This window comes from Microcoleus sp. FACHB-SPT15 (genome assembly GCF_014849525.1).
Classification (GTDB): domain Bacteria; phylum Cyanobacteriota; class Cyanobacteriia; order Cyanobacteriales; family Coleofasciculaceae; genus Symplocastrum; species Symplocastrum torsivum.
Map to the genome: position 1 here is coordinate 1 of NZ_JACJNU010000051.1, position 208,123 is coordinate 208,123.

Annotated in this window: 186 protein-coding genes, 2 tRNA genes, 4 pseudogenes and 1 riboswitch; of the genes and pseudogenes, 97 read left to right on the top strand and 95 right to left on the bottom strand. The window is 45.9% G+C overall.

Translation table 11 applies throughout. The features are described from left to right. Window positions 1-157: 157 nt before the first annotated feature. Together H6F98_RS17930 and H6F98_RS17935 are read left to right on the top strand one after the other, a co-directional pair. Window positions 158-364 carry a hypothetical protein gene (locus H6F98_RS17930; protein ID WP_192220066.1) on the top strand — a complete coding sequence of 69 codons (207 nt, stop codon included), beginning with the start codon at window positions 158-160 and terminating at the stop codon, window positions 362-364. Between the two features lie 17 nt (window positions 365-381). Further along, window positions 382-1,119, top strand: coding sequence for a Uma2 family endonuclease (locus tag H6F98_RS17935; RefSeq protein WP_192220067.1), 738 nt, complete (start codon window positions 382-384; stop codon window positions 1,117-1,119). A 110-nt stretch (window positions 1,120-1,229) separates the two neighbouring features. On the opposite strand, the gene H6F98_RS17940 is transcribed toward H6F98_RS17935, so the two are convergent. After that, window positions 1,230-2,345, bottom strand: a complete 1,116-nt coding sequence (locus H6F98_RS17940; RefSeq protein WP_206759659.1) for a hypothetical protein — start codon at window positions 2,343-2,345, stop codon at window positions 1,230-1,232. Between the two features lie 314 nt (window positions 2,346-2,659). On the opposite strand from H6F98_RS17940, the gene ribD reads away from it, so the two are divergent. Next, entirely contained in the window at window positions 2,660-3,835 is a 1,176-nt protein-coding gene (gene ribD, locus H6F98_RS17945; protein ID WP_192220069.1) for a bifunctional diaminohydroxyphosphoribosylaminopyrimidine deaminase/5-amino-6-(5-phosphoribosylamino)uracil reductase RibD, read from the top strand. 39 nt (window positions 3,836-3,874) lie between these two features. Next, window positions 3,875-4,498: a hypothetical protein gene (locus H6F98_RS17950; protein ID WP_192220070.1), complete on the top strand. Its 624-nt coding sequence runs from the start codon at window positions 3,875-3,877 to the stop codon at window positions 4,496-4,498. Window positions 4,499-5,612: 1,114 nt separating this feature from the next. On the opposite strand, the gene H6F98_RS17955 is transcribed toward H6F98_RS17950, so the two are convergent. The 8 genes from H6F98_RS17955 to H6F98_RS17990 all read right to left on the bottom strand — a co-directional run bounded on the left by H6F98_RS17955 (window position 5,613) and on the right by H6F98_RS17990 (window position 12,587). After that, on the bottom strand, window positions 5,613-6,395 hold the full coding sequence (locus tag H6F98_RS17955) for an amino acid ABC transporter ATP-binding protein (RefSeq protein ID WP_192220071.1): 783 nt from the start codon (window positions 6,393-6,395) through the stop codon (window positions 5,613-5,615). 89 nt (window positions 6,396-6,484) lie between these two features. Beyond that, window positions 6,485-7,678 (bottom strand): amino acid ABC transporter permease, encoded by a 1,194-nt coding sequence (locus tag H6F98_RS17960; RefSeq protein WP_192220072.1) that lies wholly within the window; start codon window positions 7,676-7,678, stop codon window positions 6,485-6,487. Window positions 7,679-7,740: 62 nt separating this feature from the next. After that, window positions 7,741-8,952, bottom strand: coding sequence for an amino acid ABC transporter permease (locus H6F98_RS17965; protein ID WP_192220073.1), 1,212 nt, complete (start codon window positions 8,950-8,952; stop codon window positions 7,741-7,743). 10 nt (window positions 8,953-8,962) lie between these two features. After that, entirely contained in the window at window positions 8,963-10,057 is a 1,095-nt protein-coding gene (locus H6F98_RS17970) for an amino acid ABC transporter substrate-binding protein (RefSeq protein WP_192220074.1), read from the bottom strand. Between the two features lie 212 nt (window positions 10,058-10,269). Beyond that, window positions 10,270-10,479 carry a hypothetical protein gene (locus H6F98_RS17975; RefSeq protein ID WP_192220075.1) on the bottom strand — a complete coding sequence of 70 codons (210 nt, stop codon included), beginning with the start codon at window positions 10,477-10,479 and terminating at the stop codon, window positions 10,270-10,272. Between the two features lie 235 nt (window positions 10,480-10,714). Next, a tRNA-Ala gene (locus H6F98_RS17980) sits at window positions 10,715-10,787 on the bottom strand. 180 nt (window positions 10,788-10,967) lie between these two features. After that, entirely contained in the window at window positions 10,968-11,690 is a 723-nt protein-coding gene (locus H6F98_RS17985) for an HAD family phosphatase (RefSeq protein ID WP_192220076.1), read from the bottom strand. 9 nt (window positions 11,691-11,699) lie between these two features. Next, window positions 11,700-12,587: a class I SAM-dependent methyltransferase gene (locus H6F98_RS17990; protein WP_192220077.1), complete on the bottom strand. Its 888-nt coding sequence runs from the start codon at window positions 12,585-12,587 to the stop codon at window positions 11,700-11,702. A gap of 272 nt (window positions 12,588-12,859) precedes the next feature. Between H6F98_RS17990 and H6F98_RS17995 the strand changes: the two genes are divergently transcribed. Next, entirely contained in the window at window positions 12,860-14,041 is a 1,182-nt protein-coding gene (locus tag H6F98_RS17995) for an RtcB family protein (RefSeq protein WP_192220078.1), read from the top strand. A gap of 116 nt (window positions 14,042-14,157) precedes the next feature. Here the strand turns inward: H6F98_RS17995 and H6F98_RS18000 are convergent, their stop codons facing one another. Continuing rightward, window positions 14,158-14,469 carry an RNA-binding protein gene (locus H6F98_RS18000; protein WP_192220079.1) on the bottom strand — a complete coding sequence of 104 codons (312 nt, stop codon included), beginning with the start codon at window positions 14,467-14,469 and terminating at the stop codon, window positions 14,158-14,160. Window positions 14,470-14,853: 384 nt separating this feature from the next. Here H6F98_RS18000 and H6F98_RS18005 point away from each other — a divergent pair, with 384 nt between their 5' ends. From H6F98_RS18005 to H6F98_RS18015, 3 genes are all read left to right on the top strand, one after another. Beyond that, the gene (locus H6F98_RS18005; RefSeq protein WP_192220080.1) at window positions 14,854-15,000 is read left to right on the top strand and encodes a hypothetical protein; all 147 of its coding nucleotides are present in this window, start codon (window positions 14,854-14,856) and stop codon (window positions 14,998-15,000) included. A gap of 109 nt (window positions 15,001-15,109) precedes the next feature. Continuing rightward, window positions 15,110-16,156, top strand: a complete 1,047-nt coding sequence (locus tag H6F98_RS18010) for a DUF362 domain-containing protein (RefSeq protein WP_242058594.1) — start codon at window positions 15,110-15,112, stop codon at window positions 16,154-16,156. 16 nt (window positions 16,157-16,172) lie between these two features. After that, on the top strand, window positions 16,173-17,120 hold the full coding sequence (locus H6F98_RS18015; protein ID WP_192220082.1) for an NAD(P)-dependent alcohol dehydrogenase: 948 nt from the start codon (window positions 16,173-16,175) through the stop codon (window positions 17,118-17,120). A gap of 145 nt (window positions 17,121-17,265) precedes the next feature. Here the strand turns inward: H6F98_RS18015 and H6F98_RS18020 are convergent, their stop codons facing one another. Next, window positions 17,266-17,703, bottom strand: a complete 438-nt coding sequence (locus H6F98_RS18020; protein WP_192220083.1) for a secondary thiamine-phosphate synthase enzyme YjbQ — start codon at window positions 17,701-17,703, stop codon at window positions 17,266-17,268. Between the two features lie 368 nt (window positions 17,704-18,071). On the opposite strand from H6F98_RS18020, the gene H6F98_RS18025 reads away from it, so the two are divergent. Beyond that, complete coding sequence (locus H6F98_RS18025; protein ID WP_192220084.1) at window positions 18,072-18,389, top strand: hypothetical protein; 318 nt, start codon at window positions 18,072-18,074, stop codon at window positions 18,387-18,389. A 26-nt stretch (window positions 18,390-18,415) separates the two neighbouring features. Here H6F98_RS18025 and H6F98_RS18030 read toward each other — a convergent pair whose 3' ends face one another. Beyond that, on the bottom strand, window positions 18,416-19,360 hold the full coding sequence (locus H6F98_RS18030) for a YihY/virulence factor BrkB family protein (RefSeq protein ID WP_192220085.1): 945 nt from the start codon (window positions 19,358-19,360) through the stop codon (window positions 18,416-18,418). Between the two features lie 280 nt (window positions 19,361-19,640). Here H6F98_RS18030 and H6F98_RS18035 point away from each other — a divergent pair, with 280 nt between their 5' ends. Beyond that, window positions 19,641-20,123, top strand: coding sequence for a hypothetical protein (locus H6F98_RS18035; RefSeq protein WP_192220086.1), 483 nt, complete (start codon window positions 19,641-19,643; stop codon window positions 20,121-20,123). Window positions 20,124-20,166: 43 nt separating this feature from the next. Further along, window positions 20,167-20,865 carry a Uma2 family endonuclease gene (locus H6F98_RS18040; protein ID WP_192220087.1) on the top strand — a complete coding sequence of 233 codons (699 nt, stop codon included), beginning with the start codon at window positions 20,167-20,169 and terminating at the stop codon, window positions 20,863-20,865. A gap of 38 nt (window positions 20,866-20,903) precedes the next feature. Here the strand turns inward: H6F98_RS18040 and H6F98_RS18045 are convergent, their stop codons facing one another. From H6F98_RS18045 to H6F98_RS18065, 5 genes are all read right to left on the bottom strand, one after another. Then, window positions 20,904-21,656, bottom strand: coding sequence for a hypothetical protein (locus H6F98_RS18045; protein WP_192220088.1), 753 nt, complete (start codon window positions 21,654-21,656; stop codon window positions 20,904-20,906). 181 nt (window positions 21,657-21,837) lie between these two features. Next, a complete protein-coding gene (locus H6F98_RS18050; RefSeq protein ID WP_192220089.1) occupies window positions 21,838-22,389 on the bottom strand; it encodes a Uma2 family endonuclease in 552 nt (183 codons plus the stop codon). Window positions 22,390-22,510: 121 nt separating this feature from the next. Then, window positions 22,511-24,061, bottom strand: coding sequence for an NAD(P)/FAD-dependent oxidoreductase (locus H6F98_RS18055; RefSeq protein ID WP_192220090.1), 1,551 nt, complete (start codon window positions 24,059-24,061; stop codon window positions 22,511-22,513). A 69-nt stretch (window positions 24,062-24,130) separates the two neighbouring features. Then, window positions 24,131-24,907 (bottom strand): twin-arginine translocase subunit TatC, encoded by a 777-nt coding sequence (gene tatC, locus H6F98_RS18060; protein WP_192220091.1) that lies wholly within the window; start codon window positions 24,905-24,907, stop codon window positions 24,131-24,133. 246 nt (window positions 24,908-25,153) lie between these two features. Then, window positions 25,154-27,352, bottom strand: coding sequence for a transglycosylase SLT domain-containing protein (locus H6F98_RS18065; protein WP_192220230.1), 2,199 nt, complete (start codon window positions 27,350-27,352; stop codon window positions 25,154-25,156). Window positions 27,353-27,645: 293 nt separating this feature from the next. On the opposite strand from H6F98_RS18065, the gene H6F98_RS18070 reads away from it, so the two are divergent. Beyond that, window positions 27,646-29,124, top strand: coding sequence for a leucyl aminopeptidase (locus tag H6F98_RS18070; RefSeq protein WP_192220092.1), 1,479 nt, complete (start codon window positions 27,646-27,648; stop codon window positions 29,122-29,124). 293 nt (window positions 29,125-29,417) lie between these two features. On the opposite strand, the gene H6F98_RS18075 is transcribed toward H6F98_RS18070, so the two are convergent. Together H6F98_RS18075 and rimM are read right to left on the bottom strand one after the other, a co-directional pair. Then, window positions 29,418-29,573 carry a PCP reductase family protein gene (locus H6F98_RS18075; RefSeq protein WP_192220093.1) on the bottom strand — a complete coding sequence of 52 codons (156 nt, stop codon included), beginning with the start codon at window positions 29,571-29,573 and terminating at the stop codon, window positions 29,418-29,420. A 24-nt stretch (window positions 29,574-29,597) separates the two neighbouring features. After that, a complete protein-coding gene (gene rimM, locus H6F98_RS18080; RefSeq protein WP_192220094.1) occupies window positions 29,598-30,227 on the bottom strand; it encodes a ribosome maturation factor RimM in 630 nt (209 codons plus the stop codon). Window positions 30,228-30,577: 350 nt separating this feature from the next. Between rimM and H6F98_RS18085 the strand changes: the two genes are divergently transcribed. Both H6F98_RS18085 and H6F98_RS18090 read left to right on the top strand, forming a co-directional pair. Continuing rightward, a complete protein-coding gene (locus tag H6F98_RS18085; RefSeq protein WP_192220095.1) occupies window positions 30,578-31,216 on the top strand; it encodes a hypothetical protein in 639 nt (212 codons plus the stop codon). Between the two features lie 480 nt (window positions 31,217-31,696). Beyond that, window positions 31,697-31,846, top strand: coding sequence for a hypothetical protein (locus tag H6F98_RS18090; RefSeq protein ID WP_192220096.1), 150 nt, complete (start codon window positions 31,697-31,699; stop codon window positions 31,844-31,846). 64 nt (window positions 31,847-31,910) lie between these two features. On the opposite strand, the gene H6F98_RS18095 is transcribed toward H6F98_RS18090, so the two are convergent. The 3 genes from H6F98_RS18095 to H6F98_RS18105 all read right to left on the bottom strand — a co-directional run bounded on the left by H6F98_RS18095 (window position 31,911) and on the right by H6F98_RS18105 (window position 35,213). Beyond that, on the bottom strand, window positions 31,911-32,531 hold the full coding sequence (locus H6F98_RS18095) for a Uma2 family endonuclease (protein ID WP_192220097.1): 621 nt from the start codon (window positions 32,529-32,531) through the stop codon (window positions 31,911-31,913). 80 nt (window positions 32,532-32,611) lie between these two features. Beyond that, entirely contained in the window at window positions 32,612-33,757 is a 1,146-nt protein-coding gene (locus H6F98_RS18100; RefSeq protein ID WP_192220098.1) for an RNA-guided endonuclease TnpB family protein, read from the bottom strand. Window positions 33,758-33,929: 172 nt separating this feature from the next. Beyond that, a complete protein-coding gene (locus H6F98_RS18105; protein WP_192220099.1) occupies window positions 33,930-35,213 on the bottom strand; it encodes a valine--pyruvate transaminase in 1,284 nt (427 codons plus the stop codon). A 227-nt stretch (window positions 35,214-35,440) separates the two neighbouring features. Between H6F98_RS18105 and H6F98_RS18110 the strand changes: the two genes are divergently transcribed. Beyond that, the gene (locus H6F98_RS18110) at window positions 35,441-36,277 is read left to right on the top strand and encodes a Tab2/Atab2 family RNA-binding protein (RefSeq protein WP_192220100.1); all 837 of its coding nucleotides are present in this window, start codon (window positions 35,441-35,443) and stop codon (window positions 36,275-36,277) included. A 117-nt stretch (window positions 36,278-36,394) separates the two neighbouring features. Here the strand turns inward: H6F98_RS18110 and H6F98_RS18115 are convergent, their stop codons facing one another. Beyond that, complete coding sequence (locus H6F98_RS18115) at window positions 36,395-36,631, bottom strand: CopG family ribbon-helix-helix protein (protein ID WP_192220101.1); 237 nt, start codon at window positions 36,629-36,631, stop codon at window positions 36,395-36,397. 100 nt (window positions 36,632-36,731) lie between these two features. Here H6F98_RS18115 and H6F98_RS18120 point away from each other — a divergent pair, with 100 nt between their 5' ends. From H6F98_RS18120 to H6F98_RS18130, 3 genes are all read left to right on the top strand, one after another. Further along, window positions 36,732-40,004, top strand: a complete 3,273-nt coding sequence (locus tag H6F98_RS18120) for a DNA polymerase I (protein WP_192220102.1) — start codon at window positions 36,732-36,734, stop codon at window positions 40,002-40,004. 65 nt (window positions 40,005-40,069) lie between these two features. Continuing rightward, complete coding sequence (locus H6F98_RS18125; RefSeq protein WP_192220103.1) at window positions 40,070-40,693, top strand: Uma2 family endonuclease; 624 nt, start codon at window positions 40,070-40,072, stop codon at window positions 40,691-40,693. Between the two features lie 24 nt (window positions 40,694-40,717). Continuing rightward, window positions 40,718-41,407, top strand: a complete 690-nt coding sequence (locus H6F98_RS18130; protein ID WP_242058595.1) for a GDSL-type esterase/lipase family protein — start codon at window positions 40,718-40,720, stop codon at window positions 41,405-41,407. Window positions 41,408-41,460: 53 nt separating this feature from the next. Here the strand turns inward: H6F98_RS18130 and H6F98_RS18135 are convergent, their stop codons facing one another. Continuing rightward, window positions 41,461-43,647, bottom strand: coding sequence for a tetratricopeptide repeat protein (locus H6F98_RS18135; RefSeq protein WP_313929893.1), 2,187 nt, complete (start codon window positions 43,645-43,647; stop codon window positions 41,461-41,463). A gap of 158 nt (window positions 43,648-43,805) precedes the next feature. On the opposite strand from H6F98_RS18135, the gene H6F98_RS18140 reads away from it, so the two are divergent. After that, window positions 43,806-44,828: a hypothetical protein gene (locus H6F98_RS18140; protein WP_192220104.1), complete on the top strand. Its 1,023-nt coding sequence runs from the start codon at window positions 43,806-43,808 to the stop codon at window positions 44,826-44,828. Here H6F98_RS18140 and H6F98_RS18145 read toward each other — a convergent pair. From H6F98_RS18145 to H6F98_RS18170, 6 genes are all read right to left on the bottom strand, one after another. Further along, window positions 44,825-45,121 (bottom strand): HNH endonuclease, encoded by a 297-nt coding sequence (locus tag H6F98_RS18145; protein WP_192220105.1) that lies wholly within the window; start codon window positions 45,119-45,121, stop codon window positions 44,825-44,827. The genes H6F98_RS18140 and H6F98_RS18145 overlap by 4 nt on opposite strands. Continuing rightward, on the bottom strand, window positions 45,115-45,342 hold the full coding sequence (locus H6F98_RS18150; protein ID WP_192220106.1) for a hypothetical protein: 228 nt from the start codon (window positions 45,340-45,342) through the stop codon (window positions 45,115-45,117). Before H6F98_RS18150 ends, H6F98_RS18145 begins: the two co-directional genes overlap by 7 nt. A 39-nt stretch (window positions 45,343-45,381) precedes the next feature. Then, window positions 45,382-45,717, bottom strand: a complete 336-nt coding sequence (locus tag H6F98_RS18155) for a XisI protein (RefSeq protein ID WP_192220107.1) — start codon at window positions 45,715-45,717, stop codon at window positions 45,382-45,384. Continuing rightward, window positions 45,705-46,118, bottom strand: a complete 414-nt coding sequence (locus H6F98_RS18160) for a XisH family protein (RefSeq protein ID WP_192220108.1) — start codon at window positions 46,116-46,118, stop codon at window positions 45,705-45,707. The genes H6F98_RS18155 and H6F98_RS18160 overlap by 13 nt, the downstream gene beginning before the upstream one ends. Before the next feature lie 88 nt (window positions 46,119-46,206). Beyond that, the gene (locus H6F98_RS18165; protein ID WP_192220109.1) at window positions 46,207-46,344 is read right to left on the bottom strand and encodes a hypothetical protein; all 138 of its coding nucleotides are present in this window, start codon (window positions 46,342-46,344) and stop codon (window positions 46,207-46,209) included. Between the two features lie 201 nt (window positions 46,345-46,545). Further along, window positions 46,546-46,893 (bottom strand): DUF4278 domain-containing protein, encoded by a 348-nt coding sequence (locus H6F98_RS18170; protein ID WP_192220110.1) that lies wholly within the window; start codon window positions 46,891-46,893, stop codon window positions 46,546-46,548. A 34-nt stretch (window positions 46,894-46,927) separates the two neighbouring features. After that, a riboswitch (Glutamine riboswitch) is annotated at window positions 46,928-47,016 on the bottom strand. 288 nt (window positions 47,017-47,304) lie between these two features. Here H6F98_RS18170 and smpB point away from each other — a divergent pair. After that, window positions 47,305-47,772 carry an SsrA-binding protein SmpB gene (gene smpB, locus H6F98_RS18175; protein ID WP_192220111.1) on the top strand — a complete coding sequence of 156 codons (468 nt, stop codon included), beginning with the start codon at window positions 47,305-47,307 and terminating at the stop codon, window positions 47,770-47,772. Between the two features lie 132 nt (window positions 47,773-47,904). Here the strand turns inward: smpB and H6F98_RS18180 are convergent, their stop codons facing one another. Further along, window positions 47,905-49,350, bottom strand: a complete 1,446-nt coding sequence (locus H6F98_RS18180; protein ID WP_192220112.1) for an IctB family putative bicarbonate transporter — start codon at window positions 49,348-49,350, stop codon at window positions 47,905-47,907. A 106-nt stretch (window positions 49,351-49,456) separates the two neighbouring features. Here H6F98_RS18180 and H6F98_RS18185 point away from each other — a divergent pair, with 106 nt between their 5' ends. After that, the gene (locus H6F98_RS18185; protein WP_192220113.1) at window positions 49,457-49,726 is read left to right on the top strand and encodes a hypothetical protein; all 270 of its coding nucleotides are present in this window, start codon (window positions 49,457-49,459) and stop codon (window positions 49,724-49,726) included. 6 nt (window positions 49,727-49,732) lie between these two features. Here H6F98_RS18185 and H6F98_RS18190 read toward each other — a convergent pair whose 3' ends face one another. From H6F98_RS18190 to btpA, 3 genes are all read right to left on the bottom strand, one after another. Further along, complete coding sequence (locus H6F98_RS18190; RefSeq protein WP_192220114.1) at window positions 49,733-51,901, bottom strand: CHASE2 domain-containing protein; 2,169 nt, start codon at window positions 51,899-51,901, stop codon at window positions 49,733-49,735. A gap of 559 nt (window positions 51,902-52,460) precedes the next feature. Beyond that, on the bottom strand, window positions 52,461-53,456 hold the full coding sequence (locus H6F98_RS18195; protein WP_192220115.1) for a vitamin K epoxide reductase family protein: 996 nt from the start codon (window positions 53,454-53,456) through the stop codon (window positions 52,461-52,463). A gap of 61 nt (window positions 53,457-53,517) precedes the next feature. Continuing rightward, window positions 53,518-54,366 carry a photosystem I biogenesis protein BtpA gene (btpA, locus tag H6F98_RS18200; protein WP_192220116.1) on the bottom strand — a complete coding sequence of 283 codons (849 nt, stop codon included), beginning with the start codon at window positions 54,364-54,366 and terminating at the stop codon, window positions 53,518-53,520. 261 nt (window positions 54,367-54,627) lie between these two features. Between btpA and rimO the strand changes: the two genes are divergently transcribed. The 4 genes from rimO (at window position 54,628) to H6F98_RS18220 (ending at window position 60,121) form a co-directional block, all read left to right on the top strand. Continuing rightward, entirely contained in the window at window positions 54,628-55,968 is a 1,341-nt protein-coding gene (gene rimO / locus H6F98_RS18205) for a 30S ribosomal protein S12 methylthiotransferase RimO (protein ID WP_192220117.1), read from the top strand. Between the two features lie 116 nt (window positions 55,969-56,084). Next, window positions 56,085-57,482: a DEAD/DEAH box helicase gene (locus tag H6F98_RS18210; RefSeq protein WP_192220118.1), complete on the top strand. Its 1,398-nt coding sequence runs from the start codon at window positions 56,085-56,087 to the stop codon at window positions 57,480-57,482. Between the two features lie 132 nt (window positions 57,483-57,614). Further along, complete coding sequence (gene thrC / locus H6F98_RS18215) at window positions 57,615-58,700, top strand: threonine synthase (protein ID WP_396812505.1); 1,086 nt, start codon at window positions 57,615-57,617, stop codon at window positions 58,698-58,700. 206 nt (window positions 58,701-58,906) lie between these two features. Further along, complete coding sequence (locus H6F98_RS18220) at window positions 58,907-60,121, top strand: SpoIID/LytB domain-containing protein (protein WP_192220120.1); 1,215 nt, start codon at window positions 58,907-58,909, stop codon at window positions 60,119-60,121. Between the two features lie 353 nt (window positions 60,122-60,474). Here H6F98_RS18220 and H6F98_RS18225 read toward each other — a convergent pair. After that, window positions 60,475-61,495, bottom strand: a pseudogene (locus tag H6F98_RS18225) (IS4 family transposase). Window positions 61,496-61,948: 453 nt separating this feature from the next. Between H6F98_RS18225 and H6F98_RS18230 the strand changes: the two are divergent. Together H6F98_RS18230 and H6F98_RS18235 are read left to right on the top strand one after the other, a co-directional pair. Next, window positions 61,949-62,755 carry a pentapeptide repeat-containing protein gene (locus H6F98_RS18230; RefSeq protein ID WP_192220121.1) on the top strand — a complete coding sequence of 269 codons (807 nt, stop codon included), beginning with the start codon at window positions 61,949-61,951 and terminating at the stop codon, window positions 62,753-62,755. Window positions 62,756-62,895: 140 nt separating this feature from the next. Next, window positions 62,896-62,966, top strand: a tRNA-Cys gene (locus tag H6F98_RS18235). Window positions 62,967-63,296: 330 nt separating this feature from the next. Here the strand turns inward: H6F98_RS18235 and H6F98_RS32825 are convergent. Next, a complete protein-coding gene (locus tag H6F98_RS32825; protein ID WP_242058596.1) occupies window positions 63,297-63,869 on the bottom strand; it encodes a CHAT domain-containing protein in 573 nt (190 codons plus the stop codon). Then, complete coding sequence (locus tag H6F98_RS32830; RefSeq protein WP_199348624.1) at window positions 63,866-64,093, bottom strand: hypothetical protein; 228 nt, start codon at window positions 64,091-64,093, stop codon at window positions 63,866-63,868. Before H6F98_RS32830 ends, H6F98_RS32825 begins: the two co-directional genes overlap by 4 nt. 115 nt (window positions 64,094-64,208) lie before the next feature. Between H6F98_RS32830 and H6F98_RS18245 the strand changes: the two genes are divergently transcribed. From H6F98_RS18245 to H6F98_RS34140, 5 genes are all read left to right on the top strand, one after another. Further along, complete coding sequence (locus H6F98_RS18245; protein WP_192220122.1) at window positions 64,209-65,501, top strand: pitrilysin family protein; 1,293 nt, start codon at window positions 64,209-64,211, stop codon at window positions 65,499-65,501. 9 nt (window positions 65,502-65,510) lie between these two features. After that, window positions 65,511-66,380, top strand: coding sequence for a fructosamine kinase family protein (locus H6F98_RS18250; RefSeq protein ID WP_192220123.1), 870 nt, complete (start codon window positions 65,511-65,513; stop codon window positions 66,378-66,380). Window positions 66,381-66,684: 304 nt separating this feature from the next. Next, complete coding sequence (gatB, locus tag H6F98_RS18255) at window positions 66,685-68,169, top strand: Asp-tRNA(Asn)/Glu-tRNA(Gln) amidotransferase subunit GatB (RefSeq protein ID WP_192220124.1); 1,485 nt, start codon at window positions 66,685-66,687, stop codon at window positions 68,167-68,169. A 716-nt stretch (window positions 68,170-68,885) separates the two neighbouring features. Next, entirely contained in the window at window positions 68,886-70,127 is a 1,242-nt protein-coding gene (argJ, locus tag H6F98_RS18260; RefSeq protein ID WP_192220125.1) for a bifunctional ornithine acetyltransferase/N-acetylglutamate synthase, read from the top strand. Next, a complete protein-coding gene (locus tag H6F98_RS34140; RefSeq protein WP_277927594.1) occupies window positions 70,108-70,239 on the top strand; it encodes a hypothetical protein in 132 nt (43 codons plus the stop codon). The genes argJ and H6F98_RS34140 overlap by 20 nt, the downstream gene beginning before the upstream one ends. A 61-nt stretch (window positions 70,240-70,300) precedes the next feature. Here the strand turns inward: H6F98_RS34140 and H6F98_RS33585 are convergent, their stop codons facing one another. The 6 genes from H6F98_RS33585 to H6F98_RS18285 all read right to left on the bottom strand — a co-directional run bounded on the left by H6F98_RS33585 (window position 70,301) and on the right by H6F98_RS18285 (window position 75,504). Beyond that, on the bottom strand, window positions 70,301-71,809 hold the full coding sequence (locus H6F98_RS33585) for a DNA methyltransferase (protein ID WP_242058597.1): 1,509 nt from the start codon (window positions 71,807-71,809) through the stop codon (window positions 70,301-70,303). After that, window positions 71,794-72,711: a type IIL restriction-modification enzyme MmeI gene (locus H6F98_RS33590; protein ID WP_242058598.1), complete on the bottom strand. Its 918-nt coding sequence runs from the start codon at window positions 72,709-72,711 to the stop codon at window positions 71,794-71,796. Before H6F98_RS33590 ends, H6F98_RS33585 begins: the two co-directional genes overlap by 16 nt. Window positions 72,712-72,838: 127 nt before the next feature. After that, window positions 72,839-73,174, bottom strand: coding sequence for a DUF5615 family PIN-like protein (locus H6F98_RS18270; protein ID WP_192220126.1), 336 nt, complete (start codon window positions 73,172-73,174; stop codon window positions 72,839-72,841). Beyond that, window positions 73,167-73,478: a DUF433 domain-containing protein gene (locus H6F98_RS18275; RefSeq protein WP_192220127.1), complete on the bottom strand. Its 312-nt coding sequence runs from the start codon at window positions 73,476-73,478 to the stop codon at window positions 73,167-73,169. Before H6F98_RS18275 ends, H6F98_RS18270 begins: the two co-directional genes overlap by 8 nt. Window positions 73,479-73,490: 12 nt before the next feature. Further along, the gene (locus H6F98_RS18280; RefSeq protein ID WP_192220128.1) at window positions 73,491-73,643 is read right to left on the bottom strand and encodes a hypothetical protein; all 153 of its coding nucleotides are present in this window, start codon (window positions 73,641-73,643) and stop codon (window positions 73,491-73,493) included. A gap of 19 nt (window positions 73,644-73,662) precedes the next feature. Further along, entirely contained in the window at window positions 73,663-75,504 is a 1,842-nt protein-coding gene (locus H6F98_RS18285; RefSeq protein WP_192220129.1) for a hypothetical protein, read from the bottom strand. A 308-nt stretch (window positions 75,505-75,812) separates the two neighbouring features. On the opposite strand from H6F98_RS18285, the gene H6F98_RS18290 reads away from it, so the two are divergent. From H6F98_RS18290 to H6F98_RS18300, 3 genes are all read left to right on the top strand, one after another. Continuing rightward, window positions 75,813-76,724 carry an SDR family oxidoreductase gene (locus H6F98_RS18290; protein WP_192220130.1) on the top strand — a complete coding sequence of 304 codons (912 nt, stop codon included), beginning with the start codon at window positions 75,813-75,815 and terminating at the stop codon, window positions 76,722-76,724. 75 nt (window positions 76,725-76,799) lie between these two features. Beyond that, complete coding sequence (locus H6F98_RS18295; RefSeq protein WP_192220131.1) at window positions 76,800-78,080, top strand: ATP-grasp domain-containing protein; 1,281 nt, start codon at window positions 76,800-76,802, stop codon at window positions 78,078-78,080. Between the two features lie 88 nt (window positions 78,081-78,168). Then, window positions 78,169-79,059, top strand: a complete 891-nt coding sequence (locus H6F98_RS18300; RefSeq protein ID WP_192220233.1) for a CoA-binding protein — start codon at window positions 78,169-78,171, stop codon at window positions 79,057-79,059. A 95-nt stretch (window positions 79,060-79,154) separates the two neighbouring features. Here H6F98_RS18300 and H6F98_RS18305 read toward each other — a convergent pair whose 3' ends face one another. Further along, a complete protein-coding gene (locus H6F98_RS18305) occupies window positions 79,155-79,568 on the bottom strand; it encodes a thiol-disulfide oxidoreductase DCC family protein (protein ID WP_192220132.1) in 414 nt (137 codons plus the stop codon). Between the two features lie 683 nt (window positions 79,569-80,251). On the opposite strand from H6F98_RS18305, the gene H6F98_RS18310 reads away from it, so the two are divergent. Together H6F98_RS18310 and H6F98_RS18315 are read left to right on the top strand one after the other, a co-directional pair. Continuing rightward, the gene (locus H6F98_RS18310; protein ID WP_192220133.1) at window positions 80,252-80,425 is read left to right on the top strand and encodes a hypothetical protein; all 174 of its coding nucleotides are present in this window, start codon (window positions 80,252-80,254) and stop codon (window positions 80,423-80,425) included. A gap of 131 nt (window positions 80,426-80,556) precedes the next feature. Then, window positions 80,557-82,245 carry a TrkA family potassium uptake protein gene (locus H6F98_RS18315; protein ID WP_192220134.1) on the top strand — a complete coding sequence of 563 codons (1,689 nt, stop codon included), beginning with the start codon at window positions 80,557-80,559 and terminating at the stop codon, window positions 82,243-82,245. Window positions 82,246-82,382: 137 nt separating this feature from the next. Here H6F98_RS18315 and H6F98_RS18320 read toward each other — a convergent pair whose 3' ends face one another. Then, a complete protein-coding gene (locus H6F98_RS18320) occupies window positions 82,383-83,117 on the bottom strand; it encodes a glutathione peroxidase (RefSeq protein ID WP_192220135.1) in 735 nt (244 codons plus the stop codon). Window positions 83,118-83,538: 421 nt separating this feature from the next. Here H6F98_RS18320 and H6F98_RS18325 point away from each other — a divergent pair, with 421 nt between their 5' ends. After that, window positions 83,539-84,858, top strand: coding sequence for an ATP-binding cassette domain-containing protein (locus H6F98_RS18325; protein ID WP_192220136.1), 1,320 nt, complete (start codon window positions 83,539-83,541; stop codon window positions 84,856-84,858). Between the two features lie 111 nt (window positions 84,859-84,969). Here the strand turns inward: H6F98_RS18325 and H6F98_RS18330 are convergent, their stop codons facing one another. Together H6F98_RS18330 and menH are read right to left on the bottom strand one after the other, a co-directional pair. Beyond that, the gene (locus H6F98_RS18330; RefSeq protein WP_192220137.1) at window positions 84,970-85,347 is read right to left on the bottom strand and encodes a hypothetical protein; all 378 of its coding nucleotides are present in this window, start codon (window positions 85,345-85,347) and stop codon (window positions 84,970-84,972) included. Between the two features lie 322 nt (window positions 85,348-85,669). Then, window positions 85,670-86,467 (bottom strand): 2-succinyl-6-hydroxy-2,4-cyclohexadiene-1-carboxylate synthase, encoded by a 798-nt coding sequence (gene menH / locus H6F98_RS18335; protein WP_192220138.1) that lies wholly within the window; start codon window positions 86,465-86,467, stop codon window positions 85,670-85,672. Window positions 86,468-86,604: 137 nt separating this feature from the next. Between menH and H6F98_RS18340 the strand changes: the two genes are divergently transcribed. Beyond that, window positions 86,605-86,850, top strand: coding sequence for a hypothetical protein (locus H6F98_RS18340; protein WP_192220139.1), 246 nt, complete (start codon window positions 86,605-86,607; stop codon window positions 86,848-86,850). Window positions 86,851-86,917: 67 nt separating this feature from the next. Here H6F98_RS18340 and H6F98_RS18345 read toward each other — a convergent pair whose 3' ends face one another. After that, complete coding sequence (locus H6F98_RS18345) at window positions 86,918-87,484, bottom strand: Uma2 family endonuclease (RefSeq protein WP_192220140.1); 567 nt, start codon at window positions 87,482-87,484, stop codon at window positions 86,918-86,920. A gap of 327 nt (window positions 87,485-87,811) precedes the next feature. On the opposite strand from H6F98_RS18345, the gene H6F98_RS34145 reads away from it, so the two are divergent. Next, a complete protein-coding gene (locus tag H6F98_RS34145; RefSeq protein ID WP_396812507.1) occupies window positions 87,812-88,180 on the top strand; it encodes a GNAT family N-acetyltransferase in 369 nt (122 codons plus the stop codon). A 517-nt stretch (window positions 88,181-88,697) separates the two neighbouring features. Here H6F98_RS34145 and H6F98_RS18355 read toward each other — a convergent pair. The 5 genes from H6F98_RS18355 to H6F98_RS18375 form a co-directional block, all read right to left on the bottom strand. Then, entirely contained in the window at window positions 88,698-89,603 is a 906-nt protein-coding gene (locus H6F98_RS18355; RefSeq protein WP_192220141.1) for a DMT family transporter, read from the bottom strand. Between the two features lie 31 nt (window positions 89,604-89,634). Continuing rightward, complete coding sequence (locus H6F98_RS18360; protein ID WP_192220142.1) at window positions 89,635-92,724, bottom strand: plasmid replication protein, CyRepA1 family; 3,090 nt, start codon at window positions 92,722-92,724, stop codon at window positions 89,635-89,637. A gap of 347 nt (window positions 92,725-93,071) precedes the next feature. Next, window positions 93,072-94,055, bottom strand: a complete 984-nt coding sequence (locus tag H6F98_RS18365) for a GNAT family N-acetyltransferase (RefSeq protein WP_192220143.1) — start codon at window positions 94,053-94,055, stop codon at window positions 93,072-93,074. Between the two features lie 66 nt (window positions 94,056-94,121). Beyond that, window positions 94,122-94,280, bottom strand: coding sequence for a hypothetical protein (locus tag H6F98_RS18370; protein ID WP_192220144.1), 159 nt, complete (start codon window positions 94,278-94,280; stop codon window positions 94,122-94,124). Window positions 94,281-94,323: 43 nt separating this feature from the next. Further along, window positions 94,324-96,183 carry an alpha/beta hydrolase gene (locus H6F98_RS18375; RefSeq protein WP_192220145.1) on the bottom strand — a complete coding sequence of 620 codons (1,860 nt, stop codon included), beginning with the start codon at window positions 96,181-96,183 and terminating at the stop codon, window positions 94,324-94,326. Window positions 96,184-96,397: 214 nt separating this feature from the next. Here H6F98_RS18375 and H6F98_RS18380 point away from each other — a divergent pair, with 214 nt between their 5' ends. The 3 genes from H6F98_RS18380 (at window position 96,398) to H6F98_RS33595 (ending at window position 97,278) form a co-directional block, all read left to right on the top strand. After that, complete coding sequence (locus tag H6F98_RS18380; RefSeq protein ID WP_192220146.1) at window positions 96,398-96,568, top strand: ribbon-helix-helix domain-containing protein; 171 nt, start codon at window positions 96,398-96,400, stop codon at window positions 96,566-96,568. 71 nt (window positions 96,569-96,639) lie between these two features. Further along, a complete protein-coding gene (locus H6F98_RS18385; RefSeq protein ID WP_192220147.1) occupies window positions 96,640-96,870 on the top strand; it encodes a hypothetical protein in 231 nt (76 codons plus the stop codon). Window positions 96,871-96,939: 69 nt separating this feature from the next. Next, on the top strand, window positions 96,940-97,278 hold the full coding sequence (locus H6F98_RS33595; protein WP_242058599.1) for a hypothetical protein: 339 nt from the start codon (window positions 96,940-96,942) through the stop codon (window positions 97,276-97,278). 112 nt (window positions 97,279-97,390) lie between these two features. Here H6F98_RS33595 and H6F98_RS18395 read toward each other — a convergent pair whose 3' ends face one another. The 10 genes and pseudogenes from H6F98_RS18395 to cysC all read right to left on the bottom strand — a co-directional run. Next, window positions 97,391-98,059, bottom strand: coding sequence for an SH3 domain-containing protein (locus H6F98_RS18395; protein ID WP_192220148.1), 669 nt, complete (start codon window positions 98,057-98,059; stop codon window positions 97,391-97,393). 192 nt (window positions 98,060-98,251) lie between these two features. After that, window positions 98,252-98,821, bottom strand: coding sequence for a GNAT family N-acetyltransferase (locus H6F98_RS18400; RefSeq protein WP_242058600.1), 570 nt, complete (start codon window positions 98,819-98,821; stop codon window positions 98,252-98,254). A 139-nt stretch (window positions 98,822-98,960) separates the two neighbouring features. Beyond that, the gene (locus tag H6F98_RS18405; RefSeq protein ID WP_199348626.1) at window positions 98,961-99,488 is read right to left on the bottom strand and encodes a cold shock domain-containing protein; all 528 of its coding nucleotides are present in this window, start codon (window positions 99,486-99,488) and stop codon (window positions 98,961-98,963) included. A 132-nt stretch (window positions 99,489-99,620) separates the two neighbouring features. Then, complete coding sequence (locus H6F98_RS18410) at window positions 99,621-100,151, bottom strand: Uma2 family endonuclease (RefSeq protein ID WP_192220149.1); 531 nt, start codon at window positions 100,149-100,151, stop codon at window positions 99,621-99,623. 107 nt (window positions 100,152-100,258) lie between these two features. Next, the gene (locus H6F98_RS18415) at window positions 100,259-100,672 is read right to left on the bottom strand and encodes a hypothetical protein (protein WP_206759660.1); all 414 of its coding nucleotides are present in this window, start codon (window positions 100,670-100,672) and stop codon (window positions 100,259-100,261) included. Next, window positions 100,669-101,199, bottom strand: coding sequence for a chromate transporter (locus H6F98_RS18420; RefSeq protein ID WP_192220151.1), 531 nt, complete (start codon window positions 101,197-101,199; stop codon window positions 100,669-100,671). The genes H6F98_RS18415 and H6F98_RS18420 overlap by 4 nt, the downstream gene beginning before the upstream one ends. Then, a complete protein-coding gene (locus H6F98_RS18425; protein WP_192220152.1) occupies window positions 101,183-101,749 on the bottom strand; it encodes a chromate transporter in 567 nt (188 codons plus the stop codon). Before H6F98_RS18425 ends, H6F98_RS18420 begins: the two co-directional genes overlap by 17 nt. 23 nt (window positions 101,750-101,772) lie before the next feature. Further along, window positions 101,773-102,585: a hypothetical protein gene (locus H6F98_RS18430; RefSeq protein ID WP_192220153.1), complete on the bottom strand. Its 813-nt coding sequence runs from the start codon at window positions 102,583-102,585 to the stop codon at window positions 101,773-101,775. A gap of 53 nt (window positions 102,586-102,638) precedes the next feature. Beyond that, window positions 102,639-103,100: a VOC family protein gene (locus H6F98_RS34625; protein ID WP_396812510.1), complete on the bottom strand. Its 462-nt coding sequence runs from the start codon at window positions 103,098-103,100 to the stop codon at window positions 102,639-102,641. Then, window positions 103,077-103,667 (bottom strand): annotated as a pseudogene (gene cysC, locus H6F98_RS33600) (adenylyl-sulfate kinase); the annotation flags it as partial. The gene H6F98_RS34625 and the pseudogene cysC, both read right to left, overlap by 24 nt. 1,725 nt (window positions 103,668-105,392) lie before the next feature. On the opposite strand from cysC, the gene H6F98_RS18440 reads away from it, so the two are divergent. From H6F98_RS18440 to H6F98_RS18490, 11 genes are all read left to right on the top strand, one after another. Further along, window positions 105,393-106,559 carry a response regulator gene (locus H6F98_RS18440; RefSeq protein WP_242058601.1) on the top strand — a complete coding sequence of 389 codons (1,167 nt, stop codon included), beginning with the start codon at window positions 105,393-105,395 and terminating at the stop codon, window positions 106,557-106,559. A gap of 127 nt (window positions 106,560-106,686) precedes the next feature. Next, a complete protein-coding gene (locus H6F98_RS18445; protein WP_192220156.1) occupies window positions 106,687-107,052 on the top strand; it encodes a response regulator transcription factor in 366 nt (121 codons plus the stop codon). Between the two features lie 196 nt (window positions 107,053-107,248). Beyond that, window positions 107,249-107,818, top strand: a complete 570-nt coding sequence (locus tag H6F98_RS18450; RefSeq protein ID WP_192220157.1) for a chemotaxis protein CheW — start codon at window positions 107,249-107,251, stop codon at window positions 107,816-107,818. A 320-nt stretch (window positions 107,819-108,138) separates the two neighbouring features. After that, window positions 108,139-110,991, top strand: a complete 2,853-nt coding sequence (locus H6F98_RS18455) for a methyl-accepting chemotaxis protein (RefSeq protein WP_192220158.1) — start codon at window positions 108,139-108,141, stop codon at window positions 110,989-110,991. A 114-nt stretch (window positions 110,992-111,105) separates the two neighbouring features. Next, window positions 111,106-115,065, top strand: a complete 3,960-nt coding sequence (locus H6F98_RS18460) for a response regulator (protein ID WP_192220159.1) — start codon at window positions 111,106-111,108, stop codon at window positions 115,063-115,065. Window positions 115,066-115,213: 148 nt separating this feature from the next. Continuing rightward, entirely contained in the window at window positions 115,214-115,744 is a 531-nt protein-coding gene (locus H6F98_RS18465; RefSeq protein WP_192220160.1) for a chemotaxis protein CheW, read from the top strand. 205 nt (window positions 115,745-115,949) lie between these two features. After that, the gene (locus tag H6F98_RS18470; protein ID WP_192220161.1) at window positions 115,950-117,290 is read left to right on the top strand and encodes an ABC transporter substrate-binding protein; all 1,341 of its coding nucleotides are present in this window, start codon (window positions 115,950-115,952) and stop codon (window positions 117,288-117,290) included. A gap of 612 nt (window positions 117,291-117,902) precedes the next feature. Further along, window positions 117,903-119,282, top strand: a complete 1,380-nt coding sequence (locus H6F98_RS18475; RefSeq protein WP_192220162.1) for an ABC transporter substrate-binding protein — start codon at window positions 117,903-117,905, stop codon at window positions 119,280-119,282. Between the two features lie 206 nt (window positions 119,283-119,488). Beyond that, window positions 119,489-120,397, top strand: a complete 909-nt coding sequence (locus H6F98_RS18480; protein WP_192220163.1) for a carbohydrate ABC transporter permease — start codon at window positions 119,489-119,491, stop codon at window positions 120,395-120,397. Window positions 120,398-120,483: 86 nt separating this feature from the next. Next, window positions 120,484-121,353, top strand: a complete 870-nt coding sequence (locus tag H6F98_RS18485) for a carbohydrate ABC transporter permease (protein ID WP_192220164.1) — start codon at window positions 120,484-120,486, stop codon at window positions 121,351-121,353. Window positions 121,354-121,420: 67 nt separating this feature from the next. Next, window positions 121,421-122,578 (top strand): ABC transporter ATP-binding protein, encoded by a 1,158-nt coding sequence (locus H6F98_RS18490; protein ID WP_192220165.1) that lies wholly within the window; start codon window positions 121,421-121,423, stop codon window positions 122,576-122,578. A gap of 126 nt (window positions 122,579-122,704) precedes the next feature. Here H6F98_RS18490 and H6F98_RS18495 read toward each other — a convergent pair whose 3' ends face one another. The 3 genes from H6F98_RS18495 to mnmH all read right to left on the bottom strand — a co-directional run bounded on the left by H6F98_RS18495 (window position 122,705) and on the right by mnmH (window position 126,540). Continuing rightward, window positions 122,705-123,067 (bottom strand): hypothetical protein, encoded by a 363-nt coding sequence (locus tag H6F98_RS18495; RefSeq protein WP_192220166.1) that lies wholly within the window; start codon window positions 123,065-123,067, stop codon window positions 122,705-122,707. 205 nt (window positions 123,068-123,272) lie between these two features. Next, window positions 123,273-125,252 carry an iron uptake porin gene (locus tag H6F98_RS18500; RefSeq protein ID WP_192220167.1) on the bottom strand — a complete coding sequence of 660 codons (1,980 nt, stop codon included), beginning with the start codon at window positions 125,250-125,252 and terminating at the stop codon, window positions 123,273-123,275. 232 nt (window positions 125,253-125,484) lie between these two features. Then, complete coding sequence (gene mnmH, locus H6F98_RS18505) at window positions 125,485-126,540, bottom strand: tRNA 2-selenouridine(34) synthase MnmH (RefSeq protein WP_192220168.1); 1,056 nt, start codon at window positions 126,538-126,540, stop codon at window positions 125,485-125,487. 212 nt (window positions 126,541-126,752) lie between these two features. Here mnmH and H6F98_RS18510 point away from each other — a divergent pair, with 212 nt between their 5' ends. Next, entirely contained in the window at window positions 126,753-127,172 is a 420-nt protein-coding gene (locus tag H6F98_RS18510; protein WP_192220169.1) for a peptidylprolyl isomerase, read from the top strand. A gap of 108 nt (window positions 127,173-127,280) precedes the next feature. Here the strand turns inward: H6F98_RS18510 and H6F98_RS18515 are convergent, their stop codons facing one another. Continuing rightward, window positions 127,281-129,197, bottom strand: a complete 1,917-nt coding sequence (locus tag H6F98_RS18515) for a transglycosylase domain-containing protein (RefSeq protein WP_192220170.1) — start codon at window positions 129,195-129,197, stop codon at window positions 127,281-127,283. 213 nt (window positions 129,198-129,410) lie between these two features. On the opposite strand from H6F98_RS18515, the gene H6F98_RS34150 reads away from it, so the two are divergent. The 6 genes from H6F98_RS34150 to H6F98_RS33605 all read left to right on the top strand — a co-directional run bounded on the left by H6F98_RS34150 (window position 129,411) and on the right by H6F98_RS33605 (window position 137,222). Beyond that, complete coding sequence (locus H6F98_RS34150) at window positions 129,411-129,539, top strand: hypothetical protein (protein ID WP_277927595.1); 129 nt, start codon at window positions 129,411-129,413, stop codon at window positions 129,537-129,539. A 193-nt stretch (window positions 129,540-129,732) separates the two neighbouring features. Further along, on the top strand, window positions 129,733-130,965 hold the full coding sequence (gene tyrS, locus H6F98_RS18520) for a tyrosine--tRNA ligase (RefSeq protein ID WP_192220171.1): 1,233 nt from the start codon (window positions 129,733-129,735) through the stop codon (window positions 130,963-130,965). Between the two features lie 35 nt (window positions 130,966-131,000). Beyond that, window positions 131,001-131,723 (top strand): orotidine-5'-phosphate decarboxylase, encoded by a 723-nt coding sequence (gene pyrF / locus H6F98_RS18525; protein ID WP_192220172.1) that lies wholly within the window; start codon window positions 131,001-131,003, stop codon window positions 131,721-131,723. Then, entirely contained in the window at window positions 131,716-132,318 is a 603-nt protein-coding gene (locus H6F98_RS18530; protein WP_199348628.1) for a hypothetical protein, read from the top strand. The genes pyrF and H6F98_RS18530 overlap by 8 nt, the downstream gene beginning before the upstream one ends. Window positions 132,319-132,730: 412 nt before the next feature. Next, window positions 132,731-135,934 carry a patatin-like protein gene (locus H6F98_RS18535; protein WP_192220173.1) on the top strand — a complete coding sequence of 1,068 codons (3,204 nt, stop codon included), beginning with the start codon at window positions 132,731-132,733 and terminating at the stop codon, window positions 135,932-135,934. Window positions 135,935-136,052: 118 nt separating this feature from the next. Then, on the top strand, window positions 136,053-137,222 hold the full coding sequence (locus tag H6F98_RS33605) for a hypothetical protein (protein ID WP_242058602.1): 1,170 nt from the start codon (window positions 136,053-136,055) through the stop codon (window positions 137,220-137,222). A gap of 85 nt (window positions 137,223-137,307) precedes the next feature. Here the strand turns inward: H6F98_RS33605 and H6F98_RS18545 are convergent, their stop codons facing one another. After that, window positions 137,308-139,623 (bottom strand): lipopolysaccharide assembly protein LapB, encoded by a 2,316-nt coding sequence (locus tag H6F98_RS18545; protein WP_192220174.1) that lies wholly within the window; start codon window positions 139,621-139,623, stop codon window positions 137,308-137,310. 151 nt (window positions 139,624-139,774) lie between these two features. Here H6F98_RS18545 and H6F98_RS18550 point away from each other — a divergent pair, with 151 nt between their 5' ends. The 7 genes from H6F98_RS18550 to H6F98_RS18580 all read left to right on the top strand — a co-directional run bounded on the left by H6F98_RS18550 (window position 139,775) and on the right by H6F98_RS18580 (window position 145,673). Continuing rightward, the gene (locus tag H6F98_RS18550; RefSeq protein WP_192220175.1) at window positions 139,775-141,220 is read left to right on the top strand and encodes an anthranilate synthase component I; all 1,446 of its coding nucleotides are present in this window, start codon (window positions 139,775-139,777) and stop codon (window positions 141,218-141,220) included. A gap of 198 nt (window positions 141,221-141,418) precedes the next feature. Next, window positions 141,419-141,688, top strand: coding sequence for a transcriptional coactivator PipX (gene pipX / locus H6F98_RS18555; protein ID WP_192220176.1), 270 nt, complete (start codon window positions 141,419-141,421; stop codon window positions 141,686-141,688). 55 nt (window positions 141,689-141,743) lie between these two features. Further along, the gene (locus tag H6F98_RS18560; RefSeq protein WP_192220177.1) at window positions 141,744-142,415 is read left to right on the top strand and encodes a YggS family pyridoxal phosphate-dependent enzyme; all 672 of its coding nucleotides are present in this window, start codon (window positions 141,744-141,746) and stop codon (window positions 142,413-142,415) included. Between the two features lie 513 nt (window positions 142,416-142,928). Further along, window positions 142,929-143,525, top strand: coding sequence for a cell division protein SepF (locus H6F98_RS18565; protein ID WP_192220178.1), 597 nt, complete (start codon window positions 142,929-142,931; stop codon window positions 143,523-143,525). 107 nt (window positions 143,526-143,632) lie between these two features. After that, window positions 143,633-144,421 carry a pyrroline-5-carboxylate reductase gene (gene proC / locus H6F98_RS18570; RefSeq protein WP_199348658.1) on the top strand — a complete coding sequence of 263 codons (789 nt, stop codon included), beginning with the start codon at window positions 143,633-143,635 and terminating at the stop codon, window positions 144,419-144,421. Window positions 144,422-144,522: 101 nt separating this feature from the next. Continuing rightward, the gene (locus H6F98_RS18575; RefSeq protein WP_242058603.1) at window positions 144,523-145,323 is read left to right on the top strand and encodes a cyclopropane-fatty-acyl-phospholipid synthase family protein; all 801 of its coding nucleotides are present in this window, start codon (window positions 144,523-144,525) and stop codon (window positions 145,321-145,323) included. Window positions 145,324-145,337: 14 nt separating this feature from the next. Next, the gene (locus H6F98_RS18580) at window positions 145,338-145,673 is read left to right on the top strand and encodes a cupin domain-containing protein (RefSeq protein WP_192220180.1); all 336 of its coding nucleotides are present in this window, start codon (window positions 145,338-145,340) and stop codon (window positions 145,671-145,673) included. A 4-nt stretch (window positions 145,674-145,677) separates the two neighbouring features. Here H6F98_RS18580 and H6F98_RS18585 read toward each other — a convergent pair whose 3' ends face one another. Further along, window positions 145,678-146,439: a Crp/Fnr family transcriptional regulator gene (locus tag H6F98_RS18585; protein WP_192220181.1), complete on the bottom strand. Its 762-nt coding sequence runs from the start codon at window positions 146,437-146,439 to the stop codon at window positions 145,678-145,680. Between the two features lie 143 nt (window positions 146,440-146,582). Here H6F98_RS18585 and H6F98_RS18590 point away from each other — a divergent pair, with 143 nt between their 5' ends. Beyond that, window positions 146,583-147,182, top strand: coding sequence for an HPP family protein (locus H6F98_RS18590; protein WP_192220182.1), 600 nt, complete (start codon window positions 146,583-146,585; stop codon window positions 147,180-147,182). On the opposite strand, the gene plsY is transcribed toward H6F98_RS18590, so the two are convergent. The 8 genes from plsY to H6F98_RS18630 form a co-directional block, all read right to left on the bottom strand. After that, window positions 147,179-147,838 carry a glycerol-3-phosphate 1-O-acyltransferase PlsY gene (gene plsY / locus H6F98_RS18595; protein WP_192220183.1) on the bottom strand — a complete coding sequence of 220 codons (660 nt, stop codon included), beginning with the start codon at window positions 147,836-147,838 and terminating at the stop codon, window positions 147,179-147,181. The genes H6F98_RS18590 and plsY overlap by 4 nt on opposite strands. A gap of 133 nt (window positions 147,839-147,971) precedes the next feature. Beyond that, window positions 147,972-149,282, bottom strand: coding sequence for a DUF3086 domain-containing protein (locus H6F98_RS18600; protein WP_192220184.1), 1,311 nt, complete (start codon window positions 149,280-149,282; stop codon window positions 147,972-147,974). Between the two features lie 59 nt (window positions 149,283-149,341). After that, on the bottom strand, window positions 149,342-149,752 hold the full coding sequence (locus H6F98_RS18605) for a DUF3119 family protein (RefSeq protein ID WP_192220185.1): 411 nt from the start codon (window positions 149,750-149,752) through the stop codon (window positions 149,342-149,344). Between the two features lie 199 nt (window positions 149,753-149,951). Continuing rightward, window positions 149,952-150,749 carry an MlaE family lipid ABC transporter permease subunit gene (locus H6F98_RS18610; RefSeq protein ID WP_192220186.1) on the bottom strand — a complete coding sequence of 266 codons (798 nt, stop codon included), beginning with the start codon at window positions 150,747-150,749 and terminating at the stop codon, window positions 149,952-149,954. A gap of 59 nt (window positions 150,750-150,808) precedes the next feature. Further along, window positions 150,809-153,814 carry a HAMP domain-containing methyl-accepting chemotaxis protein gene (locus H6F98_RS18615; RefSeq protein WP_192220187.1) on the bottom strand — a complete coding sequence of 1,002 codons (3,006 nt, stop codon included), beginning with the start codon at window positions 153,812-153,814 and terminating at the stop codon, window positions 150,809-150,811. Between the two features lie 96 nt (window positions 153,815-153,910). Further along, on the bottom strand, window positions 153,911-154,441 hold the full coding sequence (locus H6F98_RS18620; protein ID WP_192220188.1) for a chemotaxis protein CheW: 531 nt from the start codon (window positions 154,439-154,441) through the stop codon (window positions 153,911-153,913). 30 nt (window positions 154,442-154,471) lie between these two features. Beyond that, window positions 154,472-154,837 carry a response regulator transcription factor gene (locus H6F98_RS18625; RefSeq protein ID WP_192220189.1) on the bottom strand — a complete coding sequence of 122 codons (366 nt, stop codon included), beginning with the start codon at window positions 154,835-154,837 and terminating at the stop codon, window positions 154,472-154,474. 194 nt (window positions 154,838-155,031) lie between these two features. Next, entirely contained in the window at window positions 155,032-156,336 is a 1,305-nt protein-coding gene (locus tag H6F98_RS18630) for a response regulator (protein WP_192220190.1), read from the bottom strand. A 975-nt stretch (window positions 156,337-157,311) separates the two neighbouring features. Here H6F98_RS18630 and hmpF point away from each other — a divergent pair. Then, on the top strand, window positions 157,312-159,075 hold the full coding sequence (gene hmpF, locus H6F98_RS18635; protein WP_192220191.1) for a pilus motility taxis protein HmpF: 1,764 nt from the start codon (window positions 157,312-157,314) through the stop codon (window positions 159,073-159,075). Window positions 159,076-159,138: 63 nt separating this feature from the next. Here the strand turns inward: hmpF and tilS are convergent, their stop codons facing one another. The 4 genes from tilS to H6F98_RS18655 form a co-directional block, all read right to left on the bottom strand. Continuing rightward, entirely contained in the window at window positions 159,139-160,176 is a 1,038-nt protein-coding gene (gene tilS, locus H6F98_RS18640; RefSeq protein ID WP_192220192.1) for a tRNA lysidine(34) synthetase TilS, read from the bottom strand. Window positions 160,177-160,347: 171 nt separating this feature from the next. After that, window positions 160,348-161,487: a KGK domain-containing protein gene (locus H6F98_RS18645; protein ID WP_192220193.1), complete on the bottom strand. Its 1,140-nt coding sequence runs from the start codon at window positions 161,485-161,487 to the stop codon at window positions 160,348-160,350. A 119-nt stretch (window positions 161,488-161,606) separates the two neighbouring features. Further along, complete coding sequence (gene ccsB, locus H6F98_RS18650) at window positions 161,607-162,683, bottom strand: c-type cytochrome biogenesis protein CcsB (RefSeq protein ID WP_192220194.1); 1,077 nt, start codon at window positions 162,681-162,683, stop codon at window positions 161,607-161,609. A 57-nt stretch (window positions 162,684-162,740) separates the two neighbouring features. Continuing rightward, window positions 162,741-164,612 carry a DUF3352 domain-containing protein gene (locus H6F98_RS18655; RefSeq protein WP_192220195.1) on the bottom strand — a complete coding sequence of 624 codons (1,872 nt, stop codon included), beginning with the start codon at window positions 164,610-164,612 and terminating at the stop codon, window positions 162,741-162,743. A gap of 352 nt (window positions 164,613-164,964) precedes the next feature. Here H6F98_RS18655 and H6F98_RS18660 point away from each other — a divergent pair, with 352 nt between their 5' ends. After that, window positions 164,965-166,692 carry a diflavin flavoprotein gene (locus H6F98_RS18660; RefSeq protein WP_192220196.1) on the top strand — a complete coding sequence of 576 codons (1,728 nt, stop codon included), beginning with the start codon at window positions 164,965-164,967 and terminating at the stop codon, window positions 166,690-166,692. Between the two features lie 150 nt (window positions 166,693-166,842). Here the strand turns inward: H6F98_RS18660 and H6F98_RS18665 are convergent, their stop codons facing one another. Beyond that, on the bottom strand, window positions 166,843-167,079 hold the full coding sequence (locus H6F98_RS18665) for a hypothetical protein (protein WP_192220197.1): 237 nt from the start codon (window positions 167,077-167,079) through the stop codon (window positions 166,843-166,845). A 213-nt stretch (window positions 167,080-167,292) separates the two neighbouring features. Here H6F98_RS18665 and H6F98_RS18670 point away from each other — a divergent pair, with 213 nt between their 5' ends. From H6F98_RS18670 to H6F98_RS18695, 6 genes are all read left to right on the top strand, one after another. After that, window positions 167,293-168,528, top strand: a complete 1,236-nt coding sequence (locus H6F98_RS18670) for an NACHT domain-containing NTPase (RefSeq protein WP_192220198.1) — start codon at window positions 167,293-167,295, stop codon at window positions 168,526-168,528. Window positions 168,529-168,597: 69 nt separating this feature from the next. Further along, entirely contained in the window at window positions 168,598-169,617 is a 1,020-nt protein-coding gene (locus H6F98_RS18675) for an NACHT domain-containing NTPase (protein ID WP_192220199.1), read from the top strand. A gap of 97 nt (window positions 169,618-169,714) precedes the next feature. After that, on the top strand, window positions 169,715-170,041 hold the full coding sequence (locus tag H6F98_RS18680; protein WP_192220200.1) for a DUF433 domain-containing protein: 327 nt from the start codon (window positions 169,715-169,717) through the stop codon (window positions 170,039-170,041). A 3-nt stretch (window positions 170,042-170,044) separates the two neighbouring features. After that, window positions 170,045-170,386: a DUF5615 family PIN-like protein gene (locus H6F98_RS18685; RefSeq protein ID WP_192220201.1), complete on the top strand. Its 342-nt coding sequence runs from the start codon at window positions 170,045-170,047 to the stop codon at window positions 170,384-170,386. Between the two features lie 135 nt (window positions 170,387-170,521). Continuing rightward, window positions 170,522-171,109, top strand: coding sequence for a phosphate-starvation-inducible PsiE family protein (locus tag H6F98_RS18690; RefSeq protein ID WP_192220202.1), 588 nt, complete (start codon window positions 170,522-170,524; stop codon window positions 171,107-171,109). Between the two features lie 82 nt (window positions 171,110-171,191). Beyond that, entirely contained in the window at window positions 171,192-172,922 is a 1,731-nt protein-coding gene (locus H6F98_RS18695; protein WP_192220203.1) for a diflavin flavoprotein, read from the top strand. 22 nt (window positions 172,923-172,944) lie between these two features. On the opposite strand, the gene cofH is transcribed toward H6F98_RS18695, so the two are convergent. Beyond that, window positions 172,945-174,105, bottom strand: coding sequence for a 7,8-didemethyl-8-hydroxy-5-deazariboflavin synthase subunit CofH (gene cofH, locus H6F98_RS18700; RefSeq protein ID WP_192220204.1), 1,161 nt, complete (start codon window positions 174,103-174,105; stop codon window positions 172,945-172,947). A gap of 241 nt (window positions 174,106-174,346) precedes the next feature. After that, on the bottom strand, window positions 174,347-175,042 hold the full coding sequence (locus H6F98_RS18705) for a TVP38/TMEM64 family protein (protein WP_192220205.1): 696 nt from the start codon (window positions 175,040-175,042) through the stop codon (window positions 174,347-174,349). A gap of 319 nt (window positions 175,043-175,361) precedes the next feature. Here H6F98_RS18705 and H6F98_RS18710 point away from each other — a divergent pair, with 319 nt between their 5' ends. Both H6F98_RS18710 and H6F98_RS18715 read left to right on the top strand, forming a co-directional pair. Continuing rightward, window positions 175,362-176,612 (top strand): glycosyltransferase, encoded by a 1,251-nt coding sequence (locus H6F98_RS18710; protein ID WP_192220206.1) that lies wholly within the window; start codon window positions 175,362-175,364, stop codon window positions 176,610-176,612. A gap of 12 nt (window positions 176,613-176,624) precedes the next feature. After that, window positions 176,625-178,526 carry a glycosyltransferase family 39 protein gene (locus H6F98_RS18715; RefSeq protein WP_313929897.1) on the top strand — a complete coding sequence of 634 codons (1,902 nt, stop codon included), beginning with the start codon at window positions 176,625-176,627 and terminating at the stop codon, window positions 178,524-178,526. Window positions 178,527-178,543: 17 nt separating this feature from the next. Here the strand turns inward: H6F98_RS18715 and H6F98_RS18720 are convergent, their stop codons facing one another. From H6F98_RS18720 to H6F98_RS18735, 4 genes are all read right to left on the bottom strand, one after another. Then, on the bottom strand, window positions 178,544-178,804 hold the full coding sequence (locus tag H6F98_RS18720) for a MoaD/ThiS family protein (protein ID WP_192220207.1): 261 nt from the start codon (window positions 178,802-178,804) through the stop codon (window positions 178,544-178,546). Window positions 178,805-178,900: 96 nt separating this feature from the next. Next, window positions 178,901-179,533 carry a J domain-containing protein gene (locus H6F98_RS18725; protein WP_192220208.1) on the bottom strand — a complete coding sequence of 211 codons (633 nt, stop codon included), beginning with the start codon at window positions 179,531-179,533 and terminating at the stop codon, window positions 178,901-178,903. Window positions 179,534-179,630: 97 nt separating this feature from the next. Continuing rightward, the gene (locus H6F98_RS18730; protein ID WP_277927596.1) at window positions 179,631-180,227 is read right to left on the bottom strand and encodes an ATP-dependent Clp protease proteolytic subunit; all 597 of its coding nucleotides are present in this window, start codon (window positions 180,225-180,227) and stop codon (window positions 179,631-179,633) included. 202 nt (window positions 180,228-180,429) lie between these two features. Next, window positions 180,430-181,086, bottom strand: coding sequence for an ATP-dependent Clp protease proteolytic subunit (locus tag H6F98_RS18735; protein ID WP_192220209.1), 657 nt, complete (start codon window positions 181,084-181,086; stop codon window positions 180,430-180,432). Between the two features lie 216 nt (window positions 181,087-181,302). Here H6F98_RS18735 and H6F98_RS18740 point away from each other — a divergent pair, with 216 nt between their 5' ends. Further along, the gene (locus tag H6F98_RS18740) at window positions 181,303-182,544 is read left to right on the top strand and encodes a VWA domain-containing protein (protein ID WP_192220210.1); all 1,242 of its coding nucleotides are present in this window, start codon (window positions 181,303-181,305) and stop codon (window positions 182,542-182,544) included. A gap of 79 nt (window positions 182,545-182,623) precedes the next feature. Here the strand turns inward: H6F98_RS18740 and H6F98_RS18745 are convergent, their stop codons facing one another. Further along, window positions 182,624-182,809: a hypothetical protein gene (locus H6F98_RS18745; RefSeq protein ID WP_192220211.1), complete on the bottom strand. Its 186-nt coding sequence runs from the start codon at window positions 182,807-182,809 to the stop codon at window positions 182,624-182,626. Window positions 182,810-182,814: 5 nt separating this feature from the next. Beyond that, window positions 182,815-183,894: a PIN/TRAM domain-containing protein gene (locus H6F98_RS18750; RefSeq protein WP_192220212.1), complete on the bottom strand. Its 1,080-nt coding sequence runs from the start codon at window positions 183,892-183,894 to the stop codon at window positions 182,815-182,817. A 376-nt stretch (window positions 183,895-184,270) separates the two neighbouring features. Between H6F98_RS18750 and hemW the strand changes: the two genes are divergently transcribed. The 5 genes from hemW (at window position 184,271) to H6F98_RS18775 (ending at window position 189,155) form a co-directional block, all read left to right on the top strand. Continuing rightward, entirely contained in the window at window positions 184,271-185,527 is a 1,257-nt protein-coding gene (gene hemW, locus H6F98_RS18755) for a radical SAM family heme chaperone HemW (RefSeq protein WP_192220213.1), read from the top strand. Between the two features lie 196 nt (window positions 185,528-185,723). Further along, window positions 185,724-186,161: a hypothetical protein gene (locus H6F98_RS18760; RefSeq protein ID WP_242058604.1), complete on the top strand. Its 438-nt coding sequence runs from the start codon at window positions 185,724-185,726 to the stop codon at window positions 186,159-186,161. A 109-nt stretch (window positions 186,162-186,270) separates the two neighbouring features. Further along, window positions 186,271-187,215, top strand: a complete 945-nt coding sequence (locus H6F98_RS18765; protein ID WP_192220214.1) for a fused MFS/spermidine synthase — start codon at window positions 186,271-186,273, stop codon at window positions 187,213-187,215. A 509-nt stretch (window positions 187,216-187,724) separates the two neighbouring features. After that, entirely contained in the window at window positions 187,725-188,141 is a 417-nt protein-coding gene (locus H6F98_RS18770; RefSeq protein WP_192220215.1) for a DUF6335 family protein, read from the top strand. A gap of 345 nt (window positions 188,142-188,486) precedes the next feature. Then, window positions 188,487-189,155: an HAD family hydrolase gene (locus H6F98_RS18775; RefSeq protein WP_192220216.1), complete on the top strand. Its 669-nt coding sequence runs from the start codon at window positions 188,487-188,489 to the stop codon at window positions 189,153-189,155. Between the two features lie 391 nt (window positions 189,156-189,546). Here the strand turns inward: H6F98_RS18775 and H6F98_RS18780 are convergent, their stop codons facing one another. Then, on the bottom strand, window positions 189,547-189,969 hold the full coding sequence (locus tag H6F98_RS18780; RefSeq protein WP_192220217.1) for a PleD family two-component system response regulator: 423 nt from the start codon (window positions 189,967-189,969) through the stop codon (window positions 189,547-189,549). 610 nt (window positions 189,970-190,579) lie between these two features. Continuing rightward, window positions 190,580-190,795 (bottom strand): hypothetical protein, encoded by a 216-nt coding sequence (locus tag H6F98_RS18785; protein WP_192220218.1) that lies wholly within the window; start codon window positions 190,793-190,795, stop codon window positions 190,580-190,582. A 480-nt stretch (window positions 190,796-191,275) separates the two neighbouring features. Between H6F98_RS18785 and H6F98_RS18790 the strand changes: the two genes are divergently transcribed. From H6F98_RS18790 to H6F98_RS18815, 6 genes are all read left to right on the top strand, one after another. Beyond that, window positions 191,276-192,079 carry a phytanoyl-CoA dioxygenase family protein gene (locus H6F98_RS18790; protein WP_192220219.1) on the top strand — a complete coding sequence of 268 codons (804 nt, stop codon included), beginning with the start codon at window positions 191,276-191,278 and terminating at the stop codon, window positions 192,077-192,079. 512 nt (window positions 192,080-192,591) lie between these two features. Then, window positions 192,592-195,198: a UDP-galactopyranose mutase gene (gene glf / locus H6F98_RS18795; RefSeq protein ID WP_192220220.1), complete on the top strand. Its 2,607-nt coding sequence runs from the start codon at window positions 192,592-192,594 to the stop codon at window positions 195,196-195,198. A gap of 465 nt (window positions 195,199-195,663) precedes the next feature. Next, a complete protein-coding gene (locus tag H6F98_RS18800; protein ID WP_192220221.1) occupies window positions 195,664-197,883 on the top strand; it encodes a family 1 glycosylhydrolase in 2,220 nt (739 codons plus the stop codon). 91 nt (window positions 197,884-197,974) lie between these two features. Beyond that, window positions 197,975-198,973 carry a UDP-glucose 4-epimerase GalE gene (galE, locus tag H6F98_RS18805; RefSeq protein WP_192220222.1) on the top strand — a complete coding sequence of 333 codons (999 nt, stop codon included), beginning with the start codon at window positions 197,975-197,977 and terminating at the stop codon, window positions 198,971-198,973. Between the two features lie 70 nt (window positions 198,974-199,043). Beyond that, window positions 199,044-199,418 carry a signal peptidase I gene (locus H6F98_RS18810; protein WP_192220223.1) on the top strand — a complete coding sequence of 125 codons (375 nt, stop codon included), beginning with the start codon at window positions 199,044-199,046 and terminating at the stop codon, window positions 199,416-199,418. Window positions 199,419-199,601: 183 nt separating this feature from the next. Next, window positions 199,602-201,137 carry an MFS transporter gene (locus H6F98_RS18815; RefSeq protein ID WP_192220224.1) on the top strand — a complete coding sequence of 512 codons (1,536 nt, stop codon included), beginning with the start codon at window positions 199,602-199,604 and terminating at the stop codon, window positions 201,135-201,137. Between the two features lie 27 nt (window positions 201,138-201,164). Here the strand turns inward: H6F98_RS18815 and H6F98_RS34630 are convergent. Both H6F98_RS34630 and H6F98_RS18825 read right to left on the bottom strand, forming a co-directional pair. Beyond that, window positions 201,165-201,233: pseudogene (locus tag H6F98_RS34630) on the bottom strand (element excision factor XisI family protein); the annotation flags it as partial. 255 nt (window positions 201,234-201,488) lie between these two features. After that, on the bottom strand, window positions 201,489-202,451 hold the full coding sequence (locus H6F98_RS18825) for an orange carotenoid protein N-terminal domain-containing protein (RefSeq protein ID WP_192220225.1): 963 nt from the start codon (window positions 202,449-202,451) through the stop codon (window positions 201,489-201,491). 530 nt (window positions 202,452-202,981) lie between these two features. Between H6F98_RS18825 and H6F98_RS33610 the strand changes: the two are divergent. The 4 genes and pseudogenes from H6F98_RS33610 to H6F98_RS18845 all read left to right on the top strand — a co-directional run. Then, a pseudogene (locus H6F98_RS33610) lies at window positions 202,982-203,170 on the top strand (BrnT family toxin); the annotation flags it as partial. Continuing rightward, a complete protein-coding gene (locus H6F98_RS18835; RefSeq protein WP_192220226.1) occupies window positions 203,160-203,447 on the top strand; it encodes a hypothetical protein in 288 nt (95 codons plus the stop codon). The pseudogene H6F98_RS33610 and the gene H6F98_RS18835, both read left to right, overlap by 11 nt. Before the next feature lie 383 nt (window positions 203,448-203,830). Further along, window positions 203,831-204,961: a lipase family protein gene (locus H6F98_RS18840; protein WP_192220227.1), complete on the top strand. Its 1,131-nt coding sequence runs from the start codon at window positions 203,831-203,833 to the stop codon at window positions 204,959-204,961. A 51-nt stretch (window positions 204,962-205,012) separates the two neighbouring features. Further along, window positions 205,013-205,459, top strand: a complete 447-nt coding sequence (locus H6F98_RS18845) for a hypothetical protein (protein WP_192220228.1) — start codon at window positions 205,013-205,015, stop codon at window positions 205,457-205,459. A 74-nt stretch (window positions 205,460-205,533) separates the two neighbouring features. Here the strand turns inward: H6F98_RS18845 and galK are convergent, their stop codons facing one another. Further along, window positions 205,534-206,607 (bottom strand): galactokinase, encoded by a 1,074-nt coding sequence (galK, locus tag H6F98_RS18850; protein ID WP_396812500.1) that lies wholly within the window; start codon window positions 206,605-206,607, stop codon window positions 205,534-205,536. A gap of 509 nt (window positions 206,608-207,116) precedes the next feature. On the opposite strand from galK, the gene H6F98_RS18855 reads away from it, so the two are divergent. Together H6F98_RS18855 and H6F98_RS18860 are read left to right on the top strand one after the other, a co-directional pair. After that, the gene (locus H6F98_RS18855) at window positions 207,117-207,836 is read left to right on the top strand and encodes a DUF2993 domain-containing protein (RefSeq protein WP_192220229.1); all 720 of its coding nucleotides are present in this window, start codon (window positions 207,117-207,119) and stop codon (window positions 207,834-207,836) included. Window positions 207,837-207,870: 34 nt separating this feature from the next. After that, complete coding sequence (locus H6F98_RS18860; protein ID WP_199348668.1) at window positions 207,871-208,050, top strand: hypothetical protein; 180 nt, start codon at window positions 207,871-207,873, stop codon at window positions 208,048-208,050. Window positions 208,051-208,123 lie beyond the last annotated feature (73 nt).

Here is a 208,123-nt window from a genome sequence, read left to right on the forward strand (position 1 = left end):
AATGCGCCTCATCTGTCAATGTCAGTCAGGGTTTGCTCACTCTTAGATACACTAAATTTATCTCTTCTTTTCTTGTTTCGCTATATATTTAGCATACTAAGTACTGAAGAACCAAAATGATAATATTAAATCTGGCTTAGGACAGTGTGTTGCCGAAATGATTGCTGCACAATTGTTTAATGAACGGGAAGGAAACGATATCCAACCAATTTATGGGGTGGTGACAACGGGAGAACTTTGGAAGTTCTTGAAGTTAGAAGGTAAACTTGTATCTATTGATTTAAGCAATTATCCTGTCGGTAATGCTAATAAGATTTTAGGGATTTTATTGAGTACTATTCAGGATACTAAAATAGATGAGTAGCTCTCTCCTCTCCAACCATGACAGCCACAGTCCCTGTCGTCGAAACAGAACCCTTCTACCCCAGTGCCGATGGTGAACCTGTGGCGGAAACCTACGACCACCTCTATGCCTTACTGACTACTTTAGAAGTCCTGAAACAATATCTAGCAGGTTGTCAGGCAACAGTTTTGGGCAATCAATTTCTTTACTATGCTCAAGGCTTTCCTAAGTTACGGGTTGCCCCAGATGTAATGGTAATCTTTGACGTGGCACCAGGTGGTCGAGACAACTACAAAACCTGGCAAGAGGGGCAAGTACCCAGTGTGATTTTTGAGATGACATCGGGTGGGACAAAAGAGCAAGATCAGGTGTTCAAGAAGACGCTGTATGAGCAGTTAGGGGTAAAAGAATATTGGCTATTTGACCCTAAGGGCGAGTGGGTAAAAGAACAGTTGCGTGGCTATCGACTAAGAGGAGACGCTTACGAACCAATTCAGGATAATCGCAGTGAGCCTCTACAGCTACGGTTACAGGTTGAGGGAAGGTTGATCAGTTTTACCCGTGAGGATACGGGGGAAAAACTGCTCATTCCTGATGAACTGGCACAGACGCTACGGCAAGAAGTTTTAGCTCGTCAGCAGGCAGAGAAACAAGCACAACAGGAACGCCAGCGTGCTGAACAGGAACGCCAACGTGCTGAACAAGCAGAATCGCAGGTAGAACAGTTGAAAGCAAAGTTGCGATCGCTCGGCGTTGACCCTGATGCTATTGAATAAGTAGGTAGGCAAAAATAAACGAAGGTATGTCAACAAAGGTTAACAGGCTAAAATCCTTCTGCTTTCTGTCTTGCCTCAACGACAAATATTAATGCCGACCTACTTACAATTTACATCAAGGCATCTGCTTGTTCCTGCGTTGTAATCACGGCTCCCTCTGGTACTTGCACACCGTCACGCAGTGTCACATCAACGACTAGCGCCCTAGTGCCGATAGTTACGTTGTTGCCTACCTTGGAGCGGAATAATACGGCATCATCATCAATCGTTAGGTTGTCACCAACTTCGAGGGGTCCGTGAAACACGATGTTATCGTCGGTGTTTAGGTTCTTACCGATGCGGATGCTCGTACCTTTGAGAGCATGGAAGGTTACTCGATCCTCAATCTCTGCATTTTCACCAATAATAATCGGTGAGCCTTCATCAGCACGAATCGCTGTGCGCTCTCCTACAACACTATTACTACCCAACCGCACATCTCCAACGAGCCGCACAAATTCATCAAGCCGCACGTTCTCACCAAGGGTAGGACTAATAGGATTAGGATTCCAGGAAGTCTTTGGCGCACGGCTTGCCCCAGTCACCAACTCAAACCCCTCTTCCTCATAGAGTTCGCCATAGTGTTCGGCAAACTCCTCATTCACCTCCAGGACTTCATTTTGGAATTTGGAGTTGGCTTCTATTTTTAGGGGTAAGGTATCCGCTTGGGCTTGATTTGTGATGACTGCCCCAATTGGCACTAAGCGATCTTTGCCAATTCTCACATTCGAGAGAGTTGCCCCGTGCAGCACAAAGGCACCGTCTTCTAGCACTACATTGTTAAGACGGGAACGGAAACCCACGAAGGTAAAGTTACCAATGCTTGAGTTCTTGATGTTGGCTTGGTGGGCGATACTCACTCGCTCCCCAGTACTACTTGATCGTGCCCCGCATGGTGTTACTGGGGCTGGGGTATTAGCTACTGCTAAAAAAAGGATATTGTCTTGGAGGTTGGTTTCATTGCCAATACAAACACGGGTTTCCGGGTCTGCACGTAGGATAGTATTGCTTGCAACGAAGACGTTTTTCCCTATAGAGACATTGCCAAACAGTTCCACTAGCGGGCTGATGTAGCTGGAATTCACCACAACCTCAGGTGGGCTAAATAAACTTACTAAGTCACTTTCTTGAGCAGCTATCGCGGCTGTTCCCGACAGCAACGCGCTCAAGAAAATACCAGCTATCAATATGAATTTAAGCTTATTGTTGAATTTTTTGTACATCAGAAAGCTTCTATAGGTTGTGACAAAAAGTTTGCATCAACAATAGTATGTGAACAAGAGCGATCGCGCTTCTTACTAGTTGAAGGCAGCATCTGGAGAACCTGATAGGTTCGCTATACCCCTCAAAACTAAAATCTAGGCTCACTGAACGTGCGTGATAATAAGGAACGCCTCTAAAGTTTTCCAGGGTCACACCAATCTGAGAAGTAGGCAACTAATATAGGCTTGCAATGTCCTGATTTATTAAACTCAGGGGTAACCAGCACAGTAGAAGATTAATGGAAAACTCTTCCCTAGACGCCCAACCTAATTCTCCCCAAGCGTCACCACCGTCCGATCCTTCAACTGCATTTGATCGCACCATGATGCAACGGTGCATCGAACTTGCCCACCGCGCCCTCGGACGAACAAGTCCTAATCCCCTCGTCGGTTCTGTGATTGTCCAGAATGGTGAGATTGTGGGAGAAGGGTTTCATCCGGGTGCGGGTCAACCCCATGCGGAAGTCTTTGCGCTGCGGGAAGCAGGTGAAAAGGCGAAAGGAGCGACGATTTATGTCAATCTGGAACCTTGCAATCACTACGGACGAACGCCTCCTTGTTCAGAAGGATTAGTGGCGGCAGGTGTAGGTAAGGTCGTAGTCGGGATGGTTGACCCTGATCCACGGGTATCCGGGGGAGGAATTGAGCGATTACGTGCCGCAGGGATTGAGGTTGTGGTAGGAGTCGAAGAAGCGGCTTGCCGTCAGCTTAATGAAGCCTTTATTCATCGCATTCTCTACAAGCGTCCTTTGGGAATTTTGAAGTATGCGATGACCTTAGACGGCAAAATTGCTACGATCAGCGGTCATAGCACTTGGGTTACGGGTAAAGAGGCGCGATCGCATGTGCATCAACTCCGGGCAGCTTGTGATGCGGTAATTGTTGGTGGTAATACGGTGCGTCAAGATAATCCTTACCTAACCAGCCATCATCCCGATGCTCACAACCCACTGCGAATCGTCATGAGTCGCACGTTTGACCTACCAGCAGATGCTCATCTCTGGCACACCGTTGATGCCCCTACCTTAATCTTGACTGAGCCAAGAGCTAATCCGGATTTGCAGCAACAGTTAGTGAAAAAGGGTGTGGAGGTAGTGGAACTGACGCCCCTAACTCCTCGACAGGTAATGACTTATTTGTATGAGCGGCAACTTTCGAGTGTGTTATGGGAATGTGGCGGAACTTTAGCAGCAAGTGCGATCGCGGATGGCGCTGTGCAAAAAGTTCTTGCTTTCATTGCTCCGAAAATCGTCGGCGGCAAGGTAGCTCCCTCGCCAGTCGGGGATTTAGGATTTGCAACGATGACAGAAGCTCTGACGTTAGAAAGTGTCACTTGGCGACAACTGGGGTCAGATTATGTCATTGAAGGCTATTTGCCTTGGCAAAATAACACGGATGAGGCAGGAGAGAGATAAGGCGGCGTTATGAATTTGAGACAAAAAGCAGCATAAATAATGCTCGAAATAACGATTTGGAGCTTGTTGGTCGGCAATGTTGGTTGGCAGGCGGTAGTGGTGAGTGGATTGCTGCGCTGGCGGCAAGTTGTTAACAGTCAGCAACAGCAGGAGGAGGAAGAAATTTTGACGTGTTTTGAATCAAAAGAAGACTTTCCAGGGGCAAAGACGGCACAACACAATGGCAAGGTTGATTACTCTAACCGCCCGCATGAAGCTTCTACAGACCCACAGCTTGTTGGCTGGGAATTCAAGATTGTGCGAGCCAGCCGTGACTTATTTCGTAACCCAGCCGTTCTTCAAAAGCTATGTGAAGAAGAGGCAATGTCTGGCTGGATTTTGCTAGAAAAACTGGATGACCGACGAGTACGCTTTAAGCGACTAATTGCTTTACGTAATGTCTTAGATGTCAAACAGCTTTCTTATGACCCGTATCGCAGTCATTACGGCTCTTCGTTGACACCCCTAACTTGGGTAGGTGCGATCGCTGCTGTCCTGATGGTTGTTGTCCCCTCCTATTTTGCTTATAACTTAGTATCAGGAATGCTCTCTCATGCCCAGGAGAATCCACCCGCATCTCCTTATGAGGAGATACCACCACAAGATTTTCCTCCAGCCCAGTGAGAGTTTCATTGCTTGGCTAATATGCATTTATAGCGGTTAGCAGTCAGCTATCAGCTATCAGTTTTTTTGTTTTCTTTGCTCTGTTCCTGTTGGTTAAACGCAAAGGCAAAGGAAATTTCTTTTAGCGTTTACCTTCCCCTATTCTTAAACTCACCTCAGCTTACTATTTATTAAAACTTTGACTCGATCCATAATAGGAACAGTTAATCAGTGCAGGCACTTCATTAGCAGACTGCTGTTGGCTATAAAGGAAAACCTCATCAACCCTAAACCAATAAGAACCTAAGCCAATACAATCTCCAACCCTAGGAATAATCGGGTAAGTTGCGAACCAATCCATGTTTTCATCGGGCTTTCCTACAGCATCAGAGCCTCGAATTGAATGATAAACAAAATGAATTTTGTACACTAGCTAATACTTCTGTGAAATCTAGACAAAACTGACACCTTAAAGAAGAAACTCCCTCTTTAGAATAAGCACATTATTGAACACAATATAGATTATCTGCTCTCGCATTTAACTTACTTGCTTTAAGTAATCCCTATGCGTTGACTCTTAACTGTTGAGTGACAACGGGCAACAGTTAGTAGTGAACAAAAACTAACTAAATTCAATGTGTAGTTTAAATGCACATTAGCTTAGCAGACAATCTCCATCTCTAAGCTAACCATAGCTAAGAGAAGCACTGTTGCCAAGGGTCGGGACTTTCTCCAATGATTAAGCATCTCTGTTTTGGCTGCCTAATTTCGGAGCAATATAGCAAAGGGCAGAGGGCAGAAGGCAGAAGGGAAAAGATTGACTGGCAAAGGTTTCAGTATTTAGCGCAAGTCCTAATCACCTTGGCGACTGCTATAAATACCTATTACGAGTTGTATCCTAGATTCTGAGGATGTAGTTTGGTTTGAAATAATTGTTGAAATTCAGTGTAAGTAACGCTTACAGGGGCTTGTGCTTCTTCATTCGTACTCAAACACCCCATAATCTAGGTACAAATTACGCTTTTAAAAAGAAAATTGCTGTCAGGCTTAAGCTAACTGCGTAATGTATGGAAAATTTACACAGTGACAAGGACTGAAAAGATTAAGGTGTCTTTATCTCTCAAACCTTAGATAGCTAGAGAATTTGAGATAGGAACTTACGAGTCCGTTCTTCTCTGGGATTCTGGAAGAATTCTGTTGGTTTTGCTTCTTCCACCAACACACCACCGTCCATGAGGACAATTCGATCAGCTACTTCACGGGCAAAACCAACTTCATGAGTAACAACAACCATTGTCATCCCGCTCTGAGCAAGCGATCGCATTGTATCAAGCACTTCCCTTACCATCTCTGGATCAAGGGCAGAAGTCGGCTCATCAAATAGCATAATCTTGGGTTGCATCGCTAAGGCGCGTGCGATCGCAACCCGTTGCTGTTGCCCTCCCGATAGCTGACCGGGGAACTTCTTCGCCTGTGCCAAAATTCCCACTTTCTCCAGCAGCTTCATTGCGTTTTCTTCCGCTTGTGCCTTTTTCTGTCGCCGTACCCAGATCGGCGCTAAGGTGACATTTTCTAGCACAGTCAGGTGTGGAAATAAGTTGAATTGCTGAAACACCATCCCCACTTCCCGTCGAATTGCATCAATGTTACGCAAATCATGGGAAAGTTCGATCCCATCAATGACGATTTTTCCTTGTTGGAATTCCTCTAAAGCATTAAATGTGCGGATAAACGTAGATTTTCCAGAACCAGAGGGACCCATTACAACGACAACTTCCCCACGATGCACTGTCATGCTCACACCCTTGAGGACGTGAAACTGACCGTACCACTTGTGGACATCTGTCGCGATGATTACTTGCTCTTGAGCGGTTAACTGGGAATCATCTAAAACTAGATTGGCTTGCTGCTCTTCCATAATTTTTTACCTAATTAGTGATGTAGTGACTGGTGAATAGGAATAGGTTATTGAGAGTCCTTCCCAATCACCAGTCCCTAAAATAAACTCTAACGCTGACCGACATTCAAACTGGCTTCGAGGCGCCGACTAGCAGTTGACATTGCATAACAGAAAATCCAGTAAATTAAGCCAATGAAAAAATAAACTGGAGCGTAACGCCCAATGTATTCTGGGTTGGCAAGGATGGTACGGGAAACTCCAAACAACTCTAAAAATCCAAAAATAGCAAGTAGGGACGTGTCTTTAAACAATCCCAAAAACGTTCCTACAAGTGCTGGAATCACGGCTCGGATCGCTTGAGGTAGCACAATCAGGAGAACAACCAAGGGCGCACTTAAACCCAGTGACCGTGCAGCTTCTCCCTGTCCACGGGGTACGGATTGTAGACCCCCTCTTACATCTTCTGCTATGTAAGCAGCACTAAATAAAGTCAGCGCCGTTATCGCTCTTAACACTCGATCCACCTGGCTGAGTTCGGGTGGCAGGAAAAACGGCAGCATCACCATACCGAGAAAGAGAATGCCGATTAATGGTACTCCCCGAACGATTTCAATATAGAGAGTTGAAAGCAAACGGACTACCGGGAGCGCACTTTGGCGTCCAAGAGCGAGTAAAACTCCTAGGGGAAACGATAGGGTAATACTAAGAACGGCTGTCAATAAGGTCAGTACTAAGCCAGTCCAATCACCCGTTGAAATACTTTTCAAACCCAAGCCGCCTTTGAGCAACCAGAAGACAACTGGAATAGAGAGAACCCACAGCAGGGGTAACCAACGGCTAAATTTGATATCAAGCTGTCGTCCCAGCCAATAGCCAACTGCCACAAGCGCAATCTGTCCGCAGAGGATGAGGCGAGCATTCAATCCGATCGGTGAGATCAAAACTAAGGCAACAGCGATCGCAAACCCAATCAAGATAGGACGACTCCAAGGGCGAGATTGCCTTTGGAGATTCCCCCACGTTAGACCACCCAGGAAGGTGATGATTGCCAAGATGACCCACAGGCGCCAAATTGAATCTACAGGAAAGCGACCCGCAAAATATAGCCTCAAGTTATTGCTGACCACAGCCCATTTTGCCTGTGTCAGTGACCACACAAGCAAGCTACGGATTGCCTGAAATACTACTAACAGGAAGACAACGCTCAGGATAACGTTGTACCAAGTACTAAATAAATTTTTCCGCGCCCAGTTCCAGGGTGTTGGTCTTACGCTGGCTGGGGGAGCCATTTCAAGGGTCATTGTTAGTTGTTGGTTATTAGTTGTTAGTTGTTAAATAGCTGCTTATGACCAACCACTGAGATTTACCGTTCTTTAATTTGTACGGTGCGGTTATACAGGTTCATGAGTAGGGAAATTGTCAGACTGATTGTGAGGTAAGTCCCGGCGATGATCAGAAAAACTTCTACCGCACGACCTGTCTGATTAACTGTTGTGTATGAGACGGCATAGAGATCAGGGAAGCCAATGGCGATCGCTAAACTTGAATTCTTTGCTAAGTTCAGGTACTGGCTCGTCAAAGGTGGCACAATCACTCGTAAGGCTTGGGGTAAAATTACCCGTCGCGTGATGATTCCAGATTTCAGCCCCAAAGCGCGTGCAGCTTCCCCTTGCCCTTTTGGTACTGCTTGAATTCCGGCACGGACAATTTCAGCGATAAAACTGGCAGTAAAGAATGTCAATCCTGCCAGTAAGGCCGCAATCTCTGGAGAGAGTTGTAATCCACCCTGAATCTGTGTGCCTTGAATTACAGGAATACTCGCATTGAATGGTGCCCTCCTGGTAATAATCAAAGCAAGGAGGGACGTGAGCGCGATCGCTCCTCCAGACCAAAGCCATGATTGGCTAGGGATGCCTTGTTCTACCCTAAGGCGGGTACGCCAGCGCGTGAGCCATGCAGCAGCAAGAATCCCTATTGCCAGCAAGACAATCCAAATTCCCGTCCCCGATGTTGGATAAAGCCAAGGGACAGCCATGCCACGCTTTGTAAAGTAAAAGGGAACCGATGATGGCGTTGTTTGAGCATCAAGCGAGGGCAATTGAAAGAAAACAGCAAAATACCAGAAGAATAGTTGCAACAGTAATGGAGTGTTCCGGATTACCTCGACATAAACTAGCGCCAACTTGCGAATTAACCAGTTATCAGATAAACGCGCAACACCAACAACTAATCCCACAAGTGTCGCGAGGATTATGCCAATTACCGACACCCGTAACGTATTAACCAACCCCACCAACATCGCTTTACCAAAGCTATCAGAAGGGCTAAAGGAAATAAGACTTTCACCAATATCAAAAGAGGCTTGGCTTTCTAAAAAACCATAGCCAAACTGGATACCCAACCGCTGCAAATTAAAGTTGAGATTGTGCCAGAGAAGGGCAAAAAACAATCCAACGGCAACGATGGCAATAACCTGTCCAGCTAACTTCCAGAAGCGGCTATCCCGTACTAGGGTTGAAAAGTTCTTAAAATCAGACAACCCTAGTGAATTTCCACGAGACGATTGTGTAGTCATCGTGCTTACCTTAGCGGAACGGTGGGGAATACATCAAGCCACCCTTACTCCAGAGGTCGTTTTGTCCACGCTCTAGCTTGAAAGGTGTACTCTCACCAAGGTTGCGTTCATAAATCTCGCCGTAGTTACCTGCTGCTTTAATCGCCTGAACAGCAAAGTTATTTTCAAGTCCCAACCCTTTACCCAAATCTCCTTCTGTACCCAAGAGACGCTTCACTTCAGGGTCGGTTGTACTTGAGGCAATTTGATCAACATTTTTCGAGTCAACCCCTGACTCTTCAGCTTGAATCAAGCTGTAGACGACCCACCTGACTACATCCGTCCATTGGGAGTCACCCTGTTTGACGGCAGGAGCCAGCGGTTCTTTTGACATCACTACATCAAGAACCAGATTTTCATCAGGATTCGGTAATGTTGAGCGTTTCGATACTAATCCAGAACGGTCTGTGGTGACACCTTCACAGCGTCCTTCTTGGTAAGCGGCGAAGGTAGCGTTGTCATCTTCAAAGACAATCGGCGTGTACTTAACTCCAGCTTTCCGCATTTGGTCAGCTAGGTTTTGCTCGGTTGTTGTCCCTGTTTGAACGCAGACCGATTTACCTTCTAAGCCTTTTAAGTCTTTGATCCCACTAGACTGTTTTACCATCATGCCCTGTCCGTCATAAAAGACAACGGGGGCAAAGTCTAATCCGGTTGAAGTCTCCCGGCTAATTGTTAAAGTTGTGTTGCGGCTCAGGAGGTCTACTTCACCAGATTGTAATGCTGTAAATCGTTGAGCTGCACTGAGGTTACGGTACTCAACTTTTTCTGGATCGTTAAAGATAGCCGCCGCGATCGCACGGCACACATCCACATCCAGTCCAGAGTATTTCCCTTGTGAATCTACAAAACTAAATCCAGGCAACTGACCGCTAACACCACAAATCAGATTGCCGCGACTTTTTATCTTCGCTAATGTACCTGAAGCTCCGGCTTGAGCTTGAGAACTACCTTGGGTTGTCGCTGCTTGTTTTGGATCTCCCGTAGCACAGGCTCCCAACGAGACAACAAATACTGTGGCAGCTAGCAAAGAACCAGCTTTACGCCAATAACTCCATCTACCCATGAACCCCTTGCCCTTATTTCGATTCCTTCATCGTTACTTGATATTATTTGTCTATCAGACTCCCTAGAAGGTATAAACCTATACAGTTCTTCATAGACCCTTTGAGGGACGGCTCTTGATAGAACAAAGGACAAGCTTAAAGGTCTCGCGCTTTTCCGATTGCTGAAGCGAGGAGTTAGCTGGGCTGAGGTATCGATGGCTTGACTGAACTACTAACGTTGCGCTGCCAAATCGCGGATGAGAGATATCCGGGAGTAGATGTAATCGCTTATAATATCAGCTTCCTGGGTATCAAGCGATCGCTTTTGCTTGAATTGCTTTAGTATCCACTGCACCAAACTTGCATCATCCTGTTTCAGCAGTAGATTGGTCTGAGTTGTTTCAATTAAAGACCATAACTGTCGCAGCATTGTGGGAGTCATAGAATCTCCTTTTTAGGTAAAAACCCTGGCGCTTGCTGGGGTTTGGGGGAAACTGGTCTTTGAAGACCGTGTAAGTGATCCGTTCAGAACACGGCATTACTTAAGAATTCCTTAAGAATTCTTTTGTCTTCTCTACAATAGCTGATCTGGAGATACCACGGGCAAGATCACACAAGTTGATACAAGAGTTACAAATCTCTTAACAAAGCGTACATTATCTTGATAAACGTAAAAGTGGAGAATAGGAGAGTCGAACTCCTGACCTCGGCGGTGCGATCGCCGCGCTCTACCAACTGAGCTAATTCCCCTAGTTACCTCAGATTCTAGATTAAATCCTAAAACCTTAAATGACCGTTTCTCATTTTAACACTTTCTGTACGCTCTATCTGTCCGGAGGAATAGAATTGAACTCCAGCTTAGGAACATGACTAGTGAAGAAGACAAAAAAAATCTCCCTTGTCCTGCTTGTCCCCATTAGTCTTTACTCCCTACATACGGCTAGGCTGATGTGTAGTGCCAGAATAGACTTGCTGTACTCGGTCGAGTTCGAGTTCATTAAGATAATCTACAGTCCAGCTAGCCTGACGCTGAAGCATATGAAAAGGATAGGTATTTGCTACTCCAACCACCTGCATTCCAGCCCGTTTCGCCGCTTCAATTCCAGCGAACGTGTCTTCAATTGCTAGACATTCTGAGGCATCAGCTTTCAACTCAGGATACTGCTGATTTAACTGCTCAACGGCAAGAAGATAGCCATCCGGTTCAGGCTTACTCACCTTAATGTCGTCACCCGCTACGATTACTGTAAAGTATTGCGCCAACTGAGCGCGACTCAGTACCAATTCCACCTCGCAACGGAGTGCGCCGCTGACAACACCCATCGGCAACTGCGCGACACGAATTTGGAAAATCAAGTCTTCCACACCTGGATAGATAGGCAACTTCTCCAGTGTTTCTAGCTGACGCTGGTAAGCTTCGGCTTTACGGGCAATAATCTGGTTGAGGTAGCTGTCTGTAACGACTCTACCTCGGCGTTTGAGGATATCAGCAAGACAAACGCGATCGCTTCTCCCCAGACAAATTTCCCGGTACTCCTGAGGAGAGGGGCGCAGATTTTCCTCAATCAGAATCGCTTCAATTAGCTGCTGGTGAATTGCTTCATCTTTAATAATGACGCCATTAAAATCAAACAGAACTGCCTTTAAAGTCATGCCGTTGTGCTAGAAAGCAGGGGCAGGAAAGCCCTCAGAACCAAAATCATCGAGTGTCTTACTGGTAGATACCTGCTGTGCTGCTGAATAACCCTCAACTGGGATAGGTTTCATTGCTTGCGTTACCTGCTGCACCCAAAATACGTCCTTTGTTTGTACCGCTTCAAAACCTGCTGCCCCCATCCAAGCATCTAAATTACCAGCCGCATAAGCTTTGATGTACGGTTCCTCAAAAACTTCAGTTAACCAATCGACTTGGCGTATCGTTTTCTGATTGCCGTCCAAAATTAAAACTTCCCCTCCCGTCGTCAGTAGCCGGAAGCATTCTCGTAAAATTGCCTTAGTTACGCTTGGGGGTGTCTCGTGAAACAACAAGGATGCTGTAACTAAGTCGAATGAGGCATCCGGGAAACCTGTCTCTTCTGCCTTGCCATGACGCCATTGAACATCTAACCTTGCGGCTTTCGCTTTGTGGTCAGCCATCACCAGCATATAGGGTGACAAATCTAGCCCGATTACCTCGGCTTGAGGAAACGCTTGCTTCAACATCAGTGTAGTAGAACCCGTGCCACAGCCCAAGTCCAAAATTCTTCGTGGCTTTCCCTGAATGCTATCAATCAAGCCTTGACGTACCCATTTTTCGCTAGGGGGTAGCACGTATTGGGTAATCGGGTCATAGGAGGTTGCTGCACCACCATTAAGGTAGCCTCCCTCAATGCCGTGGAAGTTCTGACTACTGTAGTACTGAGGATATGTTACATCAGGGCGACGGAAGCGATCGCTCTCGGCTTGCCAGTCCTTACTTTCATAGAACTGCCGCAACTTTTCTTCATCAATAAAGCTTCGGATGATTGGAGATAAGAAACGATCCCAAAGTGTATCCTTGCGAACTGCCATAGCCGTAGACCTAGATTTGCGTGGATTGCTCTTGACTCACCAGGGCAGCCAGAGAAAGCCTTGCCCTCTTTACAAATTTTAATGTAGTTTCTCTTTCTTAAATCAGCTTTACTACTGTTTTCAATTCGTTACAAATCTGCTGCTATTTGTAGTATGAATGTAGTATAAAAGAAGTAATTCCAGAATTAGCTGAGCGATTGCCCTTAGCGCTGCCCAAAAGGCGATCGCAAACCGATTCGGTGTGTTACAGATGTTGTTAGAGGCAAACGTTTATGCCATACGAAAAGCTGGAAATTTCAACACCAAAACCAGTTCTCTCTTGGGCGAATCATTCCCTTGGCTCAGATGAAACCAAAATGGCAAAGAACGTTGCTTCACTGCCATTTGTGTTTAAGCATGTGGCGCTAATGCCAGATGTTCACCTGGGTAAGGGCGCCTTGGTGGGTTCTGTTGTTGCAACCAAAGATGCTGTTATCCCAGCCGCTGTCGGGGTGGATGTTGGTTGTGGGATGAGTGCAATCAAAACTCCATTTGTTGCTGAACAATTGGAGGGGAAACTCAAGCAGATTCGTCTAGATATTGAAGCAGCAATCCCGGTTGGCTTTAACCAAAACAAAGATGTTGAGAAGGCTGTAGCTAACTGGCAAGGTTGGCGTGATTTCAAAGAACTTCATTCTGGAGTACAGTCCCTAGAGGGAAAAGCCATGAAACAGATGGGTTCCCTCGGTGGCGGCAACCACTTTATTGAGGTTTGCCTCGATACCGAAAATGCTGTCTGGTTGATGTTGCATTCTGGTTCACGTCATATCGGCAACATGCTAGCGCAGAACCATATCAGCACCGCCAAGCAATTGGCGAAACTGGCGGACACTACTTTGCCCGATCCAGATTTAGCTTACTTTGTTGCAGGGACTCCCGAATTTACTGCCTACTGGCGAGATTTGCAGTGGGCGCAGAACTATGCCCGTTTCAATCGCGATGTGATGATGGGACGCTTCCAACGAATTGTGGAGAAGCATCTTGCTGGGGGTAAGCCAACTAAGCCTCTGCTTTCGGTAAACTGCCATCACAACTACGCCGAGAAGGAAGTCCATTTTGGTGAAGACGTGTATGTTACGCGCAAGGGTGCAGTTCGGGCGCGAGAGGAAGATTACGGTATTATCCCTGGTTCGATGGGGACAAAGTCATTCATCGTCAAGGGTAAGGGTAATCATGACAGCTACTGTAGCTGTTCGCATGGTGCCGGACGTTTGATGTCTCGTAACAAAGCGAAGAAGCACTTTTCACTGGATGATTTGGTTGAGCAAACTCAAGGTATTGAGTGCCGTAAGGATGAGGGTGTTTTGGATGAAATTCCGGGTGCTTATAAGCCAATTGACGAGGTGATGGCTAATCAGTCTGACCTTGTGGAGGTTGTAGCAACACTGAAGCAGGTTGTCTGCGTGAAAGGTTAGATTGCCTGTTGGTGGTTAAAGGACGACAAAACTAAAGAAGGCAATAAAGTGTCAGCCGATTCTGACTACTTTATTGCCTTCAGTTATACAAAGCTAGAGAAGTTTAGCTTTAGGGTTTAGTAGCGGCGAGAGAAGTTTCCGCCACGACCACCACCACCGCCGCCACCACCGCCAGGACCTCTGTTTTCACGAGGCTTGGCTTTGTTAACTTTGAGATCACGACCCATCCATTCAGCACCGTCAAGGGCATCAATGGCGGCTGCTTCTTCGGCTTCTGTCGCCATTTCCACGAAACCAAAACCGCGTAAGCGACCTGTTTCGCGGTCAGTGGGTAACTGAACCCGCTTTACAGAACCGTATTCTGCAAAAACAGCACTGAGGTCTTCTTGAGTAACCTCGTAGGATAAGTTGCCTACATAAATTGACATGGATCTTCTCCAAAATCAGAAGGGTGTAGAGATGTAGATTTCGGAGAGAAGCCTGTCAAGACTAAAAGCAATAAGCCTGTCAATGAAAACAAAACCTGCAACCGAATTAACTCTCTTCCCGAAGGTAGCACAGTAGCTAAGCCCTTAGGTAGAGAGTAAAAAAATATTTTACAAAAAGTAAGGTTTTGGAGACTGAACCCTTCATCTTCTCCAACTTAACAGAGCCAATAGACAAGGGCATCAGATTGTAAGTAGGCAACTGCGATCGCTTGTGAGTAAAGGCTGTCAGCCTTCAGCACTCAGCTCCTAGGAACTTGTGCAATAGAGGCGAGACGACAACCAATAGGAAGTAAGTGTTAAATAGTAGCATAGATTACAAAAGATGTGAGGCGGACTGTAACCCCTGACCATCTGCCTTACCAGATGGCAGAAGGCAGAAAGGAAAAGATTGTGGGTCAAGGTTTTAGTATTTGGCGAAAGTCAAGAGTCGCCTTGGTGACTGCTATGGCTTACTTGAATCAAATCGCTTGATATTTGAACCTTGAACTTGGTCATGCCTGTCTTAACAGTCGTTAGCTAGCATAAACCTATGAGATCTTCTGATTCATTCTCCAACTATAAAAGGCGCCAAATACTGCGAATGGCTGGACTGGCAGCAGGCGCTTCTATCCTGCCTACAGCTTGCCGTGCTGTGCAATCACCGTCAGAAACGGCAGATGCGACAGTTCCTCAACTTGCCACACCAACTCCTGCGGCTGCGCCTAACACTAAATCAGCGGCTCAAAACGTCAGTCGGGTTGTCCTTGTGCGTAGTGAAGACCGAGTTTCCGGCACTCGTAAAGCCTTGGATTTACTCCAGCCTCAAGGAATTTCCGGTCAGACGGTGTTCCTCAAGCCTAACTACAATACGGCTGACCCCGCCCCGGCAGCAACGGATACGAAACTGCTAGAAGCTTTAGTACAGGAATTACAGAACGCGGGTGCTAGACAAATTACGATAGGCGATCGCTCCGGTATGGCGGATACTCGTCAAGCGATGCAGACAAAAGGCGTATTTCAGCTAGCTGAGCGTTATGGGTTGAATGCGATTGTGTTTGATGAAATGAGTGCCGACGATTGGCAATCTTTTCCGGCTGAGGGTACCCACTGGCAAAAAGGATTTGCGATCGCACGTCCGGTTCTTGATGCGGGTGCTGTCGTCAACACCTGTTGTTTAAAAACACATCGCTTTGGGGGACATTTCACCCTGTCCCTGAAAAACACAGTCGGGATGGTTGCGAAATATGTTCCTGGCAACTCCTATAACTACATGCAAGAATTACACTCTTCACCGCATCAACGCTTGATGATTGCTGAAATCAATAAAGCTTATCAACCCACACTGGTATTAGTCGATGGCGTGGAAGCACTGGTGAATGGGGGGCCGGAAGCAGGCAAGAAGGTCAAATCTGGTGTAATTTTGGCAGGAACTGACCGTGTAGCTGTCGATGTCGTGGCGATTGGGATTTTGCGATCGCTTGGTACGACAGACGCTGTCTCTCGCGGTTCTGTCTGGGATTTAGAACAAATTCAAAGAGCCGTACAGTTAGGGTTGGGCAGTAGTAGTGATGAACAAATTGAAATCGTCACAGCAGACACAGCTAGCCAAACTATGGCAGACTCAATCCGCAAGTTGATTATTGCCTAAAGGAGTAGATCTGTTAATGAAAGCTGTCACGATTAATCAATATGGTTCGGCTTCTGTCTTGAACTACACAGACATTGAACAGCCTCGAATCAAACCTGAGCAGATACTAGTAAAAGTTCAGGCAAGCAGTGTTAATCCTGTGGATTGGAAAATCCGCTCTGGACAGCTTCAACTTCTTACAGGCTACAATTTCCCCCTAGTATTAGGCTTTGATGTTGCGGGAACTGTCGTAGAGGTGGGTGCTGGGGTGACACGCTTCAAAGCGGGTGACGAAATCTACGCCTACCTCGATTCCATCCCAGGAGGCGCTTACGCTGAATATGCGGCTGTGTCAGAAAGGGCAGCTTGTCTATTGCCCAATAACATGACTTATGAACAAGCAGCGGCAGTTCCTCTTGCTGCAACGACTGCCTTGCAATCATTGCGAGACTTAGGTTTGATTCAGTCGGGACACCAGGTATTAATTAATGGCAGTTCAGGCGGCGTAGGGACTTTTGCTGTGCAAATTGCTAAGGCGCTTGGTGCTGAGGTGACAGCAGTTTGCAGCACCAAGAATCTGGAGTTGATGACATCCTTAGGTGCTGATCATGTTATTGATTACACCAATACAGACATTACTCAAGATACAAGGCAGTACGACATTATTTTGGATGCGGTTGGCAAGCAATCCTTTTCTAGCTGCCAAGCGATTTTGAAGCCGAATGGGATTTACGTTGATACCTTGCCCATGCCTGACACTTTAGTGCAGGGTTGCCTCACATTCTTCTTACCCGGTAAGAAAGCGAAACTGGTCATCGCTCAGTCGAATAGCAAGGATTTAGGCTTTCTCAAGGAACTGATTGAAACGGGGAAAATGCGATCGCTTATTCAGCAAACTTATCCTTTATCTGAAGTCGCTGCTGCTCATACGACTAGTGAACAAGAACGGGTAGTTGGCAAGCTGGTAATTACTGTGTCTCACTAGCGACGACAAGCCACGTCATTATTTGCCCTTCAGTTCACCGTAACCATAGCTTCTCCCCTAAAACCTACCACCTACGCGCCTTAACCTTGACTGGGTTAGGTCTCTTATTTCACTCAAACCAGAAGTGCTATCAATGCACATCAGCTTACTCACCCGTAATCTGTATAAACACAGTCCGTTTTCTGGGACCATCCAGCTCAAAAAACAAGACGGATTGCCAAGTCCCTAAAGCCAATTGACCATCCACCACAGGAATCACTTCACTTGTACTCAGCGTCATTGCCATGAGGTGAGAATGAGCATTCATCGGCTCATCCGGTGGAACATCTCTTAAGTGCAGGTCGTTGTGTAAATACGTTTCTGCCTCAGGCGCTAACTTTCCCAAATGCCGCTTGATATCTTCTAGTAATCTTTCTTCGTTTTCATTAATTGCTAGTGCTGTTGTTGTGTGCCGGGAAAATACTAAAACTTGACCTGTTTTGAAGGCGGTTGCTTCAAGAATTTTTACAATTTGAGGCGTAATATTACGAATACAAATTCCTTGCTCCGTTTGTATTTCAAGTATTTCATTCTTGATTTGCATATCTTTACTTAATTAAATCAGCAGCTTGTGTTTATAGCGGTTTCCTGGAGAGATGAGGGACAACTCAGGTGAATGAAACCTAGTCAGAGCAAGGAAAACAAAAAGTTGGTCGCTGATAGCTGACGGCTTTCTGCTATAGACATTGAGCAGCGAAGAACACTCGTTTGGTTGTCAATCCCTCTAAAGCTTGAGTGAACGATATTATCATCGGTAGAGTTTGAAACAGTGAAAGTTCCTTAGCGTAAAATTTAGTATCTTTTTGAGTGAAGCAAGGCTCACTTCTGTTAGTCTTCTCAAAAAGCGCAAGCCTAAGTCAGGTAAGCAAAAAAACTACTAACTATAAATTAATAAAAATTTAACAAATGACGATGAAACACTACTGCGAAGAATGGGTTAAAGACTGGTGTTTTGAGAATGGTTGGACAGATTTATATGTAGAGCGTTGTCACTATTGGGCATTTCCGCCAGGAGCGGTCATGCCTGAGCCAATTCCACCTAAGGTTCTTAGATTGATTAAAGCGGAAAAAGGCTTGAGTAAGGATGAAAGATTTTTGTCCATTTCCGCCGTGGTTGTGACTGTTGTTGCTGCGATTTTGAGTTATTGGCTAAAGTCGCCAATGCCAATAGTTTTGGCGTTTGCGTTTGGTGCAGTCACGGTGGCGCTTTTGGAGGTTGAGGATAACTAAGTTGTCAGTTGACGCTACATCAGTAGTCAAGACTGGCTATCCTCGACTGTCTTGGGTTTGGCGATCGCAGATTCTTCTGTCTTAGCTGCTTCTATCGAGGCAGCTTTAGCTCGTCGTATTGCGTCTCCCACTGTAACATTGAGTTGGTCGCCCAATAAAAGTACCAAAGAAGTCATATAAAGCCAGAGCAGTAAGATAATCACAGCCCCCACAGCACCGTAAACTTTGTTGTAATTGCCGAAATTTGCGACGTAGAGCCGAAACAGCGCCGACAAAATCGCCCAGGAAATCGCTGCCAAAACAGCTCCTGGCATCATTGGTGTTCCCTGAGTCCAACGACTTGGCCCAAAGCGGTAGATAAAGGCAAAGGCAGTGGCAACGATACCCAAAGCCAACGGCCAGCTCAAAAGTCGCCAGAGTGTAAGTAAAATCCCAACTCCACTCTGTTCGGCTACCATTCCCACAAGCCAACCACTGATGAATACCAGGAAAGAGGCAGTAACCAGAAGTACGATGCTGCCAAGTGTTAGGCCCAGAGAAATCAACTTGGCTTTCCAAAAGGGTCGTGTTTGTTGTGAAGGAATTTCATGGATTTGATCGAGCGCATTCATCGCTGCACTAAGCGCTCCAGAAGATGTCCAAATCGCCAAGACGAAGCTAAGAGAAAATAAACCGCTACTTTTTGTCCGGATAATCTCATTCTTAAAGGCACGAATGAGTTCCACTGCCTGGTCAGGTGCGACTTGGCTAAGTTGATTTGCCAAGTCGCGGAAGGTCTCTTGTAAAGAGTCTTCAAACAATCCAATCGCTGTGAGAACTGCCAAAATCGCTGGAAATAGAGCCAACATAGCGTTGTATGCCATCTCAGCAGACAAACCCATCAACCGACGTTTCATCGCACGGGCGAACGTCTTCCTCAAAGTTCCCAAATTTAGGTAACGAAAGAAACGGAAAAAACGGGAAGATAACATAAGCTCTGATTTTGGCAGCAAGGTATCTTATATCAAGTACGCTTGAATTCTTCGTATATTAGTTGTCACTCTCTGTCCGTTATCGGTTGTACAGATGCAACTAATTACGCCACCACTAGCAAAGCACCCCAATCTACCCAATGAAGTAACTAATCGAACTTGATATTGATCTTACGAATTACTGTGCCAAATCTACGGACAATTGACCTATGCAAGTGGTCAGTCATGCGATCTACACAAGGCAGTATTTGACAGCAATTACAGAGAGGAACACGGGTTGATGAGCAACGATGTCACGCAGTGGTTAGCGCAAATTAAAGCACTGAAGCAGCAACTAGCTGAGACGATTAGCGATCGCGATACAGCTTACGAAAGTGCAGATAACTGGCGTCAACTATACAATACTGAAGCACAGCAGCGCCGTACTGAAGCGCGGCTTGCCCAACAACAGGTCGAAACCCTCAAAGCCGAACTACGGCAACTACAAGGGGAGAGTTCGCGCCTGAAAGCCGATGACCCAGAAGCGGCATCAGCCATTGAGCAGGAACTAGCGAAGATGGAAAGTGTTGAGGAATTGCGGACAAAGCTCAAAGACATCATGGGGGAACGCGATCGCCTTCTCGATGCCTTGAAAACCGAGCAAACCAACCACGCCCAAACCCGCAAAAGTTTAACCACGGTTATTGGAGATACCATCGACCAACTCTCCAAGGAACGTGGGAATCACTCCGCTACTCAAGCATCCCAAGCCCTGAAAAACTAACTGTTTCTGCTTGAAACTTCATTCCATATCTACAACACAAGCAATGGTCGAGACACCTCCTCAACAGAAACATCAGCCAATTCCACCACTGGAAAGTGGCGATCGCCTAAATCGCTATCAATTTGAGCGACGCTACAATGCTATGCCTCATCTTAGGAAAGCTGAACTGATTGAAGGAGTTGTCTACGTGCCTGCTGCATTGCGTTTTAGAAGTCATGGTCAACCTCACGGAGATTTGACTGGTTGGTTGTGGACTTACAAAGTTGCAACACCTGGTATTCAGTTGGGAATTGAACCCACCGTTCGTTTAGATTTGGACAATGAACCCCAACCCGATGCGGTGCTGTTGATCGAGGAACAGGCTGGAGGTCAGGCACGGCTGAGTGAGGATGATTATATAGAGGGGGCACCGGAACTTGTGGCAGAGATTGCGGCGAGTAGTGCTGCGATTGATTTGGGTGATAAAAAACGAGCTTATCGTCGCAATGGGATTAGAGAGTATATCGTTTGGCAAGTGTTTGAGCAGAGATTGGACTGGTTTTATTTGCAGGAGGGGGAGTATGTTCCACTGCCAGTGGATGAGGATGGGGTGATTCGGAGCCAAGTGTTTTCAGGCTTGTGGTTGGCAGTGGATGACTTATTGAGTGGGAATATGGGGCGAGTGCTAGCCGTGTTGCAGGAGGGGTTGGCTGCACCAGAACATACCGCATTTGTGCAGCAGGTATCAAAATATATAGTCTAGGCTATCAAAAGAAACAGATGTTGAAAAAAAATAATAATTTACTTTTTCCATCCTGTATCTTTGAACTGTTTTTTTCTCAAATGAACAGGAATTTCTCGATCAACGAATTGCCAATCAATTCCGAGCAAAGGATTCACAGTGTTTCCTATTCTATTGTATTTTTTTAAAGTAAATTCTACTCTCACAAATGTTCTTGTTGTGAAATTAATTGCTGGAACTGCTTCATGAATCTGATATGCAGTCATCAGAAAAATATCGAATGGATTTGGACAAAAAACTATTTCTTTTTTTGCCTGTTGTTCTAGTTCAAAAAACCAATTATTTCTAGCTTCACTTAGATGTATTGCCATAAATTTATGTGTGTAGAACCTGGTAGGCAAAGTATCAAAAACGATATATGAATGGCAAACAGGCATTTTTTTGCGGTATGCAACTCCCTGCATTCCATCAAAATGAATGCCCTCTCTTCTATGAGTAAAACCTGGTTTTACAAGACGTTGATCTATTGTTAAATAAGTATAATAGTGATTCCAATTTGGATTAATATTTTTTTCGTATTCCAGACATATATCAACTATTTCAATAATACTTCTGTCAGAATAGGGTAACCTAATATTACTAAATGGTTTTTTAATCAACATATCAAGGCAAGAAACCTTTTTTGATAAGAAAGCAGACTTATTGATAAGTGTTCCAACGTATTGAGGATATCTAGCAATGGAAAAACGCTCAGGATTCCAGCAACTCGAAATATCTTCTAAAAGATTGAGAATGATATTGCTACTATCCATATCAGACACCATATTTTTGAGCTTTGACTTTCAAAACAGCCTTCCATACGCTGCGTACACAACAAAGGAATGAAAATTAATCTCTCCTGACTCCTGCCTTCTGACTCCTATTTTCTAGATAGCTCTGAGATTATTCAAAATTTAGAGGAATTGTTGGGATCATTCGCCCCTCTCCTTTTACCTAATCAAACTCTGGTGCCCAAACCTCCGCCACTGCCATCTCCCATCCCGGTAGCAGTTCCGGCACCGTCAGCACATCCCCATCCCGCAAAACCTCTTTCTCCACACCTGAACGATAAACCTCCATCGTCCGACTTCGCGGGTCAACTAAAACCCCAACCTGTGTTCCTAAAGCTAAAAACTCCTGAATCTTCTGACGCAACTTAGATAAGGAGTCAGTTTTAGACTTGACCTCAAACATCAAATCAGGGACTAACTGAGCATAGTCTCCTGTGGTTCGCCGCAATCGCTCTGCTCGTACAAACGACGCATCAGGCGCACGCACGTCCTTATCGGCATTGGGTAGAATAAATCCAGCATTGGATGCAGTCACTCGTCCCAACCGACGAGGTCTGACCCAATTGCCCAAGAGTCGGATAATCTCAGCAGCGACTTCATCGGATTCATACCCTGATGGACTCATGACAACAATCTCCCCACTCACCAACTCCATCCGATAGTCCGGATGCTGCACTTGTAATTTTTCCAGGTCTTTAACCGTCAATCCCGGCATCGGACTCCTCCAGTATAGGGAAACGCCTCCAGTAACAAGGTGGACATTGCCCACCTCGATTTCTACGCACCTCTAGAGTAGCCCTAAATCAGGCAGATAGGGCGGTCTGACAATTCAACTGCTATGCTAGGCACCCAATATCTTTAAACATTTCGAGATGCTTTTGCACGGGTGCAAGCGTATTCGCGGCAATCATCCCACTGGCAGCAACGGCAGGTAGACCAATCCCAGGAAAGGTTGAATCTCCGCAGCATAGCAGTCCTGGTAAAGGTGTACCTGAACCTGGAAAAAATCCCTCTCCAGCTCGAATTGCTGGCCCATATGACCCTCGGTAGCGTCGGAGATACCGCTCGTGTGTCAGTGGTGTACCAATTAGGGTTACATCACAACGCGATCGCACATCCGGAATGATTCTCTCCAAAGCTTGCCACATCACTTCTGCACGCGCTTGCTTTTGTCGCGCATACTCTTCACTCCGACGATCCATTCCCTGCCACAGCTCATATGGCTCATTTCCCGGTGTGTAGACATGGATGACATGCTTTCCAGGTGGGGCGAGAGATGGGTCGAGAAGTGACGGAATCGACACCAGCACAACATTCTGCGGAGCTGTCACGCCCTTTTGCCAATCGTTAACCACAATATAATGACAAGCAAGGTTTGGGGGTAGTTCTTGGGCATCAATACCGAGGTGAAGATGCATGAAGCTGTCACATTTAGGTGTCGCCTGTCGCTTTGCTCGAAATCGTTTGGGGACTGCTCCTTCTGGCAGTAGCTTGAGCGTATCCCAAACCGAGGCATTCGACACAACAGCTCGACGCGATCGCATTTCTTTGCCACCTCGCAGACGCACACCAACTGCGCGATTCCCTTCTACCAACACTTCCTCGACATGAGTGCCAAGCAGAAGTTCACCACCATGTCGCTTGAGTCCCTGCACCAGTGCATCAACAAGAGCGCCACCACCACCCACTGGATAATCCAGTACAACACCAGGTCGATACCAGTCTGCAAACATAAACGCCATCTCCGCCGCACTCGTACCATCGGCTGGCAGTCCAGAGAGGAGGAAAGACAACAAGTTGAGCCAGTTGCGCGTAAATGGGTCAAGGATAACGCCGTCCATAATCCGGCTGAACGAACCCGTTAGCTTAGAAATATTAGGGGTATGCCGTACTAAAGACGGGGCAAATCGACCCACCGTAAGCGCCGCACCCAGATCCAAGCGCATTGCAGCAGGCGGAATTGCAACAGCAGCACTCGCTAAGGGTTCCATCACGCGCTGAAGCTTGAGCCATTCAGCAACAGCCTCATTGCCACCGAACTTTGATAGAACTTCACAAAATTGCTCGGCACCAACCGATGTATCAAAATCCCCTTCCGGCAGACAGCAACCCCATGTATCGTAGTTCACACACGGCAGTTTCTCGCCAATAGCGTCCAACACTTGTCGGAGGGGGTTGGCAGAGGGGCTATACGATAAACCTGAGTAGAGCGATGGGCCTGAATCAAACTTAAATCCGTTGCGTTCAAAAGCGTGTGCCGCACCGCCAGGGATGGAATGGCTCTCGCAAACAGTTACCTCAAAGCCGTATCGTGCTAGAAGTGCTGCACAGCTTAAACCCCCAATCCCACTACCAATTACGATGACATCTGTTTGGCGATCGCTCAAGCCTGTAACGTCCTTCTCTATAGTGATGAGCTTCTAGCCAGTCTCAAAAAGAGAGCAGATTGACTTATATTATTTCCCTAAGACTTTAACCATACCAATACCACCAAAATAAAGCGCAAGTACAGCACCAGCTAGTAAACTTTGGGTCAAGGGGTCAGTTGAGGGCGTTAATACGGCTCCTAAAACAGTTGCGCCAATAATTACGAAACGCCAACCTGATAACATTTGTTGGGAAGAAACAATTCCTAAAAAGCCTAGAAGAAGCTGAATAATTGGAATTTGGAATGCCAAGCCAGTACTAAACATTAATAGCAAGACAAACTCAAAATACTTATCAATTGACCACAACTGCTCAACAACATCTGCTCCATAACTAATAAAGAAGTTCAATGCCGCAGGAACTAAAGCAATATAGGCAAATGCCAAGCCAATGAAAAATAGGGTGCTCGAACCCAAAACTACAGGGGCAACTAAACGTCGTTCGCGGCGAGTCAGTCCTGGTAAAACAAACTGAATAATTTGGTAAAGAATAAAAGGACTAGCAACCAGTAAGCCACTATAGCCAGCTACTTTTATGGAGACAAAAAAGTATTCTCCTGGAGCTAGTTGCAGAAACTTGACTCCCTGCGCGGGAACTTCCAGCAACCGGACAATTGGCTTAACCCCTAAAAAGCAGCCAGCAACGCACACAACCACGGCAATCAGCGCATAGAAAATCCGCTGTCGCAACTCCTCTAGGTGGTCGAATAGCGACATCTCAACATCATCAGGCAATTCGTTGATGTCTTCGGTGTCCAGGGTATCTGAATTTAGCTGGGATGCAGTCTCTACTTCAGAAGGCGTCATCAGTTTGGTTAGGTTCGGGACTCGCTAACTATTGTACCTATCGCGTGATGGGGACACTAGCAAGTGGGACTTGACTAGAGCCTTGTTTTAGCAATGATTGAATCCTGAGTCAACTTAAGTGGACTTAATCTGTTAGCCAGGGACTTGAATCCCTGGCGGATAATCGGACAGACGCAAGATGTTGAGGGAACAAACTCTCCTCCCTTAACCAACAGGGTTCAGAAAAATCTCACGATTGAGCAGTCTTCATTTGCCTGGGACAACTGGCTCAGTAGTGGCATACTTGGCTAACATCTGGGAAATTTCTGGATTATAGAGCCGCAGATAATTCCAATAATTACCAAATACTGACTCAACATAGCCTTTGGTTTCGGGGAAGGGAATCAGTTCAATAAAGGCATCTGGGTCAGTGAAACCGTATTTTGTAACCCACTTAGACACATTACCGGGACCAGCATTGTAACTCGCAACTGCCAATAGCGAGTTGTTCTTGTACTCCCCGTGGGTGTAGTCCAGAAACCAAGTACCAAGCTTGATGTTATCGTCGGGATTTTCTAGGTTGTATTGCTCTAGATCAATTTTCTTGGCAATCCAACTGCCAGTTCCTGGCATCACCTGCATCAAACCTGTAGCACCCGCAACAGAACGGATTTTGGGTTCAAACCGAGACTCTTGGCGAATGAGAGCAGTTACGAGTAAGGGGTTGAGCTGGCGTTGTTGTGACCAAGTGGTAATGGGTTCCAGGAAGGGGAAGGGGAAAAGAGCGTGCCAGTATTCTGGTGCTCGACGCAGTGTTTGCCATTGCGATCGCTCTTGGGGGGTGTCTCGTAAGCTCAGGTACCAGACTTTATTAATGCCTACTAGATTGTCACTTACCCCCAACCGCATTAAACCATCAGTAAACTGCTCCGCAACTGTTGGCTCTTGCCGATTCTCTAGTTCCGTCTGCCAAAGTGCCCAAGCATCATTGTTTTGACCTAACTGGTAAAGTTCTTTTAACGTTGCTGAACCTGCAGGTGGTACGGCTCGTACTTGCGGTGTGGCAAAGTTTGGCATCATATCCCGCACGGTATCAAAGTCTCCCACATCCCACCCCAAAAATCGGGCAGAGCGCCATGCATAGAAAGACTCTGGATACCGAGCTAACACATGCTCAAATGCAGCTTTGGCTTCTTGCTGGCGTCCGAGTTGCGCTGCCCATCTCCCCACCCAAAAAGCGGCTTCAGGTGCCAAATCACTATCAGGACTTTGGGTAGTAATCGGTTGTGCCCATTGCCATGCTTCTTGTAACTTTCCTTCTGCTGCTTTTTTCTCAGCTACCTTCCAGCGATAATTAGCTGCTGCATTGGAACTGGGATATTGCGACATTACCGACTGTCGGGCTTGAGCGGCAGAAGTATCGCTTCCCAATGCATCCAGAATGTCAGCTTTGGCAAACAACGCTTCAGCCGCTTCATCAGGAAACTTGCTGATGACCAAATCAAGGTATTTGAGTGCATCTTCTGAGGGTGAGAGGCTAGCTAGACGCCTTAAACCCAGCCCTGTTTCTTTTGCATCCGGAAATTGGCTAATTAGCTTTTGGTAACCAATTCTGGCTTCTGCTCGTTTTCCCGTGAGTTGATACCCTCGACCAACTCGATAAGCATTGCGAGGAGTGAGGGGAGAAAGGGCGTAAGCTTTGGCTGCTTTGCCATATTCCTGAGTTTCCCAGTAGCCAAAGGCGATCGCTTGCCAGTCTTCTGGTTTGAGTTGGGAGGCAAATTGGTCAACTAAGCGATCGCGCACAGCCCCCATGCCTTTTGCTTCTGGATTATGCTTCGCTAAGAGCAACAATAGAGCTGGCTGTTTGGGATTCTTGCTGAGGCGTTGACGAATAATTTCTTGGGTGCGGGGGTGCGCTGGAAATTTTGCGATCGCTTGATTCCAATATTCAGGATTCGCTTTCCCCAAAGCATACAGCGCTTCAGCCGCTACTGGCTGATCGGGATGATTTTTCAATATGTCATTCCAGGCTGCCTGGGCTTTTGCTGTATCCCCTGCTACTTCATAAGCTTGGGCGCGTTTTACGCCGATTTGGGATGCCAAAGCAGGATACTCCGAATCTAATCCTTCTAGCCAAGTAAGTGCCTTTTCTCCTTGACGAAGTTGAATCAAGTCAGACGCCAGAAGATAACGGGCGCGATGCTGCTCGAGTGATTTGGAGCCAGAGGCGATCGCTTCTAGCTGAGATCCCCTAGCTTGAGGTGGCAGAGATACCAGTGGTAACACTGCTGATTTTGCCTCTTCCTTACTCAGGCTTAATGGATTGGCAGTTTGTTCATTATCAATCCATCGGTCTAGTAAACCAGTCAGTCTCAGTGCTATCAGCGATGAGCTAAGTAGCCCGCACAGCAGTAGTCCTACTCCTACCGCCACAGGAATTTTAATTGTCCGTCCCTTTAGCATTAATCCTCGTTTACCCAACACTGGCACAACCTTTCTTTATCTTGCTTTTTTGAAATGAAGCGTTAACTGAGTAATCTTCTGCTTGAACTAAAGCAATGGAAGCAAAACTTGCAATATAGTAACGTCCTTTGCCCGATTCAGGGTAGGGCAGTACAACCTTACCAAAGACATTAATTATCTACAAAAGTTGCCTCGCTCAAGAGTTCTTTGCGCTTTGACGTCAGTAACTATGAGTCTTTTTTGTTTTTCCGAGCAATACTGATGATCAGGTACTCATATAAATGAAGATAGGGATGGAAATTCGAGCAACGGATACACCACGGTTAGACTGGACTGGCGATGCCCTAGCGGTGGGATTATTTGAAGATGCTGTTGATCTAAGTGGTGATTTAGCCCAGTTGGATGAGAAGCTGGCTGGTACGCTCAAAGAACTGATTGAAGAAACAGAGTTTAAGGGCGGTGCTGGTAGTAGTGCTGTAACGCGCGTGGGTTCCGGCAGCTCAATCCGTAAAATTATACTGGTTGGATTGGGTAAACCCGATGCCCTAAGTTTAGACAGCTTGCGTCGTGCGGCAGCGGCGATCGCTCGGAGTGCAAAACAGCAAAAGAGCAAAACGCTAGGCATTAGCTTACCAGTAGCGAACGATAATCCAAGCGACACAGCTCAGGCAATTACTGAAGGTATCATTCTAGCGCTGCACCAGGATAATCGCTTCAAGTCTGAACCGGAAGATAAAGGCGCAAAATTAGAACAGGTTGATTTGCTGGGACTGGGTGGTCAGGAAGCGGCGATAACTAAAGCGCAAGCGATTTCTACAGGTGTAATTCTGGCACGGGAATTGGTCGCTGCCCCAGCCAATGCAGTAACACCCATTAGCATGGCCCAGACGGCTGAAGCGATCGCGTCTGAACATGGTCTTGCTCTGGAAATCTTAGAACGGGAAGACTGTGAAAAGCTAGGGATGGGTGCTTTCTTAGGTGTTGCCCAAGCGTCAGACTTGCCTCCAAAGTTTATTCATCTAACCTACAAACCCGATGGCACACCGAAGCGTAAAATAGCGATTGTTGGTAAAGGTTTAACCTTCGACTCTGGCGGCTTGAATATCAAAGGCGCTGGTAGTGGTATCGAGACGATGAAGATGGATATGGGGGGTGCAGCAGCAACCTTAGGTGCAGCAAAAGCAATTGGGCAAATCAAGCCGGATGTTGAGGTTCACTTCGTCAGCGCGGTGACGGAGAACATGATTAGCGGTAATGCGATGCATCCAGGTGATGTTCTTACTGCCTCCAATGGTAAGACAATTGAAGTTAACAACACGGATGCTGAAGGACGGTTAACCCTGGCAGATGCGCTAGTGTTTACTGAGAAGTTGGGAGTAGATGCGATCGTTGATTTAGCAACGTTAACAGGTGCTTGTATTATTGCTTTGGGTAATGATATCGGCGGACTGTGGACAGCCGATGAGACTCTAGCCTCTCAACTCAAAACTGCTTCAGAAGCGGCGGGCGAAAAGTTCTGGCAAATGCCGATGGAGGAGAAATACTTCGAGGGATTGAAATCGTCAATTGCCGACATGAAAAATACGGGTCCTCGTCCTGGAGGTTCAATTACAGCCGCCCTCTTCTTGAAGCAGTTTGTCAAAGAGACACCTTGGGCGCACTTAGATATCGCGGGTCCCGTTTGGGCAGATAAAGATGAGGGCTGCAATCCTGCTGGTGCTACTGGCTACCCAGTTCGTACTCTGGTTAATTGGGTAATGAGTGATGCCTAAACTGCCTGCCAAGTCTTGAGTGCCAGCTTGAAAATAGGAGATTTCCAGTAATTTCCTTTGATAGTGTATTTATTTTTGGGTAGGGGCGCACAGTTGCGCCCTTTCCTTTAATGCTTCCTACGTATAACTCTTAAATTCACCTTTTTCTGAAAATTAACGGGTTACAGTCTCTGATATAGCAGTTGCCAAGGAGATTAGGACTTGCGCTAAATACTGAAACCAAGACCAGTCAATATGCATCCCTTCTGCCTTCTGCCTTTTGCTATATGTAGCAAACATTAGGAGAATTGATATTATCCAAACTTAGCTTTGGCTTGTTCGTAAACTTCTAAAGTAATGGTAGTTTGTCCAGCTTCTTGGGCAAATTGTTCAATTTTACGACGGGCAGCAGAACGCACAAAGAAGGGAATTTCTTTTAATTTGGCTTCGGCTTCAGGAGTCCATTCCACAGTTTTTATTCTCCAAAATGTGACTTAATTGTCATTAATTCCCAGCAAACCTTCTGGTGGTGTAACCTCAATCCGACGATTTTGAAGGTCTACAACGGGTGCGATCGCTTTTACAAAAGGAATCAATACTGTTGCTGGCTTTGCCGGAACTTTACGCTTGGGTTTGCGTATCTTACTGGTTCGGGTAGGGATTGGGGCTTCTGGCTTTTCGGCTTTGGGTTCCGGTTGCTGGTGGAGTTTTACTTCTAGAAGGTCGTTACCTGCTCGAATTACATCTACCACGATACCGATGGCTTCACCTGTTAACTGATTGAAGACTTCTAGATTCAGCAAGTCCATCACATGATATTCATCGTCTCCCAGTTCTGGGCGATCGCTTTCGGGTACCAGGAGGCGAGAATCCCGCAGTGCTTCTGCCTGTTCGCGGGTTTCAACTCCGGCTAACTGCACAACGTATATCCCTTTTCCAGGAACAAAACGCCCATGTAGCAATTCTATGGGTTGAGGTTCCGTCTCACCCGGTCGTTGTAGCCAGCGCTGTCCAGGTTCTTCAAACCGTTCAGGAAAATCAGAATTTGGATAGACGCGCAACTCTCCTTTTAAACCTTGAGGAGCAACAATAGTACCAATTTCCAACCAGTCGTCGTTTGCCATTCGCTCTCAAGCTTGTAGCTGTTAGCTTTCTAATTTTAGCGATACAGCTTCTTTAGGGATAGCGAGTTGGGATTGTCGTGGCTGATTAAATGCGATCGCTCCTCACATTCATCTAATAGGCGATCGCTTCAGGGAATCAAGAGTAACTGTGCCTTCTCCCTACGCAACCAAACTCACCCGATTGGGTGAAGCAATCGGGTGAAGCCTATTGACTTTCTCCAAGCCTACTATAGGTACAGTATCACAAGGCTAATTTGTCTATTGTCCCTAATGCTCTTGTATCAGGTGCGATGGACATCACTCCTCGAACTTTTACTACTTAAGTTTTCAACACTAATCTGGTCAATTCCATGAAACACGTTTTCCCCATTGGATTGATAGCTTTGCTAGCAATCGGTTGCACTTCTATCAATCCTGCTATATCTACTCAGAAGGTGAACTTATCTGAGACTGCTACACCAACATCAATCGCTCAAAGCACGTCCTCGCCTAATCCCGCCGCTAGAAGACAAACCCCCCAGGCACGAAATGTCTATCGCAGTGCTAGATTTAGCTTAGGGTTTAGATATCCCAACGGTTACGTTGTCGATAGCAGCCAGGAAAATTCGCAACCTAAACCAGGTGAATCCTTGCAAGGAACGATAAACATTTGGAAGCAAGCAGATTATCAAGCAATCAAATCACAGAGCTTTGAAGGTGGTGAATACCCTCCCAATATCAGTATTTCTGTTCATAGTAATGCTGAGCGACTTTCGCTTTCACAGTGGAGAGACCGCCTCAGCATAGGTATTAACAATAGTCGTACTGCTACTGTTGCTGGACAAGAAGCACTCGCTTATAAGTCGGATGGGCTATACGGATTTGACAATATTGTGCTACCAACTCCAGATGGTCGTAGCGTTATTCACTTGAGTAGAGGCTACATTAATCCATCTGACCCATCAATACAAGCCTTTGAGCAGATTGTATCGAGCTTTAGGGTGCGATAACTAAGCAGATACCAATTAACTTGGGGCAAGGCAACTTTCAAAGGAATAGCACTGACTTAAGCCCTGAACTTAAGTTTGGGCTAAAAGCTAAAACCCGCTAAAATGGGTTGAAGGGCTTATCCAGAAAGCTTTAGCTTACTTAAGCTTTGAGCCTGAAATTTATTTCAAGCCTCTTAAGTCGAATGTCACTGACTTAAGCGAAAAATAGTCGTTTGTAGAAAAACCCAGCTTGGGGGGCTTCCCCCCAAACCCCCCACTGGGGGACGGAGTGCCTCCCCCAGACCCCCTGCACAAAGAGTGGTCGGTGTGATGAATTTTCTTAAGTCAGTGCCATTCCTCTTAAGTCAGCGACATTCACTTTAAAATTCTTGCCCTTACGGAATTGATGAGGCTGAAAATGTACTATGCCATGCCGAGAAACCTGGCTTAAGCTATCCGAGGCTGTTTTCTTCTCTCAAAAAATAGACGGATGGCTATAGAGTGATTCTGTTTAATGGCGCACAACGGCAGAAAAAAGCGATCGCAGAAAATCTAGAGCGTTTAGAGTGGTTCGGGATTCTGATCAGCCGCGTGGAAGGAGGTGTGACGCGCTGGCAGTTTGCTCAGACACAGACACAGCAAGCCGCGTGATTGAGAAACGCCCTCAGAATAGAATTCTGGGGCTATACAACCTAAGTCCGAAAGCGATCGCACCCTATTGTCCTTCAGCTAACTGTTCATTATTTGGCAGAAATTCCACATCTTCATAAAGCAGGGAGATGGGACAGTGAAAGTCAACGCTGGTGAATTCGACTTCTAGTTCTGCTTCTTGTGTGGTAGCTTCCTCAATTGAGTAGGCAGTGAGTTCCCATTTGCCTCGCTCGTTGAGTCGGTAGCACTCGACACTCATCGTTTCGGCATCAATGAGGACGTATTCTTTCAGAGTCTTGATGCGACGGTAGTGCTTGAATTTATCGCCCCGGTCATATCCTTCGGTACCAGGGGAGAGAACTTCGGCAATTAGACAAGGGTAGTAAACGATTTGACGGGCAGTTTGGTCACGGAGATCGCAAGTTACCATCACATCAGGATAGTGATAAGACCCTTTCTCTGATACGCCGACTTTTGCATCTGCCATGAAAACTTTACAGCCTTTGCCTCTTAGATGAGTTTTGAGAGCGGAGGCTAAATTAAGAGCAATCGAATTGTGGGGGAGTGTTCCCCCAGTCATGGCGAAGACTTCGCCATTAATGTATTCATATTTAATCGGTTGTTGTTCTTCCCATTCCAGGTATTCCTGGGGAGCCATGGGTTGGGATTTTGGGGAGGCAATCATGTCATATCAAGTTCTTTTACGAATACTTAATACTTATGTAAGCTTACCCCGCACTCTTCGTGACGGGGCTTTAGCCCGGATCAAGCGAATCTAAATAGGGGCAATTGCCCTTCTAATCGACACGCTATCCCTGGACTTTCGGGAAGGCTTACAGACTTCCCAAAATCAGCAATATTACAGGCTGCGTTAATATCTGCATCATGCTCCCATCCACAATGCCCACACTTAAATCGCTTGCCGTTCCGGTACGACTTCCCCTTTTCAGGATGGATATGTCGGCAGCGGGAACAAGTCTGACTTGTGTAAGCAGGTGGCACGAACACGACCAGAACGCCAGCAATCACGGCTTTGTAGGTAACAAAAAACCGGAGTTGATAGAACGCCCAGTTGTTAGTCCTACGACGCTCAGTCTTGCTACGTGGCTTTTGGTTAAGGCTTTCCCGAATATTGGTCAAATCCTCAAAAGCCAGTGCAGAACCAGACTCATTAGCCTCCGTTACCAATTGCTTGCTGATATTGTGGTTCAACCACTCTTGAAAGCGACGTTCTCTGCCAGAAAGCCTTCTCAGCAACCGTCTAGAGTTGCGAGTGCGTTTGCGTTGAACGTTCGCTCTTGTTCGACTAAATCTGTCTCTAACAGATTGGATTTGCTCACCACTCCAAGATTTACCCGTGGATGTAGTGGCGATATCCCGTCTACCCAAATCCACGCCAATCACCTTGGGAGTCTTACCCGTTGGTGGAGTATCTATCTCAACAACAAAGTTGATGTAGTAGTCACCCTTCTTAGACTTATTGAGCGTGGCACTAGTGAGGCTTTGACCTCTAAGCAGTGCAATCTGATATCCACCAATGGACAGACTGAAGTTAACCCGTCCACACTTGAGCGTCACCCCGACAGTTTGATCAGACTCAATATACTTGAACGTCCGAATATCCAGACTGATAGAAGTTGCTCTGAATTTGTGGATTTGCTTAACTGCTTTGGCGTTGCCAATCACCCGCCGAATCGCTTGGCAGACGTGATTGGCTTTAAGTCCTGTCGCTTCTCGAACTTGCTTATAAACCTTGTGGTGAAGCTTGGTTGTGTTCCAGCAGTTGTCACGTTTGGCTACTGCAAGTATCTGGTTGCAAGCATCAGCAAATCCCCGCAGAGTTTCATCGATCTTTGGTCGATACTCTACAGGGACTATAAGCTTGCACTTTACAGACAGGCATTGAGTCATAAGTCAATTATGACTCATCCAGACTGTAGGTGGTTAAAACCGCTACCCTGTGTTCCTCTCCGGTCTAAAGACACGGAGTTTCCCACATCGGAGGTTTTCTGATGATTTGATGAGGTGGTTCAAGGTTCATAGCTATCAACCATGAACCTTAAACAATCAACCTCGCCACCGACTAAACAACCACAGCAGAACGCTGATAAACCTGCTGTGCCACTTTAGCCAACCGCTTCATGCCAATTTCAATCTCTTCATCACTCGCGGTGAGGCTGATGCGGAGGCACTCCTGCTTGTGAGTCCACTCTTCTCGTAAACCGGGGAAGAATGAGCTACCCGGTACAACAATTACACCTACCTGCTTCAACTCCTGGTAAAACTCCCAGTCAGTAATCGGCAAATCCCGTAACCACAACCAAGCAAAGATTGCCCCTTCCCCACGATGCAAGAACCAAGGCATATCCTTGGGCATGGCTTGGTCGAGGGTATTCTCTACAACATCAAACTTTTTATGATAGTGGGGGCGAATGACGTTGGTCGCGAGGTTGGCGAGTGCGCCGGAGTTGATTGCCCGTGCTGCGAGCGCTTGTCCATATCGGGGAGAATGAATACACATATTGGTTTGGAATGACTCCAAAACGCCAATTAGTTCTGGTTCCCCAATCGCTATACCAATCCGTTCCCCTGGTAAGCCTGCTTTGGAAAGGCTCATGCAGTGGAGGGTATTTTCCTCAAATACTGGCATCATTTCCGTAAAGTTCAACGCCGGGAAAGGTGGTGCATAGGCAGAGTCGATTAATACTGGCACATTTAGGGGTGCTGCTAAGGCGGCAATTTTCTTCACCTCTTCATCGGTGAGGACGTTACCCGTAGGATTACAAGGACGGGAGAAGATGACGCATCCTGTATCTTCTGTAATCGTTAGCTGGCTAAAGTCAGGACGATACTTAAAGCGATGTGCCTTCTCGTCAATTTCTAGCGTAGGTTTATAGGCAAATACTGCCTCAGGCGTTAAGCTTACTCCACCGTACCCCGTGTATTCTGGGCTTAGAGGCAGGACGACTTGTTTTAACTCGCCGTTGGTTGTATAACCCCCAAAGGCATTAGCAGCGTAGAAGTAGATTGATTGACTACCAGGCGTAATCAGGATGTTGCGATCGCTTAAGTTTAGTCCATAGCGTTGGTTAAAGTCATTTGCGATCGCCTCCACCAATGGTTGATATCCTTGACTCGACCCATAACGGCAAACGACCTCACCATACTCTGGACTAGCCAACAAATCTGCGGTGCAATCCCGCCAGAGTTGTTCCACTTCTGGCAAAATTACTGGATTGCCAGCACTCAAATTTATAAATTCCTGCCCTTGTCCGGCGCGTAGCGTTTCGATAATATCTTTCATAATTGCCCGGACACCAGTGAGGTTGGACATCTGGGTGCCGAATTGAGTCAGAGCAGGCTCCATAGGCTTTAGTTGCAATACTGATATGTGAGGGTTTACTTGCCTTGCAGCGAACTGGGTTGAAATTATACCCTGTTGTTCGACTGTACTTTATTAATTTAAGCGCAAATCTTCGAGTTCCTTGGGTTGGTTGTTAGTTTTTGGTTGTTGGTTGTTAGTTGAACTCTGCTGCAAGTGAATGCCCTGCGTCGATGCTTTCTACAATGAATATCAGGTGAACCTAGAGAACTATGCGTGTTTGGCAAGCTGATTTGTATCGGCGTCCGCTGCGGGATGCAACCGGGCAAGTGCTGTGGGAGTTGTTGATTTGTGACACCACACGCGGCTTGACTTATGAAGCCTTTTGCCCTCAGTCATCGGTTAATAGCGACTGGCTAGTTTCTCAGTTACAAAAAGCAGCGAGTACGACTCAACTGCCAGATGTTATTCAAGTATTTCGACCTCAATCTCTGAGTTTACTTACCTCAGCAGGGCAACAAATGGGTGTAGCAGTGGAAGCGACACGGCGTACTCCTGCATTAAAGCAATGGTTGCAGGAACGAGCCTCGCAGTACCCCAAACACGATAATTACACAGGCGAAGCATATAATCCCATTACCCTAGACAAGCCGCCACCCGTACCTCTACCCGAAAATCTTTGGGGAGAACAATGGCGATTTGCCACACTCCCTGCTGGCAACATTGAGGAAGCCTTTGCCGAACGTCCGATTCCGATTTTGCAGATGCCAGAGTTTCTCTTACCGATTAATCTTGGCTTGGCATCAACAGCACCAGTGCCAGGTGTGGTGATTGATGGTGGACGGCAGTCGATGCGGCTTGCTCGTTGGCTTCAGGAGGCAAAACCCGTTGCCCTAAATTATATGGCTGGTGCGCCAGATGGATTGATATTAGAAGCGGGACTGGTTGAGCGATGGGTAGTTGCTACGTTTGAGGATACAGAAGTTATTGCCGCCGCCCAACGCTATCAACAGCGGAAAGAGGAAAGTAAAGGCTTACACTTTTTGTTAGTGCAGCCTGATGATTCAGGGATGACTTACAGCGGCTTTTGGCTATTGCAGGCAGATTGAGATGTGACGAAAATTTCTCGGTAAGACGCTTCATCAATTTGATTGTTGCTGGAACAGGAAAAAAGAAGACTAAAGTATCTAGGCTGAGATGCAGTGGTCCCAAAGCGATCGCATTCATCACCAAGTTTCCTTGGATAACGTATAGCTTTGTAGCTGTACAAAGAACGGGTCAAGACGGCTGTCTTCGTCAGCATATACAGCATCTAACTGCTTGGTGAGTTGGTCTTGTTTATGGGCTTGCAAATATTCTCGGAGTGCTACAGCATAAAGCTCACTACGAGATAATCCCATACGTTTTGCAAATTGCTCAGCCGCCTCAAAGAGAGGGTCGGGGATTGAAATCGCTGTTTTCATAACGCTGGTATAACTCTAGTTAACCTTTATACTATTGGCTGGTGAGTTTTGTGAGAAAGCGATCGCTCTCTACCCAAACGAACCTGGCTAAAATGAGGCTATGTCTCAATCCACTCCTGCCTCCAACCCCCCTGTTTCCGCCGCCTCCTCATCGGAACAACCTCTATTTATCCTGGTTGACGGTCATTCGTTAGCCTTTCGCTCTTACTTTGCCTTCGCTAAAGGGCGAGATGGCGGACTGCGAACGACAACGGGAATTCCAACCAGTGTTTGTTTTGGCTTTATCAAGTCCCTCGTCGAGGTAATGGGTTCAGAGCAACCCCAAGCGATGGCAGTTGCCTTTGATCTGGGTTTGCCGACATTTCGCCATGAAGCGGATGATACCTACAAAGCCGACCGACCGGGGACACCGGAAGATTTTGTTCCAGATTTGAAAAACCTCCAGAAGTTGCTGGAAGCGTTTAATCTGCCAGTGGTAACGTCTCCTGGATATGAGGCGGATGATGTTTTGGCAACGTTGGCGCGTCAAGCGAGTGAGACAGGATATCGAGTCAAGATATTAACAGGCGATCGCGATTTATTTCAGCTCGTTGACCCCAAGAAGGGAATCAGCGTCCTCTATCTAAGCACTGACTTTTTGAAGCAGCGTGGTCGTTCCACTGGACCCGCAGAATTTGGTCCAGAACAGGTTGAAGAGAAACTTGGCATCTTACCCGAACAGGTTGTCGATTACAAAGCCCTGTGCGGCGACAAATCTGACAACATTCCTGGTGTCAGGGGAATTGGGGAAAAAACCGCCGTTACCTTACTCAAAGAGTACGGCACCCTGGAAGCAATTTATGCTTCTCTAGACAAGATTAAAGGCGCTGTTAAAACAAGGCTAGAAACTGGGAAACAAGAAGCAGAGCATTCCAAATACCTTGCTCAACTAGCATTTGATGCCCCTGTAGACATGAAGCTAGAAGACGGCAATCTAGAGGGATTTGATACTGAGGTTTTGAAACCGCTTTTAGAAGAGTTGGAGTTGAAGTCGTTTCTGGGCAGAATTGACCAACTTCAGCAGACGTTTGGCGGTAGAGCGTCTAGAGATAGCCAAACTCCTGAAAAAGCACAAGATGTTGCTCCCTCACAAGCCGAATCTGTAGAAGAGGAATTGACATTCCCATCGCCGGATTCAAACGATCCCGCTCTTTGGTTCTTTAGTGCAGCAGATACCGAAGCCGCTCAACAGCAAGCCTCTCATCAGGCAGCGCTTCAACCTAGTACCATCGATACACTCGAAAAACTGACTGAGTTGGTTGCTCAGCTACAACAATGTACTGACCCCGCAACACCTGTGGCTTGGGACACGGAAACCAGTGATTTGGAACCACGAGACGCGGAGTTAGTAGGTATTGGTTGCTGTTTTGCAACTCTGAAGAACCCTCCCCAGCCCCCTCTTGCTAAGGGGGGGAGCAATAGCGAACTTCAGCGTTCTGACGTAGAGGTTGCTTATATCCCTGTTGGTCATAAGGATGGCAATAACTTAGATAAAAACACTGTTCTAGAAGCATTGCGTCCAATTCTAGAGAGTGCAGACTATCCCAAAGCTCTGCAAAATGCCAAATTTGACCGCTTGGTGCTGCGCTGTCAGGGTATCAAGCTGGCGGGAGTCGTTTTTGACACGATGCTGGCGAGTTATGTAATTAATCCAGCAAATAGCCCAGCAAACAGCAACAACCTCAGTGCATTGGCTATGAAGTACTTGGGAATAATGGCTAAAAGTTACACAGATTTAGTTCCCAAAGGAAAAACAATTGCTGACCTCGATATCCAAAGTGTTGCCGATTATTGCGGGATGGATGTCTACACAACCTTTGGATTGGTTTCCAAGCTACGTGAGGAACTGGAAAAAGCCCCAGCTTTGCACAAGCTATTACTAGAGGTTGAACAGCCTCTAGAACCTGTTTTAGCTCAGATGGAATACACGGGTATCCGGGTTAATGTTGCCTATTTGGGAGAACTAGAGCAACAGCTAGGAAAGGATTTACAGGCAATTGAGCAAAATGCCTACGATGCAGTACCCAACTCTATTTTTAGAGACTATCTCCAGAAAATTTGGCAACAAAAAGAACCGGATTTAGCGGCGATTCTAAAGCAGAAAGATTATAAAAACGTACCCAGTTCTATTTTAAAAGGCTATCTCCAGAAACTCTCGCAACAAAAAGAACTAGATTTAGCAGCAATTAAGCATAAAGTTTACGACGCTGTACCCAGTGAAATTTTAAATTTCAACTCACCGGAGCAGGTGAGTGAACTACTGTTTGACATACTCAAGCTAGATCGAAAAAAATCCCGCAAAACTCCAAGTAAGGGCTATTACTCCACTGCTGTCGATGTCCTGGAAAAACTGCAAGGAGATCACCCAATTATCGACTATCTATTGGAGTACCGCACCTTGCACAAGCTTAACTCTACATATGTAGAAGCTATACCGAAGCTGGTGCGTTCTGATACTCAGCGAGTGCATACAGATTTCAATCAAACAATTACAGATACTGGACGTTTATCTTCTTCTAATCCAAACTTACAGAATATTCCAATCGGTACAGCTTTTAGTCGCCAAATTCGTAAGGCATTTATCCCAGAATCAGGTTGGGTATTGGTAGGGGCTGATTATTCTCAAATTGAGTTGCGAATCCTAGCACATCTTACTCAAGAGCCGATACTAGTTGAAACGTATCAGAAAAATGAAGATATTCATGCAGTAACGGCACGGTTGTTGTTTGAAAAAGAAATAGTAACGCCAGATGAGCGACGTTTGGGTAAAACGATTAATTTTGGTGTGATTTATGGAATGGGGGCGCAGCGATTTGCCAGAGAAACTGGGATATCAGCGGCACTAGGTAAGACATTTATTGAACGGTTTAACCAACGTTATCCAAAAGTTTTTGCGTATTTGCAACAACTACAACGAGAAGCGATCGCACAAGGCTACGTTGAAACCATTCTAGGGCGTCGTCGCTACTTCAACTTCACATCTCACGACCTTCTCAGGTACCGAGGTAACAATCCAACGGATATTAACCTCGACCAATTCAAGGGACTAGGACCAAATGATGCTGGTTTGCTACGTGCCGCCGCTAACGCTCCAATTCAAGGTTCAAGTGCTGACATCATCAAAATTACAATGGTGAAAATGCACGAACTTTTGCAGAATTATCAGGCACGGCTACTATTACAAGTTCACGACGAACTAATCTTTGAAGTTCCCCCGGATGAGTGGGAAGAATTGCAGCCAAAAATCAAGTCCACAATGGAATCAGCCGTCAAGCTAAGTGTTCCTTTAGTTGCAGATGTCCATGCAGGGCAAAATTGGATGGAGACGAAGTAAACTTCCATTTTTGCGATTGATGCGTCAACACATCATCAAAGCGTTTACATAATCTATCACGCGCCATGTACGCAACAGTTACAAAGCCATTAACCTTTGAAGAGTTTCTAGTCTGGGATGACGGTTCAGGCAGAGACTTTGAGTTACTTGATGGGGTTCCCGTGCCCTTATCCGAACCAAATGCAAATCACGAGGATTTGATAGAGCGACTTTGTACTTGTCTAGAAGCTCACTGTATAGAGGCAGATTTACCATTAGTTTGCAGACAGTCAAAACAGGTTCGACTCAAGACAGAACCAGACGAAAAGGAAAAAAGCCGTAAAGCCGACATTGTGATTTTTGCAAAACTTGAATGGCAACGGATGAAAGGTAATTCTAGCTCTGCTGCGGCTTATGTTCCACCGCCAGGAGTCATTGAAGTAGTCAGCACAAATTGGAAAGATGACTATCTTACTAAACTCGCTGAATACGAAGACTTGGGAGTTTCAGAATACATAATCGTGGACTATGCTGCCTACGGGGGAATTCGTTTTATCGGCTCACCGAAGCAGCCAACGATTACAATTTATCAATTGGAGAACGGTGAATATCTACCCGGTAAAATTTTTAGAGGGCAAGATCGAATTGAGTCTTGGTTGTTTACCAACTTAACCCTCACAGCCGAACAGATCTTTGCCATGAGCAGATAAGTCAATGCTACTGAACTATGAAACATGAACGAAATCCAGACATCGTACTCTATAAGTAGTGAAAGTCGCTATATTATGCGTATGTGCTTTGTTGGTGACTCTTTTGTGAATGGAACTTGTGACCCTGAGTATCTTGGTTGGACAGGGAGAATTTGCCGAGAAGCACACAAGCAAGGGCATGATATTACTTACTATAACCTTGGTATACGACGAAATACTAGTGCAGACATCGCAGCACGTTGGTTTGAGGAAGTATCTCGCCGTTTGCCTGAAGAATGCGAGGGTAGAATTGTCTTCTCTTTTGGTGTAAATGATACGACTCTTGAAAAAGGTAAAACTCGTATTGAATTACATCATTCCATAGAAAACTGCCGCAAAATTTTAACGACGGCTAAACAAATTTATCCGGTATTAATGATTAGTCCTTTACCGATTGCAGATGTTGAGCAAAACCGCAGAAGTGCTAACTTATCGGAACAGTTTGCCTTGGTTTGCAATCAGGTTAATGTACCTTATTTGAATGTTTTCAATCTTCTAAAATCATCAACTACTTGGATGAGTGAGGTAGCAGAAAATGATGGTGCTCATCCAGGAGCAGCAGGGTATTCAGAATTAGCAAAATATATCGAGAGTTGGTCTTCCTGGTTGTCTTGGTTTAACTATAGCGGTTCTCATATTCCGGCTCTGGAAAGTGATTTGCCTGAAACTACCTAGTCTCATGAACCTTAGCAAAAGCATTGTTGAATCATATTAAATAATCAAATGTTTTAATTTTGAGGCGGTTCGGGTTCTTTTTCTTCTTCTGGCTTTTCCTGCGTAGATGCTAATCGACTTTGTGCTTGGTTTCGGGAATCGATCGCTTCTCTATAGTCTTGTCGGTATTGAATGGCTTTGTTGTAGGATTCAATTGCTTCTGGATATCGCTGCAAGTTCACTAGTGCATTGCCGCGACTGTACCAAGCTTCGTAGTGATCGGGTTTAATTTCAACGGCTCTATTGTAAGACGCGATCGCATCTGGATAGCGTTTCAAGTTATAAAAAGCATTGCCCAGATTATACCAAGTTTGTTGAGAATTCCGCCGTAATTTAAGCGCCTTATTGTACGAAGTAACCGCTTCCTCGTAGCGATTCAGTTGATGTAATGACCAACCGCGATTGTACCAAGCTTCGGCATCATTAGGATTGAACTTAACAGCTTGGTCAAACGACGCGATCGCTTTTTCATACTGTCCGACGTTAACTAGCGCACTACCCCGACTGAACCAAGCCTGGTAGAAATTGGGCTGAAATTGAACGGCTTTATCATAGGACTCTACCGCTTCTGGATAACGTTCTAAGACAATCAAAGCATTGCCTCGGCTGTACCAAGATTGAGGAGAATCAGGCTTAAATTCAACGGCTTTGTTGTAGGAGTCCACAGCTTCTTGATACCGTCGTAAACTATGTAGTGCTAAGCCACGTCTGTACCAAGCCAGAGAGTAGTCAGGTTGGAGTTTAACGGCTTTATCAAATGATGCGATCGCTTCTGAATATTGCTTTAACTTTATCTGAGCATTACCTCGCCCATCCCAAGCTTCCAGATATTTTGGCTGGATTTTGAGGGCAGCGTCAAATGATGCGATCGCTTCTTCGTATCGCTGCAAGGAATCAAGTGCTTTGCCTCGACTCGCCCAAGCTTCTAAATAATTTGGCTGGATTTGAATCGCTTTATCGTAGGAATCAAGGGCATCTTTATACCGCTTCAATGCTAAAAGTGTATCCCCTTGACCATTCCAAGCTTCTGCGTATTCGGGTCGAATTTCAACAGCTCGATTGTATGCCTTAAGCGCCTCATCGTAGCGCTTTAACTCCAAAAGAGTTTCCCCTCGGTTAGTTAAATCGGTGGCATTGGTAGAGTTTATTACGTTAACCGCCAACACCGTTGCGATCGCCCCCAAACCAATAACACTGATTGAGATTAAAACCTTACGCAGTAGAGGAATTGAGAGTTTTCGTTTTCCAGCAAGCGCTGAAGTAGGTGGTAAAGCAACAGTCTTGTTAGGGGTGGTGTTCAAATCTTTGAGGGCGTCTAAAGCAGATGTTGCCGACTGATAACGCTGCCGAAAGTCATAGCACACCATCTTGTCTAACACTTGAGTAAACTCAGGACTGACGGAGGCTAAGTCATGCCAACTGATTTCACTTGTGTCAGGGTTAGTCGGTAGTTGGTCAGGTATTACACCAGTCAGCGCTTGAATTCCAACCATTCCCACCGCATAGATATCACTGCTTAATCTAGGAGAAGCATTAGCTTGTTCGCTAGGGCAATAGCCAGGAGTACCAATTGCGATCGCAAAGCTTGTCTTTCCCCCTTTGATAACCTGGGTCGTTACTTGTTTAACGGCACCAAAATCGATCAAAACCAACTTGCCATCTTGCTTACGCCTGATCAAGTTTCGGGGATTGATATCACGGTGAATAACATTCTGCTGATGCACAAACTCTAGGATTTCCAGGATTTCCTGTAACAGCGAAATCACCTGCTTCTCACTCCATCCACTCCCTTTAGTTCCGCCAGAGGAAGGTGAACCTCCCTTTGCCATCCCTTGGTATGAAGGAGTAAGTTCTTGACTGAGGTCATGCCCTTCAATCAGTTCCTGTACCAGATAGAACTCTTGATTGTCTTCAAAGTAGGCAAAGAGTCGGGGGATTTGGTCGTGGATTCCCAACTGATACAAGACTTTTGCTTCTGTATCAAACAGACGCCTTGCCGTTTGCAACGTTAATGGGTCAGTTGCTTGAGGCTTCAGTTGCTTAACGACACACTGATGGTTGTCGGGAAGGTGTTGGTCTTGGGCAACAAAAGTCTTACCAAACCCACCTTGTCCCAGTTGGCTAATGATTTTGTAGCGTCCACCAAGTGTTTGTCCAATTCCCAAGTTCATACGGTTTTCCCAAAGGGATGCTGTCTTCACCGTGACGATATACTCGATTTTTGCACACAAATTTGGCAACACCCGGACGCTAATAGTGTAGCCACCAATAATCGTCTCAAGGTCGTAAACTCAGTGATAACCGCCAAACTGTCCTTGGATTTGCTTCATTTAGGCTGGCTATACGATCGCAGACAGGTATGAATGTTAAGCAAAAAGCAGATGTTGGGTTTCCTTCATCAACCCAACTTAGAAGATTTGCGATAATGCGAGAAAAAACTTTTTCACAGATGAACATGAGTTTGCCTTCGGAAGTTGTTTTGAGCTTGGCTATAACAGGTTTAATCGGTCTCTGGCTTATTTGGCAGAGCGTGATGATCAGTTATCAAGTTGATATATTAGACACACTGAGCAATTGGTTTAATAAGAGATTCATTATTTTGCCTTCAATTCTCTTTATAATAACTCCGTTTCTGGTTCCGTATCTGATTAAGCAAATATCAGAATCTCGTAACGGATTAATCATTGCTCCGCTCGATAGAGCATTGACAATTTTAGCAACTGCTTCAAGTATATTTATTGGAAATAGATACTTGGAAAGCTTTAGAAAAAGACAAGAACAGAAAAAAATAGCTAAACTGCTTATTTCAAGTATTCAAGGACATCTAGAACAATTGCAGGTGATTCTCACCTACCTTAGCGGAACTTTGTCTGAATCAGATGCACAGTTAATTGGCGTAGAAGCCAATCAAATTCAAAATGATTATATTTATGAATCAGCTCTAAAGCAAATTGGAGTATTTGACCTTAAAGATGTAAATCTCATTTCTAAGTACTCTAGAACCTTAAGTTCTATTTTGAGAGACATACTAACAAGCTATGACAAGGAAAAAAAGTTTACGAATGTAACATTTCAAGCGTACTCGAAAAGAAAAACTGAGGCGCTTATGATAGACGCTAAACTCTGCATTATGGCTTTAAGCAAAAGAATACTCCAAGATGATGACCAGTTCAACGAGTACAAGAAATTAGTTAAAAATGATTACAGCTCGACAAGGGTTCGTGGTGAAAAATATGAGTTTAATTCAGAAATGTATGACTCGTTAACGAGAAATGATCCCTTAAAAAGAACTGAATTGATGTTTGAGGAATTTGGTCTAATTGCTGAACTTGAAAACACCTATAAACTGAAGAAAATAGAATTGGAGAAATTGAAACTCTAAAACGAAATATTCGGTTTATCATTTACCCATTCACATTGCTTGTAATGCCACGCCAGTGATTCCTCATAAGGCCACAAACTTCTGTCTTGGGGAAGGTTCAGTCTCTTACCATTAAGTTCGCCATATTCCGTACTTCTTAATTCAGGTGCAAGGTATACTCGTTTTGTTTTTGGGTGAATCGTCAGTAAATAAAGGTCAAAAAGCGTATGAAGGTCACTACGAAGAAGTAAGCCATTGCCCACCTTATGCGTATCATTCCCTCTGTAAGGATAAATGTGAGCAGCTTCTAACATAACTTCTCAGTACTCGCACTAGCACTAGCCTTTCGTTTGCTCTCACCATCATCCACAAAGCAAATCGAGCAGGATTCAAATGATGCCACTTGGGAAGAGATGAAGGCGATCGCTCGCAACCAGACCAACATGAATGCGAACGTGTTGCTTCTGATGGCTATTGCGGGTGCGATCGCAGCAATTGCATTACCACAAATGCACTTCCGGAACGCGAGGAGCATAATAAGAAATTGAATATTTTGCTCCTAGACGAACTCAACTTACGCAATCGCATAACCTGTATATTGACGAACTTCAGGAGGATGAAACGCGAGAACAATTTTATCCTTTGGAACCCCTGCGGTAACTAACTCCTCTGTAATCCCGCCCTCAACACCATCCCGTTGAATCCAAATTTTGCCGTCAATAATCTGGATATGCACCACACAACCATGAATGCGCTGCACATCATCCCATCCAGTATTCATCAGAAGAAAATGATTCCGATCGGCATCAATAATGATTTGCTGCTCAATTTGCCCATACTTGTAGGGAATTGAGGCGTGTTCCCTCAAAATCCTTTCAATTGCGTCTCGGTAATAGTTCAGGGTATCCATTGCACAAGTTCCTCCGTTTTTTGATTGAAGACAATCAACTGTAAATCAGTCCGCCTGAGCAAAAGTTGACCGATTTCCTCTGAGAAGATATCGCGAAAAACAGTAAGGTTAATGGCAAGATAAAGCTTGCGTTCAGGCTCTTGCTCTTCTAGGATTTTGGAATATAAAACATATTGTCCTAGCGCATCTTCTAAGTCACTAACGGGTGAGGGACGTAAGAAACTTTTTACCTCTACTGCTATTTTGCGACCTTCCTTTTCAGCACCAAAGAGCTTTTCTGCACCCAGATCGATGTAAACGGAACGGCTACCAATTGCAAACCTTAACGGATCGTCAGTAATCGTCCATCCGTCTTTTTCCAAAGCAGCTCTCACCGTGTAATGATAAATATCCTTTGCCATTGCTGTGTATAGAGCATGAATAATAAGCACTCTACCGCCTCTAAGAAAACGGCAACCTCAGGGCTTACTCCCTTTCTATCCTTCTCAGTTAAGCACAATCAAGCTGAATAGATAGCGATCGCATCGTTCCCATCAGTGCGTCACAAGAGATGGTCGAGGCACTGAAAGCTTGCGGCGGCAATGTGAAGTTCACGGTACCCAGAAGCCGACCACGACTCGTGGACACAGACCTACAATAATCCAGCACTATTCGACTGGTTTATGCAGCATCAACGGGATAGGGTTGCACGTTCAAGCTAAGAGGAGAAAAACGTTCATTAATATGCAACAGCATAAAAAAACACCCTAGCAAGGGCGTTTTCATCAATTAAACTATGTCGTTACTGCTGGGATTAGATAGACTTTTACCCCAGCTTCGATTTCAGTACTAGCCGTGGTAAGTTGCCAACCCAATTGCTTCGGCAGAACGATGTAACATCGCTTGCTGACGATTTTGGTGCGTCCGTTGATGATTCAGCATCAGTGAACGAGCTTTATCCTGAGTAGACAATACAGGAGTCTTGGTTGGCTCAACAGTATTTGTCGTTGTATTGCCGCCAGTTTGATAAGAAACGCCACGGTACTTCAGGTTAACTGTGGGTTGCAGCATAGGTGGCTTTTTCAAATTGCGGAATCTCCAGTCCAAACCCCGATATTTACCGCCAATTTGACCTTCAGTGGTTTCTACTTTGGGGGGATTGTAGTCGTAGCTAACACCGCGATAAGAGAGTTTCATAGTATTCGCCTCGTTATGTAACGTGAGTTGGTGAGGCGCGTTCCTTCAGGATCTCTCCTTACTTCCGTCCCGCTGTCATTCCTGGTGACTTGCTTAACTACCGAATGCAGTGAGATGAACGTTTAGTTTCTGTATCTATTGTTACTGTTTTTAGACTAAACGTCAAGTTTGTTACAAAAATTTACAATGTATCGACGAATTCAGTAAACTGCCCTCTCAAGTACCAAAGAATTGTGACTGTCTTTTTCCCGTCGCCTGCTCATGGGGAACAAGAGGGGAGGGTACAGCAGATAAACTGATGAGTAGTGCCTCAAAAAGGTAAGGGTGTGACAGGTTGTAACACCCCAAGTGTCGCCCTGTGAAATGCTTCTATAATCACTAGTCCCTGAACCAGACGTAAAGATTGTTGATATGAGTGATAAAGATGATAGTTACAAAATTGTTAGTGATAATCGGCAAGCCCGTTTCCGATATGAAATTTTAGAGACTTATGAGGCGGGAATTGAGCTAAAGGGCACAGAGGTTAAGTCAATTCGGGAAGGCAGGGTAAACCTGCGAGATGGGTTTGCCTTGATTCGTGATGGTGAAGCATGGCTGCTGAATGTACATATCTCTCCGTATCAAAGCAGCAGCACTTATTTTAATCATGACCCCCTTCGCAACCGCCGACTACTGCTCCACCGAAAGGAAATCCGCAAGCTCATTGGTAAGGTGGAACAAGAGGGTTTAACGCTTGTGCCATTGAAGATGTACCTAAAACGAGGCTTCGTGAAAATTAGCCTAGGTTTGGGTAAAGGTAAGAAGCTTCATGACAAGCGCGAAACCCTCAAGGCGCGTCAGGATAAGCGAGACATGGCGCGAGCAATGAAGCGTGAGTAGCTGTTAGCTATAGCAAAAGGCAGAGGGCTTTTATGCAGAAGGGATGCCTATTGACTGGTCAGCGTTTCAGTATTTAGCGCAAGTCCTAATTTCCTTGGCGACTGCTATACCAGATTAGGAACTTACTTACAGTCAATTCAACTCATTATCCGCCTGCGTTGCAGGAACATAAGAGTCAAAAACCTGACCGTTGTTCGCTGAAGGTTGAACGCTGTAATAACTAGCAATAATTGCGACCATTAACCACCAGAGAGTATTTATTTCGGGTCGGTACCAGACAGTATCCACAAAACCGTGGGATAGTATCCCAGTCATGGCAGCGATCGCACCAATCAGCCAAAACCCATCTGGATTAGCCAGTACCCGCATACGACGCAATTGCTGGACTCCCTGATTGAATGTCACAACAAGCAGCCACAGGAAACAAGCACAGCCAATAAAACCCGTTTCTACAGCCACCTCTAGAATGATGGAATAGGCACTCAAGGCACTAAAGCGGGGACGCATGTACTGGGGATAGACTTTGTTAAACGCATCGTTACCAGGCCCAATACCGAGAACAGGGCGATCGCGAATCATCTCCACCACCGATGCCCAAACATTCATCCGGAAGTTATTACTACTATCTCCTCGACCAACAAATAGCCGCAAGACGCGAAGGCGTATCGACTCATCTAGCTGGATGGCTACGAGTAATAACCCAACCATACTCCCGAACACAATTGGCAATAACCAAGTGCGCCAGAAGGGAGGTAAATAATTTATCCACCAGTACCAGAGCAATATTATCAAGGTGACAAAAAGAACCCCAAAGCCGATCCAGCCGCCCAAGCTACCTGTGCGAAACAAGCAGTAGGAATTGACCACGACCATTATCAGTGCCAATGCCTTGGGAACCCAACCTCGCCAAGCAAAAACAGCAACTATTGATAACGCGATCGCAGGCAACAAATAGGAGGCAAGTAAGTTGGGGTTTCCCAAATAGCTATAAACTCGTGTCGATTTAGATAAGGGAGACTCTGGATCAACCCAGGTTGCCAGTGCCTTTGCCCCAAAAATCGACTGCCGTACCCCGTAAACACTAACAATAAGTGATACATGGAGGAATAGGGTAATAATCCCGGAACGGATGCGGGGCGATCTCAACACCCGTGCCATCAGGGCAAATAGCAGTAGATAAAGCGTTAACTTCACCAAGCCCGTAGCCGCTGCCATCTTCACCGGAGAAAGGGCAGTTGCCACTACCGCAATACTCCAGTACAGCAACACCACTAGATGAATTGGCGTTACCTTCAATGGCAGCCCTCTGTGGTAGACTGTCTCATCCGATAAAGTCAGTAACACCCAAAACGCTCCTCCTGCGACCAATAGAACGCCGATTAAAGCATTGGGGACAAACGGAGCCAAAGCCAACACCAATGCGACCAACAGCGCCCCTATTGGCTCAGACCACTGCATCAGCAAACTGTCCCGACGCCACGATTGCAGCAGTCCCACCAGCCGATACAAATAGCTAGCGCCTCGCCACTGATACAGATGTAAATTCGACAGAGTAAACTGTTGCCAAACTGAATTCATAAATTAAGAGTTGAGGTTAGGAATTAGCTTATTTCAAGTTGCGGTCAAACGTAGTAGACTGGCAAGAATGCAAGATTCTTGAGAAAAGCAGTAAGGACAAGCGCTCATGGCGAGTGTGATAGCGAAGCGAGAAGATCGTTCGCCCTACAGCCCTTCGGGCATCCTTCGGCAGGCGTTGCCGTTAGCGATAGCGGGCGCAGCGTCAGCGAGCAAGGGGGCGAAGCCCAGGATAGCGCAGATCGCAAAAAGAACACCTGATCTTACTACTCCTACTGAGCAAGACAACAATAAATTACTAACCATCTTTGTTTCTCCCCATCAGGACTTACGTCACAAATTTCCTCGTAGGGTGTGTTGTCTCAAAGCTGAACGCTAGCTTCATCTAAAGCGAATTAGAGAATTGATGTTGATTCCGACCTAGTTGCTTCGCACGATACATTGCCATATCGGCGTTCTTAATCAAGAGTTCTTCTCCCTGACCATCATGGGGAAAGATACTAATCCCAATACTGACAGTCACAAAAACATTGTGCCCTTCCAGTACAAAAACTTGAGATAAACTTTCTAAAATCTTTTCTGCAACAGTAGCAGCATAGTCTGCTTGAGGAATTCCCGGCACAATTACCGTAAACTCATCACCACCCAATCGTGAAACCACATCACTACTGCGTAAGCTACCAATAAGGCGTTGAGCAACAACTTTTAGCAACTGGTCACCAGTATCATGCCCTAGGGTATCATTAACCTGCTTAAAGCCATCTAAATCAAGGAACATCAGCGCTACTAGCTGGTTATTATTACTACGCGCCCAATCCAATGTTTGGCTCAAGCATTCGTAGAATCGTTTACGATTTCCAAGCCCTGTGAGAGGGTCATGATACGCTAGATAACGCAATCTATCTTCTGAAAGTTTGAGTTCAACATTAGAGCGAGTTAGTTCTGCGGCAGCTTGTCTCAACTCTTGTTCTGCTCGCTTACTCTTTGTAATATCTCGGATTACACCCACTAAAAACAGATTACCAGCCGCATCTTTATGGAGAGATTTTTTGGTAGAAATTAAATGAGTGGTGCCAAAAGCATCTGTAAATTCTGCTTCATTTTCTTGGGGTTCGCCTGTTTGGAAGACTAGTTCATCTTGATTCCAAAATATCTCTGCTTCGTGTTTAGGAAGAATGTCATAGTCTAACTTTTCCATTAATGTCTCAAGTGGATAGCCGATAAATTTACAGTAGGCTTGGTTCAAAATAATCCAGCGATGGTCTTTGTCTTTAACAAAAACAGGGTCAGGGATGTTGTTGATGACTGTTTGCAAAAATTCTTTAGAGCGTTTTAATTCTTCCTTGAGGTGGGCAAGATGAGTAGTAATGACAACTGCAGACCCCACTAAACCCAAGAGTGGAGGAATAAGCGGCACCCACCAACCCGCTAAAAACGCTAGATAACAGCCGCCCGACAGACTCGCACCTGCAAGGAGAAGACCAAGAGAGGCACGTCGAGGCGATCGCAATTTCCAGATCAGACTAGTACCCAAACTCGTCCACGCAAAAATCCACAACCATTCGACGGGAGTTCCCAAAACTCTGATCAAGGGACGTCCATCCAGTGTGGCACTCAAGATTTGACTGACGAAACTAGCGTGAACTTCAACCCCAGAAATCGGCTGAACTTCCTTAATCAGACTGCTGCTATAAGGCGTGTAGAAAAAATCTTGGAGACTTGGTGCTGTTGAACCAATCAGGATAATACGCGATCGCATTAAACTAGGCGGCACTCGACCTCTCAAGACATCAACCATTGACACCGTGCGGAAACTACCAGGACGACGGAAATTAGCTAAAACTTGATAGCCTTGAGCATTTGCCCGCACATAACCACCGTCATTGGACGTAAATGGGCGAAACACACTCTGACCCAATTGCAAATAGTTAGGATTAATCTCTGCCGGTTGCGGAGTAATTCCTTGCGCCTTCAGATAAATTGAAGCCAACTGAAGGGCAAAACTTTTACGATCTTCGCCCTTTATATGCCAATAGAGCAAACTGCGACGCACCTTACCATCAGGGTCAACTACAACATTATTGAAACCAACCTGCTTACGTTGATTTAACACTGGTGGAGGTGGAACGCCGGGACTCATGCTGTCTTGGAACTTCTCAATCCCGATTAAATTGGGGATTGTTTTAAACGCTTTGATAAATTCCGATCGACCCGGTTCAACTGGTAAATCACGATAGATATCCAGACCAATAGCGCGTGGCTGATAGCTATTTAATTTTTGCAGCAACTGAGCCATGACCTGATCAGGAATCGGCCATTGTCCTACCTGTTGTAGATCTGCCTCGTTAATCTCAACAATGACAATGCGATCGTCAATCCGTTCTGGAGGACGCAGGCGAAAGAGTTGGTCTAAGGCGGCAAACTCCGAGGCTTGTAGGATACCAATCAAGCGGAGGACAATGACAGCGCCTGTGACCCCAGCAGAGGTTATCAATAACCTGTGATCTTTCTGTGACCACTGTTTTAAGCGGCTCCATACACTTGCTTTTAACATCTGCCTGATTACAGGACTATCCCAAGATTGCAGTTCAACAAATCTTCCTAATCAAGTTGATTTGATATTCTTATATTTTCTCTTCAAGAACCTGATCATGTCAGCAGATAGCACAACTGGTCTTGATCACTCTGTTTAAAGTTGAAGATTGCTCTTTCGGTCTTAGCACGGTTTTTGCCAATGTCTCTGAAATAAAAGATCTCACTGAGGCGAGACAACGAATATAAGTTATGTTTCGTTGCCCTAGTAATTATCCAGGTAGAGAAATTCTCAAAAATTAGCTGAATAGTCAAATAGGGGCAAATCAAATAATTGTTCACCCCTATACTTTTTCAATCAATTGGTAACTCTTCTAATGACCCATGCTCGGATCACAACATCAACATATCTTTCCTAGGCACCTCCTTGGTTTCCTCGCCTAGAAGATGGGCGTCGAGTATAGCTTTTTACGGTATGGCAGTAGCCACAAATGTTGGGTCATTAACGGGAGAAGAGCGTTCCCCAGCTAGAGCTGATTTGACCCAAAGCTGACTGCTGATTGCTATACTTTGGGCTAAGGTTAACGGGTTGGCAGCGTGTACTTGAAGTTGCGTATTCCTTGATAACCCGTCAAATCAGCAAGTTCTTCCAGAGTTTTGGTCCCAGAAGTCAATTCACCATTAATTTGCCAACTTGGAAAGCCTTTCACTCCAGCCTCTGCACAAACTTGTGGTTGCCCGTTTTTGCCATCAGCCGCGCATTCAATGGCATTAAGCTCACTGAGTGCCTCTTTTCCAAATAGCTGCTTCTGCTCATAGCAGTGCGGACACCAGTAGGCAAAAAATGCCTTAGCACCAACTTGTTTCAGATGACGCGCCAGAGCAATTTCAGCTTCACCAGAGGTCGTTGTAATTTCCCATCCGCCAATTTCGGCTCGGGGTGCTTCATTCAAAGCGGTAATCGGGATTGGAGTAGCCCCCCCCGCTGCCGTTGCTATCGGTTTACCAACGTTAGCGTAGACACCTAAGGCGCTAATCAACGTCACCATCCCAACAATAATACCGACGAAGAACAATTGACCAGCATCCTCCCAACTCCGACCAATAAAAGTCAGCACTAACATGCTGAGGGAGAATAAAGCCGAACCGATGCAGTACAGACATACAGTTTTGATCTCAAAGGCAAGCAGATACATTAGGTAGCCACTGAAAATAGTCATTGCTGTGGCACCAGCAAAAAGCAGCAGCCAAGTCCAATCCTCTAATTTTGAGCGGAGTTCTTTCTGTTGCTGTACGTTCACTGCCAGTGGAGCTAGGGCAAATGTTGCCATACTGGCGTATGCCAGGAAGCCAAACAATGCTAGAGGCAAACCGAAAACCGTGGCATAGGGACTAGAAAGAACATCATTGCAGCCGGAAGCACCCGATGCCGCCGCACTAGCGGTACAAGCGGCTGTGCCACCTGTGAGTTTAACGATTGTTAGATAAGCCGTTAATAGGGCACCTACGGCAGCGATCGCACCGATTAGCTGACGAGACCAGCGATGAATCCAGGGAGCAGAACGTCGGCGACTCATAATCAGTTGTTAGTGGTTAGTTGTTGGTGGTTAGTTGTTCGTAGCTCATCGCTTAATTTACTTAAGAATGTAGCTTGAGTGAAGAAATGGGTTTCGGTTCGGCTTGATCAGAAACACTCCGTCGCACCGCTTCTACAAATTGACTGACGCGAATTGGGTCGATGGGTTGCTCGATTTTTCCACGTCGCTTTAGGGAACTCGATACAATTACCCCGTCTGCTGCCTGCATCAGGGTGGGAATGTTCTCCCAGCTTGCCCCACTACCAATGAATACTGGTGTTCCGTTAGCAGCGGCAGAGGCTAGCTCTAAGTCTTCTAAGCTAGGAGGGCTACCTGTCGCCCAGCCAGAGAGAATAACGCCATCGGCTAAGCCGCGTTCAATGGTTTCTTGCACCGCCGTAGTGAGATTAGGGGAGCCTAGGGGTCGTGCGTGCTTCACGAGAACATCGGCGAAAATTTTGACATCACTGCCGAGTTCCCGCCGATAGCGAAGTAACTGATGTGCCTGTCCCTCAATTAGCCCTTGGTCAGTTGCCATGATCCCCGTGAGGACATTGACACGAATAAACTGGGCGTGGACGCAGGTTGCGATCGCTAAAGCACTTTGGGCATCATTGCGTAAAACATTGATCCCCACTGGCAGCGTTACTAAATTCATCAGTCGCTGGACAATCAACGTCATCGCACTGACAACCGCTGGATCGACCTGATTCTTCGTAAACGGTGCGTCAAAAAAATTCTCAACGATTACGCCATCGACTCCTCCAGAAGCCAATGCCGTTACTTCTTGCTCTGCCCGGTTGATCACTGCCTTCAGGCTCCCTCCCCAACGGGGAGATGTGGGGAGCGGCAGCAGATGAACCACGCCAATAATCGGATTCGGTGTCTTGAAAATTTGATGTAAGTTCACTTATCTACCTGAAAACACCGGCTACTTTGTGCCTACCTATAATGTTCTCCCCTAAGGGGTCAGGTTGGTCATGGCATAAATAGTCTAAGTCTGTTGGATCTCTCAATAAAATTTTATCTACAATAAAGGCAGGGGTTTGTGAAAGGATAAGGAACATCCGGACTGGTGGAGTGTGGGTGAACCCAAAAGCTTAATAATATAAAATGCTTACTCTAGTTCTTAGAGCGCTCCCCACTCAATGAGTCGTCAACGAATAACCGCATGGGCAACAAGCCAACCATTGCCATCTCTCACTTGGGCTGCGAAAAAAATCGCATTGATACTGAACATATGTTGGGTCTGCTGGTACAGGCAGGCTATAATGTAGATACGAATGAAGAACTAGCTGACTACGTTATTGTAAACACTTGTAGTTTCATTGAAGCAGCTCGTACAGAATCTGTCCGTACACTAGTAGAACTAGCAGAAGCTGATAAAAAAATTGTCATCACTGGCTGCATGGCACAACACTTCCAGGAACAACTCTTGGATGAGTTGCCAGAAGCAGTTGCCGTGGTGGGAACCGGCGACTACAACAAAATCGTTGATGTACTTCAACGGGTAGAAACGGGTAAGCGTGTTAAGCAGATTTCGGCTAACCCAACTTACATAGCAGATGAGACAATGCCGCGCTACCGAACCACCTCGGAGGGCGTAGCTTATTTACGAGTAGCAGAAGGGTGTGATTATCGCTGTGCGTTCTGCATTATTCCCCATCTCCGGGGAAATCAGCGATCGCGGACAATTGAATCCATCGTCGCGGAAGCCGAACAATTGGCATCCCAAGGCGTTCAGGAATTAATCTTAATTTCCCAAATTACTACTAACTACGGTTTAGACCTCTATGGCAAACCTAAGTTAGCAGAACTCTTACGAGCTTTAGGTAAAGTAGACATCCCCTGGATTCGGATGCACTACGCCTATCCGACTGGCTTAACCCCAGATGTTATTCAAGCGATTCAGGAAACACCCAATGTTCTTCCTTACCTGGATTTGCCCCTACAGCACTCCCATCCGGAAATCCTCCGCGCCATGAACCGCCCCTGGCAGGGGCACGTTAATGACGCAGTGATAGAGCGCATTAAAATAGCGCTCCCCGATGCGGTGCTACGCACGACCTTCATCGTTGGCTTTCCTGGCGAGACAGATCAGCATTTTGAACACCTGCTGCAATTTGTCCAGCGCCATGAATTTGATCATGCTGGTGTTTTTACCTTTTCTCCAGAAGAAGGAACACCGGCTTACAGCTTGCCAAACCAACTGCCGCAAGACGTAATGGATGCTCGTCGAGATGCCCTCATGGCAGCTCAACAGCCCATTTCACTGAAAAAAAATCAAGGTGACCTAGGCAAGGTTGTGGATGTCCTGATTGAGCAAGAAAATCCCTCATCAGGCGAATTGATTGGTCGATCTGCTCGGTTTGCCCCTGAAGTAGATGGATTGGTCTATGTACAAGGCGACGCTCCCTTAGGGACAATTGTGGGAGTGGAAATTACTGATGCCGACATCTATGACCTGTATGGTTCTGTAGTCCCTAACCCAAAATTGTCAGTTGTCCGTTAAGCCTAGTTCCTTGTTTGTTGTCCGTAGTCTGTTGAATGTTCTCAACTGACAACTGACAGCTGAAAACAGATAACTGACATCCTTAAAACTGAAAACTAACAACGAACAACTAAACTATGACCCTTTCCTTTCAAAGCCTGGGCCTGTCCGAAGCTGCCATCAATCAACTGGAAACACTAGGCTTCACGACACCCACAACGATTCAAATCCAAGCGATTCCCCAACTACTTGCTGGACGTGATGTCGTTGGACAATCTCAAACTGGTACCGGGAAAACAGCCGCGTTTTCACTGCCGATGCTAGAGCGAATCGACACTGAAAATCGAGCAGTACAAGCTTTAATACTGACACCGACACGAGAATTGGCATCTCAAGTCGCTGAGGCAATTCGCACTTTCAGCAGTAATCGCCGTCTATCAATCGTCACCGTCTGCGGTGGTCAATCAATGGAGCGCCAAGTCCGCAGCCTACAACGCGGCGCACAAATTGTTGTCGGTACACCTGGACGAGTGATTGATTTGCTTGATCGGCGTGATCTCAAGCTCGATAACGTTAGCTGGGTCGTACTTGATGAAGCAGATGAAATGCTGAGCATGGGCTTCATTGATGATGTCAAAAAAATCCTCAAGCAAGCACCTGTTGAGCGTCAGACCGCTTGTTTCTCGGCAACCATGCCACGTCCAATCCGAGAGTTGGTCAACAAGTTCCTGAAATCACCAGCGACAGTGACCGTTGAGCAACCCAAAGCAACCCCATCACGGATTGAGCAGCGAGTTTACATCGTTCCCCGTGGCTGGACGAAGGCAAAAGCCCTCCAGCCGATTCTAGAACTGGAAGACCCGGAAGCCGCCTTGATTTTTGTGCGGACACGACGGGCAGCCGCTGAACTGACCAGTCAATTACAAGCCGCTGGTCACAGTGTAGATGAGTACCACGGCGATTTGAGCCAATCTCAGCGAGAGCGCTTGTTGTCCCGCTTCCGGGCAGGTCAAGTCCGTTGGGTTGTGGCAACTGATATTGCGGCACGAGGCTTAGATGTTGATCATCTTACCCATGTGATTAATTACGACCTCCCCGATCAGGTGGAAAGCTACATTCACCGCATTGGTCGGACGGGACGTGCTGGAAAGACAGGAATCGCAATTTCTCTGATTAGTTCGTTTGAGCGGCGTAAGCTGAACTTGATTGAGCGAAAAGTGCGGCAAACGCTGAACGTGTCACCAATCCCAACGCGATCGCAAATTGAGTCCCGGCGCTTGGAGAAACTGCAAGAACAGTTGCGTGAGGCACTATCCGGTGAACGCATGGCATCCTTCCTACCCGTAGTGCGGGATATGAGTGAGGAATACGATCCACATGCGATCGCAGCAGCCGCCCTGCAAATGGTCTACGACCAAACTCAGCCCGCTTGGATGGCTCCCGATTTCGAGCCACCCGTGGAACGCCCCAAAATCATCAAGCGGCGGATCGACAAGCCCCAAACCTCTTCAGCGACACCGAACCACTCACGGTAAACTAAGAGTTGATTGTTATTAGTTGTTAGTTGTTAGTTATAAAAACTACTTCTAACAACTAACAACTAACGACCAATAACCAACAACTAACCAATTGTGGCTTCAAGCTTGTCTACTGCCCACCTATCGGCTATCGGAAATACTGCCTCAGGACATCTCAACTGGCCAGGTTTAATTGAGGCATACCGCTCGTATTTACCAGTAAGTGACTCAACTCCAGTCGTGACGCTCCAAGAGGGCAATACTCCCTTAATTCCTGCCCCAGCGATCGCAAAAAGGATTGGTAGGGGTGTAAGAGTACTGGTGAAATACGACGGTCTCAATCCTACGGGTAGCTTTAAAGACCGGGGGATGACGATGGCAATTTCCAAAGCCAAGGAAGCAGGAGCAAAAGCGGTGATCTGTGCTAGCACGGGTAACACCTCTGCCTCTGCTGCTGCCTATGCCCGTCGGGGTGGAATGCGAGCCTTTGTGCTAATTCCTGATGGTTATGTGGCGCTGGGTAAGTTGGCGCAAGCCTTACTATATGGGGCAGAAGTCTTAGCAATTCAGGGCAACTTTGACCAAGCCTTAGGAATTGTTCGGGAGATGGCATCAAACTATCCCGTTACCCTAGTTAACTCGGTTAATCCCTATCGGCTAGAAGGTCAGAAGACAGCAGCGTTTGAATTGGTGGATAGCTTAGGTGATGCCCCCGATTGGCTATGTATCCCGGTAGGGAATGCTGGGAATATTACAGCCTACTGGATGGGATTTTGCCAGTACCATCAGGATAGGAAATGCGATCGCTTACCTGTGATGATGGGATTTCAAGCAGCCGGGGCATCTCCCCTGGTTACTGGCGAAGTTGTGACTCATCCCGAAACGATAGCAACAGCAATTCGGATTGGGAACCCCGCGAGTTGGGAAAAAGCGATCGCTGTTCAACAGGCGAGTCAAGGTAAATTTAACAGCGTCACCGATGCTGAGATTCTTGAAGCCTATCGATTGCTAGCATCTGAAGAAGGAATTTTTTGTGAACCCGCTAGTGCTGCCTCAGTTGCTGGCTTGTTGAAAGTCAAAGACCAAGTACCCACAGGCGCTACAGTAGTGTGTGTATTAACTGGTAATGGTTTAAAAGACCCAGATACAGCAATTCAACACAGTAATAACCAATTCAAGCAAGGAATTGAGCCGACAATCTCAGCCGTTGCAACAGCAATGGGGCTAAATGAATAGGCTCACATTAGATGTCCTGCTCCAAGTTAGGGTAAAGGTTAAAGGTGAAGGGTGAAAGGTTAAAGAGAAAAACCTTTTCCCCTTTCCCTTTAACCTTTTTCCGTGAGTATATCTTGCTTACTTAAATGCGTAAAAGCTTACTTGGTTTTTGGCAATTAGACTTGCTTGTTGTAGGCTATGAGAGATAAAAGTAGGAGTGAGGATGCATGTTTCGTTCGCCTGACAAGCACCCAGTTTTTAACCGCTCAGTGTTGTGGACATTTTTTTTGTTTTCAGCCGCCTTGGTTGTGCCTATTGTGTTAGCAAAATCCTTGGCACAACGACCTCAGCCGTCGCTAGCATCGCCGCAGCAACCTTCCCCTAACTTAGCGTCTTCCCCTGGGCCAGCCCAAGCTGATGTCTTAGCCGAACGGGATTGGCATCAACGTCTAGTTAGCCAAAGTCTCTCTTTTTCGCCAAAAAGTAATACTACTACAACAAATACAACCGCCTCTAAATCGACGGTTGCCAAAACTGATAAAGCTCCATCCAAATCTTCTCCTACAAAAACCTCTACATCACAGCCACAAAAATCCAAAGCCAAATCCCAAGATTCAAAGCCTTCCCAAACAAGTAATAAGCAAAAACCTAAATCTCAAGGTTCTACCACAGCGGAAGCTCAAGCTGCCCAGGCAGCTAAAAATGCCCCATTGCTAGAGCTACGAGTTGCTGTTGCGAATGGAGATAGCGCCCTAGTCGTTGGCACCTCAACACCTGGCGAGGTGATTGATGCTCGTGGTAAAGTTCTGGGCAAGCTAGCCGCCAACGATGGGACAAATGTCAGCCCAGAGGGAGCAAATATCCGTGTTGGTCAGTGGCAAACTCCAGCAGGTGTTTGGCTTAAGCCCACGAAAGGAGGGTATGTATTTGTAGGCGATCGCTGGTATCGAGGTGATTTACTTCTGGTTTCTAAAGGTAATACCCTACTAGCTGTGAACTATGTTGACCTTGAGAATTATCTTGTTAGTGTAGTAGGCGCTGAAGTCTCTCCAAGTTGGCCGATGGCAGCTCTAAAAGCTCAAGCCATTGCCGCTCGCTCCTATGCCTTAGTTCATTACTTGCGACCTGCTAACGCTCTGTACGATCTAGGAAACACTCAGCGCTGGCAAGTTTACAAAGGCATCAGTGCAGAATGGAACACCACACAGCAAGCTGTTCAAGAAACAGCTGGAGTTTTCCTGAGTCACAAAGGCGGAGTAGTGGAATCAATGTATGCTGCCTCTGATGACATTGTGACTAATGTTTTTGGTGGTAGGGGGATGAGTCAAACGGGTGCCCTAAAATTGGCTCAGCAGGGTTATGACTACCAACAAATCCTCGGCACCTATTATCCAGGTGTAGGTTTATCGTGGATGGACACGAGAGAAGCGGACGTAGATTAGATATAGAGGTAGCCAACTGCTGATGAGTCATCCATAACTTGGTATTAGTCCATCCAATTCTTGGATTCATAGCAAAAAGCAGAAGGCAGAAGGTAGAGGGCAGAAGCTTCTCCTTTAGGAGCTGGTATTTGAATGTATTAAAACACAAGCGAAAGCTAGGGTAAATTATTTGTAAGGCTTGGTGTATTACTGGCTTCAAAGTAGCTACAAAAACTTTCGTGAAGGATTAGTTCAGCAAAAGAGCGATCGCAGCATATATACACAGATTGAGTATGCATCTTGAACAGAAATGTTGAATCTAGATACAAAACTTTACATAATGAGGTAGACTCTTCCTATCTGAGAGCTTTTGGTTAACATTTAGTTAACTTAGTCATCCCGTGGACATAGCTGATTTCTTGACACATACATGCCTGAAGATAGCGAAGTTTATCAAGTAGCTTTCGTCCCCATTGTTGAGGAATTTCTATAACTTGTAGTATTAAATAAGCCATTAATGTTGCATAAATCTGTATAGCAATTCCATTGACATTTTTGGTAATTAGTTTGTCCAGTTTCAAATGCATCTTCAAAAACTTCCATAATAGCTCGATTCCCCAACGGCAGCGGTAAATTTCCATGACCTCTTCCTCCGTCACAGCCATTTCTCCTTCTGGCGGCAAATTCGTAACTAGGCGATACTCGGTTTTTGTTTCTAGGTCACAGAAATTTATCACTCTATAAACTCCAGCTTTTTCGCCTGTTCCGACTCTTATTAATCCTGTATCATTGTCAAATGCCAACTTCCAGCTATTACTAATTCTCAGAACAAAATACTTTTGCCCCTCGGATACTTGCTTAATGTATTCTAAACCCGCAAATCCTCTATCCATTACCCCTACACCATTTTTCGGTAATGAATCTATCATCTCTTTTCCGTAATTATAGTCATGATCGTATCCAAAATTTATCAGGCTTTCTTCCGGCAGTCCCTGCGAGAGATTTAAAGAACTAAATAGCTTAACTTGATGATATCCTTGCGCCCAAAGTAACTTACTTGTTAATGTTATAGTTGTTGAGTCAATTGGACAAATTGAATAGTTATCTCGTTGTTTGCTCAACCCCTTTCTATTGACCAATTCATAGAGTTTTTGATAAATCTCTATAAATGGCTTTTGGCTTCTGTGAATATTAGATGAGAGAAAAAATTGAGATATCTACGGAAAATCCGGTGTTATTTAATCGTTTAAATAAGTCCCTCATACTTGTTAAGCTTTTGTCCATAGCATAGCTCAGCCAACACTTGACAAACAAACGGGTATTCAGGACAGGATAATCATTTTCAGATAGGGGAGCCAGCAGCTCTTTGACAAGACGAGGAAATGAAAATATCATAGAAGCTAATAAGATTAATTGATGTTTAGTCCAAAACTTATCATAATTTTGGACTAATTTTTATGAGGTTTTCTTAATATTCAACATTTCTGCATCTTGAATAGTATCAATCTCTTGATTCTGGCTGGTTCAAGAATCGGTTAAAATAATAATTTCGCTAGACATTTTTGTAGCCAGATTATCTTGTAAACACAGATAATGCTGTCCTTAGCACAAGAGCCTCTGCTAATAGCTAAATCTGCAAAAGCTTGAGCAAGTCTTCAAATACAAAAACTATTTTTGAAAAAATGATGAAGTCTGAGTAATTAACGTTTTTCCCAGACTAACACTCTCGATTATTAGATACCCTTGAGTTAAATCTTTAGCTGCTTGCTGCTGACGCTAGCTGAATAGAGGAATAAGATCGCAAATATAGTCTTTGAATTGTCCTTTGTCTTCACCCCCGAATGCACTATGAACCGCCCAGAATATCGTATTCCTGAAGACAAAACTCAGGAGGTTTTTACCCTTGCTGCTCAGCTATATGCTCAGCACAACCAGAGCTATTCCGTAAAAGAGCTAATGGATGCTGGATCAGAGGCAAAAATTCCGCCAGAGTTTATTCAACAAGCGATTGATCAAATGCAGTTACAGCAGGTGCCAGCTCAGCAACCTGTACCAACACGTCCCACAAAGCGAACTAAAATCTTAGTAGCTGGTCTTGCAACAGCCTTAGTTGCCTTTGGAGGCATGTTTTTCCTTGTCAAAAATGCACTGACAAATGCCGGAGAAAAAGTCCAATTACAAACGATAGAGCCGATTCCCAATGAAACCCAGGTGAGTGATACCAAATTGCAGGGACTTACCGTCAAGTGCGAAGGACTAAAACTTGAGGGAGAAAACTTGCGTGGTATGGATTTCAGGAATGCAGATTGTACGGGTGCAAATTTGGCTGGTGCAGATTTGAGCGGAGTCAATCTAGAAAGTGCCAACTTCAGCCGTGCTGATTTAAAGAACGCCAAGCTAAGCGGTGCGGAACTGAAAAATGCAAACTTAACTGAGGCAGATTTGACGGGTGCCGATTTGACGGGTGCGGAGTTGGAAACTGCAAACCTGAGCAAGACAAATTTGAAAGATGCTAATTTGAGCAATGCGAAGCTCAATCAGACGAACTTGGCTGAGGCTGAGTTAGAGGGTGCGAAGATAGACATCATGCGTGCCAAGCAAGAAGGTGTCAATTTCAACAATGCAATTATGCCTGATGGCAGCACTCATCCTTAGTAGAACTTACGCAGTTTCTTGATGAAAGGCTGATTCTGTCGTAGGGGCGCACCTTAGAGCGCCCCTACCGTGTGTGGCAGTGCGTAATTCCTGCTTAGTTGTTTGTCGCCTTTTTTGGTATAGTAGTAAACTGAACTTACGGCGGCATAGCCAAGTGGTAAGGCAGAGGTCTGCAAAATCTCCACCCCCGGTTCAAATCCGGGTGCCGCCTTTTCTTGTTGTACACCATTAAATAATTAATGGTCAGTTTTAAAGAATTAGTGTCCCAAATTGTGATTTGGGACACTTTTTTGCTTTAGTCATAGTTTAGATGTAGCTAAACCAGTTTTAAAGAATTAATGTCCAATTCATAAGTATGCCGATAAGTCAATAAGAATTGACAACACTAGAAGCCTGCTCTACAGCATAAATCTTGACAAACAGTAAATAGTTTGCGGACCTCTACCTCGTTGTTGTTGATACGGCGATCGCGGATTAAGGATTGACTGGGTAAAGGGGGAATTTCTCAAGTCCCCTTTTTATCAGGTGGCGATCGCCTAATTCAGTTCCATCCCTGTGACTTTAGCATTGCTGTAGTATCGCCTTGACAAACCCAGGCTCCCCAGAAATGGGGATGCTCAAGGGGTCTATTGTCTTGACAAAATTGATAATCTTGTGGTGAATATCTTTGTAATTCTTCCAGCACGGCAAGACCAAGTGAAGATTGCTGCAATTCTTTGACGGTGATGGTGCGGATGTAATTTTGGGCGTCTTGTAAGGCATCGGCACGACCTAGACCTTGGTGCAGGTTGGTGAAAAAACGCTCCATTAGTAGGGCAGTTGCGCGATCGGGGACTGACCACAAGCTCATCACCAGGGTTTTTGCTCCGGCGACGGCAAAGGCGCGACGCAATCCAAAGATGCCCTCGCCTATTTTGATGTCGCCCATTGCGGTGTTGCAGGCAGAGAGGACAGCGAGTTCAGTTGCCCAGAGGTCGAGTACTGCACGCGGGGTTTGAACTTGAGAATGCAGAATATCTCGCCCGACACTGAGGTAACTGATGCGGTACTCGTCCATCAGCAGTTGTTCGCCCGTCTCATCAGTGGGGAGAATCTGAAAAGGTAGCAGGTTCAAATCCCATCAGGAGCAATAAATAGGTGCTGGTGGTTTTGTAGGTAAGGGCAAAGCGGCTCAAATATCGCTTCACGCAGTTGGATAACCTCTGCGGGAAGCTGTCTCAAGTCTTCCGGTTCATCATCATCTCCTCCTATATCCAGCAAATGCACTGCCCGATAACCGTCAGAGGCATAGTGGCGAAAGTCCTGAATTAGTTGGTCGATGGGTTCTGCCTCTCCCAAGCACTATCGCTGCTAGCGTACACACATACTGTTCTATTTCCAGCGATAGTAACCCAACAGGGTAAAGACCTACCTCATTAAGATAGAAAGGGAATAGCAAAAAAGTGTGTAACAAATGACTTCAACTCTGCTCAAAACTCCCCCACTCAACGCCCCGACGCTCAAGAAGCTGCCTAATGGTCTAACAATTGTGGCAGAGCAGATGCCTGTTGAAGCCGTCAATTTAAATGTTTGGATTAACGTTGGTTCCGCTGCGGAGTCAGACGACATCAACGGCATGGCTCACTTTCTAGAGCATATGGTCTTTAAGGGAACACCACGACTGCAAAGTGGCGAATTTGAGCGGTTAATAGAAGAGCGGGGTGCGGTGACGAATGCTGCGACAAGTCAGGATTACACCCACTACTACATCACAACTGCACCCAAAGATTTTGCTGAACTTGCCCCTCTGCAACTTGATGTAGTGTTGAATCCCAGCATTCCTGATTATGCCTTTGAGCGGGAGCGAATGGTCGTTTTGGAAGAAATTCGCCGTTCAGAAGACAACCCTCAACGCCGCACATTTCGACGCGCAATTGAGACAACGTTTGAACAGTTACCTTACCGACGACAGGTATTAGGCCCAGCATCAGTGATTGAACAGCTAAAAGCTCAGCAAATGCGGGACTTTCACGGCACTTGGTATCAACCCCGCTCAATGACTGCTGTTGCTGTGGGTAACTTACCCGTTGATGAGTTGATTGAGATTGTCGCTGATGGGTTTACGCAAACATCAGTTAGCACTCAGGAAGTAGACAAAAACTTATTACCACAAACCTTTACACCCGAACCCGCTTTTACAGAAGTTGTTCGTCGGGAGTATGTTGACGAAACCTTACAGCAAGCGCGGCTGGTGATGGTTTGGCGCGTTCCAGGAATGAATGAGTTAGAGCAGGTTTATGCGCTTGATGTCCTATCAGTGATTTTAGGGCAGGGTAGGGTGTCACGGCTCGTTCGGGATTTGCGAGAAGAACGGCAACTGGTTATTCACATCGGCGTGAGTAATATGACACAACGGCATCAGGGAGTCTTTTATATTTCCGCCCAGTTACCAGAAGAGAATTTAGCTGTGGTGGAAGATGCGATCGCACAACACATCCGCAAGTTTCAGACAGAATTAGTGGCAGAATCAGAACTTGCCCGTATCCGCACACAAGTCGCAAATCGCTTTATCTTTGGAAATGAAAAACCAAGCGATCGCACAACATTGTATGGTTACTACCAGTCGCAGTTAGGAGACTTAGCACCAGCATTAAACTACCCTAGCAAAATCCAATCATTAAATGCTGTTGACCTTCAAGTAGCTGCACAGCAGTACCTTTCTCCTAAGGCTTATGGTGTTGTTACCATCAAGCCAGCTAAAATCTAAAATTCCAAGATGTGGACACAAATTGCTAGCCATATCAGCGAAACCACAGGTGAGGCGTTTGAAATCAATAACCGCCGATCTGTTGGTGGAGGCTGTATCAATCAGGGTTATTGCGTTAGCGGCAACACTCGCACCTACTTCGTAAAGCTCAACCAAGCCTCTCAGGTGCAGATGTTTGAGGCAGAAGCGTTGGGTTTAAAGCAGATGCGGGAAACTCAAGCCATTCGGGTGCCCAAACCCATTTGCTGGGGAACAGCGGCTGATTCTTCCTACATCGTATTGGAGTGGTTGGAACTAGGTGACAGTAACAACTCCCAGACGTGGGAAGAAATGGGGCATCAGTTAGCCGCCATGCATCGCTGGAACCCTCCCACCGCTAAAGGGTTCGGCTGGGAGCAAAACAATACGATTGGTTCAACCCCACAACTGAATAACTGGACATCGGATTGGGCAGAATTCTTTGCTGAGTACCGAATTGGCTATCAATTTCAACTGGCACGGCGGCGTGGTGGTCATTTTCCTCAGCAAGAGCAATTAATAGCAGCAATTCCCAAACTGCTGAATCATCAGCCTCAGCCTTCCTTGGTGCATGGTGATTTGTGGGGAGGAAATGCAGCCGTTACTACGTCGGGAGAACCTGTAATTTTAGATCCAGCAACTTATATAGGCGATCGCGAAGTTGATCTTGCAATGACAGAACTCTTCGGCGGCTTCCCTGCTGCCTTCTATCGCGGTTATAACGAAGCTTGGCTTTTGGATGATGGTTATAAACAGCGAAAAACTCTCTATAACCTCTACCACATCCTCAATCACTTCAATCTCTTTGGCGGTAGCTATGCATCACAAGCTAACCGGATGATCGAACAAATTCTCAGCTAGATGGGATGAGGAAGTTCAAATAATAAACCCAGACCATTTTGGTCTGGGTTTTAGTTAAGTTATAAGCTAGTCAACAGTTTCGAGATTACTGGCTAGCGGTTTACAGATAAGGCTTTAACTTGACGCTACCGGCTCAGGCTTAATCCTGCTTACTTACTAAGTTAACCAGGAGTTGTGAATAATTTGTGAATGACAACTATTTAAACTAGTGTCTGTACTTTAGACTAAAGCGCTCTACTCAGCGGCTTGCACTAATAAAATAGAATAGAGATCTGTTGCAATAAGACAAGCATCCAAAACGCTTATGACCTCTGCTGTACGGGTTAAAACGCAGTACGAAGCAATCATTGGTTTAGAAACCCATTGTCAGCTGAGTACACAAACCAAGATTTTTTCTCATTCCTCCACAGAATTTGGTGCTACCCCGAATACAAACATTGATCCAATTTGTTTGGGAATGCCGGGAGTATTACCTGTACTCAATCAAAAGGTACTAGAGTACGCCGTCAAAGCAGGTTTGGCGCTGAACTGTCAGATTGCACCCTACAGCAAGTTTGATCGCAAGCAGTATTTTTATCCTGACCTTCCTAAAAACTACCAAATTTCTCAATTTGACCTGCCAATTGCTGAGCATGGTTGGCTAGAGATTGAACTCCCTGACGAGGCGGGTAACCTAATTCGGAAAAAGATTGGTATCACTCGTTTACATATGGAGGAAGATGCTGGCAAGTTGGTTCACGCAGGCAGTGACAGGCTTTCCGGTTCGACTTACTCTTTGGTCGATTACAACCGTGCGGGTGTGCCACTGATTGAAATTGTCTCGGAACCCGATATGCGTTCTGGTCAAGAAGCGGCAGAGTATGCCCAAGAGTTACGCCGGATTATGCGTTACATCGGTGTCAGTGATGGCAATATGCAGGAAGGCTCTCTACGCTGCGATGTCAATATTTCCGTGCGTCCTGTCGGACAAGAGGAGTTTGGCACGAAGGTTGAAATCAAAAATATGAACTCCTTCAACGCCATCCAAAAAGCGATCGAATACGAGATTGAGCGGCAAATCGCTGCTGTCGAAGCTGGAGAGCGGATTATTCAAGAAACTCGGCTTTGGGAAGAAGGGAGCCAACGCACAATTAGTATGCGAGTTAAGGAAGGCTCTAGTGATTATCGCTATTTCCCGGAACCTGACCTTCCTCCAATTGAGGTTTCAAAACAACAGTTAGAGCAGTGGCGTAGTGAACTCCCTGAACTACCTGCCGAAAAACGGCACCGTTATGAAAGCGAGTTGGGGCTTTCTGCTTATGATGCCCGTGTGCTAACGGATGATCGACTAGTCGCTGAGTATTTTGAAGCGGCTGTCACGGCTAAGGCGAATCCCAAACAAACCGCTAACTGGGTTATGGGAGACATCGCGGCTTATCTTAATACAGGGAAGCACACAATCACAGAGATTGCTCTCACACCGCTCATCCTGGCAGAACTGATCACCCTGATTGAAGACGGCACGATTAGCGGCAAAATTGCCAAAGAACTGCTACCTGAACTGTTGTCTCAGGGTGGTTCCGTTAAAGAACTCGTTGAACGCAAGGGTCTAGTTCAAATCTCTGACACAGGTGAACTTGAAGCAATCATTGATGAAATCATTGCTGCCAATCCCAAGGAATTAGAGCAGTATCGCAACGGCAAAACCAAGCTCCAAGGCTTCTTTGTTGGGCAAGTGATGAAGAAAACCAGTGGGCGGGCTGACCCTAAACTGACTAACCAAATCCTAAGTAAGAAGCTGAACGGCTAGAACACCAGTACAGCAATCTTTGAAGAATCCCTCCCTAAAGCCGCGAGGGAGGCTGATTCTTGCTACTTTGGTCGCTTCGCCCTTCCTTGATAAACTCAATCTCAAACTTCACACAAAAAATAAATCAGGGGGTGTCCCCCCTCATTCTGTTAGCTATATACTGTGATAAGTAGATGCACCCTGATGATCGGGAGAGTCGCTTAGGTGGCTCTCCTTTTTTTTGTGTCAAATTGGTTGGTCAAAAGATTTCTCTAAATAGGGGGTGACACCCCCCACCCCCAAGCCTTATACTTATGAGAAGTAGATGCACCCTGATGACTAGGAGAGTTACGCAAGTGGCTCTCTTTTTTTTTGTGCCAAATTGGTTGGTCAAAATATTTCCTAAATAGGGGGTGACACCCCCCACGCCTAAGCTTTATACTTATGAGAAGTAGATGCACCCTGATGACCGGGAGAGTTACGCAAGTGGCTCTCTTTTTTTTTGTGCCAAATTGGTTGGTCAAAATATTTCCTAAATAGGGGGTGACACCCCCCATCCCTAAGCTTTATACTTATGAGAAGTAGATGCACCCTGATGACTAGGAGAGTTGCGTAAGTGGCTCTCTTTTTTTTTGCACATATTTTGCACAGAAAAAGTCAATAAGCTACTTATCTGATGCCTAAGACTTGATATAATCGCCTCTCGTGCAGGAGTCAAGGTTTTCAGGAGGGAGTCTATGTCAGACTGGCAGGAAATTACTGGTGGTGTCACAGCTCCTAGGGGATATCGAGCCGCAGGAATTACGGCGGGTCTGAAACCTTCGGGGCTTCCGGATTTAGCGTTGATTTTGTCAGATGTAGATGCGATCGCAGCGGGTGTCTTTACAACGAGTCACGTTCGTGCCGCTCCTGTAGACTATTGCCGTCAGCGTTTGCAAGCTAGAGGCAGCGCTCGTGCAATTCTTTGCAATGCTGGTCAAGCGAATGCCGCCACGGGTGAGCAAGGCTGGAAAGATGCCTTAGCCAGTGCTGAAGCTCTTAGTCAAGTGCTGAAAATTCCTGCTGATGCGATATTGCTGGCTTCTACAGGTGTTATTGGTCAACGAATCCGGATGGATGCCTTGGTGTCAGCCATGCCTCAACTCGTCGCGGCTGCCTCTGAAACAGGTTCAGATGCAGCGGCGCAAGCGATTATCACTACAGATTTAGTGACTAAATCGATCGCTTTGGAGACAACAATTGATGACCGTCCCGTGCGGGTGGGTGGTATTTGCAAAGGCTCTGGGATGATTCATCCCAATATGGCAACTCTCCTCGCCTTTGTTACCTGTGATGCTGTTGTCTCGACCCCACTATGGCAACAAATGTTGAGTCGGGCAGCAGATAAGAGTTTTAACCAAATTACTGTTGATGGAGATACCAGTACTAATGACACCTTGATTGCCTTGGCGAATGGTCAGTCCCGGACAGCCGCTATTACAGAAATGGGACCAGAAGCCGAAAAGCTAGAGGCGATGCTTACAGCAGTTTGTCAGTATATGGCAAAGTCTATCGCTCGTGATGGTGAAGGGGCAACCTGTCTAATTGAAGTGCAAGTCACAGGTGCGCCGGATGATAAAGCGGCGCGTCAAATTGCTAAAACTATTGTAGGCTCATCATTGGTCAAGTCAGCCGTTTTTGGTCGTGACCCGAACTGGGGCAGAATTGCCGCTGCGGCTGGACGTGCAGGCGTTCTATTTGAGCAAGACAATCTCAAAATCCAGCTAGGAGATATCCAGCTTATGGAGGCTGGGCAACCTCTAGATTTTGACCGTGCAGCGGCTAGTGCTTATCTTAAGCAAGCGGCAGCGGGAGCATATTTAAAGGAAGATACTGTTTTAATCTCGGTTAGTGTTGGCAGTGGTTCTGGTACGGGCAAGGCGTGGGGCTGTGACCTGAGTTATGACTATGTGAAGATTAATGCAGAGTACACAACTTGAGGATGCGATCGCTTGTTGTCATTGCTCTGAATTAAGTTCACATCACTTTATTAGAAGTAAAAAATGCGATCGCACCTCAGGATGCTGTGCGATCGCATTTTATTCAGGTTGAAGAACTATTAATCTTTGTAAGGTGCCCAAGATCCAACGATAGGTTCACCCCGCTTTTCCTTCTAGGCTAGTTCCAAATTTAACGCCAGCAACCTCCCCAGAATGTCATCATCAGGACTAAATTCATAGGCTTGCATCACCAGTTGGTTGAGCTTTGCGTGAAGCTTATAGAGTTGGCTTGATGGCTCATCAAAGAACTTGTTGTAAAGCTGAGTGATGCCCCATTGTTTCTTCTCCATTTGCTCGGTACGATAGTTGTGCAAATCATGAGCCGTTGCCCGGATTTGTTCAACGAGTTTTGCTAGTGGATTTTGCGGAAAGGGAAAGGTTTCAAAACAAGTGTTGTGGGTGTAAGCAATATCTGCTTTGAGTGTGGATTTCTGAGCATTCATCCAGGTGCGATGAACTTTCGACAAGAGAAGACCAAGTACATAGAAGTCATCAGAGGCAACAACAACTGACTTATCACCAGGTAACCAGTTGAGAGGAGCAGGAATAAAAATCGCCCATTTTGAAACTCTGGGTACGGTGAAGTAGCAGGATAGAGGAGCGATCGCTTTTCTCATTGCCTCATTAGTGCGCTTAAACCGCCACCACTTTTCGCGCATTACAGGTTCACGGTTTGTCTCCCGTTCTGACTTGACGTGGACTCTAACATGATCGAAGGGGAGTTTGTAATCACTAACCTCCTCGATTGGCATATCACTGAAATCAATAATCCAACGCTCTGGTCTGCCATGAGGATTTTTCGCCAGGTTTGCGCCCATTGAAAACAGTTTAAGTACTTCCTGATTAAGTGGCTCAGCCTTTATCCAAGCTTTTACCTGCGCCTCGGTCACAAGAAAGCCTTTTCCAACGGGAATAACTCCCTGAAAGCATTGATTTCGGTTAGCGGATAGGCGAACAGCGGAGGAAACATCCGTTGTTGATGTCAGTGAGGAATTAATCTGAGAAACCTTTCGGTTATCCAGATGATAAGTACTAGGTTCTTTTTTGCACCAATTGACGAGACTCACATGAACGGCTGCTTCACCTGACCAAGGTTGAGTTGAAATGGCTTCATGGATGTAGCCGCCGTTCTGGGTAATGTAGTCTAGGGTTGCAGTTCGGCTCTTTCCTTGACTGATAGAATTAGTGCCGACAAGTCCAGCTCTGCCGTTTTCTCCTAGATGCTCGTGAGCGAGACGGAACCAATAAGAGCAAAAGTCTACAGAGTCTTTTACATTTGGAAAACGCTGAAACACATGGTCTATATAGTCATCCCCAAGAACTATCCTCATGTGCTTACCTCCCAGAAAAGGCGGGTTGCCTATGACAGCATCAGCTTTAGCCCATTTTGTGAATAGGGCATCCTCGCAAACAATATTCTGATCCAACGTATCCAACGGTAGAGCAGGCTCAGTTAGACCTTGTTTATCAATGGCGATTTTACGCGCAATCATCATTGTTGCTCGTGCCAGTTGAACGGCAAACGGGTTAGTGTCTATGCCATAGAATTGGAGCGGCGTAACAAAACCCATTTCTATCTGTTTGGCTGGAGTTTTGCGGCGTTCAGCTATTTTATTGAGCAATAGTTTCTCAAGACGTTAATAGAGGGTCGTATATTAGTCCATTTTTCCCTGGCACAGGCATCTAAAAAATTTAGTTCTTCTGGTGTCAGTTCAATTGGGTGAACTAGGGAGAACAGACCCCCATTGAAATAGTCCACACCCTTGTAACGTCCGGCTAGCGTAATTCCCGGATTATTCATTTCTCGGAACAACCCACCCAGGACATCATAGGTACTAGCTCCACTCAGGCAGTCCTGTATACAAGCGGTAAACAAGTCACGGGGTAGGAGTTCACGATCCTCGGCAAACATTGCCAGCACACACTGGAGCAAAAACCGCTGAATCTTCAGTTCATCGAAGTTCCTAGAATTGGTTCGTTTTTCCCGCTCAACGATAAGCTGATAAAGCTCCCCTAATTTCCGGGCTGTCCGGTCTGTTACCTCCACCTGATTGTTGCGAAAAACTGGAGTCTGATTCTCAAACTCCATAAACGTGAAGGCTCCACTTCGCTCTGGTAAATGCTCTAGCGAAATGGTATCTACCGGGGTATCAACCTGGTTAGCGAAATCATAAATCCAGAACTCATCAAAATTGCAGAGCATTGCATATCGAGGTCGATCAGGCGCAAGCCGCATCCAGTATTTCTCAACCTGGGTGTAATGCTTGTTAAGGTCTTCCCCCCGCTTTTTCATTTCGATTAAGACACGAGGCTTCCACACCAGGTCAGCAAAACCTGTCTTGTCCTTTTTACTGCCCTTAGCGACCCGTTTTTCAAAGGTTGCGCCTGCTTGTAATGCTCCTTCGTATCCGAAGGCTCGGAAAAACTGATTTAGGAAGGTTTGAGACTCTCCCTTTTCATCACCTCTGATGTGTTGCTTGCAGAAATAGACGAAATTTTGGAGGTTTGCAGAGGTTACTGGCACATCTTACTTTTGTAAAGATATACCTTTTTAACGACCTATGCCGTACTACTCCGGAGTTTAAATTACCCTATTCTGTTGCTATATATAATTGTTGGATTATTTGTAGAAGTAAAAAATGCGATGTCTCTCACAAAAACTCGACACGCCCCACCATTTCTTCCGGCGTATACACTTCATAAATTAGAAGCAGACTTTCAATGATTTTGCCAATCGAACGAGTTCCCTGCTTGCAGTATGTAATACCTGGATGATTGCTGGTGCGGCTAGCAATGCTCAGGAAGTCCTTGTCATGAGTCACAATTACACGCTGTTCTTGACGGATAAATGCTAACTGTGCCTCATCTAGGCTAGTACGCAATCCCACTTCAACCGTCGTTGTTACATCAATGCCGTAACGACGCAAGGCACGTGCAACCTCAGTGTCAATATGCTCGTCTAGGTGAAAGCGAACCCGTTCATTCACTTCTCAGTGTCCTGAGCTTTTCTTGCAATTGGGAAGGATTGTTACGCCTAAACGCTTCGACAAATGCATCGTCTTCCTCAATGCGTCGGTCAATTTCTTCCTGATGATCGAAATAATATGCCATCGCGGCATAAACTGATGCTAGAGATAAATCGTACTTACTAGCAACTTCTATCAGAGAGTGCCCCATTTTTAGATGCATTACAGCGATGTCTTCCACTGCGATTCTCGTACCAATGATGCGCGGTTTGCCACCCCGTATGTTGGGATTGATTTCAATATGTTCTACACTTATCTGTTCCATAAACTTCTTCACTTATCGTTCAATTACAGACATTAATCCTAACGCTCTTGATGAAGAAACTGATCGCTTTTTAATCTGGGTGAAGTGCGATCGCTTTTCTGCCTTCTCTAAAGTATTCAGAGTTTCACTTATCCGGAGAGGAAAATCTTGATATTCGGTTTTCAAAGGTACGTTTAGGTGCCGATTACATCCCTGGCATATGTGTCTCAATCAAGCTACCGTCAGGATTGTAGACATCTACGCGAATTCGGGCATTATCACTAATCGCTTCAAGCGCTTCTCCCAATGTCAAAATGTGATTGACAACACCCGCTTGAACATTAGAGTCACCTCTCGCTTTCGCGATGGTTGCAGTTTGTCTCACCTTTTCCATATAGCTAGGCGATAACCGAACCTGGATGGCGTTGCTGGTGAGGGTGTAACTACAAACCTGCTGGGTTTTGCCAAAGCAAGTTTGATGCAAATCACTTCGGGCTTGTTGTAGCTTCAAAACTGCCTGTAATTGCCCTTGTGCTTGCTTGAGAGCTTGTGTGTAGGGACTAATAAGAGATTGTGCCTTGGCGTGGTAAAAGGTGCCATTGGGAACCTGGTTTAAATAATTCAAAGCATTGCGCCAGTGAATCAATGCCATTGACCATTGACTATCAGATTGGGAATTTTTGGCAAGTTGAGCAATCCGGAGTCCTTGAGTGTAGGCATTAGTAGCAAATTGCTCTTGAGCTTTGCGATCGCGTGCTACAGCCATCTTTGGCAGATACAATGCTGACAACTGCTGTGCCTCTTCGTATGCCGTTGTGCCTTGAGGAATCTGCTTGAGACGGTTCATTGCAACCTGCCAGGTGGAATAGACGAGTTGCCAATGAGGTAAGGTTTGAGCGACACCTTGACGTGCCTCAGCAATTAACGCTGCTTCTTTTGCTGAGTTAATATAGCCTTGAGCCTGTCGCTCCTTGACCAATCGTTGATTGGTTTGGGCTAAATTCGCCTTGTATTCCTTAATTTTTTGTTGAGCCAAAGGTTGGAGATTGCTCTTTGTGGGAAGTTGTTCTAACTGTGCGATCGCTTCTCGCCATAGACTCTGCACTTCGATCCACCTTGAAGCTGGATGAGGCGGATTTTGACTTTTATAAGAAGCCCTCGCCGCCGTTTTCAATCCTGTCACCATCTCATCAACCCGTTCTGCTTGCGCTTCGTAGGCTTTCAGCAGTTCTTGAGCTTGCCGATGATGGCTCGACCAAGAAGGAATCGACTCCAGAATCTCAATTGCATCCAGCAACTGCTGTTGCGCCTCCAGAACATCCTTCCCTGAACCAGGGTTTTGCAGCGTTGCTGTAGATTGTTCACTCAAGCCTTGAGCCTCAGGAATTGCTCTACACACGCCAATGACACAAGGACGGGTGAGAACATAAAGGCTAGTGGAGAAAACAGCCAAACTCAAACCCACACCAGCAACAATTAATGGCAGCAAAGAGGACTTTGACTTGGGTTTGCTGGCTTCTGTCTCAGGTGATTCAGGCGACCAAACATCTGGTTGAGGCTCGTCTTCTGAAATCGGCTCATCCCAAGGGTGAGGCAACTCTGAATCGGTTGTCGGTGCCTCCAGGCTTTGAGTAAACTCACTTTCAGTCCAATCACTCTCTGTTTCCTCAACGGCGGGGTTAAGGAATTTCGGGAAATTCTCTACCGTTTCAACAGGACTCTCAGCAGTTACTATTGGCTCGGAGAGGGACTCTGTTAAGAACGAGTGAGAGGCATAAGATTGCTTTTGCCCTGCTACCCGCAAATAAATTTTTACCGGATTGCCAACTGACGAATGATGCTCAAGAATTACTTGCTCCAAAAAATCAAAGATTTCTTGTTGCTCTAGCATCACATCTAGCCGATGCTGAACCAAAATCACCAGCGCCCCTTCCTTAAGCAGACACCGCACCTGAATGGGGACAAGTGTCGAGAGTCTTTTCTGCAAGTCTGCCTGTAAAAGATGCCCTAAGATTTCTAAATCGTCGGGGCGCGTCGCTGTTTTCATCTGACCACACCGTTCTTCTAAATATAAGCTGTCGCTTTTTGTCCGTTGTATGTTGCAACCGACTACTGACTACTAACTACTGACCAATCACCCAGAGCTATAAACGAAGTCATTAGCCGACCTTGATGTAAAAGCCTGATTTTACCAGTTTCTCCTTGCGGGTAGATGCACAATACCAGTTTTCGTTGGAATTATAAACGAATACCTTGAGTGTTGTTTCAACCAACCTCTAATCTCTCCTGATCTTTTTAAGATGCAAATAGATACTAAACAGCACTTAACAAGCGACTAAAAGCAAAAAACTTATTATGACTCAGGCTTCCCCTTTAGCTGAACAAGTGATCTTGATTACTGGCGCTTCCGCAGGAATTGGCGCTGCCCTTGCCCGACAATTAGCTGTCAAAGCCTTGGGCATTCGCTTGGTACTGGCTGCCCGTAATCAGCAAAAGCTTGAGGCTGTAGCGACTGAGTGCCTTAAAGCAGGTGCAGATGTTTTGGTTGTGCCGACTGACATGGCTCAAGTTGAACAGGTAAAAGCCTTGGCACACTCAGCGATTGAACGTTTTGGACGAGTGGATGCCCTTGTCAATAACGCAGGTTATGGGCAGATGGGACCCATTGAATTAATCTTACCGGAAGACGCTCAACGACAGTTTGCTGTAAATTTCCACGGTCCATTAGTCTTAACCCAAACGTTAATCCCGGTCATGCGCGACCAAGGATGCGGACGAATTATCAATGTGTCATCCCTAGGAGGGCGCCTGCCGTTTCCGGCTGGCGGTATGTATAGTGCCTCTAAGTTTGCCTTGGAAGCACTTAGTGATGTGCTGCGAATGGAGTTAGAGGCATTTAATATCAAAGTCAGCGTAATCGAGCCTGGACCCGTAACAACGGAGTTTTTCAGTGTTGCTGGCGATAGAGTTGATCTGAATGTTCCGGAAGCTGGGAGAACACTCTATCGACCCGCTATACAGGCAATCAAGGAAATAGAACAGCAAACCGCGCCTCTAGCCTGGAGTTCAGAACGAGTAGCCCATGTGATTATCCGGGCGATTACTGACCGACATCCCCGTCCCCGCTACTTAGCAGCAACGGGTGGGAGGATGATGCTGTTCTTGATGACGAAACTGATGCCCACAAAGCTTTTGGATATGTTCTGGAAGCGTTTCTATAGAATTGACCAGGTTGAAAAAGACTGGAAAAGGCGCTCTAGTGTGTAAGCTAACGAACTCGTTAGAACCTCAGAGTTTGGTAACTTTGATCAGAACCACTGACTGTTAAACTACACTCCATTCATGGACTTATTAGAGTACCAGGCGAAAGCATTATTTCGTGAGATCGGCATTCCTGTTTTGCCGTCCCAACGTATTGACCATCCTAGAGACCTCAAGCGTTTAGAGATTCCTTATCCAGTGGTTCTGAAGTCTCAGGTGCCTACAGGGGGAAGAGGGAGAGCGGGTGGTATCCGTTTTGTGGAAAATACCATTGATGCGATCGCAGCCGCTAGGGCAATTTTCAACCTGTCGATTCTCGGCCAGTATCCTCAAGTGTTGCTAGCCGAGTCCCGCTATAACGCGGAACAGGAGTTTTTTCTGGCAGTCATCCTTGACTACACACTGGGGCGTCCGGTTCTCTTGGGTTCTTCCAGAGGCGGTGTCAATGTGCAGGCAGTGATCGAACACCTGCAAAGGGTTGTCGTGGATCAAGAATTTTCTCCCTTTTATGCGCGGCGTCTAGTTCTCAAAATGGGACTGCAAGGTAATCTCATTGAGTCTGTGAGCGGGATTGTGCAGAAGATGTACCAGCTTTTTGTCGAAAAGGATTTGGACTTAGTAGAAATCAATCCCCTCGGTATCAGTTCCACAGGTGAGATGATGGCTCTAGACGGCAAAATTATCGCCAATGACAATGCTCTTGGTCGTCATTCTGAGTTGGCAACTTTAGTTTCAACCAGTAGTGATAGTGAAGACCAACAACTGCCGACCAAGTCCTTGACTGAACTCAACTGGACAGAGGGCGATGGCAATATTGGCATCCTTTGTAATGGCACTTGTCTTGCTGCCGCAACTTTAGATTTGATTTACCGGGCAAAGGGAAAGCCAGCTACTTGTCTGATTGTGAATGGATATGCTAGTTGGGATTTACAGTCTACGTCTTCTCCAGTGCAACAACTGCAAGGCGCACTACAGCAGCTTACGAGCAATGACGGCATCAAGGTTGTTTTGGTCAACATTTTAAGTAGCCCTGCTGCCAGTGAAGAAGTAGCGGAGGTCATTGCTAACTATCTCCTTTCTCACCTTGGGGAAACATCCGTGTTGAATGAGGCAGACCGAACGGAAAAAGCGATCGCAATGACCTCACGTTTCCGCCAAGAACGAAGTGATGGTAGTCGTCTTAGCCTCCAACGAACAGCCTCTCGACCCCAACTGCCTCAATTTGTTATTCGTGTTGTTGGGGGGAATTTTGATACGGTCAAAGAGGATTTGGTAAACATGCCTGTACACTGGATTGATAATCTGGATGAGGCAGTTGCAAAAGCAATATCCCTCGCAACAGCAGCGATCAAGAAAGCCTAAGGTTAATCTCCTCTAGCAAGAGCTGGCTGTTCTTGTTATGCTCAAACATCTTCATCTTGCATCTACAGCACACGCACATCCAGCAATTATGAACTTGACACCAGACAGCAAAGTCCTGGTACAGGGCATTACACAACCACTTGGCTCCTACCACGCTGCACGAATGAAAGCCTATGGCACGAATGTGGTGGCAGGGGTTAGCGCAGGTCAGGGAGGGCAAGAATTACATGATCTTCCCGTGTTTGACCTAGTTGAGGAGGCGTGTAACTATGCTGGGTCTGTGGATGCAACGGTTATTTTTGTAGAACCCTACAATGCCCTTGATGCAGCCTTAGAAGCCATAGACGCTGGAATTGGGCAAATTGTTCTTGTCACGAGTGGCATTCCGCCTCTAGATATAGTTCGTCTGTTGCAGAAAGCACAATTTACTGACACTCTGGTCATTGGTCCTAGCAGTTCTGGGATTATTGTGCCAGGAAAACTTTTGTTGGGTACTCAAGAGAGTGAATTTTACACACCTGGCTCAGTAGGGGTGATCACTCGTGCGGCTACCCTTAGTTATGAAATTGCGCTGACACTGACTCAGGCAGGACTAGGACAGTCAATAGCAGTGAATTTAGGTAGTGATGTCATTGTTGGTTCTTCTTTTCTCCAGTGGCTTCAGGTTTTGGCAACAGATGAAAATACAGAAGCGATTGTTTTAGTGGATCAGACAGGGGGCGGGAGTGAAGAAGCAACCGCTCAATATATTGCCGAAGCCGTTGATAAACCCGTAGTTGCCTACGTTGCTGGACGATATACACCTGTAGATAAACAAGTCGGTAATGCCAGTGCTATCCTTGCCGCTCAGCTATCAGGGCCAGTGACTAATGCCAGTACCGCTCAACACAAAGTTGCTGCGTTCAAGAAAGCGAAAGTACCAGTGGCAGAACGTCCGTCTCAGATTCCTGAGTTGGTAAGAAAGGCGCTCAAAAAGTGAGATTTTGGGGAAATGCGATCGCCTTTTGAGCCTGATGTCAAGTTGTATTCAAACTAACTTTCTCTCCCCCTGCTTCCCCAACACTCAACATTCAACTAATGGGAACTGGATGTAGTAGCACAACCTACCGGATAAGCTGATTTATAAGTACTAGACCGCTTACCAAACCAACTGTAGCGATTATCGCGCATTTGCTCATAAGCGTGATCGCCAACCCATTTCACTCCAGGCATAGCTCGGTAAGCTGAGATAAACATATTCCCAACTGGCAACAACTGCCCAATCTCCTCTGCCGCATCACTGCCTTGCCACCGACGCTCTGGGAATTTTGCATCAATTAAAATCATCCCCATCTCGCAGTCTTGGGATGTTACACAAAAAGTCTTCAATGTTTCTTCATCCTGCATTGGGATGTAATCAAAGATTCGTCCCTGATCCAGGTTTTCGAGTAGCTGTACTAGAGTGACACAAAGATTGCAATTGCCGTCGTAAATAACGTGGTAGTTCATATCAAAAGAAGTATCTTTTACAGAAAATGGCGATATAGCAGAAAGCTATCAGCTATCAGCCATCAGCTTTTTTGTTTGGCTAACTAGTAGCCTTTAACTGCACCTCATTTAACTGAGAACTGCTATATATCCTTATTCTTAACCCAGATTGAAAACAAGATACCTAAAAACGCAATATCCCTCTTCTGTCACTCTCCGGTTTTTCCTATTATTAATATTTTCTACAAAGGAGGTATATTAGGGAATACAGCGTTTGCCCATCTAATTTTGGCAATTTCCCTACTCTGATCAATTTCTATGAAGGAAAAAGTCTGCGATCGCCTACCATAGGTTAGTTCTAGACTTCAGCAATGGCAAAAGTTTTCGGAGAGTGACAGAAGAGGGATATAGCGGTGCTCATGTGGATGAGGTACAGCAAGGTGTGTGAAACACGAGAGCGTGCAAGGAAAACAAAAAGCTGATAGCTGACGGCTTTCTGCTATAAGACAGGACTTACGCACTTCAACACGCGGTACGGACGCACGCAATGCGCCTTTCCCCAATACAAAATTAGGTTTTCACCGATATTCCTGATATCCGTTCTAAGGCTGCGTAAAAGGCAGCATCTGTCCTGAACAGTTAAGTAAGAGAGGTTTGACCGAAGACACAGAAGCCTCCACCACTCATCCAGGAGGTAGGACAAAATGAAATTATATTGGAAGAAAGTACTTGTAAAAACAACAATTTGGTTAGCGGCTGAAATCATGCTGAACCTACTTGGACTCGACAATATTGCTGACTACAGTGAGTTTATCTATGGGCAAGAGGTTGCGCTGTTGAACTCACATCAACCAGCAATCGTTGTGCCTGCTACTTAGAAACAAAATGTGAATTGAGCTTTTTCCTATAGCAGTGGTGTCTTCAGCTACAGTCCTTGTATGTACTCTAGATAACAATAGGGAGTTGGATACTTGCGTAGCAGTCATCTGCTTTGACACAAAGCTAATTCATGAAACCCCGTATCATTGTCTGTGGATTGGGACGCACTGGATATAAAATTTTCAGCTTACTGAAGCAACAGGGAGCGGCTGTTGTTGGCATCAGTGATAGACTTCTATCGAATGAAGGGGATAGTGTCGTAATTGGAGATTTGCGCGTAGCCTCTACTCTACGGCGAGCAGGGATTGAGGAGGCTCAAATCCTGATTCTCTCTAACGATGATGATGGACTAAATCTGGCAATTCTGACTCAGGCGCGAGTAATTAATCCTCGGATTCGTATTGTTAACCGATTGTTTAATAGTAGTTTAGGCGATCGCCTTGATCAGACGCTTCCTGATCATGTCAGCCTGAGTGTTGCTGCTCTGGCAGCACCTGTGTTTGTTTTTGCGGCACTGGGAAATCAAGCTATTGGACAACTGCGGCTATTTAATCAAACATGGCCAATTTATGAAGAATACATTCATGACAATCATCCCTGGATTGGACGCCCGTTAAGTAACCTCTGGGATGATCGATCGCGAATGTTAATTTACTACCTCCCGGTAAAGGGTCAGGTCGATTTAGTATCTGCTGTTGCTGAAGGGCAACGGTTACAACGAGGCGATCGCCTAATTATTGGCACCCAGCCCAAAGTCCATAGCCGTCGTCAATCCTGGCTGCGTAAATTTTTCAAAGTTCTTACCAACCTGCGAGAGTTTCACAAGCACGCTCAACCCGTACTAGTGGTGAGTTTTGCTCTGTTGCTAATGATTTTTTTGGCCACAGCTATCTACATTTGTGTTGACGAAAACATTACAGTTGTCGATGCTCTCTACTTTTCCGTTGGGATGATTACGGGTGCAGGTGGTCAAGAACAAGTGGCAGAAAAAGCCCCCGACGGCATCAAGATTTTTACAGCGGTAATGATGTTGGTGGGTGCTGGGGTGATTGGAATTTGCTACGCCCTACTCAATGATTTTGTTTTAGGAACCCGCTTTAATCAGTTTTGGGATGCTGCGCGTGTTCCCAGCCGCCATCACTACATCGTCTGTGGCTTAGGTGGCATTGGTGTTCAGATTGTCAATCAACTCCATAATCATGGTCATGAAGTGGTCGTGATTGAGCGCGATGCCAACAACCGCTTTCTCCGCACGGTTCGTTCTTGGGGCGTACCCGTGATTCTTGGTGATGCCAGTTTATCTACAACCCTAAAAGCCGCTAACATTCATGCCTGTGAAGCCCTGTTAACGGTAACAAGTGACGACATGTCGAATGTCGAAATTGCTCTAAGTGCAAAAGCCCTAGTTCCAAAATTGCCCGTAGTGGTGCGTAACCAAGACCCACAGCTTGCTTGTACTGTGCAACAGGTTTTTAACTTTGAGGTAGTGCTGAGTCCAATAGAACTAGCAACGCCGTCCTTTGCGGCAGCGGCATTAGGTGGACGCATTTTGGGAAATGGGATGACTGGCGATACGCTTTGGGTGGCATTGGCTACGCTGATTACACCGGGACATCCCTTCTGCGGACGCTTGGTTAAAGAGGCGGCAATGGATGCTGACTTTGTACCACTTTACATAGAAACTAACAGCCAGACGCTCCACGGATGGGATGTTCTGGAAACTTGTCTACATGTTGGCGATGTTTTGTATCTAACGATGCCAGCCTCTGGACTAGAGTTGTTGTGGCGTGTGACTCCTTCTCATCTGATGGTCAGCTAATCATCCGGTTACAGTTGCAGAATGAGTTATTAAGAGGTACTGAGGCATCACTCAAGTAAGGCGAGAAGTCACTGAGGGATTAGTTTAGGTTTTTTCCCTAACACCTAACCCCTCTACCTCTTTTGTACGAACTGGTACTAGCTAGCACCAAGATAAGCGGCGAGTGCTTCGGAATCGCCAATTAATTTACCATCAACAAAGACTTGGGGAACTGTTGTTCCACCTGAGACTGCCCGCAATGAGCGAGTAGTCACCTCTTTACCTAGGACAATTTCTTCATAATCTATACCATTCTCCTTTAGCATCGTCTTGGCACGAGCGCAGAATGGACAACCTACTTTTGTAAACAGGGAAACTAATTTGGGTTTTGTTGCCTCAGGGTTGATATAGTTGAGCATTGTCTGGGCGTCAGACACCTCAAACGGGTCACCTGGCTTTTCTGGTTCAATGAACATCTTGTCAATTACGCCATCCTTGACCAGCATGGAGTAGCGCCATGACCGTTTACCAAACCCTAGTTCAGCTTTATCCACCAACATTCCCATGCCATCAGTGAATTCGCCATTGCCATCGGGAATCAAAGTAACATGTTCTGACTCTTGGTCTTTTGCCCATTCGTTCATCACAAAGGCATCATTGACGGAAATACAAACTATCTCATCAACGCCGTTTTCTTTAAAGACCTTAGCTAACTCGTTGTAACCCGGTAAGTGGGTTGATGAACAGGTTGGAGTAAACGCACCTGGTAAGGAGAAGACAATCACTGTCTTCCCATTAAATAGTTCATCTGTAGTGAGATTCACCCACTCGTTGTTCTGGCGAGTACGAAAGGTAACATTGGGAACTTTTTGTCCTTCGCGATTGGGCAACATGAATATGGCTCCTTGATTAATCAACTTTAAACGTATTCGTTATGACTATGACTTGTCAAGAGGGTGAACAAGATTGCCAAATCTTAAAGGTCGAATTACCGAAAATTAGTGGGTCTAAAACCCCATCTTTCTAGGACGGCTTTTTATAGGCTTCAATCTTGTAGAACTCCTAAGGAGGAAATACAAGAGTTTGGATAGAGTTTAGCCAAGGCAAGACTCCTAACACCACTTGTTTCAGCCCAGGATTGAGTGGCAGGGAAATAAATATTTATCTTCCCAAGGTATGATTTCGATCAAAATCAACTTTATTGTCAAAGTACGATAGAGTTAGGCGCTTGTTGCTACTCACTTTGCTGCGTGAGCGTACTTCAGCAAACTAAATCACCGAAATAGGTGGATTATCCCATCCGTTACAAACACCGTGGCTCAGGTTATTCTCGAAAACGTTTATAAAAGCTTTCCTGGTCGCAAGGGAGAGCGAACTATCGCACCAGTAACAGCAGAACCGTTATTGACACCAAGCGATGAGGGACTCGTTGCAGTGAGAGAGACACCTTCGCCCACAGGCAGTGTCAGTGTCCTGCGGCGCATTAACCTGTCAGTGCAAGATGGGGAGTTTATGGTGCTGGTTGGGCCTTCTGGCTGTGGGAAAAGTACCTTACTACGCTTAATTGCAGGGCTAGAAGAAGCAACTGGCGGCAACATTTGGGTGGGCGATCGCTTAGTAAATGACTTAGCACCCAAAGAACGAGACATTGCTATGGTGTTTCAGAACTACGCCCTCTACCCTCACTTGAGTGTGTATGACAACATCGCATTTGGACTGCGACGTACAAAATTAGGGAATGGGGAGTTGGGAGTCGGGAGTGGGGAAGAACAGACACCAAAGCAGGTTCCTGGTTGGACGGAGGATGCATTGGTCGCCTTGACGCGATCGCTTCCTAAGGGACTACGCTATCTCTCTGATAAAGAAAAAGCAGTTGATGAACAAGTTCGCACTGTTGCTCAGTTACTGCAAATCGAGCCACTGCTGAACCGACTACCGAAACAACTGTCGGGAGGACAAAAGCAACGGGTTGCTTTAGGACGGGCGATTTCCCGGAATCCCCAAGTCTTTTTGATGGATGAACCACTCTCCAACCTAGATGCCAAACTTCGAGCAGAAACTCGTACCCAAATTGTCAAACTTCAACGGCAACTCGGTACAACAACAATCTACGTCACCCATGACCAAACCGAGGCGATGACAATGGGCGATCGCATTGCTGTCATGAACCAAGGTCAAATCCAACAACTTGCTCCCCCACTCGAACTGTATAACCAACCCGCCAACAAGTTCGTTGCCGAGTTCATTGGTTCACCACCGATGAACTTTCTCACCGTGCAGGTTAAAGCACCCCTTTTAATTCAGCACTCCCAATTCCGCCTTACGCTCCCAGAAGTCTGGAGTTCAGTATTACAAAAATATGATGGACTCTCTCTAACTCTCGGCATTCGTCCAGAACATCTAAGTGTTGGCGTTCCTGCGCCCAAAAATATACCAGTGCAAGTTGACCTTGTCGAAGCACTGGGCAACGATACTTATCTATCCGTTACTTTGGCTGAATCGTCTACTCTACAAGTCCGAATTCCACCTGATCAAGTTGTCAAAATCGGTGATGCACTTTGGCTATCAATAGCCGTAGACAAAATTCATCTATTTGACCCCCAATCTGGTCTAGCAATGCGGTCTGATTATTGAATGCTACAGGAACTTCTACTGATCTCTAAAATCTGTTGATAGCTTTGCGTCCCTTGGCAAACCTCTCGCGATCCATCACAACCCCATCACCCAGATCGGCTAATGCCATAGTTAGAGTCGAGACTCCAGTGGCTCACAAAAATTGTCTACGCCTTGCCTCATGACATACATCAGCACTGGTGTAGCGAGGATTCCAGGAAGTAGAGGTGTTGCACCTAAATAGGCAACAACAGGTGCAAATGACCCATTAAGCAAGTCTTCCCGAAATTCTTTTTGACAAATCACCGCACGGCATTTCCGAGCTAAGGCATCTAACCACTCAGCATTGTCTCGCTGTGGTTGCTGTCCAGCCCGGATTGCTAATGCGATCGCTGCATCTTCCAAATTCCCCTCACAATCCTCAATCGTGTCGAGAGCTTTCATGGCATCAGGGTTGTTTGCTAATTCAGAGCGAAACTGAGCAATTTCTTGAGAAGTAATAATGGTCATGGAGTATGTCTGGCAATTAACCCAGTATCGAACATAAATAAGCCTCTACACTATTCTGCCAAAGGTCGTAACCCGTGTCTTGCCCAAAGAGCGTGTAGAGAAGGAGAAATAGAAAGATAAGCTGCTATACGCCTAATTTTCCTGATCTGGACGAGTTGTTGGTCGATGCCATGAGAAATTGGTAATTATGGCTACTGATACACGAACTTGCGGAAGGCGATCGCATCAATGTGGTGGGGTGCGATCGCTTTTGGTGTTCAAGTTTGGATATACCTATACATCGCTTTAGTTGGCTAGATTAAAAATGTTAACTTTTGTTAAATTAACTTAAAAAACTTTGGAGATTTAGAGCAAATTCTTTTGGATTTTCAAAGTGAATATTATGACCGCAGTTACTAATTATTTTCAGTTGGGCTGATTCACATAATCTTACCATTTCGGAATTTATGGCTCTAAATTTTTCATCATACTCTCCAACTAACAGCAGTAAGTGATTTTGGTTATTTTTTAGTTTATCCCATAAAGAAGGTTGCTGTCCTGTACTTAAGCCGCGAAGTGATTTGGCTAATTCCAAAGGATTATTTTGTAAGCGTTTTTCCAACATAACATTAAAATTTGAGTGTTTATTCAAAGACGCAAAAAGTGGTTGACTATACCACTTCAATAAAAATACGGGAAAATCAATTATCTCTAATTGATGCGCTAGTTCTAAATCTCGCTGAATTCGTTCAGCTTGATCCCGTTTAGTTTTTAAACCAGGAGAGGCAGATTCAAGCACAACCCTAGAGAAGCGTTGTGGGAAATGAAGATTCAAGTAGAGAGCCAGTCGTCCCCCCATCGAATAACCAATCAAAGAGCAAATTTCAATGTTTAAATTGTCAAGTAAGTTAATTAAGCCATGAGCAGTATTTTGCATCGAGTAGTACCCATTGTCACCTATAACCTTAGTTCTTCCATGACCAGGTAGGTCAACGGCAAGGCAACAAAATTTTTCAGACAACAACGATATGACTTCATTAAATTCATTGCTGTCACCCATAAAGCCATGCAAAAAAAGAATCAGTGGCTTATCTCTATGACCACTGAACGAATAGTGAAATTTGAATTTGTCACACAGCATCGTCTACAACCACTTTGAAAGTTATATGAGAAATATCTTGCTCCGCTATAGCTGAGCGAAACTACAATACATCACCTTGCGCTTGTGTTACTGTAAATCGGTCTTATGACATTTAATAAACTGCCGAGGTGATAGTCATGCCGATGTTGAAATTAACAGTTGGGCAGGTAATTGAGTTGGTCAAGCAATTGCCACAAGAGGATAAGTACGCCGTATTGCACGCCATTAACCCGGACATAGATGCGCGGATGGAAGATAAGTTAGAACGGGAAAAAGAACAGCAGTTGCGTGCCGTGAGTGCTAAGCGAGGACTAGATTGGGATAAATTGAGTGAAGACGATCAAGAGGTAATTGCCAAGAATTTATTGCAAAAGAGCATGTAAATTTTGAGTCGTAATTCAGTAGGGTGGGATTTGCCCGCCCTGCCCCATAAAAGCGATCGCTTGCCTTCTAAGCAAACAGTCGCGCCACAGTGCAAACAAAACCAGGTAGCAGAGGACAAGTCAGCTCATCATTACTAAACAGCGTTGCAATCAGCCTTAAACTCGCTTGTTCCCGTCGATAAACCTCAATTTGTTGCGTTTGCCAATCAATAATCCAGTACTCCTGTACTCCCCGTGCTGAGTAAAGTTTGAGCTTCGCCACTCGATCTCGCCGTTCATTCTCACCGCCAGGAGATAGCACCTCAACAATTAACTCTGGCGCGGCGGTTAGATGCCCTGCATCATCTAACAGGACAGCGAGGCGTTCATTACTAGCCCAAACCACATCAGGGATAACATTATCAGCATCTGAAAAAATAATCCCTGGATTAATTGCGGTTCGTCCTAAACCAGTAGACTGTGACCATCCATCAAGGGCAGCAAAGAGCCTGCCACAAGCTTCTTGATGTTTCCAATGTGGTGATCTGGTCACTAATAACTCTCCATCAATAATCTCATAACGGTTCCCGTTATCTGGCAAGAGTTCCAAGTCGGCTGTAGTCCAGCGTAGTCGTTCATCTGTAGTCTGGCTCATACAAGCTACTCATAGCAGGGGATTGCTCATATTTTAGGATATGCAACAAAAAGGGCGATCGCACAAAGACTACGACAATCTTTAGAAGAACAAGCAAGATACCCAAACCTACCCCGAAGCTATACAAGATTGGAATGTAGTTAGAAACTCTATCAAAACTATTTTTCCTAAAATAGGAGTTTTGCTTTGAACCTTTTGGAAACCAAACGAATGTTTATTCGGCAATTAACTAGAGATGATGTAGATAACTTGCTTGGAATCTTCTCAGATTTTATAGCAATGCAATATTATCCCAATACCAAGAGTCGGGAAGAGACAGAGGAGTGAATTCGTAGGAATTTAGAAAGTTATCAAAAATATGGTATTGGGTTATGGGCAGCGATTCTTAAAGATTTAAATGGGTTTGCTGGACAATGTGGCTTAGTTGTTCAGCACGTTGATGGCAAAACGGAGATTGAGATTGGCTACTTATTTTTGAGGAAATATTGGGGGCAAGGCTTGGCAACGGAGGCAGCATTAGCTTGCCGTAATTATGGATTTACGAGCCTTAACTTTACTCGGCTTATATCCTTGATTAACCCAAACAATATGCCATCCCGAAGAGTTGCGGAAAAAATTGGTATGACATTGGAGAAGGAAGTAAAGTGGGAGAAAACGGGCAATATTATCTGTGTATATGCGATCGCACGGATGTGACGGAAGGCTGAGACTATGAAAGGAACATTGCCATAGTTCGGAAGACTTGCACCCTCCACTTCAGACCTTCATCGCCTTGTAGTTTAAATGTAGTATAACCATAACTATAGCCAACCTCCTTGATCAGATTTCATGAATCTAATCGCTTTTCTCCTTCGTTCGTCCTGGACTACAGTAGCGATCGCTGCCGTTACAGGTTCCCTAAGTGGAGCTTGTAGCACGTTCCTAATTGCCTTAAGAACTAGGGACAAACCGTATTTAGCAACCTTAACAAGGGCTGTATTCTCTCTGCTAGCCTCATAACAGCAAAAAAAGCTAAGCTATACTGCGGTATAGATCGAATTGATAAGGTCACAATTAATGAACAGTTCTGAAGGCACTTTGTTTTTAATTACTGCCGTTATCCTTCTCGTTTTTGTAGGCTGTGGCGTGTCGAGATTTGATGAGTGCAAGAGGGCAGGACAAAAAGATATTTCTTGTGTTTTTCAGTTTTGGTAAATTAAATAATAAATTGGCACTATTCCTGGGGAAAGGCTTGGAGTAAGACGACAGAACTCACGACTAATAAACCACCCAGGATTTGTCTAGCTACAAGTTCCTCTCCCAAAAAAAGGATTCCGAGCAACACAGTTACGACAGGTTCAATCGTCGATAAAATTGCAGTTTGAGCTGTTCCTAATCGGCGGATACCTGCAAATAAAGTCACAATTGGTAGCACCGTGGCGATGAGTATCAATCCGCCTACCGTTCCCACTGCAACCGGAGTCTTAGGAAAAATTAGTCCATCTCCTGAGAATGCAGTTGCAAGAAAAGAAAAGGCAGCGCCCAAGGAAAGATAGGCACTGGTTGTTACTGGGGAAACCGATCGCACTAGACGTGCCCCAAAAGTAAGATAGAGTGCATACCATCCCCCAGAGGCAACCCCTAACAGTAGACCAATTGGCTTTACTGTTGCTCCACTCAAATCAGCAGTAAGCAGACAGCCAACAAGAGCAAGACTAAGGGCAATCTGGCGATTCCGTCCTGGACGCTCTCCTTCTGTTATCCAAGCAAGAAGAGTGACAAAGGCGGGATACGTGTAGAGTAACAAGGCAGTAACACCAGCACCAGCATAAGTGAGGGCGGCAAAGAAAAGGCTGGCTTGGATGGCGTAGCCTATGGCACCCAGTAGTGTTGCCAAGATAGCTAAGCGCTTCTCTAAACGCCAGTTACCCCGCCAAACTAGCCAAGCCCAAAATACGACTGCTGCACCGAGAAAGCGCCAAGCAAGAGTACTGGGTAGATCTAATCCTTCTGCATAGGCAAGCTTTGCCAGAATTCCGAGTGTGCCGAATCCTGTGGCAGAGATGACGACTAAAGCAACTCCAACACTATCAGGTTGCGACGCGATCGCTTCTTCAGTTACTGGTTTGTTACGTGGCATGAATTCCTTGAAACCACGCTTATATTAAGCATTAAAGGAGACAAAGTTGGACATATTCAACTTCCTCTGATTCCACGGCTAGGTTTGTGTTGTCAATCAGACTAGAGCTAGAATCTTGCCAATTAGTCTCCATCCCAGAGAGCTTTCCATCCATTGCTAACCAATACTTGAAGACCTCAAAACGACCATCATCAGGGTTAATGACCTGATAAACCCTCACTCGACTTTGAGAAATTCCTTTTGTGGGAGCAGCTTTTTTGCAAGATGCTTGACGAGTACGACCAACACATCGAAGTCCGTAGCCAACTTTCTCCAATAAACGTCTGACAATCGTGATGGGTGCCGCATTCTTAGCAAGTCCAATACCCAAGGTCGTCTTGAGTGCAGCACGGTTAGAAAGTGCCAACGCTGCCATTGCCCTCAAGTCTTCATCAGTACTTCTCAACTCTCGTCCCGATTGCAGCAATACCGGGACACCTAAAAGTTCCATCGTACCAACAGATGATCCAAGTTGAGAACGGTTGAAGTCAGGAAGAAAGATGCTGCCATCCCCAAGCTCAATCAGCATTTGGGCACAGGCGGCATCCCGTTGAGCAAGATATTCCCGTCCTACGGTCAGAAAGTAGTGAAGTTGTAGCTTTAGATACCAGCCTGCGTCATCCTGAGCAACCAGTTGAGCTGTAACTGGAATACCATAGCGTCGCTTTAAATCGTGCTTCCGCTTTGCTCGTCGTTGTGCTGTTGTTTTCACCAAGCGTCTTTGCAAAGTTTGATATTCATTTTCGCTGAGGTCTTCGCTTTGTGCGATCGCATCACACTCGGCTTGATAATTTTGGTCTCTCACAGCAGCAATAATTGCTGTTAACGAATTCGTTTCGGCTTGAGCATCCTGTGCTGGGGATTGGGAACTAGGAGCTGACGAATCATCAACAGTATTCTCAATAGTAAAATCAACGGGGGGGGGTTTGATGACTTGATGACCTTCAGCTTTCAGTGCTGCCAGTACCGACTCTCGATACTGAGTCATTGAGGCATTATGCCGGACAGCCATCTTCGCCCAGCAAAGTAGCGATTCCGCCTGAAAGCTTGTTTCAATATCGTCGAGTGCATCAAAATCGGATTGCTGGAGCAACCGGACATTCAACTGTGTCAGACTCTGACCGGATGTGAGTAACGATGGAATTGAGGTGGAGCCATTGCCAACTTGATTAAAGCCATAGGGTGCCACCCAAATGAACCGGGGCAAATTTTCGCGGATGCGTCCTAAGGCTTGACGCACTGAATTCTCACTTTGAACCCCTTGGGCAATTCCCCAGACGGAGGTAAAGTGTCCTCGGATATCAATGCTTACTCCTGTTTCAATTGCAGGACTGGCTAGCACAACATCATAGTTAGCCAAAACCTCATCGAGGGAAGTCATGCAGCCGTAAGCAGGATGAGTCGGTTCCGATAAGGATTCTGAATCAATTCGCAGTATCCTTAATTTTGGGAATTTCTGTTTGAGGTAAGCCTCCAAGGTACAGGTTCCCCACTGGCTCTTAAGCTTCTGGGCACAAAGGCAAACAAACGGTTTCCCTCCAAGGGCAATATGCTTTTCCAGGTCTTGAACGAGTCTTTGAGGTGTGCTTTCTGGATAGCTGTGTACTCGCCAGGATTCATGCGCGTCGGGTTTCCAGTCGTTGTTAATGATAAATAGTTCAGGCTGGACTCCTGAGAGAGAAACCAAGTAATCAATTGAGACATCACTCAAGTCAGCATCTGCAACGAAGACTTGACCCTCACCCCCCAAAACATTCTGCATCAGGGTCTTCAACGACTTGAGGATAGGCACCCGATTGCTACTACAGGTACTAGAGTCCAACCCATGCCAGAGAACTTGTTCAACTTCATCAATAATTACAACTCCATCCGACCAGTTGATAGCATCGAAACGAGCTTGAGAGGTGGGATGAAGCGAGTCAAGACAAAGACCATAGCCAAGTAAAGCACCACTAGGGTCGTCTTTGACTTCGGTAATGTAGTTCAACCCAAAGCGTTGGCAGAGTGCCTCCACTAGTCGTATCCGATGACCAATCACTAAAATCCATTGCTTTCGCGCTAAGGCTTCTTTGACAACACCTTCTAATAACTGAGTCTTGCCTGTGCCTTTGGGGGATTTAATCGCAATCAGTTTGGCTGTATCTGGAATCGGAAGTTCGCCAAGATAGCGGCGCTTCACCCGCAAATCGGCAGGATAGGTCAGCCTTGTTAAGGATTGGGCTTTCCAAGTATCGAGAGTGGGTGCTGAGGTATAGGCTTCTTCAAATACGGTTTTACCATGAGTGGCAATCAGGTCATCTACCCCTTTCCCTAAGTCGGGGTTCCAGGTGATGATTTTGACAGGACTTCCCTGCTGAGTGAACAAGTATCCCAGTTGTCGGATAGCGGTGTTCACAGCTTTGATCGTTGTGGGTTTTGAGTCTTGATCGAAGGTGAGGTAAATGGCTCTACCTTGGGTTGCTAGTTTCTCTAACGGAGGGATAAGGCGAGACTTACCGATGCGTTTTCCTTGTTCGTCTCGTGGCACTCGATATCCGCTACATACACCAGGTAATGCGATCGCAGCATAACCTGCAGTCAGTAAAGCTCCAGCTTTTTTCGCTCCCTCAGTGATACACAAGGGAATTTCTGGGTGATCGACAAGCCACTGCCAGAAACCTTGGTCAGGTTGCTCAGAAGCGATCGCGTCTGGTGGCACTGTGAGAGAATAGCGAGCTGCGATCTGTTGCCAGAGATGCAGGGGAACCCGCAGAGCAAAGAGTCCTGTTGGCGCTAGGGGAGGATGTTCATACTTAATCAGCTTTCTGGAGTCAGCACTGTGACGCGGCTGACTCGGCTTGAAACAGCCCCACAAGTCATCAGTTCCAGTAAGTATGTCAATTCCCGAACACCACCAGCCTCCCTGTTCAATGTGTTGATAGCGTTCAAGGATGTGACCCTTAACTCGACCATCATTGCGTCTAGGGAGGGTATCGGCATACAGCAGATACTCGTAGGTATTTTGACCTTCTAAAGGGGTAACGTTGAGGTGGGTTAGCTGGTCATCGACACAGCTATTGCCCCACTCCTGAAGATGATTCACGGGCTTTTGGTGACGTTGGTTCTAGAGACTCATCCAAAATACACTACATCTAGTAGGTTATGTAAAAAACTTTGGAGAAAACCACTATTTGTAGAAAGGTACCCAAATTTCCTAAGGAATAGTCCTCTTGCATAAATCCTGCAATGCCTCCTAAATCCACGCCAGTTGCTCTACTTGGGGAGACCCCAAGACCGCACTGGCTCCCCAATTTTGGGGGACTTTGATTCAGGTTGCTTCCAGAATGGGGGGGGCTAGGGGGGCGAAAATCAACTTTTGCAAGAAGTCTAATCTTCTTTCCTTTACCCCTTCCCCCTTCACCTTTCCCCTAACTTAGAGCAAGCAGTTTACTACATATCCTTGACATACATAATCTGCGTGTACACCTTGCGGAAGCCAACCGACTCATAAAGCTGTCCTGCACCTGATGGATTCTCACTATCCACACCAAGCCTTGCTGTATCCACACCAGCTACTTTCAACCGTTGCATTCCGGCAAGTAACATAGCTCGTGCTAATCCTTTGCGGCGAAAGCCTCGTCGCGTACCTAAAGTACTAATCCAGCCTTCATTGCGTCCACTACGCTTGTTGTCTTCTGGGCTAATGTCGCAGTGACAGAAAGCGGCAAATGTCCCATCTGCTGCAACAGCAGCCAAATCCAATTCAGGCTTGTAGTCCGGGTCAGTCAGCCAGTGTTTGTAACTCTCAACAGTTAAATCGTGATGATTCCAGTGGTCAATAAACGACTGGTTGAATAGCTCAATCCAAGCTTCGGCATCCTCATTGCTTCTGATTTGACGGATTGTGAAACCATCTGGCAACTGGAATTCTGGGATAGGGAGAGAAAGCGATTGCTCCATCGTGAAGAAGTAGCGGTCAGCTATGAAACCGCAGCTTTCTAGCAGCGCAATGCGATCGCCTAGCGCTTTTGAAGGAGAATCGGATTGGTTAGCGCGAGAGCCAGAGCGCAGCTTTACCTGCACGCCACGCTCTTGACTGACCTCGCGCATCCGTCCTTCTGCCCACGCAACGATCTGCCTTTCGAGATCGCCGCCCCGTGCCGTGGGGAGGACGCGAAACCATAGAAAACCATCAATTACTTCACCTGTCGGGGGAATCCACAACCTACCCATACCCACTAGCTGACTGTCTGCATCTTTCCAGAGGCGGATATCACGCGACTTATCCAGTGATGGCTCATCAAATTGTTGCTGGAGTTCGGAGACTGAGGTGCCTTCATCAAGTTGATCGACTGCCTCACAGGTATTTATGAGGTTGGCGATCGCTTCTAAATCCGCGTCACCTGCATACGGGCGCATGGTTAGAGTAAGCATAAAATTAGCCTAGAGAGGCGTAAGCTGCAGCAATTAGTAATTGAAGTCTTATTTACTACAATTATACTACAAACGATTTCGTTCGCCTAGACTTCTAGTAATTTTTTTATACCTTGACACGAGTAGCGATCGCATACTTGGATGACTAATGCTTCGGTTGAGTGCGATCGCCTCTTCTTTTCTTGGGTGGAAGGGTTTGGAAATAGATGTTGGGTTTCCTTGCATCAAGCTAATTTATGGTGATGGGCGATCATACTAACAGTTTGAGTTACAGACGTGTGAGAACACGCCAGAGTAACCACAGGTAAAGCATGAAGGCAAGTGTTTTCTGCCACTCAGCGATGTTCAGGGAAAGAACAACCCAGCCTAACCAAATGATAATGATTAGAATGAGTCCCACAACTAGATATGGTACTTTGCTCAGTACGCTAATCAAAGGGACTTGCTTTTTGCTTAAGAGCGGTTTCAACCTAGACAAATGCGAATCTTCCACAGTTCCTGAAACGATGAAGTCGGCAATAGTTTCCCAGTTATCTTCCACGAGTGCTGCTCCATGATTCCCCTCAATGTACTCGACCTGGAAGATGATATCTCTATCTCCATCTTTCACTGAGCCTCCTCGGAGGTGCGGATGAAGCCAAGGTAAATCTTTGAAGACTTTGAACCCATCATGACCTGCACTTCCCAAAGCCTGCCATCGCATGAACGGGAAAACCTGGAAAAATTTTGGAAAGAAAGCGACAACCCAATCCCCAGTGGCAACAAAGTTAAGTACCTTCGCTACCTGACCCCGTTTTATAATGGGCAACCAATCATAGTCAACACGGACGACGCTGCCTGCAAACACAATATGTTTGAATCGGCAGCAAGGGTACTCTCGTAGTGCTTGAGCAATTAGATAGGTGCCGTTACTATGACCAACATAGTGAAACTCAGCATCGGGATAGAGGGCTAAGTTCTCAGAGTACTGATCCATCAACCACTCTACCTTGTCCCGGCGACGGAAAGGAAGGAGAAAAGACAGCATGGGGAAGTAGCCGTATGTAGAAGTTTCCGTCGCATAAATTTCATTGCCCCCTAACGCCCGAATCTTACGAGCGATCTTTTTCGTCCAGTAACCGCGATCGCGGATGCCGTGAATGACGAAGACGACGTGCTTTACATCTGAGTTGGATGTCGGTAATTGCTGCTCGTCGGGGAAAATCTTATGTTTTTTCAAATCTTCAAGGCTTCCTTTGAGGGCAAGCCTGAATATATCCGCTCTCCTTTTTCCCTCTGGCGTGTCATCCATTACGACAATATTGAAGTGCCCCGTCTTGGGAACATCGAGGTAGATAAATTGGCTCCCTGTGACTAGATCGATGTTGTCCTCCGGGGAGACAACGTCATCAACGGAACCAAGAAGCTGCACAGTTAGAGCATCACCTACACCTCTTGCTGGGGCTTTCTGAAGCATGGTGAGCCACTGGACGCGAAGCTGAGTGATAAAGGGTGCACCACGGCGAATGTTGAAGATCAGTGGCTTTTTGCCGACAAGGGTCATGAGGTTGCCTAAGACAACCCCAAAACTGTAAGTGAACGCAGTGAGTGGTGACAGATGGTGGGAGATCTGCCAGCCTCGGTTCATACCTGCAAGAAGGACAATCCGCTCCACTTTTCGTGCCCATGCTTTGCCTTGATTGAATTCCGCTAACGTCCTTTCAAAGGGAGCTTTCTTTGTCTCGCCACAAGCACAGACGTAGACTTTCCGGGCAAGGAGTGATCCCATACTGAAACCGACCAGGACAATTTGGTCGTATTCCTTCTTCCCTTCAAACCAGTCAATCAGCCTCACCACATCCCGGACGACGATGAGGCAGTCAGCAGTTGAGAAGATCCCAGCAGGAAACTCAGGAATGAGGAGGTCAGCATCCGACAGTTCCTGATGTACGATCTGGGAGACGTAACAAAGGCTTTGTGTGCCAGTAGTGTAGCCTTGCAGGAGGACAATAAGTTTTCTCCCCTCTCCCTTTTTCCAGTAGAGGTGCTTAACCTGGTCAACCTCAATCCCAAAATCTTTCGGCGTTTCTACTAGGAATTTGATACCACCAATATCAACGTTGTTGTTTTTCTCAGGAGAAGTATTCACTCTTATACCTCGTTAATACTCTACCTGGCATAACACTGATACTCCTTCATCATCACTCGTTTGTAACACACAGCAATCTAGTTATCTAACGTTGCCGTGGGGCTTTTACCCAGCTTCGACTAGTGAAATGGTACTACCAGGGGCTATAGCTACCCTTTATCAACACTTACAAAGGGGATAAGCTGATGGCATCTAAAGAAGATGACTGCTGGAAATGGCTGAGAAAGAAGAGACGGCTGTGATTAAAGTCACGGTTCCTAAGCGCTTGCATGAAAAACTGAAAAAAATCTCCCAACAGACTGGAGTCCCTATGTCCACGCTGCTAGTTATGGCGGCTGTGAAGGAATACAACCTCGTAGATGAACAAGAAAGAAGTAGCTCTTAGTATACTCCGAGTACCCTTCAAGGGTACTTTATGGTATTGTTCAGAGAATAGTCAACTCTGGAGATCTACTGATGAATCAAGACGAACTAGAAGCCCTAGTCGATGAACTGGGCTTAGTTTCGGTTGTCAGCCTATTGGCGACTATCTGCCATGACAAAGCGCAACAGACTTTGAGGCTGAAGGGAAAGGACGCTACCCTTTACACCGCTTGGAACAAAAATGCTTTCCTGCTCAGACAGTTAATGACCAGGCTACGACCTACAGCCAACTATGACCCGGAGCTAGACCTCACAGGCGACTGACTACCAGACAACCAACAATTCTCTTGCATCGCCCATCGGCTGTGTCTTCGGTTTACACTGGCTCTACAAATGGTTGTAATTTCACGCGATCGCTATATGCCTGAAATAGTTGAGATACCTATTGAGCTGACTCGCTTTCAACTTCCTGAAGCTGTCCAGAAGCGTCTTCAACTATTGCTTGATCGCCAAGACGCAGGTGAAGAGTTGACTCAAGCAGAGCGACAGGAAGCAGAAGGACTTGTCGAGTTGGTCGAGTTTTTATCTTTGCTCCGCTTGCGATCTAAGCCATGTCCTGCGATCGCGAAGCGCTGCTGCGTTTGCGAAGCATTAGCGAGACTTCGAGCGTCAGCGCAGATCGCAAACTGTTCAAAATTTGCGGAACTACAGCAGATCGCACAATTAGCATAAATACTGAGTAAAAGCAGAGGTTGGGCAACAAGCATCAACCCAACCTACAGCGATAGGGAATCTTACTCCCCTACAGGCGAGAGAACTGATAGAAAACTTCTACCGTCTTGCACTAAGGACAAGAAAATTCTGAACCCAGATTTGTGTTAGGGAAGCCACTCGAAATCCAGCCAGTCGAAGGGGCTGTAATCCTAACCCAGGTTCGTCCTTGACTATCTTGTTGAGTTTCTTGCGGACTTGCTAGCCTGACTGTATTTCCCACATATACCCCAGAAATCCTTGGAGCAGAACTAAGCGGAGTGTTACGGACAGCTAATCCCTCTGGCGGAGCAATCACCTTGCGGCACATATTTGCTCCCGTTTGTGAGCCTCCTGAAGAGGGGGGTTGAGTGTCTGGAGGGCGAGTACCGCCTGGGCAAGGTTTGAGATCGCCTGCTCGAACATAGCCAGCGATCGGGAAACTGATGGCAACCCAACCACCAGCACCACTGTCGGCAAGAGTCACTTGTTCGTCCGGAGCAAGAGTTCTGATCGATTGACTGGAGGTTGAACGCTCTGGATAGATAAAAATCCTTTGATTGGCAGCACGGCATTGCCCAACTACCGATTGCGCGAGTTGAATGTTGCCCTGATGCCCAGATGAGTTCAATTCTGGTTTTTGTGCAACATTGCCTGTCGTGGTATCGGTAACAGCAGTCGAGGGAGCGTTCAGATACCCTACAATACTCAGCCCTAAAGCCAAGATAGTAAAAGGCTTGCCCCAAGAGTTTATTGTTTTCATTTATACAACCCCTCATTACACCAAGATACTGGAGCGATCGACTCCTAGAGTCAAAAATGCCAAGAGGTAGAATTGGCTTCAAAAGAACTAATCCGTTGGCAAACGGTGTTTACTAACCTGCCTCCAGAGTTGAATAGCTCTTGAATGTCTGACCTCTTGAAAGCCTGGGAATCATTCAGCCCATAAAGAAGATTAGTGCAAATCGTCATTTAGGCAAAGAGCGAGTTCGATGTCAAGCGATCGCACATTTATGTCCTCTGTTCGCAATTTTTCAAAATAAAGCAGCGGATGTCCATTGACGACTTCTCGCCCCGTTCGCCTCAAACCTAGCTTCTCAAGCACCCGTACAGAAGCAGTATTCGGCTCGTCCACATCTGCTCTCACATTGGGAACGGAAAGAGTCTCCAAGGCATAACTCAACACAGTACTGGCTGCTTCCGTTGCGTAACCATATCCCCAACGATCGGGATGAATTCCATAGATTAAACTGGGAGTCCCTTCCTCCGAATGCAAGAAGCCAGCAAAGCCTACAAGATGGTCAATGGTACGCTCAAAGACGAGCCAGAGTCCATACCCATACTGTTCAAAATTCGCGAGACTGTCTTCAATGTGCGATCGCGCCTCATCAGACGAGATTACGCGGTTGTCGAATAGGAAATACCGGATATGATCATTTGTCCAGAGCGTGTGGACGAGTTGAACATCCTCTATCTGGCAAGGTCGAAGCTCTAATCTGGTTGTTTCAAGTACACAAGTCATCATCAGATTTTAGGTTGCGATTGATTGCTGCTATATCTCACATCGGTTTACGCGCAATGAATGCCGCATGAGCTTTGGGTAGAGTGTACTGACCATAATTACGCATGATTTCAACTTGAAAACCTACTTGATGAAGTTACAGCTACCTCGGTGCTTTACGCCAACCATTTGCGATCGCTTCTGACTCAGTACAAAACCATTTCTCCCCCTTTTCTATATCGATAAGTGTTGATTCATAATCTTCCATACCCGGAAGATGGTAAACCTTGTTTCCTGTATCAATTGAGATGTTGCCTTTGATAGTGCAGTTTGGTTTTGTGATGAATGTAATTGGAGAGGGAGAACGACTAGGGCTAAACTCCATTGTAAAAAGTGCGATCGCAGCTATAACACCAATACCGATAACTGTCTCGAGTAACCCGTGTTTCTTCACTTTCTGCTTTGTTGGCAAAGGTCGAGGTTCAACCCCATGAATTGAAGCTTTAGAGGCACGCACCTTTCCATCTGCCTCAGTTACTAAGTCGTAGAAAATTGTATCTCCGACTTTTGGACGGCGACCTGCTCCCTTTAAGGCACTAATATGTAGGAAAACTTCTTTCCTACCATCATCTGGTTTAATAAAGCCGAAACCCCTGTCATCTTTCCATGTCACCAATTGACCTTTATGCATAACAGGTTTTATGAAACAGCCTCATTGTCTGTAGGCGTTTTGTAGTGTTCTCATGCACAGATGAAGTGATCAGACCAAACTTATGCCGCGTATTTCGTAATTATACAAAGTGCGATTTAAAGGTCTGTTCAACTATCTCAGCAACCGTTGCACATCAATTTGAATTTGTCCGAGCTGAAGAACGCCTGTGGAGACAGTCTGCTGTGTAGTGTACTGCCCGTTGGCTGGGTTGGAGTAGTGAATCACTTTAGCGTCTTTGAGATCCACCACGAGGTAATCAGCAATTCCTGCTTCTGCATAGATTTCTCGCTTGATGCCCGTATCTTTTTTCTGAGTGGTTCTAGCATACTCCACAATTAATCGCACCTCTTCAGGGGTAGGATGCCTGGTGCTATAGTCTAGCTCGCGCACAATTGCAATATCCGGTTGAGGCTCAGAATCTGTCAGAGTAATGGGTTTTCCCTGACGTGACCACCATCCCTCCCCAAACGATCGCTCTAAATAACGGGCAGCGGTTTCGCAACGATGGGCATGTTCAGGGCCTTCAGGAGGCATGTCAATAATACTTCCTCGCAACAATTCACAATTAGACTCAGACAGTACACCTGTCTCGACAATGCGGTGATAGTCTTCTAGCGTCCAATGATGCAGGAGCGTCGTCATCTGTCTGCCCTAGTTGCTAGGTTTAATTTTACCTCAACCTACTAGCACGTCTAGCTTAAAATGCTGGCTTAAATATGGCTGAAATGCCTGAAAATCGTTAACTTATCTCAACTGGCGGCGATTGCAACTAGGTAGATTGATAATCCTAGGATGATAGACAGATTCTGCCATGCCCAGATAGAGGAACCACATGCTATTGCTATGGCAACCCAATCTTCCAAAACTAGGAGGCTGCCTTGCCAGTTGTTAACTTTAAAGCAACTGCGAAGTTTACGAAAGATTGCTGAGCTGAAGCGATACCTTTTATATAGACGCTCACCTTTGGAAGGCTCACTTTGGGCTTGGGTGCCACTTCCATTATTCTCGGCACTAGCTTGAACTTCTGCGAGTTGATCTTGGAGTTGCTTACTCTTTGCAAGTCCAACAAGCGTTGGAGTTAAGAGTGAGTTTTGCATAATATCGCGATAAATTTTGAGTGGCTTTCCTAAGTCCAGTTCGGGATTTTGTCGAAGTGCAATCAAGTTGAAAAGAATGCTTGTATGGCACCTAACGTAGCTGCCAGCAGCACTACCAAAGCTGGGTTAAGTAAGCGTCGAGCTGTCAATAGCGCAGCTAAAACGCAGACACCGAGACTAAAAATATCCCCTGTCATGTTCTGCCCAAGGTTCCAAGCAGCAGCCGCCATTAAACCTAGAGTTATTGGACCACAAGCCGCATGAAAGCGCTCAATCCAGGCCGGAGGACGTGGTCCTCCGGCAAGCCACGCTACAGTAGCTAGCACGAAGGAGGTAGGGCCAAACATGCCGAGTCCGGCAGCTAATGCTCCTGGCAAACCAGCTACCTGATTGCCAATGTGAAAGACATGGAGCATATTGGGACCTGGTACAAATAGACCTAGTGCAATAGCGTGAACGAAAGCTTGATGACTCATCCACCCGTGAACAATGACGACTTGGCGTTCCATCTCTGGAATCATTGCCATTGCGCCACCAATGCTGATTAGATCTAGGTAAGCAAACGTGAAGAATAGATCAAACAGGATGTTCATCGTTTCCCCTTTTGCTTTTGTCCAAGTACCAAACGATAGGTGCAATGAACACGATCGCTAAAGGTACGGGTATCCTGATAATTCCTACGAGTACAAACGTGATTGCTGCGACTAGCAACCGTATACGCTCACCTAAACGACAGGTTAGATTCCATACCATTCCTAAAATTAGCCCGACGGCTGCCGCTGCTACCGCAGAAAGTATCCCTTGGAACACATGCTGTTGAGGTGCGGAAGACAGGAACTGAGATGCCAAGAGGATTGCCAAAGTCCCTGGTAACAACAAGGCGATGGTGGCAAGGAAGGCACCCCAAGCTCCTTTAAAGTGCCACCCCAGATAGGCTGAAATGTTCGTACCATTTGGACCTGGCAAGGACTGAGACCAATTTAGAGCTTCTAGATACTCCTTTTCAGTCAACATGCCTTTCTGTAAGAAGTCATGCAAAAGGTAGGCAGGCACTGCCCCGCCAAAAGACTTAGCTCCAACCTTTGCAAACAGGAGGATAAGAACCCTCAGTGGGGGAGAATTTATTTTGTGCTGTAGATGCATTTATTTGGTTTATTGTTTTGCTTTTAAGCGCTCTTAAGATTTTCTCCTAGTGGATAATACACATTAGACAAGGCGGCAAACTTTTCATGCAGTGGCTTTAAAGTCATTTCAATTTCTTCTCGCTCCTCACTTGTTACCAAGGATCTTTGCCATCTGTCTTTGTTATTTTCGACGGCATAAAAGGACGTAGATTCTCTCATGTCCTTATGTTGTAGTCTTGTGAATGTTTCTTGATGACCTTCGCCACAACTGATATCGTTAACATCAAAGGGCTTGGTCCAATGAATCATATTATCTGTAAAAGGAATGTCCCAACGGCTACAGATCAATTGAAAAACCTTGTGGGGATTTTCTAGCAAATGCTCTCTTGTCAAGCAAGTAATTTGGTCTGAAATGTCTTGATTCCTCATGAATGTATCATGAGTATGTTTATAGGCAGTTTTGAACAAATTAAAGTCACAAACTCCTTCCCAACCTTTCTTCCCAGCCGCTTTTAATTTTTTCCACGAACTCCAAGTTTCTACTGGATCTCGTAACAGAAAGATAGACCTGGAACGTACAACAGATTCTTGATCTGGAAATGCTTCAAAAGAGCATTCTTCCTGAAAGGCATGACCAAAGGTTTCCTTGATGAAAAAGATTTTTCCAGGGTTTTGTGCAAAAGTCTTGTGAGTACCATCAAAAATACTGTAACTAGGACTTTTACCTTCCCGAACACCTTCTTTTATAGGTTGAAAGAAGCAATGTACATCAGGATTTTGAGCCATAGACCGCATAAAAGCTGTACTGCCACTTCTGCATGGAGAAATAAGAACTCTGATCGTTGGTAGCGCCATTTTTTAACCCTCTCAAGTTATTGAATACGAAGCCTAAACACCTACTTTCCTCGTTAAGCCCAAGTTCCTACGGGAACCCTAGTAAAAGATTTGATTTCGATCCCATGACCAGATGGATCTTCCAAAAACATTACATGTTGTTCGTGTCCCTTACCAATGAAGCGTATGTGTGGCTTCTTAATGAACTTAATACCATAGTCAATTAGTCGCTCTTTCAGGCTTAAAAATTCTTGAAAAGTTAGAGCGGCTCCAAAGTGTGGAACTGGTACATCCTCTGCATCTACTTCTCTCTGAATATTTTTCGCACTGTACCCTGGTACATGGTGACAGGTAAGTTGACAACCATAAAAGTCAAAGTGAATTGATGACCGACCAGTTCGACGTTCTGAAACACCAATAATGTCTTTGTAAAAGTTCCGGGTTAACTCAAGTGAGTCAACGCTAATTGAGAGATGGAAGGGAATATTGCTGGACGTTTTTTGATTCTGAAAATAGCCTAACTCTGTTAGCTTCACTAAAATTTTAGTTGCGCTTTCATCAACGGATTCTTTGTCAGTTCTGCATTCGACATCAGGGGAGAGTGGTGATTCATAGGGATCATCAATACCAGTAAAGTGCTTTATCTCCCCAGCTCGTACCCTCTTATATAACCCCTTGACATCTCGCTGTTCGCAAACTTCCAATGGCGCATTAACGTACACTTCAATGAAATCCCCAATGCGTTGCCGCACCTCTTGCCGAACGCTACGATAGGGTGAGATGGCTGAGACTATTACAAATACACCATTTTGTGTGAGGAGATCAGCCATAAAGCCAATGCGACGAACATTTTCGTCCCGGTCTTCTCGGCTAAACCCTAAGCCCTGAGCTAGGTTTTGCCGTACCACATCACCGTCAAGCACTGCAACTCTGTACCCCTGCGTCCGTAGTTCTTTCTCCAAAAACCGACTGATGGTGGTCTTGCCCCCACCACTCAAGCCAGTCAACCATATTGTCACACCACACTTTTGCTCCTCATGCCTAATCACACCTAAGCTAGGGGTCAAACTAATTTCCTGTAAGACTTGAGTATCTATAGACATGTCAATGCACTCCTCTAGGTATTTACGAAAAGGACATGGTACTTGCAAATAGCACGAGCAGAATGTTTGTATCCTAGAAAATCAGGACAATGCAACCTCAACTGAGTTAAGGATCGTGATCGTCTATAAGAAGTCTGGAAGTAAGCTTGCTGATGAGCTTTTGAGCTACTAAATTAAGACAAGACACTGCCGATGAGGAACATATAGCTGCAATTGATTGCCTTACCAAGGCAGGTTTCCTACCTATACAATTGAGTCAGCTTCTGAATTGTGGACAAGGTACAACTGGTTTAAATAGTTGAATGCCTCATGAGTGGCTACTTTCCTACCAGGGCGTTGTCCAAATCATCACTATTGCGTGTCCCTTCATCTTTTAAAGGGTAGAAATTTGATATGAGGGCTAGATAGAGCTAAAACTATTGCGTATGGCTCCGCGTAAGGGTCGAGTGTAAACAAGTTGAATTGTGAGCCAATCGTTCTGCATTAGTCCGAACTCCAGTAGATTCATGCTTTATTCGCTTCTTTCAGAGGATAACTCATGAAAGCTTTACCTGTAAAGTCTTTTTTTTAAAACTATCTCTAGACAGAGAATATGACTTTGATAAAACGTTTGTAAGATTTAATACAGTATTTAGTTAACTTTATTTTTAATGTAATTAACAGCTACAGTTCTGCTGAGTTGTACCTTGTAGAGATAGTATGATGTCATTGAGCTGTTTTAATTGGAAGACTAACTGCCTTCACATTATCTTTATAAAGTGGGTAGTATTATAAATTTATTAAAAATTTAATTAAGTCCTCATTAAGGATAAGGAAAGCTCCAATATTACATTGATAGCTTTGCGACGAATCAATTTAAAACTGTATTTATATTTCAAGCTTTCACTCAAAATAAAGATCTATAAAGATTAAAAGTGAGATCTTCAGTTTTTTCCTGCAACCGTATTATGTGTAATACACATAAGGATATTATTCGTGGTAGCAAGTATTAGCAACAAATTCAAGTAACTTTACCGAATCTTCATTCAGAATTGCCTAACATACAAGGGTTCTGTCTCTGCTTTTATTTAAGCTGATTCGTTGCAGTAATTTATGAAACATTATTCTCGGCTCACTGATTAAATCCTATAAGCATTGAGAAGCAGAGCTTATGTCATAAGACTACTATTTCACCCAGTTAATATTGATATGGAATAATTCAGAAAAGACTGGAAGCAACTAAACATAAATTCACAAATTATTCACTTATAAATACTAGATTGTTATAGAACTAAATTCTCCGAAAGATACATGATTAAAATACAGCAACAAAATAAAGCAGCCATAAATTCATTAATTCTAAAAATTACAGCCAGAAAATAAAAAGGAGATAAATTTAACCAATTGAAGATGACATCAACACATAAGAGTGCTAAAAATGATAGGGGTGACTATGTAATACACGTAATAAGCGCTGTATTCTGCTAAAGTTCTAAATCAATCCATATACATAGGCTTTTTCAGCTTCTAGCATTTAACGCTAGAGGGAAAGTGTCATGCTAGTTAATGTCAGTCAACTAGATGCTGTAAGTCTTAAATAGTCAGGGTTTTCATCTGTAGATTAGGTGCGTCTTAGCTTATTTCAAACGCTAAAAAATTACGTTTAGGCGTATTATTGGTCACTTAATCACGGAGATAGAAAGAGTGATGTCGGTTCAGGAAACTCCTCCTTTTGCCTCATTTAACATGTTTACTGCTTCAAAGCAAATTCAGTTTCTCGCAACTTTGAAACAGATTCGGTTTAGCGGTCAATTGGTATTAACTGAGTCAAAAGGACAACAATGGAGCTTTTATTTCTACCTTGGTAGCATCATCTATGCCACTGGAGGAATTCATCCAGTAAGACGGTGGCGAAGAAATTTAGTAGCCTGTTGTCCTCAGATGCCGAATCAGCGAACAGCGTGGCAACAGGATTTAGCGGCACTTGAGGCTACCCCATCCATCAACTGTTGGGAATATCAACTGTTGTGCTTATGGGTGGAACGGCAAAATATCACTCGTGAACAAGCCACTCAAATGATTCGAGCTGTGATTGCAGAAGTGTTATTTGATATCGGGCTAGCCATTCAGGTGACTTCTCAAATCAAACAAGATACATTGACATTATCTACACCTCTTGGCTTATTTGATGTGCAGCAAGCCCTTACAGAAGCTCATCAGCTTTGGCAAGTTTGGCGGGATGCTAAGGTAGCTATTTGTTCTCCTAACAGCGCTCCTGTCATCAAAAAACCTAGAGAACTTCGAGAACGCATAGCTGCACAGGTTTACCAGAACCTAAGTAAAGTTCTTAATGGGCAAAACACATTGCGTGATCTCGCCTTACTTATGAGGCGAGATATTGTGCAGGTAACCCGCTCACTCCTGTTTTACATTCAAATGGGGCTGGTGGAACTTGTTAATATTCCTGATTTACCTGCTCCCATTGGTACACCTGTTCCTAGGACACCTGTTGCGATCGCAAATCCAACTGGACCTTTGGTAGCCTGTGTAGACGATAGTCCTCAGGTTTGCCAAACTATGGAAGCACTGCTTACAGCATCAGGCTATCAGTTTGTCGGTGTGGAGGATGGTCTACGAGCGTTCTCAATCCTGATAGCCCGTAGACCAGAGGTGATCTTTTTAGATCTAGTGATGCCAAATACCAACGGGTATGAAATTTGCGCGAAGTTACGCAAGCTTGCGTTTTTCCGTAATACACCAATCGTGATCTTGACTGGAAATGACGGCATCGTTGATCGAGTGCGAGCCAAGCTTGTTGGTGCCTCAGATTTCTTGAGCAAACCAGTCGAGTCCGAAACCGTCCTAAGCGTTGTCCATAAACACTTAGAGCAGGGTGCTCAACAGTTGAATTAAGGATTTCAGGGTTGGTTGAAACAACCTCTCTTAATCCTGTGACTTCTCCGGTGTACTAGGAGATAAGCCTACTAAGCTGCAATCCTTCATTAACTACGTCCTGTTGTTTATTAAATCAGTGAATGCCATGAGTACTGTCCTCGTTGTTGAAGATTCCCTAACCGAGATGCAAGTTTTAACTCGCTGTTTGCAGCAAGGAGGACTTGATGTCTTGACTGCCATTAGTGGTGAAGAAGCCTTGACCAAACTCAATAGCCAGAAACCTGACATCATTATTCTTGATGTCGTCCTCCCTGGCTGTAGTGGATTTGAAGTCTGTCGTGAACTAAAAGCAGCGGCGGAAACCAGCAGTATCCCAATCGTGATTTGCTCAACCAAAGGAGGCGAGATGGACAAATTTTGGGGCATGAAACAGGGAGCAGATGCTTATCTAGCTAAGCCAATCGACCAAGAAGAATTTATCCGCACGGTTAAACAGCTAATCAAACGATAAACCGGAAAGAAAATTGCTAGCCAACTTTTCTTTACCCATAGCTTGTAAGGGTGGGCATTGCCCACTCTAGGCAAAAAAAGGATATGTGACAAGCTTTCTATTCTGACCTTGAGAATAGCTAGCTTCCCTATAGTGGAGTGTAGTTCGGTGTTCGCCTAATTGTTTTTGGAGACTTGCTAAGCCTGAGAGGAAATCAATGTCCGACTCTTTATCAATCCGAAATTCCCTATTACCGTCAACTATAGATGAGATTAATCGAGTCTCTCCCTCCGACAAAGCAAGCGAACAGTTTTTGCGATTTCATCTTTTTCCCAATACAACCGCATTACTACCGATTCAACAGCTAACTGAGGTGCTAACGATTTCCAGAGATCAGATTGTACCAATTTTTCAGATGCCCCCGTGGGTAATGGGTGTTTACAACTGGCGGGGTGAAATTCTCTGGATGGTCGATTTAGGTCACTTAGTTGGTTTGACTCCTTGGCACCAACAGCCGATGAGTGCTTCAGAGTACCCAGCGATTGTGTTGCAAACTCGTGCCAACTCAACAACACCGACTAATACTAATAGCCAAATGCTAGGTATTGTTGTCAACCAAGTCGAAGATATTGAGTGGTGTAATACAGACTGGATTCAATCGCCACCGTCATCTACGGTAACCCCTGAACTGACACCATTTCTGCGGGGATATTGGTTGAAACCCAACGGTGACATGCTGGTAGTCATCGATGGCAAAGCAATTATTGCTGCGATGCCCAAGCTGTAACAGAATTCGTTATCAAGTCTAGGAACTTACTTTTATACAAGTTACTGCTATTGGTTAGTGGTCAAGCGGCGCTCAATTCATTGCGCCTGTACAGCAATGACCAATGGACTTTAAGCCCAAGTCTCTCAACAAGACAATTTGTTAAAGAGTACCAGACTTGATAGAACGCGATCGCATTCCCATCTCTATTGCAGGCAATTTCATCAATAGCAGCGACAAAAAATTACCCACTGCTCTCAGCTAACAGATTTGAACTTGGTATTACCTCAGGAGCATCTGCCGTCTCAACGCGGAATTTATTAATTAATGAGGTTTCTTCCATGACTCAGCTTTCTCCTAAGCCCAGCTCCTCCAACGATTCCAATGGCAACGGTTCATACGCCCAGAATCTTCAACTCGACGGTCGAACACCTGCAACCAATTCCTCTTCTTTTCGACAGGTGGAATATTCCCAAGATCAAAAAGCCTTCAAACAACCCCAGTCAGTGGATCTGGTGCTTCCAGATAATGGAACTCGTCACCCACGACACAAAAAAGGATTGGGCTGGCTCTCCACGAGTTTGCGAGTCAAAGCAATGCTCGTTGCCCTTGCCATTGGTACGCTTCCAGTATTGGGTATCGGAACCTTTGCCTATATCTCTACCAGCCAATCGCTTGAGAAGGACACTTTTGCGGACCTACAAATCAACACCCAAGACCTGTCAGACAAGTTGACAGCCTTCATAGGAGAACGCTATAAAGACATCCAGGTTTATGCTAATCTCGCCATCTTTACTGATGCCAATGTAGCGAAATCACTCACTCTCGAGCAAAAAAACGAACTCCTTCAGGAGTACGCCCAGAGTTCCGGACTCTACACCAGTATTGCTGTGACTGACCTTAAGGGCGACTTCCTATACAAATCGGATGGGGAGACTCTAGATAATGCATCTCAGAATGACTGGTTTCAGGCAGTACTGAAAACAGATCGCCCATTCATCAGTGAGCCGCGAGCATCCAGAGCCACTGGAGTTTTTAGTATATTTTTCGCTGCTCCAGTCAAGGATAGTGCTACTGGCAAAACAATCGGCATCATCCGTGCCCGCCTCCCTGTGTCAACTCTTCAAGAGGTATTTGGAATCACAGCCGACCGATCGCAAGACTTCTTTACGTTCGATTCCAAGAACGGAATTTTCGCATCTAGCGCAGAAAAATCTGTCGGTCAAACGCTCGATAAAGTATTTCCTCTAATGACTGCCCAGATCAAGAAAGTAGGTCGTAAAGACACCTATATTTTCGGGCAGAACGAGGTGACCCGTATCAAATCACTGGAAGTTTTCAGTCCTGCTGAACGACTCAAAGAGCAATATGGACTCAACTGGAGTGTAATTATCGCAACTAACAGAAATGTTGCGTTGGCTGCCCAGTCTCAGTTGCTCCTGACGGTGTTGTTGGGTACAGGCATTACCCTCTTGGGAGTAGGTGCGATCGCCGCATTCATCGCGAACCGAGCCACACGCCCACTTCTGGATGCGGCTAAGGCGGTGGACAAAATTGGTCAGGGCGAACTGGATACTCGTCTAACCGTTCAAGGAGAAGACGAACTCGCTGTCTTGGGAAGTAACATCAACCAGATGGCATCTCAGTTGGGGACATTCGTGCAAGAACAAGCACTCCTAGGCAAAGTTACAGGTACTCGTACCTTTAACTTGCAAGACCTTAACGAACTCTTCAGTAAGGTAGTCGAAGATGCCCGCTACATTGTCAACGCGGATCGAGTCTTGATTTACCGCTTCAATCCTGATGGTGGCGGTGATGTTTCAGCCGAATCTGTAGGAAGAGGTTGGCCTCATGCTCTTAACGACAAAATTGAAGAATCTTACAGTCCAGAACAACTGCGAGATCTTTATGCCGATGGCCGTGTCTTTCCCGTTAAGAATGTTCTGGAAGCCGATTTGTACCCAGCACAACGGCGGTTCCTGGAACGCTTACAAGTCATGGCAAGTTTAGAGGTGCCAATTCTCCAGGAAGGTAAACCCTATGGTTTATTAATGGTTCATCACTGCGGGATTCCTCACGATTGGCAAGCGTCGGAAATTAACTTCCTCAAGCAGTTAGCCGCTCAGTTGGGTCTGTCTTTAGACCGGGTTGTTCTCTTAGAAGAAACTGAACAACTTGCTGAAGAACAGCGCCAGCTCAAAGAAGGGCTACAAAAGCGTGCGTTGGAACTGCTCATGGAAGTAGACCCAATCAGTAAAGGAGACCTGACAATTCGGGCAAGGGTAACTGCTGATGAAATTGGGACGATTGCAGACTCGTACAACTCCACAGTCGCTAACTTGCGTAAAATCGTACTTCAGGTGCAAGAAGCGGCGACCCAGGTAGCCCAAACAACCAGCACCAACGAAGCCTCTGTACAAGCGCTATCGGTAGAAGCCTTGCATCAAGCTGAGGAAATTGCCGAAGCACTTAACAAGGCTCAGGAAATGGCCCACTCAGTGCGCGTGATTGCTGCTAACGCCGAGCAAGCGGAAGCTGCTGTAAAAGAATCCGCTCAAACGGTGCGAGAAGGGGACATTGCGATGAACCGTACCGTAGATGGAATTCTCTCCATCCGAGAAACAGTTGCAGAAACAGCCAAAAAAGTCAAACACCTTGGGGAATCGTCACAAAAGATTTCGACAGTTGTGAACCTGATTAGTACCTTTGCCGCACAGACGAACTTGCTAGCGCTAAACGCTTCAATTGAAGCGGCACGCGCTGGGGAAGAAGGTCGAGGCTTTGCGGTGGTTGCGGATGAAGTACGAGCGCTAGCGCGACAATCAGCGGAAGCAACAAGCGAAATTGAACAGCTAGTCGCAGGAATTCAGGCAGAAACCAACGAGGTGGTAGCCGCGATGGAAGCAGGTACGGAGCAGGTAGTAACGGGAACGAAACTAGTAGATGAAACTCGTCAAAGCCTGAACAAAATTACAGCCGCATCAAGCAAGATTAATCAATTAGTTGAAGCAATTACCCAAGCAACTGTTGTTCAATCTCAAGCCTCAGAAGCTGTGACTCAAACGATGACGAATGTGGCAAAAAGTGCTAACAATACATCTAAAGAAGCTGGTATTGTGTCGTCTTCCTTTGAGGAACTACTAACGGTAGCTCATGCGCTACAAGAGGATGTCCGTCGATTCAAAGTCAGTTAGTTATTGGTTGTTAGTTCTTAGTTGTTGGTTGTTAGTTCTTAGTAGCTAATAACCAATAACTACTAACCAATAACAAATAATTAATAACCAATAACTATTAACTAATAACCAATCATGGCAATTAATTCTGATATCCGCGACCAAGCCTATCAGTTTTTCATAGAAGAGGCTCCTGATCTATTGCAGGTGATCGAAGCGGGTTTACTGACACTGAGGCAAGAACACAGCACTGCCAATGTTCACAATTTAATGCGAGCGGCACACTCGATCAAAGGAGGCTCTGCCAGTGTTGAGCTAGATGCGATCGCAACTTTAGCTCACCGTCTAGAAACGCTCTTCAAGGTGTTCTATGACGAAACAATAGAGATTGATACTGACTTAGAGAGCCAACTTCTGCAAGCCTACGACTGTCTGCGTTTACCTTTGATGGAGCAGATTCGGCTAGGTTACTTTGATGCTGAGAATGCTTTAGCCCTAGCTGATCCAATCTTCACCCAGCTTGAAGAACAATTTGGAGAGGCTTTGGCTCAGGTAGACAATTATATGCCGAGTTCGGCTGACTTAGGGATCGATATGACGACATCGATCTTTGATATTGATGTGCGAGAAGGACTAGAACACCTCTCGACTGTCGTCGCTCAGCCTCAAAACTATGAAGTTGCAGGAGAACTTCGGGCGCAAGCCGAGGTATTTGCAGGCTTTGCCGAGTTACTGAATCAGCCAGAATTTGGAGCGATCGCAAAAACAACTCTCGCCGCGTTGGATGCTCACCCTGAGAAGGCTTTTGTGATTGCTCAACTTGCTCTGTCAGATTTTCAGCTCAGCAGACAAGCGGTGCTGGGAATGATTATCCCCGGTGCTAGTGCCTACGAATCACTACAAAACAGCAAGGAAATTACTCCCTCGCCAGCTTTAATGGCACTGGCTAATCCAACTGCTACCGAATTCCCAGACAATACCCAGGCTGAAGTAGAGTCGATTGAGGAAAGTGTCGAAGCTACCGTACCTTCCCTGGATGAACTCTTCAGCAGCGCTATTGCGATACCTGAGAACAGTGTAGAGAATACACCTATCGAGGTCGATGAAAACTGGACAGTAGATGAAACCTTCGCGGCTTCTGCGGAATGGATGGCAGACAGTTTTGCGCTCTGTGATCCTGAGACGGAAGGCTCAGACGTACCCGAATCCACAGAGGTTGAATGGATTACTCAAGCCACATCATTTGAGGTTGAAGCCACAGAAACTCCCACAAATCCTTTATTAGAGGAAGTTTTTGGCGGCGTTTTTGCAACATCTGAGACTCAAACAGAAGCGGAACAAGTAACAGAGGATAGTCCTACTGAAATAGAAGAACTGCAAGTCACCGCGTTTCTGTCTCTAGAAGAAACCCCCGTACTAGACGAGGTTTTTGGCGGTGTTTTTGCGACATCTGAGACTGAAACAGAACTAGTAATAGAGGACAGTGCCACTGAAATCGAAGAACGGCTACCCACCACGTCTCTGTCTCCAGAAGAAACCCCCATACTAGAGGAGGTTTTTGGTGGCGTTTTTGCGACATCCGAGACTCAAACAGCAGCGGAACAAGTAACAGAGGATAGTCCTACTGAAATAGAAGAACTGCAACTCACCACGTCTCTGTCTCCAGAAGAAACCCCCATACTAGAGGAGGTTTTTGGTGGCGTTTTTGCGACATCCGAGACTCAAACAGCAGCGGAACAAGTAACAGAGGATAGTCTCACTGAAATAGAAGAACGGCTACCCACCGCATCCTTATCTCCCACCGATATACCCCAAACATTAGAAGGTGCGGTTCAATCGATTGAGGAAATCTTTGAGAGTCTGCCATCTATTCAAGACATCCTCACCCCCACCGCTGCTGGAAATCTTGTCCCTGTCACAAAGCCAGACAATTTAACTCAGATTAATCAACTCACTGAGGCAACGCCGTCCAATAAACAAGAAGACATTGCCACTCCTCAACTGTCGGTGCGGGTTGACTCCAACCGATTAGGACGGATGAATAACTTGGTGGGTGAGCTTGCGATTAATCGTAATGGGCTTTCCCTGCAAAATGATCAATTACAAGGCTCAGTACGAGAATTGCTCAATCGATTCACCCGTGTTCAGAGTACGGTGAGTCAGTTGCAAGCTTTATCCGATCAGATGCTGGTTAGTACATCAAGTGCTGGCTCAATTGCCTCACATCCTGGGGTTATCTCACTGGGTAGAAACGTCAGAACACAAGGGATAAATTCTTTAGGTGAGCCAACTGCAAACTCACCCTGGATAAATGAGGCAACCAAATTTGGTGAGCAAGACACAACGGACAACTCCAATTTTGACTCTCTGGAATTGGACAGCTACGGGTTTTTGCACTTGCAGTTGCAAGGACTTCTCGATGATATGGTGCAGCTTGAAGAAGCCGTTGATGATATTGTTCTGTTTGCGAAAGCCACTGATCAATCACTAGAACAGCAGCGACAAATGCTGACTCAGTTACGAGATGAACTGATGTGGGCGCGGATGTTGCCGTTGGGGGAAGTTCTCAATCGCTATCCTCGGATGTTGCGCGATCTCTCGACAACCTATCGCAAACCTGTGTTGCTCAAACTGAGTGGGACGAGTGTGTTGGTGGACAAGGCTGTTTTGGAAAAACTTTACGACCCCTTACTACACTTGCTCCGAAATGCGTTCGATCATGGTATAGAAGCTCCAGAAATCCGGACTCAACAGGGTAAGTCAGCAGAAGGGCTGATTGAAGTTCGAGCTTACCACCAAGGTAGTCAAACCATTATCGAAGTGAGGGATGATGGTCAGGGCTTAAATCTGGAACGGATTCGTGATCAAGCGCAAGAAATGGGATTGTTGTCGGCTGAACAAGCCGCAGCGATTCCTAATAATCAGTTATTTGAATTGATTTTTGAGCCAGGATTTTCGACAGCAAGCCAGGTGAGTGAGTTGTCGGGACGAGGTGTGGGATTGGATGTAGTGAGAGCACAAATGCGATCGCTCAAAGGTACGATTACTGTCTCTTCTTCGCCGGGAGTTGGTACTACCTTTACGTTACGTCTTCCTTTAACACTGACGATCGCAAAATTACTCGTCTGTTTTATCGGCTCGACTGCTTTGGCAATGCCATCCGATAGCATTGAAGAAATTATCGTTCCGAAAGCTGAGCAAATCAAAGAAACAGGCACACAACGGTTCTTGCACTGGCGAGGACAAATCCTGCCAACGTATCGACTTGCTGATCTATTAGAGTATGCTTGCCCGTTGCCAGATACGTCTCCTAGTAAGGCGTTAATTTCTGTTGCCTCTCCCGCGAGTTGGGCGTTACCCCTGCTAATTCTTCGCCAAGGGCAACAAGTGATTGCAATGGAGATTGATCGTCTTGTGACTGAGCAAGAACTCGTGATCAAACCATTTGGCTCAGTCATTGCCCCACCTACTTTTACTTACGGCTGTACGATTTTAGGAGATGGCAGTTTGATTCCGGTTATTGATACGGCTGCCCTACTCAACCAAATTTTGGGACAAAATCTAACTGCAACGGCAACTACAATTGATCCGAATTCGCAACACATCAACGGCTTGACAAACAAGGGTTCATCGAGTAACAAGAGTATCATTAAAACCACGAAAGCACCGACTGTTTTGGTTGTTGATGATGCCGCAGCTTTGCGACGAACTCTTGCTCTTACTTTAGAACGCGCAGGTTATCGAGTCTTGCAAGCGCGAGATGGACGAGAAGCGATCGAGCAATTGCAGCAAACTCCCACTGTGAATCTGGTTGTGTGTGATATTGAAATGCCTAACATGAACGGTTTTGAGTTTCTTAGCTGTCGTCGCCAAGACCTCAAAATCTCCAAGATTCCTGTCGTCATGCTCACCTCTCGCAGTAATGATAAGCATCGTTGGCTAGCGATGCAATTGGGTGCTACTGCCTACTTCACCAAGCCTTATCTTGAACAAGATTTTGTAACAGCAATCAAACAAATCATCAGTCAAAATACTCCTGAATCTGATAGGTTGCTACTCTCTAGCCACTCTTCTCAGGAGGTTGTCACACGCTAGATTCTGCACTCTAGGAGATTATTATCTGTTAGGCTTTAGTTGTTATACAGAGCGTTTAAGGGCTTTTGCAAACTCAGTCTAAGCTGGCTAACTATTTTCTGTGTAACAACTAATCTCTAACAATAAACTACTAACTTTATTTTGTGACATGAGTAATACTATCATCAACAACCCACCTGCCAACTCAGCGATTTCTAAGGCTCGACAGATTGCCCCCTCTCTCAAGCTTATCATTTTTAGCATGGGAGCTTTAAACTTAGCTTTACGGATTGAGTCGATTTATAAAGTGGTTAATCACACCGCTATTTATAGTAGTGGATTGAATTATATAGGAGTTACTCATCTTGAAAATAGTGAAGTAACGGTTGTTGATTTGCATCGACGATTTTTTCAATCTAGCCAATTCAAAAACACGGAGCAAGAAGGATATCTCATAGTTGTAAAAAGTACAACAGGTGAGTTTTATGGTATTCCAGTTGTTGAGGCTCCAGTGTTAACTGAAGTGCCATTATCAATGATTCGTGTTCTTCCAGAGTCTTATCGGCGTTCAGATACACTAGAAGTCGCAAGTCATGTTGCAGTTATTCCTCAAGAAGGGTCAGCACCTCTAACAGTCTTTTTCTTAGATGTCGATCTCCTTCTGCCAATGTTTCAAGAGCTGAAATCGGCTAAATCTTAACTTTTTAAGATTATTGAACAAAATGTTGAGATTCTTAGCTTAAGAATTCCAGCGATTCAATGGACTGCGGCAAAAATGTGGCTATGCTATGACTGAGCTTAGATGTTTATGCTTGCGACCACATTTTGGGGATTGTTCTTCACAATAATGCGATCGCAACAGATTGCTTTAGACATTTGCTCTGCCATTAATTGTCCTATCGAAAATGAGCAAGCTGCAAAAATTAGGCGTACAGCTAGTAAGCTGGATACGTTACCTTGGACTCCCTCTTTTCTTGGGAATCCTGATTGGCTGTGTCTTGGTGTATCAATTCTGGGTGCAACCAGCGCTAACTCAACAACCCGTTACGCTAACCTTGATGATGATTGCTCCGGAAGTTCCACCGTGGAGTGATATTCTCATCAAGAACTTTGAGAAAGAAAATCCAGACATTCGTATCCAGATTATTGAGGGACCTAACGCCTCAGACTTATACGAAAATCTCTACACTGCCTCTTTTATCCTTGGTGACTCGCCCTACGATTTAGTGAATATGGATGTCGTCTGGGCAGGCAAATTTGCGGCGGCTGGCTGGCTTATGGATTTGTCTAGTCGCATCACTGATGAAGAGTTAAAAGCCTTTCTGGATAAGGATGTAGAGGCGGGACGCTACGAAGGCAAACTCTACCGCATTCCCCTTCGTTCCGATGCGGGAATGCTTTACTACCGCAAAGACTTGCTAGAACAAGCAGGATACGAACCGCCAGAAACGTTTGAGGAGTTAATCAACATTTCTCAAGACTTACAGGAGAAAAAAGCGGTGCGTTGGGGCTATGTCTGGCAAGGACGTCAATATGAAGGCTTGTCAGCCATGTTTGTTGAAATCCTAGAAGGTTTCGGAGGCTTCTGGGTTAATCCCGAAACACTGGAAGTAGGGCTTGATAAACCTGAGGCAATTCAAGCCGTTGAGTTTCTTAAAAGCACCATCGACAAAGGCATTTCTCCACCTGGAGTGCCCACTTATCAGGAAGAGGAAACCCGACGATTGTTTGAGAGTGGGGATGTCGTCTTCTTACGCAATTGGCCTTATGTTTGGCCTTTAGCTAATGAGGAATCTTCAAAAATTAAGGGTAAGTTTGGGATTAAACCGATGGTTCATGCTCTAGGTAAAACAAGCGGTGCTTGTCTAGGAGGTTGGGGGCTAGGAATTTCCAAAACATCCAAACATCCAGAGGAAGCTTGGAGAGCGATTCAATACCTTACCAGTGCCGAAGCACAGCGCCCGTATATTATAGAGACAGGTTACCTGCCTAGTCGAAAAGAGTTATTTACAGACCCAGAGATTGTTAGTAAATACTCTCATTACCCGCAGCTACTAGAAGTCGCAGAGAATACCGTTCTCCGTCCTCCAATTGCTCAATATGCCCAAGTCTCTGATATTTTGCAGCGTTACCTGAGTGCAGCACTAACCAATTCTCGGTTTACTCCTGCAAAAGCTATGAAATCAGCCGCTGATGAAACACGCGCAGTATTGGAAGCAGGTAATAAGTTAGAGACTAAAGCTTAGTAATAGGAAGAAAACTATAGCAATCCTATTTGATTTACGAACACCCGATCCTCACAGGAAGGCGATTACGACAGGTTGTCGTTGATGTTTGTAATTAATGCCTCTTCTCCTTAGCCGAGTTGCCCAGTACAACTACACTTGAGGCTAATTATTTGGCTACTGGGTCATCCAAATGAACGAACGATGAGTCGCAAACATTCTTGAAATTGGTATAAGGTTGCTTATGCCTTACTAGCCGCCTGAATTTTGTTAAAAATCGCTCCATCGGTAAAGAAGTGAATCAGCCGATATAGTGACTAGAAAAATATGTAAAGCAAAATTGAGTACAATAATTACTAATTGAGTTGTTTGTGTATGTACCGCTAGGTTGAGAGGTAGGTATTTACCACTTCACTCATTAGATAGATGCTTAATTGTATTTTTTATCTTCTGTTGAATAAAATGTTAAGCAACCTGAATTTAAGTTGCATTTATTTACATTAAAGAATTTTGGCGATCGCGACTTCATAAATCAAGATATGACTAAATAAGAAATGGTTTGTGTGCAAGTACACAAAATCCAAGGCATTCGCTATGCCTAAGGGAATAGCCTATTAATTTCCGTATCTAAAAATGAGCAATATTCAACAATTAGGCGGTCGTTACAGAAGCCTAAGAAAACTGGTGAGAAGACTAGGAGTCCCTCGCCTCTTGGGAATCCTTGTTGCCTTTATTCTCGTGTTTAACTTCTGGATACTACCAGCCCTGACCCAGCAACCTGTTGTCATCACAATGCTGATGCAAGGTCAAGACCGGGCGAATTGGGCACCCTTCTTCCAAGAATTCAACGAGAAAAACCCAGATATTCGGCTCAATGTTGTTGAAGGGCCCTTCGATAGCAACCTGGTCGAGAACCTCTACACCTCCGCCTTCCTACTGGGTGACTCACCCTATGATGTTCTCAATATGGACATTGTCTGGGTGCCTAAGTTTGCGGCTGCTGGCTGGCTTATGGATCTCACAGGTCGGCTTCCCCAGGAACAACTCTCAAAGTTTGTCAAGGGTAACATTGAGGGGAGCATGTACCAGGACAGACTGTATCGTATCCCAACAACATCCGATGCTGGGGTGCTTTACTATCGCACCGACCTCTTGAAGCAAGCTGGAGTTGAACCCCCCGAAACCTTCGAGCAGATGGTACAAATTGGGACTAACTTGCAAAAGCAGGACGCAGTTGACTGGGGTTACCTCTGGCAGGGCAAACAGTACGAGGGTGTCTCTGCGATGTTTGTTGAGGTACTCGAAGGCTTCGGTGGCTTCTGGGCTAACCCTGAGACGTTGGAAGTCGGACTTGACCGACCAGAGGCAATACAAGCTGTTGAGTTTCTCCGCAATACCATAACCAATGGTCTTTCGCCGCGTGGTGTTGTGACCTATGGGGAAGAAGAAACCCGTCTGTTGTTTCAAAATGGCGGGGCAGCCTTCTTACGCAACTGGCCTTATGTTCTGAAACTAGCCAATGACCCAGCCTCAGATGTTAGGGGCAAAGTTGGGATCAAACCGATGATTCACGGTCAAGGGCATCCGGGTGGTTCTGCTTTGGGTGGCTGGGGTTTAGGCATATCTAAAACCACTAGACATCCAGAGGAAGCATGGCGAGTCATTCAGTTCATGACCAGTGAGGAGACGATGAAGAAGTTTGTTTTGTCAACTGGCTTGATTCCCAGTCTGCAGACACTCTTTAAAGACCCAGAAATTCTTGCCCAATTCCCCTACTTCACGCAACTGTTTGAGGCAGTTCAAAACCCCGCTTTACGTCCTCCCATTGCACAATACGCTCAAGCGTCAGACGTTTTGCAGCGTTACCTCAGCGCGGCTTTCACTGGACGTATGAATTCAGAACAAGCGATGAAAGCTGCGGCTCAAGAAACCCGCAATATCCTAGGTGGCTTTGGACGCGCCCCAGTTTCACAAAAGTCAACGCCTGATCAAACAGTAGCCGTTAGTTCTTAACGTTTTGTTCTTTGTTGGCTGCACGACTCCTAAACAAGCCATGAAAGCTGCCCAAGAGTAAAACTCGAAATATCCTGAACTAATTTAAACCTGCTGTGTCTTTTTTGAGTTTTTTAAAATAAGGCGCGGCTGAAATGGAGAATTGTTCAAAAGTGACTAGTCTGTTGATAATCAACTCCTAACAATCAACTCATAACCATCGACCAATGACACAAGACGCAATTCGGGCACGAGAACAGAGGACAGGCTGGATGCTACTTCTTCCAGCTTTAATCATGCTGTTGCTAGTATTTGCCTACCCAATCTTGAGAGCTTTTTGGTTAAGCTTATTCACCCAAAACCTTGGTACGCAACTGAAACTCGTTTTCTCCGGCTTTGATAATTACGGACGGATGATTGGCGATGGGCGCTTCTGGCAGAGTATGTGGAACACCAGCGTCTTTACTTTTGGTTCCGTTTTGTTGGAATTGCTCTTAGGGATGGGTGTCGCCCTAGTACTGAACCAAGCCTTTAGAGGGCGTGGCATCGTGCGAACCATTTCCCTCCTACCTTGGGCATTGCCAACAGCTTTAATGGGACTGGCTTGGGCATGGATTTTCAATGACCAGTATGGTGTCGTCAACGACATTTTGCGGCGAGTAGGTGTGATCGATACTGGCATCAGTTGGCTTGGCGACCCAACCTTGGCAATGATTGCTGTGATTTTAGCTGATGTTTGGAAAACAACACCGTTTATTGCCCTGCTTCTGCTTGCTGGGTTGCAATCGATTTCGGGAGACCTCTATGAAGCTCATTCGATTGACGGGGCGACAGCTTGGCAGAGTTTCTGGAAAATCACTGTACCACTGCTGATGCCGCAAATTGTAATTGCTCTGTTGTTCCGGTTTGCTCAGGCGTTTGGTATCTTCGACCTAATTCAGGTAATGACGGGAGGTGGCCCTGCTGGGGCGACGGAAACAGTCTCTATCTATATCTATGGGACTGTAATGCGCTACCTCGATTTCGGCTATGGTGCAGCGCTTGTTGTCGTGACATTTTTGTTACTCGTCGCAGCAGTAGCGATCGCAGCTTACTTCCTCTCTAGAGCGCGTGCCAACGCCGCAGGAGCTAGATAGCTAGTTTTTAGTTCTTAGTTCTTAGTTGTTTGCTCGTACCAATAACCAACAACCAACAACCAATAACCAACAACCAATCACCACCTATGACTACCGTTGCAAATCAGCGATCGCAAGAATCCTCAACATTCAACTGGCGAAAAATTGTTTTACCAATCTCAGTCTTTTTAGTTGTTGCCTTTTTCCTTGCCCCTATCCTCTGGCAGGTACTAACCTCGTTCAAAGTCAACGAAGATATCTCTGCTGTTCCCAGTGTTTATGTCCCTAGGCGTCTCACCTTGGAGCATTACCAGTCTCTGTTCGTTCGCCGTCCGTTTACCTCATACATCTTAAATAGCGCTTTCGTTTCCATCACTTCAACAGTACTCGCTTTAGGATTGGGCGCTCCAGCCGCCTACGTCTTAGCACGAATGCGATTGCCTGGAGAAAAAATCATCCTTGCTACTATCTTGATCGTGACGCTATTTCCTGCTGTATTGCTGTTTTTGGGACTGTTAGAAGTCGTCAAATATTTGGATTTAGGTAATAACTACTTAGCCCTAATTATTCCTTACACCGCAATCAATTTGCCGCTAACAATCCTGGTAATGCGGAGTTTCTTCCAGCAACTTCCAAAAGATTTAGAAGATTCCGCTAGGGTTGATGGTTTCAGCACAGTTCAAATGTTGACCCAAATTGTGCTACCGATGACACTTCCCGCACTAGCAACAACTGGAATTCTCACCTTCATTGCCGCCTGGAATGAATTCATTTTTGCCCTGACCTTCATCACCCGTGAATCGATGAAGACTATTCCTGTTGCAACGGCTCAACTTAGTGGGGCATCGGTATTTGAAATTCCCTACGGTCCGATCGCAGCCGCTACAGTATTAGGTACGCTTCCCTTAGTTGTCCTCGTACTCGTGTTCCAACGTAAGATTGTCCAAGGTTTAACGGCTGGTGCTGTTAAGGGATAGTCTTTTGTTGTTTGTTGTTCGCAAATAACTAATAGCCAATAACCAATACCAATGAGTGATAAAAACTATGTCAAAGCTTGAACTACAAAATCTCAACAAAACCTACACTCCTAAAGTAATCCCTGTTAAGGACATCAGTCTGGATGTAGACGAGGGAGAGTTCCTCACCCTGTTGGGGCCATCGGGATGTGGTAAATCAACACTATTACGCCTGATTGCTGGTTTAGAGCCGCCTACTCGTGGCAGAGTAATCATTAATGGGCGTGATGTTAGCCGTGTTGGGCCAGGTAAACGTAACATTGCGATGGTGTTCCAAAGCTATGCTCTTTATCCCCACATGACGGTCTATGAAAACATTGCCGCTGGTCTGAAGTTACGCAAAATGCCATCTGATGAAATCCAGCGGCGCGTGAGTGATGTTGGTGACAAACTTGGACTGCAACACTTGATGGATCGTAAACCCGGTCAAATGTCTGGTGGTCAGCGACAGCGGGTTGCTTTAGGTCGTGCTTTGGTGCGTCAACCGGACATCTTTTTACTGGATGAACCATTGAGTAATCTTGATGCCTTGTTGCGTGAGCAAGTGCGGGCGGATTTGAAACAGATTTTCGACCAACAGCAGACACCAGTGGTCTACGTGACTCACGATCAAACGGAAGCGATGACCCTTTCTAGTAAAGTTGCAGTTTTATACGATGGCAACCTGCAACAGCTTGCCCCACCGAGTGAAATCTATAATAGACCCGCCAACCAGTTTGTTGCTGGTTTCGTAGGCAGTCCCCAAATGAACTTACTGACCCTCAACTGCGATGGGAATAATGCTGTTTTGGGTGACTTTAGAATTCCTTTGCCGACCCTACCCACAACGCCACCACAGGTTGTCGCGGGTATCCGTCCAGAAGATGTCAACCTTGCTAAGGCTGATGATAGGCTAACGATTCAGGGACGAATTTTCTTGGTGGAAAACCTGGGAATGCAGAATCTTATTAGTGTTCGAGTTAAGGGTTCTGAGTTGAGGATACGTGCTTTGTTGCCTGCTCATCAAGCCTGGGAAGGAGAAGACATCAGCCTATCCATCGCACCGCAAGCGATTCACTGGTTTGATATTCAAACAGGCGATCGCATTCAAACTCAGCACGAAGTAGAGCGAGTTGCCCCATCTCTGGGTCTAAAGACATCAACTAATAGCTCTGTACAATCGCAGCATCAATACACTAACAGTTAAACCGATGTAGCTGCTGGAAATACTCTTAAGGAACAGCAGTGCCAACACCTACCTATAGAAAAGTCCGGTATCACTACCGGACTTTTTCACGTAAGAAATTGAAATCAACCCAAAAGGCTAGTTGCGCTAGTCGTTGTTTATCGCATTGAGCATGTTATTAACATTAAACAGATAGGTGCGATCGCTGAGCATATCTGAAGAGAGCCTCTTCCCGTCAACCGCAGCCTGAATAAGATGTGAGCCATTAATGCGCCCCGACTGGCAAGCGGCACTCAGCGTTCTGTAATTGGGAATGCCTTGAGCCATGAAAGAACCACGATACGCTTGTTGAACGAGAGTAAATGGTGTTAGCCGCTCACTAGAAGACGGGGTGTTGCTCACAGATGTAGAATTTGCAGCTGTAGTCTCCACTGTTTCGGCTTTCACACTCGGTGCGATCGCTACCGACATTACTAGAACTGATAAACCACAAAAAACTAGACGTTTCATGACAAAATCGCTTAGAAGCTCAGTTAGGGTTAGCGAAGGCAAATCGTAATTGCGGCTAACATACCAGACGAATCCAGCCAAGAAAGTTCTTCATGAACATTTTTCTTGGTTTCGATCTGCATCAAGTCAGCAAAGCATGACATGGAAAAACTGAGCACCCAATGTCCAGTCGAGCGCTCAGTTGCACTATTACCACCGGAATTGTCTAGAAGGTGAAAGTCGTTCGGAAGGTTCCTACGAAAATCGTATCGTTTGCATCGTTGTGTTCTGGATTGAGAATGACAAACGCACCAGGCGTAATGGCAATGTTGTCAGTTAGACGATAGCGATAGAAAGCTTCTATATGGTAGGAGGTATCAAAATCTCGACGGTTAGCAACATCATTACCACGAATCCTCGGCGGCATCCCAAAGATGATACCCAGCAAATTGCCTTCTCCCCCTAAGTCTGGAAACCCCAATGTTACGGCATAGTTCCAAATCTCTGCCTCATCTCCTTCATTGGCTATTGCCCCATCACTTTGGGCTTGGGCATCTGTAAAACCAACCCAACCTCCAATTGCCAAGCGAGGACTGAAGCGGTATTGCGCTTCTATACCATAGGCATTGGCGGAAGTTGCGGCATCATCACCAAAAGGTGTTTGTGCAAAGCCACTGCCAGTATTCCCGGTGACATTAATGCCTTCACCAGGTTGAGGTGAGTAATAACGATTGTAGGTAAAAGCCATGCCAAAGCGATCGCTTGGAGTAAAAGTTAACTGAGCCAGTGCCCCAAATTGACCATTGAATAGGCCCCGATCATCGTCAGGATTAGAGAAAAATGCTGTATTTCCTAAATAACTAAAGCTAACTCCAAGAGCCTTGCTAAATTGCAAGTTTGCTCCAATACCTGCACCATCACTGAGTCGGTAGATCGGGTTACGCTGCCCAAACCGAGAAACATTACCACCCGCCGGATTAAGCTGGGGGGCAATGGCATCGGAACCCAGACCTTGAGCGGATATGAAAATCTGCGCGATGCGGCTAATTGGGAATTGGTAGACCAGTGAACCCAGAACAATATCGTTGCCCGTGTCAACAGTCGTAACAACATCACTGCCAGTACGGGTGAACGTATCAAAGTCATACAGTGTCATGTCTGTGCCAGTGGACAAGGCGGAGAAATTTCCTCCCTCCAGCTTCGTCCGCAACCGATCTAGACCCGTAAAACTCGTGTCAAAATTGAGAATTGCCCGACCTGCAAGAATCGTGTTGACATCTAAATCCTCTGTTGGCGTTTGCCCAGAAGGTACAGCTACGGTGTCACCAAAGGCATCAATGATACCGATATCCACTTCCCCACTTAGCTGAGTTGTAGTGGAAAACTGATGGTCTTCGATGAAAGCAACCCGACCTTCTAACGTATCAACTTGCGTACCCAAGGTTGCCAGTTCGGTTTCAAACTCCTGAACTAGGCGTTGCAATGTTTCTAAATCTTCACGAGTCACAAAGTTTTCGGTACTCGCCGCAATCAAACGCTCAACTTGCTGCAAACAAGCATTCAAACCCGCTGCAAATTCATAACGGGTGGTTGCCCGGTTACCTCGGAACGTGCCATCGGGATAACCTGCAATACAGCCGTAACGTTCCACCAAACTCCGCAGCGCTTCATAAGCCCAGTCGCCAGGAGAGACATCACTTAGCTGAGAAACGTTGGTGACTTGCCCCATCGGGTCATCAGCCGTGCTGTCATTGCTGTAATGATTAGTTTGTTCAAGGGTGTTGGTTGATTCAGCAGGTACTACTTCTGGCGCTGGCATGGCTTGAGCCAGTGTACTGTCTGCCAGTTCTAAAGTAGGATTGATTGTTGGAGAGGCTAGCTGAGAAAGATTTGATTCTTTAGCTACTGTCTCTGATGAGTGTGAGGCAGTTGGTATTGCTGATTCTCCTGAAGAAGTAGAGTCGATTTCTAGAGATGTTAAAGGGGAAAAACTAGATTTTTCGATCAACATCTGCGATCGCAGAATGTTGTCTTGATCCGCTGGTTCTACAGATGCAGTGAGTTTTTCTGTAATGGTAATTGCTGTCTGCCTAGTAACAGTTTCAGTGATAGGTGTCTGAGAGGCAGAAGCACTATTCACGAACAAAAGAGAGGCACCAAAAATAACTGGACTCGCTGTCAAAGCGTTCCAGAGCAGACTAGACATTTTCTTTCTTCTAATATTTGAATTACAAAGTAGAGGGATGTTCTAACTTCACTAAATGTTGCTAGAACGCCCTCTTGAACATCTTGATCTTTATATTGTCATACTCAATTTAATCAAAACATTTAGTTTTACAAACCTGCTATAAATATTAAGTACAAGTGTTATTAGTGCTACTTCTATGCATGGTTTTAGCCTTCTTCCAACTTCCTTAAGGCAGAAATATCTTAGATAATTACGGCAAGGAAACTAAAGTATCTAGTAAGCCATCAACACTAACATCCGATAAATCTGTTAGTTGTAGTTTTTGTTCTATATGGGCATAGCAATGAGTGATTGACCGAGTGTAAGCAGGATCATAGTGGTGTGAGAGCAAATCCTCTACCAAGTTGTGCCACTCACCTGCCCCAATGAAGCGGTACCACTCATTAAGTTTTTCCCAACCATAGCGAGACTTAAGACGTTCTAGCTTGCGTTTGAGAAGGTCAGGATGTGTAATTAAGTGTGGATATTCTTGTAAGAGCCATTCAACTCTGGCAGCTTGCGGCAGTTCTACTTCAACACATTTAGCTTGTTTTATTTGTTGCCAAAGAGATGAAGGTAAATAAACCTGTCCAATTTTGTTACTTTCTGCTTCCACCCATACTGGCTTACTTGTCTCAAAGCCTTGTAGCGCTTGTAGTAGAATCGATTCAAAGCCTTTTTGTGAGGGTTGCGGTGAAGGTTTGCCTTCCCACTCTTGACCGAGTAGGGAACCACGATGATTAGCTAAACCTTCCAAATCCAGCACTTGGATGTTGCGCTTGGTTAGCTGCCGTAGGATGTGAGTCTTACCACTACCCGTCAGTCCGCCTAATACCCTATAGGTAAACTGTTCTGGCAAATGTTCTAGTTGGTCACGTACATAAGCCCTATAGGTTTTGTATCCCCCTTCTAGGACTGTCACCGACCAACCAATTTGCTTCAATACCAAAGCCATACTATTGGAACGCTGACCACCACGCCAGCAGTACACCAAAGGATGGTAGTCTTTGTCTTTTGCCGCCAAGTGAGTGTCGAGATGCCGAGCGATATTTTGGGCAACTAGGGATGCACCAACTTTACGAGCATCAAACGGACAGACTTGCTTGAAGAGTGTTCCTACTTTTGCGCGTTCAGCATCATCCAATACAGGCAGGTTAATTGCATCTGGCATATGATCTTCGGCAAACTCGCTTTCGCTGCGAACATCAATAATTTCGCTGTAGGTTTCTGCCCAAGGTTGCTGGGTATAATTAGGCGATCGCAACATGACGGTTAATCTCTATCTAATCTGGGTAATGGTCTACCCAAACGCTAGGCTAACGCACCACTCAGTATTAAGTACCAACTCCACAACCGATAACACGCTTGGAATTTAGCTAAAGTTAGCTAGGGCAGTTTTGCCCTAAGATAGTTTGGCTATGGGACATAGCTCGTCCACAATAGTCAATTATTCAACGCTTCCTAGACCAAGGAGAAACAATGACTCGCGCAATTATGGAAACGGAAAAGGGCACAATCAACCTGGAACTGTTTGATCAGGATGCACCCAATACCGTGAAAAATTTTGTAGACCTAGCTGAAAAAGGGTTTTACGATGGTCTCACGTTCCACAGAGTCATCCCTAATTTTATGATTCAAGGCGGTTGTCCTCAGGGTACTGGAACGGGTGGCCCAGGCTACCAAATCAAATGTGAAATTAACTCTAATCAGCATTTGGCTGGTACTTTATCCATGGCTCATGCTGGGCGTGATACAGGTGGAAGTCAGTTCTTTATCTGCCACTCGCCTCAATCTCATTTAGATGGAGTACACACGACTTTTGGCAAAACGGAAGACATGAATGTTGTTAATGCTATCCGCAAAGGCGACAAGATTCTTTCTGTGAAAATTGAGAAATAGCTAGATTAGTTTCAAATCTACTGAAGTACGGGTTTTCCCCGCTCAAATTAATTCGGCGGGGAAAGTCAAAAATCGTTCCTAAGCGGTTTACTGGCTACTAACAGCTATCTAAGGGCGTTCAAACTTGGAAGCAGGTTGGAAGTATTGTACTGGCTCATTCTTCAGAGCATTAAGCATGAAACTCCGCCAAATGGGTGCGACATAGACACCACCTGTTGCCCCACCTCCTATTGGTCTGTAGTTATCATTGCCAACCCAAACAGCCGTTGATAACTGCGGGGTATATCCCGCAAACCAAATATCACGCTCTGAGGACGTTGTACCCGTTTTGCCTGCCGCCGGACGCCCGATTTGTGCCGCTTTTCCTGTACCGCTCGTAATCACATTTTGCATCACACTGGTGAGGGAAGCAGTAGCCCAAGGGTCAAGAACAAGCCGAGGCTTGGGCGTATTGTCTAGCAACACATTCCCAGCACTATCGGTGACTCGGACAATAACCGTTGGGTCAGAGTGCCAACCATTGCTGGCAAACGTGGCAAAGGCTCCTGCCATTTCCAAAGGTGTCACGCCAATCGCGCCCAGCGGCAAAGATGTGACGGGTTCCATGGGACTCTTTATCCCAAGGGTGCGGCAAACTTCAATGACTTTATCCAGCCCCACCGCTCTTCCGATTTTGACGGCTGGAACATTGGCAGAAACAGTCAAAGCTGTGCGAATACTCATCGCACCAGAGTAGCCACCACCATAGTTTCTGGGGCTGTAATAGCCACTACCATCCCGATAGCTAACTGGGGTATCCATGACAGTAGACCCTGGTCCATATTTACCAGTAGCAAAAGCTGTGTAGTAAACAAACGGTTTAAAGGATGAACCAGGCTGTCGTCGAGATTGAATAGCGCGGTTAAACTGACTCTTGTCGTAGTTGACACCGCCTACCAAGGCTTTGACAAAGTGTGTCCGAGGATCGACAGCGGCTAGCGCTACTTGGTCAGCATAAATCCCCCGGCGACGTAAGTTTCGATGGGCGCGAGTAACCGTTTCTTCCGCCATGCGTTGGAAGTTGTAGTCAATGGTAGTTTGGACTCGCATCCCACCTTTGAGAACCGTATCCCGACCAAAGCGCTCATTGAGTTCAGCGACAACGGCTTCTGTGATGAAAGGAAGTTCGCTAGTCTGCCATGAGGTAATCTTACCCAGCTTTAACTTTTGATTACGAGCCGCTTCGGCTTCGGCGGGAGTAATCCATCCCATCTTTTGCATCCGGCTCAAAACGATTGCTTGTCGTTCTTTTGCCACTTCGAGGTTAACAAAAGGACTGTATTCTTCTGGAGACTGAATTAATCCTGCAAGCATTGCTGATTCTGCCAAGTTGAGCTTATCGGCAGACTTACCAAAGTAGCTTTCGGCAGCCGTCTGGATACCGTAGTTATTGTGACCCCAATAAATTTGATTGAGGTACATTTCCAAAATCTGGTCTTTGGCGAAGATTTGCTCAACACGGATAGCGAGTACAGCCTCAGCTATTTTGCGGCTAAACCTGCGTTCGCGTGAGAGAAATAGGTTTTTCACCAACTGCATTGTTAGCGTTGAGCCACCTTCAACCACACTTCCTCGCTCCCAGTTGGCTAAGAGCGCACGACCAACACTATTAGGGTTAATCCCGTGGTGCATATAGAAGTGGCTATCTTCCATCGCGATTACAGCCCGCTTGAGGGTTGGGCTGATTTTGTCTAATTTGACAACTTCGCGATTCGCTTCACCATGAAGACTAGCTAGAGATTTCCCCTTAACGTCATATATATAGCTGGTTTCTGTAGGTACATAGCCCCGTAGTACTCTGACATCTGGAAGGTTGCGAAAGCTAGTTGCCAAGCCAACCAAACCCCCAGCAACAATCGAGCTAGTTAGCATCGTGATGCCGAGGACGGTTCCGCCTGTTACCTGAGCGACTCCTTGCACAAACCGAAAACCTGGTGATGAACCGTTTTTCGGATCTTGTTTTTGTTGAATAGTGCTAGACGACACAGCGATTTAACTTCCTCACTCAAAAAAAGACTGAACGGACTTAGGTGGCAACGTTATGTCAATATTTTATATAGATGATTACAGAAGTTTATGCCATTAGCAGGATTACGGATAAATTGGATTTAGGGAAGAACATCTCAACAACTTCAGGAATACGGTTGCAGTCGATTGTAAAGTCTTACGGACATGGTGGCTGCTTTCTCACTTTGCAGGGTGTCTATTGATGGCAAGCGGATTATGGTGCGATCGCTAAAACTCTACCGAGCTATCAGCTTTCGCGAAGCGCTCAAAGGACTAGGACAGGTGAGTGCGTTGCTCCTCAGGGTTCTAAGAGGAGGGTAGGATAGCTTAGAAGTAGGCAATCCCTTCCTCATGATAGGTGCATACTGGGTGAAAGGTTAACTGCTCAAACATTGATATTTTGGCATTACCTACAAAAAATGTTAGTCTCTCTGCTTAGGTTTGTATAAGAAAAGTAAATTTAAACAATCTATCACACCCTGCTAGTTGGTCTTTATTAAGACGCTCCAGACGAATGTCAAATTCTGAATTATCAATTCCTAATGAGCTGCCTTGGCTCTACCGAGGTGTTAGTGAAATTTTTCCGAACCAATTGGATTCTCAAGATCCGAATGAGAATCTAGTTCAACGGATAGTACAAGCAGACCAACCTTTACGGGTTAAGTTGGGAATTGACCCAACGGGTGCAGATATTCATCTTGGTCATAGTATCCCAGTGCGGAAGCTGCGAGCTTTTCAGGATGCTGGACATACGGCTGTCCTGATTATTGGGGATTTTACGGCAAGGATTGGTGACCCGACGGGGAAATCTGAAGTACGCCGCCAATTGACACCTGCCGAAGTCAAGCGAAATGCTGAAACTTATTTGGAGCAGGTGCGACCAATTTTGGATTTTGAGACACCGGGACGCCTGGAAATTCGCTACAACTCTGAGTGGCTAGAGCAGTTGAATTTAGCAAAAACTCTAGAGTTATTGGCAACAATGACGGTAGGGCAGATGCTAGCAAAGGAAGGTTTTAAGGAGCGCTACGAGCAGGAAAACCCTATTTACATCCATGAATTTCTTTACCCCTTGATGCAAGGGTATGACTCAGTGGCAGTGCAGGCTGATGTGGAGTTAGGGGGAACTGACCAAAAGTTTAATATTGCTGTGGGGAGAGATTTACAACGGCATTTTGGACAGAAGCCGCAGTTTGGGTTGCTGGTGCCAATTTTGCTCGGAACGGATGGGGTTCAGAAAATGTCGAAGTCATTGGGGAACTATGTGGGACTGTCGGAAGATGCCCTAACGATGTACTCCAAACTTGAAAAGACACCTGATAACCTGTTAGAGAACTATTTTGAGCTACTCACGAATTTGCCCTTAAATGAGCTACCCGAAGCACCACGCGATCGCCAAAAACAACTAGCTTTAAATATTGTTACCCAATATCACGGGCAAGCCGCAGCAAAAGAAGCTCAGCAGGCGGCGATTAACATCACTCAAGGAGACACTAGCGGCACAGGTGATGCTGTTCCGGAATTCTCTGTTTCCAATGTCAAGTTTCCCGCTAAGTTGTCTTATATCCTGAGCGCGAGTGGGTTGTGCAAAAGTAGTGGAGAAGGGCGGCGACAGATTCAAGGAGGAGGTGTGAAGCTGGATGGCGATCGCATTTCTGATGTTGAAATCAGCTTTGATTCCCCGGATACTTTGGATGGCAAAATCTTACAAGTTGGGAAAAAGAACTTTAGACGACTGGTAAAGTGAGTCAGGGTCATTGAGTTAGCAAACACGAAGATCAGATGGCTGTAGAAGACAGGATTATTGTTCCTCTGGATGTTCCGACTGAGGCAGATGCGATCGCACTCGTAGAACAGTTGCCCCAAGTTACCTTTTGGAAAGTAGGGCTAGAACTCTTTGTCAGCACTGGTCCTGAAATTCTCCATACCCTAAAAAGTAGAAACAAGCGGATATTTCTTGACCTCAAGTTTCACGACATCCCCAACACCGTCGCCGGGGCAATCCGCAAGGCAGCTAGCTATGGTGTAGATTTAATCACCATTCATGGCACAGCAGGTCGCACTGCCCTAAAAGCAGCAAATGCGGCAGCACTGGAGGGGTCAGAAGCAGCAGGTTGTCCTCCTCCGAAGCTGATTGCAATTACAATTCTTACCAGCTTGACCTCACGAGATTTAGCCTTTGACCTAAAAATTCCGGTAGAGTTGCCAGAGTATGCTCTACAAATGGCGCTTTTAGCTCAAGAATCGGGCTTAAGTGGGGCTGTCTGTTCTCCTCAGGAAGCGTCACAGCTACGACAAGTTTGTGGAGATGACTTTCTCCTCGTTTGCCCTGGAGTTCGACCCAGTTGGTCACAAACAGGTGACCAGAAGCGAACCATGACACCAGCAGAAGCAATCAAAGCGGGGGCGGATTACCTTGTTATTGGGCGACCGATTACGGCAGCGACTGACCCAGTTGCGGCATGGGAGCGAATTGGTGATGAACTAACGGCTGCCGGTGTTTAACTTCACGCTTCATCGATGGCTTCTTGTTCTCTGCTGGCTGGGGCTACAAAGTGCGTCACCAGGCTATGGATTATCAGTGATGAGGGATGAGTTCAATTCTTCAACTCATTACTTGCTCTCTAAATCTTCAACTTGTCCAGCAGATGTTAATACATTAACGTCCCAGTTACTCAAGGATTTACCCAGTTATGCCAACCGAGTGATTCAACGGGCGCGACGTTTAAATAGAACCGTTGACAGTTTTAGTTACGTCCTCGTGGCAGGAAATCCAGAGTTTGAACCTCTTAGCCTTGGGCCAGGTCAGTATACCTCCACTGCTCCAGGTGCTGACTTAGAACCCCCTCAGCAAGTTTTTCTGACTACCTTAGAGCGGCAGTATGGAGATGGTAGAGCATTTTATAGACAGCATTACCACTGGCTATTTCTGACTCAAACACCTGATGGCTGGCGCTTGGCTTTGATGTTTTCTCGAATCGGTTCGGCTTCAGAAACCCGTCCGCCAACGCCGCCACGGGAGAGTAGTAATGGTGTTATTGGTCAAGCGGTTAATCTTTGGCTGCGAGATTGTCGTATGGGAACTCTTCGTAATTCTTGATGAACGAGAGAAGTTTGTTATTCTCGAAACATTTTGTTTAATAGCCACCCTAATCTGTATTCCTTCGTGTACGGATGAAGACTTTGTACACCTAAAATGCCTAACCTAAAAAAATGGGAATTGGGATATTTCTTGTTGCATTTATTTGCAATTGCCTACTTTATCCGTCTGGAGCGAGTACAATCGCGATCGCTACACACCAGAGGATGGCAACTTATAAAGAATTAGAGTGCTACTAGCTTAGGATTTGTAGAAAACTACTCTTACATTTTCAACTCTCTTGCTCATAGAGAGGCGCTTAACTGTGTCTGTACGCCGTTGATTACTAACTAATACTGTTTCTTATGGAACTAATTTGATTACACAAAAGTAAGCCTTAGTGAAAAAAGTACAACAATTGGAGAACAACTCAATGACTGACCAAACTTTTAAGAAACCAATCTTTCGCCGGGAAATTCGCCTAGGACTGGTTGTTTACGGTGGAGTTTCTCTTGCCGTTTATATGAATGGGGTTTGTCGGGAATTTTATAATGCTGTACGGGGGAGAGGAGTTTATAAACTTATCAAAGCTCTGACTGATTCCGATATTATCGTCGATATCATATCGGGAACCTCAGCCGGAGGAATTAATGGTGTTCTTCTCAGTTATGCACTGACAAATAGCACAGCAGACCAAGTGGCTGATTTTGCGAACCTCGCTCAGATCTGGCGTGAAAGCGGCAATATTCTGGGTCTAATGCGTCAGCCTAGCCCTAGCGACTCTCAACTGGATTCTATCTTAGATGGAGAAAATTATTATCAAAAGCAGCTTAAAGAAGCGTTTGATAAAGCGCAAAACAGTAAGGCTCCAGCACCAACGGATGAGTGGCTTTCGGAGTTTAATGAATTAGATTTATTTGTTACAGGAACTGATGTCTTTGGTCGAGTATATAAGGTTTTTGATGATACAGGACGTGTCATTGAAATTAAAGACCATAAGGGGATGTTTCAGCTCAAGCATCGTCAGGGTCGTAAGGAGCCATTTAACCCAGGCAGTACTTCTAATCCTGTAAAAGTTACTACAGAGGAACTTCATCAAGCTCTGGCTAAGTTGTGTAGAATTACTTCGTGCTTTCCGGTTGCTTTTCCTGTGGTCGATGTTCAACTAAAAGAAAGAAATCCAGTTGACCAAAAGTTAGTTGAATGGGGTCTTTTGGAGAAGCGAGAGTTACCTGACAAACCGCCTGAAGGAGGGTATAAGCTATATTTTGTAGATGGTGGTGTGCTAGATAATCGTCCCTTTAGCTACACGATTAAGGAGATGTATTATCGTACCGCTAACCGTCCCGTTGACCGGAAGTTATTTTATATTGATCCAGGCCCAGATCGGTTTACCGACAGCGAGAATAAGCAATTTACTGCTATGCCTAAACCCAATACCTTGCAAGTGATTCAGGATTCACTTGTAGGAATCCCAACCTATGAAAGTATTGGTAATGATTTGCAGTTAATCAAAGAACATAATGAGAAAGTTCGTCGCTACAGATCTATTCTCAAGGATGCAGAAGGGATTGCGGCTTCTAAGGAAGAGACTCGTCAGGAGAATCAAATCCAAGAAGGAGTTTATTTACGGAGTCGGTTGATTAGCTTACGCGATCGCATTTTGCCTCTAGTTCTGAGAATGGAGGAAGACACGAAGTCAAACATTGACAAGCAAGCTATTTTAGAAAAAACTGCGACCTTGTTAACTGAGCGTGTTATTGGCAATAAAGAAGCAGAAAGCAGTGAAAAAATTCTGAGAGCCTTTGGAGAACAAATTCGCAATCTAGATATAGCTTATTCTCTTCGCAAACACTTTTATATCATTGCGAAAGTTTGCCAAATTCTTGATAATAACCACAGTCAAAATGAGTACAAGTATGTTCAAACACTTGCTAAGAATCTTAGCCGTCAAATCAAGATACTAGAAGTTATTCAGTCAGCTTTAGACATGATGCTGAGCTATCCAGCCGTAAGCAAATCTTTTTACGAATTGCTAGACCAAGAAAAGTCACCTAATTTGCTGCGCGGTCAGTTTTATGAGCGTTTGCTTCGCTTACACCGATTTTTATTAGATGCTGAGGGATTAGAAAGTTTTTCACCATCGGAAGCTGACAAGTCTCATTTACAAGAAGTTCCCGCAGACTTTTTCATAACTTTACCATCAATGGGTCTAGAAGCTTATCCCAGCGATTGGGTATCCCAAAAGCAAGTATCTGGAATTTTTGCTCAACTCAAAGCTAAAATTAGTAAGCTTTCTAACCCAGATGAGCTTCAACAAATTTGGAACGCCAAGGATTTTAGCTATGACAAACAGGAAAATGCAGAAGGGTTCGTCAATATTCTGCGACAAGTAGAACTGGCTACGGAAGCTTTAATACAAGGTAGCCAGATAAGTAACTGGCAAAAGGTTCTGCATCAGTTTACAAACTTCCGAGAATTAGATCAGATTCTTTATCCCTTTGAATATCTAACAGACATAACCGAGAAAGAGTTGATTCACACCGTTCGGATTAGTCCGAATGATGCTCAAATGGGGTTTGGCAAAGATAAAAAGGTTAAGGATAAGTTAGCTGGAGAAACTTTGTATGCTTTTGGAGGATTCTTTAAAAAATCTTGGCGCTCTAATGATATCCTCTGGGGCAGGTTAGACGGGCTAAATCGGATTGTGGAAGCGTTGATAACGACTGAATCAGTCCAGCGGTTTCCTGAATTTTTGAAACGCCAAGCTAGAGAACAGGGGTATCCCCAAGAAGGGAAAGAGTTTGAAGCATTCAAAGTAAAGTATATTGAATTTCTCGTCAAGGAGTCTTTACCTCATTCCCAACCACTTGATCGCCTGAAAATTATTGACTATCTTCACCAGTTCGCTGAACAGGTTACTCAAGAGCAACAAGACCAACAAGAGCAACGGCAAAACCTTTTGAAAGATTTCCTAGATGATTTAGTGCGTGAGGGACATCGTGAGATTTTAAGTACCGACTTGCAGAATGTTCTCGCTGATGAAATTGACGAGCAACTTAATTGGAACAGACAACGAGTTGATTTAACTGAACCCAATCAAAAACCAAAGTATCTACCTGTTGCTGGTTACTTCGATCGCAGTGTAAGTGCTTTGGCAGCAGGAACATTAGCGAAGGAAGCGATTGAAGATTTGGTGCGTACTCCAGGGGGAACAGAGGATTATTTTCTTAAGACTTATAAAGTGGGTGAAGAGTCGGTATTAGACAGCGTTCCGACAGTCGTGCTGGCAAACCTCTCCACTCGATTTGGCTTGATTCTAAGAAATGTCGTTCTTACTACTTTAGGCGATCGCTCTAAGCGGTTACGCCGGAGTGTAATCTATAACGTTCTCGATAAGTCATTACAGTTGTTCTACTGGTGGTTACAGCTAACTGCACCATTGGCATTACAGACACCAGATTTCCTTCTGAAGCGTCCTCTAGTTGTTGCACTTCAGGTTGTGTTGTTACTGCTGGCTATCCTTGCTGTCGCGATAACTGTCTCGAAGTCACTAACATGGGTGCTGATTGCCTTGGGTTCGACGGTACTGTGCTGGTTTTTGGGAACGCCTTGGCGAAAAAACAAGAGTAAGTGATTTAGATTAAGTTGCACTCAAGAAGGTAAGTTAGTTGACCGTTGGCTGTTCATAGTCAACGGTTAACTGTTAGTAGTAGGGTAGAACCTAGGCTAGGACACTAAGAAGCGGAATTAGAATGAAATCTTTTGGGGATTGGTCAAAACAACTGGGGTTCTCAGGAGTAGTCTTGAGTGTTGGACTAATTGTTACAATGTCCTCCTCGGCTTGGAGTGCATCACCTGTAGCGGAGATGGTTGCCAGTTCTCAAGTCAATAGGGAGGTGGAGAACAAAGATTTGCCTCGTGTCACAACTGAGCCAAATCTTGAGGTAGACGAAGCGGGTTTAATGCCTTGTGTGAATGTAGCGGATGACACTTCGCTTCAATCTAGTATGACCTCTCCCCCAACCCCTCTCCTGCAAGGAGAGGGGAGTCTTGTATCAATTGGGTTAGACGATAGCACATTCCATACCCCCCCAATCCCCCTTGTAAAGGGGGGAGCAATCAAAGAATATGTGTCAAACTCGAACCCAATTGGTATTACTCCCCCTTTCCTTGTAGGAAACCGGAGCTTTAGTGAGGAGGCTGGGGGGTTAGGTTCTGAATTTGTGCATCCAGTGGAGAATCGCTATAACGCTGTTACCGAAAAGATGCAGCTAAGTCAAGCAGAAACTACGCCTCAGCCAGCAGCAACGCCGAATTCAACGGCTGAGGAATTGGATTTAAGTCCCGAAATTATTGAAAATAGTCCTGTTTTGCAGCGCTGGTTGGAGGAAGTGCCGAATGTTTTGGAAGACATTCGCAATGATCCCAGTTTTCGCACACGCTTGCGTCTTGGTTACTCTAACTTTCCCTCTAACGATGATGCATCAGGATTTAATGTCGGTGTGGAAGATGTATTTATTGGTCGTACTGGCTTGACGGTGAGTGGAGATTATCAGACTTCTTTTAATGGCGATCGCCAAACCTTCGGCGCAGATTTACGCTACTATGTGCTTCCCTTGGGAAGTTATGTCAACATTGCACCCTTAGTTGGCTACCGAAATATAGAATCTAACGACTACTCAACAGATGGTATCAATGTTGGGGCGCGGTTGATGTTAGCTTTATCTCGTACAGGTGCAGCCGATGTTTCGTTAACTCAGAGTTTTGTCTCTCCTGGCAGCAGTGATGAAGTAGGTATCACAACACTTTCTTTTGGCTATGCGGTTACTCGAAATTTGCGCTTATCTACAGATATTCAAAAGCAGAATTCGAGGGAAGAAAAGGATAGTCGAGTAGGGATTGTTTTAGAGTGGATGCCTTGATTTATCTAAGCGAGGACTTTCACTAAAAGCCCTAGGGTTTGAACCCTTGACGGCTAAGGAAACTCGTAAAACATTTCAGTTACCACTACCGATAACAGGCTAAACGTTGGTTTAACTGATTACGAGTAGCTGTGCTTTCTAATGCTTGAGTAACCTGAAGTGCTTGGTTGTACTGTCCAGCTTGAGCATACTTAATTGCAATTTCTTCGAGAAGGCTGCCTCTATCAGCAGGGTCATCAACTTCGGTAGCACTAATTCTGTTACCCTGGCTATCAGTCTCCACTTTGAAAACCAAAATATTTGACTCAGGCCCCTCAACCGCTTCAGCAATTTGAAAAGCTTGGGCTAAAACTTCAGTGGCTTTGGTTGTTTGTCCAGTTTGGATATATTTGTTAGCGATCGCAAGCAGCAATCCTACTTTCTCAGCAGGTGTTTCATAGATATTGACAAATTGCCGTGCGTCGTCATATCGTCCTGTTTCCAGGTATTTACTAACAATTTCCTGCAATTTATTGGTTTTCTCATAGCTATCGCGCATCGCTTGGGCAATTTTAAAAGCAACGTCGTATTGTTGTGCCTTGATGTACTCGTCAGCGATCGCCTGTAAGATGTAGGAATTGTCCTCCTGGGTTTGGGCGACTTGTAACGCTTGGGATAAGAGGGCAGAAGCTTTGTCTTGCTGTCCAGAGAGAGTATACTCAAGCGCAACAGCAGCAAGAGCTTCCGCTTTGTTGCTAGGGATTTCTAAAGAATTAGCGACTTGAATCGCTTGAGTATACAATTCAGTGGCTCGGTTCGTCTGCCCTGTTTTTAGGTATTCATTTGCGATCGCAGCTAAGGTTCTTGGTTGATAAAAGTAGGTAGAACCATAATTTTCCACCATTTGGGCAGTCTGGATTGCTTTGTCAAATTGTTGTGCTTTCGCATAGCTAAGAGCAATTCGCTGCAAGGCAACATTACGCGAACCAATATCGCCCTTATCTAGCAATTGCGTTATCTGGAGTGCTTGCTCGTTTTGTCCAGCTTCAACCGCCTTGGTGATGATATTCTGCAAAACAAACGGTTTACTAAGCTCAATGTCAACAGTATCTCCTTGAATAGCTTGGGCGATTTGGAAAGCATCCTCATAGCGCCCCACTTTGACATAATTGTCAATCATTTCCTTCAAGAGCCTAGCTTGGAAGTAAGCATCTGGCATTGCCTTAGCAGATTCGATGGCTTGAGATAGGACTTGAGACGCTTGTGTTTGTTGCCCAGCTTTCGTGTACAAAAGTGCGATCGCACTTAAGGCTTTTGCCTTACCCTCAGCATTGCTAATTGTTTGAGCAGTACTCAGGGCTGTTTCTAGTTGTCCAGCAGCAGCATATTGAGTAATAATCTCTGCTAACAAGGTTTCTCCCACAGGACGAGCCGTTTCCACAGCTTGGGAAAATATATTAGAGGCTTTATCTTGCTGTCCAGCTTTGAGATAGCTCAGAGCAATGTCTGATAAAGTCTTTGCTTTGGCATAACCTGCATCCACACCTTGGACAAGCTGAAGGGCTTGCTCCATCTGCCCTTTTTGGGCATATTGGCTGGCAATTGCTCCTAAGACATTACTTCTGTAGAGGGGTGCATTCTCAATCGTTTTAGAAATTTCAAGGGCTTGATCATACTCTCCAGCTTGAGCATAAGCGATCGCAACCCGTCCTAAAACCTCAGCTTTGCGATAGGGATTAGAATGCTCAAACGCTTGAGCCAACTGGAGTGACTGAGCAAGAATTGCAGGTACGGGTTCTCGTTGCCCTGCTGCCAAATACGCTTCTGCAATTTCCGTCAATGCAATCATTTTAAACTCAGCACCCTGAAGGGAATTCACAACCTGCAAGGACTGAGGTAAGATTTCGAGACTTTTCTGCGGCTGTCCAATCGTGGCGTAGTGATGTGCGATCGCACTCAAGGTACTCGTTTTGATAAAGCTATAACCACTGCTTAGGCTTTGGGTAACAGGTAGTAATTTGGCGAGGACACTAGAAAGTTGCTCTTTTTGTTCCGCTTCCACATACATCGCTACCAACTTCTCTAGCAAACTCGTGTCTCCATCGGGAGTAATCACAATATCCCGAACCAATTCCGCTTTCATCTGAACGTTGTTCAGGGATGGCAATCGCTCAAGTGCTTGATTGAGCGTTTCTAAAGCTTTCTCCTTATTCTGGGAACTCGTATACTCTCTTGCCTTGACTACCAGTTCGTCAACTCTTTCCTCAGCAGGTTGGATGCTTGGAGAATCGCAACTACTTTGAGCAATTGTTACAGCTTGTGCCAGTTGTACCGGAGTAGCGAGTATAGCTGGGCTAAATAAAGTAATGAGTAAAAACGTTCCTAAGCAACGAGACTCCCTCCGGAACAACAATTTCTTCATAGCGATCGCCTACCTCAATAATCTGCTTTATGCTCTACACCATGACCTAGACACAGGTTCGATAGCCACGGTTCCAGTTGAGTAGAGTCCAGAAGCTATCGGGCAATGGAGCGATAATGACCAATGAGTACTGACACCTGAAACCTGACGAGTGACTACTGACTTACAACCCTGGCATTGGCGATCGCTACCTTTAGAAAGTCGCACAGGTTCCGAGGTATTTGACTACCTGTTTCGGAATACAAATACCATTGCCACCCTGCTAGAAAGCCCCTACCCAACGCCTCAAGACCAACCTTTACTAGCTCGTTATTCTCTCTGTGCTGGGATGCCCCGAACCTACCAGGGGCGTTATCAGATGTGGACACCAGCCGTCGGAGAAATTCTTCCCTTCCTGCGCCGCTTACTCTCTTCTAATAGAAATGAAGATAATTTAGCCTCAGCACCCCATCACCTACCCTTTACTGGTGGTTGGTTAGGTTGGCTAGGCTATGACTTAGCTTGGGAAATTGAGCAGCTACCTCGCTTGAACCTTGATCCCTTACCATTTCCCGTTGCCTTTTGGTACGAACCAGCCAGTTTTGCTGTCCTCGATCACTCTGAACAAACTTTATGGCTAGCCGCTACCTGTGAAGCCGAACTCGACCAATTACAAAAACGCCTCGAACAATCATCTCCCATACCCCATACCCCATACCCCATACCCCATTCTCCATTCCCCACCCCCCACTTCCTCACCTGTCAAGCTGACTATGAAGCCGCTGTTGTACAAGCCAAAAAATACATTCAGGCTGGTGATATTTTTCAGGCGAATCTTTCTCTCAGGTTTGAAGTCGCAACCAAATCTTCAAGTTGGGCAATTTATCGAGCTTTGCAACAAATTAATCCTTCACCCTTTGCTAGCTTTTGGCAAACCCCTTGGGGTGATGTGATTAGTTCTTCTCCAGAACGACTGGTACAGTTACAGGGAAGGCAAGCCCAAACTCGACCCATTGCAGGAACGCGATCGCGTAGCACAACACCTACCATTGACCAGCAGCTAGCACAAGACCTCTTAGCTAATACCAAAGAAAGAGCAGAACACATTATGCTCGTAGATTTAGAGCGTAATGATCTAGGACGAGTCTGCGAGTGGGGTTCCGTAGAAGTTGATGAATTATTCACCATTGAACGTTACAGCCATGTAATGCACCTCGTCAGTAATATTACGGCTACACTACGTGCCAATTGTGATGCTGTTGATCTAATTCGCGCCCTGTTCCCTGGGGGGACAATCACGGGTTGCCCAAAAGTTCGCTGCATGGAAATTATTGAAGAACTTGAATCAGTTCGTCGTAGCTTGTTCTATGGCTCTTGCGGTTATCTTGACCAGCGCGGCAATTTAGATTTGAATATACTGATTCGCACTCTTTTGGTCGGCAGAGGCAGGGAACAATCCAGTATTTTTACTCAAGGCTCAGCTCACCCAGCACTTAGTCTTATTTGGGGTCAAGTTGGAGCGGGAATTGTCGCTGACAGCGACCCAGAACAAGAATGGTACGAGTCTCTCAATAAAGCTCAGGCTCAGTTGGTAGCGCTGACATCCACCCACGGTTAATCTTGTACGTTTGTAAAGAAAGTCAGTACCAAGTCTCGTAATAATACTGATATCCTTAATCAATGCAGACCCTAACTCTCCGTAAATACCGAAACGAGCTATTATCTGCATAGCTTTAATCGGAGCCAGGACTCCTACAATTTAGCTGACTCATCCCAATCCCCCTGCTAGGGATGGGCATTTTTAGTCGGGATGTTGATGAACGCCGAAACCTATCTGAATCACCCAACGTTTGGTCTGCTTTTTCGAGTTTGCCTGGTTGAAGAGAACCAAGAATTGTTTACCACCCTCTATGCCCAGCGTCTATTTTTTATGGTGACAACTGGGTCGGATGGTATTAGCTTTGAACCAATTGGTCGTTCAGACGCTCGCCTTTTAGTAGAAAATCGCCTTCGTATGCTCCGCCGCACTGGTGCAAGCCAGGAGTTCGAGGTACTTCAGCATATCCATAAGCAAACGTTCCAATGATCTTCAGTCCGCTTGCTCATTTCCTATATAAATGAAGTAATTAATCCGACTTGATATGACTGGCTCAATTGCAGAACGCATTGCTAACATTCGTCAACAGTTACCGCCTAGCGTTCGGCTGATTGCTGTCACCAAACAGGTATCAGTGGAGGCTATGCGAGAAGCTTATGCGGCAGGAATCAGGGATTTTGGCGAAAGCCGCACTCAAGAAGCAGAAGCGAAACTTGCCCAACTCAGTGACTTACCCGACCTCAACTGGCATTTCATTGGGCATCTCCAGAGCAACAAAGTTAAAAAAGCCTTAGAGCAATTCCAATGGATTCATTCTTGTGACAGTCTGAAGCTAGCTCAGCGTCTTGATCGCTTAGCTGAGGAACTTTCCCTGCAACCAAAAGTCTGCCTCCAAGTCAAGATTGTGCCCGATCCTGATAAATATGGCTGGACTGCTCCAGAACTACTCTCAGATCTACCAGAACTTGACACGTATAAATCGCTACAAATTCGAGGCTTAATGACCATTCTCCCTCTCGGATTATCTCAACAGGAGGCATTGCAAGTATTTGAGGACACTCGTAAACTGGCGGATAAAATCAAGCAACAAAACTGTTCACATCTTCGTATGGAGGAGCTTTCAATGGGAATGTCAGGAGATTACCCTCTAGCTGTGCAAGCGGGTTCAACGATGGTGCGTCTTGGGCGAATTATTTTTGGGGAACGGACAGCCTAAAGGTTTCCTGGAAAGATTGTCTTTATGCTCCCACTCGGCAATCTCAATTTGAAAAACCTGTTGTTAGAGTATTTTGCCTCTCTACTGCACAAAGGTAGATTTTTTATACAAAGTTGCGGTCAAATGTAGTAGTTTCTCTTTCCCGCATCTACCTATCTCCCCATTCTTGAGATCATTAATTCGGAACCTACATAGAATTGCTCCCCCTCTCCCCCTCTGTCAAGGCATAGGCTAATATATTCCCAACACAACTTTATGATGGGTGTTGTCGTTCTTAACGTTACTGGGCGTTTATCACTGTGTTTTTGACTACCTGCTTTCAGGAGAGTATTGTATAGTCTTAGACTTAGTTGTGAGAGTCTCCAGTAGTGGAAATTGTTACTTAGCAGAGTGTAAGAGAGCCATTTACAGTTCTTTTCAATCTAAAAAAACATCTGTTGAACACTACAGTCTCAAAGACGATCAATAATTGGATTTTTAGCGTACAACTAAAGTTGTGATGGAGAGTGAACAATGAACAACCTTTTTACTAAGTTACGAGATTTCGTTGGTTTCAATGAACCAGTGGAATACGATGGGTACGAGTACGATGATGTGGATGGAGATTCTTACCAAAATCTCTATCAGCAGGAGCAGCAAGTTCAAGCGCCACCACTAGAGGAAGAACGCCCACAACGGCGGCGTGTTCGGGAGCGGACAGTTGTAGGAGCAGATGCAGGAATAGGAACCACTTCGATGAATAATGTGATTGGAATGCCTGGAGCTGTCAATGGTCTTTCAGAAGTCGCGGTAATTGAGCCGCGTTCTTTTGAAGAAATGCCACAAGTGATTCAAGCACTACGTGAGCGCAAGTCAGTAGTTTTAAACCTCACGATTATGGACCCAGACCAAGCGCAAAGAGCTGTAGACTTTGTTGCTGGCGGTACCTATGCGATCGATGGTCATCAAGAGCGAATCGGCGAAAGTATTTTCTTGTTTACACCTAGCTGTGTTCAAGTCAGTACTCAGTCGGGTGTTGTTAACGAAGTCTCTTCGCCACAGATGCGTACTCAGCGTCCAACAGCGCCTGCCCCAGCTTGGGCAGCGGAACAAGAGCGGATGGCACAGTAATAACAAGCTTGAGACTGTAGATTGGGTCTAGAAATCCAAAATCCAAACTCTCTTAACAAGGGGTGCTAAGAGTGTCTATTAAGCTTGGTGTGATTGGTGGCGGGGTGATGGGAGAAGCTCTTTTATCCCGCCTACTCGCTCAGGAGCTTTACCGCTCTGACGAGGTCTTGGTGAGTGAGCCACAAGCCAAGCGACGGGAATTTTTGGTACAAGAATATGGTGTCCAAGTGACATCAGATAACCGAGCCACGGTGGCGGCATCGGATGTTTTGTTGTTGGCAATTAAACCTCAGATATTTGAGGCAGTAACAACAGAACTGTTAGAAGGTAACGCGAAGGTCAGTCAAAGGCAAGAGTCTCAGCCAGTGGTGGTTTCAATCTTAGCGGGTGTATCGTTGAGCCAACTGGAAGCGGCTTTTGGCACTCAGCCAGTTATCCGAGCAATGCCCAATACACCAGCAACGGTAGGGGCGGGCATCACAGCGATCGCATCCGGTAAAACAGTCACGCCCCACCATGTCGAACAGGCAAAAGCGATTTTCCAAGCCGTTGGTGAAGTGGTAGAGGTGCCAGAGTCCTTGATGGATGCGGTGACGGGTTTATCGGGTTCAGGACCCGCGTATGTCGCCATTATGATTGAAGCTCTCGCCGATGGCGGTGTTGCAGCAGGATTACCAAGAGCGATCGCATCTAAGCTCGCCCTCTCTACCGTACTAGGGACAGCTCAGTTGTTACAACAATCAGAATTACACCCAGCGGAACTCAAAGACCGCGTAACTAGCCCCGGTGGCACCACAATTGCTGGAGTTAGTCAATTAGAGCGTGCTGGTTTTCGCTCAGCACTCATTGAAGCTGTGCTAGCCGCCAAAACGCGATCAGTGCAGTTGGGGCAGTAGCATTTTGCTCATGGGATTAGTGGCGAGACAAACGATTGAAAGTTGCTAGCGTTTCATGAGGTAGCTCATATATCTCTTGTCTCTAATTTGGCAGAGTAGAAATGTCTGCACTAGAGGGCAAAGCGATGACCCGCTCAACCATTAATCTTGAAACAGCTACTGGACATCAGGTGATGGCAGCAGCCGGGAAGAAAATTCTGCGACCTGGTGGTAAAACAGCAACTGAAGAGGTTTTTAAGTGGGCTGCATTCAAACCGGGAGAGACAGTTTTAGAGCTTGCTGCCAGCTTTGGTTATAGTGCGATCGCCCTGGCAAAGCGGTATGGTGTTCGGGTTGTGGGAGTAGAAAAAAATCCTGAGAGCGTTGCCCGTGTCCGTGCCAATATTCAAGCTGCTGAACTGGAATCGCAGGTGCAGGTGATTGAGGGTGATATTTTCCATTTAGAGCAGATTCCAGAACAATTTGACTACGTGCTGGCAGAAGCAATTCTGACCATGCAATCGATTCCAGGCAAAACGAAAGTTTTGCAAGGCATTCACGATCGCCTCAAGCCTGGGGGCAAATTTCTCTCCCATGAGTTGCTGGCAAACGATCGGGAAGAAGAGATTCATCGTGTCTTGGCAGCAGCGATTCGCGCGAACTCTACACCCTTGTCTGAAACCAAGTGGATTGCGGCTTGTGAAGCAGCCAATTTACACGTCTTACGCCATCAAACAGGAGCGATGGGACTGCTCAACCGGGCTCGAATTATTCAAGATGAAGGCTTGATTGATGCAATCAAATTCTTCTGGAATGTACTGACTCAGCCTAAAGTACGTGATCGCCTGCTGACAATGCGGAGTGTCTTTAAGCAATACGAACGGGAATTAGGCTACATCATTTTGTGTGCAGAGCGGAAATAAATAGGAGATGAACGATGACTACAACAGTACAGAATTCTCAATCTTTAGTTATTCAACTGAAAGACAAAATTGAATATGCTGAAACAGGGGTACTTAGCAAAGTATTACTGAAAGTTCCCTATTGCCAATACACCCTCTTTTGTCTGGCAGCCGGAACTGATATCGCGGAACATACCTCAACTCGCAACGCTGTTGTCCAGGTGATTGAAGGACAGGGAACGCTGACGCTGGAAGGACAAGACATAAACTTGGAACCTGGTGTTTTTGTCTTTATGCCTGCCAATGCACCCCATGCGTTAAAGGCAGAAGCGAATCTGGCGTTTATCTTAACCCTTTCGGCTGCAACATAGCCTTTCAATGCTTTTTGCCATTAACTACAGGCGTTTGATCAGGATTTCTGGCTTGCGCGATTGCATCAGGTTCTACCGTTCCGTGAGCGATCGCGTCTAACCCATCCCAGTCGAGTATGGTAATTTTTCCACCCCGACTGTAGGAAGCAACAGAATGCAGTTGCTTAAACAGACGCACACATTCCTCATAGGTGATGCCAATGCTACGAGCAATTTCATAATAGGAAAGTTGTAGGCGCAGACAGGCTCCTTGCCCACCGATTTGGGTTCCTGGTTCTCCAGCAGAATATTGGATGAAACGCGCTAACCGGATGATCGCTCGTTCTGAAACCAACCCATGTACCATTTCATGTAACTGTTGGAGACGCTGGTTAAAGACTGCCATCATCTTCAGTGCGATTTCTGGATTCGCTTGAATCACTGCCAGCAAGGCTTCGCGATCGACCATCAGCACTTGAGCCTCACTCTCAGCGCTCACTGTAGCAGGCGCAATACCATTACCAATGAGGGCTGGAGCCGCAAAGATATTGCCACCTTCCAGCGTCCGCAGAATGGTTTCTTTCCCACTGGTTGCTGTTTTGGAAACTCGCAGTAATCCGTTAATTAGAGCATAAAGACGACGAGGGAGGCGATCGCCTTCATGGCAGACAATTTCATCGGTTTGATAGGTTTTAACAACCGTGTGGGGCTGTAAGTTCGCGAGTTGTTCTGGCTGTAACTGAGTGAACACCGAAATCGATGCCAGTTGCTCAACAGTTGCTTTCATAAATTTAGGCTTTAGAAATTTACTTTTTAACCTGTCAACCTATCTTTTCCATAGAAAATCTGTATCAAAAAATACAGAACACCCGATTCATTCAATCCTTTAACATTGTTTAATAGAATCTGGTACTGCAATTAGTTCTGACCATGCAAAGAAAAAGAAAATTGCCGGGATACCAGAAATCTTTTACGTTTAAGTTAATTAGGGGGCTTTTGCCTTTAGGACGACAACGTATTACTCAAGTCAAGTCCAGGATATTGAAGGAGGCTTCTGCTAAGCCGTTCTGGGATTCCTATCAACAAATCTTGCTGTCTTATCTTGGCAGTTTTTTAGGGATTGCGGTGCTTACCTATCTGACGATTCACAGTGGTTATCCGCTCATTGCGGCACCGTTGGGTGCAACGGCTGTTCTGGTATTTGCTGTACCTGATAGTCCAATGGCTCAACCGCGCAATGTGATTGGGGGAAGCTGTATTGCTGCGATCACCTGCGTTTCATTGGTGCAGCTTTTTGGTTCAGAAGCGTGGGTGATGGCTTTGGCAGTAGCGACTGCCATCAAGCTCATGCAGTTAACTAAAACACTGCATCCGCCGGGAGGAGCGATCGCTCTGTTAGGTGTGACCAGTCAGGCATCCTGGGATTTTGTTTGGACTCCTATTTTGGCTGGATCGCTTGTGCTTGTTTTTTGCACGATTATTTTCAATAATTTAGTTTCAGGTAAGCCCTATCCCAAACATTGGTTTTAATTGCTGTTGGCTTCTTGTGGTAAGGGCTGACCTAATTGAGGCTCTGTACCTGCAAGGATACGCTGGATGTTGCTGCGGTGTCGATAAATAACGTATGAGCCAGCCGCGATCGCAAATAGCTGGTAGGGTAGTGGTTGCTTGAAAAGAATCATCAGTATAGAAACAGCGATCGCACCCGTAATTGAACCCAAAGACACAATTCGCGACAGCGCAAGCACAACAGCAAACACGCCTAACGTTCCCAATCCCACTGGCAAGGACATCGCCAGTAAAACACCCAAGCTTGTAGCGACAGATTTCCCACCTGTGAAGTTCAGCCAAATTGACTTACTGTGACCAAATATGCCAGCAAAGGCAGCGAAAGCCACTAACCAAGGTTTCCAGGTAGAAGGTACGACCTGTGTCACTGGCAAGGCATAGAAAGCATCTACCAGAGCGATCGCGCCAACTCCCTTCAAGGCATCAATGAGTAAAACTACTAACGCCGGTCCCTTTCCTAGTGTCCGCAAAACATTAGTTGCACCCGTAGAGCCAGACCCCTGCTCCCGAATATCAATCCCCTTGAGTAACCTCCCTGCTGTATAACCCGTAGGGGTTGAGCCGAGTAAATAAGCAGTCAGTAAGAGTAAGCCACTCAACGTCAACTCAAGCACCATTATCCTCTCTCCTCAATTAGTTGTTAGCGATTAGCCTAAGTGGAATGGCACTGACTCAAGAAAATTCCTCATGCCAATCTCCCCTCCTTTCAACGACTCCTCAGTAAGCCCTCACTAACCGCTACTAGCTAATTTAATACTGGTAGGTAGACATCTGTTGAGGATCGGGAGCAAAAGCTAACCAAAAGGGAAATTGCAGCATAGAGAGACTAATTTCGTCTTCTGTCTCATCAACAATAATCAGTGGTATGAGCTTTTGAGTTAGTAATCGGTCAGCTTTTTGTACCAATGCCGGAGGCTCTTCAAATAAAGTTATACCCCGTTCTGGACCAAAATCCGCTCTGGAGATACCCAAGCAGTCCTGCAATCCTCTGCGCCACTCTCCTAAACGCTCAGGGGTATTCGCAATGATCAGAGTCCGTAAGCGATCGCTATAGAGTGTACGCAAAACAGAAATAGTTGCCGAGGCAACCAAAATATTTTGTAAGCGGCTACCCATTGTTTTAATCGCACCACGTCCACCTTGAGTAAAAAACCAATTAGACACTCGTTCTGCATGAACTGGCTCAAACGTCCGACGCAGTTGCCAAGGGGGACCATAGTAATCCGGTAACGTCCGGTATTGGTCAAGGATTTTACGAATCTGTCTAGTTTGATCTTGGAACGCCTGTTCAGCAAATTTGGGTAAGGGAGCATTTTCCGGTTCACGCGATTCTTCTATCGCTGCTGCTCTTACTGGTTCATTCGCTGGGGCTAAATCCAATTGCTCAGCAGCGCTGGCTAAGTCTTGTAAACTACCAACCAAATAATCTTTAAAGCCTTGGACTCGAATCGCTAGCTCCTGGGAGACACCCGCAAAGCTAGTTCGCATTTCTGCTCGAATGCGCTCCCGACGACGTTCTAGTTGCTCAACGGAAATTTGTAGCGCCTGCTTGCGCTGCTCTAGCTCAGTTACTCCTTCTTGCACCATTCGTTCCACAGCCGCTTGAGTTTGTGCCAACTGATCGGCAAGGATGCGGCTTTGAGTTTCTTGTAGAACAGAAATTTTCTGTCTCAACTCCCGTTCTTTGCGCTCAAGCTCAGCAACTGTTTGAGCTAAGTCAGTAGTTGTCGGGTTGTTAGCTATGGGTTGCCCAATTGTGGCTAAGATTGGTCGTTCTTCTAAATCCCCTGATTCCTCCGGTACTTCGGCTTTTGCGATCGCAGGTTCCTGCTCATCTCCAGGTAGCTTTAGCTCTAATGAGGTAGTTGGTTCCTCTACATTGCCCACTTTTGCAGTGGCGACCCCATCATCAGGTCGCTGAATACCCAATTGAAGTGGGGGACGTTGCTCCTCTTTATCAGACGCCTTAACTGTTGGTTGTTGCTCTAGCTCATTGAACGACTCAACCGCTTGCTGTTGTTCATGCTCTTGTTCGTGGTTTTTTGATTCGTCTGAATTCATCTAACAATTAACAATTAACGACTAACCAATCCCTACCTGATGCAAGTCTAATAACGGACTTAGATTCTGGGACAGCGTTGCTCTAGACAAGTTTGTAGCATCTTCGGGTCAAATAAAACTGGGAGGAAGTGAATACTCTTGACTTCTTTGAAGTAAAACAAAATCGGGACTTTCGACCAAAAGATTCGCCAGTTTTGCCAGTCTTGATAGGGGAAGCGCCGGAGCAGTGTCTCAGACCGATAGATATCCAACGCTGTCTCTGTAAATACTAGACGGATTGTTGCTGCCTGAAACATCAGAAACAGCCCCAAAAGCGCGATTATGGAACAGGCTGTTAAAGCGATCGCCAAACCTATCCATTTTTGCAGGAGCAACAGTGGCAAGGCAGCAATAATCAAGATTAAAGGCAGTTTGTAACTGGGCGTTAGCTCAACGATTTGTGTCGATGTAGAAGAAGCAGCAGAAGTCACTTCGCTTAAATCCCGTAATTATAAACACACATCTAGACCATTCCATTCTAAAGCGTCTCTACCCCCTGCCGATTTGGGAATAAAGTTAGAACGCATCTATAGCAGTCTCAGTTAGTTAGGTATAGTTGGAGGCTGTTAAACTAGCGCGTCAGACTCAGGAAAACAAAAAAGCTGATGGCTGATAGCTGAGTGCTTTGTGCTAGCTCATACTCAATACTGCACTACCAGTCCCTTGAAACATAAGCCAAGACAAGAAGAAGTTAGTAACGAAGATTACCAACAAAGCTGTAACAACAGCCGTAGTTGTCGATTGCCCAACGCCTTTTGCACCGCCCGTAGTCGTTAACCCCCAGCTACAACCAATTACGGCAATTAACACTCCGAAAACAACCGCTTTGATTACCGCACTGCACAAGTCCCAGACATCTAGTAAATCACGAGCAGAATCTACAAACACGCTTTCAGGAATCCTATAGAGCGATGTCGCCACTAACATTCCCCCAGTCATGCCAACGATGATTGAGAGAATTGTTAAAAGCGGCAGCATCACACAGCAAGCCAGAACACGGGGAATCACAAGATAATCAATTGGATCTGTTTTGAGCATATAAAGAGCATCAATTTGCTCTGTAACTCGCATTGTGCCAATTTCAGCCGCAAACGCTGAGCCGACTCGCCCTGCCAAAACCACAGCCGTTAAAACGGGTCCAAGTTCACGGCTTAGGGCAAGTGCGAGAACTCCTCCTACAGCCGTAGTTGCACCAAAGTTGATGAATTCTCGTGCTACCTGAATCGTAAACACCGCACCAACAAAGCCAGCCGTGACCATCGCAATCAGTAGCGAGGCAGGACCAACCAATGCCATCTGATCGAGGGTGTTGCGTCTGTGGATTCTCCCACCCAGCAGATGTAGTACCACTTGCCCACCCAAGAACAGCGCTGACAGCGCTCGCTGCCCCCACAATCCTAATCCGGTAACAGGAGTAGTTTCACTCATTAGCTAGTTGTTAGTGGTTGGTTGTTAGTTGTTTGGCTAATAACCAGCAACCAGTTGCTCTATTTCACATCATTGGATTCTACACGGAAGCGTTCAACCGAGGTTAGGAGGTCGCGTGCAACGCCGACTAAGTTACCTAAGGCTCCAGATACTCGCTGAGCTTCCTGGGAGGTTTCTTGAGCTGTGAGTTCCACCGATTGCATTACCTGGGCGACTGCGCGGGATGTTTCGGTCTGTTCTACGGTATCTGCAGTAATCGAACGAACCAAAGCGTCAATGCGATTGGATACTTGAATGATGTCTTCAAGCGATCGCTTTGCCTGTTCCGCCCGTTTCGTACCCTCAATAACCTGTTGGGTGCCTTCCTCCATTGCCGTCATCACTGAGCCAGTTTCACTCTGAATTTGCAACACAATTTGTTCAATTTCTTTCAGAGCCTTCGCCGCCCGATCCGCGAGCTGTCGCACCTCATCCGCAACAATTGCAAATCCTCGTCCCGCTTCCCCAGCCCTTGCCGCCTCAATACTGGCATTAAGCGCTAGTAAGTTAGTGCGGGAGGCGATCTGAGAAATTAATGCAACAATCTTGGAAATCTCTTGAGATGATTCTGCCAGTCGCTTGACTTTGCGGGTTGTTTCTGCTACCGTTTCGCGAATTTGTAAAATCCCTGCCACAGTGAGTTCTACCGCTTCACCGCCTTTCAACGCCGTTGCTGAGGCAGAACGAGCAACTTCCTCCGCTTCTCGTGCGCTCTCAGCCACCCGTTGAATCGAGTCAGTCATCACCTGAACCGAGTTGAGTGTCACCGCTAGCTCTTCTGCTTGCCGTAAGGCATCAGAAGACAAACTGCGGGCAAACGATTCACTATCAGTAGAACCCTTGGTAACCTGACGCGCTGCTTGTTTCACTTGTTGAACAATTTCCCGCAGGTTTTGAATCGTCAGGTTAAACGAGTCAGCCACTGCGCCCAAAACGTCAGCCGTCACTTCCGCTTGTACTGTCAAATCGCCTCGTGCAGCCCCTTCAACGTCATCCAGTAAGCGAATCACTTGGCGCTGCAAGTCTTCTTTTGCCTGTTCTTGCTCTTCTGCCTTCCGTTGCGCCTCACTCGTGGTTGTTAGGATTACCCGTGACATCTGATTGAAACCCGTTGCCAACTGACCAAATTCATCCTCCGAGTAAATTGTGGCGCTAGCATTAAGATTCCCCTGAGATACGGCATCAAATTGGGCTTGCAAGTCGTCAGTTGCCCGTTTAATTTGCCGAGTTGTGACGCGAGTTAGAAGCAAAGTCGTACCAAAGCTGGCAAGACCAGCAGCAAGAGTCGTCAACAATCCAGTCCTTTGCAAATGGTTAATCACTGGTCTAGATTGCTGTTCAGGCACTGTACTCTGTGCAGTCCAGCTCACAATGGCAACCACTACAGCCGAGACAACACCAGCAGCACAAGCTGTAATCCATTGCTTCTGACCCAGAGACGCATTTTCAAACGGAGCAAGCCAACCCTGCTCAACACTGACGACGGGTTCAATGTCGGTTTCTTTAGTTTGATTGAATATGGGGATTTGCTCTGTGGTGCTAGTGATGCTAAACATCTCTTCATCGCCAGCAGCCGCGTGATAGCCTTGACGGGAGGCTTCCTCATCACCATTGTCACTCAGCCTCATCCCAGCAGATGATCCCAGGACTGTCCCACTATTGCTTAACACATCAAAATCAGGCTCATCCCCGCTCCCTGACGGCATATCATCTTGCTCACCAAGAGAGAAATCAGGGATTGAGCCTAAATCATCATCAAATACATCAAACTCATCTAGAAAGCCTTCTCTTGCACCTTGACGGGATTCTCCTGATATAGGTTCGTCAGCTGATGCGGTAACATCGTCCAGGGCAAAGGAATCAGTGCCAAATGCTTCATCAAAGGTATCGAAGTCAAAATGGTCTTGAGAGCTGAACCCATTTTGGTCATAGGTCGAGTCAAAGGGCTGGTTATCCTGAAGATAGTCGTTTTCTTGCAACGATCCCAACGGTTCAGTACTATCGTCACTGACATAGTCAAGGTCTTCTCTAACAGAGGCTAACGTATCCTCAATCCCTCCTGATCCCATCAACAGTGTTTCATCCTCAAACACCGGATAGCTTGAGTTGTATCCCTCACGCATACCAGTATCGTCGTAGAGAGATGTCTCTAGTTCCTCATCCGATAAGTCACTCTCAAATGGAGCTTGTGGGTCAAATGGTTCAGAAAGAGTTTCATACCCTTCGGTTTCCTCAAACTCTCCTGCGGGAGGCATCACAAATGTCATCCCGGTATCCTCTGGAGAGGTGTCCGAAAAGTATTCGTCTCTATCGTTTAAATTGCTTGTGCCGAAAGCGTTGGCATCCAGGTCGAAGTCATTTGTGCCGATTTCAAATGTCTCAAACTCATCCTCTTCACCGCTTAAATCAGCTGTAAAGCTAAACGGATCGTCTTCTTGAAGACTGGCGAAGGCATCGTTATCGGTATTAGGTGTCTCGTCTACCCCATCATAGTCATCTACTGAACTACCAAATGGATTGCCGAAGGGTGTAGCCGACGTTGAAGAAAAGTCATCACTTTCCTCTCCATCAAAACCTAAACTCCTTAGATCAAAATCACCTTGTAAATCTTCGCCTGTATCGGGTTCTTGCCAGCTTTCAAACGTTGGTGTGTTGTTATCTAAATCATCAGTTTCACCAAGTTCGTTATAACTAGCATCGAAATCCTCGGTTTCTGTTGAGAGGCCAAAACCACCTGAATCTGAACCGTTATTAAATTGATTGGCGTATTCTAGACCATTATTCGCATAACTAATGAAATCGGGTTCAGAAGTCAGGTTTAGCACCTGCTCGTACTGTTCCCGTGCCACCTCATATTGCTGTAATCCATAGCAGTAGATATGACCTCGCAGTAAAAGCACACTTGGGTCATTCGGAAAATCTTGAACCAATCGATCTACAATTGCAGCGGCTTCTGGATATTTGCCCTGCATATAAGCTTTTTCTGCTTGTCCGTATTCCTGCGCGTAATCCGTACCTGATGCCATTTGCCTCCTCCCGCTTGTCGTTAGGAAAAAGTAATAAAAAGTAAAAAGCGAACCTTTTACCTTTTGCAATCTTTTTCCTATTACCTTAATTTAATTTCATGCTGCCCACCGCGCTGAGCGTAGAATTGCCACCTGATCTAGAAGTCGCAGAAACTGATTAGACTCTTGGTCTAACACCCATTCACCTCGCAAGAAAGGTGCCATGCTGTCTGGAACATTTGTCGGCATCTGCACCTGATCAATATCAAGCCAGTCCATGCCGACAATCCGATCGATCGCTAACCCAAGCATAGTATCCTGATCTTCGACAGCAATAATCGGTATTTCTGGTCTGTCTGTATTCAAAACGGCTGTATCCCCTAGAAACTGACCAAGATCCGAGACCCATATCACCCGCCCTCGAATATTTATCGTTCCCAGCAGTAGAGGAGAGGCATTAGGAATCGCGGTGATTCGATCCGGCTCTTTTGAGAGTACTTCTCTAATACCAGTAGCTGGCAGAGCAAATTCACCACCAGAAGGGACATAAAACCGCAGGTGAAGCTCCCCTTCAGGGCTTTCCAATTCCTGAAATTCTGGGGCTTGATCTTGACCCCTACCTGTTAAAAAGTCCGGATTACCAACCATTCCTTTAAATACCTAGATATAGCGATATCTTTATCCCCTAAGTAACTGTTTAACCGTTCCAATCAACTCCGTTGGTTGAAAGGGCTTGGCAATGTAAGCATCTGCACCTTGCTTCATACCCCAGTAGCGGTCAAATTCTTCACCTTTTGAAGAACACATAACTACTGGCACATGCTGGGTTTTGGGGTCAGCCTTAAGACGGCGGCATACCTCGTAACCATTCATTCGAGGCATGACGATATCTAATACCACCACATCAGGGCTAGAGCGCTGAATTTGCTCCAAGGCTTCGACGCCATCACTGGCGACAGTGACTGTCAACCCACTGCCTTTGAGGAGGTCTGAGATCATTTGTCGTTGTGCAAGGCTGTCTTCTACAACCAGAACTGTACTCATAACTCCCTACATGACTCACCAGTGATCGGGATTAAAGCGACTGCGACCTTGGGTCTCATTTTTAAACCGGGTAATGATTAAAGTATCCCTGATCATTACTTTAATCATTAAGCATATTTGCCAGATCTTGCGTTCCTGCCTTCTGCTTGAGATAACCACAAGTGAGAGTGTTACCAGGAGATGGCTGGGAAATTTTATACTGAGGCTGATTTAGTCATACCCGTTTCTTGACTCGCATCTAACGTATTAGTTACAGAAATTTCGTCTTGGTATCGTTCTAGATCACCTAGACCAATATATTTCTCTAGTAGCATCAATAGCTCACTCTCTCCAAATGGCTTGGTCAGGTAATCTGTTGACCCTACCATCCTGGCTCTAACCCGGTCAATAAAGCCATCTTTGCCTGTTAGCATAATAATCGGAGTTTGCCGAAAAGCTGTGGACTTTCGCAGCATTCCACAAATTTCGTATCCATCCAGTTCAGGCATCGCGAGGTCACACAGGATTAAGTCTGGTTTGATCTGGAAAACCAGTGTCAGAGCTTGCAGAGAGTTGACAATCGTTGTTACTTCATAGCCTTTGGCTTGCAAGATATACTCTACAGTCTTGCCGATCGCCATATCATCATCAATACAGACAACGCGAGGAACATGGGGGGTTGCCTCCCGTTTCCATTCCCGTCGGATTAATGGTGTCTCTTGGGCGGCTGATGCCAAGAGTTGAACCCATCCCCGTTGTAAATAAGGATAAATCGCCCTCGCTACTGTCAGAATGTCACGATTGAGATAGCGAGAAAGTTGGCGTAGAGAGGTTTTCCCATCTGCCCACTGAATCAACGTTCTAAACGCTTTTTCCGGCAAAGCTGCACGTAAATGAGCCTCGTCTGAAATCGTTGGGCACTGATTGGGAGACTGGATATGAGGATGAAACTGCTTCCACTCCTGTACCTGCTTCATAATCTTTGTGACTAGAGGGGCAATCTCTAATGTCGTCAGTTGCGGGGCAAGTGCTGGACTCACCTCAAAAATGAAATATCCGTTGTGTAGGCTAAGCAGGTCAAAAAGTGTTTCGCGCACCATGCTTTCGATGATGCTGCGTCCCTGTGCTGGTGTTAGAACACGCTTTTCCAGTAGTGCCCATAGATAGCCGTATTCTGGCGCATTGCTCGAAGCGATTGAGGGGAGTTCTAGCTCGTCGAGAGCTGTGGTGGCTTTGTAGCGACGCAAATAGTCACGCAGACGCGATAAACTCCCCTCGCTATCAGCCGCATAGGCAATTTGTCCATTGTGGAAGAAGACAAACCAAAATGGTCCAGCACTTTTGAGAGGCTTGGCTTCCTGATAGGGGCGAGTGAAGGCGAAGCCCTTACTGCTTGCCTCACTACTCGTATGACTAGCGTGAGGGCTATACGCTTCCACCAACAACTCGCCTGTTCGCTGACCTAGCTCAATCAGTTGCAGGATGCTGCGGATATCAATTTCATTTAACGTTCCCTGCATTTAACGAAAATGTGCTCCTAAAAACCTTTTGATTAATCTGAGAATCGTTCTGTTTATCTTCTTTAAGGATGCTTGTACATGGGGACTAATGAAAAGAGTTATTTACAGCTTTTGGAACTTTATGCCACTGCTACTACAAGAGGGAAGATACGTCTGAGTCCTCTAGTGAGAGATGTACTCATAGGTAAGCTGTGTCTTAAAGCCAACATTATTGCTCAATCATGACCATATGATCTAATTGCACTGAGTCTTCATGCCCCTGATACGAGACACTAGGGAGCAAGCTGAAGCTAAGTCTTGACCTCGCGAATTGCTTCCTTTAATGTTCAGCCACTCCAGAGCGACAAAGCTATTTTTCTATCGCTGTGATCAAACTGAGCAATGCTAAACTTGGCTTTAGAGTCAAGCAAAGGTTACCGAGTACTCTAGTTGAGACACTAAACACCGAAATTCCAATACATTTAGTCTAATTTAAGATTTGACGTTGCGGATAAAGCCCATTTTGTTCTGGCGTTGCTTTTCTCAATCATTGTTTTTTAGCTTTTTAAGCTAACAGCACGGAACTTTGCTTTATAAGTCGTGCATCGTAGGGATACTTTTTTCCTAAACTAAGGATGAACAGGTTAGGATGAACGGTATAGAGCCTATGCCAGGATAAGGGTATGGCTTTTGTTTTCTAAGGGATGCTCGTTATGGGATTACGCTGCCTCTATACAGGCTAGTTGCTGTAATTTAATAGAGCGCAGCCAAAGGAAACACACATATCCGTAAAAAACGTATAAATTTGTAATAAATTAACGTTATTTGTAATAACTGTACAGTCGTGGACGGAGAGTTGCTCAATAAAAATGAAATTGCTTTCTTGTTTTGGCAATGTGGTCTTCCTAAACTGGGTGTAAATAGACTAACTAATCTCTGGATAATTGTTGGTTTGGTCAAGAATTGGGCACAAGACAAGAAAAGAGGACCATCAGCGTGCTGTATTTAGCGGAAGTACAAAAGCAGAAAGGTGGAGTTTTTGGTGGCGGGAAAGCCGAACTCAAACTGCTGGCTTGTCAGCGGAATGATCAGAGTTGGACTGCTGTGACAGGGGACGAAGTAATTCCTGCTGACGAAGCCAACAACATGAACAGTGGCACTCTGGTAATTCTCAACCTGGGAGGGAATCGACAACTCCAGGGAGAAATTGAGCCAGCCGGGGGACGGTTGGTGACGATGCTGCAAAATTTCTCGCGGTTGCTGGAAAAATCAAAGAACCAGGAAGAAGAAATTGAACAGTGGAAGCAGTCTCTAACTTATCAAAGTCAAGAGCTGAATCGTCGTGAGATGGAGATGGAATCCCGGCTTGAACAGATGCAAGCGATGGAGGAAGACTTCGAGCGGCTAGAGCAACAACGACGAGAACTAGAGAGTGCTAATGAAGAAACATCAAGACTTAGAGAAGAGTTTGAACGCAGCCGCCAGGAGTTAGAGGGAGCGTGGGAACATCTGCGGGGTGAGCAGCGACGCTTGGAGGAGCAACAAGCAGAGGTGCAGTATTCTGCTGGCTTAGATGAGAACCAAGCTAGTGCGATTCAGGAATCGTTAGAGCGCCTTTCAGGAGCTGTTGCTCCGACAGAGTCAGTGCGGGAACACCTAAATCTTGCCTTTGAAGTGGTTAATAATCAGCAGTCAATGCTGGATACTTACTGGCAGCAGTTGGAGCAGCAACAAGCTGAAGCCTTTGGGCTACAAGCTGAGGTTGACCGCAAGGGCGAGGAAATCCAAAATCGCAAGCGGGATTTGCACGAAGCTCAGACCTCTCTTGATCAAGCTAAAGGAGAGTTGAAGGTACAGCGGAATGCGCTCCAGATCAAGCAGGAAGCAGCGCATATGCTGAGGCTCCAGCTACAGACCCAAAATGATTTACACCAAGAGCTTACTCGCTTAGCAACAAGTTCGGCTGATGTCAAGATTAGCCAGAAGATTGATCTTGAAGCTCTGGAAATGATGCCTCTGGGTCAACTTTCAGACATTGTACAGGGCTTGCAGCAGGATTTGGAGAAGGTCAAGCGGTTTGTTAACGACCAGGAGGAAGAACTTACATTCCAGCGCCAATCGGTTGAAGAAGTGCAAGAGAAGATTGGCGGTGCCAGCGAGTATGATCGCTTAACGCTGGAAACGGAGCTTGCGGAAGAGCAAGACCGCTATCAGATGCTTGATGAATCCCTGGTGGGTTCACGCCGTAACTTACGAGAGCGAGAAGAGATTCTCAATCAGCACATGCGAGTGTTGCGGCGTCGCCAAGGTGTGGCTGAAAGTAATAGCCCAGATAACCAGAAAATTGACTTAGGGCCAGTTTTGAGCCAGCTAGAGGCACAACGGCAACAACAGGAAGAGGAACTGCGAAAACTGGAAAGTCAGATCGAGCAGATGCGGATTACTATCAGCCAAGCTGAAGGAATGATTCGTCATCAATCTGGCGAACAGGAGTCAACATTGGCTCAGCTAGAAAGTTTGGAGCAGGACTGGCAGTTAATAAAGGAATCGGCGGCTCAACTGTTCGGTCGGGTGAGTCTTTATCAGGAGACACTACAACCGAGGCAGGATGGTCTTAATGAAATCCGGCAGAGGTTAGAAGCGATCGCAGACGCTCTCAATCAAATTCAGGAAACAGGTGACTATCAACTTCAAGCGATCGCCGAAATGCGGCAAACCATCAATAGCTTGTTACTCTCACCTGAGTTCGTAGCGTCTTGATTAGTTGTTGGTTGTTGGTTGTTAGTTGGAGAGTTGGCAAGTAATGCTCAAATACTCTCTAAACTACTTTTGGGATTGCTGAAAGGTAATCCAATTGTCTTCTACAACGCCTGTTGCACCTGTAGGGAACGATGAGGTGCGAGAACGGTTTGGGGCGGTGATTAAAGCGGTCATTTCTTCGATTTGCTCAAAGGTGGGAGCCGCTTGTTGGACGAGAGTGAGAAACTGCCGGATAACACGTCGTTGTAGGGCAAGGGAGGCATGACGCAAGACTAGGCGGTTTAGCCGAGGGGGAGTACAGCCATTGTCTACACCTCCTCGGTTAGTGCCTTCTTCTTCCCCGTCAACAGCGCTCATGGCTTGCTCTCGTAGCTGATGGGCGGCAGTTTCGAGATATTCAACATCCGCTCGGAGCAGTTCAGCGGTTTGGGCTAAAGCTGTTTCAACCTGTGGATTGAAGTGGGTTTGTAAATAGGGCAGTAGCTCTTGCCGAATGCGCGTCCGAGCAAATTTCAGGTCTTGATTGTAGGCATCTTCCCAAATTGGTAGATGCTGCTGTTGGCAGAACTGGAATGTCTGTGTGCGGGTGATTTCCAAAAGGGGACGTACTAGCTGTAGTCCTTCAGCAAGTGGACGTTTCCAAGTCAGGGATTGTAAGCCATCCGCACCTGCACCACGGATTAGATTGTAGAGGACAGTTTCTGCGCGATCGCTTTTTGTGTGACCTGTAACAACGTTCTGGTAGCCGTGAGCTTGAGCAACCTCAATTAGGGCTTGATAGCGCCACTGCCGTGCTGCGGCCTCACTTGTAGTCACCTCTGGAGCGGTTTGGAGATAAAAGGGAAGCACCCAAGTGTCAGCAACGTGCTGAACATGAGCAGCAATTCCGTCATCGGCTAGCCAACGGTGATCACAATGGGCGATCGCAATTTCCCATCCCCATTTTGGTTGCAAATCCAGTAGCAGCTTCATTAGGCACAGAGAATCTTGCCCCCCGGATACCGCCACTAAAACCGACTGGTGCTGCGGCAGCAGTTGCCGTTGCCGCAGCGTTTGATGTAACTGGGCATGGAGAGGTGTCCAGTTGGGACGATTAGACATTGTTGAACAAGAAGCGACTAATTGATAGGGTGGGGAGAATGGTCTGAAAGTCAAGACTTTGCAAAGCATCCGCCATATCTAGAACCTGTGCGTAAGTCCTGCTCCTGAACTCCTGAACTCCTGAACTTCTGCGTTCTTCTTGTTCAATATGCCATTTAAATGCACATCAGCTTACTGATTGTTCTGCCAACTCGCCTGATTCATGTCTTGCCAAACATCATCCAGTAATGAATCAGTTCCGTTGTCGTCTGACTCATTGCTCAAGGAAAAGTCACCGAACTCAAACTCATCATCACTACCAGCAGAGGTTTCACCAAAATCTAGGTCATCTAGGTCATTATTGCTGTTTACAGAGAATTCAGCAGTGCTAGCAGAGGTTTCACCAAAGTCTAGGTCATCTAGGTCATTGTTGCTATTTACAGGCATTTCGCCAAAATCAATGTCATCATCGCCGCCTAGATCCATTGATCCCAAATCTAGCAACTCGTCGTCACTTGCCACGGGTGGCTCTACAAGATCCAACTCTTGCTCAATACTCTCAGATATCTCTCCTAGATCAAACTCGTCGTCTAGGCTAGTGGACATCTGGGCAATAGCAAGTTCGTCTTCAGGGCTGAACGTTGAGACTTCTATTACCGTCTCGGAGAAACTGACGCTCGGAGCTTCATCACCTGTATCTGGTATCTCTAGGTCAAACTCAGGCTCCATGCTTGTTGGTGGGGCAACTTGGTCTAGCTCCTCCATAACAAGCTCCTCCATAACAAGTGGAGATTCTTCTATATCCAGTTCTAGGTCATCAATCGTGTTGACAGGTGGCATTACTAGGATGACCTCCTCTTGCACGATGATGGGAGGTGCCACTTCCAGATCTAGTTCAGCCACTGGACTAGGATCGGGCGGTGTCAGGTTTAGCCCTTCTTCCATAGTGAAGGCAGGCTCTCCCAGATCGACTCCCAAGTCTAGGTCATCCTCGCTATCTACTGGTGCTGCTGTAGAGGACTCATAGTCAAGGTTTGCTGAGATATCTTGCTGGTCATCCTCAAAGTCTTGTGGGCAAAATTCAAGGTTGATTCTTACCTTGCCTTTTTGCCAGCCGTTTGCCGTAAACCTTAAGACTTCGCAGGGAATACCATCTTCACTAAACCAGGCATTTTTTTGCTCACTCCAGCCACTGATGCCATATTCAAGCTGCATCCTGATGGCTTCTGAAATTTCGCCAACTCTGAACGTGCGGTGCCCAATCAAAAATTGAGCCGATTCATCAACGGATAGAACTTCGCCAGTAACAAGTGGCTCGAATCGATTATCCACGCCGATTTTCCCCGAATAACTTTATCTGTTTTTTTTTGCAAGTCGTAGTCAGTTTGGGTTAACAGCTGGCATCTGTAGGCAAATGTGCTTTCGATTCGCTGTCCAGAGGACGTAAACGCTTAGAAGAACCAGCCGTAGGAATGTAATCCTTTACCCAGCAGATTCACACCAAGATAGCAAATCCAGACGACTACAAACCCTGTTGCTGCTAAAATTGCTGGTCGCCTTCCTTGCCAGCCACGGGTAATACGGGCGTGAAGGTAGGCAGCAAAAACCAGCCAAGTAATCAATGCCCAAGTTTCTTTTGGGTCCCAACTCCAGTAGGAACCCCAAGCCTCATTTGCCCAAACAGCACCTGCAATAATCCCGATTGTAAGCAGGGGAAATCCCAGCCCAATAACGCGATAGCTAATATTGTCGAGAGTATCAGCAAGGCTGAGGCGTTGTGGAGAGAGAATTGGTATCGCTCCTAATACAGATGAGGCAGGAGTTGTAACGAGGTTCAGAACGGCTGTATTTCCAGCACCGTTGTTCTGGGCAACACTTCCAATAGCTGTGGACGTATTAGAAGTGGGTTGTGGCTGAGGTTTTTGGTTATCGCCATTGCGTTGCAGTCGGTAGGAGGGCTGAGCCGTGGCATCATCTTTGCTACGATATCCACCCGTGCCAACGGAACTACCACGTAGCTCGATATTTTGTCCACGAGTGACGACTAAAAAAGCGATCGCCAAAAGTGAACCCACCATCAGCGCGGCATAACTGAGCATCATGACGCTGACGTGCATCATCAACCAATTGGATTTTAAGGCAGGTACCAACGGTTCCGAGTGCTGCATTTCGGATGGCAGTGTCAGCGCGGCAAACGCTGTAATTGCCATAGCGACAGGGGCTGTAGCAACGCCTACCAAGCGGCTACGGCTCATGTTTTCGGCGATGAGATGAACGGTTGTAATCCCCCAGGTAAGGAAAAAGAGGGATTCATAGAGGTTACTCAAGGGAAAGTACCCTGCCTCTAGCCATCTTGCTCCGAGCAAAGCGGCAATACATAGATTAGCGATCGCCATGCCCGCTGTTGATAAAGCTGATAGATAAGGAATGCTCCCAAAAGCCGCTCCTACCCAGTACATCAACATTGTCACGAAGAGGACGAAGAAGGAAATATTGTCCAATCCGTTCTGGAGTGCAACCAGATCCATAAAGTATTCCCTCTAACCAATTATTTAAGTCTAAATTCTTGCAGCGCTAATCTTATCCTATCGGTTCCGGTTACGCTCAAGGTCAATTGAAGAAGAGGCTGAAGGAGTAGGCGATGCCGAAGGAGTAGGTGATGCCGTGGGAGTAGGTGATGCCGAAGGAGTAGGTGATGCCGTGGGAGTAGGTGATGCCGAAGGAGCAGGTGATGTCGTGGGAGTAGAGGGCGTTGGTTTAGTAGCTTTTTGTAACTGAACGAACAGATCAAAGCGGTTGCTGCGTTCATCGCTAATGGCGGTGGTGACACCAATGGCACGAACGGCTTTCGCTAGCCGTTTCTGATCTGGAGAAAGCAGTTGTGGCAGATTCAGATTACTGCTGTTGATTGTGTCTTCAACATCTAGGAAAAACTGACCATTACTGGGATTAGGCTTGGTAGGCACTGATTCTTGGAACAGAGGGTTTTGGATTAATGTGGCTTGGGGTTGGGGAACAATCGCACTAACAATCGGTGCCCCTAGGGTGAGGAAAACCACGTTACCCTCTAACCAACCGTGAGTAGCACTTACACCTCCCAAGGGGGATGCCCAACTAACAAGAGGTTGACGCCCTAGTTTAGTTTCCTCGACGATGAACTGATAGCGAGTCGCCATCACTTCGTCGAGCTGCTTGAGGGATTTTTCCGCGAGTTTGCGATCGCTAGCCTGGATCATGAAGACTACACCTGCGCCTAACTGGCTAGACTGCTGGTTTTCTGGAAGCGCTAAAGCATTTCGAGAGGCAGGAATGAGGGCTATTGAAAACTCGCCTCCCATCCACGGCAGTAAATCTTTCTCTAAATCTAAACCTAAAGTCGCTTGCAAACCCGCAGTGATATTGACAGGTGGAATTGGGGTTAGAGGATTCGATTCAGCTCCTTGGGCATAATCCTGCCAGAACTGCGCTAAGTTGCCCCCAGAGAGCATGAACCACGTCTCCTCTGGCAAACGCCTGGGTAAGCGGCTAGTGTTGTTTTGAACAGCATTTTTTTGAGAGCTGTTGGGCTTGAGCCAAGAAATGCCTTGAAAGTGCATTCCTTCTCGCTCTAACATTACCGTTGCCGCGATTCCCTGCCATTGTTGACTAGCTGCAAGATTTTCATTTTGTGATCGCAAAGCGCCATTGGGGAGTCCTGCTCGTGTTGAATTAGCAGCCGCGATCGCTGAAAACGTCGGTATATTCAAATACACTTGAGCAAAAGGCTCACTTGCCCCAATCTTACTCAATTCCTTGACATACCCAGGTGTTGCTGCAACCGATGCTGCCCCCTTGTAAGTGTCAATCACACGCTCCGTTGTTTTGGGATTGTTCGTAACAACCAAAAAACGTCCTAGCACAGTCGTCGATAATTCGCGAGAGTTGCCTTTTTGGGTTTCTCGAATCCGAATACCCTCATAACTTCGTTCAACAAACTGATTGGCTTTCTGGGAGTTGGCTTTTTCTAGCAACTCTTTAGCTTGATCTGGGTTCTCAATTGGCAGCACAATGATGTCCGGCAGCAATGAACGCCCACTTGGAGGCTCCTGTCCTGTGTCTGTTGGTAGTGCAACAGACGATAGATAGGCTATTATCGCCGTCTCACCCAACCACGGCTGGATATCTTTCTCATAGTTGTAGCCGTTGGTGGTTAGAAGTTCGTCCCGTAGCTGGGTAAGTTGTTTTTCTAATGCCGCTTTAGTTTCTGCTGTCCCGTACTCACTCAATTGCTCCCATTGTTCAGAATCCGTAGAGATTGATGCTGTTAATAAGGCATCTTGAGGAATGAGTTGGGCAGGGGCATTCACTTGAGAAAGATTCCGCTGCACCAGTAGCCAGTAAGCGGTTGCTCCCCCGCCAATTAGTAAGATAGTTGCCCCTAAAGCTGGCAGCAGGAAGGGTTTATTTTTCGTAAGCATAAGCTTTAGTCTGTCCGTTGTCAGTGGTACGAGGATTTATAACAGTTCTCAATTAAAGGCAGTGGACATCTCCAAAAAAGAGTCTGAAAACCTTTTTTTGTTTGAGCTGAAATCTAATTTCTTTTGTCGGCAAAGTTGGACGAAAAGTCGGTTTTGGCTCGGCGGCTACTCACACCCCAGCTTCTAGATATTCTGTGAGGATGAGGAGGCGTTAGCAAAGCGGCTCCTTTGGAGAATCGCCGCACCACTTCCAGGCATTATAAAATCCTGAACTTATTCATAAGATAATTCTAACCAAAAATGAAATAACAATATGTAAGCTTAATGAGTGTAAATCACGAGGAGGTGACCGATGGTAGCTGTTGCAGAAAAAATTCAACGCCGACTGACGATGCAGACTGTCGAAATTGCACCTGGGACAACGGCAATTCGCTCTTTGGACTGGGATCGCGATCGCTTCGACATTGAATTCGGGCTGCAAAATGGCACCACCTACAACTCATTCTTGATTCAAGGGGAACAAACCGCTTTAGTAGATACCTCTCACGAGAAGTTTCGCCAACTTTATCTGGACACCGTAACAGAACTGATTGACCCCAATCAACTAAATTACCTAATTGTTAGCCATACCGAACCCGATCACAGTGGATTGGTCAAAGATATCCTGGCACTCGCTCCCCAAGTCACTGTTGTTGGTTCAAAAGTCGCCATTCAGTTCCTTGAAAATTGGCTGCATCAGCCGTTTCAGTCGCGGATTGTGAAAAATGGCGATCGCTTAGATTTGGGCAACGGACACACGCTGGAATTCGTCATTGCCCCCAATCTACACTGGCCCGATACCATCTTCACCTTTGATGCCAAAACGCAGACTCTCTATACCTGCGATGCGTTTGGGATGCATTATTGCGATGACCACACCTTTGATGAAGATTTAGAGCTAATTGAAGAGGATTACAAATATTACTACGACTGTTTGATGGGGCCGAATGCTCGCTCAGTGCTGTCTGCGCTGAAGCGGATGAAAGAGTTGCCGGAGATTGAAATTATTGCTACGGGTCACGGCCCCCTACTTCATCACAATGTAACCGAACTGGTAGGTCGCTACCGTCAGTGGAGTCAGGAGCAAGCGAAGGCAGAAACAACGGTTGCTGTATTTTACCTGTCTGATTACGGATTTAGCGATCGCTTGAGTCAAGCGATCGCTCACGGCATCATTAAGACGGGTGTGGCGGTGGAAATGATGGATTTGCGATCGGCTGACCCTCAAGAGGTGAAAGAACTGGTAAGCATTGCTTCTGGGTTGGTTATTGCTACGCCACCGACTACAGGAGACGCAGCAACTACAACTCAAACAGCGATCGGCACCATCTTAGCGGCAACCAATGCCAAGCAGTCGTTCGGTGTATTTGAGTCTGGGGCTGAGGATAGCGAATCCGCTTATCAGCTAGTCAACAAATTCCGAGATTTAGGTCTGAACCCTGCTTTTCCTCCGATTCTGGTCAAGGAGGCACCACACGAAGAAACCTATCATTTATGTGAAGAAGCAGGAACAGACTTGGGGCAGTGGTTGACTCGCGATCGCACGATCAAGCAAATCAAAGCCTTAGATTCCGACCTAGAAAAAGCCTTGGGAAGACTCAGCAATGGGCTGTACGTTCTCACGACCAAGAAGGGCAATGTCAGCAGTGCCATGTTTGCCTCTTGGGTGGCGCAAGCTAGTTTCAAACCTTTGGGGATAAGCGTTGCTGTAGCGAAAGACCGTGCTATTGAGTCGTTGCTGCATGTAGGCGATCGCTTTGTTCTGAACGTACTCGAAGAAGGCAATTACCAGGGACTGATGAAGCACTTCCTCAAGCGCTTCCCTCCTGGTAGCGATCGCTTCGCAGGGGTTAAGACGTACCCAGCAACTAATGGTTCTCCTATCCTGGGAGACGCCCTTGCTTACATGGAGTGCGAAGTCAAAAGCCGCATGGATTGTGGCGACCACTGGACGATCTACGCCACTGTTTCGGTGGGTCGCGTTTCTAAACCCGATGCTCTGACGGCTGTACACCATCGTAAAGTCGGGAATCATTATTAGGGACTTTCAGAAAAAAAGTTACCTCTATTTCGTAGGGACATGGCAATGCCGTGTCCTTATAGCTGTTGTGTAGGATAGTTCAGATCTTGCAGCATTTTCGAGTTCGCTAACCTAACCCGCCCAGAGTTTAAACCCCAGGCGGGTGAGTGACTACTGCTCTGGCTTGTCTTGAAGTTGCTTCAAGATTTGGAAGCAGAGTTTGAGTAGAAAAATGAGAAATCCAGCTTCAGGGTTCAGCCAAGTTGCAAAGTTGACGACGGCAAACTCGACAACTTTCAGCCACTTCCGAGTCTTTCTAGATTTAGCTGTAGAGTTATCGGGTTGAGTTGGTTGCGATCGCTTTTGATTCTGTTCTGAAGCTGGCTGTTTTGGTGTGAGAGTTTTCATGAAATTTTGCTCCTAGTGAACTTCCAACAGCATGACAGGCAAAGCCTGAAGCCCTCTTAGAGCAAGGATTTGAACTGATTTGAGTTGTGATTTGAGTTTAGTGTTGAGTAAGTAGAATGTGATTTGAGTTCGTTTGAATTCATACCAAAACCGAATTCAAAAGAGCCTTAAGGAAAATTTAATGTTTCGTCAGTTTTGGGTTTTAAGCGGGATATGAGAGTTCGGGCGTCTAAACAAGCGATTCGGAAAGCAAAGGAAGCTCTCAGCCGCAAGGGATGGAACGATACAAAACGGCTGGAGATAGCGAAGTCATGTAACCAAAAATTACACAGTCAGCAGCGCTCCAATTTTTTCAATGGCAAAGTTGTTGAAGATTCCACTGCTTACAAAATAGGATTCTTACTCGATTTGACCTGGGAAGATGGAGACCTTGAACCTGAAGTAGGTAAGAAGAAGCAGGACAAAGGTTCTGATATTGATGAATTGGTGCAGGAGGTGCGATCGCTCTATCACGACAAAATTGAATATGACTGCGGTCAAATGCAGTTGCTCAATAGACAGGCTCCTATCGACGACCTCTACGCTGATGTCTACGTTCTGGAAGACATTGCGAAGCTACGCTCCCTTAATATCACTGAGCGAATCCAAGGCTTTGACCCCAGTGCTGATAACCCTAACAGCTTTTACTTGGGTCAAGTGCGTGGTGAACGAGTCTCAGGATTAAAGGTGGTTACAGATGGGTGCAAAGTGATGTGCTTGGGCGCACCTGGTTCAGGCAAAACAAGCTATCTTTACTATGTAGCAATTCAATGTAACAAAGGTGAGCTACAAGCCAACCGAGTGCCAATTTTTATCAGGCTGATTGACTTTACTGACACCATCAAAAATCAGCCAGAATTAAGCCTATTAAACTACATCGAGAATCTATTTCATACAGAGGGAGTTGAGCAACCACAGGCAATTGAAACAATAATCACTCAGGGCAGAGCGTTGATACTGCTCGATGGCTTGGATGAAGTGCCAAAAGATTTTAGCAAGTTAGTCCTGAGTCGTATTCGTGAGTTTTGCAAGTATCGCAAGAACTCGATAATTATCACCTGTCGGACTAATGCCTTAGACTACAACTTCAGTGATTTAAAATTTACACAAGTCATAGTGGCAGATTTTGAACAACCGCAAATTGAGATATTCGCTAACAAGTGGTTCGTGACGGTTGCCAAGAGCAATAAGGAAGCAGGGGAAGCCAGAGCAACGCAATTCCTTGAAAAGTTAAGATCACGAGAATATAACCGTATTCGTGACTTAGCTGTAACACCCATTTTACTCAATCTTATCTGCTTGGTTTTTGACAATGATACAGGTGATTTTCCTGAAAACAGAGCCAAGCTTTATCAGCGAGGGATAAATATCCTGCTGAAAGAATGGGATGCCCAGAAATGGGACATATAGAGAGGTATTGAAGGGGATGAAGTTTATCAAAATCTGGGATTAGAAGGCAGAAAAGCGCTTCTAACTCATGTGGCTAAGGTTACTTTTGAGGAAAATCGCTACTTCTTTGAACAAGAGGAAATTGAGAAATATATTGCTGACTATCTCCGCACTTTATCCAATGTAAAAATAGACGGATTGCAAAGGAATAGTAGGGCGGTACTGAAATCAATTGAGGTGCAGCATGGGTTATTGATGGAAAAAGCACCTGAAATTTACTCTTTTTCTCACCTGACGTTTCAAGAGTATTTCACAGCAAAGTGGTTTTGTGCTCGCGCTGATTTTACTGATTGGGAAGATTTAGCAAACCACATTACTGAGACACGCTGGCGAGAAATCTTTTTGCTAGCAGTTGGCATGATGAAGCCTGCTGACAAACTACTGCTATTGATGAAGCAGTGTGCTGATCGGCTCATGCTCGACGAAGTATTTCGGGTATTTTTTAAGTGGATGAACGAAAAGACAATTCAAGTTAAGGAGGTTGAAGGAGTTTCCCTATCGCCAGCAATTATTCGAGCCTTCTACTTCGACCTTACCCTCCCTCATGCTCGTGGTTTCAACCGCAGACGCGACCGCACACGATACTGCGATCTCTCTATAGAACTAGACCGCCATCTCAACCTAGCCCTCCACTACACCTTACCCCTTGATCGTGCCATCACTTTCCCTCTCGCCTTCACGAGCAATCGTAAACGTGCCATTGATGGAGTACGTGCTCTTGACATCGCCCTCGACATCGCCCTCGACCCTAGACTTAAGAAAGCACTGCAACAACTAAAGGATCGACTACCTAACCCAAAGGGTGACGAAGAGAAATTTATCCAATGGTGGGCAACTAAAGGTCAAGACTGGACTAAGCAATTGAAAGAGCTGATATTTGAATATCGCAAGATTTGTTACGATTGGTACTTCAGTGAAGAGCAACAAAAACAGCTTAAAAACTATTGGAATGCCAATAAATTGATGGTAGATTGTCTGAGTAGTGATTGTGTAGTTAGTGATGATACTAGAGACAAAATTGAGGCAAATTTATTCTTGCCTAATTTCTAAATCAAGAATCGTCAACAGCACAGGTAAGTTGCGGATTTAGCAAATGAATAACCTTTGGATTTGAAGATAAATATTTTAACAAATCGCGATCGCACTCATGACCCACAAAGAATTAGAAACACAACTTCTTGCTTTAACGCCAGAAGAAAAAGCCCAAGCCATACAAATCTTGACCCAAACTTTAACCAACAAGCCTCTAGGAATTACAAAAACTCCTGGTATCTGTGGTGGTGATGCTTGTATTGCCGGAACTCGCATCCCAGTTTGGGGATTAATCGAGTCTCGTCATCTAGGTATTAGTGAAGCACAATTACTAGATGATTACCCACACATTAGTGCCGCTGATTTAGTCAATGCTTGGGCTTATGCTGACGCACATCCAGAGGAAATAGAAGAAGCTATTAGAAAAAATCAGGAAGCGTAATATATGGCGCGTCTCTATGCCGATGAACACTTTCCACGCATAGTCAGCGAATTATTACGTAATATGGGTCATGATGTCCTGACGGTACAAGAAGCAGGGAATGCAAATCTTGGGATTCCTGACGAAGAAGTGTTAGCTTTTGCTGTCACTCATGACAGGGCAGTTGTAACCATCAATCGGTTTGATTTTGTCCGGCTGCATCAGCTACATCCTAATCATTCTGGCATCATCGTCTGTAGTAACGACCTGGATAGAAACCGGATGGCAGTTCGACTTAATGAGGCTATTTCTGCTGAAGAAACCCTAACAGGTAAATTGATTCGAGTTAATCGTCCGTCACGGTGAGTTGCAAAAAATTGGATGAGAACCCTCGCGTTAACGCTGATAAAGACTATTAGAAAATTCAATTAATAAACACTTAATTTATAAGCGAAGGGAATGTAAGCTGGATTCCAGTGACACAGGCGAGAGGAATCCTTTATGCAGAAACCTTTGACGAACCCTTTAACTAACGGCTATGAATGGTTGAAGCGAAATCAAATTGTACGTGTCCTGGAAACCGTCCAAGACTTATTTGTAATTTCCCTGTGTATCGCTCTATTCGCCCTCATGGCAATCCAGCTACGAGAGATGTTTTTCGAGCTGCTGCCTCCGCTTGATTTCCCAGGTGTTACCTCAGATATTCTGTTCTTGCTGATTTTAGTCGAGTTATTCCGACTGTTGATTATTTACTTGCAAGAGCAACGAGTCTCGATTGGGGTAGCGGTGGAAGTGTCTATTGTCTCCGTTTTGCGAGAAGTAATCGTGCGGGGAGTTCTAGAAACATCCTGGATTCAAATTTTAGCTGCCTGTGCCTTTTTGATAGTTATGGCTGCATTGTTAGTTGTTCGAGTATGGCTGCCACCTACCTTTGATGGAGTTGACCCGGAAAAGCGCTTGACAATGAGGAATAAGCTCATTGCGACAGATAACTCATCGAATGCGCTAGAAACAGCAACTCATCTAAATTCTCAATCCCTTAGTTCTATCGTTACAAATGGGACGAACGGTTTAGGACATCACGATTGAAACGGTGGATCGAAGGGTTTGAAAAATTGCTCAAACTCCACCATTTAAACCCTGACAAACTATTACCTGGAGAATTAAAACCATGCTGGATATTAAACCTCGCGATGTTCAAGTCGCCTCGATCGCTGCTGCCGATACTACTGTTTTGCGATCGCGCACTTGGGATAGACTCAAATTTGAAGTCGAATACTCCCTGCAACGCGGCACCACTGCCAATTCCTATCTGATTCAAGCCGATAAAACCGCGCTTATCGACCCGCCAGGTGAGTCGTTTACCGAGATTTTCCTGCACCAATCACAGCAGTTTATAGAGTTGCAGCAGTTAGATTACATAATTTTGGGTCACGTCAACCCGAACCGGATGGTGACGCTCAAAGCCTTGCTAGAGTTAGCGCCACAAGTAACCTTTGTTTGCTCTAAACCGGGTGCGATCGCCCTGCAAAGTGCCTTAAGAGAGTACCAACACCTGTTAAAGATTTGGATACCAAGGGCGGAAGACACCTTAGACTTAGGTAACTCTCATCAACTGCAATTTATCTCCGTTCCCACCCCACGCTGGCCCGATGGACTTTGCACCTACGACCCAGCAACTCGTATCCTGTTTACCGATAAACTCTTTGGTTGCCATGTCTGCGGCGATGAAGTTTTTGATGACAACTGGAAAGCCTTAGACGAAGACCGTCGCTTCTATTATGATTGCCTCCATGCCGCTCAATCCCGGCAGGTGGAAGTCGCCCTTGATAAATTGGCGGCTTTCTCAGCCAAGATGTACGCCCCCGGTCACGGGTCAATTGTACGCTACAGCCTCAGCCGACTCACCCACGACTATCGGACGTGGAGCCAACAGCAGAAAGAGCAAGACTTGACAGTTACGCTAATCTATGCGTCAGCTTACGGGAATACGGCAACGCTGGCGCAAGCGATCGCAAAAGGCATCACCAAGGCAGGTGTCGGTGTAGAAACCATTAACTGTGAATTCACCGATCCGGCGGAAATTGAAGCCGCCGTGCAAAAATGCGATGGCTTTATCATCGGTTCTCCTACTCTAGGGGGACACATGCCGACCCAAGTACAAACCGCCTTGGGGACTGTCCTCTCCACTGCTGCCAAAACCAAGTTAGCGGGTGTTTTTGGTTCATACGGCTGGAGTGGGGAAGCGGTTGATGAGATTGAAAGCAAACTCCAAGATGCCGGTTATCGCCTCGGCTTTGATACGATTCGGGTCAAGTTCAAACCCGATGATCTCACCCTGCAACAGTGCAAAGAAGCGGGGACGGATTTTGCTCAGTCGTTGAAAAAGTCCAAGAAATTCCGCACCCCCTCGCAACCCGTTAGTAACTCCCAAATTGACCGTACCGCACAAGCGGTAGGGCAAGTTGTCGGTTCGCTTTGCGTGTTAGCTGCCAAGCGTGGCGAGGTGAGTAGCGCCATGCTTGCATCCTGGGTTACGCAAGCGAGTTTTAATCCCCCTGGTTTGACTATTGCCGTAGCCAAAGATCGGGCGGCAGAGTCTTTAACTCATACGGGAGATAAATTTGTCTTGAATATTTTGAAGGAGGGGATGAATGTGAGGCGGCACTTTCTCAAGCCTTTTGCTCCGGGAGAAGACCGTTTTGCGGGTTTAGATACGCAGGACGCTGAAAACGGCTGTCCCATCATCAATGATGCCCTTGCCTATTTGGAATGCACGGTTAAGAGTCGGATGGATTGCGGTGACCACTGGCTGGTTTATGCGGTTGTTGACAATGGTAAGGTGATACAGTCCAAGGGGATGACGGCAGTGCATCACCGCAAATCGGGCTGCCAGTACTGAGGTCTTCAAAACCGGGCGACAGCTATAGCATTCCTGCCAGTCTGGGTGTTGGGAGATGTCGATACAGTGTATCTCGCTGCTGGTAAGGACGCCCTAGAGAGCTAATTGCTTCCTGCAACGTTTCCACCTCCATGCAAGTACCGCCCTGCGCTCCTGCCATTGAGGTGATATGCTCTTCCATCAACGTGCCACCAATATCGTTACAGCCCCATCTCAGGGCTTCTGTAGCACCAGCAAGACCAAGTTTTACCCAACTCGGTTGATGATTGGGAATCCAGTTGCCAAGGAAGATTCGGGCGACGGCGGTGAGTAATAGTGCGTCTTTGAGAACAGGTTGGTCACGTCCAACACGGCGGCGCAAGGGTTTCGGGGCTTCTTGTCCAACAAAGGGTAAGAGGATAAATTCAGTAATGAAGCTTGGGTAACCTCGATCGCGGGCAGTTTTTTGAAGCGATCGCAATTTCTCCAAATGCCCCATCTGCTGTTCTGGCGTTTCAATATGACCAGAAAGCATCGTGCTAGTAGTAGGCATTCCCAAGCGATGCGCTGTTCCTACAATTTCTAACCAAGTAACTGTATTCGTCTTTTCGGGACAGAGAATGCGCCGCACCTGATCATCCAAAACTTCTGCCGCTGTTCCTGGCATTGAGCCAACACCCGCCTCTTGGAGGGCAGCAATCACTGTGGCATAGCTAATCCCGTCATTCTCAGCAATAAATTGCACTTCTTGCGGCGAGAAAGCGTGTAGATGCAGTTGCCCAAACTCATCTTTTATCGTTCTCACCAATCGTTGGTAATAGGGCAAGAATGCGCCGTTGATTTTTGCTTCTGGGTTCAGCCCTCCCTGCATACAGATTTCCGTCGCACCCCGCCGCACCGCATCAGTTGTCTTCTCCTGAATTTGTCCCCAGTCGAGCCAATAGGCGCCATCTTCCCCGGCATCACGACGAAATGCACAGAAACTACAGTGCTGTTCACAGATATTCGAGAAATTAATATTGCGATTAATCACATAAGTCACAACATCGCCAGCTTGTCGGTGGCGCAGTTGGTCAGCCGTTTCCTGAATCGCTGCGAGGAGGGTCGGTTCGGTTTGATGAAGAAGTACAACACCCTCTTCTGGGGATATGTCTTCACCAGTCAAGGCACGGTTAAGAATGGCATCAACAGTTTGAGTAATCACAGGGCATCAGGAAAAACCAGGTTACTCTTTCCAATTTTGACAGGGAATCCTCAACGTGATGCTAAGAAAAAGAAGAGAGCAGGGGAAGCCGAGGCTGGTAATTCTTATAGTCCAAAAGCTGCGATCGCGAAGCGCTAGTGCTTGCCGTAGATCGCTCTTTCTCTAACAGACGGGTAGATATTAATACAAATTCTCCTCTATTTCCCTGCCTTCAAGAGCTTCCTCCAACTCCCTTCTTCTCTCAATCAACATCCTCCTGCTGTCTTTTTCGCTCCTTTTCCTCTAGAGCTTCCTGAGGAGATTGGCGACGGCGTCGATACCAAGTTGCGCCACCAACCAGCAATCCTGTCAAGCACAATGCTCCAATTAACGGTAAGAAATCGCCAGTTCTCATTGCCTGTAAGCCGGAACTTCCTAACATTACGAAAGGTAACACCCCTGGTATGGTGCCGATAATTGTCCCTAGCAGGTAGTCCCGAAATTGGATCGAGGTTAAACCAGCGGCAAAATTTACTAAACCATAGGGAATAATCGGCAGCAGCCGGATCGCAAACATATAGAACAAGCCGCCCTGACTCATTTCTGCATCCATCGCTTGCCAGCGTCCAGCTAGCCTACGGGCAACTAAGTCTCTCCCAACGGTTCGGGTAAAGCCAAACGCTACTACAGCCGCAATTACTGCTGCAATGCTCGTCCAGAGTGTACCCAACCAGGGACCAAAGATTGCACCACCTGTAAGATTGAGTGCTGTTGAAGGCAAAACTAATACGGTTGCGACTGTATATAGAGCGATGTAGATAATCGGTGCCCAAATTCCTGCTTGATTGAGCCGTGCTTGGAGTTGAGCGGAGTCAATACCTCCCAGCAGAAATACTGCTAAGCCTGTGACAATAATACAGAACACGGTGAGAAGGAAAATCCCGCTTTTGAAGTTCAATGCAATACTCCTTCGCCCTATACGTCTTCGGAAATTAGGTTGTGTTAGTCACAACTTTAAAACAGCCAGCTTGCTTGAGCATTAACTGTTTTTTATTATCACTTCGTTGGCAAGGATAGCTTGACCTGCTTTATGCATTTATGATTCAGGTTGGACTGAATACAGGTGTTTAAATATAAATTTCTTGCAAAAATCCCTCTAAGGGAAGAAGCATTTTTAGACAGGTTTTGGGGTACTGCTGAAAATCCTGGAACTAATGCTTTGCAGGTAAAGGTGTGCATCACTTTCCCGCTCTTTTTAAACCGTAAGACTTGCTCTAATGAGTATCTATCACCCTCCCTCCCTTCTTCAGGTTCCCTCAGGTTCATTGCAAATACCGCTAGCTGTTGACTCTGAATCGCCAGATACTAGCCCTGAATTATTGAATGGCGAAATGCAACCGCATTTAAGGAAGACAGAGTGCCCAATTCTGTTTTCTCTGGTGATTCCCACTTATAACGAGGGGAAAAATATTCCAAAAATTGTGACTCTCCTGAGTCAGATTTTGGATGAAGCAATTCCAGAAGCTTACGAACTGATTGTCGTGGATGACAATAGCCCTGATAGTACTTGGGAAATCGCTCAGGCGCTGATGCCAGAGTACCCTCAACTGCGAGTAATGCGGCGAGTTGAGGAGCGAGGACTTTCTACGGCTGTCATTCGCGGCTGGCAAGCCTCTAGGGGAGACGTTTTAGGTGTGATTGATGCTGACCTGCAACACCCTCCAGAAGTAATGCTGCAATTGTGGAACGAGATACAGCGAGGCGCTGATTTAGCTGTTGCTAGCCGTCATGTGGAAGGTGGTGGCGTTAGTGATTGGAGTGTTGCGCGTCGATTTTTGTCGCGTGGTGCTCAAACGTTGGGGTTGATGATCTTACCAGGGGTGATTGGACGGGTTTCTGACCCGATGACAGGTTATTTTTTGGTGCGTCGTGCCTGTATTGCTGGTAAAACCCTAAGTCCGCTAGGTTACAAGATTTTGATTGAAGTATTAGGGCGCGGTAATATCCGCTGGATTGGAGAAGTGGGTTATGTTTTCCAAGAGCGGCAAGCGGGGGAGAGTAAGGTTACTTGGAAACAATATGTGGAGTATATCCAGCATTTATTGCGGTTGCGCTTTGCTCGTTGGCCAGTGGCGAGATTCCTCCGCTTTGCTGTGGTTGGCTTCAGTGGTGTATTTGTCGATTTGGCTGTGTTTTATCTCCTGCGTCAAGCGGGTTTAGGGCTAACTCGTAGTATTATTCTTTCTGCTGAAGTGGCAATTATCAATAACTTTTTGTGGAATGACTTGTGGACGTTTGGTGATATTTCCCAACGGCAACCGGGCAAACGCCAGCGCTTCAGGCGGTTATTGAAATTCAATATGATTTGTCTAGCTGGGATGGTTTTGCAGACTTTGATCGTGAATTTGCTGTTTAATGTCTTTTTGGTTAACGAGTATCTAGCAAAGTTAATTGCGATCGCTACTGTCACGCTTTGGAACTTTTGGGTCAATCTTAAGCTCAGTTGGCGAGTTACCCAAGTTGATTGAGGCTTTAATCTGTTGAAATCTTTTCTTTCGTCGCGCTGGTTCCAACTACTACTCCTGTTCGTATGGATTGCCATTGGCACAGGCTTACGGTTCACTCACCTGGCAGGAAAGCCACCCTGGACGGATGAGTTTGTAACGATGGTATTCAGCTTGGGCAATAGTTATCAAACGGTGCCACTGGATCAGGCGATTTCCTTAGATACGCTTTTGCAACCCCTGCAACCGAATCCTACGGCTGGCGCATCGGCAGTGATGCATCACATATTTACAGAAGATGTCCATCCTCCCCTCTATTTTGTGCTGGCTCATTGGTGGATGCAGTTATTTCCAGCATCGGGAGAGTATATTTCACTTTGGGTAGCGCGATCGCTTCCTGCTTTGCTTGGTGTTATTTCCATACCAGCAATGTATGGACTCGGCTGGCTAGCGTTTCGTTCCCGTTTAGTGGCACAACTCGCCGCCGCGATGATGGCAGTTTCTCCCTTTGGGGTTTTCCTGGCACAGGAAGCACGTCATTATGCCCTAGGAATACTCTGGGTTATTGCTTCTCTGTGCTGCTTAGTCGTGGCTGTGCAGCATCTCAAAGGTCGCACACCTATTCCCCTTTGGCTTGTCTTGTGCTGGGTAGTGGTGAATAGCTTAGGCGTAGCAACCCACTACTTTTTTATACTGACTCTTACAGCGGAAGCGATCGCATTAACCGTTTTGTGGGTTTCAGACAGCCGCTTGGCTTTTAAATTCAAGACTAAGCCTGAAGAACTACCACCCATTCCCAATTCCCTCCTCACTAAAGCTCCGGTCCCAATCCCCAATTCCCAATTGTGGCGAATTGGCGCTGTTGCTGTTGGAACTTTGGTGGGGTGCTTAGTTTGGATACCCGTATGGCAGATGAGTCATGACCCACAGATGACGCAATGGATTATGAGCGATGGCACGTTTCTTTCCTTGCTTAACCCAATCTTTCAGTCGCTTGCGGCTTGGGTTACTATGCTGTCTCTGCTGCCTGTGGAAGCACCATCCCTATTAGTAGTTATCATTTCGGGTGTTGTGATGATTGGGTTTTTCCTTTGGGCAATACCAATTTTCTATCGTGGCACCAAAGCTCTGTTGGGACAGCCTGATACTCGTTTGGCAACAGGTATTTTGGGAGGATTTGTTTTAGGAGCGATCGCCTTATTTTATGGAATTACTTACTTCCTCGGTACTGACCTCACACGAGGCGCACGGTATAACTTCGTCTACTTTCCTGCCGTCATCGTGTTAGTAGGAGCAATACTTTCGCTCAATTGGGCTACCGCCAGCACTCCTAATTTAAAACAATCTCCTGATACAGAAACCCTGCTTTCACAAAATGCGAAACTATCCTCACCATCTACTCCCAATTTTTCATATTTTAGAACCCGTGGAAAAGTAGCTGTGGCAATCATCTGGATTATGGGGTTGTTAAGTGGGGTTACTGTCGTCAACAATCTGGGTTATCAGAAATACTACCGTCCCGATCTTCTGGTGCCGATATTTCAAAAAGCCTCATCAGTACCCGTATTAATTGCCACTACCCACAACACTCTTGTACAAACTGGTGAAATGATGGGCATTGCTTGGGAATTCCAACGGACGGATGCTTCTAAAAAGTCAGTATTAAAACCCCAGTTTCTCTTAGCGCATCAAGACCAAGAGCAGTGTATTAGCCTTCAAGGAACAGATTGTCGCGCTTTTACTACTCTCCAACAAACATTAAATCAACTTTCACGTCCCTTAGATTTGTGGCTAGTGAACTTTAAAGCATCAGTAGAACAAGATTTACCCAACTGTTTTGCTGAAGAAACGACTCAGTATCACTCATCAGTGGATGGTTACCAAACTCAGCTATTTCACTGCCTTTCCTCTGATTCTGATGTTTCCCGGCAACCGTGAAGAGGTTTATGAAGAGTTCAGCCACCGCTGACGGGTGGAATTAGTACTACTTCATCACCATCTTGAAGGATAGTTTCTGCCTCAACAAACTCAAGATTAATGCCAAAGCGGGTAAGATTTTGCCACTGTTTGAGTTCTGGATGTTCGGTAATCAGATGCTCTTGCACCGCTACCACAGGTGTTCCAGTTGGAAATTCTAGGCTTAACTCTGGCAGGCCATACGCTTCCTGATAAGCGGCAAAAAGTTTAACCGTAACGGTAACTGAAGACTCTGACATATAACAATTCAAAATTCAAAATGGGGAGATCTAAATAAGGCAATTTGAGAAACCGGAACAGGCTTTTTCGTAACTGAGGCGGCTCAAAATAGGTCGTTACAAAATCTGTTCAATGCGGCGAAAATCTCGTTCAACTTCTGCCCAAAGGGAACGGTTGTGTGGATCGGTACGCAGCGCTTTTTTGAGGTAAATTCTTGCCTTATCGAGTTGCCGCTCGGTAACTAGATGACGACCCCAACTCGCATAAGCGATCGCTTGCCATTGTCGCACTTCTGGGTCTTGGGGAATACGATAGGCTAACCCTTCGACAAGTGCGATCGATCTGGCAAATCGCTTGTATTTTAGTAACTGCTGTAATTGCTTATATGCATTCCACTTTAGCTGTTTTTCAATCGCTGACAGCGGTGGATTAAATGGAACAGTTCGTGGCTTACGAATCACCTTCGTTGCTGGGGCAGGACTTGGCGATACGCCAGCCGATGAAGATGGACTTGCAACCTTAACCGTCTGGGGAGGTGGTGACACCTTATTAGTCCCAGACGGCTGGATAGAACTGAGGAGAAACTTGTAAGCCTCAGTTAATTTAATAAACTTTTCTTGGGCGAGTAGGTCTCCAGAATTGACATCAGGATGATACCGTCGTGCTAGACGCCGATAAGATGCCTTGACTTCAGCTATGGAAGCTCCATCTCTCAAACCCAACAAACGATAACAATCCGCCAGATTCATCTAAAGGAATAGCACTGATAAGGTTGACACCTTGGTAAGGGCACCCTGAGTACCGTCAAAGGCAGAATTAAGGGTCTGCCTTACCAACGTGTCTATCCTAAGATGCCCGATCCTCAATGACCCGGTCAATCAATCCGTATTCCAGCGCCTCTTGAGCTGACATGAAAAAGTCACGATCCATGTCTTTTTCAATCTTCTCAATGGTTTTACCAGTATTGTTGGCGTAAATTTGGTTGAGCTGATGGCGGATTCGTATAATCTCTCTAGCTTCAATCTCAATATCTGTGGCTTGTCCGCGTGTGCCACCTGAGGGTTGGTGGATCATAATCCGCGAGTGAGGTAAAGCTAGACGTTTGCCTTTCTTCCCAGCCGCTAGTAGGAAGGAACCCATTGAAGCGGCTAAACCGACACAAATGGTTACGACATCTGACTTGATGTGCTGCATTGTGTCAAAAATTGCCATGCCTGCGGTGACTGAACCACCAGGGGAGTTGATGTAGAGGAAAATATCTTTGCTGTTATCTTCCGAGTCCAGATAGAGCATGACAGCGATGATTTGATTGGCAATCTCATCATCAACTTCCTTGCCCAGAAAAATGATACGTTCCCGGTAAAGACGATTGTAAATGTCAATCCACTGGGTGTACTGTTCCCCTGGCATCTGGTAGGGAACTTTAGGAACGCCAATAGGCATAATTTGCTCCGAGTTTGAGTAAAGACGGTTAGTACTTCGTTTGTAGACCTAGATTTTTTGTCAGTTGCCAGTTGCAAGGGACAACCAACTAACAAAAAGCGATAACTTGTATCTGTTAGCGTAGCGGTTCGCTAGGGAAGCCGTGAACTTAGCAGACTTGAGGTTAAACGCCAAACCAGTAGAGGTTATGGAGAAAAGGGCGTTAAGAGACACCTACAGGCAGTGGGGTAGCGAGGTCTTGAGCCTCTAGTACGCGATCAATCAGACCATACTCTTTTGCCTGATGCGGTGTCATGTACAACAGTCGATCCATATCCTTGATAAGCTTTTCTCGTTCCTGACCTGTATTACGAGAGAGGATATCAATCATCGTTGCCTTGTTTGCTAACACTTCCTGGGCGCGAATCTGGATATCTGTCGCTTGACCACGGGCATAGCTCTTGGTCTGGTGTAAGACGATCGAAGCGTTAGGTAAGCTTGCTCTATTGCCTTTTGTCCCCGCAGATAGAAGCATGGCAGCCATGCCCATTGCTGAACCAAGGCAGATCGTGTGGATGGGTGGCTTGATGTAGTTCATCGTGTCACAAATGGCAAAGGCTTCGGTTTCAAAGCCAACGGGTTCGCCATTGTAATGGGAGGTGCCAGTAGAATTGATGTAGATTCTAATCGGCTTGTCAGGGTCTTGGTACTGTAAATACAGCAGTTCAGCAATAATTAACTCGGTTACCGCTGGCACCAAGGGCATACCCAGATACACAATCCGCTCATTCAGCAACAACGAGGGTAAATCTGGCGGTGGTGTTCGGTATGTAGTATTACCGTAGTAGGTGGATTGAACAGCCTGAATGGGTATTTTCATGGTGTTGGGGGCTGCAATAATGGCGCTATCTTTAATACATAGTAGCGTGTCTAGGAACTAGTCTGTGACCGTTCTTTGAGAGGCTTCTACCGCTTTTATTGTACTAATTCGTCTACTCAATAATTGTTCGGTTATTGTCCCTCGTTATTCCGTAGTTCTAGGGTATTCCTATGAAGTTGCTATTGATATGTCTCGCTTGCTCAGGAGCTTTATGAGATGAAAGTTGGTTTGCACCCTGCTCTAAATGATGCCCATGTTGATGGCAATCAATCAAGTACTCAGCGTCAGCTATCAATCGCAATTAGTGCGATCGCGACTGGGCAAGAATCGAATGTTCCGCTAAATTTATGCCTAGTTCTTGACCATAGTGGCTCAATGCATGGACGCCCTCTGGAAACGGTGAAAAAGGCAGCGCTCAATTTGGTCGAGCGACTAAACCCAGGCGATCGCATTTCCGTCGTTGCTTTTGATCACAGAGCAAAAGTTTTAGTCAAAAATCAGACTATTGACAACTTAGATGAAGTCAAAAAACAGATTCAACGCCTTTCTGCTGATGGTGGAACAGCAATTGATGAAGGTCTAAAGCTGGGAGTTGAAGAAGTAGCAAAAGGCAAACAAGATACCGTTTCTCAAGTATTCCTGCTAACGGATGGAGAGAACGAGCATGGTGACAATAAACGCTGCCTAAAATTAGCGGAACTTGCTACAGGCTATAAATTGACCTTAAATACGTTAGGATTTGGTGCTAACTGGAACCAAGACATCCTTGAAAAAATTGCTGATGTGGGTGGTGGCACACTGTCTTATATTGAACGCCCTGAACAAGCCGTTGATGAGTTTGCAAGGCTTTTCCAACGGGTTCAATCCGTACAGTTAACGAATGCCTACCTATTGTTCGATTTGATGCCCAAGGTGCGGTTAGCCGAACTTAAACCCATTGCACAAGTTGCCCCAGATACAATTGAACTGCCTGTCCAACAAGAAGGCAGTCGCTTTATTGTGCGCTTGGGAGATTTGATGACGGATGCTGAGCGAGTTATCTTGGCAAACCTGTATATTGGTCAATTACCAATGGGGCGTCAGGCGATCGCAAATGTGCAGGTGCGTTATGATGACCCAGCCGCAGGGCAAGAAAGTGTACTCTCCCAACTCGTGCCAGTAGAAGCCGATGTTCAGGGCAGCTACCAACCCGCACCCAATTCTCAAGTGCAACAAGCTATCTTGGCGTTAGCGAAATATCGGCAGACACAAATTGCTGAAGCGAAATTACAGCAAGGCGATCGTGCCGGGGCAGCAACGATGCTCCAAACAGCGGCCAAAACAGCGATCCAAATGGGCGATCAAAATGCCGCAACCGTTCTCCAAACGAGTGCAACTCGCTTGCAATCTGGCGAAGAACTCTCAGAAGCCGATCGCAAGAAGACCCGAATTGTCTCAAAAACAATTCTGCAAGAGTAGACTTGCAAGATTTCTGGTGAGTCTGGGATGGCCTTCTTGACCCGTCCTGCATTTTTTTAGGGCAGACTCCAAGCCTGCCCTATGACTTCTTCTTTGCTTTCCAGGTGCCACCGTAGAGATAATGCGGGTTATCTTGACTCAGAGAAGACCAACAGTTGTTGCACACAAAAGTCCAATCCCCGTCTTCCTCGTACTTCACTCGGTAGAGAACTGCCGAGAGTTGGTGACATACCGCACAGTCTTTACTCCGAACTGAACGCCCCATCAGCCTCAAGCAACAACCGACGCTTGCGGACGCGCAAAAATCATTCGCCCTGCTGAAGTTTGCAACGCTGAGGTTACAACAACTCGCAATTCGCCACCAACATGGCTACGCCCCTCTTCCACAACAACCATCGTGCCGTCGTTGAGATAGCCAACTCCTTGTGCAGGTTCCTTGCCTTCTTTGAGGATTTTTAGGTCAAGGCTGTCACCCGGACGGTAAATCGGACGTAGCGCTTGCGCTAAATCGTTAACGTTGAGGACTGGAACCTTCTGCAAGTTCGCAACTTTGCTGAGGTTGTAGTCGTTGGTCAACAGCGTACCGTTAATTTCCTGGGTGAAACGCACCAGTTTGGCATCGACCGTGTGAATGTCTTCGTAATCAGCGGGGTGAATAACTAAGCGTTCGGGAAAGGCTTCCTGCATCCGATTGAGGATGTCTAACCCACGACGCCCCCGGATTCGCTTTTGATCATTGGCGGCATCAGCCAGTTGCTGCAACTCTTGTAAGACAAACTGGGGTATGAGAATTTGCCCCTCGATAAAACCAGTATTGAGTAGTTCTTCGATGCGACCATCAATGATGCAACTAGTATCTAGAACCTTACTCGATGCGGGTTTGAGTGTGCCTTCTGCTACCAGTATGCTTTCCAAACTATTGGGGTTAATCAGCCGTAGGAAGGTACGACCGTGGGTATCAGCCAAACTAACGCCCAAAAAGGAAAACATCACACTGCCCAAAATCGCTACCAGAGGCTTGATAAAGGTAAAATCAAACGGTATTGGCAGCAAGAAGATGGGTGCAAGCATCAAGTTTGCTAACAACAACCCAAGCACTAAACCGACTGCTCTGGTTAAAATCACCTCAATCGGCATTTGGCGCACACGGGCTTCCAGCCGACGATAGGCAACCTGCACCGTTAATCCAATAGCGAAGCCAATAATTGCCCCGAAGCCAGCCGTAATCCAGCGTAACGCCTCAAGATTGGTGACTTGGTCTTGAACAGTGACGGGTAGTAATTCAACGCTGTCGAACCCTATGCCTGCCGCTGCTAGGATAAATAAAAGAATGATGACAAAATCAAGCATTGTTCCGTTCCAAGTAATTGGTGTGGCAATTCCTTACGGAATTTCATAAACACAAAAGTGATATCCGACACTCAGGATTATTATATCTTTCACGTCATTTCCTTTTCTTATGCCAATTGGGTTAGATAAAGCATTTAATTTATCCCTATCAGTTTCTCATCGGGAGAATCTTTGGCAATTAGAAGGTGTAACTTAGAGAGCAAGTGCTTACTGAATCATGCTTGTATCCTCCTTATTAGAAATGCGATCGCCCTTAGGCGCAAATTTTAGCTCCGGCAGTTTGATCGTGAAATCCGTCAAAAAACTCATTTAATTCATAAGTGTTAATCAAGCATCACGATTGGCTTAACAATTAAAGTTTTTCTGTAAAACAAAAGTGTCAAATCGCTTACATCAATCTGAGGAAGTTTTTGGTTCAATAACTCCCTCTTCTGCCTACATTCATATTCCCTTCTGCCGTCGCCGATGCTACTACTGTGATTTTCCAGTTTCGGTGGTGGGAGATAAAGCAACAGGCAGTACATCGGGTACGATTGAGCAATATATTGAGGTGTTGAGTCAGGAAATCGAAGCAACACCTCGCTTAAGCCGTGAGTTGCAAACAGTATTCTTCGGTGGTGGCACACCTTCGCTGTTATCGGTAGAACAGCTAAAGCACATTCTAGAAATACTAGAGCAGCGCTTTGGTATTGGGTCTGGGGCTGAGATTTCTATGGAAATGGACCCAGGAACATTTAGCTTGGAACAGCTAAAGGGATACCAGGAAGCTGGCGTTAATCGAGTCAGCCTGGGTGTTCAAGCCTTTCAGGATGAATTGCTCAATGCTTGTGGGCGATCGCACAATTCTATTGATATCTTTGCAGCTATTGAACTCCTACACCAGGTAGAGATTTCCGACTTCAGCTTGGACTTAATCTCAGGGTTACCCCATCAAACGTTACAGCAGTGGCAGGAATCCTTGGAGACAGCAGCGAATCTTGCTCCTATCCACATTTCTTGCTACGACCTAGTTATTGAGCCAGTTACCGCTTTTGGGCGCCAGTATGCTCCTGGAGTGAAGCCTTTGCCAACTGATGAAACGGCTGCCAAGATGTACCGCCTTGCCCAGCACATCCTAACAAGTGCAGGTTACGAGCATTATGAAATTTCCAACTATGCCCTACCTGGCAAAGCGTGCCGTCATAATCGAGTTTATTGGGAAAACCGTCCCTACTACGGCTTTGGCATGGGAGCAGCTAGCTATGTCCAAGGATATCGATTCACTCGTCCCCGTACAAGACGAGAGTATTACGCCTGGGTGCAACAGCTAATTGACGCAGGCGGTGTTCTAGATAGCCCAGAAACTTCAGCAGCGGATATTTTGCTAGAAACTTTAATGCTAGGGCTACGCTTAGCAGAGGGTTTGAGCTTAGATAAACTGAGGAACCAGTTTGGGGAGAAGACCTTAAAAGAGATTTGGACTAGTCTACAGCCACATTACAGACGTGGTTGGGTGGAAGTGCTGAACGCTTCGGGGGAAGCCGTTGAAGACACGCAAGCCGTACCAACGACAGGTCAACTGAGGCTAAGTGACCCAGAGGGATTCTTGTTTTCCAATACAGTTCTCGCAGATTTGTTTAGCCAGCTAAGTTAGGATTGAGCAAATATCGACTAGCAAATTTTTTCACTATTGGATATTCTTTTGGCTTAGTTAGTCAAAAGGTTGATTGAGCGGGAAATTCAAAACTTTTACTTTTGCCTATACATCCGGAGTAACTGGCAGCACATATGTATTAGGTATGAATATTTCTTGTGATGAGTCTGCCCCCAAGATGACTAAGTATTACTCAATGAACCAGGCAGCTGGGTACAGTATCGTTACGCTGATGGATAAAGATCAGATTGCGGCATTGGGGGCTTCCCTACGACAGATTGATCAAAAATTATTGACTCCAGGGAAGGAGGAGGGCATCACTAGAGTTTGGTATCAAGGTGGAGAGCCTTATTTTGATGTGTTTGTGGAACTACGGCAAGGCAAAATTCAGTGGTTTCAGTTCACATTGCGCGGCAAATCGATCTCGTGGAATCCAGAACATTCTGGCTGGCAAAGTGGAACGACGAATGAATTACGTGCTGATGATATTACCTTCTATCCAGCCAGTAAAGTAATTGAGAACGATAAGCACCCAGATTGGGAGTTCATTCAATTAGTCCGCTCAATTCTAGAAACTCGTGCTGGTGAAGATATATTTGACCAGATCCTGGCGCTGTTTGACACTGAAAATTAACCCTTGGATGACTCTAAACGCTGACTGCTGATTGCTAAGAACTTCTTTCTTTTAACCTTGTTCTGTAATAATGGCTATCTGTGTCAATTAGGGGAAAGGAGGGTATTCAATGGCTGGTAGTCAAGTAGGTGCAGATCTGTGGGTAAGCGAGTACATCACGCCTTGGGATATGTATGTTCACGGTGTAACCAAAGTTTTGGCTTACAAGAAAACGGCATTCCAGGAAATGTACATCGTTGAAACAGGTGCTTATGGCAAAGGACTGGTTTTGGATGGCAAGTGGCAATCTTGTATAGGTGATGAGTTTCTCTACCATGAGCCTCTAGTACATCCAGCAATGATTTGCCATTCTTCACCTCGAAATGTTCTGGTTTTAGGGGGTGGAGAAGGCGCTACAGTACGGGAAATTCTGCGATGGAAGACAGTTGAACAGGTAATGATGGTGGACATTGATGGTGAGGTGGTAGAAGCTTGCCGCGAACACATGCCGGAGATGCACCAAGGGGCTTTTGATGACCCACGTACTAATTTAGTGATTGGTGACGCTTTAGAAGTTTTGGACACGACGGAGCAGAAGTGGGATATTGTAATCTCAGACCTTTCTGACCCAATTGAAGAGGGGCCATCGTTTCAGCTATTTACAAAAGAGTATTTTGAAAAAGCTCAGCGAGTTCTGGCACCGGGAGGCTATTTTGTGCTGCAAGCTGGCCCTGTTGCCCCTGTGGAACTAACTCTCCATGCTCGTCTGGTAAACACTCTGAAAGCCGTGTTTCCGAATGTGCATTCCTATGCTTCTCATACTCCTACCTATGGCTCACCTTGGGGGTTTGCAATTGGTACAGCAGAAGCGATCGCAACTCAACCTGATCCAGATGCTACGAACCAATTGCTAGAAGAAAAAACGACGGGTGGCTTGCGCTTAATTGATGGCATGAGTCTGTTAGGAATCATGCAAACGCCGGCATACATTCGTAAAGCGATCGCAGCAGAAACCCAAGTTTATACCATCAAAGAACCCCCGAAATTCTTCGGTAAAGGAGCGCTTGGACAATAATCACTGCAATTTCTTCCTTGCTTAATAAGGAAAGAAATTAAGCAGCACTTATTTTTTTGCTGTTACTAGAGCCATAAAACTCCTGGTATAAGTTGGATAAAGCGATCGCTGAGAGTGGTGTGATCGCTTTTTTCTGATACTTCTAGCTTCTCCAATTAGAAAAGCTCGTATAATTCATAACACATTGATTTAAACTAAAGCCTTTCCTTTGATATAAGTAAGCCATTTAAGGACATTGTTAAATGAATATGTATGTAATGAAGTTTGCGATCACTTTTTGGTTGGACTTGGGCGATCGCTTTTCCTAGATGATTTAGAGCTAATGTGCAATTCTATTTCTTGATTTGTTTTCAGTAAAACAGTACTCACTACTTGATTACCTCTTAAACCCATCTTGCACAGCCATTTTCTTTCATAAGGTGCAATGAAATGCACCTCAAAGGTGGGATTTCAAAGCAGTCACAGTCAGAGTAGAGTATTTTTGTAATTTCGATTCAGTAGTGAGTATCATGCCTGAACAAGAAGATCAAACAGCAAAAGAAACGGCTAACAAAGGGGATTCTGAGGAGCTACCCCAAGAAGTTACCGAATCCTATGGAACAGGTGTTCAGCAAGAGCCAGGGCTAAACGTCGGTGGTCGAACGATGCGCGATCGCATGGATCAGTACACATCGACTGGCCCAGAGCTAACGGGGGGTGATGTAGATGCTCGTTGGGATCAGGCTCATCTAGTGGGTGACGAAGCAGTGGGGGGAACTGTCGCTACTCCCGATCAGAATGTTGTTGAGGAACTAGGAGCTGCTGTTGGTATTGATTATGACGACAGGGTATCTCTCCAGACAGTAGACATTCTTGATGAGCGTGATGACAGCAGATGGGAATTAGATCCCTTGTCTTCTGAAGATTACCAGGAGCATCGGGATTGATAGCTTACTCTACCTAAACGAACATAGCAGTTAGCGGTCAGCTATCAGCCATCAGCTTTTTTGTTTTCCTGATTTTGACGCTTATTTCACAGCCCTTAACTGTACGTCATACAAGTGAGAACTGCTATAGACTTCATTTGAGAGTAGGCAGTAAAGAAGGGTGATTCAGGGAATTTTTCAAGAAGTCTAATCCGGATTCAGGTTGCATTTTGGGGCAACGGTTAAAAGGCTTTCAGAAAGTACCTTTGACCTTCCCCCTTTGCCCTTGAACCTGAAACGATAGTTTGCCATTGCTATTTAATAGCTTGTCAGCTTATTAAACTCATACCCATAGGAAATCTTACGATGGTGTTGCAAGGAGTAATTTTAGATGTCGATGGCACGCTCGTACTGAGCAATGATGCCCACGCTCAAGCCTATGTTGATGCATTTGCAGAATTGGGCTATGACGTGCCATTTGAGAAAATTCGACCGCTAATTGGTATGGGTAGCGATCAGCTAGTACCTCAAGTAGTGCCAGAACTCAAAGATGATGAAGGGAAGGTAAAAGCCATCAGTGAGCGGCGCAAAGAACTCATCATTAGTCATTATGGATCGACACTTTCCCCAACTAATGGTGCAAGGCAATTGATACTGCACATGCAGCAGGCTGGACTCCGGCTAATGATTGCTAGCTCAGCCACAAGCGAAGAAATGGAAATTTTGCTCAAAGCTGCCCAGGTTGACGACTTACTTAAAGAAATCACGACATCAAGTGATGCTGAAGCTTCTAAACCTGAACCAGATATTGTGGAAGCAGCATTGAAAAAATTACAAATGGAGCCATCGCAGGTTTTGATGATTGGTGATACACCCTACGATATCCAGTCAGCGGGTGCAGCAGGAGTAGAGGTCATTGCGGTACGCTGCGGTGGCTTTGATGACACTGCACTAGCGGGGGCTAAGGCAATTTACGATGATCCTGCTGATGTATTAGCTCATTACGCCGATTCGTCACTCAGCAAAGCTGCATAAGCTGTAATGACAGTGACTTAAGGAAACCGTAGGTTGGGTTGAGCGATAGCTTACCCAACTAATCTATTATCCTGTTGGGTAAGCTGTTGTGTATCTCGCATTGCATAGTCAGATACGGGGTTAAAGGGAAGGGACTGTCGTCAATCCACTTTGACCTTTGACCTTTTCCCTAAAACCACTTGCTTGATTAGTGCAAGTTAAAGCAAGGCAGCTTAACACTCACCTCAACTCAATCTACAAAGCTAGCAACTGGAGCTTTTTTCACTGCCATTGTGCGTAAGCTAATGTGCATTCAAATTGCCTATAGGCAACAGGCAAATAGCTCTCTAGTGTTAGGTTTCCCGATTTGGAATTTTGAATTGCTTAATAGTCTACCCCATAAGTTTGGAAACTATTCAGGAGAATTCACGCCCTGTTTTAACCGCAAAAAGGCATTAATCCTTGCCATTAACTCATCATAATCAATAGGCTTACGGATAAAGTCATTGGCTCCTAAATTTAATCCTTCTGGAACATTAGCATTTTCATAAGCAGTGATTAAGATGATAGGAATAAATGGTAGTTTTTTATTTTGCCTAATCCGTCGAGTGACTTCATAACCATCCATTCCGGGCATCATGGCATCAAGTAATACTAAATCAGGTGGGGAAGATTCTATCTTTGCTAATGCGGATTTGCCGTTTTTAGCACTATCAACCTCATATCCCTCTTCCGTCAACATCGACTGAAGTAGAAACACGTTATCCTCTATATCATCTACAACCAGAATGCGCTTAGCTTGTTGAGTTCGGCGTTGAGATTGAAAAGACAACATAGAATTAAGCCTCCCTGTGGGAAAAATGTTAATAAAATTGCTTTGGTTTGTAGTCCTCTAGATAGATAGTAGCTGTAACAGAAAGAATTTTCTTCCTCCTGTTTAATGATCTACACAGCAAAATATACCGATTCTCATGTGGATGAGGTACAAATTTCTAGGTTTTTGGGAATGGGGAATTGGCAAGAAACTTAGATTTACCTCACTGATACGAGAATTGCTATAGACTATCCCAAATTCAGAGTCTAAGCCTGTGGTGTAAGCTGTTGAAGTTGTCTTCCGAGCCAATTAGAACCCATCGCTATGCACTGAGGACAGATATCACCATAGCTATCACCCTGCTCGTTGCAAACAATCAGTCTTGCTTCTTTCAGCTCAAATTGCTCATCGCATGTTAAGCAAGTTTGGTGAGTTTTAAAAAAACTGTTGCATTCAATTTGAAACTGCATACATTTCTCTTCCTAAGTCAATTGATGCACTATTTTCATTGAAGAAAGAAATCTCTATCTGTTAAAAAGTATACTAATTCGCTTTTTCTTCAACTTCTACCCAAGGAAACAGGTTTAACGTTAATCTAGCTTGTAATCATGAACACAAATAATCTTTGAACCTATGCCAAACCAGTAGCTTCAGCTAGCCACCTATATCTATTTGACATACAGAATACTGAAAATTCTTTATTTAAGCTTTCTAAGTAAGTCTCAATTGATACAGCCCATCCCGGCAAGAACAGTATAGGAGCTGAGTTTGAGGTTAGTCCTCCTGCCCAGTAAGAAATTGTACAATCATCTAAATCAACTTGCTTTTCAATCAGTTGGCTTTCCACCTAACTTTCCTCGTTCAAAAGCCAACTTAACAGATGATAAAAAACCAGTAAAACATACAGCAAAATTAGCTTGCTTCTAGTAGTTTTTAAGACAAATTCCCTCATCAGATATGCCTAAGTCTAAAAGTTCAGGCACGGTTGTTATTGTCTTTTGGACTTCCTAAATGAATGTAAGAGTAAGCCTGGGAGTTTTTAACCGGGAGGCAAGACATTAATATTAAAGATTCTTCTAACAAGCTTGACGCAAAGGAGCAATCTAAAAGAAATGCTGTTGTCCTTCCCGTGTAAAAGCTCTCAGGAGACGTTACCGAGGTTACGATTTGTTGTCCTTACTCAAGGTAATGCCTACTGTTTTCCTTAACTTCTAGCTGAGGAATGGGCTTCTTGTTAAATTAGCCTGTAATATTGGATACAACCTTAAAAACTGAATGTCAAAAATCTTGACAAACGCCAGAGACGTGTGCTGGCTAAAATCAAGATATGATGACACACCGATACAACAAACAACAGATCGAAGCGTTCGCCCAATCGGTTCTGAACGACGGACATTGTGTGTTGCCTAATCACTTCTCCCCAGCAACACTCAATTCTTGGCGTGAGGCTTTCACGCCTTTACTAGAGGATCATATCGAGCGCGAAGGCAAACTGCGTAATCGAGGTCCTAGCCGTTATTATGTTACGTTGCCCTTCGCCGCGCCCTTTGCCGACCCTAGTATTTACGAAGATGAGGATATTTTAGCGATCGCAAAACTACTGGTAGGCGAAGACATGGTAATGTGCCAACTGGCGACAGACACGCCATTACTAGGGTCTGACTATCAAGTAGTACATCGGGATGCGCCGCCACTCTTCCCGGAAACAGGTATAGAGACGCCGCCTTTCCAGATTGCCATTAACTTTCCCCTCGTAGATGTAACCCTTGACAACGGACCGTTTGAGACGACACGCGGTACGCACATGATGTCGAAAGAGGAAGGACTGCACCGCATGGAGTCGGGTGAAATTAAATTAGAACCAATCCCGATGCAACTAGGCGATGTGATGATTCGCGATGTCCGAGCTTTGCACCGAGGTACCCCTAATTTCACACAAACACCACGTCCAATGGTAGTCATTGGCTATAGCCGCCGCTGGCTGTATCGTCCTGAGGTGTCCATTCAAATCCCGCGTGCTGCCCTCGATACACTTTCCGAACGCGCCCGCCACTTGTTACGCTTCAATCCGATTGTCGAATCCCTTGAGGACAAACCAGATGCTGAGGTTTATCAATCGTTTGCTTACTAGGTTGTAGGTTGTCGGTTGTAGGGAAAATCAGTTCACACCTAGCACCTAGCTCTAGTTTGAAGTGAACATACTTTTAGCTTTAATTATGTTACTTTAGCTACAAATTCAATAACTTCTTTATTGGTATAGCCCCGGTCGATACTGGGGCTATTTTATGCAATTAGATAGATGCGGTATCAGCTTGTACTGCTAATCACAAGCTCAATTAACCTTAATTATTTCTTTAGGCATAAAAAGTCTAAATCGTGAGATAGAAGTCAGGCACAGTAATAACCGCTATGCTAACGAGAGTGATAGCCGATTTTAAGAAGGGCAAAGCTCCCTAAAAGTTTTTAACCGACAAAAGAAAACAGCGATTCTTTTTAGGCATGGGCAACATGTCGCTGTTTTCAACCTATTCCTCAGTGTCTAGCTAAGGAGCGAGAAATGGCTTGGGCTAACTTTAGCCTTCATTTCACATAACCACTCTTAAAAAATTCACTTCCATAAACAACAACTATCTCAGGTCGTCTATGTCCCCAAACAACGGTCAAATCAAGAACAACAATATCAAGAATGGCGCTTCCAAACAGATGACTGAAGGAACGCTATCAGGGCGACATGAATCAAGTATTTTGAAGGATCGCCTACCGTCAGGCGACACATCCTCCACACGCAAAACTAATGTAGAACCGCAAGAGTTCTCATCTCTAAACACATCTAACCAAGATGTTAATGGTCGTGTTGCCTCTACAAAGGCACCCGATCTAGTTTGCTTGTCTCACTTGCGTTGGAATTTTGTATTCCAAAGACCTCAACATCTTTTGACCCGGTGTGCCCAAGGACAGCGGGTATTTTTTATCGAAGAGCCAATGTTTAGCTCTGATGCCTCTGTATCTTCCCAAACGGCGGGAGGAGTAGGGGAGGTTGGACGGCTAGATGTCACCCAGCACGAGAGTGGAGTCTGGGTTGTGGTGCCCCATCTACCAGAGGGTTTGAGTGAAGAGGCGGTGAATGCGGCTCAACAATCATTACTCGATCGCCTTTTTGCAGAACACGAGATTAGCAAGTACATCTGCTGGTACTACACACCAATGGCAATGGGTTTTACACGCCATTTGGAGCCACTGGCAGTTGTGTACGATTGTATGGATGAGTTGTCTGCTTTTAAGGGAGCATCACCGGCACTGAGACAACGTGAGGCTGAATTATTTAACCGTGCGAACTTAGTCTTTACAGGCGGACAGAGTCTTTACGAAGCCAAGCGCGACCAGCACGCAAACATCTACGCATTTCCCAGCAGTGTAGAGGTGGCACACTTCGCACAAGCGAGAACCATCAAAGAAGACCCAATTGACCAAGCGAACATTCCCCATCCACGCCTCGGATTCTATGGGGTAATCGACGAACGGATGGATCTCGAACTGCTTAAGGGGATTGCCGAAGCGCGACCAGACTGGCATCTGGTTATGATTGGGCCAGTGGTCAAAATTGATCCAGCAAGCCTGCCGCGCCACGAGAACATTCATTATCTCGGTGGTAAAGACTATAAAGAGCTACCTGCCTATCTTGCTGGGTGGGACTTGGCGATGCTGCCGTTTGCCCGCAACGAATCAACACGCTTCATTAGCCCCACCAAAACGCCAGAATACCTTGCCGCAAGTAAGCCTGTTGTGTCTACCTCGATCCGAGATGTAGTGCGTCCCTATGGGCAGGAACGTCTAGTGCGAATTGCAGACACAGTTGAAGAGTTTGTCGCTGCTGCTGAAGCGGCAATGAAAGAGGACTGCAAAGAGTCAGGTTGGCTCGATCGCGTTGATACTTTCCTAGAGCAGATTTCTTGGGATCGTACCTGGGCATCAATGAGGCAATTAATCGAGTCGGCATTAGCAACACGGAATCAGACAAGTATGACTGTCCAGGTTAGCACTACAAACGGGAAGGTAGGGACAAACGGTAAAAGCGATCGCGTTTCTACAGGCAGCAAGCAACCTCCTAGCATCATTACAAGAGACTTTGCTTTCGATTACCTCGTTGTTGGCGCAGGCTTCTCAGGTAGCGTCATCGCCGAACGCATCGCTACTCAGCTAGGTAAGAAAGTTCTAGTGGTTGATAAGCGTAACCACATCGGCGGCAACGCTTACGATCATTACGATGATTCCGGCATCCTCGTCCACAAATACGGCCCCCACATCTTCCATACCAACTCCCGCGATGTCTTTGAGTACCTCTCCAAATTTACCGAGTGGCGCTCCTACGAACACCGCGTCCTTGCCAGTGTGGACGGACAACTCGTTCCGATTCCCATCAACCTCGACACGATCAACAAACTCTACGGACTGAACCTCACCTCGTTCCAGGTTGAAGAGTTCTTGGCATCACTAGCTGAACCCAAAGAGCAAATCCGCACTTCAGAAGATGTCGTTGTCAGCAAAGTCGGGCGGGAACTCTACGAGAAGTTCTTCCGTAACTACACCCGCAAGCAATGGGGACTCGACCCATCGGAACTTGACAAATCCGTTATCGCCCGCATCCCCACCCGCACCAACCGCGACGACCGCTATTTCACCGATACCTACCAGGCGATGCCACTGCATGGCTTCACCCGGATGTTCGAGAATATGTTGAACCACCCGAACATCAAGGTGATGCTGAACACCGATTACCGTGAAATTCAGAAGGCTATCCCCTGCCGTGAGATGGTCTATAGTGGGCCAGTCGATGAATTCTTCGAGATGCGCTACGGAAAGCTGCCGTATCGATCGCTAGAGTTCAAGCACGAGACACACAACAAACAGGTGTTTCAGTCAGCCCCAGTTGTGAACTATCCCAACGAGCAACTCTACACCCGCATCACAGAGTTTAAATACCTGACGGGACAAGATCACACCAAAACCAGCATCGTCTACGAATTCCCGCGTGCCGAGGGCGACCCTTACTACCCTGTACCGCGACCGGAGAACGCCGAAGTTTACAAGAAATACAAAGCGCTGGCTGATGCCACTCCAGGAGTGTATTTTGTGGGACGGTTGGCGACCTACAAGTACTACAACATGGATCAATGTGTAGCTCAGGCTCTCACCGTCTACAAACAGATCGCCGTCAAACAGCAAGCTGAAACCGTCGTAGAACGTTCCTAGAAGCGATGAAAGATCAGGTTTAGATCTTGGTGTGCTGGCTTCGAGGCTATTAGACGAAAAGGGATGGGACGAAAAATCCCATCCCATAATTTCGGCTACATCATTCGGGAAAGTCTTACATCTGGCTGCAATCATTTCTTGTTTCGCTTATTCCTGGTCTAAGTCTGATTTCAGGCGTTTTGATTTATATAAGCGTCTTTGGCTCCCTTTTTTATATGTCTGACCTGCGTAGGTCATTTGAAACCTATCCGGAGGACGATACGATTAAGCATTTTCCTCCAATTCAAAACACGACGCTTCTACGTCGGATTGGGGAACTGCCTCCTATTTTCCTGCCGTTACTTTTGATCGGTACATGGGTCTTCCTTTTGATAAAAGAACTTGCTTGAACCTTGAATGATCACAGGGCGCATCTACACCCGATTAACTCCCATGCAACCTGTACGAGAACACTAATTTAATCTAATGAACATAGAGCCAATCACTATCTCCCCCCCAGAAGTGTGGGCTGGAATAGAATGCACAGTTAACCGCGTCGGTGACCAATATTTCGACCAACTGGAGCGAAACGGTCACGCAACGCGCCTAGAAGACCTCGACTTATTTGCAGAAATTGGGGTACGTGCCATTCGCTACCCAGTACTGTGGGAGCGGACTGCACCCAACGGATTAGAAACCGCTGACTGGTCGTGGGCGGATGAGCGACTGGGGCGTTTGCGCGAACTCGGTATCCGTCCAATTGTTGGACTAGTTCACCACGGCAGCGGTCCTCGCCATACCAGCCTCATCGATCCAGCCTTTCCTGAGAAACTTGCCGAATTCGCCCGTGCGGTTGCAGAACGCTATCCGTGGGTAGAGTATTATACACCCGTAAACGAGCCATTGACTACAGCGCGATTTAGTGGAATGTATGGTCACTGGTATCCTCACGGACAGGATGGACTAACCTTCGCCCGTGCCTTACTTACGGAGTGCCGCGCCACCGTACTCTCGATGCGGGCAATTCGTGAGGTAAACCCTGCCGCACAACTGGTACAGACTGAGGACTTGGGCAAAACCCACAGTACACCGCTACTCGCGTATCAGGCAGAGTTTGAGAATGAACGTCGCTGGTTGAGTTTCGATCTGCTGTGTGGTCGGCTGAATCGTTCTAGCCTAATCTGGACTCATCTATGCGACTTAGGTGTTAATGAAGCCGAACTAGAGTGGTTTCTTGCCAATCCCTGTCCACCCGATGTGCTTGGAATTAATCACTACCTGACGAGTGAGCGCTTCCTAGATGAGCGCACAGAACGCTATCCAACTGGGTCGCATGGAGGTAACGGGAAACACAACTACGCCGACGTAGAAGCCGTGCGTGTCTGTGCTGAAGGTACAGCTGGGCCACGGGCACTGCTAAAAGAAACATGGGAACGCTATGGGCTGCCCCTGGCTGTGACTGAGGTACACCTCGGCTGTACTCGTGAAGAGCAACTGCGCTGGTTGAAGGAAATTTGGGACGGGGCGGTTTCTTTGCGGAACGAGGGCGTGGATGTACGTGCCATCACGGCTTGGTCTCTCCTCGGTGCTTACGACTGGAATAGTCTGGTAACTCGGGCTGATGGTTTCTATGAACCAGGGGTGTTCGATCTGCGTTCCCCACAACCCCGACCAACAGCGATCGCACGGATGATCAGCGATTTAGCAACGGGACGCGAACCCAATCATCCGCTACTTGACACACTCGGATGGTGGCGCCGACCTGAGCGACTGCTCTACCCGTCTGTAAGTTGTCGCCCAAGCGATTTAGGAAAAGAGCAGATTTTAGATTTTGGCAAGACAGAAATTAAAACTCCAAAATCACAGCGTCTACTGGCAATTATTGGAGCGAGAGGGACGCTTGGCAAAGCGTTTGCTCGCCTGTGTGACATCCGAGGCATCCCGTACCAACTCCTGACACGCCAGGAAATGGACATTACTGACCCTACCTCTGTCGATGCAGCTCTTACTGAATTGAATCCCTGGGCAGTTGTGAACGCAGCCGGATATGTTCGCGTAGATGATGCAGAGCGCGAAGTGGATGCTTGCTTACGTGCGAACGCTGAGGGACCTGCAATCCTTGCGGCTAGCTGTGCAAGGCAGGGAATACCCCTACTTACTTTCTCATCAGATCTTGTATTCGATGGAACTTTTGCAACCCCTTATATAGAGACTGATGCCGTTGCACCCCTCAATGTGTATGGGCGTAGCAAAGCCGAAGCAGAAGTTCGGGTCTTACAGGCTCATCCCTCAGCGCTTGTGATTCGCACCAGTGCCTTCTTTGGGCCGTGGGATGACTATAACTTTGTTACGATCGCCTTACGCCAGTTAGCGGCAGGGCAAACGTTCGTGGCAGCAGAGGATTCAGTTGTCTCGCCTACCTATGTCCCGGATTTAGTGCATACGACGCTTGATCTGTTGATTGACGGCGAGTACGGCTTGTGGCATCTAGCTAATAAGGGTGCGATCGCTTGGGCTGAGTTGGCGCGGCTGGCTGCTTCTACAGCGGGTGTCGATGCATCTCTTGTCGAAGCCCGTCCCACACGAGAACTTGGTCTTACTGCTCCCCGCCCAACGTACAGCGTTCTTGGTAGTGAGCGTGGTGTGCTACTTCCCAGCCTTGATAATGCTATGTCACGGTACTTCGATGAGCGGCAACGAGTTTAGGACTTACGCTGTTTGAAGCTTTAAACTCTATTGGTATTAGGGTGGTTAATACCCACCCTAAATATAGATTTTCGATTAGGAGAAGTTAGGCGTGTCTGAAGATAAGTCAACCATTCTAGTGACAGGCGGAGCAGGATATATTGGCTCCCATGCTGTACTCGCTCTCAAAAATGCAGGTTACGACGTAATTATTCTGGATAACCTGTCCTATGGGCATCGAGAAATTGTGGAAGAGGTCTTGCAGGTCGAGTTGATTGTTGGGGATACAAGCGATCGCGCTCTGCTCGATCAACTATTTACAACGCACGACATTGCAGCAGTGATGCATTTTGCTGCCTTTATTGCTGTGGGTGAATCGGTTACTGACCCAGCCAAATACTATCGCAACAACGTTACAGGTACCCTGACGCTTTTAGAAGCAATGGTGGCAGCCTCCATCAACAAATTTGTATTTTCTTCGACTTGCGCTCTCTATGGGATACCCAAGACTGTTCCCCTTGTAGAAGACCATCCTCAAGACCCGATCAGTCCCTATGCAACCAGTAAGTGGATGGTAGAGCGGATTTTATCTGATTTTGATCAAGCCTACGATTTAAAATCGGTCTGTTTCCGCTACTTCAACGCTGCTGGGGCTGATCCAACTGGATTGCTAGGTGAAGACCACGAACCGGAAACTCACCTCATCCCACTGGTGCTGTTCGCTGCTTTAGGCAAGCGAGAGTCCGTCTCAATTTTTGGCACGGATTATCCGACCAGAGACGGCACTTGTCTTCGGGATTATATCCATGTCAATGACTTGGCACAAGCCCATGTTTTGGGTCTAGAGTACCTACTTAAAGGGGAAAAAAGTAATGTATTTAATTTAGGGAATGGTAGTGGATTTTCTGTTAGAGAAGTGATAGAAAGTGCTAAAGAAGTAACAGGGAAAGACATCAAAATCGTGGAACGCGATCGCCGACCCGGTGACCCACCTGTCTTAGTCGGCAGTAGCGACAAAGCCAAAAGCGTTCTCGGTTGGAATCCTCAATACCCAAACATCAACGATATCTTGACTCATGCATGGCAGTGGCATCAGAAGCGTCATGGATAAACGGTTCCACTACTCCAGGAACACGAGATAGCCAAGTTAAGTTAACAGGTCACTACCAAAGGAATTATTAATGCCGTCTCAAGTTGTTTTTGGAAACGCTCAGGTTGAAAGTGAAAGTCGCTGGGGTTGGTTTCTGGGTCACTTCGTAACCCCAAGCGATGACCCTCGTTCGACTTCCCTTCTAGAAGTGAAATGGGGTGTTCATAAAGCAGGAGACGGTAGACCAGAGTGGGCAGTAAATGCCGAAGCGACTACACTTTCTATCCTGATCCAAGGGCGATTCCGTCTGCAATTCCCGGAGCAAGAGTTTCTCCTGTCTCGTGAAGGCGATTATGCCCTCTGGTTGCCAGGGGTATCTCATTCTTGGTCTGCTGAGGAAGACTCTACCGTTCTAACTGTCCGATGGCCCTCGAAGCCAGAAGATAGTATAGAAGTGCCGATATAGTTTGAGCGAAAGGCGATCGCTTTTGAGAACTGAGTACAGGATGCGAGCAAGTTTGTACGAATTGACCTTCATCTTTGCAGCGTAAGCGATTGCGCTTAGCGCTGGGTTCTGTTGCGCGATCGCTTTTGAGTGAGATCGGAAATAGGTATTCTTCTTGCGGGAAGTAAATATTGGCTACCCAGGATGCTCGAAAAAGAAGAAGATTACAGCTTAGTCGAAACGACACCTCTTCCCCTTCAGGAAATTCAAGAGGATATAGTCTTACCAGAAACGGTACTTCTAACAAACCCGCCTCTAAGACTTTCTAAGCCGGAAACTCGCTCAACTCTCAAGGCACTAACTTTTGAGGGTGCCTTCGGTACGCTTTTTTACAGTATCAGCGGTGGTGCGTTGCTCAGTAATTTCTTGCTAGAGCTAGGTGCCGGGTCTGTGGAAATTGGTGTGCTTGCTTCGATTCCTCTACTGGTGAATCTGCTTCAACCTGTGGGAGCGTACATAGCAGACCAAACTACAAGCCGCTATCGATATTCTCTGTGCATTTTCGGGCCGTCGCGGTTGCTGTGGCTGATTCTCGTACTAGCAATTTGGTTAGCCGGTTCATTTCATATTGCTGAGCATCGGCTGGTGCAGTGGACATTGGCGATAATCTGCGTCACACAGTTCTTGGAAGCTTTCGGTCGTGCTTCCTGGTTAAGCTGGATGGCTGCATTAGTACCTCAGCGGTTGCGGGGTCGGTATTTTGGCTTTCGCAATAGTGCGGTCAGCTTGACGAATCTCATCGGTGTGCCACTGCTGGCGCTGATGGTATCAAACTGGCCCGGTGGAAGACTCCAAGGTTACGGTGCAGTCTTGGCGCTAGGGGTTGTGTTTGGTGTCACCAGTCTGGTTTGTCAGTTCTTTATGACTGATGTGAACCCAAAGCTTATGCATATACATATTAATGGGTCAGATACCGCCGAACAGTCGCCCTCTCGGACAGCTTTTGGCTTCCTTAAAGATGCCAATTTTTTGAAGTTTTTGCTTTACTTTGGCGTATGGAGCTTTGCCGTTAATAGCTGCGCTCCCTTCTTCAACCTCTACTTGCTGGATAACCTGGCTATTGATGTCAGTGTGGTAACGATCTATGGCAGTTTGGGAGCGGCGGCTAATATGCTGATGCTGGTTTTTTGGGGGAAACTGGCTGACCGGATAGGCAATCGCCCACTCCTGTTGATTGTGGGAATTTTGGTAGCGCTGACACCTCTACTCTGGCTAGAAGGTGGAACTGATCCAATTTTCTTGTGGGTGTGGTTTCCCTTGTTGCACATCCTGGGTGGTGGAACGTGGGCAGCGATTGACCTATGTACTAACAATCTTCAGATGGAGGTTGCACCGTTGCGGAATCAGTCCAGTTATTTTGCGATCGCAGCAGCAGTTGGTGGAGTGACTGGCGCGATCGGAATTACTGTAGGTGGCTTTCTCGCAACTCTCGCTGATCTTGGTGGCTTGTCAGGGCTGTTTGCCCTCTCAGCCGTCCTCCGACTGGTTGCTCTGTTGCCCTTAGTTTTTGTTCATGAGCGGCGTTCTGTATCTCTGGGTAAGTTTTGGCTCCTCCTGTTACCAGCCTGGTGGAGAAGAGTGCCGATTGAACCTGGAAATATTACGTTTCAACCATTGATTGTTGAAGAGTTGAACTGTTCACCTGAAGGCTCATCCGATCAGTCTTCAGCTCTTGATTGACCCTACGACACAAGAGGTTAACTTAGCTCAAACAACTGCATAGTCTGTAAATTTTCGCATAAAAGGCGAGTGAAATCCCAGTACGATGTCCTGTTTGGCTACTCTCGAATAACAATTTGGATCAGTTCTAGGCGTAGGAAGGGTTTATAGATTGAAACTGGTGCTGCTAAATATAGCTCACGCTCTGGTTCTTTTGAATGGGGTGGGCATCTTGCCCGCCCTGATCTGGCAGGCGAGACGCCTGTGCCACAAGATTGGATAATTTATTTTTTGGTAATCCCTTAAGCCCTGTTAACCAGAAAGGCAGGTCTACACCTGCCCTTCTGTATGGATTTTGTCAGACTTTGTATTCTACTTCCGCATCAGGTTTAGTAGCTCTTTGGGAGAGGCTAGCAAGTCTATCGCTACAAAGAAAATCTTGCCTTGGGGATCTAGTAAGAACCGCCACGCAATGTTCATACCTACGTCGTTACCGAACCAAGGAGTTTCTACTTTACCTGTGACTTTAATCTGCGTGTAGCCATTTTCTATGCTCTCGGCTACGCCCCGCTCTGGCATCAGCTTAAGTCCCACACATTCTTCACGCATATAGGTGAGAATTGCTGCCTTGCCGACTATTGGCTTCTGGAATGGAGGTTGCAGGGCACCTTCTTCAGCAAATAGACCCACAGCCGGTGTGAAGTCAAATGCATTCATGTAGTCAATGTAGTTCAATACCGTGTAATTGTTGATGCCCTCAATCTTGGCCTGAACACGTTCAGCTAGTGCCTTCGGTGTGCTGCGGGGGGCTTCGCGTTGTGCGTAATCCTCGCTGAGAGCTGGGTCGTATCCCATGTTAACTACGGTATTACGCAAGACTGTGATTTGCTGACCGGGATCGAGTTTCTTGATAGTTTCTAGCACGCCAACAGCATCAGAACTCATTTGATAACCAGGGGGGATGGGAGCGACTATGCCCTGTTTCATCAACTGCCCTAACTCATACCAGAAACCTAGCTTGGTGTTGACACGGAAGGAGGAATAGGTACGACTGATAGGAGTGTCAGCATTGCTAGCCAAATCATACATGGCTTGCGATTGAGCCTGTGCAGGCATTTGCTTGATTTCGTCTAGTAAGCCTTCCGCTAGAACCATGCTGGCGGCTCCTGTGGCGGCGGAAGTAATAGAAATACCCATTTCGGTGTAGGCAAACCAGAGTAATGCTAGTTGATCCTCAACGCTGAGTTTATTGAATGCTTGCGTGGTTGCTGGAACCGCATTGGCAATTTGAGTACTAGGGAAAATGCCTTGAGCCGACTCGATGGTATAAGTCATGATTTCGCCAAAAACCCTTTAGTGTTGAGCAGTTAATCAGTTTGAGGTGCGTATCTCTCTTGTTTGCCCTCTTCAACTTCATATTGCCGTGTTTTGTTAAAAAATGCAAATAAATATTACAGATGATAATCATAAGAACCAAAAATGCTATAGTTAAAGATTAGCATTCAATTTTATTTAATTGACCCACTAATTCTTCTTGCATATCAAGGTTCAAGAATTTGCTTGTCAACTCCATGCGCTAGCCACTGCAACTCGATTTCCCAAGATTGGCTATCAGTGACGACATAGCATCAAGACAATCAAGGACTTACCTCTCGAACCAAAATACGTCCGGCGTAACCGGATCGCTTTAGCCTTACACGTAGACCTGCCCGTAACGTATTGACATTGTAAATACGAATACCTACACTTTAGCCATGGACGTATATTGCGTGCTTAACGGCATTACCTTTGTTTGGAAGGAGGAAAAAGCTCGAAAAAATCCTGGTAAGCATGATGGTGTGACATTCCAGTAAGCAGCGGAAGCCTTCTTCGATCCGTTTCTAACGGTAGTCGATGCAAGCCGTAATGACGAAGCACGAGATGCGATTATCGGTATGGATAGACAATGGAATCTTTTATACGTGGTTCACATCGAGTTTGACGATGATGATGTAATTCGGATTATTTCGGCTCGGAAAGCGACGCGCAAGGAACGTGAATACTATGAAAGCTGAAACTCTGAAAAAGCGATTGGATAAAAATCGTCCTATGACTGTTGTCACTATTCGCATCCCCGAAGATGTGGTAGAAGATTTAAAGCGATTAGCTCCACTACTAGGCTTTTCGGGTTATCAACCGTTGATTCGTGCATACATCGGTCAGGGACTCCGAGCAGATCTTGAGCGGTTAGAAAATCATACTGTTTCTGCGTTGATTGCCAGTTTAAAACGTCATGGTGTGAGTGATGAAGTGATTCATGAAGCGCTTAGTGAAGTTGCTCACAGTAGTTAAATTTCTTGCTGCATATGAGTGTCAAGGATTCGAGCAATACCTCTCGTACTGATTGGAATGCACTAGAGGCAATGACGGATGAGGAGAGAGGAGAGTGATTACTTTGAGATTCCATTCAGCCGGTCACCGAATACTCCCTGCGTTATTCTCTAGCCTCTAGCTGTGTCCCATTCTTGGTTTGCTCACGAAGGATTCTACCGTTGTGACTGTCCGATAGCCCTCCAAGCCAATAGATAGTGTGGAAATGCTAAAATCTCCGGATTTAGTCTGTTGAGAGAAGAATAACCTTGATAACAAGTGTGTCAGGCTAACCTGGGTCGAGTAACTAGTTGTACGATGCTTCCAAGGGAGTTTGACAAGGTATTCGTTATCTAGGATTTTAGATGTACCAGATTGATAAAGTTCAAATTCCTGCCGACTCAAAATTCAACCTTGAATGTGCAATGGAATTGGCTAACCTCATTGCAGTTGCCTACAGTGACTATGAGGTATGGGACAAATCAGCTAAGACAGAAAAGGATCTGCCGCCAGCTATCATTACTGCTTCTAAAGAATTTGTTGATTTGCGTGTTAATCAAATTGAACAAATTGAAGAGGTCGAAGCACCTAATGTCTATAGTCGGCTTGACCCATTTTGGAACAGAACAGAGCGAGTAGAAGAATATAAGCGTATCAAAAGTTTCTGGTTTCCTCAATGGTGGTGGGGAGAGGCACTTAACCTCAAGAATTTATGGGAGTTTCTCAAAACAGACATTAGAGATATATTCCAAAATCTTCAAGATTTGGTAGTTGATGAGCAGCTTTTTGGGTTCATTGCTCAATCGCAAACTCAACCAAACAAATTTTTTGTAGTTTTTAGAGGAACTCGTGAGGCGGCGGAATGGTTTAACAACTTTAGACCAGTACCTAAGCCTTTCTTGGAAGAAGAAGGTTTTAGAAATCTGGGAGGGGTTAGAAATGGCTTTAACTTGATCTATTCCTCGAAAAAAGGTAGAGAATCCAAAAATCCAACTATCAAAGAGACAATTGCAAAATTATTTAAGGAACAACGGATAGATAGTAACTCCGAAATATTTGTGACTGGGCATAGTTTAGGAGCTGGATTAGCGACCCTTGCAACGCTTCACCTTCATAAGGTTGCTGAACTGAATAATGTTCAACCATTGATTCAACTCTACACGTTTGCAAGTCCAAGAGTGGGCGATGAAACCTTTGCAGAATACTTTAACAAGATACAGAGTTTTCGGATAATCAATAGTGAGGATATGATTCAATCAGTTCCTTTTTCCACGACCCAAGTTGTTGATGATGAAACATTCGATGGTATGAAACCTCAACAAAAAGTTCGTTTCAGATCTTTTAGAGCATTTCTTGAAGGAGTTACTGGTGGGCAAGCCGGAAAGCATTATCAGCATGTAGGAGTGCCCATCACGTTTACTAAGCAAACTGGTACTATTGCTGGCAACCATAATTTAACGAAGACGTACCGAGAGGCCCTGAATATCAAACGTTAGGTTCAACCATATAACTCATGATGATGCTTAATTAGAGTAGAGGGTAAAACTTTGTCCGGAACTGATGGAATCCTCAAACCTGAAAAGTTGAGAAGCAAAATAGAAGAGTGCCACTTGGCATATAAAGCACGATTCAAACGGAATCAGTACGCAAATAATGCCATCATAGGAGCTGCTATATTGCTAACTGCCTTAATTGCTATTACTGGTACTAGCCCTACATTCAAAGACTCGCAAAATCCTTGGGCATATCCTCTAGGTGTAAGTGCTTCAGCGTGGCTTGGTTTGATATCAACCGCACTGCTCAGTATTCAGAAGTTATATAACATTCAGGAGAAAGTAGCCTTTTATCCAAATTATATTTTGTATACTGAAGAGTTACTCGAAGATTTCGACTCAATTAAAACTGAGGAAGATTTGCAAAGAGTTCAAGATAGATTTAGGAAAATCCGGACAGAGGAATCAGTTAAGCGTCCTGTAGAAAACATTGACGTTTAGAGTTCAATTACTCTATCCAGAGAACGCAACCTATCACTTCGCTAGAGTGGACGGACGCATACAGATGGGGCTAACTATACCTCCGGAACCAGAATACGTCCGGCGTAACCCGATCGCATATATCGTTCCAACACCTCTCGGCTAATCTCCTCAACCTTCCCAACCTCAACCAAAGCCACACAAGCGCCTCCAAAACCACCACCTGTCAGACGTGCGCCGAATACTCCAGGAGTTTCCTGCAATATCGCCACCAATGTATCTACTTCAGGCACAGAAACTTCGTAATCATCACGCTGACTGGCGTGAGACGCATTCATCAGTTCACCAAAGCGTTTAGCTGATACTCCCTCTACAGCCTCAAGCACTCGATTGTCCTCGGTGACGACATGACGCGATCGCTTCCGCAGTGGTTCGGGTAAGGATTCTACAGCTTGCGGATCGGTGATATCTCTAAGCGCTTTTACTCCCAACAACCGTGCCGCTTCCTCACACTCAGCACGACGCTGGTTATATCCGCTACCTGCTGCTAGAGAGTGATGAACACCACTATCAATTACTAGGATTTCTGCATCTGCGGGGAAAGCTAACACTCGACGCTCAAGGGTGCGAGTATCCAGAAATAGCATCGAATCAGTACCAGCTAAGCTTGATGCCATCTGATCCATGATGCCGCAATTTAAACCTGCATACTGAATTTCTGCCTGTTGTCCGAGTTGGGCGACTTGGACATCATCGAGAGCAAGTCCAAAAAGCGATCGCAACCCCTTAAGAGTCGCCACTTCCAAAGCCGCACTACTAGATAAGCCTGAGCCAATCGGTACTTTTGAAGTAACGTGCAAATTAACAGGTTGTAAGGAGTGTCCAATACTCTCTTCTAAAAGCCGGATACACCCAAAGATATAGCTAGCAAACCCCTCTGGTGCCGTATCCTCACCGGAAATACTTACCTGTTCGTCAAATTCTGCCGAGTAAAACTGGTGTTGTCCATCCTTACTTAAACCCAGTTGCACCGTAGTGCGTTGAGGAATAGCCGTTGGCAGGACAAACCCATCGTTGTAGTCGGTGTGTTCTCCTAATAAATTCACCCGTCCCGGCGCACTGGCTTCTGTTTCAGGCGACGCCCCAAATATCTGCTGAAAGTCCATCATGGCTTGTTAAGAGCAAAAAAAGTCTTTTTGTAGTAACTGTTTGTGTTTCTTATTTTAAGAAATTGTGTATTGCTAAATACCTGATTAGTTAATTATCGCTCCCCCTTTAGAGCTGCCTATAGTTTAACTCTAGATAGAGAGCCTAGATTTATTCTACAACTAGAATAAGTCTGAAATAAAGCAATAAAAATCTCAGTATTTAAACTATGAAAGCTCATCTGATTGATGAGAATCTTCATTTTAGAAATTCGATGTTAATACACTTGAGCTTTTCCTATTTGTTTAAAATCCGCAGACTGAACTCTAAAATTCAGTGAAATTTCAGATTGAACCATGAAACTGTAGAGAATTTAAGCAAGCGATTGCTTGTTAACTTGAGAAGGAAGTATAGAGTTGATAATTTTCAATTATACGTTTTAATCTGTTACTGTTCTACAACCAATGGTGATTGAAAAAAATGTAGGTGGCAAGACCTTGTCCTGCAATCAAATGCGAGAAGAAGAGGCGTGATGCAGGAAAAAACAGGGTTCACAGAACAGACAGTTAACAAAGTTGTAGAAATGGCGATCACAAGCCAACTACAGAAAGCAGATGGTTTGGAAGTTCGCATCAAGACTGACCTGAATAAGCTAAGGCGTGGTCAACTCGATTCCCTTGCGATCGCAATTTATGGGGTATTATTGCAACCCAACCTGGAGGCAGAAATACTTCAGCTCCAAATTAGCCGGATTACGGTCAAACTCTTAAGCGCTGTGCGTGGCAAAATTAGGCTCATTCATCCATCGGAGGGAACATTTCGTCTTGTCATTAATGAGGCAAGTTTTACCACTGCACTCAATACAGACTCTTTCCGTGAAACGTTGCGATCGCGTGGATATGCCGATCAACAAGATGCAAGAATCAGGTGTTTACTGTGCGACAACACCATTACATTCCGCACGGAACCTATTAGGAACAATGCAGAAGTTCCTCAGCATTTTGTTTTAATTGCAACTCCTGAAATAGCACCTGAAGGGGAAGCCTTGCTGCTTCAACAAGTGCGCTACGTGGAAGGGCAAGAACCTTCACCTGAATTTACAAGTGCGTTACTTGCGCGAATGCATGAATTCTTGAGCTTGCAAGACTTCGGGCGCAAGGGAATGCTCCTGCAAATTCAGCAACTCGATGTATCAGCAGGCAAGCTCACGCTGCAAGCAGAGGCTCACATCGAGCAATTTCCATCTTCCTAAATCACTTTTTTACAATTCTTTTTAGCCAAAACAAATGACTCACTTTGGTATTATCTGCCCACCCTATCCCGGACATCTCAATCCTCAAGCGGCATTGGGACGAGAATTGCAATCGCGAGGACATCGCGTCACGGTTCTGCAAATTCCGGATTTAGAGTTGAAAGTGCGATCGGACTCACCGTTCGGTCATTTGGATGACCCAGTAGCCAAATAAAGAGCCTCAAGTGTAGCCGTACTGGACAATTGGGCTATGGAGAAGATGCAGCAACGACAGACTAAAGGCATGT

What these genes read in the sequence shown, in the direction of transcription:
- H6F98_RS17930 (WP_192220066.1), top strand. Translation starts at nt 158, where the DNA reads ATGATTGCTGCACAATTGTTTAATGAACGGGAAGGAAACGATATCCAA.
- H6F98_RS17935 (WP_192220067.1), top strand. Translation starts at nt 382, where the DNA reads ATGACAGCCACAGTCCCTGTCGTCGAAACAGAACCCTTCTACCCCAGT.
- ribD (WP_192220069.1), top strand. Translation starts at nt 2,660, where the DNA reads ATGGAAAACTCTTCCCTAGACGCCCAACCTAATTCTCCCCAAGCGTCA.
- H6F98_RS17950 (WP_192220070.1), top strand. Translation starts at nt 3,875, where the DNA reads ATGCTCGAAATAACGATTTGGAGCTTGTTGGTCGGCAATGTTGGTTGG.
- H6F98_RS17955 (WP_192220071.1), bottom strand. Translation starts at nt 6,395, where the DNA reads ATGGAAGAGCAGCAAGCCAATCTAGTTTTAGATGATTCCCAGTTAACC.
- H6F98_RS17960 (WP_192220072.1), bottom strand. Translation starts at nt 7,678, where the DNA reads ATGACCCTTGAAATGGCTCCCCCAGCCAGCGTAAGACCAACACCCTGG.
- H6F98_RS17965 (WP_192220073.1), bottom strand. Translation starts at nt 8,952, where the DNA reads ATGACTACACAATCGTCTCGTGGAAATTCACTAGGGTTGTCTGATTTT.
- H6F98_RS17970 (WP_192220074.1), bottom strand. Translation starts at nt 10,057, where the DNA reads ATGGGTAGATGGAGTTATTGGCGTAAAGCTGGTTCTTTGCTAGCTGCC.
- H6F98_RS17975 (WP_192220075.1), bottom strand. Translation starts at nt 10,479, where the DNA reads ATGACTCCCACAATGCTGCGACAGTTATGGTCTTTAATTGAAACAACT.
- H6F98_RS17985 (WP_192220076.1), bottom strand. Translation starts at nt 11,690, where the DNA reads ATGACTTTAAAGGCAGTTCTGTTTGATTTTAATGGCGTCATTATTAAA.
- H6F98_RS17990 (WP_192220077.1), bottom strand. Translation starts at nt 12,587, where the DNA reads ATGGCAGTTCGCAAGGATACACTTTGGGATCGTTTCTTATCTCCAATC.
- H6F98_RS17995 (WP_192220078.1), top strand. Translation starts at nt 12,860, where the DNA reads ATGCCATACGAAAAGCTGGAAATTTCAACACCAAAACCAGTTCTCTCT.
- H6F98_RS18000 (WP_192220079.1), bottom strand. Translation starts at nt 14,469, where the DNA reads ATGTCAATTTATGTAGGCAACTTATCCTACGAGGTTACTCAAGAAGAC.
- H6F98_RS18010 (WP_242058594.1), top strand. Translation starts at nt 15,110, where the DNA reads ATGGCTGGACTGGCAGCAGGCGCTTCTATCCTGCCTACAGCTTGCCGT.
- H6F98_RS18015 (WP_192220082.1), top strand. Translation starts at nt 16,173, where the DNA reads ATGAAAGCTGTCACGATTAATCAATATGGTTCGGCTTCTGTCTTGAAC.
- H6F98_RS18020 (WP_192220083.1), bottom strand. Translation starts at nt 17,703, where the DNA reads ATGCAAATCAAGAATGAAATACTTGAAATACAAACGGAGCAAGGAATT.
- H6F98_RS18025 (WP_192220084.1), top strand. Translation starts at nt 18,072, where the DNA reads ATGAAACACTACTGCGAAGAATGGGTTAAAGACTGGTGTTTTGAGAAT.
- H6F98_RS18030 (WP_192220085.1), bottom strand. Translation starts at nt 19,360, where the DNA reads ATGTTATCTTCCCGTTTTTTCCGTTTCTTTCGTTACCTAAATTTGGGA.
- H6F98_RS18035 (WP_192220086.1), top strand. Translation starts at nt 19,641, where the DNA reads ATGAGCAACGATGTCACGCAGTGGTTAGCGCAAATTAAAGCACTGAAG.
- H6F98_RS18040 (WP_192220087.1), top strand. Translation starts at nt 20,167, where the DNA reads ATGGTCGAGACACCTCCTCAACAGAAACATCAGCCAATTCCACCACTG.
- H6F98_RS18045 (WP_192220088.1), bottom strand. Translation starts at nt 21,656, where the DNA reads ATGGATAGTAGCAATATCATTCTCAATCTTTTAGAAGATATTTCGAGT.
- H6F98_RS18050 (WP_192220089.1), bottom strand. Translation starts at nt 22,389, where the DNA reads ATGCCGGGATTGACGGTTAAAGACCTGGAAAAATTACAAGTGCAGCAT.
- tatC (WP_192220091.1), bottom strand. Translation starts at nt 24,907, where the DNA reads ATGACGCCTTCTGAAGTAGAGACTGCATCCCAGCTAAATTCAGATACC.
- H6F98_RS18065 (WP_192220230.1), bottom strand. Translation starts at nt 27,352, where the DNA reads ATGCTAAAGGGACGGACAATTAAAATTCCTGTGGCGGTAGGAGTAGGA.
- H6F98_RS18070 (WP_192220092.1), top strand. Translation starts at nt 27,646, where the DNA reads ATGGAAATTCGAGCAACGGATACACCACGGTTAGACTGGACTGGCGAT.
- rimM (WP_192220094.1), bottom strand. Translation starts at nt 30,227, where the DNA reads ATGGCAAACGACGACTGGTTGGAAATTGGTACTATTGTTGCTCCTCAA.
- H6F98_RS18085 (WP_192220095.1), top strand. Translation starts at nt 30,578, where the DNA reads ATGAAACACGTTTTCCCCATTGGATTGATAGCTTTGCTAGCAATCGGT.
- H6F98_RS18095 (WP_192220097.1), bottom strand. Translation starts at nt 32,531, where the DNA reads ATGATTGCCTCCCCAAAATCCCAACCCATGGCTCCCCAGGAATACCTG.
- H6F98_RS18100 (WP_192220098.1), bottom strand. Translation starts at nt 33,757, where the DNA reads ATGACTCAATGCCTGTCTGTAAAGTGCAAGCTTATAGTCCCTGTAGAG.
- H6F98_RS18105 (WP_192220099.1), bottom strand. Translation starts at nt 35,213, where the DNA reads ATGGAGCCTGCTCTGACTCAATTCGGCACCCAGATGTCCAACCTCACT.
- H6F98_RS18110 (WP_192220100.1), top strand. Translation starts at nt 35,441, where the DNA reads ATGCGTGTTTGGCAAGCTGATTTGTATCGGCGTCCGCTGCGGGATGCA.
- H6F98_RS18115 (WP_192220101.1), bottom strand. Translation starts at nt 36,631, where the DNA reads ATGAAAACAGCGATTTCAATCCCCGACCCTCTCTTTGAGGCGGCTGAG.
- H6F98_RS18120 (WP_192220102.1), top strand. Translation starts at nt 36,732, where the DNA reads ATGTCTCAATCCACTCCTGCCTCCAACCCCCCTGTTTCCGCCGCCTCC.
- H6F98_RS18125 (WP_192220103.1), top strand. Translation starts at nt 40,070, where the DNA reads ATGTACGCAACAGTTACAAAGCCATTAACCTTTGAAGAGTTTCTAGTC.
- H6F98_RS18130 (WP_242058595.1), top strand. Translation starts at nt 40,718, where the DNA reads ATGAACGAAATCCAGACATCGTACTCTATAAGTAGTGAAAGTCGCTAT.
- H6F98_RS18140 (WP_192220104.1), top strand. Translation starts at nt 43,806, where the DNA reads ATGAATGTTAAGCAAAAAGCAGATGTTGGGTTTCCTTCATCAACCCAA.
- H6F98_RS18145 (WP_192220105.1), bottom strand. Translation starts at nt 45,121, where the DNA reads ATGTTAGAAGCTGCTCACATTTATCCTTACAGAGGGAATGATACGCAT.
- H6F98_RS18150 (WP_192220106.1), bottom strand. Translation starts at nt 45,342, where the DNA reads ATGCTCCTCGCGTTCCGGAAGTGCATTTGTGGTAATGCAATTGCTGCG.
- H6F98_RS18155 (WP_192220107.1), bottom strand. Translation starts at nt 45,717, where the DNA reads ATGGATACCCTGAACTATTACCGAGACGCAATTGAAAGGATTTTGAGG.
- H6F98_RS18160 (WP_192220108.1), bottom strand. Translation starts at nt 46,118, where the DNA reads ATGGCAAAGGATATTTATCATTACACGGTGAGAGCTGCTTTGGAAAAA.
- H6F98_RS18170 (WP_192220110.1), bottom strand. Translation starts at nt 46,893, where the DNA reads ATGAAACTCTCTTATCGCGGTGTTAGCTACGACTACAATCCCCCCAAA.
- smpB (WP_192220111.1), top strand. Translation starts at nt 47,305, where the DNA reads ATGAGTGATAAAGATGATAGTTACAAAATTGTTAGTGATAATCGGCAA.
- H6F98_RS18180 (WP_192220112.1), bottom strand. Translation starts at nt 49,350, where the DNA reads ATGAATTCAGTTTGGCAACAGTTTACTCTGTCGAATTTACATCTGTAT.
- H6F98_RS18185 (WP_192220113.1), top strand. Translation starts at nt 49,457, where the DNA reads ATGGCGAGTGTGATAGCGAAGCGAGAAGATCGTTCGCCCTACAGCCCT.
- H6F98_RS18190 (WP_192220114.1), bottom strand. Translation starts at nt 51,901, where the DNA reads ATGTTAAAAGCAAGTGTATGGAGCCGCTTAAAACAGTGGTCACAGAAA.
- H6F98_RS18195 (WP_192220115.1), bottom strand. Translation starts at nt 53,456, where the DNA reads ATGAGTCGCCGACGTTCTGCTCCCTGGATTCATCGCTGGTCTCGTCAG.
- rimO (WP_192220117.1), top strand. Translation starts at nt 54,628, where the DNA reads ATGGGCAACAAGCCAACCATTGCCATCTCTCACTTGGGCTGCGAAAAA.
- H6F98_RS18210 (WP_192220118.1), top strand. Translation starts at nt 56,085, where the DNA reads ATGACCCTTTCCTTTCAAAGCCTGGGCCTGTCCGAAGCTGCCATCAAT.
- H6F98_RS18220 (WP_192220120.1), top strand. Translation starts at nt 58,907, where the DNA reads ATGTTTCGTTCGCCTGACAAGCACCCAGTTTTTAACCGCTCAGTGTTG.
- H6F98_RS18230 (WP_192220121.1), top strand. Translation starts at nt 61,949, where the DNA reads ATGAACCGCCCAGAATATCGTATTCCTGAAGACAAAACTCAGGAGGTT.
- H6F98_RS18245 (WP_192220122.1), top strand. Translation starts at nt 64,209, where the DNA reads ATGACTTCAACTCTGCTCAAAACTCCCCCACTCAACGCCCCGACGCTC.
- H6F98_RS18250 (WP_192220123.1), top strand. Translation starts at nt 65,511, where the DNA reads ATGTGGACACAAATTGCTAGCCATATCAGCGAAACCACAGGTGAGGCG.
- gatB (WP_192220124.1), top strand. Translation starts at nt 66,685, where the DNA reads ATGACCTCTGCTGTACGGGTTAAAACGCAGTACGAAGCAATCATTGGT.
- argJ (WP_192220125.1), top strand. Translation starts at nt 68,886, where the DNA reads ATGTCAGACTGGCAGGAAATTACTGGTGGTGTCACAGCTCCTAGGGGA.
- H6F98_RS34140 (WP_277927594.1), top strand. Translation starts at nt 70,108, where the DNA reads ATGCAGAGTACACAACTTGAGGATGCGATCGCTTGTTGTCATTGCTCT.
- H6F98_RS18275 (WP_192220127.1), bottom strand. Translation starts at nt 73,478, where the DNA reads ATGGAACAGATAAGTGTAGAACATATTGAAATCAATCCCAACATACGG.
- H6F98_RS18285 (WP_192220129.1), bottom strand. Translation starts at nt 75,504, where the DNA reads ATGAAAACAGCGACGCGCCCCGACGATTTAGAAATCTTAGGGCATCTT.
- H6F98_RS18290 (WP_192220130.1), top strand. Translation starts at nt 75,813, where the DNA reads ATGACTCAGGCTTCCCCTTTAGCTGAACAAGTGATCTTGATTACTGGC.
- H6F98_RS18295 (WP_192220131.1), top strand. Translation starts at nt 76,800, where the DNA reads ATGGACTTATTAGAGTACCAGGCGAAAGCATTATTTCGTGAGATCGGC.
- H6F98_RS18300 (WP_192220233.1), top strand. Translation starts at nt 78,169, where the DNA reads ATGAACTTGACACCAGACAGCAAAGTCCTGGTACAGGGCATTACACAA.
- H6F98_RS18305 (WP_192220132.1), bottom strand. Translation starts at nt 79,568, where the DNA reads ATGAACTACCACGTTATTTACGACGGCAATTGCAATCTTTGTGTCACT.
- H6F98_RS18310 (WP_192220133.1), top strand. Translation starts at nt 80,252, where the DNA reads ATGAAATTATATTGGAAGAAAGTACTTGTAAAAACAACAATTTGGTTA.
- H6F98_RS18315 (WP_192220134.1), top strand. Translation starts at nt 80,557, where the DNA reads ATGAAACCCCGTATCATTGTCTGTGGATTGGGACGCACTGGATATAAA.
- H6F98_RS18320 (WP_192220135.1), bottom strand. Translation starts at nt 83,117, where the DNA reads ATGTTGCCCAATCGCGAAGGACAAAAAGTTCCCAATGTTACCTTTCGT.
- H6F98_RS18330 (WP_192220137.1), bottom strand. Translation starts at nt 85,347, where the DNA reads ATGACCATTATTACTTCTCAAGAAATTGCTCAGTTTCGCTCTGAATTA.
- menH (WP_192220138.1), bottom strand. Translation starts at nt 86,467, where the DNA reads ATGCTGTGTGACAAATTCAAATTTCACTATTCGTTCAGTGGTCATAGA.
- H6F98_RS18340 (WP_192220139.1), top strand. Translation starts at nt 86,605, where the DNA reads ATGCCGATGTTGAAATTAACAGTTGGGCAGGTAATTGAGTTGGTCAAG.
- H6F98_RS18345 (WP_192220140.1), bottom strand. Translation starts at nt 87,484, where the DNA reads ATGAGCCAGACTACAGATGAACGACTACGCTGGACTACAGCCGACTTG.
- H6F98_RS18355 (WP_192220141.1), bottom strand. Translation starts at nt 89,603, where the DNA reads ATGCCACGTAACAAACCAGTAACTGAAGAAGCGATCGCGTCGCAACCT.
- H6F98_RS18365 (WP_192220143.1), bottom strand. Translation starts at nt 94,055, where the DNA reads ATGCTTACTCTAACCATGCGCCCGTATGCAGGTGACGCGGATTTAGAA.
- H6F98_RS18370 (WP_192220144.1), bottom strand. Translation starts at nt 94,280, where the DNA reads ATGCAAGGAAACCCAACATCTATTTCCAAACCCTTCCACCCAAGAAAA.
- H6F98_RS18380 (WP_192220146.1), top strand. Translation starts at nt 96,398, where the DNA reads ATGGCTGAGAAAGAAGAGACGGCTGTGATTAAAGTCACGGTTCCTAAG.
- H6F98_RS18385 (WP_192220147.1), top strand. Translation starts at nt 96,640, where the DNA reads ATGAATCAAGACGAACTAGAAGCCCTAGTCGATGAACTGGGCTTAGTT.
- H6F98_RS33595 (WP_242058599.1), top strand. Translation starts at nt 96,940, where the DNA reads ATGGTTGTAATTTCACGCGATCGCTATATGCCTGAAATAGTTGAGATA.
- H6F98_RS18395 (WP_192220148.1), bottom strand. Translation starts at nt 98,059, where the DNA reads ATGAAAACAATAAACTCTTGGGGCAAGCCTTTTACTATCTTGGCTTTA.
- H6F98_RS18400 (WP_242058600.1), bottom strand. Translation starts at nt 98,821, where the DNA reads ATGATGACTTGTGTACTTGAAACAACCAGATTAGAGCTTCGACCTTGC.
- H6F98_RS18405 (WP_199348626.1), bottom strand. Translation starts at nt 99,488, where the DNA reads ATGCATAAAGGTCAATTGGTGACATGGAAAGATGACAGGGGTTTCGGC.
- H6F98_RS18410 (WP_192220149.1), bottom strand. Translation starts at nt 100,151, where the DNA reads ATGACGACGCTCCTGCATCATTGGACGCTAGAAGACTATCACCGCATT.
- H6F98_RS18420 (WP_192220151.1), bottom strand. Translation starts at nt 101,199, where the DNA reads ATGAACATCCTGTTTGATCTATTCTTCACGTTTGCTTACCTAGATCTA.
- H6F98_RS18425 (WP_192220152.1), bottom strand. Translation starts at nt 101,749, where the DNA reads ATGCATCTACAGCACAAAATAAATTCTCCCCCACTGAGGGTTCTTATC.
- H6F98_RS18430 (WP_192220153.1), bottom strand. Translation starts at nt 102,585, where the DNA reads ATGGCGCTACCAACGATCAGAGTTCTTATTTCTCCATGCAGAAGTGGC.
- H6F98_RS18440 (WP_242058601.1), top strand. Translation starts at nt 105,393, where the DNA reads ATGTTTACTGCTTCAAAGCAAATTCAGTTTCTCGCAACTTTGAAACAG.
- H6F98_RS18445 (WP_192220156.1), top strand. Translation starts at nt 106,687, where the DNA reads ATGAGTACTGTCCTCGTTGTTGAAGATTCCCTAACCGAGATGCAAGTT.
- H6F98_RS18450 (WP_192220157.1), top strand. Translation starts at nt 107,249, where the DNA reads ATGTCCGACTCTTTATCAATCCGAAATTCCCTATTACCGTCAACTATA.
- H6F98_RS18455 (WP_192220158.1), top strand. Translation starts at nt 108,139, where the DNA reads ATGACTCAGCTTTCTCCTAAGCCCAGCTCCTCCAACGATTCCAATGGC.
- H6F98_RS18460 (WP_192220159.1), top strand. Translation starts at nt 111,106, where the DNA reads ATGGCAATTAATTCTGATATCCGCGACCAAGCCTATCAGTTTTTCATA.
- H6F98_RS18465 (WP_192220160.1), top strand. Translation starts at nt 115,214, where the DNA reads ATGAGTAATACTATCATCAACAACCCACCTGCCAACTCAGCGATTTCT.
- H6F98_RS18470 (WP_192220161.1), top strand. Translation starts at nt 115,950, where the DNA reads ATGAGCAAGCTGCAAAAATTAGGCGTACAGCTAGTAAGCTGGATACGT.
- H6F98_RS18475 (WP_192220162.1), top strand. Translation starts at nt 117,903, where the DNA reads ATGAGCAATATTCAACAATTAGGCGGTCGTTACAGAAGCCTAAGAAAA.
- H6F98_RS18480 (WP_192220163.1), top strand. Translation starts at nt 119,489, where the DNA reads ATGACACAAGACGCAATTCGGGCACGAGAACAGAGGACAGGCTGGATG.
- H6F98_RS18485 (WP_192220164.1), top strand. Translation starts at nt 120,484, where the DNA reads ATGACTACCGTTGCAAATCAGCGATCGCAAGAATCCTCAACATTCAAC.
- H6F98_RS18490 (WP_192220165.1), top strand. Translation starts at nt 121,421, where the DNA reads ATGTCAAAGCTTGAACTACAAAATCTCAACAAAACCTACACTCCTAAA.
- H6F98_RS18495 (WP_192220166.1), bottom strand. Translation starts at nt 123,067, where the DNA reads ATGAAACGTCTAGTTTTTTGTGGTTTATCAGTTCTAGTAATGTCGGTA.
- H6F98_RS18500 (WP_192220167.1), bottom strand. Translation starts at nt 125,252, where the DNA reads ATGTCTAGTCTGCTCTGGAACGCTTTGACAGCGAGTCCAGTTATTTTT.
- mnmH (WP_192220168.1), bottom strand. Translation starts at nt 126,540, where the DNA reads ATGTTGCGATCGCCTAATTATACCCAGCAACCTTGGGCAGAAACCTAC.
- H6F98_RS18510 (WP_192220169.1), top strand. Translation starts at nt 126,753, where the DNA reads ATGACTCGCGCAATTATGGAAACGGAAAAGGGCACAATCAACCTGGAA.
- tyrS (WP_192220171.1), top strand. Translation starts at nt 129,733, where the DNA reads ATGTCAAATTCTGAATTATCAATTCCTAATGAGCTGCCTTGGCTCTAC.
- pyrF (WP_192220172.1), top strand. Translation starts at nt 131,001, where the DNA reads ATGGCTGTAGAAGACAGGATTATTGTTCCTCTGGATGTTCCGACTGAG.
- H6F98_RS18535 (WP_192220173.1), top strand. Translation starts at nt 132,731, where the DNA reads ATGACTGACCAAACTTTTAAGAAACCAATCTTTCGCCGGGAAATTCGC.
- H6F98_RS33605 (WP_242058602.1), top strand. Translation starts at nt 136,053, where the DNA reads ATGAAATCTTTTGGGGATTGGTCAAAACAACTGGGGTTCTCAGGAGTA.
- H6F98_RS18545 (WP_192220174.1), bottom strand. Translation starts at nt 139,623, where the DNA reads ATGAAGAAATTGTTGTTCCGGAGGGAGTCTCGTTGCTTAGGAACGTTT.
- pipX (WP_192220176.1), top strand. Translation starts at nt 141,419, where the DNA reads ATGAACGCCGAAACCTATCTGAATCACCCAACGTTTGGTCTGCTTTTT.
- H6F98_RS18560 (WP_192220177.1), top strand. Translation starts at nt 141,744, where the DNA reads ATGACTGGCTCAATTGCAGAACGCATTGCTAACATTCGTCAACAGTTA.
- H6F98_RS18565 (WP_192220178.1), top strand. Translation starts at nt 142,929, where the DNA reads ATGAACAACCTTTTTACTAAGTTACGAGATTTCGTTGGTTTCAATGAA.
- proC (WP_199348658.1), top strand. Translation starts at nt 143,633, where the DNA reads ATGGGAGAAGCTCTTTTATCCCGCCTACTCGCTCAGGAGCTTTACCGC.
- H6F98_RS18575 (WP_242058603.1), top strand. Translation starts at nt 144,523, where the DNA reads ATGTCTGCACTAGAGGGCAAAGCGATGACCCGCTCAACCATTAATCTT.
- H6F98_RS18580 (WP_192220180.1), top strand. Translation starts at nt 145,338, where the DNA reads ATGACTACAACAGTACAGAATTCTCAATCTTTAGTTATTCAACTGAAA.
- H6F98_RS18585 (WP_192220181.1), bottom strand. Translation starts at nt 146,439, where the DNA reads ATGAAAGCAACTGTTGAGCAACTGGCATCGATTTCGGTGTTCACTCAG.
- H6F98_RS18590 (WP_192220182.1), top strand. Translation starts at nt 146,583, where the DNA reads ATGCAAAGAAAAAGAAAATTGCCGGGATACCAGAAATCTTTTACGTTT.
- plsY (WP_192220183.1), bottom strand. Translation starts at nt 147,838, where the DNA reads ATGGTGCTTGAGTTGACGTTGAGTGGCTTACTCTTACTGACTGCTTAT.
- H6F98_RS18600 (WP_192220184.1), bottom strand. Translation starts at nt 149,282, where the DNA reads ATGAATTCAGACGAATCAAAAAACCACGAACAAGAGCATGAACAACAG.
- H6F98_RS18610 (WP_192220186.1), bottom strand. Translation starts at nt 150,749, where the DNA reads ATGAGTGAAACTACTCCTGTTACCGGATTAGGATTGTGGGGGCAGCGA.
- H6F98_RS18615 (WP_192220187.1), bottom strand. Translation starts at nt 153,814, where the DNA reads ATGGCATCAGGTACGGATTACGCGCAGGAATACGGACAAGCAGAAAAA.
- H6F98_RS18620 (WP_192220188.1), bottom strand. Translation starts at nt 154,441, where the DNA reads ATGGTTGGTAATCCGGACTTTTTAACAGGTAGGGGTCAAGATCAAGCC.
- H6F98_RS18625 (WP_192220189.1), bottom strand. Translation starts at nt 154,837, where the DNA reads ATGAGTACAGTTCTGGTTGTAGAAGACAGCCTTGCACAACGACAAATG.
- H6F98_RS18630 (WP_192220190.1), bottom strand. Translation starts at nt 156,336, where the DNA reads ATGCAGGGAACGTTAAATGAAATTGATATCCGCAGCATCCTGCAACTG.
- tilS (WP_192220192.1), bottom strand. Translation starts at nt 160,176, where the DNA reads ATGTCTAATCGTCCCAACTGGACACCTCTCCATGCCCAGTTACATCAA.
- ccsB (WP_192220194.1), bottom strand. Translation starts at nt 162,683, where the DNA reads ATGGATCTGGTTGCACTCCAGAACGGATTGGACAATATTTCCTTCTTC.
- H6F98_RS18655 (WP_192220195.1), bottom strand. Translation starts at nt 164,612, where the DNA reads ATGCTTACGAAAAATAAACCCTTCCTGCTGCCAGCTTTAGGGGCAACT.
- H6F98_RS18660 (WP_192220196.1), top strand. Translation starts at nt 164,965, where the DNA reads ATGGTAGCTGTTGCAGAAAAAATTCAACGCCGACTGACGATGCAGACT.
- H6F98_RS18665 (WP_192220197.1), bottom strand. Translation starts at nt 167,079, where the DNA reads ATGAAAACTCTCACACCAAAACAGCCAGCTTCAGAACAGAATCAAAAG.
- H6F98_RS18670 (WP_192220198.1), top strand. Translation starts at nt 167,293, where the DNA reads ATGAGAGTTCGGGCGTCTAAACAAGCGATTCGGAAAGCAAAGGAAGCT.
- H6F98_RS18680 (WP_192220200.1), top strand. Translation starts at nt 169,715, where the DNA reads ATGACCCACAAAGAATTAGAAACACAACTTCTTGCTTTAACGCCAGAA.
- H6F98_RS18685 (WP_192220201.1), top strand. Translation starts at nt 170,045, where the DNA reads ATGGCGCGTCTCTATGCCGATGAACACTTTCCACGCATAGTCAGCGAA.
- H6F98_RS18690 (WP_192220202.1), top strand. Translation starts at nt 170,522, where the DNA reads ATGCAGAAACCTTTGACGAACCCTTTAACTAACGGCTATGAATGGTTG.
- H6F98_RS18695 (WP_192220203.1), top strand. Translation starts at nt 171,192, where the DNA reads ATGCTGGATATTAAACCTCGCGATGTTCAAGTCGCCTCGATCGCTGCT.
- H6F98_RS18710 (WP_192220206.1), top strand. Translation starts at nt 175,362, where the DNA reads ATGAGTATCTATCACCCTCCCTCCCTTCTTCAGGTTCCCTCAGGTTCA.
- H6F98_RS18720 (WP_192220207.1), bottom strand. Translation starts at nt 178,804, where the DNA reads ATGTCAGAGTCTTCAGTTACCGTTACGGTTAAACTTTTTGCCGCTTAT.
- H6F98_RS18725 (WP_192220208.1), bottom strand. Translation starts at nt 179,533, where the DNA reads ATGAATCTGGCGGATTGTTATCGTTTGTTGGGTTTGAGAGATGGAGCT.
- H6F98_RS18730 (WP_277927596.1), bottom strand. Translation starts at nt 180,227, where the DNA reads ATGCCTATTGGCGTTCCTAAAGTTCCCTACCAGATGCCAGGGGAACAG.
- H6F98_RS18735 (WP_192220209.1), bottom strand. Translation starts at nt 181,086, where the DNA reads ATGAAAATACCCATTCAGGCTGTTCAATCCACCTACTACGGTAATACT.
- H6F98_RS18740 (WP_192220210.1), top strand. Translation starts at nt 181,303, where the DNA reads ATGAAAGTTGGTTTGCACCCTGCTCTAAATGATGCCCATGTTGATGGC.
- H6F98_RS18745 (WP_192220211.1), bottom strand. Translation starts at nt 182,809, where the DNA reads ATGGGGCGTTCAGTTCGGAGTAAAGACTGTGCGGTATGTCACCAACTC.
- H6F98_RS18750 (WP_192220212.1), bottom strand. Translation starts at nt 183,894, where the DNA reads ATGCTTGATTTTGTCATCATTCTTTTATTTATCCTAGCAGCGGCAGGC.
- H6F98_RS18760 (WP_242058604.1), top strand. Translation starts at nt 185,724, where the DNA reads ATGAACCAGGCAGCTGGGTACAGTATCGTTACGCTGATGGATAAAGAT.
- H6F98_RS18765 (WP_192220214.1), top strand. Translation starts at nt 186,271, where the DNA reads ATGGCTGGTAGTCAAGTAGGTGCAGATCTGTGGGTAAGCGAGTACATC.
- H6F98_RS18770 (WP_192220215.1), top strand. Translation starts at nt 187,725, where the DNA reads ATGCCTGAACAAGAAGATCAAACAGCAAAAGAAACGGCTAACAAAGGG.
- H6F98_RS18775 (WP_192220216.1), top strand. Translation starts at nt 188,487, where the DNA reads ATGGTGTTGCAAGGAGTAATTTTAGATGTCGATGGCACGCTCGTACTG.
- H6F98_RS18780 (WP_192220217.1), bottom strand. Translation starts at nt 189,969, where the DNA reads ATGTTGTCTTTTCAATCTCAACGCCGAACTCAACAAGCTAAGCGCATT.
- H6F98_RS18790 (WP_192220219.1), top strand. Translation starts at nt 191,276, where the DNA reads ATGATGACACACCGATACAACAAACAACAGATCGAAGCGTTCGCCCAA.
- glf (WP_192220220.1), top strand. Translation starts at nt 192,592, where the DNA reads ATGTCCCCAAACAACGGTCAAATCAAGAACAACAATATCAAGAATGGC.
- H6F98_RS18800 (WP_192220221.1), top strand. Translation starts at nt 195,664, where the DNA reads ATGAACATAGAGCCAATCACTATCTCCCCCCCAGAAGTGTGGGCTGGA.
- H6F98_RS18810 (WP_192220223.1), top strand. Translation starts at nt 199,044, where the DNA reads ATGCCGTCTCAAGTTGTTTTTGGAAACGCTCAGGTTGAAAGTGAAAGT.
- H6F98_RS18815 (WP_192220224.1), top strand. Translation starts at nt 199,602, where the DNA reads ATGCTCGAAAAAGAAGAAGATTACAGCTTAGTCGAAACGACACCTCTT.
- H6F98_RS18825 (WP_192220225.1), bottom strand. Translation starts at nt 202,451, where the DNA reads ATGACTTATACCATCGAGTCGGCTCAAGGCATTTTCCCTAGTACTCAA.
- H6F98_RS18835 (WP_192220226.1), top strand. Translation starts at nt 203,160, where the DNA reads ATGAAAGCTGAAACTCTGAAAAAGCGATTGGATAAAAATCGTCCTATG.
- H6F98_RS18840 (WP_192220227.1), top strand. Translation starts at nt 203,831, where the DNA reads ATGTACCAGATTGATAAAGTTCAAATTCCTGCCGACTCAAAATTCAAC.
- galK (WP_396812500.1), bottom strand. Translation starts at nt 206,607, where the DNA reads ATGATGGACTTTCAGCAGATATTTGGGGCGTCGCCTGAAACAGAAGCC.
- H6F98_RS18855 (WP_192220229.1), top strand. Translation starts at nt 207,117, where the DNA reads ATGCAGGAAAAAACAGGGTTCACAGAACAGACAGTTAACAAAGTTGTA.
- H6F98_RS18860 (WP_199348668.1), top strand. Translation starts at nt 207,871, where the DNA reads ATGACTCACTTTGGTATTATCTGCCCACCCTATCCCGGACATCTCAAT.